This is a genomic window from Ralstonia sp. VS2407, from assembly GCF_052950655.1.
In genome coordinates this window covers 225,945-390,776 of the sequence record NZ_JBRFVG010000005.1, presented here as the reverse complement: position 1 = coordinate 390,776, position 164,832 = coordinate 225,945, and the positions used below count along the sequence as shown (strand labels likewise).

Annotated in this window: 149 protein-coding genes (1 of these 149 cut by a window edge); 87 read left to right on the top strand and 62 right to left on the bottom strand. The window is 64.9% G+C overall.

Going from position 1 to position 164,832, the window contains the following annotated elements; translation table 11 throughout:
- From ACU8YE_RS11805 to ACU8YE_RS11795, 3 genes are all read left to right on the top strand, one after another.
- On the top strand, positions 1–880 hold an 880-nt coding region (locus ACU8YE_RS11805; protein ID WP_446928769.1), incomplete at its 5' end, for a DUF3108 domain-containing protein.
- A gap of 1 nt (position 881) precedes the next feature.
- Positions 882–1,721 carry a 3-oxoadipate enol-lactonase gene (gene pcaD, locus ACU8YE_RS11800; RefSeq protein WP_446928768.1) on the top strand — a complete coding sequence of 280 codons (840 nt, stop codon included), beginning with the start codon at positions 882–884 and terminating at the stop codon, positions 1,719–1,721.
- Between the two features lie 318 nt (positions 1,722–2,039).
- The gene (locus ACU8YE_RS11795) at positions 2,040–2,297 is read left to right on the top strand and encodes a BTH_I0359 family protein (protein ID WP_012760982.1); all 258 of its coding nucleotides are present in this window, start codon (positions 2,040–2,042) and stop codon (positions 2,295–2,297) included.
- A gap of 116 nt (positions 2,298–2,413) precedes the next feature.
- On the opposite strand, the gene ACU8YE_RS11790 is transcribed toward ACU8YE_RS11795, so the two are convergent.
- Positions 2,414–2,806 (bottom strand): rhodanese-like domain-containing protein, encoded by a 393-nt coding sequence (locus ACU8YE_RS11790; RefSeq protein WP_322017186.1) that lies wholly within the window; start codon positions 2,804–2,806, stop codon positions 2,414–2,416.
- Between the two features lie 152 nt (positions 2,807–2,958).
- On the opposite strand from ACU8YE_RS11790, the gene ACU8YE_RS11785 reads away from it, so the two are divergent.
- The 7 genes from ACU8YE_RS11785 (at position 2,959) to ACU8YE_RS11755 (ending at position 9,458) form a co-directional block, all read left to right on the top strand.
- Complete coding sequence (locus tag ACU8YE_RS11785; RefSeq protein ID WP_232041760.1) at positions 2,959–3,999, top strand: homocysteine S-methyltransferase family protein; 1,041 nt, start codon at positions 2,959–2,961, stop codon at positions 3,997–3,999.
- Between the two features lies 1 nt (position 4,000).
- Positions 4,001–4,354 carry a bleomycin resistance protein gene (locus ACU8YE_RS11780; protein WP_232041759.1) on the top strand — a complete coding sequence of 118 codons (354 nt, stop codon included), beginning with the start codon at positions 4,001–4,003 and terminating at the stop codon, positions 4,352–4,354.
- Entirely contained in the window at positions 4,351–7,089 is a 2,739-nt protein-coding gene (metH, locus tag ACU8YE_RS11775; protein WP_446928774.1) for a methionine synthase, read from the top strand. The genes ACU8YE_RS11780 and metH overlap by 4 nt, the downstream gene beginning before the upstream one ends.
- A gap of 241 nt (positions 7,090–7,330) precedes the next feature.
- A complete protein-coding gene (locus ACU8YE_RS11770) occupies positions 7,331–7,756 on the top strand; it encodes a hypothetical protein (RefSeq protein WP_446928767.1) in 426 nt (141 codons plus the stop codon).
- Positions 7,757–8,066: 310 nt separating this feature from the next.
- Positions 8,067–8,699 (top strand): response regulator, encoded by a 633-nt coding sequence (locus ACU8YE_RS11765; protein WP_009277190.1) that lies wholly within the window; start codon positions 8,067–8,069, stop codon positions 8,697–8,699.
- Positions 8,700–8,801: 102 nt separating this feature from the next.
- Positions 8,802–9,242 carry a response regulator gene (locus ACU8YE_RS11760; protein ID WP_232041756.1) on the top strand — a complete coding sequence of 147 codons (441 nt, stop codon included), beginning with the start codon at positions 8,802–8,804 and terminating at the stop codon, positions 9,240–9,242.
- Positions 9,243–9,317: 75 nt separating this feature from the next.
- Positions 9,318–9,458: an entericidin A/B family lipoprotein gene (locus ACU8YE_RS11755; protein WP_232041755.1), complete on the top strand. Its 141-nt coding sequence runs from the start codon at positions 9,318–9,320 to the stop codon at positions 9,456–9,458.
- A gap of 82 nt (positions 9,459–9,540) precedes the next feature.
- Here the strand turns inward: ACU8YE_RS11755 and ACU8YE_RS11750 are convergent, their stop codons facing one another.
- A complete protein-coding gene (locus ACU8YE_RS11750) occupies positions 9,541–10,983 on the bottom strand; it encodes a sensor histidine kinase (protein ID WP_232041754.1) in 1,443 nt (480 codons plus the stop codon).
- A 221-nt stretch (positions 10,984–11,204) separates the two neighbouring features.
- On the opposite strand from ACU8YE_RS11750, the gene ACU8YE_RS11745 reads away from it, so the two are divergent.
- The 3 genes from ACU8YE_RS11745 to ACU8YE_RS11735 all read left to right on the top strand — a co-directional run bounded on the left by ACU8YE_RS11745 (position 11,205) and on the right by ACU8YE_RS11735 (position 12,541).
- Positions 11,205–11,378: a DUF1328 family protein gene (locus ACU8YE_RS11745; RefSeq protein WP_004633727.1), complete on the top strand. Its 174-nt coding sequence runs from the start codon at positions 11,205–11,207 to the stop codon at positions 11,376–11,378.
- Between the two features lie 141 nt (positions 11,379–11,519).
- Complete coding sequence (locus tag ACU8YE_RS11740; RefSeq protein WP_232041753.1) at positions 11,520–11,948, top strand: DUF883 family protein; 429 nt, start codon at positions 11,520–11,522, stop codon at positions 11,946–11,948.
- A 35-nt stretch (positions 11,949–11,983) separates the two neighbouring features.
- Positions 11,984–12,541, top strand: a complete 558-nt coding sequence (locus tag ACU8YE_RS11735) for a ferritin-like domain-containing protein (protein ID WP_260804037.1) — start codon at positions 11,984–11,986, stop codon at positions 12,539–12,541.
- Positions 12,542–12,667: 126 nt separating this feature from the next.
- Here ACU8YE_RS11735 and ACU8YE_RS11730 read toward each other — a convergent pair whose 3' ends face one another.
- Entirely contained in the window at positions 12,668–12,991 is a 324-nt protein-coding gene (locus ACU8YE_RS11730; RefSeq protein WP_232041751.1) for a DUF1840 domain-containing protein, read from the bottom strand.
- Positions 12,992–13,168: 177 nt separating this feature from the next.
- Here ACU8YE_RS11730 and argS point away from each other — a divergent pair, with 177 nt between their 5' ends.
- The 5 genes from argS to ACU8YE_RS11705 all read left to right on the top strand — a co-directional run bounded on the left by argS (position 13,169) and on the right by ACU8YE_RS11705 (position 18,310).
- Complete coding sequence (argS, locus tag ACU8YE_RS11725) at positions 13,169–14,959, top strand: arginine--tRNA ligase (protein WP_446928766.1); 1,791 nt, start codon at positions 13,169–13,171, stop codon at positions 14,957–14,959.
- 60 nt (positions 14,960–15,019) lie between these two features.
- The gene (locus ACU8YE_RS11720; protein WP_232041749.1) at positions 15,020–15,730 is read left to right on the top strand and encodes an SPOR domain-containing protein; all 711 of its coding nucleotides are present in this window, start codon (positions 15,020–15,022) and stop codon (positions 15,728–15,730) included.
- A gap of 161 nt (positions 15,731–15,891) precedes the next feature.
- Positions 15,892–16,548, top strand: coding sequence for a thiol:disulfide interchange protein DsbA/DsbL (locus tag ACU8YE_RS11715; RefSeq protein WP_446928765.1), 657 nt, complete (start codon positions 15,892–15,894; stop codon positions 16,546–16,548).
- 119 nt (positions 16,549–16,667) lie between these two features.
- Positions 16,668–17,468 carry an SDR family oxidoreductase gene (locus tag ACU8YE_RS11710; RefSeq protein ID WP_446928764.1) on the top strand — a complete coding sequence of 267 codons (801 nt, stop codon included), beginning with the start codon at positions 16,668–16,670 and terminating at the stop codon, positions 17,466–17,468.
- Complete coding sequence (locus tag ACU8YE_RS11705) at positions 17,465–18,310, top strand: helical backbone metal receptor (protein ID WP_343620183.1); 846 nt, start codon at positions 17,465–17,467, stop codon at positions 18,308–18,310. Before ACU8YE_RS11710 ends, ACU8YE_RS11705 begins: the two co-directional genes overlap by 4 nt.
- 72 nt (positions 18,311–18,382) lie before the next feature.
- Here the strand turns inward: ACU8YE_RS11705 and ACU8YE_RS11700 are convergent, their stop codons facing one another.
- Positions 18,383–18,769 carry an antibiotic biosynthesis monooxygenase family protein gene (locus ACU8YE_RS11700; protein WP_322017180.1) on the bottom strand — a complete coding sequence of 129 codons (387 nt, stop codon included), beginning with the start codon at positions 18,767–18,769 and terminating at the stop codon, positions 18,383–18,385.
- A 34-nt stretch (positions 18,770–18,803) separates the two neighbouring features.
- Positions 18,804–19,883: an MBL fold metallo-hydrolase gene (locus ACU8YE_RS11695; protein ID WP_446928763.1), complete on the bottom strand. Its 1,080-nt coding sequence runs from the start codon at positions 19,881–19,883 to the stop codon at positions 18,804–18,806.
- A gap of 185 nt (positions 19,884–20,068) precedes the next feature.
- Between ACU8YE_RS11695 and ACU8YE_RS11690 the strand changes: the two genes are divergently transcribed.
- From ACU8YE_RS11690 to ACU8YE_RS11590, 21 genes are all read left to right on the top strand, one after another.
- A complete protein-coding gene (locus tag ACU8YE_RS11690) occupies positions 20,069–20,566 on the top strand; it encodes a MerR family transcriptional regulator (RefSeq protein WP_232041743.1) in 498 nt (165 codons plus the stop codon).
- 178 nt (positions 20,567–20,744) lie between these two features.
- The gene (locus ACU8YE_RS11685) at positions 20,745–21,926 is read left to right on the top strand and encodes an isovaleryl-CoA dehydrogenase (RefSeq protein WP_440076590.1); all 1,182 of its coding nucleotides are present in this window, start codon (positions 20,745–20,747) and stop codon (positions 21,924–21,926) included.
- A gap of 159 nt (positions 21,927–22,085) precedes the next feature.
- Complete coding sequence (gene aceK, locus ACU8YE_RS11680) at positions 22,086–23,924, top strand: bifunctional isocitrate dehydrogenase kinase/phosphatase (RefSeq protein ID WP_316868192.1); 1,839 nt, start codon at positions 22,086–22,088, stop codon at positions 23,922–23,924.
- A 22-nt stretch (positions 23,925–23,946) separates the two neighbouring features.
- Positions 23,947–24,627 carry a carbonate dehydratase gene (can, locus tag ACU8YE_RS11675; protein ID WP_232041741.1) on the top strand — a complete coding sequence of 227 codons (681 nt, stop codon included), beginning with the start codon at positions 23,947–23,949 and terminating at the stop codon, positions 24,625–24,627.
- A 673-nt stretch (positions 24,628–25,300) separates the two neighbouring features.
- Positions 25,301–26,482: an acetyl-CoA C-acetyltransferase gene (locus tag ACU8YE_RS11670; RefSeq protein WP_232043083.1), complete on the top strand. Its 1,182-nt coding sequence runs from the start codon at positions 25,301–25,303 to the stop codon at positions 26,480–26,482.
- Between the two features lie 9 nt (positions 26,483–26,491).
- Positions 26,492–27,205, top strand: a complete 714-nt coding sequence (locus ACU8YE_RS11665) for an SDR family oxidoreductase (protein WP_322017176.1) — start codon at positions 26,492–26,494, stop codon at positions 27,203–27,205.
- Positions 27,206–27,215: 10 nt separating this feature from the next.
- Entirely contained in the window at positions 27,216–28,346 is a 1,131-nt protein-coding gene (locus ACU8YE_RS11660) for an acyl-CoA dehydrogenase family protein (protein WP_446928762.1), read from the top strand.
- 40 nt (positions 28,347–28,386) lie between these two features.
- On the top strand, positions 28,387–28,992 hold the full coding sequence (locus ACU8YE_RS11655) for a 2-hydroxychromene-2-carboxylate isomerase (protein WP_045202366.1): 606 nt from the start codon (positions 28,387–28,389) through the stop codon (positions 28,990–28,992).
- Positions 28,993–29,054: 62 nt separating this feature from the next.
- A complete protein-coding gene (locus tag ACU8YE_RS11650) occupies positions 29,055–29,744 on the top strand; it encodes an HAD family hydrolase (RefSeq protein WP_446928761.1) in 690 nt (229 codons plus the stop codon).
- Complete coding sequence (locus ACU8YE_RS11645) at positions 29,744–30,184, top strand: YchJ family protein (protein ID WP_446928760.1); 441 nt, start codon at positions 29,744–29,746, stop codon at positions 30,182–30,184. The genes ACU8YE_RS11650 and ACU8YE_RS11645 overlap by 1 nt, the downstream gene beginning before the upstream one ends.
- A gap of 28 nt (positions 30,185–30,212) precedes the next feature.
- The gene (locus ACU8YE_RS11640; protein ID WP_260804047.1) at positions 30,213–31,820 is read left to right on the top strand and encodes a carboxyl transferase domain-containing protein; all 1,608 of its coding nucleotides are present in this window, start codon (positions 30,213–30,215) and stop codon (positions 31,818–31,820) included.
- A 31-nt stretch (positions 31,821–31,851) separates the two neighbouring features.
- Positions 31,852–32,790: a prolyl oligopeptidase family serine peptidase gene (locus tag ACU8YE_RS11635; protein WP_440076585.1), complete on the top strand. Its 939-nt coding sequence runs from the start codon at positions 31,852–31,854 to the stop codon at positions 32,788–32,790.
- Positions 32,787–33,581, top strand: coding sequence for an enoyl-CoA hydratase/isomerase family protein (locus tag ACU8YE_RS11630; protein ID WP_446928759.1), 795 nt, complete (start codon positions 32,787–32,789; stop codon positions 33,579–33,581). The genes ACU8YE_RS11635 and ACU8YE_RS11630 overlap by 4 nt, the downstream gene beginning before the upstream one ends.
- Before the next feature lie 43 nt (positions 33,582–33,624).
- Positions 33,625–34,704, top strand: coding sequence for a biotin synthase BioB (gene bioB / locus ACU8YE_RS11625; RefSeq protein WP_446928758.1), 1,080 nt, complete (start codon positions 33,625–33,627; stop codon positions 34,702–34,704).
- 668 nt (positions 34,705–35,372) lie between these two features.
- On the top strand, positions 35,373–37,397 hold the full coding sequence (locus ACU8YE_RS11620; protein WP_446928757.1) for an acetyl/propionyl/methylcrotonyl-CoA carboxylase subunit alpha: 2,025 nt from the start codon (positions 35,373–35,375) through the stop codon (positions 37,395–37,397).
- 108 nt (positions 37,398–37,505) lie between these two features.
- Positions 37,506–38,447, top strand: a complete 942-nt coding sequence (locus tag ACU8YE_RS11615) for a 2-hydroxyacid dehydrogenase (protein WP_446928756.1) — start codon at positions 37,506–37,508, stop codon at positions 38,445–38,447.
- A gap of 1 nt (position 38,448) precedes the next feature.
- Entirely contained in the window at positions 38,449–39,378 is a 930-nt protein-coding gene (locus ACU8YE_RS11610; RefSeq protein ID WP_446928755.1) for a hydroxymethylglutaryl-CoA lyase, read from the top strand.
- Between the two features lie 22 nt (positions 39,379–39,400).
- The gene (locus tag ACU8YE_RS11605; protein WP_027678443.1) at positions 39,401–39,901 is read left to right on the top strand and encodes a YbaK/EbsC family protein; all 501 of its coding nucleotides are present in this window, start codon (positions 39,401–39,403) and stop codon (positions 39,899–39,901) included.
- Between the two features lie 10 nt (positions 39,902–39,911).
- Positions 39,912–40,178: a DUF1289 domain-containing protein gene (locus ACU8YE_RS11600; RefSeq protein ID WP_446928754.1), complete on the top strand. Its 267-nt coding sequence runs from the start codon at positions 39,912–39,914 to the stop codon at positions 40,176–40,178.
- A gap of 12 nt (positions 40,179–40,190) precedes the next feature.
- Positions 40,191–41,144: an MBL fold metallo-hydrolase gene (locus tag ACU8YE_RS11595; RefSeq protein WP_446928753.1), complete on the top strand. Its 954-nt coding sequence runs from the start codon at positions 40,191–40,193 to the stop codon at positions 41,142–41,144.
- A gap of 61 nt (positions 41,145–41,205) precedes the next feature.
- Positions 41,206–41,883, top strand: coding sequence for a TetR/AcrR family transcriptional regulator (locus ACU8YE_RS11590; RefSeq protein WP_446928752.1), 678 nt, complete (start codon positions 41,206–41,208; stop codon positions 41,881–41,883).
- Positions 41,884–41,889: 6 nt separating this feature from the next.
- On the opposite strand, the gene ACU8YE_RS11585 is transcribed toward ACU8YE_RS11590, so the two are convergent.
- The 8 genes from ACU8YE_RS11585 to ACU8YE_RS11550 all read right to left on the bottom strand — a co-directional run bounded on the left by ACU8YE_RS11585 (position 41,890) and on the right by ACU8YE_RS11550 (position 53,049).
- The gene (locus tag ACU8YE_RS11585; RefSeq protein ID WP_446928751.1) at positions 41,890–43,476 is read right to left on the bottom strand and encodes an AMP-binding protein; all 1,587 of its coding nucleotides are present in this window, start codon (positions 43,474–43,476) and stop codon (positions 41,890–41,892) included.
- Positions 43,477–43,578: 102 nt separating this feature from the next.
- Positions 43,579–45,573 (bottom strand): acetyl/propionyl/methylcrotonyl-CoA carboxylase subunit alpha, encoded by a 1,995-nt coding sequence (locus tag ACU8YE_RS11580; RefSeq protein ID WP_446928750.1) that lies wholly within the window; start codon positions 45,571–45,573, stop codon positions 43,579–43,581.
- A 3-nt stretch (positions 45,574–45,576) separates the two neighbouring features.
- Positions 45,577–46,734, bottom strand: a complete 1,158-nt coding sequence (locus ACU8YE_RS11575; RefSeq protein WP_446928749.1) for an acyl-CoA dehydrogenase family protein — start codon at positions 46,732–46,734, stop codon at positions 45,577–45,579.
- Between the two features lie 60 nt (positions 46,735–46,794).
- Positions 46,795–48,414 (bottom strand): acyl-CoA carboxylase subunit beta, encoded by a 1,620-nt coding sequence (locus tag ACU8YE_RS11570; RefSeq protein WP_446928748.1) that lies wholly within the window; start codon positions 48,412–48,414, stop codon positions 46,795–46,797.
- A complete protein-coding gene (locus ACU8YE_RS11565; protein ID WP_446928747.1) occupies positions 48,401–49,288 on the bottom strand; it encodes an SDR family oxidoreductase in 888 nt (295 codons plus the stop codon). The genes ACU8YE_RS11570 and ACU8YE_RS11565 overlap by 14 nt, the downstream gene beginning before the upstream one ends.
- Before the next feature lie 44 nt (positions 49,289–49,332).
- Positions 49,333–50,487 (bottom strand): acyl-CoA dehydrogenase family protein, encoded by a 1,155-nt coding sequence (locus ACU8YE_RS11560; RefSeq protein WP_446928746.1) that lies wholly within the window; start codon positions 50,485–50,487, stop codon positions 49,333–49,335.
- Positions 50,488–50,501: 14 nt separating this feature from the next.
- A complete protein-coding gene (locus ACU8YE_RS11555; protein ID WP_446928745.1) occupies positions 50,502–52,274 on the bottom strand; it encodes an acyclic terpene utilization AtuA family protein in 1,773 nt (590 codons plus the stop codon).
- A 1-nt stretch (position 52,275) separates the two neighbouring features.
- A complete protein-coding gene (locus ACU8YE_RS11550; protein WP_446928744.1) occupies positions 52,276–53,049 on the bottom strand; it encodes an enoyl-CoA hydratase/isomerase family protein in 774 nt (257 codons plus the stop codon).
- Positions 53,050–53,317: 268 nt separating this feature from the next.
- On the opposite strand from ACU8YE_RS11550, the gene ACU8YE_RS11545 reads away from it, so the two are divergent.
- The 3 genes from ACU8YE_RS11545 to ACU8YE_RS11535 are packed head-to-tail and all read left to right on the top strand — an operon-like array spanning position 53,318 to position 57,023.
- Positions 53,318–55,597, top strand: coding sequence for a TonB-dependent receptor (locus ACU8YE_RS11545; protein ID WP_446928743.1), 2,280 nt, complete (start codon positions 53,318–53,320; stop codon positions 55,595–55,597).
- Positions 55,597–56,349 carry a tetratricopeptide repeat protein gene (locus ACU8YE_RS11540; protein ID WP_446928742.1) on the top strand — a complete coding sequence of 251 codons (753 nt, stop codon included), beginning with the start codon at positions 55,597–55,599 and terminating at the stop codon, positions 56,347–56,349. The genes ACU8YE_RS11545 and ACU8YE_RS11540 overlap by 1 nt, the downstream gene beginning before the upstream one ends.
- Complete coding sequence (locus ACU8YE_RS11535) at positions 56,340–57,023, top strand: Fe2+-dependent dioxygenase (RefSeq protein WP_446928741.1); 684 nt, start codon at positions 56,340–56,342, stop codon at positions 57,021–57,023. The genes ACU8YE_RS11540 and ACU8YE_RS11535 overlap by 10 nt, the downstream gene beginning before the upstream one ends.
- Before the next feature lie 18 nt (positions 57,024–57,041).
- Here the strand turns inward: ACU8YE_RS11535 and ACU8YE_RS11530 are convergent, their stop codons facing one another.
- On the bottom strand, positions 57,042–57,968 hold the full coding sequence (locus tag ACU8YE_RS11530; RefSeq protein WP_446928740.1) for an alpha/beta fold hydrolase: 927 nt from the start codon (positions 57,966–57,968) through the stop codon (positions 57,042–57,044).
- 137 nt (positions 57,969–58,105) lie between these two features.
- On the opposite strand from ACU8YE_RS11530, the gene ACU8YE_RS11525 reads away from it, so the two are divergent.
- The 5 genes from ACU8YE_RS11525 to ACU8YE_RS11505 all read left to right on the top strand — a co-directional run bounded on the left by ACU8YE_RS11525 (position 58,106) and on the right by ACU8YE_RS11505 (position 62,776).
- On the top strand, positions 58,106–58,654 hold the full coding sequence (locus ACU8YE_RS11525; RefSeq protein WP_414560071.1) for a type 1 glutamine amidotransferase domain-containing protein: 549 nt from the start codon (positions 58,106–58,108) through the stop codon (positions 58,652–58,654).
- Positions 58,655–58,753: 99 nt separating this feature from the next.
- Positions 58,754–59,737, top strand: coding sequence for an NAD(P)H-dependent flavin oxidoreductase (locus ACU8YE_RS11520; RefSeq protein ID WP_260804071.1), 984 nt, complete (start codon positions 58,754–58,756; stop codon positions 59,735–59,737).
- Positions 59,738–59,948: 211 nt separating this feature from the next.
- A complete protein-coding gene (locus tag ACU8YE_RS11515; RefSeq protein WP_440838675.1) occupies positions 59,949–61,424 on the top strand; it encodes a DUF1254 domain-containing protein in 1,476 nt (491 codons plus the stop codon).
- Between the two features lie 228 nt (positions 61,425–61,652).
- Positions 61,653–62,237: a helix-turn-helix domain-containing protein gene (locus ACU8YE_RS11510; RefSeq protein WP_260804074.1), complete on the top strand. Its 585-nt coding sequence runs from the start codon at positions 61,653–61,655 to the stop codon at positions 62,235–62,237.
- The gene (locus ACU8YE_RS11505; protein ID WP_446928739.1) at positions 62,237–62,776 is read left to right on the top strand and encodes an N-acetyltransferase family protein; all 540 of its coding nucleotides are present in this window, start codon (positions 62,237–62,239) and stop codon (positions 62,774–62,776) included. Before ACU8YE_RS11510 ends, ACU8YE_RS11505 begins: the two co-directional genes overlap by 1 nt.
- On the opposite strand, the gene ACU8YE_RS11500 is transcribed toward ACU8YE_RS11505, so the two are convergent.
- Positions 62,773–63,630: a PhzF family phenazine biosynthesis protein gene (locus tag ACU8YE_RS11500; RefSeq protein WP_232043082.1), complete on the bottom strand. Its 858-nt coding sequence runs from the start codon at positions 63,628–63,630 to the stop codon at positions 62,773–62,775. The two genes, ACU8YE_RS11505 and ACU8YE_RS11500, sit on opposite strands and share 4 nt — an antisense overlap.
- A gap of 145 nt (positions 63,631–63,775) precedes the next feature.
- Positions 63,776–64,630, bottom strand: a complete 855-nt coding sequence (locus tag ACU8YE_RS11495; RefSeq protein ID WP_232041709.1) for a 3-hydroxybutyryl-CoA dehydrogenase — start codon at positions 64,628–64,630, stop codon at positions 63,776–63,778.
- 176 nt (positions 64,631–64,806) lie between these two features.
- Between ACU8YE_RS11495 and ACU8YE_RS11490 the strand changes: the two genes are divergently transcribed.
- The 7 genes from ACU8YE_RS11490 to ACU8YE_RS11460 all read left to right on the top strand — a co-directional run bounded on the left by ACU8YE_RS11490 (position 64,807) and on the right by ACU8YE_RS11460 (position 70,918).
- The gene (locus ACU8YE_RS11490) at positions 64,807–65,739 is read left to right on the top strand and encodes a LysR family transcriptional regulator (RefSeq protein WP_446928738.1); all 933 of its coding nucleotides are present in this window, start codon (positions 64,807–64,809) and stop codon (positions 65,737–65,739) included.
- Positions 65,740–65,972: 233 nt separating this feature from the next.
- Complete coding sequence (locus ACU8YE_RS11485; protein ID WP_232041707.1) at positions 65,973–66,656, top strand: hydrolase; 684 nt, start codon at positions 65,973–65,975, stop codon at positions 66,654–66,656.
- Positions 66,657–66,767: 111 nt separating this feature from the next.
- Entirely contained in the window at positions 66,768–67,589 is an 822-nt protein-coding gene (locus ACU8YE_RS11480; protein ID WP_316868151.1) for an alpha/beta fold hydrolase, read from the top strand.
- A gap of 56 nt (positions 67,590–67,645) precedes the next feature.
- Positions 67,646–67,954 (top strand): XapX domain-containing protein, encoded by a 309-nt coding sequence (locus ACU8YE_RS11475; protein WP_232041705.1) that lies wholly within the window; start codon positions 67,646–67,648, stop codon positions 67,952–67,954.
- 4 nt (positions 67,955–67,958) lie between these two features.
- Positions 67,959–68,378, top strand: coding sequence for a DoxX family protein (locus ACU8YE_RS11470; protein WP_316868149.1), 420 nt, complete (start codon positions 67,959–67,961; stop codon positions 68,376–68,378).
- A 4-nt stretch (positions 68,379–68,382) separates the two neighbouring features.
- On the top strand, positions 68,383–70,221 hold the full coding sequence (locus ACU8YE_RS11465) for an amidohydrolase (protein WP_316868148.1): 1,839 nt from the start codon (positions 68,383–68,385) through the stop codon (positions 70,219–70,221).
- A complete protein-coding gene (locus ACU8YE_RS11460; RefSeq protein WP_446928737.1) occupies positions 70,211–70,918 on the top strand; it encodes a YoaK family protein in 708 nt (235 codons plus the stop codon). Before ACU8YE_RS11465 ends, ACU8YE_RS11460 begins: the two co-directional genes overlap by 11 nt.
- Before the next feature lie 582 nt (positions 70,919–71,500).
- On the opposite strand, the gene icmF is transcribed toward ACU8YE_RS11460, so the two are convergent.
- A complete protein-coding gene (gene icmF, locus ACU8YE_RS11455) occupies positions 71,501–74,788 on the bottom strand; it encodes a fused isobutyryl-CoA mutase/GTPase IcmF (RefSeq protein ID WP_446928736.1) in 3,288 nt (1,095 codons plus the stop codon).
- 346 nt (positions 74,789–75,134) lie between these two features.
- On the opposite strand from icmF, the gene ACU8YE_RS11450 reads away from it, so the two are divergent.
- The 9 genes from ACU8YE_RS11450 (at position 75,135) to ACU8YE_RS11410 (ending at position 84,603) form a co-directional block, all read left to right on the top strand.
- Complete coding sequence (locus ACU8YE_RS11450) at positions 75,135–76,160, top strand: hypothetical protein (protein WP_316881390.1); 1,026 nt, start codon at positions 75,135–75,137, stop codon at positions 76,158–76,160.
- Between the two features lie 256 nt (positions 76,161–76,416).
- Positions 76,417–77,619 (top strand): ammonium transporter, encoded by a 1,203-nt coding sequence (locus ACU8YE_RS11445; protein WP_232041699.1) that lies wholly within the window; start codon positions 76,417–76,419, stop codon positions 77,617–77,619.
- Positions 77,620–77,706: 87 nt separating this feature from the next.
- Positions 77,707–78,063, top strand: a complete 357-nt coding sequence (locus ACU8YE_RS11440) for a DUF427 domain-containing protein (RefSeq protein ID WP_440076554.1) — start codon at positions 77,707–77,709, stop codon at positions 78,061–78,063.
- Between the two features lie 163 nt (positions 78,064–78,226).
- Positions 78,227–78,949, top strand: a complete 723-nt coding sequence (locus ACU8YE_RS11435) for a helix-turn-helix domain-containing protein (protein ID WP_446928735.1) — start codon at positions 78,227–78,229, stop codon at positions 78,947–78,949.
- A gap of 104 nt (positions 78,950–79,053) precedes the next feature.
- Complete coding sequence (locus ACU8YE_RS11430; RefSeq protein ID WP_446928734.1) at positions 79,054–80,034, top strand: DMT family transporter; 981 nt, start codon at positions 79,054–79,056, stop codon at positions 80,032–80,034.
- A 640-nt stretch (positions 80,035–80,674) separates the two neighbouring features.
- Positions 80,675–81,310: a LysE family translocator gene (locus tag ACU8YE_RS11425; RefSeq protein WP_446928733.1), complete on the top strand. Its 636-nt coding sequence runs from the start codon at positions 80,675–80,677 to the stop codon at positions 81,308–81,310.
- Positions 81,311–81,340: 30 nt separating this feature from the next.
- A complete protein-coding gene (locus ACU8YE_RS11420; RefSeq protein WP_446928732.1) occupies positions 81,341–82,543 on the top strand; it encodes a low temperature requirement protein A in 1,203 nt (400 codons plus the stop codon).
- A gap of 94 nt (positions 82,544–82,637) precedes the next feature.
- Positions 82,638–83,345, top strand: a complete 708-nt coding sequence (locus ACU8YE_RS11415; RefSeq protein WP_446928773.1) for a glutathione binding-like protein — start codon at positions 82,638–82,640, stop codon at positions 83,343–83,345.
- 61 nt (positions 83,346–83,406) lie between these two features.
- Complete coding sequence (locus ACU8YE_RS11410) at positions 83,407–84,603, top strand: MFS transporter (RefSeq protein WP_446928731.1); 1,197 nt, start codon at positions 83,407–83,409, stop codon at positions 84,601–84,603.
- Between the two features lie 345 nt (positions 84,604–84,948).
- Here the strand turns inward: ACU8YE_RS11410 and ACU8YE_RS11405 are convergent, their stop codons facing one another.
- The 4 genes from ACU8YE_RS11405 to ACU8YE_RS11390 are packed head-to-tail and all read right to left on the bottom strand — an operon-like array spanning position 84,949 to position 87,352.
- The gene (locus tag ACU8YE_RS11405; RefSeq protein ID WP_414560059.1) at positions 84,949–85,206 is read right to left on the bottom strand and encodes a hypothetical protein; all 258 of its coding nucleotides are present in this window, start codon (positions 85,204–85,206) and stop codon (positions 84,949–84,951) included.
- The gene (locus ACU8YE_RS11400; RefSeq protein WP_012760914.1) at positions 85,203–85,619 is read right to left on the bottom strand and encodes a VOC family protein; all 417 of its coding nucleotides are present in this window, start codon (positions 85,617–85,619) and stop codon (positions 85,203–85,205) included. The genes ACU8YE_RS11405 and ACU8YE_RS11400 overlap by 4 nt, the downstream gene beginning before the upstream one ends.
- Complete coding sequence (locus tag ACU8YE_RS11395; protein WP_316868132.1) at positions 85,619–86,125, bottom strand: helix-turn-helix transcriptional regulator; 507 nt, start codon at positions 86,123–86,125, stop codon at positions 85,619–85,621. Before ACU8YE_RS11395 ends, ACU8YE_RS11400 begins: the two co-directional genes overlap by 1 nt.
- Positions 86,126–86,143: 18 nt before the next feature.
- The gene (locus ACU8YE_RS11390; protein ID WP_446928730.1) at positions 86,144–87,352 is read right to left on the bottom strand and encodes an aminotransferase-like domain-containing protein; all 1,209 of its coding nucleotides are present in this window, start codon (positions 87,350–87,352) and stop codon (positions 86,144–86,146) included.
- A gap of 125 nt (positions 87,353–87,477) precedes the next feature.
- Here ACU8YE_RS11390 and ACU8YE_RS11385 point away from each other — a divergent pair, with 125 nt between their 5' ends.
- Entirely contained in the window at positions 87,478–87,831 is a 354-nt protein-coding gene (locus tag ACU8YE_RS11385; protein ID WP_343621475.1) for a glyoxalase superfamily protein, read from the top strand.
- 70 nt (positions 87,832–87,901) lie between these two features.
- Here the strand turns inward: ACU8YE_RS11385 and ACU8YE_RS11380 are convergent, their stop codons facing one another.
- Together ACU8YE_RS11380 and ACU8YE_RS11375 are read right to left on the bottom strand one after the other, a co-directional pair.
- On the bottom strand, positions 87,902–88,090 hold the full coding sequence (locus ACU8YE_RS11380) for a hypothetical protein (protein ID WP_446928729.1): 189 nt from the start codon (positions 88,088–88,090) through the stop codon (positions 87,902–87,904).
- Positions 88,091–88,175: 85 nt separating this feature from the next.
- Entirely contained in the window at positions 88,176–88,646 is a 471-nt protein-coding gene (locus tag ACU8YE_RS11375; RefSeq protein ID WP_232041689.1) for a PRC-barrel domain-containing protein, read from the bottom strand.
- Between the two features lie 198 nt (positions 88,647–88,844).
- Here ACU8YE_RS11375 and ACU8YE_RS11370 point away from each other — a divergent pair, with 198 nt between their 5' ends.
- A complete protein-coding gene (locus ACU8YE_RS11370) occupies positions 88,845–89,321 on the top strand; it encodes a hemerythrin domain-containing protein (RefSeq protein ID WP_343620705.1) in 477 nt (158 codons plus the stop codon).
- Positions 89,322–89,351: 30 nt separating this feature from the next.
- Positions 89,352–91,148: a thiamine pyrophosphate-requiring protein gene (locus ACU8YE_RS11365; protein WP_446928728.1), complete on the top strand. Its 1,797-nt coding sequence runs from the start codon at positions 89,352–89,354 to the stop codon at positions 91,146–91,148.
- Positions 91,149–91,171: 23 nt separating this feature from the next.
- Here the strand turns inward: ACU8YE_RS11365 and ACU8YE_RS11360 are convergent, their stop codons facing one another.
- The 6 genes from ACU8YE_RS11360 to ttcA form a co-directional block, all read right to left on the bottom strand.
- Positions 91,172–92,074: a patatin-like phospholipase family protein gene (locus ACU8YE_RS11360; RefSeq protein ID WP_446928727.1), complete on the bottom strand. Its 903-nt coding sequence runs from the start codon at positions 92,072–92,074 to the stop codon at positions 91,172–91,174.
- Between the two features lie 117 nt (positions 92,075–92,191).
- Positions 92,192–92,464 (bottom strand): DUF1145 domain-containing protein, encoded by a 273-nt coding sequence (locus tag ACU8YE_RS11355; protein ID WP_102064293.1) that lies wholly within the window; start codon positions 92,462–92,464, stop codon positions 92,192–92,194.
- Between the two features lie 128 nt (positions 92,465–92,592).
- Positions 92,593–94,059 (bottom strand): FAD-dependent monooxygenase, encoded by a 1,467-nt coding sequence (locus tag ACU8YE_RS11350; RefSeq protein WP_446928726.1) that lies wholly within the window; start codon positions 94,057–94,059, stop codon positions 92,593–92,595.
- Between the two features lie 260 nt (positions 94,060–94,319).
- The gene (gene glmS, locus ACU8YE_RS11345) at positions 94,320–96,158 is read right to left on the bottom strand and encodes a glutamine--fructose-6-phosphate transaminase (isomerizing) (RefSeq protein WP_232041684.1); all 1,839 of its coding nucleotides are present in this window, start codon (positions 96,156–96,158) and stop codon (positions 94,320–94,322) included.
- Positions 96,159–96,274: 116 nt separating this feature from the next.
- Positions 96,275–97,642: a bifunctional UDP-N-acetylglucosamine diphosphorylase/glucosamine-1-phosphate N-acetyltransferase GlmU gene (glmU, locus tag ACU8YE_RS11340; protein ID WP_343621306.1), complete on the bottom strand. Its 1,368-nt coding sequence runs from the start codon at positions 97,640–97,642 to the stop codon at positions 96,275–96,277.
- A gap of 331 nt (positions 97,643–97,973) precedes the next feature.
- Complete coding sequence (gene ttcA, locus ACU8YE_RS11335) at positions 97,974–98,921, bottom strand: tRNA 2-thiocytidine(32) synthetase TtcA (protein ID WP_260803805.1); 948 nt, start codon at positions 98,919–98,921, stop codon at positions 97,974–97,976.
- Between the two features lie 166 nt (positions 98,922–99,087).
- Between ttcA and panE the strand changes: the two genes are divergently transcribed.
- Positions 99,088–100,041: a 2-dehydropantoate 2-reductase gene (panE, locus tag ACU8YE_RS11330; protein WP_433867609.1), complete on the top strand. Its 954-nt coding sequence runs from the start codon at positions 99,088–99,090 to the stop codon at positions 100,039–100,041.
- Between the two features lie 282 nt (positions 100,042–100,323).
- On the opposite strand, the gene ACU8YE_RS11325 is transcribed toward panE, so the two are convergent.
- The 6 genes from ACU8YE_RS11325 to ACU8YE_RS11300 all read right to left on the bottom strand — a co-directional run bounded on the left by ACU8YE_RS11325 (position 100,324) and on the right by ACU8YE_RS11300 (position 106,965).
- On the bottom strand, positions 100,324–102,063 hold the full coding sequence (locus ACU8YE_RS11325) for an efflux transporter outer membrane subunit (protein WP_446928725.1): 1,740 nt from the start codon (positions 102,061–102,063) through the stop codon (positions 100,324–100,326).
- A gap of 7 nt (positions 102,064–102,070) precedes the next feature.
- Positions 102,071–103,237: an ABC transporter permease gene (locus ACU8YE_RS11320; protein ID WP_232041680.1), complete on the bottom strand. Its 1,167-nt coding sequence runs from the start codon at positions 103,235–103,237 to the stop codon at positions 102,071–102,073.
- On the bottom strand, positions 103,234–104,205 hold the full coding sequence (locus ACU8YE_RS11315; RefSeq protein WP_316881689.1) for an ABC transporter ATP-binding protein: 972 nt from the start codon (positions 104,203–104,205) through the stop codon (positions 103,234–103,236). Before ACU8YE_RS11315 ends, ACU8YE_RS11320 begins: the two co-directional genes overlap by 4 nt.
- Positions 104,202–105,176: an HlyD family secretion protein gene (locus ACU8YE_RS11310; protein WP_446928724.1), complete on the bottom strand. Its 975-nt coding sequence runs from the start codon at positions 105,174–105,176 to the stop codon at positions 104,202–104,204. Before ACU8YE_RS11310 ends, ACU8YE_RS11315 begins: the two co-directional genes overlap by 4 nt.
- Positions 105,177–105,214: 38 nt before the next feature.
- Positions 105,215–105,955, bottom strand: coding sequence for a TetR/AcrR family transcriptional regulator (locus ACU8YE_RS11305; RefSeq protein ID WP_446928723.1), 741 nt, complete (start codon positions 105,953–105,955; stop codon positions 105,215–105,217).
- 86 nt (positions 105,956–106,041) lie between these two features.
- Positions 106,042–106,965, bottom strand: a complete 924-nt coding sequence (locus tag ACU8YE_RS11300; protein ID WP_316870235.1) for a LysR family transcriptional regulator — start codon at positions 106,963–106,965, stop codon at positions 106,042–106,044.
- 118 nt (positions 106,966–107,083) lie between these two features.
- Between ACU8YE_RS11300 and rocD the strand changes: the two genes are divergently transcribed.
- Both rocD and ACU8YE_RS11290 read left to right on the top strand, forming a co-directional pair.
- Positions 107,084–108,310 (top strand): ornithine--oxo-acid transaminase, encoded by a 1,227-nt coding sequence (gene rocD / locus ACU8YE_RS11295; RefSeq protein WP_260803800.1) that lies wholly within the window; start codon positions 107,084–107,086, stop codon positions 108,308–108,310.
- 25 nt (positions 108,311–108,335) lie between these two features.
- Complete coding sequence (locus tag ACU8YE_RS11290; protein WP_232041674.1) at positions 108,336–109,265, top strand: arginase; 930 nt, start codon at positions 108,336–108,338, stop codon at positions 109,263–109,265.
- A 282-nt stretch (positions 109,266–109,547) separates the two neighbouring features.
- Here the strand turns inward: ACU8YE_RS11290 and ACU8YE_RS11285 are convergent, their stop codons facing one another.
- On the bottom strand, positions 109,548–109,946 hold the full coding sequence (locus tag ACU8YE_RS11285) for a dihydroneopterin aldolase (RefSeq protein WP_045205029.1): 399 nt from the start codon (positions 109,944–109,946) through the stop codon (positions 109,548–109,550).
- A 19-nt stretch (positions 109,947–109,965) separates the two neighbouring features.
- Complete coding sequence (locus tag ACU8YE_RS11280) at positions 109,966–110,784, bottom strand: SDR family oxidoreductase (RefSeq protein ID WP_446928722.1); 819 nt, start codon at positions 110,782–110,784, stop codon at positions 109,966–109,968.
- A 16-nt stretch (positions 110,785–110,800) separates the two neighbouring features.
- Between ACU8YE_RS11280 and ACU8YE_RS11275 the strand changes: the two genes are divergently transcribed.
- Positions 110,801–111,994, top strand: coding sequence for a class I SAM-dependent methyltransferase (locus ACU8YE_RS11275; protein WP_446928721.1), 1,194 nt, complete (start codon positions 110,801–110,803; stop codon positions 111,992–111,994).
- Between the two features lie 4 nt (positions 111,995–111,998).
- Here ACU8YE_RS11275 and ACU8YE_RS11270 read toward each other — a convergent pair whose 3' ends face one another.
- Positions 111,999–113,288, bottom strand: coding sequence for a muropeptide transporter (locus ACU8YE_RS11270; protein WP_260803796.1), 1,290 nt, complete (start codon positions 113,286–113,288; stop codon positions 111,999–112,001).
- 97 nt (positions 113,289–113,385) lie between these two features.
- Here ACU8YE_RS11270 and ACU8YE_RS11265 point away from each other — a divergent pair, with 97 nt between their 5' ends.
- The gene (locus tag ACU8YE_RS11265) at positions 113,386–114,330 is read left to right on the top strand and encodes a M48 family metalloprotease (protein ID WP_440838703.1); all 945 of its coding nucleotides are present in this window, start codon (positions 113,386–113,388) and stop codon (positions 114,328–114,330) included.
- 309 nt (positions 114,331–114,639) lie between these two features.
- A complete protein-coding gene (locus ACU8YE_RS11260; RefSeq protein ID WP_446928720.1) occupies positions 114,640–115,662 on the top strand; it encodes a hypothetical protein in 1,023 nt (340 codons plus the stop codon).
- Positions 115,663–115,677: 15 nt separating this feature from the next.
- On the opposite strand, the gene ACU8YE_RS11255 is transcribed toward ACU8YE_RS11260, so the two are convergent.
- Positions 115,678–116,595 (bottom strand): EamA family transporter, encoded by a 918-nt coding sequence (locus tag ACU8YE_RS11255; protein ID WP_446928719.1) that lies wholly within the window; start codon positions 116,593–116,595, stop codon positions 115,678–115,680.
- A gap of 207 nt (positions 116,596–116,802) precedes the next feature.
- Here ACU8YE_RS11255 and ACU8YE_RS11250 point away from each other — a divergent pair, with 207 nt between their 5' ends.
- The 3 genes from ACU8YE_RS11250 to ACU8YE_RS11240 all read left to right on the top strand — a co-directional run bounded on the left by ACU8YE_RS11250 (position 116,803) and on the right by ACU8YE_RS11240 (position 119,395).
- Entirely contained in the window at positions 116,803–117,273 is a 471-nt protein-coding gene (locus ACU8YE_RS11250) for a MarR family winged helix-turn-helix transcriptional regulator (RefSeq protein WP_373407668.1), read from the top strand.
- Between the two features lie 139 nt (positions 117,274–117,412).
- The gene (locus ACU8YE_RS11245; protein ID WP_446928718.1) at positions 117,413–118,168 is read left to right on the top strand and encodes a YdcF family protein; all 756 of its coding nucleotides are present in this window, start codon (positions 117,413–117,415) and stop codon (positions 118,166–118,168) included.
- A 318-nt stretch (positions 118,169–118,486) separates the two neighbouring features.
- Positions 118,487–119,395, top strand: coding sequence for a prohibitin family protein (locus ACU8YE_RS11240; protein WP_446928717.1), 909 nt, complete (start codon positions 118,487–118,489; stop codon positions 119,393–119,395).
- A gap of 61 nt (positions 119,396–119,456) precedes the next feature.
- On the opposite strand, the gene argC is transcribed toward ACU8YE_RS11240, so the two are convergent.
- Positions 119,457–120,470, bottom strand: coding sequence for an N-acetyl-gamma-glutamyl-phosphate reductase (gene argC, locus ACU8YE_RS11235; RefSeq protein WP_343620870.1), 1,014 nt, complete (start codon positions 120,468–120,470; stop codon positions 119,457–119,459).
- A gap of 127 nt (positions 120,471–120,597) precedes the next feature.
- Positions 120,598–121,383, bottom strand: a complete 786-nt coding sequence (locus ACU8YE_RS11230; RefSeq protein WP_232041663.1) for an exodeoxyribonuclease III — start codon at positions 121,381–121,383, stop codon at positions 120,598–120,600.
- A 32-nt stretch (positions 121,384–121,415) separates the two neighbouring features.
- On the opposite strand from ACU8YE_RS11230, the gene pyrE reads away from it, so the two are divergent.
- Positions 121,416–122,093, top strand: a complete 678-nt coding sequence (pyrE, locus tag ACU8YE_RS11225) for an orotate phosphoribosyltransferase (RefSeq protein WP_004635818.1) — start codon at positions 121,416–121,418, stop codon at positions 122,091–122,093.
- 110 nt (positions 122,094–122,203) lie between these two features.
- Here the strand turns inward: pyrE and ACU8YE_RS11220 are convergent, their stop codons facing one another.
- The 4 genes from ACU8YE_RS11220 to ACU8YE_RS11205 form a co-directional block, all read right to left on the bottom strand.
- Positions 122,204–123,031, bottom strand: coding sequence for a polyphosphate kinase 2 family protein (locus tag ACU8YE_RS11220; protein ID WP_232041661.1), 828 nt, complete (start codon positions 123,029–123,031; stop codon positions 122,204–122,206).
- Between the two features lie 62 nt (positions 123,032–123,093).
- Positions 123,094–123,975 (bottom strand): diaminopimelate epimerase, encoded by an 882-nt coding sequence (dapF, locus tag ACU8YE_RS11215; protein ID WP_260803789.1) that lies wholly within the window; start codon positions 123,973–123,975, stop codon positions 123,094–123,096.
- 89 nt (positions 123,976–124,064) lie between these two features.
- Entirely contained in the window at positions 124,065–124,958 is an 894-nt protein-coding gene (locus ACU8YE_RS11210; protein WP_446928716.1) for a lipid A biosynthesis lauroyl acyltransferase, read from the bottom strand.
- A 13-nt stretch (positions 124,959–124,971) separates the two neighbouring features.
- Positions 124,972–125,820 carry a lysophospholipid acyltransferase family protein gene (locus ACU8YE_RS11205; protein ID WP_446928715.1) on the bottom strand — a complete coding sequence of 283 codons (849 nt, stop codon included), beginning with the start codon at positions 125,818–125,820 and terminating at the stop codon, positions 124,972–124,974.
- Positions 125,821–126,059: 239 nt separating this feature from the next.
- Between ACU8YE_RS11205 and metK the strand changes: the two genes are divergently transcribed.
- Complete coding sequence (gene metK, locus ACU8YE_RS11200) at positions 126,060–127,250, top strand: methionine adenosyltransferase (RefSeq protein ID WP_232041657.1); 1,191 nt, start codon at positions 126,060–126,062, stop codon at positions 127,248–127,250.
- A gap of 120 nt (positions 127,251–127,370) precedes the next feature.
- Positions 127,371–128,255, top strand: coding sequence for an AraC family transcriptional regulator (locus ACU8YE_RS11195; protein ID WP_446928714.1), 885 nt, complete (start codon positions 127,371–127,373; stop codon positions 128,253–128,255).
- Positions 128,256–128,259: 4 nt separating this feature from the next.
- Here ACU8YE_RS11195 and ACU8YE_RS11190 read toward each other — a convergent pair whose 3' ends face one another.
- Positions 128,260–130,245 (bottom strand): phosphatase PAP2 family protein, encoded by a 1,986-nt coding sequence (locus ACU8YE_RS11190; RefSeq protein WP_446928713.1) that lies wholly within the window; start codon positions 130,243–130,245, stop codon positions 128,260–128,262.
- A gap of 233 nt (positions 130,246–130,478) precedes the next feature.
- On the opposite strand from ACU8YE_RS11190, the gene ACU8YE_RS11185 reads away from it, so the two are divergent.
- Positions 130,479–131,627: an HPP family protein gene (locus ACU8YE_RS11185; protein WP_232041654.1), complete on the top strand. Its 1,149-nt coding sequence runs from the start codon at positions 130,479–130,481 to the stop codon at positions 131,625–131,627.
- Positions 131,628–131,634: 7 nt separating this feature from the next.
- Here ACU8YE_RS11185 and ACU8YE_RS11180 read toward each other — a convergent pair whose 3' ends face one another.
- Positions 131,635–132,249, bottom strand: a complete 615-nt coding sequence (locus ACU8YE_RS11180) for a glutathione S-transferase (RefSeq protein ID WP_446928712.1) — start codon at positions 132,247–132,249, stop codon at positions 131,635–131,637.
- Between the two features lie 240 nt (positions 132,250–132,489).
- Here ACU8YE_RS11180 and ACU8YE_RS11175 point away from each other — a divergent pair, with 240 nt between their 5' ends.
- The 3 genes from ACU8YE_RS11175 to ACU8YE_RS11165 all read left to right on the top strand — a co-directional run bounded on the left by ACU8YE_RS11175 (position 132,490) and on the right by ACU8YE_RS11165 (position 136,262).
- Positions 132,490–134,679: a response regulator gene (locus ACU8YE_RS11175; protein ID WP_446928711.1), complete on the top strand. Its 2,190-nt coding sequence runs from the start codon at positions 132,490–132,492 to the stop codon at positions 134,677–134,679.
- 71 nt (positions 134,680–134,750) lie between these two features.
- Positions 134,751–135,656, top strand: coding sequence for an RNA polymerase sigma-70 factor (locus ACU8YE_RS11170; RefSeq protein ID WP_446928710.1), 906 nt, complete (start codon positions 134,751–134,753; stop codon positions 135,654–135,656).
- A gap of 135 nt (positions 135,657–135,791) precedes the next feature.
- Positions 135,792–136,262 (top strand): carboxymuconolactone decarboxylase family protein, encoded by a 471-nt coding sequence (locus tag ACU8YE_RS11165; protein ID WP_316870259.1) that lies wholly within the window; start codon positions 135,792–135,794, stop codon positions 136,260–136,262.
- 73 nt (positions 136,263–136,335) lie between these two features.
- Here the strand turns inward: ACU8YE_RS11165 and ACU8YE_RS11160 are convergent, their stop codons facing one another.
- Complete coding sequence (locus ACU8YE_RS11160; RefSeq protein WP_316870261.1) at positions 136,336–136,884, bottom strand: GNAT family N-acetyltransferase; 549 nt, start codon at positions 136,882–136,884, stop codon at positions 136,336–136,338.
- A gap of 219 nt (positions 136,885–137,103) precedes the next feature.
- On the opposite strand from ACU8YE_RS11160, the gene ACU8YE_RS11155 reads away from it, so the two are divergent.
- The gene (locus tag ACU8YE_RS11155) at positions 137,104–138,612 is read left to right on the top strand and encodes a lactonase family protein (RefSeq protein WP_446928709.1); all 1,509 of its coding nucleotides are present in this window, start codon (positions 137,104–137,106) and stop codon (positions 138,610–138,612) included.
- 106 nt (positions 138,613–138,718) lie between these two features.
- On the opposite strand, the gene ACU8YE_RS11150 is transcribed toward ACU8YE_RS11155, so the two are convergent.
- Positions 138,719–140,353 carry an acyl-CoA synthetase gene (locus ACU8YE_RS11150; RefSeq protein WP_446928708.1) on the bottom strand — a complete coding sequence of 545 codons (1,635 nt, stop codon included), beginning with the start codon at positions 140,351–140,353 and terminating at the stop codon, positions 138,719–138,721.
- A 191-nt stretch (positions 140,354–140,544) separates the two neighbouring features.
- Between ACU8YE_RS11150 and ACU8YE_RS11145 the strand changes: the two genes are divergently transcribed.
- Together ACU8YE_RS11145 and ACU8YE_RS11140 are read left to right on the top strand one after the other, a co-directional pair.
- The gene (locus ACU8YE_RS11145; RefSeq protein WP_322017120.1) at positions 140,545–141,243 is read left to right on the top strand and encodes a Crp/Fnr family transcriptional regulator; all 699 of its coding nucleotides are present in this window, start codon (positions 140,545–140,547) and stop codon (positions 141,241–141,243) included.
- Positions 141,244–141,345: 102 nt separating this feature from the next.
- Positions 141,346–142,017, top strand: a complete 672-nt coding sequence (locus ACU8YE_RS11140; RefSeq protein WP_446928707.1) for an AraC family transcriptional regulator — start codon at positions 141,346–141,348, stop codon at positions 142,015–142,017.
- Between the two features lie 22 nt (positions 142,018–142,039).
- On the opposite strand, the gene ACU8YE_RS11135 is transcribed toward ACU8YE_RS11140, so the two are convergent.
- From ACU8YE_RS11135 to ACU8YE_RS11105, 7 genes are all read right to left on the bottom strand, one after another.
- Positions 142,040–142,978 (bottom strand): bestrophin family protein, encoded by a 939-nt coding sequence (locus tag ACU8YE_RS11135; protein ID WP_446928706.1) that lies wholly within the window; start codon positions 142,976–142,978, stop codon positions 142,040–142,042.
- Between the two features lie 269 nt (positions 142,979–143,247).
- Positions 143,248–143,523 (bottom strand): fucose-binding lectin protein, encoded by a 276-nt coding sequence (locus tag ACU8YE_RS11130; RefSeq protein ID WP_232041639.1) that lies wholly within the window; start codon positions 143,521–143,523, stop codon positions 143,248–143,250.
- Positions 143,524–143,820: 297 nt separating this feature from the next.
- Positions 143,821–144,558, bottom strand: a complete 738-nt coding sequence (locus tag ACU8YE_RS11125; protein WP_322017115.1) for an amino acid ABC transporter ATP-binding protein — start codon at positions 144,556–144,558, stop codon at positions 143,821–143,823.
- Positions 144,545–145,198 carry an amino acid ABC transporter permease gene (locus ACU8YE_RS11120; RefSeq protein WP_024973815.1) on the bottom strand — a complete coding sequence of 218 codons (654 nt, stop codon included), beginning with the start codon at positions 145,196–145,198 and terminating at the stop codon, positions 144,545–144,547. The genes ACU8YE_RS11125 and ACU8YE_RS11120 overlap by 14 nt, the downstream gene beginning before the upstream one ends.
- On the bottom strand, positions 145,195–145,929 hold the full coding sequence (locus ACU8YE_RS11115) for an amino acid ABC transporter permease (RefSeq protein ID WP_260803774.1): 735 nt from the start codon (positions 145,927–145,929) through the stop codon (positions 145,195–145,197). Before ACU8YE_RS11115 ends, ACU8YE_RS11120 begins: the two co-directional genes overlap by 4 nt.
- A 158-nt stretch (positions 145,930–146,087) precedes the next feature.
- On the bottom strand, positions 146,088–146,915 hold the full coding sequence (locus tag ACU8YE_RS11110; protein ID WP_373407667.1) for a transporter substrate-binding domain-containing protein: 828 nt from the start codon (positions 146,913–146,915) through the stop codon (positions 146,088–146,090).
- A 21-nt stretch (positions 146,916–146,936) separates the two neighbouring features.
- The gene (locus ACU8YE_RS11105) at positions 146,937–147,686 is read right to left on the bottom strand and encodes a FadR/GntR family transcriptional regulator (RefSeq protein ID WP_446928705.1); all 750 of its coding nucleotides are present in this window, start codon (positions 147,684–147,686) and stop codon (positions 146,937–146,939) included.
- A 472-nt stretch (positions 147,687–148,158) separates the two neighbouring features.
- Here ACU8YE_RS11105 and ACU8YE_RS11100 point away from each other — a divergent pair, with 472 nt between their 5' ends.
- Together ACU8YE_RS11100 and ACU8YE_RS11095 are read left to right on the top strand one after the other, a co-directional pair.
- Positions 148,159–150,183 (top strand): glycoside hydrolase family 30 beta sandwich domain-containing protein, encoded by a 2,025-nt coding sequence (locus ACU8YE_RS11100; RefSeq protein ID WP_446928704.1) that lies wholly within the window; start codon positions 148,159–148,161, stop codon positions 150,181–150,183.
- A 153-nt stretch (positions 150,184–150,336) separates the two neighbouring features.
- Positions 150,337–150,636 (top strand): hypothetical protein, encoded by a 300-nt coding sequence (locus ACU8YE_RS11095; protein ID WP_446928703.1) that lies wholly within the window; start codon positions 150,337–150,339, stop codon positions 150,634–150,636.
- Positions 150,637–151,028: 392 nt separating this feature from the next.
- Here the strand turns inward: ACU8YE_RS11095 and ACU8YE_RS11090 are convergent, their stop codons facing one another.
- From ACU8YE_RS11090 to ACU8YE_RS11065, 6 genes are all read right to left on the bottom strand, one after another.
- Complete coding sequence (locus ACU8YE_RS11090; RefSeq protein ID WP_446928702.1) at positions 151,029–151,352, bottom strand: hypothetical protein; 324 nt, start codon at positions 151,350–151,352, stop codon at positions 151,029–151,031.
- Positions 151,353–151,504: 152 nt separating this feature from the next.
- Positions 151,505–151,891: a hypothetical protein gene (locus ACU8YE_RS11085; protein ID WP_446928701.1), complete on the bottom strand. Its 387-nt coding sequence runs from the start codon at positions 151,889–151,891 to the stop codon at positions 151,505–151,507.
- Between the two features lie 353 nt (positions 151,892–152,244).
- Entirely contained in the window at positions 152,245–153,939 is a 1,695-nt protein-coding gene (locus ACU8YE_RS11080) for a ShlB/FhaC/HecB family hemolysin secretion/activation protein (RefSeq protein ID WP_446928700.1), read from the bottom strand.
- Between the two features lie 111 nt (positions 153,940–154,050).
- Complete coding sequence (locus tag ACU8YE_RS11075) at positions 154,051–154,935, bottom strand: hypothetical protein (protein WP_446928699.1); 885 nt, start codon at positions 154,933–154,935, stop codon at positions 154,051–154,053.
- Positions 154,936–155,105: 170 nt separating this feature from the next.
- Positions 155,106–155,669, bottom strand: coding sequence for a hypothetical protein (locus ACU8YE_RS11070; RefSeq protein ID WP_446928698.1), 564 nt, complete (start codon positions 155,667–155,669; stop codon positions 155,106–155,108).
- Between the two features lie 648 nt (positions 155,670–156,317).
- Positions 156,318–164,832: the 3' portion of a hemagglutinin repeat-containing protein gene (locus tag ACU8YE_RS11065; protein WP_446928697.1), read on the bottom strand. Its footprint extends 1,652 nt past the window's final position; only the last 8,515 of its 10,167 coding nucleotides appear in the window; the start codon falls outside the window, past its right edge; it ends in the stop codon at positions 156,318–156,320.

Below are 164,832 nucleotides of genomic sequence, written 5' to 3'. Positions count from 1 at the left end.
GCCCCGCCCCGCTCCGAGCCGTCCGCACCCCCAGGCAGCACCCGCTCCGGCGCCGACACCCATGCCGTCCGCGCCCGATCTGGCAAGCATGGACCCATCCGAGTTCACCAGCGCTGGCGCTCAAGCCTCGGGCGATACCGGCGTGGTCACCGATCTCAGCGGCGAAGGCCCGGGCGGGCCACCCGCACCGCCCGGGGACGCCTTCTCGCTGCCGCCCTCGGCTACGCTGCGGTACGCCACTTACGTCAACGGCGTGCGCAACGAAGATGGTGTGATCCGCTGGGCCACCGATGGAAAAACTTACACGCTTGCCGTGGAAATTCCGTTGCCACTCTTCTTTGGCAAACTCGCGTTTCGCAGCGCGGGCACCGTCGGCCCGTATGGCCTGACCCCCGCGCGCTACGAAGAAGTGCGCGGGCGCCGACAACCCGACCTCACAACGTTCCACTACGCAGCCGACCCCACGCCGGCATCTGGCGCGCAGGGCGCACCCACGGTCACTTTCACCCGCACGCCCGCCGTGCTGCCGCTGCCCGAGGGCACGCAAGACCGCTTCAGCGTCTTCCTTCAGTTGACCGGACTGGCGCGCGGTGGCCCTGAGCGCATCGCCAGCCCGGGCCTCACGCTGGAATTCCCGATCGCCGATACCGACAGCGTAGAGGTGGCCCGCGTCCAGCACGTCGGCGAGGACACCATCGACACCCCGAACGGCACGATTCGTGCGCAGCACTTCATACGGCTGCCGCGCCGCGCAGAGGACAAACGGCGTGTAGAGATCTGGCTGTCTGCCGACCACGGCTGGCTGCCGGTCCGCCTGCGCCAGACCGAGCCCAACGGCATGCAATTCGATCTGGTCTACCAGTCCCAGGAAGGAGGCTGATATGAACGCCAACGCCCTCTCCAACGCCGGCACGGTGCACGCCAACGGCATCGACATCCACTACCGCACCGACGGCACAGATGGCCCGTGGGTCGTGCTTGCCCACGCGCTGGGCGTGGACCACCAGTTGTGGGACAGCATCGCCCAACGCTTGGCCAGCCGCCATCGCGTGCTGCGCTACGACGCACGCGGCCACGGCAAGACCAGCGCCCCGCACGGCGCCTACACGCTGTTCCAGTTGGCGGACGATGTAGCCGGGCTGCTCGATGCACTGTCGATTGAACAGGCGCATTTCGTTGGCCTGTCGATGGGCGGCATGGTTGGGCAGGTCCTGGGCGTGCGGCACCCACATCGGCTGCTGTCGCTCACGCTATGTGACACCGTTTCCTACACGCCGGTGTCGGCGCATGCCATGTGGGACGAGCGCATCGGCCAGGTCGAAGCACACGGCATGAGCGGCATAGTCGAAGCCACGATACAGCGCTGGCTGACCACGCCGTTTCGTGAAGCCCATCCCGACATTGTTGAACGCATCCGCAGCTTGCTGCGCGCCACGCCACCCCACGGCTATGTCGGTACATGCCTGGCCATCAAGGCGCTCGACACACGCAGTTCCCTGGCGCGCATCGCTTGCCCAACATTGGTCATAACAGGCGAGCAGGACACCGGTGCGCCAGTGGAAGCGGCGCGCGAGATCGCCTCGCACATTCCCGACGCCCGTTTGAAAGTGATCTCCGACGCTGCGCACTTGGCCCCTATCGAACAGGAGGAGGCCTTTCTCGCCGATCTGGATGAGTTCTTCGGGCACGCAGGATGCGGGAGCCAATGCGACACGCCATAAGGCTTGCTTGCCTTGCCGATAGTTGCAGGCGCCCCGCACACGGCCCGTCGTCTACCCGCCGAATGGCGGAAGACGGCTTGCTTCTTTCGATGCAGGAACGGAAAGGTCTTGTTACGCGAACACAACGCACGTCACACATTTCGCCTCGCATTCGCGAACTTTGTGACCGATCATGAAGCCCAAGGGGTACATGGAAGAAACGGGCATGAGGCGGGAGTTGATCGGCCCTTGAAGTCATGATGGTGGGCCCCATCTACCCAGTGCAGCAGTAGAGCAGTCCCCACAACAGCAAGACGATTGACGCCTCGGAGGTGCACCATGCAGATGATCTACAACAGCGACAACTACTGTGTTGTTGAGTTCGGTGTAGACGGCCAACACGCCATGCTGGCAGCGGGTGGCTACGAGATCGTCGACAAGAACCTCAAACGTGAAATTTTCCTCGGCGGTGAGTTGGCCGAGCATTTCCGCGAGGATGTGAAAAAGCTGATCGCCAGCGAGCCTACCGTTGAAGAAGTCGACGATTTTCTCGGCAAATTCGACACGGTGATGACGCAGCCGGTGACGATGCACTGAGGTACCGCGCGGGCAAGCCGCCCGCCAGACGGATCGACAAAAAAACGCCCGGAGCATGGCGCTGCCGGGCGTTTTTTTCGTGTGTGTCGATCGACTATCGGATCGATAGCGTCTTTCTAGCATTGCTCCCACGGCAGGCCGGCATGACGCCAGCCATTAAGCGTGTTGCGATGGCGCGTGCTGTCCAGGTCCCCCTCGAAGCCGTGGCGCACGACATAGACATCACGGAAACCCGCTTCTTCCAGTGCGTGCGCCGCAGCGGCTGAGCGATTGCCGCTGCGGCAGATCAGCACGACGGGGCGCTCCACGCCGTGGCCCGTCAGTTTGCGCACGGTTGGCACGAACTCGGGGTTCACTTCCCAATGCGGGCCGTCGTTCCATGCAACGTGATGGGCGCCGGCTGGATGACCCACGAACAGGTGTTCCATTTCACTGCGGCAGTCGACAAAAAGCGCGGCGGGCGTGCGCTCCAGGAAGACGTGGGCGTCTGCGGGATCGAGCAATTGCATGGCGGGCGGCAGGGCGGGCAAATGGGCTGACATGGATTATAGGAGCGCGATTGCCCACAACAGCGGCAAGTCATTGATGCGACTGGTAAAATTCACCTTTGGCCGCAAATTCTGAATATTTGGCCGGCCGCAGCACCTCGGAGTCCCTCCCCATGACCGCGCCCCTGCCCTACACCCGTGCCGCCAACCTGCCCGCGCTGCTGCGCGAGCGCATCCTGATCCTGGACGGCGCGATGGGCACCATGATCCAGCGCTACAAGCTGACCGAGGCGCAATACCGCGGCGAGCGCTTTGCCAACCACCCGATCGACGTGAAGGGCAACAACGAGCTGCTGCTGCTCACGCGCCCCGACGTCATCCGTGAAATCCACGAGCAGTACCTGGCAGCCGGCGCGGACCTGATCGAAACGAACACCTTCGGTGCGACGACCATCGCGCAGGAAGACTACAAGATGGCGGACCTGGCCTACGAGATGAACGTGGTGGCTGCCCGCCTAGCACGTGAAGCCTGCGACAAATACAGCACGCCGGACAAACCCCGCTTTGTGGCCGGCGCCTTTGGGCCGACGCCCAAGACCGCCAGCATCTCGCCCGACGTGAACGACCCGGGCGCCCGCAACGTCAGCTTCGACCAACTGCGCGACGCGTATTACGAGCAGGGCAAGGCGCTGCTCGAAGGCGGCGCGGACGTGTTCCTGGTCGAAACCATCTTCGACACGCTCAACGCCAAGGCGGCGCTGTTTGCCATCGATCAGCTCTTTGAAGACACCGGCGAGCGCGTGCCCGTGATGATCTCCGGCACGGTGACCGACGCCTCGGGCCGCATTCTCTCGGGCCAGACCGTCGAGGCCTTCTGGAACAGCCTGCGCCACGCCAAGCCGATCACCTTCGGCCTGAACTGCGCGCTGGGTGCTGCGCTGATGCGTCCGTACATTGCCGAGCTGGCGAAGATCTGCGACACGGCCGTCTCGTGCTACCCGAATGCCGGCCTGCCCAACCCGATGAGCGACACAGGCTTCGATGAAACGCCTGACGTCACGTCCAACCTGGTTGACGAATTTGCCTCGGCCGGCCTGGTGAACCTGGTGGGCGGTTGCTGCGGCACGACGCCCGAGCACATCAAGGCGATTGCCGAGCGCGTGGCCAACCGCAAGCCGCGCGCATGGCCGGGCCAGTATCTTGAAGCCGCCTGACATGAACGCACGCATCGACAGCACGATCCCCGTGCTGGCCTCGCTGGACCTGGCGGAGTCAGCCCGCTTCTATACGGAGCGGCTTGGCTTCACGCAGGAGCTGATTGCAGACGACTACCTGATCGTCAGCCGCGATGGCGCCGAAATCCATTTCTGGCTGTGCGACGACCGCCGCATTGCCGAGCACACCTCGTGCTACCTGCGTGTGCCCAGCACGCAGGCCCTGTTTGAAGAATTCACCGCGCGCGGGCTGGAGCTCGCGCCGCCGGCGGTGCGTCCGTGGGGCATGAAAGAGCTCTACGTGATCGACCCGCACGGCAACCTGTTGAAGCTGGGCGAACACGCCCCCGCCTGACCGAACCCCGCACCATCATGACCGACCATCCCATGCGCCTCTCCGGCCTCGAGCCATTCAACATCGGCGAGAGCACGCTCTTCGTCAACGTCGGCGAGCGCACCAATGTCACCGGGTCCAAGGCGTTCGCGCGCATGATCCTGAACAGCCAGTTCGACGAGGCGCTGGCCGTGGCGCGCCAGCAGGTCGAAAACGGCGCGCAGGTCATCGACATCAACATGGACGAGGCGATGCTCGATTCCAAGGCGGCGATGGTGCGCTTCCTGAATCTGATCGCCTCGGAGCCCGACATCGCGCGCGTGCCGATCATGATCGACTCGTCCAAGTGGGAGGTGATCGAGGCGGGGCTGAAGTGCGTACAGGGCAAGGCGATCGTCAATTCGATCTCGCTCAAGGAAGGCGAAGAACAGTTCGCGCACCACGCCAAGCTCATCAAGCGCTACGGTGCGGCCGCCGTGGTGATGGCGTTTGACGAGCAAGGCCAGGCTGACACATACGCGCGCAAGACCGAGATCTGCAAGCGCAGCTACGACTTCCTGGTCAACAAGGTCGGCTTTGACCCGGAAGACATCATCTTCGACCCGAACATCTTTGCGGTGGCCACCGGCATCGAAGAACACAACAACTACGCCGTGGACTTCATCGAAGCCACGCGCTGGATCAAGCAGAACCTGCCGTACGCGAAGGTGAGCGGCGGCGTGTCGAACGTGTCGTTCTCGTTCCGCGGCAACGACGTGGTGCGCGAGGCGATCCACACTGTGTTCCTGTACTACGCGATTCAGGCGGGCATGGACATGGGCATCGTCAACGCTGGGCAGCTCGGCGTGTACGAGAACCTCGACCCCGAGCTGCGCGACCGCGTGGAAGACGTGGTGCTGAACCGCCGCCCGGATGCGACCGACCGCCTGCTGGAAATCGCAGACCGCTACAAGGGCGGGGCTACCCGCCGCGAAGAGAATCTGGCCTGGCGCCAGGAGCCGGTGGAAAAACGCCTGGCGCACGCGCTCGTGCATGGCATCACCGACTACGTGGTCGAAGACACCGAAGAAGTCCGTCAGAAGATCTTTGCCGCCGGCGGACGTCCGATCCAGGTCATCGAAGGCCCGCTGATGGACGGCATGAACATCGTGGGCGACCTCTTCGGCGCCGGGAAGATGTTCCTGCCGCAGGTGGTCAAATCCGCCCGCGTGATGAAGCAGGCGGTGGCGCACCTGATTCCGTTCATCGAAGAAGAAAAGCGTCAGATTGCGGCGGCGGGCGGCGACGTGCGCTCGCGCGGCAAGATCGTCATCGCCACGGTCAAGGGCGATGTGCACGATATCGGCAAGAACATCGTCACCGTCGTGCTCCAGTGCAACAACTTCGAGGTCGTGAACATGGGCGTGATGGTCCCGTGCAACGACATCCTGGCAAAGGCGAAGGTGGAAGGCGCGGACATCATCGGGCTGTCGGGCCTGATTACGCCTTCGCTGGAAGAGATGGCCTACGTGGCCTCGGAAATGCAGCGCGACGAGTATTTCCGCGTGAAGAAGATCCCGCTGCTGATCGGCGGCGCGACGACGAGCCGCGTGCACACCGCCGTGAAGATCGCCCCGAATTACGAAGGGCCGGTGGTCTACGTGCCGGACGCTTCACGCTCGGTGAGCGTGGCATCGAGCCTGCTGTCCGACGAAGGCGCCGCGCGCTACGTCGAAGAGCTGCACGCCGACTACGACCGCATCCGCACCCAGCACGCCAACAAGAAGGCCACGCCGATGGTGTCGCTGGCCGCCGCGCGCGCCAACAAGACCAAGATCGACTGGAGCCACTACACGCCGCCCAAGCCCAAGTTCATCGGCCGCCGCGTGTTCCGCAACTACGACCTGAACGAACTCGCGCAGTACATCGACTGGGGCCCGTTCTTCCAGACGTGGGACCTGGCCGGCAAATACCCGGACATTCTCAACGACGAGATCGTCGGCGAATCGGCCCGCAAGGTGTTCTCCGACGGCAAGAGCATGCTCGCGCGCCTCATTGCTGGGCGCTGGCTCACGGCCAACGGCGTGATCGCGCTGCTGCCCGCCAACACCGTCAACGACGACGACATCGAGATCTACACCGACGAATCGCGCTCGGAAGTCGCGCTCACCTGGCGCAACATCCGCCAGCAGAGCGAGCGCCCGATCATCGACGGCGTGATGCGCCCGAACCGCTGCCTGGCCGATTTCATCGCGCCCAAGAGCACCGGCATTGCCGACTACATCGGCCTGTTTGCCGTCACCGGCGGCATCGGGGTGGAAAAGCGCGAGAAGCAGTTCGAAGCCGACAACGACGACTACAGCGCGATCATGCTCAAGGCCCTGGCCGATCGCTTTGCCGAGGCGTTTGCAGAATGCCTGCACGCCCGCGTGCGGCGCGACCTGTGGGGCTACGCGCCGGACGAAACGCTCGACAACGAGGCACTCATCCGCGAGGAGTACAAGGGCATCCGCCCCGCCCCTGGCTACCCGGCCTGCCCGGAGCACACCGTCAAGCGCGACATGTTCCGCGTGCTCGACGCGCAGGAGATCGGCATGAACCTGACCGAAGCGCTGGCGATGACACCCGCCGCATCGGTATCAGGCTTCTATCTGTCGCACCCGGACAGCACGTACTTCACGCTGGGCAAGATCGGCCAGGATCAGGTGGACGACATGATCGCCCGCAGCGGCGAAGATCGCGCGTTTGTGGAGCGCGCCCTCGCGCCGAATCTCTGATTCTGTGACAAGACGTTTAAGACATGGCGCGATCCGCACTGTGTCTTACGCCTGCAAACCCTTGCCGGCATTGGCTTTGTCGACGCTTCAAGAGGGGTGCGCCTTACATTACAAAGGCTTACACCCCCTAACAGTCGTAACCGGAAGGGCTCCATAGACTGAACCCATTCACTCAACACACACAGAGTGATGCCGCGACGAATCCTTCGCGTGGCCGTTCAGAACGAAAGGAGTCTCTTCCATGAACAAGCTGCTGATCTCCCTGTCCGCCATCGCCATCGCTGCTGCTTCGGCTTACGCCAACGCTCAAACCCCGTCGGCCGGCGCATCGCTGCAAACCAACGGCACGGCTGCCGTGGCCCCGGCGCAAGTCAACACGGGCGCAGGCCTGAAGGCCGATGTGAAGTCGGACGGCGGCGCCAAGCTGGACACCGAGTCCGCCAAGAGCCAACTGAACACCAAGGCCGAGCACGGCGCCAAGGCCGCGCACGAGCACAAGGCCAAGACGCAAGCCGGCGTCGACAAGACCGCAGACAAGGTCGGCAAGTCGGTCAGCAAGACGGAAAAATCGGCAGAAAAGTCGGGTAAGGCCGCAAAGGCTGACACCGCCGCCGGCGTGAGCGCCGACGCTGGCGCGAACGCTACGGCCACTACCCAGACCAAGTAACACGTCACTACACAGGAAAGCCGGGCATCGCCCGACGCATCCTGGCGACGCCGGGGCGGAACTCTTCCGCCCCGTTTTCTTTGGGCGCACGGGATCAGGCACGCGGATTGCTCAATGGCAGGCACTGATATGTTGCGATTCATGCACATTCCTGAGGGTTTTTATGGAAACGCTGACAACTCCCCCCGACCGCGCCAATAAGAGGGGCCCCGTTTCGGCGCAACAGTCCGATACAATTGCTGTCGTATCGAACCAACAAGCGCAGCGCGCAGAGCCGGGGAGCCCGCCCAGCGCGCTCATAAGGAGCAGCATGATTCGCGTCCTGATTGCGGACGACCACGAGATCGTCCGTGCCGGCCTTCGGCAGTTCCTGTCCGAAGAGCGGGACATCGAAGTCGCGGGGGAAGCGGCCAGCGGGGAAGAGGTGATGGAGCAACTCCGCACCGGCGCCTTCGACGTCGTGGTGCTCGACATTTCCATGCCCGATCGCAACGGCATCGACACCCTCAAGCTGGCGCGCCAGCGCCACCCTGATCTACCGGTGCTGATCCTGTCGACCTTCCCGGAAGACCAGTACGCCATCAACCTGATCCGCGCAGGCGCATCGGGCTATCTGACCAAGGAAAGCGCACCGGATGAGCTGGTCAAGGCCATTCGCACCGTGTCGCAAGGTCGTCGCTATGTGAGCCCCACCGTGGCGGAGCTACTGATTGGCGGCCTGGAAAAGCCGACCGACCAGCCGCTGCACCAGACGCTGTCCAAGCGTGAATTCCAGATCTTCTGCAAGCTGGCGCGCGGGCAATCGGTGTCGATCATCGCCGAAGAGCTATTCCTGAGCGTCAAGACGGTCAGCACGTACCGCACGCGGATTCTGGAAAAGATGGGCATGAAATCCAATGCCGATCTGACGTATTACGCCATCAAGAACGGCTTGGTCGAGTAGCACCCGATTGGGCGCCAAAACCCCTCTGCGCGCCGCAAACCCAACTGGCATGTAGGACAACGCCTGATACCACCTCGGCAACCCGCTGGCTAACATCAACCCATGCTGGATCAAGCCGTCACCCTCTCCACCCGTGGCCTGCGCGTCCTCCTGATCGAGGACTCCCCGGTGCTTCGCGGCATGGTGCTGGAATACCTCAAGGCCTCCGCCTTCGTGGCAACGGTCGAGTGGGCAGACACCGAAGACTTGGCACTGGGCCTTCTCGGGCAGGGCCACTATGACGTCGTGATCGTTGACCTGCAATTGCGGCAGGGCAATGGCTTCAAGGTCCTCCAAACGCTGCGCGATCAAGCGTCGCCCAGCGTGCGCATCGTCTACACCAATCACGCGCAAGTGCCGACCTATCGGCAGCGGTGCTTTGAAGCCGGCGCCAACTATTTCTTCGACAAATCGCTCGAACTCGACAAGGTGTTCGAAGTGATCGAAGAGCGTGCCGGTGTCGGCCGCCCCCGTCAGCAGCCCGCGCAGCATTTTCATCCCTGAGATTCTTCGTGCCCGCCGCGTCGGCTGTCGTGGCGCGCGCTCAACGCCATTTCTCACCCCCCCAAGGAGCGTTCGATGAAGACCTTGTGTGCCGCACTTGCACTGACGTGTGTGTTCCTGGCCGGCTGCAACACCATGGCCGGTGCCGGCAAGGACATCCAGACCGGTGGTCAGAAGCTGGAGAACTCGGCCGACAACGCCAAGCAAAAGATGTAACGCCGTCAGCTACACCGGCATCAAAAACAAAAAGCCCCGTGATGGGGCTTTTTGTTTGGGCGTTTGCATCGCGCTGGGCGTCTTACACCGTCGCGCCACCGTGGCCCGGCGCGGGCGCAATACCGCCAGTCAGCGCCTGCATGCCAGACGGTTCGTTGGCTGCCCCTCGGTCGAACACGGCATCGGTGGGGGGCAGCTCAACGATGATCGTCACACCACCGCCAGGCATTGAATCGATGACGAGCGTGCCGCCCAGCGCAATGGCGCGCTGCTCCATCCCCAGCAAGCCGTGATGGCCGACCATGCGGCGCCGCTCGATGTCGGCGGGAAAGCCACGGCCGTTGTCGCGCACGCGCAAGCGCACGCCCTCATCGTCCACGTCGAGCGCCACCGACACCGTGGTCGCATGCGCGTATTTCGACGCGTTGGTGAGCGATTCCTGCACGATGCGATACAGCGCGATGGCCGCATCGTCGGTCAGCTTGGGCATGTCGTCGGGCAGGCTCACCTCCGTATGCCAGCCGTTGCGCGTACCGACGTCCTCCGTCAATTGCGAGAGCGCCTCTACCAAACCCAGGTTGAGCAGAATCGTCGGGCGCAGGTCTTCGATCAGGCGGCGCTTGATCTGGATGCCCTGATCCACATGGGCCATCACACGCGTGATCTTTTCGCTCACCGCGGGCTCGCTGGCGTGAATGCGTGAGCGCAGCCAGTGCAGGTCCATCTTGGTGGCGGTGAGGATGGCGCCCAGTTCGTCGTGCAGCTCGCGGGCGAGCCGCGTCTTCTCGTCTTCCGTTACGCGCTGCAAGTGCGCGGCCAGATCGGACAGTTGCCGTGTGCGCTCGCGCACCATGCGGTCGAGTTTCTGGCTTTCCTCTTCAGCCATGTCGCGCTCGCGCTCCGTCAGGGCGAGGCGCTTGGCGTGCTGCAAGCCCAGCACTACCAGCAGGATGATGTTGACCGCCGTGATGAGCGCAATGCCGTAACGCGACAGCGCCAGATCGCGCTCGGCGTGCTCAAGGCTGCGGGCCACGGTGGCAATTTCGCGCTGGCGGAGCCGGTCCAGACCCTGCCGCACCGCTTCCATCGAGGCCTTGCCGAAATCGGTGCGCACGAGATCGAGCGCCACTTCAAGGTCACGCTTGCCGTAGATCAGCGTGAGTTCCATCTCGGTGAGCTTGCGGCTCACCTGGAGCGCTGTCTCCGAGAACAGCTTGAGCGCATCCGGATCGTTGGCGTAGTGATCGCGGATTTCTGCCATCAACGCATGAATATGCGGAATGGCCTTGTTGTACGGATCGAGGTATTCGTCCTTGCCCGTGAGCAGGAAACCGCGCTGCCCAGCCTCGGCGTTCACCAGTTCGGCAAGCAGTTCGTTGATGGCGGTTTCAGCCTGCTGCGACTGAATCACCTGCCGATAGCCCTGGCTCAGGCGGATGTTGCCCGTCTCTGAGGCAATCAGCACCCCGAGCGTCAGCAGAATGCCGCCGGCGAGCAGCAGAGTGGAGCGCAAGGATGACCGCATGGCATGCAGACCCATAGGAAACGCGTCAAACCGCCCGACGCGGCGCGCGTTGCGTTTGTGTTTTTTTGGCAATTCGGATGATACCGCGTGGGCGCCCTGGGCGACACTTCGGGCGCACCCCGGTCAGGCACGCGATGTGCGTGGGAGTACGCCACAGGGCGCCGGCCTCACGCAATGTGCCGCTGCCCTGCATCCCATCCATCCGAATCGGAGACGACAACATGCTGAAATGGGCACTCATCTTCGCCATCATTTCCCTGGTGGCCGGCGTGCTGGGCTTTACCGGCATTGCCGCAGGCGCGGCGAGTATCGCCAAGGTCCTGTTCTTCATCTTCGTGGTGCTGTTCGTGCTGTTTCTGGTGTTGGGCGTCACGGTCTTCAAGGCCGTCGATTAGCGCAGACAGCCCAGGCGCAGGCGCGGCCCGTGTCTTGCTAAGCCATTGACATGCGGCCCGCTTTCGCAAGCGCCGAAATTGCACCCGAACCAACCGCGCCGCCGGTGTGTCTCCCGCGGCGCCACGATGAGGAACTTCACCATGTCACTGTTTGCCAGCCAACGCGTCCGCAGCCGAATCGATGACGTCAATGATCGGGCCCACCGCGCCATGAACAGCGCCAGCGACGCCGTGGACCACGCCCGGTACGCCGCTCGCCCCGCCGTGGAAGACGTGCAAAGCCTGCTGCGCTCCCTTGAAAATGCCATCCATACACTGACCGACGAAGGCAGTGCCGAGGCCAGCCGGGCCCGCCGGACGCTGCATGCGCGCGCGGACCAACTGCGCCAAGCCGCCAACGACCGGGCCCATCAAGCCCGCGAACGCATGGACTGGGCACTCGATCGCACCGAAGAAACCATTACTGCGGCGCCGTTCAAGTCAGTGGGTGTCGCCGTGGCGATTGGCGCGGCGATCGGGCTGGTCGTGGCGCTGGCCGGCGGCAGCAGCCGGCGCGACGCCAACGAATAAACCCACCTCGCCAATCACCCCGCAGGAGCAAACCCATGAGCCGGACCAACGTCGCCGCCCCCTCGGAAAGCGGCTTCCTCACCGACATCAAGACCTTGCGCGAACGTGCCCGCAAGCACATCGAGGAAGGCGCGGTGACCGAAGACTACAAAGCCGATCGGGAAACCGTGCTGCGGCTGCTGAACGAGGCGCTGGCCACGGAACTGATCTGCGTGCTGCGCTACCGGCGCCACCACTTCATGGCCAAGGGCATCAATGCAGAACCGATCGCCGCGGAATTTCTCGTGCACGCCAACGAGGAACAGGCGCACGCCGACAGCATCGCCACGCGCATCGTGCAACTGGGCGGCGAGCCCAACTTCAATCCGGAAGGCCTGTCCACGCGAAGCCATTCTGAATACGTGGAAGCCGATGGCCTGGTCGACATGATCAAGGAAAACCTGGTGGCCGAGCGGATCGCGATCGACAGCTACCTGGAGATGATCCGCTACATCGGGGACCGAGACCCCACCACGCGGCGCGTGCTGGAACAGATTCTGGCCGTTGAGGAAGAACACGCGGACGAACTGTCCGACATGCTTCACGACCAATAACGCGAATGCAGTAAGACGAGATACCGGCCAACGCGCCAGCCCCCTCCCCCGCTCCCGGCCCGCTGTGGCCGGATGCCCGGACCGCCCCGTTTGGCGGCCGGGCATTTTTTTGGCCTGCGCCGAAGCTCAGACGCCCCAGAGCACGCTGGACTTCTCGACCAGCGATTCTTCCAGCATGTGAAGCAACGGATAGGCGCGCTGGCCGAGGTGCGGCGGCTCTTCTTCGCCGTTTTCGTCCAGGTCCGTCGCTGACAGTTCGGCCACCTTGATATGTGCCTGGTGCGTGTCATCCTTGATGGCGCGCTTGAGGCGATCGATGGCGTGGGGCATTTCTTCGGGCGTGATGACACCGCGCTCGCCCAGCGTCTTGCCGATCACGCCGAGCAGCACCATGGCGAGATCCTTCTGCATCGAGAATTTTTGCGAAGCGTGCGAAGTAAAGGTGATCATGATTTCTTGTTTCCCTTGGTTGGGTGGGGGAGCCGCAGATTGCCATGACTGGGGGCGGATACCTCTGAGACCGCGGCTCACCTGATAAAATTTCGTACTTTTCCCCGAACAACGCAACTGGCGGCGCCGGAACTGGATTTCAATCCATTTCAGCACTGCCGGCGTCATGGTTTCTTTATGCTGCCCTCCCACAAACAGACGATCGCCCAATTGTTGTCCGACGCCGTCGGCTCCCTGCTGCCCGAAGGCCAAGCCCGACCGGAGATCGTCCTGGAGCGCCCCAAGCAGGCCGCGCATGGCGACATCGCCTGCAACGTCGCGCTGCAGCTCGCCAAGCCGCTGGGCACCAATCCGCGCGAGTTGGCCGGCAAGATCGCCGACGCCATCCGCGCCGATGCCCGCGGCCAGCGCCTGGTCTCGGCCGTGGAAATCGCCGGCCCCGGCTTTATCAACCTGCGCCTGTCGGCCGCTGCGCGTGCCGACGTGATTGCCGCCGTGTTTGCCGAAGGCGACCGCTACGGCGCCGCCAACACGCATGACGGCGCACCGGTGCTGGTGGAATTCGTCTCGGCCAACCCGACGGGCCCGCTGCACGTCGGCCACGGCCGCCAGGCCGCGCTGGGCGATGCGCTGGCGAGCCTGCTCGACTGGCAGGGCCACAAGGTCCACCGCGAGTTCTATTACAACGACGCCGGCGTGCAGATCCAGAACCTGGCCGTCTCCGTCCAGGCCCGCGCGCGCGGCTTCAAACCGGGCGACGCCAACTGGCCCGAGGCCGCCTACAACGGCGACTACATTGCCGACATCGCCGCCGATTACCTCGCCGGCAAGACCGTACGCGCCTCCGATGGCGAACCCGTGACGGGCGAGCGCGATGTGGAGAACATCGAAGCCATCCGCCGCTTTGCCGTCACGTATCTGCGCAACGAGCAGGACATCGACCTGCAAGCGTTCGGCGTGAAGTTCGACCGTTACTACCTGGAATCGTCGCTCTACACCGAAGGCAAGGTTCAGCAGACGGTGGACGCACTCGTCGCTGCCGGCAAGACGTACGAGCAGGAAGGCGCGCTGTGGCTGCGCACGACCGACGATGGCGACGACAAGGACCGCGTCATGCGCAAGTCCGACGGCGCCTACACCTACTTCGTGCCCGACGTTGCGTACCACACGACCAAGTGGGGCCGCGGCTTCACGCAGGTCATCAACGTCCAGGGCAGCGACCACCACGGCACCATCGCCCGCGTGCGCGCCGGCCTGCAGGGCCTGAACATCGGCATCCCGAAGGGCTACCCCGATTACGTCCTGCACAAGATGGTCACGGTGATGAAGGACGGCGCCGAGGTCAAGATTTCCAAGCGCGCCGGCTCGTACGTGACCGTGCGCGACCTGATCGAATGGTCCAACGGTGACGCTGAATCGGAAGCCGGCGTCGACACCATCCGCGCCTGCGTGGACGCCGGTGAGCCGAACTGGCCCGCGCGCTTCACGCGTGGCCGCGACGCCGTGCGCTTCTTCCTGCTGTCGCGCAAGGCCGATACCGAATTCGTCTTCGACGTGGACCTCGCGCTCAAGCAGAGCGATGAGAACCCGGTGTACTACGTGCAATACGCCCACGCGCGCATCTGCTCGGTGTTCGAACGCGCCGGCGTTGATCCTGCCTCGCTCACCAACGCTGATCTGGCTGCGGTGACGGGGCCGGACGTCAGCCCGCAGGCGACAGCCCTGGTGCAACGCCTGGCCGTATTCCCCGACATGTTGGCCGACGCCGCACGTGAGCTGGCCCCGCACGCCGTAGCCTTCTACCTGCGCGACCTGGCAGGCGATTTCCACGCGTTCTACAACGCCGATCGCGTGCTGGTCGATGACGAGGCCGTCAAGCGTGCCCGTCTGGCGCTCCTGGCCGCCACGCGTCAGGTGCTGCGCAACGGGTTGGCGGTGATCGGCGTGTCCGCGCCGCAAAAGATGTAAACGCGCACGATTTGGCATCACACGGCGCTCTTATAATCGGGCGCTTCTAGAAGGATCGACATGGCACGCAATACGCAATCTTCCCGTGCCCGCTCGCAACGGGGCGGCACGTTTCTGGGTCTGGTGCTGGGCTTGATCGTCGGTTTGGCGATCGCCGTGGTGGTGGCGGTGTACATCACCAAGGCCCCGGTACCGTTCGTGTCGCGTGGCGGCGCGCAACCCAAGCCGAGCGAAGCGGGCAACGTGGTCAACACGCTTCCGGCGCCGGTGCAACCCGCGCCGCAGGCCAGCGCCCCGCAGGCGGCGGACCCGAACGCGCCGCTGTGGAGCCGCGTGCCGGCCAAGCCGGTCGATCAGACCGCCGAGCAGAACAATCCGCCGCCGGGCATCACCATTCACCCGGCCCAGCCGGGCTCGACCCCGCAGGTGGCAAGCGCACCGGGCGCCAAGCCGCCCAAGCCGCCGGTCACTGCCTCCAACGAAAAGCCGGTGACGGACCCGATTGCAGAGATTGCTCGCCAGGATGCCGCCAAGACCGGCTATTTCCTGCAAGTTGGCGCTTACAAATCCGCCGAAGACGCCGAGCGCCAGAAGGGCAACCTGGCCATGCAAGGCTTTGAAGCCAAGGTGACGCAGCGCGAGGTGAACGGCGCCACGATGTATCGCGTGCGCCTGGGGCCGTTCAACTCGCTCGACGAGATGACCGCCGTGCGCAGCCGCCTGCAATCGACGGGCGTGGAATCGTCGGTCATCCGCTTCGCCCGCCAGTAACGTGAAGTCTGTGCAGCCCGCTTTGAACCCCGCGGGCTGTGATCGGTCAGAGACCTGAGATTCAGTTACGCTGACAGCCGCGTCGAGCGGTTCCGCATGCGAATTCGCTGGTTTTTCCGTTGCTTTGTCCAGTTCGTCGTCTAATCCGTCGTCCATTCACCATGAAAAAACTCGCTGCTTTCCTGATCGCCCTCGCTATCGGCGCCGGCCTCCTGATGACCGCACCGGCCAACGCCGCGCCGACCGCCGGCAAGGAATACAAAGTGCTGCAAACGCCGCAGCCCGTGCCCGCAGGCAAGATCGAAGTGACGGAGTTCTTCTGGTACGGCTGCCCGCACTGCTACGACTTTGAAAACACCTGGACGGCGTGGGTCGCCAAGCAAGGCAAGGACGTGGTGATCAAGCGCGTGCCCGTGGCTTTCAATGCCAAGCTGGAGCCGCATACCCGCATCTATTACACGCTGGAAGCGCTGGGCAAGCTCGACGCCAAGGACGCCAGCGGCAAGACGCTGCATGACCGCGTGTTCGACCAGCTGCACAAAAACTACCGCTCGATGTCCGAGCTGGACGACATCGCCAAGTTCATGGCCGCCAACGGCGTCGATGAGAAGCAATTCCGCGACACCTACAACTCGTTCAGTGTGAACGCCAATACCAAACGCGCTGCGCAACTGGCCGATCAGTACAAGATCGAAGGCGTGCCGACCGTGGTCGTGCAGGGCAAGTACACCACCTCGCCGGCAGATGCAGGCAGCAACGTGGGCGCGGCCCAAACGCTCGACTATCTCGTCGACCAGGTGCGCAACCGCAAGATGTGACGGGTTGCCGCGTTTCCGGGCCTCTGCCCGGGCGTGACACCGCCATCGACGCCCGCCCCTGTGCGGGCGTTTTTTGTGCGTCGGCCTTCTTCACATCTTCACACCAACAGGACATCGACATGAGCGAGATCGTCTTCATCACGGGCGCTTCCAGCGGGATCGGGCAGGCACTGGCACGGCAGTACGCAGCGCAGGGCGCCAAGATCGGGCTGGTCGCACGGCGGGTCGACGCGCTCCATGCGTTTGTGCAGACGCTGCCCGCCGGTCTCCAGGGCCGCTGCCATTGCTACGCGGCCGACGTGCGCAGCGCCAATTCAATGCGCGACGTGGCCAACGCCTTTATCGCCACAGTGGGGCTGCCCGATGTCGTGATCGCCAACGCCGGCATTTCGGTCGGCACGGACTTGCGCGAACCCGGCGACCTGAAAGCCTTTGCCGCCGTGATGGACACCAACTGGATGGGCGTGCTCAACACGTTCCAGCCGTTCGTCACGCCGATGCTGGCACGCGCCAAGCCTGGGCAGCCTGGCGGGACGCTGGTCGGCATTGCCAGCGTTGCCGGCGTGCGCGGGCTGCCGGGTGCTGCCGCGTACAGCGCGTCCAAATCGGCGGTGATCAAGCTGATGGAGAGCCTGCGCGTGGAGTTCCGCCCGCTTGGCCTGCGCGTGGTGACGATCGCCCCCGGCTACATCCAGACGCCGATGACCGAACACAATCCGTATCCGATGCCCTTCCTGATGCCGGTGGACCGCTTTGCACAGAAAGCCGTGAATGCGATCCATCGCGGCGTGCGCTTCACGGTGCTGCCATGGCAGATGGGCATCGTCGCCAAGCTGCTGCACGTGCTGCCGCGCGTGCTCTATGACTTTGCGTTTGCGCGCGCCGGGCGCAAACCCCGCAACCCCGAGATTTCGTCATGACTTACACCGATGCGGCTGGCATCGCGCACGCGCCCGTCGACACCACACCGCGTATCGCCAGCCTGGTCCCTTCGATTACCGATCTGCTGTTCTCGCTCGATCTGGGCGATCAGCTCGTCGCCCGCACCGGCTTCTGCATCCACCCACGCGAAGCGGTGCGCAACGTACCGAAGGTGGGCGGCACCAAGACCGTCAAACTCGACAAGCTGCGCGAGCTGGCCCCCACACACGTGATCGTCAACATTGACGAGAACACACGCCCGACCGTCGACAAGCTGCGCGAGTTCATCCCACACATCATCGTCACGCATCCTTGTTCGCCGGAAGACAACCTCGCGCTATACCAGCTGCTGGGCGGTATCTTTCGCCGCGAAGCGCAGGCGCAGACATTGTCAGATGCGCTCACGCAGGAGCTGGAGGCGCTGCGCAGCCGCCACTTCCTGCCGCACCGCGTGCTGTATGCCATCTGGCAAGACCCGTGGATGACGGTGTCGCGCGATACGTACATCTCGCGCATGCTCAAGCTCGTCAACTGCCATACATGGCCCGACGACCCGGCGCCCGTGCAATGTGGCACCGACAAAAGCGGTGATTGCGCCCGTCCCAACCGGCCCGACACGCGCTACCCGACGTTCCGCTGGAGCGATGAGGTGGTGCGCAACATCGACTGCGTGCTGCTCTCCACCGAGCCTTACAGCTTTACCGAAGAGCATGTCGACGCGCTGGAAAAGCAGATCGGCAAGCCGGTTTATCTCGTCGATGGCGAGATGGTGTCGTGGTACGGCAGCCGCGCAATCGAGGGTGTGCGATACCTGGGGCAATTTGCGAAGACCCTGCGTTAGGGTTGAATCATCCGGCCGCAGCCAAAAAAGAACCCGCCAGTTGGCGGGTTTTTCGTTGGCCGCAGCGACACGTTATCGCACAAACCCATAGTCGTACTCCACCTTGGCAATGCGCAGGTGGTACGACGCATACCATTGGTCACGCCCCAACTTCTGCGCGGCAAGGTGCTCACTCTGGTTCTTCCACTCGCGAATGGCCTCCAGCGACGACCAGTACGACACGGTGATGCCCGGCCGCCCCTGGTCGCCGGCCAGTTCATCACGCACGGATTCAATGCCGAGAAAGCCCGGCATGCTGCGCGCCAGTTCCACCATGCGGTCGGCCATCGCGCCGTAGCCGTTGTCGCCGTCGGTGCGGGTGGAAGCGAAGATCACGGCGTAATAGGGCGCAGTCGGCGTTTGCGCGGGAAACGGCAGGACGACGGCGCTGTCGTCGAGAACGTCATGCTGGTCAGCCATGGTCGGCTCCGGTGAAGGGCACGGGTTGTTGAGTTTATGCTGCTACGTGGAATCGAACGATACCGTCAGCGCCGGTTTCGCGCACCAGTTCGCCTTGATGCCACAACGCATGCAGGTGGGCAAGCGCCTCGCCCATCGCGAAGGTCATCTGGTGCACGTCAAACTGACGCTTGAAGATGACGTTGACGATGTCGCGTGCCGATTGCGGCGCGGCCTTGCACGCAGCCAGCGTTTCGGCCAGGCGATCCGCATGGTGGTCGCGCAGTTGCTGGATGCGCGTATGCAACCCGCGGAACGGCCGCCCGTGCGACGGGAGGATCAGCACATCCGGCGGCAGCGGCTCGTATTTGCCCAGCGAATCCAGATACAGCGTGAGCGAATCCGCCTCGGGTTCCAGATCGAACACGCTCACGTTGGTGGAAATGCGCGGCAGGACCATGTCGCCGGAAATCAGCACGTTGGCGTCTTCGCTGTAGAGCGCGACGTGCTCGGGCGCATGGCCGAAGCCTGTGATGACACGCCATGTGTGCGTACCGATGGCGACGACGTTGCCGTCCATCAGGCGGCGGTACTGGCTGGGTACGCCCGGCACGAGCGTGCTGTAGTAATCCTTGCGGTTGCGGATGCCTTCGATGGAGGTCGGGTCCGTCAAACCGTGGCGCTCGAAATGACGCGCGGCAAATTCGCCGCCGGCGCTCGACGCGCCGGTGCCGCCCACCAGCATGCGCGCGAAGGCGTAGTCGCCCAGGCTCATCCACAGGCGCACATTCCAGCGTTTTTGATCGCCGCCCTCGCACAGCCAGTTCGACAGGCCGACGTGGTCCGGGTGGCAGTGCGTGACCAGCACGCGCAGCACCGGCAGGCCGTCGAGGTGGTTCGCGAAGATCGTTTCCCAGTACCCGCGAATCGCTTCGTGGTTGATGCCGCAATCGATGATTGTCCAGCCGTCCTGCCCGTCCTGGCGATCACGCAGCAGCCACAGGTTGATGTGATCGAGCGCAAACGGCAGCGGCATGCGCAGCCAGTAGACGCCGGGGGCGACTTCAAACCGCGTGCCGCCTTCGGGAAGCGTGTCGCCAAAGGGATAGTCGAGTTGGTGTTCGAGCGCGTTCATGTGGATGGGGTCTCGGTCGCCGCCCTTGGGTGCTCCGGGGCGGTCTTTGCGATTGCGGTTTGGCGCTATTGACGCTAACGTAAACGTCAATTCGCCGCCGGTCATCCATCTTAAGCGAAAACTTAATGTCGCCGCCCGGCGTGCATGCGCCATCACACCTCTGCCGTTACTCCGTTCCTCGCCGTATGTCTGCCTCCACTCCGTCTGCCGCCGCTGCGCTCGCCGCCGATCTTGAATCGGGCGATGCCGGCGCGCTTGCCGACGCAAGCTTCACCATTACCGACCTTGCCCGCGAGTTCGACATCACGCCGCGCGCCATTCGCTTCTATGAAGACCAGGGACTGCTGGCGCCGGATCGCCAGGGCCCGGGCGGGCGTCGCCGGGTGTATTCGGCCGGCGAGCGCACGCGCCTGAAGCTGACCCTGCGCGGCAAGCGGCTCGGCCTGTCGCTGGGCGAGATCAAGGAGATCCTAGATCTGTACGAGTCGCCGCGCGATACGGTGCCGCAGCTGGAACGCTTCCTGGCGTCGCTGGCGCAGCACCGCGCGGTGCTCACGCAGCAATTGGAAGATCTGAACGCCCAACTGGCCGAGATCGACCAGCACGAGCGCCAGTGCCGCCGCTTGCTGGAAGATGCGCAGGGCGGCACGGGCAAGCCGCCCAAGCGACGCAAGGCCGCCTGATTCCGCAAATCTACGTAACGACCGGTCATTGACGTTTACGTAAACGTCAATACAATACGCAACACCTTGAAGCACCCTTCCTGCCCCGGCGCGACCGCCACAAGCGGCGTACACCGCACTAGGCCAGACCCCTTACTCAGAGACACCAGCGGCCCCCGCCGCGCCCAAGGAGACCACCATGATTGATCTGCCCGGCCTGAAATTCGACTTGGGCGAAGACATCGAGATGCTGCGTTCGGCCGTGCGCGATTGGGCGCAGGGCGAGCTGGCACCGCGTGCCGGCGAAATCGACCGCACCGACCAGTTCCCGATGGACGCGTGGCGCAAGATGGGCGAGTTGGGCGTGCTCGGCATCACGGTGGCAGAGGAGTACGGCGGTGCCAACATGGGCTACCTGGCGCACATGATCGCCATGGAAGAAATCAGCCGCGCCTCAGCGTCGGTCGGCCTGTCGTATGGCGCGCACTCGAACCTGTGCGTAAACCAGATCCACCGCAACGGCACGGCGGCCCAGAAGGCCAAGTACCTGCCCAAGCTAGTTTCCGGTGAATGGGTGGGGGCGCTGGCGATGAGCGAGCCGAATGCCGGGTCGGATGTTGTCAGCATGAAGCTGCGCGCGGAACTGAAAGGCGACCGCTACGTGCTCAATGGCACCAAGATGTGGATCACCAATGGCCCCGACTGCGACGTGCTGGTCGTCTACGCCAAGACCGAGCCCGAACTGGGCGCGCGCGGCATGACGGCGTTCATCGTCGAGAAGGGCATGAAGGGTTTCTCTGTTGCGCAGAAGCTGGACAAGCTCGGCATGCGCGGCTCGCACACGGGCGAGCTGGTGTTCGAGGACGTGGAAGTGCCGGTGGAGAACATCCTCGGCCAGGAAAACGGCGGTACCAAGGTGCTGATGAGCGGCCTGGATTACGAGCGCGCGGTGCTCTCCGGTGGCCCGATCGGCATCATGCAGGCCTGCATGGACGTAGTCACGCCGTACATCCACGATCGCAAGCAGTTCGGCCAGAGCATTGGCGAGTTCCAGCTCATCCAGGGCAAGATGGCCGACATGTACACCACGCTGCAGGCCTGCCGCGCCTATCTGTACACGGTCGGCAAGAACCTCGACTCTTTGGGGCGCGACCACGTGCGCCAGGTGCGCAAGGACTGCGCCGGCGTGATCCTCTACACCGCCGAGAAGGCCACGTGGATGGCCGGCGAAGCCATCCAGATCCTGGGCGGCAACGGCTACATCAACGAATTCCCGGTCGGCCGCCTGTGGCGCGACGCCAAGCTGTACGAAATTGGCGCCGGCACGTCGGAAATCCGCCGCATGCTGATCGGCCGGGAGCTGTACGCAGAGACGATGTAACGGGCGGGATCAGGCGGGCTGGCGGCACGGGGCCATCAGCCAAACGGATAAGGAGGCGCAACGGTTTCAGGACGCGAACACGGCACCGAAGACCCTACAATCTAGGTCTGCCTGGTTTGCTGGTTTCGCCGCTTCCCTGCCCCTCCCCGCGCACACGCCATGTCCCATTTCCCAAAGCTCCTCTCGTCGCAGATCGCCTTTGACGTCGCCCGTACGATGCTCGACGGCTTCGACAAGCACTATCGCTTGTTCCGCGAGGTGAGCGTACAGGCCAAGACTGCGTTCGAGACCGGGGACTGGGCGGGCCTGCAGCAACTGCAGCGCGACCGCATCGCCTACTACGACGAACGCGTGCGCGAAGCGTCGGTCATCCTCGAAGACGAATACGACGCCGAGAACATCGACGACGAGATCTGGCGCCAGATCAAGCTGCATTTCATCGGCCTGTTGACCAACCATCACCAGCCCGAGTGCGCCGAGACTTTCTTCAACTCGGTGTGTACGCGCATCCTGCATCGCTCGTACTTCAACAACGATTTCATCTTCGTGCGCCCGGCCATCTCGACGGAATACATCGAGAACGAAGAGTCGCCCACCAAGCCGACGTACCGCGCCTATTACCCCGGCACGCGCGATGGCCTGGGCGCCTGCTTCGAGCGTATCGTGCACAACTTCCAGCTCAACGCGCCGTTTGAAGATCTGGAGCGCGACATCGGCTACATCGTGCGCGCGGTGGGCGAGCATTTCGGCGACTTCCGCATCGCACCGAATTTCCAGATCCATGTGCTGTCGTCGCTGTTCTTCCGCAACAAGGCGGCGTACATCATCGGGCGCGTGATCAACGGCGACAAGACGTTCCCGCTGGCCGTGCCAATCCTGCGCAATGCCGCGGGCCAGCTCTCGCTCGACACAGTGCTGCTGCGGCAAGAACAGTTGCTCATCCTGTTCTCGTTCACGCACTCGTATTTCATGGTGGACATGGAGATTCCGTCTGCCTACGTGACCTTCCTGCGTGACCTGATGCCGCGCAAGCCGCGCGCCGAAATCTATACCTCGCTCGGCTTGCAGAAGCAGGGCAAGAACCTGTTCTATCGCGACTTCCTGCACCACCTGCAGCATTCATCGGACAAGTTCATCATCGCGCCCGGCATCCGGGGCCTGGTGATGCTGGTGTTCACGCTGCCCTCGTACCCGTACGTATTCAAGGTCATCAAAGATTACTTCCCGCCGCCCAAGGAAACCACGCGCGAGCTGATCAAGAGCAAGTACCAGCTTGTGAAGCGCCACGACCGCGTGGGGCGCATGGCCGATACGCTGGAGTATTCCGACGTGGCCTTCCCGCTCTCGCGCTTTGATGAGGACCTCATCAAGGAGCTGGAGAAGCACGCGCCGTCGATGGTCGAATACCAGCGCAGCGATGACGGCGGTGAGGAGATCGTCATCCGCCATGTCTACATCGAGCGCCGCATGACACCGCTGAACATCTGGCTGCACGAAGGCACCGATGCGCAGGTCGAGCACGGCATCATCGAATACGGCAATGCCATCAAGGAACTCATCGCCGCGAACATCTTCCCCGGCGACATGCTGTACAAGAACTTTGGCGTGACGCGCCACGGCCGCGTGGTCTTCTACGACTACGACGAGATCGAATACCTCACCGACTGCAACATCCGCACCGTTCCCCAGCCGCGGACCGAAGAAGAAGAAATGTCCGGCGAGGTCTGGTACAGCGTCGGCCCGCACGACATTTTTCCGGAGACGTATCGCACGTTCCTGCTTGGCGACCCGCGCGTGCGCGAAGCCTTCCTCAAGCACCACGCAGACTTTTTCGAAGCCTCCATGTGGCAGGGGTACAAGGAGCGCCTGCTCTCCGGGCAGATGCACGATTTCTACGCGTATGACGCAGCCGAACGCTTCGTCAATCGCTACGGCGCGAGCGCGCCCGACAACGCAGCCCAAGACAACACGACGCTGCAGCAGCGCGCCGCCGCTTAACCCTTTAACACGACGGGAAACCATGCCACATCGCATCAAAGAGCTGTTCGAGAACAACCGGAAGTGGGTCGAGCGCGTCCACGCTGAAGACCCGGCTTTCTTCTCCAATCTGGCCAACCAGCAGAACCCGGAATACCTCTGGATCGGCTGCTCGGATTCGCGCGTGCCTGCCAACCAGATCATCGGTCTGCCGCCGGGCGAGGTGTTCGTCCACCGCAACATCGCCAACGTGGTGGTGCACTCGGACCTGAACTGCCTGTCGGTGCTGCAGTTTGCGGTGGAAGTGCTGAAGATCCGCCACATCACGGTGGTGGGCCACTACGGCTGCTCCGGTGTGAAGGCCGCCCTGACAAAGCAACGTTTCGGACTGGCCGACAACTGGATTCGTCACGTGCGTGACGTGGCCGAGCAACACGAAACGTATCTCGGCACGGTGGTCCGCGAGCAGGATCAGCATGACCGGCTGTGTGAGCTGAACGTGATCCACCAGGTGAATAACGTGTGCCTGACGACGATCGTGCAGGACGCTTGGGATCGCGGGCAGCCGCTGACCGTTCACGGTTGGATTTATGGCGTGAAGGACGGGATGTTGCGCAACCTGGGGATGGCGGCGAGCTCCAATGAGGAACTTCATGCTCAGCTTGGTGAGGCTTGGCTGAATTATGGGAAGGAAGGGAGTACGCCTAGTCCGGTGGGGTTTTAAGTTTTTGCTTTTTTGAGGGCTGGATTTGATGTTGGTGGTTCATCCCTTGTTTCATCCCCTGCCGGGGCTGACTCACTTTCTTTGTCCTGCCAAAGAAAGTATGCAAAGAAAGGCGCGCCCGAGATGGCGAAGGATTCCTTGAATTTATGTCGCAGGGAGGGGAAGGGAAAAACTCGCTTCGCTCAGACAGTTTCCCTTCCTGTTTCCTCCCTGCAACAGAAATTCAAGGCGCCATCTAGGGCAACAAAGTCAACGGCCAAACCATCGACCACAAGTGCGGCGGGAACCAACAGCACAACGCAAAGCAAAGCGAGCAACACAGCAACAAACAAGAGCCACTAGGGCCCGCACACCAACGGTTCGGCCGTTGACGTTCCTGCCCTAGATGGCGCCTTGAATTTTTGTAAGCGGGCGGAAACAAGAGGGGAAACTGTCTGAGCGCAGCGAGTTTTTCCCGTCTCCGCCCGGTTACACAAATTCAAGGAGGGGGTCGCCATCTTGGGCGCGCCTTTCTTTGCTTACTTTCTTTGGCAAGACAAAGAAAGTGAGTCGGGCCCGGCAGGGCACGAAACGGAGATGGACCAACAAGGCCCGCCCACCAGCGAGAGACACATAAACCCTGCACCACAAGTGCAGAACCATGTCCAAAGCACAGTTCCAGGAGATTGCAGCAATGTCCGACCGCATCGTCATCGCCTCCGCCGCCCGTACCCCGATGGGCGCCTTCCAGGGCGAACTCGCCAGCCTCACTGCCCCACAACTCGGCGCCGCTGCCATCCGCGCGGCAGTCGAGCGTGCGGGCTTGAAACCGGAACAGATTGAAGAAGTCATCATGGGCTGCGTCCTGCCTGCGGGGCAGGGGCAAGCGCCGGCACGTCAGGCCGCACTGGGCGCGGGCCTGCCGCTGTCAGTCGGCTGCACCACCGTCAACAAGATGTGTGGTTCGGGCATGCGCGCCGCCATGAATGCGTACGACGCGCTGCTCGCAGGGTCGCTGGACGTTGTGGTTGCGGGCGGCATGGAAAGCATGACGAATGCGCCGTACCTGATCCCGAAAGGCCGCGGTGGCTACCGAATCGGCCATGGCATGATCTATGACCACATGATGCTCGACGGCCTGGAAGACGCTTATGACAAGGGCCGCGCGATGGGCACCTTCGGCGAGGACTGCGCCGAGAAATACGGCTTCACGCGCGAGGCCCAGGACCACTTCGCGATGACATCCGTGCGCCGCGCGCAGGAGGCCACCGAATCCGGCGCATTCCGTTGGGAGATCACGCCCGTCACGGTGTCGAGCAAAGCCGGCGACACCGTCATCGACACCGATGAAGGCCCGCGCCGCATCAAGGTCGACAAGATCCCCTCGCTCAAGCCCGCCTTCAAGAAAGACGGCACGGTGACGGCCGCGTCGTCTTCGTCGATCAACGATGGCGCAGCTGCGCTGGTGATGATGCGCGAGTCGACTGCCAAGCAACTCGGCATCACGCCGCTGGCGGTGATGCTGGGCCACACCACGCACGCGCAAGAGCCGAGCTGGTTCACCACGGCGCCGGTCACGGCCATCGACAAGCTGTTCAAGAAGCTCGCCTGGAACTCAGGCAACGTTGACCTGTTCGAGATCAACGAGGCGTTTGCCGTGGTGCCGATGGCCGCCATGCACGACCTGCGCATCCCGCACGAAAAAGTGAACGTGAACGGCGGCGCGTGCGCGCTGGGCCATCCGATCGGCGCATCGGGCGCACGCTTGATCGCGACGCTGCTGGGCGCGCTGCGACACCGCGGCGGCAAGCGCGGCGTGGCAAGCCTGTGCATCGGCGGCGGTGAAGCCACGGCTGTCGGCATCGAACTCTACTAAGGCACGCGCATGACGAACGCAACGTCGCGCCGCACGCGCACCGCGCTCATCCTGGGCGCGTCGCGCGGCATCGGCCTGGAAACGGTCAAGCAATACCGTGCGGATGGCTGGCGCGTGATTGCCACCGTGCGCACGCAAGAGGCCGCCCAGGCGCTGCAGGCTCTGGGCGCCGAGACCCACGTGCTGGACCTGACCGACGCCAACGCCGTCGCCGGCCTGGCGTGGAAGCTCGACGGCGAAGCGCTGGACGTGGCGATCTACGTGGCGGGCATCTACGGCCCGCGCACGCAGGGCGCCACGCCCGTCAGCCAGGCAGATTTCGATGCCGTGATGCACACCAACGTGTGGGCGCCGATGGGCGTGCTGCCTGCGGTGCTGCCGATGGTGGAAGCCGGACGCAATGGTGCGGACGAACCTGGCGGCGTGCTCGCCGTCATCTCCAGCCGCATGGGCAGCATTGGCGACATGACAGGCAACGGCGGCTGGCTGTATCGCGCCAGCAAGGCGGCGGTGAACGCGGTGCTGCGCGGGGTGTCGATCAACGCCAAGAACGCCACGTGCCTGACCTTCCACCCCGGCTGGGTACAGACCGACATGGGCGGCGCGGGTGCGGCCATCACGGCGCAGGAAAGCGTGGCCGGTATCCGCCGCGTGATTGCCGGCGCCACGCGTGCCGACAACGGCGGGTTCCGCAACTACGACGGCAGCGTCATTGAATGGTGAGGCCGGAACGATGCTGCTGACCCAAGAGCAAGAGATGATTCGCGACGCCATCCGCACCTTCGTGCGCGAGGCGATCACCCCGCACGCGGCCGCATGGGACCGCGATGCGACGTTCCCGAAAGACGTGCACCGCCAACTGGGCGAACTGGGCGCCTATGGCGTGGCCGTGCCGGAAGAACTCGGGGGCGCGGGACTCGACTACCTGTCGCTGGCGTTGATCCTGGAAGAAATTGCTGCCGGCGACGGCGGCACCTCCACCGTCATCAGCGTGAACAACTGCCCCGTGTGCAGCATGCTGATGGCGTTTGCGAACGACGCGCAGAAGCAGCAGTGGCTCGTGCCGCTGGCGCGCGGCGAGATGCTCGGCGCGTTCTGCCTGACCGAGCCGCATGTCGGCTCCGACGCATCGGCGCTGCGCACCACGGCCGTGCGCGATGGCGACCACTGGGTCCTGAACGGCGTCAAGCAGTTCATCACCAGCGGCAAGCATGCCGACGTGGCGATCGTCATGGCCGTGACCGACAAGGCCGCAGGCAAGCGCGGCATCAGCGCATTCCTGATGCCGACCAACACACCGGGCTACATCGTCGCGCGGCTGGAGGACAAGCTCGGCCAGCACTCGTCAGACACGGCACAGATCGTGTTTGAAGATTGCCGCATCCCCGCCGATTGCCTGCTGGGCGAAGAAGGCGCGGGCTACAAGATGGCGCTGTCCGGGCTGGAAGGCGGACGCATCGGCATTGCCGCGCAGAGCGTTGGCATGGCGCGTGCGGCCTTTGAAGCCGCGCTGGCGTATGCCAAGGAGCGCGAAAGCTTCGGTCAGCCGCTGTTCGCGCACCAGGCGGTGCAGTTCCGCCTGGCCGAGATGGCCACACGCGTGGACGTAGCACGACAGATGGTCTGGCATGCCGCCAGCCTGAAAGATGCCGGGCTGCCGTGCCTGAAAGAGGCCGCCATGGCCAAGCTCAATGCCAGCGAGATGGCCGAGCGCGTCTGCTCCGATGCCATCCAGGTCTTCGGCGGCTACGGCTACGTCAGCGACTTTCCGGTAGAGCGCATCTACCGCGACGTGCGCGTGTGCCAGATCTACGAAGGCACGAGCGATATCCAGAAGATCTTGATCGCCCGCGCACTGGCGTAGGCATTTTCGGGGAAGGCGCAGCACAACAGGGGAGCACATCATGAACGGGGCCATCGATTTCTACTTCGACTTCTCATCGCCGTACGGCTACTTCGCCAGCACGCGCGTGGAAGAACTCGCCCAGCGGTACAACCGGGCGACGGCATGGCATCCGATCCTGCTGGGCGTCGTGTTCAAAACGACCGGCGGCTCCCCGCTGCCCCAGGTGCCGCTCAAGGGCGATTATGCATGGCGCGATTTCGAGCGCACGGCACGCTTCAACGGCATTGAATACCGCAAGCCGACGCACTTCCCACTGCCCACGCAATACGCGGCGCGCGCCACGCTGTGGGTACACGACCACCACGGCGGGGACCGTGCCATCGACTTTGCGCGTGCGCTTTACCGCGCGCTGTTTGTCGACGACATCAACATTGGTGAACCAGCGGAGGTGATGAAGATTGCCGACGCCATGGGCATCGACGGTGCCGCGCTCAATGCCGGCGCAAGCAGCCAGCAGATCAAGGATCAGCTCAAGGCCGAGATCGACCTGGCCATGTCGCGCGGCGTGTTCGGCTCGCCCTACGTGATCGTCGACGGCGAAGCATTCTGGGGCTTCGACCGCTTTGACCAGATTGAAGCGCTGCTGCGCGACGGACGCATATAAACGACCTTCACGAAAGCGGCGGATGTACCAGCCGCCGCCGACGAACCCTTTACTAAGAACGCATGACTGCAGTGACCTCCCCCGTTTCGAACCACCCGCGCTTTGACGCGATCCTCTTCGATTGCGACGGCGTGTTGGTCGACAGCGAACCCCTCGTCAACCGCCTGATCTGGGAGATGCTGACTGAGCTTGGCATCAGCATCAGCCCGGAAGATTCCATCAAGCGCTTCCTCGGCAAGGCCATTCGCGAAGAACTGGATGCGATTGCCGAAATGCGCGGCGCGCCGCTGCCGCCGAACTGGCTGTCCACCTTCCACGCGCGCCGCAACGCGCTGCTCGAAGCCGAGGTGGAAGCCGTGCCGCATATCGCGCACGCCATCGATGTGCTGTCCAGGCTGGGCCTGCCGATGGCCGTGGCCTCGGGCGCCGATCGCACGAAGGTTGAATTGCAGCTCAACCGCACCGGATTGATCGAGCACTTCCAGCCCACGGACGTGCGCATCTTTTCGGCCACCGAAGTCGCGCGCAGTAAGCCCGCGCCCGACATGTACCTGCTGGCCGCGAGCAGCCTGGGGGTATCCCCGGCACGCTGTCTGGTCATTGAGGACAGCCCCACGGGCGTCACCGCCGGGCACGCTGCCGGCATGACGGTGCTGGCATACGCCGGCCGCAATGCGCCGGGCCCGCTGATCGCCGCGGGAGCCACCCGCACGTTTACCGACATGCGCGAACTGCCGGAGCTGCTGGCCTGATGCCTACCGCACAACCCAAGCTCATCGGGCCGGCCGACGCCTGCCCCTGCGGCAACGGCGCCTATGCGCGCTGCTGCGGCCCCTTCCATGCGGGCGACGCCGCGCCGGCCACGGCCGAGCAACTCATGCGCTCGCGCTACAGCGCTTATGTGCTGGGCGACACGGCGTACCTGCGCCGCACGTGGCATCCGTCCACCTGCCCTGCCGACCTGGAGACGAGCGAGGCAGATGCCACCGCCACGCGCTGGCTCGGCCTGGACGTCAAGCGCCACACGCCGCAAGACGCCACGCATGCGACGGTGGAATTCGTCGCGCGCTACAAGGTGGGCGGCCGCGCGCATCGCCTGCATGAAACGAGCCGCTTCGTCCGCCTGGACGCCAGCGGCGCTGAATCCGCCGAAGGCCGTTGGCTGTACGTTGACGGCACCTTCCCTGACTGAACCGCACCGACCTTCTTGCACTGCTGCCATGCCGACGCTAGAGACCAAGCTGAACCCCCGCGCCGAAGACTTCAAGGCCAACGCCGATGCCATGCGCGCGCTCGTCGCCGACTTGCGCGACAAGGTGGCGCGCATCGCCCAGGGCGGCGGTGAAGACGCCCGCGCCAAGCACCTCGCCCGCGGCAAGCTGCTGCCGCGCGACCGCGTGCAGCAACTGCTCGACCCCGGCACGCCGTTCCTGGAGTTCTCTCAGATGGCGGCGTACGGCATGTACGACGACGCCGCACCGGGCGCCGGCATCATCACCGGCATCGGCCGCATCTCTGGGCAGGAATGCGTGATCGTCTGCAACGACGCCACGGTCAAGGGCGGCACGTATTACCCCATGACGGTGAAGAAGCATCTGCGCGCGCAGGAGATCGCCGAGCAGAACCATCTGCCCTGCGTGTACCTCGTCGATTCGGGCGGCGCCAACCTGCCGAATCAGGACGACGTGTTTCCCGACCGGGACCACTTCGGCCGCATCTTCTACAACCAGGCCAACCTGTCAGCCAAGGGCATTCCGCAGATCGCGGTGGTGATGGGTTCGTGCACAGCCGGCGGCGCGTATGTGCCGGCCATGAGCGACGAATCGATCATCGTCAAGGAACAGGGCACGATCTTCCTGGCGGGCCCGCCGCTGGTGAAGGCGGCCACCGGTGAAGTGGTGAGCGCGGAAGACCTCGGCGGCGCCGATGTGCACACGCGGCTGTCCGGCGTGGCGGATTACTTCGCCAACAACGACTCGCACGCGCTGGCACAAGCGCGCAGCATCGTCGCGCACCTGAACCGCCGCAAGCCGGATCAAGTGCAGATTCATGCGCCGGTCGAACCGCGTTACGCCGCCGAAGAACTCTACGGCGTGATCCCGACCGATACGCGCAAGCCGTTCGACGTGCGTGAAGTCATCGCCCGCATCGTCGACGATTCCGCCTTTGACGAATTCAAGGCGCGCTACGGCACGACGCTGGTCTGCGGCTTTGCGCGCATCTGGGGTTACCCGGTCGGCATCATCGCCAACAACGGCATCCTGTTTTCGGAGGCCGCGCTCAAGGGCGCGCACTTCATCGAGCTGTGCTGCCAGCGCAAGATCCCGCTGGTGTTCCTGCAGAACATCACGGGCTTCATGGTCGGCCGCAAGTATGAGAACGAAGGCATCGCCAAGAACGGCGCGAAGATGGTGACGGCGGTGGCAACGGCGCAGGTGCCGAAGTTCACGGTCATCATCGGCGGCTCGTTTGGCGCGGGCAACTACGGCATGTGCGGACGTGCGTATTCGCCGCGCTTCCTGTGGATGTGGCCAAACGCGCGCATCTCGGTGATGGGCGGCGAACAGGCCGCCAGCGTGCTCGCCACCGTGCGCCGCGACGGCATCGAAGCCAAGGGCGGCCAGTGGAGCGCGGATGAAGAAGCCGCGTTCAAGGCGCCGATCCGCGACCAATATGAGCGCCAGGGCCATCCGTACTACGCCAGCGCACGCCTGTGGGACGACGGCGTGATCGACCCCGCCGACACGCGCAGCGTGCTGGGCCTTGGGTTGTCGGCCAGCCTGAACGCGCCGATCGGCGACATGAACTTCGGCGTGTTCCGCATGTAAGCATGCCCGCCAACCGAACAGGACATTTGCAGTGAACAGCAACACCGCGCGAACGTGGCGCAGCGCCTGGGCAGCCGTTGGCTGCGCGCTGCTACTTGCGGCTGCGCATGCAAGCGAGACCGCGCCGGCCGGCATCAGCGAGACCATCGTGGAGGTGCCCAAGTCTGCGGGCATCTTCACGCTCAAGCTGGAGACGACCATTTACAAACCGGCCGGCGATGGCCCCTTCCCGCTCATCGTGCTCAACCACGGCAAGGCGCGCGGCAAGGCGGCATTCCAGGCGCGCGCCCGTTACAGCGAGCAGGCAGCGGCGCTGGTGGCGCGCGGCTACGTGGTGGCCATCCCGATGCGGCAGGGGTTTTCCAAATCCGGCGGCGCGTATATCGGCAGCGGCTGCAATGTGGAAGCCAACGGCATCATCCAGGCCGAAGACGTGGTGGCCGCGCTCGACTACATGACCGCGCAGCCGTACGTCGACCGCAACCGCATCGTTGTCATGGGCCAGTCGCATGGCGGCCTGACGACGCTGGCCTTTGGCACCATCGCGTACCCCGGCGTACGCGGGCTGGTGAACTTTGCCGGCGGCCTGCGCAACGACACCTGTGCCGACTGGGAAGGCAACCTCGTGCGCGCATTCGAGACGTACGGCCGCCAGTCACGCTACCCCTCGCTCTGGTTCTACGGCGACAACGACAGCTACTGGCCCAAGCCGATGCCCGACAGGATGTTCGCCGCCTACACCAGTGCCGGCGGCAAAGGCCGGCTGGTGGATTTCGGCAACTTCAAGAGCGACTCGCACGGCATGTTTGCAAGCCATGCGGGGCTTGCCATCTGGCTGCCGCAGGTGGATGCCTTCCTGCGCGAACTCGGTCTGCCGGCAGGTCCGGTGCAAGCGGCGGCGCCGGGCAGCAACGCTGAAGCCTCCGGCGCAGACGACCCCAAGTCCGACACCAACAAGGACCCCGAATGAACGCTTTCGAGACCCTCGCCTTCGCCCAGCAAGGCGCCGTCGCCACGCTCACGCTGAACCGGCCCGACGTGCGCAACGCCTTCAACGAAACGGTCATCGCCGAGCTGACCGGTGCGTTCCGCGCGCTGGCCAATGAGCCGAGCGTGCGCGCCATCGTCCTGTCGGGCAACGGCCCTGCGTTCTGCGCGGGCGCCGACCTGAACTGGATGAAGAAGATGGCCGGCTACTCCGATGACGAGAACCGCGCCGACGCCCTGCGCCTGGCCGAAATGCTGCGCGCCATCTACACCTGCCCCAAGCCCGTGATCGCGCGCGTGCAGGGCGACACGTATGCCGGCGGCGTCGGCCTGGTTGCCGCGTGCGACATCGTCGTCGCCGTCGACACGGCCAACTTCTGCCTGTCGGAAGCGAAGCTCGGGCTGATCCCGGCCACCATCAGCCCATACGTGATCCGCGCGCTGGGCGAGCAGGCATCGCGCCGCTACTTCATCACCGCCGAGCGTTTCTCCGCCGCCGAGGCGCATCGCCTCGGCCTCGTGCATGAGGTGGTGAGCGCAGACGCCCTCGACGCCAAGGTGGCCGACATCACGGCCGCGCTCGTCGCCAACAGCCCGAACGCCGTGCGCGAGAGCAAGCGGCTCGTGCGCGAGGTGTCTGGCGCTGCGGTCAATGACGCACTGCTGGCCGACACCGCTGAACGCATCGCCGCCATTCGCGCCTCGGAAGAAGGCCGCGAAGGCGTGCAGAGTTTCCTGGGCAAGCGCAAGCCGAACTGGCTGCTGCCGGCCTGATCCGCATAACAACGACACCACGCATCACTTGAAGGAAGTCCTCATGCAATCCACTCCGCTCAACTTCGTTCCGAACGCCGCCAAGGCGCCCGTCACACCGGGCCAGGCGCCCGACGCGCGCTGGAGCCGCGAAGCCATCGAAGCGCTGTTCGCGCTGCCGTTCAACGACCTGCTGTTCCAGGCGCAGCAGGTGCACCGCGCCAACTTTGATGCGAATGCGGTGCAGCTCTCGACACTGCTGTCCATCAAGACCGGCGGCTGCCCGGAGGACTGCTCGTATTGCCCGCAATCGGCGCGCTACGACACCGGTGTCGAGGCTGAAAAACTGATGCCGATCGACGAAGTGCTGGAAGCCGCATCGCGCGCCAAGCAAAACGGCGCAAGCCGCTTCTGCATGGGCGCCGCGTGGCGCAACCCGAAGCCGCATCAGCTCGACGCCGTGGCCGACATGGTGCGCGGCGTGAAAGCGATGGGGCTGGAAACGTGCGTGACGCTCGGCATGCTCAAGCAGGAACAGGCCGCGCAGTTGAAGGAAGCGGGCCTGGATTACTACAACCACAACCTCGACACCGCGCCCGAGTTCTACGGCGAGATCATCACCACGCGCACGTACCAGGACCGGCTCGACACGCTAGAGCATGTGCGTGATGCCGGTATCAACGTGTGCTGCGGCGGCATCGTCGGCCTGGGGGAATCGGTGCACGAGCGTGCGGGCCTGATCGCCGAGCTGGCGAACATGGAGCCGTATCCGGACTCGGTGCCCATCAACAATCTCGTGAAGGTCGAAGGTACGCCGCTGGCGGGCAACGAAGAACTGGATCCGTTTGATTTCGTGCGCACGATTGCCGTGGCGCGCATCACGATGCCCAAGGCGATGGTGCGGCTCTCCGCTGGCCGTGAGGCGATGGACGACGCGCTGCAGGCGCTGTGCTTCATGGCGGGGGCCAACTCGATCTTCTATGGCGAGAAACTGCTGACGACGGATAACCCCGAGGCGGATGCTGACCGCAAGCTGCTGGCGCGGTTGGGGATGCGGGTGGAGGTGCGGGATCACATGCACCATGAATCGCATGCGGGGGCGCAGTCTTCGCATTGTCATATCGACATTACGCCGGCGGACTGATGCTTTTGATGGGAGGTGGTTTTTGTTTTTGTGTTGGTGGTCTGCCTCCCTTTCGTCCCCTGCCGGGGCCGACTCACTTTCTTTGTCTTGCCAAAGAAAGTAAGCAAAGAAAGGCGCGCCCAAGATGGCGAAAGATTCCTTGAATTTATGTCGCAGAGAGGGAGGGGAGGCAAACTCGCTTCGCTCAGACAGGCCTCCCCTCTTTTTCCTCTCTGCAACAGAAATTCAAGGCGCCATCTAGGGCTCCAACGGCCACACCATCGGAGCACAAACGCAGTAGTGAATACGCGGCAAGACGCGGAGCGAAGCAAACGGCAATACAGCAACAAACACGGGCCTGACAGAGCATGCACACCAACGGTTTGGCCGTTGAAGTTCCTGCCCTAGATGGCGCCTTGAATTTTCGTAAGCGGGCGGAAACAAGACGGGAAACTGTTTGAGCGCAGCGAGTTTTTCCCGTCTCCGCCCGGTTACGAAAATTCAAGGAGGGTGTCGCCATCTCGGGCGCGCCTTTCTTTTGCTTACTTTTCTTTGGCAAGACAAAGAAAAGTGAGTCGTGCCCGGCAGGGTACGAAACAGGGATGGACCACAACCGCCCGCCCCGGCAGGGGATGAAACAAAGGATGCACCACAAGTGCAAAACCAAAACCAGGAGACGTAACAACACCATGATCACCAAGCTCCTCATCGCCAACCGAGGCGAAATCGCCTGCCGGGTCGCCGCCACCTGCCGCAAGCTCGGCATCCGCACGGTCGCGGTCTACTCCGATGCCGACGCCAACGCCCGCCACGTCTCGGCCTGCGACGAAGCCATCCACATCGGTGAGCCCGCCGCCCGCGACAGCTACCTGCGCGCCGATCGCATCCTCGAAGCCGCGCGCGCCACGGGCGCGCAAGCCGTCCACCCCGGCTACGGCTTCCTCTCGGAGAACGAAGCCTTCGCCAAGGCCTGCGCAGACGCCGGCATCATCTTCGTCGGGCCGCCGGCCTCAGCCATCGAAGCGATGGGCAGCAAGAGCGCGGCCAAGGCGCTGATGGAAAAAGCCGGTGTGCCACTCGTCCCCGGCTACCACGGTGACAACCAGGACGCCGCATTCCTGCGCACGCAGGCTGATCGCATCGGCTATCCCGTGCTCATCAAGGCGAGCGCCGGCGGCGGTGGCAAGGGCATGCGCGTGGTGGAATCGGGCGATGCGTTCGAAGCCTCGCTGGCCTCGGTCAAGCGTGAGGCCTCATCGAGCTTTGGCGACGACCGCGTGCTGATCGAGAAGTACCTCACGCGGCCGCGCCACATCGAAATCCAGGTCTTCGCAGACAGCTTCGGCGGCGCCGTCTACCTGTTCGAGCGCGACTGCTCCGTGCAGCGCCGCCACCAGAAGGTGCTGGAAGAAGCCCCCGCCCCCGGCATGACGCTGGACCGCCGCCGCGCGATGGGCGAAGCCGCCGTGGCGGCCGCACGCGCCGTGGGCTACGTGGGTGCCGGCACGGTCGAGTTCATCGTCGATGAAGACGGCACGTTCTACTTCATGGAGATGAACACGCGCCTGCAGGTCGAGCATCCGGTCACTGAAATGATCACGGGTGAAGACCTCGTCGAATGGCAATTGCGCGTCGCCTCCGGCGAGCCGCTGCCGCGCACGCAGGACGAACTGCACATTCACGGTCACGCGCTCGAAGCACGCATCTACGCAGAAAACCCCGACCGCGATTTCCTGCCCTCCATCGGCACGCTGAAGGTGCTGCGCACGCCGGCTGCGGTGGAATTTACCGTGGGCGCGCAGGCCAATGGCGAACCCGCCGCCGTGCGCATCGACGCTGGCGTGCGAGAAGGCGACGCCATCAGCCCTTACTACGACCCGATGATCGCCAAGCTCATCGTCTGGGGCCGTGATCGCGAAGAGGCGCTCGCGCGCATGCTGCAGGCGCTGGGCAGCTTCCACCTGGTGGGGCTGTCGTCCAACGTGGCCTTCCTGCGCCGCCTTGTCGCATCGAAGCCGTTTGCGACCGCCGATCTGGATACCGGCCTGATCGCACGCAATCACGACACGCTGTTCCCGGCAGCGCCGGACGTGCCGCAAGACGCCATCGCCCTGGCTGTGGCTGCGCTGCTCGCCCGCGAGGCGCGAAGCCTGCGCACCGACACGCGCGATCCGCATTCGCCGTGGGCGCGCGGCAGCGGCTGGCGCCTGAACGGCGCGGCTGAGCGCACGCTGCGCTTCTCGCACGGTGACCAGGCCGTCGACGCCACGCTCGTCTACGGCCGCGACGGCTCGCGGCTGAAAGCAAACGGCCATGAAGCGCCCTTCACTTCGCAGCGCCACGCCGACACCTTCACCGTCACGCTGGGCTCGCACAAGGCGACCGGCCAGGTGCATCTCGACGGCGACACGTTCCACGTCTTCACCGGCGGCGCGCACTGGACGCTCGAGCGTCACGACCCGCTCGCCCATGCTGGCGAAGCCGACGACGAAGGCGGCAAGCTGACCGCGCCGATGCCTGGTAAGGTCATCGCCGTGCTGGCCGCGCCGGGGCAGACCGTCACCAAGGGCGCGCCGCTCGTCGTCATGGAAGCCATGAAGATGGAGCACACGCTCACCGCACCCGCCGACGGCGTTGTCGAATCGGTGCTGTATGGCGTGGGCGATCAGGTGACGGAGGGTGTGCAGTTGCTGGCGTTCAAGCCGGCGGAGTGACATCGGAATGACACCCGAATGACGCTCAACGGGGCCGCCACGCGCCTTGGCGGCCCCTGCTACACTGCTTGACGTATACGTCAACTACCCGCACTGAAGTCGCCCCACATGCACATCCAGATCTACACGCCCGACGGCAAGCCCCAACCCTGGCTCGACGGTTTTGCGCATGCGCTGCCAGAGGCGCGGCTGTCGGTATGGGAGCAAGGCGCCGCGCAAGATGCTGACTACGCCGTGGTCTGGCAGCCGCCCGCCGATATGCTGCGCGGCCGCACGGATTTGCGCGCGGTGTTCAACCTCGGTGCGGGCGTCGATGCGATCCTGGGCCTGCGCGCGCAATCGCCCGATGCGATTCCCGAAGGCCTGCCGATCGTCCGGCTGGACGACGCCGGCATGGCCGCGCAGATGGGCGAGTACGTCACGCACGCCGTGCTGCGCTTCTTCCGCCGGCTCGATGAATACGAGCGTCAGCAGCAAGCCAAGATGTGGCGCTTCCTCAAGCCATTCAACCGCGACGAGTTCGTCGTCGGTGTGCTCGGCCTGGGCGTGCTGGGCACGCACATCGCCAAGACGCTGGCAGGCTTCGGCTTTCCGGTGCGCGGCTGGAGCCGCTCCGCCAAGCTCGTCGACGGCGTCGATTGCCGGGCCGGTAGCGACGCACTGCCGGGCTTCCTGGCGGGCACGCGCGTGCTGGTGAACGTGCTGCCGCTGACGGCCGACACCGAAAACGTGATCGACGCGAAACTGCTGGCTCAACTCGCGCCGGGCGCGTTCGTCGTCAACGTGGCACGCGGCAAGCATCTGGTGGAAGACGACCTGCTGGCCGCCGTGCGCAGCGGGCATGTTGCAGGCGCCGCGCTCGACGTGTTCCGCACCGAGCCGCTGCCGGCCGACCACCCTTTCTGGACCGAACCGCGCATCCACATCACGCCGCACATTTCGGCGTTGACGCTGCGCGAGGTCAGCATTGCCCAGATCGCGCGCAAGATCCGCGCGCTGGAAGCGGGCGAGCCGATTGCCGGCATCGTCGATCTGCAACGAGGTTATTGAGATGGCACTCCCGAAATTTGTGAAAGTGATCGAGGTCGGCCCGCGCGATGGTCTTCAGAACGAAAAGGCGCCGGTTTCCACCGACACCAAGGTCGAACTGGTGAACCGGCTGTCCGAGGCGGGCTTCGTGAATGTGGAAGCCGCGTCGTTCGTGTCGCCCAAGTGGGTGCCGGCAATGGCCGACGGCGCCGACGTGATGGCCCGCATCCAGCGCCGGCCCGGCACGCTGTACTCCGTGCTCACGCCCAACATGAAGGGCTTCGAAGGCGCGGCCGCAGCGGGCGCGGATGAGATCGTGATCTTCAGCGCCGCCAGCGAGGCCTTTGCGCAGAAGAACATCAATTGCTCGATTGCGGAGTCGATCGAACGCTTTGTGCCGGTGGCCAAGGCGGCCAAGGATGCGGGCATTCGCGTGCGCGGGTCGATCTCGTGTTCGCTGGGCTGCCCGTATCAGGGCGAGGTGCCGGTGTCGTCGGTGGTGGATGTCATCAAGCGCATGGCCGATCTGGGCTGCGACGAGATCGACATTGCCGACACCATCGGCGTGGGCACGGCCGGGCAGGTGAAAACCGTGATGGAAGCCGCCGCGGCGACCTTTCCGATCGACCGCCTCTCGGGTCATTTCCACGACACGTACGGCCAGGCACTGGCCAACATCCTCGCCAGCCTGGAAGTCGGCATCGCCATCTTCCACGCATCGGTGGCAGGGCTGGGCGGCTGCCCGTATGCCAAGGGCGCGACCGGCAACGTCGCCACGGAAGATGTGCTGTACCTGCTGCACGGCCTGGGCATCCGCACCGGCATCGACCTGGACAAGGTGGTGCTGGCGGGCGACTTCATCTCGCAAGCCATCGGCCGCCCCACGGCGTCACGTGCAGGCCGCGCGCTGCTACTCAAGCTGCAGGACCAGATCGCCCAGGCCTGCATCTGAAACCCCACCAAGCACAACGACGATGACCGCTACCGATACGAACGCGCCGCTGCCTGAATCCGCTCAACGCGTGGCCGACCACCTCCGCACGCTCGGCTACGAAAAAGCCATCGTGATGCTGCCGGCCACCGGAAAAACGTCTGCCGAAGCGGCTGCCGGCCTCGGCTGCTCGGTGGCGGAGATTGCCAAGTCGATCATCTTCCGTCGTGCTGAAGACGACGTGCCGGTGCTGGTGATCGCCAGCGGCACCAATCGTGTCGACGAGGCAAAGGTTTCCGCGCACGTGGGCGCACTGGCCAAGGCCGATGCGAAGTTCGTACGCGAGAAAACCGGTTACGCCATCGGCGGCGTATGTCCGGTCGGCCATGCGGTCAAGCCCGTGATGCTGCTCGACCAAGACCTGTTCCAGTACGACAGCGTGTGGGCCGCGGCCGGCCACCCGCATGCCGTGTTCAACCTCACGCCTGCCGAACTGGAAGCGATGACCGGCGCGCCCGTGGCCGACATCGCCCAGCGCGACTGATCGCCCAAGCATGGACGCCTGCACCCGCGCGCAACTGAAGCTGTCGCTCGGCAAGTTGCGCAACAGCCGCCAGCAGGCGGAGCGCGCACAGCCGGTGTCGTCGCCGTGCATCAGCGTCTGCAAGATGGACGACGCGCGCGGCCTGTGCATCGGCTGCATGCGCACGATCGACGAGATTGCCGCGTGGTCGACCATGAACGACGCGGCTCGCCTGGCCGTGTGGAAAACCTTGCCCGAGCGCGCCTGCGCCTGGCTCAACGACGCGCCCAGCGCCTAAGCGCCCATCACCATGGCCGAACACGACATCATCACCCTGCCTGATTCGATGCGCGTGTTCGAGCGCGGTTGGCTGTCGTCCAACAACATCCTTTTCTTCGACGACGAAGCGCATGGCGGCTGCGCGCTGGTGGATTCGGGCTATCTCACGCACGCCCCGCAAACCGTTGCGCTGGTGAAGCACGCGCTGCAGGGACGGCCCCTGCGCCGCCTGCTGAATACGCACCTGCACTCGGATCACTGCGGCGGCAATGCGGCGCTGCAGACCATCTACGGCAGCCACACGCGCGTGCCCGCCGCGCAGATCGACGACGTGCGGCGCTGGGACATCGACGCCCTCAGCTACGGCCCCACAGGCCAGGAGTGCGCGCGCTTCACGTTGCCCAACAGCGATGCCGACGCGGGCCTCGCTGACGGCATGACGCTGCGCCTGGGCGGTTTCGACTGGCAGGTGATCAGCGCACCCGGGCACGACCCGCACGCGATCATCCTGTTCAATCCCGACACGCGTGTGTTGATCTCCGCCGACGCACTGTGGGAACGCGGCTTTGGCGTGATCTTTCCCGAGCTTGAAGGCGAGAGCGGCTTTGCCGAGCAGCAGGCCATTCTTGAGCGCATCGCGCAGCTCGACGCGCGCGTGGTGATTCCCGGGCACGGCCGGCCGTTTACCAGCGTCAACGCCGCGATTGATGCATCGCTGGGCCGGCTTGCGTATCTGCGGGCAGACCCTGAACGCAACGCGCTGCACGCCATCCGCGTGCTGGTGAAGTTCAAGTTGCTGGAGCAGCAGGCGCTGTCGCACGACGCGCTGTTTGCGTGGTTCACGCAGACCACGCTGATGCCGCGCCTGCAGGCGCGCTTCTTCGCAAGCCAATCAATGGAAACGTTGGTGGATGCCGCGATCGCAGCGCTGGTCAAGGCAGGCGCCGCCACCGTCGAACATGGCCGCATCCTGAACCGCGATTGACGTGCTGCGCGGTGGCTGTGCCCCGCTACAATGCAGCGACGCCTCTTCTCTTCGCCTGGGCATGCCGAAACCCGCCACATCCAGTCCGCCCGAATCCGCCACTGAAGCCGCCACTGAAGCGGAAGCGCCGCGCCGCAAGCGCGGCCGTCCTGCGCAGGATGCCAACGAGGGCTTGCGCCGCGCGTTGATCGAGCAATCGGCCCGGCTGTTCCGCGAGAAGGGCTACGGCAACACCACGGTGCGCGACATTGCCGCCGCCACGGGCGTGCATGCAGGCAGCTGGTTCTACCACTTCAAGACCAAGCAGGACATCCTGCAGGCGGTGATCGAACACGGCCTGACCGTGGCGCTGGCGGACATCGAAGCCATCGATATCGACGATCTGCCGCCGCGCGAGGCGATGCGCCAACTCGTGCGCGCGCATCTCTACACGATCCTTGCGCCCCACCAGGATTTCATTCCGGTGATGCTGTACGAATGGCGCTCGCTCGACGCGCAGGCGCAAGAACGCATCATCGCGCTCAAGGATCGCTACGAAGACATCTGGACGCGCGTGATCGACCGCCTGCGCGCTTCGGGCGAATGGGCGCACCCGACGCCTGTCGATCGCCTGCTGATGTTCGGTGCGCTCAACTGGACGGCGCAGTGGTATCAGGCTGGCGCGGGCATCAGCATTGACACGCTCGCCGATCAGGCGGTGCTGTTCATCCTGCGTACGCCGCCTCAGCCGACGGCTTAGCCCTACTTAGCGCGCATCGCTCTGGAACAGCGTCTGATTGGCGCTGCGCAGCACATGCTTCTGGATCTTGCCCGTCGCCGTCATGGGCAGCTTGTCGACCACGGCGATGTGCTTGGGCACCTCAAAGCTGCCGAGATGCGCCCGACAATGCGCCTGCAGCGCGGCGGCGTCGGCCTGGGCATCGGGCTTGAGGCAGACAAACGCCGCCACCGCTTCCACCCAGTGCGCGTGCGGCAAGCCGACCACTGCGGCGTTCGCCACGGCCGGGTGCCGCAGCAACACTTCTTCCACCTTGACCGAAGGCACGTTCTCACCACCGGTCTTGATCATGTCCTTGATGCGGTCCTTGAACTGAAGCTGGCCGTCGGCATCCCACATGCCGAGGTCGCCTGTGTGGTGCCAGCCGAAGCGGCGTGCGTTGGCGGTGGCCTGCGGGTCCTTGTAGTAGCCGAGCATGACGTTGGGGCCGCGGTGCACGATCTCGCCCAACTGGTTCGGGCCGAGCAGATTGCCTTGATCGTCCATCACCGCCGCTTCGTTCACCATGCAGGGCTGGCCCCAGTAGTTTCCGGTGCGTTGCAGTTGCTGGTCGGGCGCGAAGTACATCGTCATCGGAAAAATCTCCGTCTGCCCGGAGCCGAGGGCAAAGTTGGGGCACACCTCGGCAATCAGGCGTTCGAGCAGCGGTTTGGCCATCGGCGCCATCGCATACAGGCACAGGCGCAGGCTGGAGAGATCCCGCTGCGCACGCAGCGGATGGTGCAGCAGCGCGGCGTACATGAGCGGCAGGCCGAACAGTTGCGTGATGCGCTCGCCGGCAATCGCGTCGAGCAGCGCCGCCGGATCAAAGCCGCGCTGGATGACGAGCGTGGCGCCCACCATCATCGCGGATGCGGCCGTCGCAAACTGCGCGCAGTGGAACATCGGCAGCAGGCACGAGAACACGTCGGTCTCGTTCAGATTCAGGCTGGCAACGTTGGACATCAGCGCGGCATGCACCGAGCGGTGCGAATGCATGGCCCCCTTTGGCCGCCCGGTCGTGCCGCTGGTGTACATGATGAGCGCGAGATCGCGGTCGTCGATCACGACGGCGGGCAGCGTATCGGCGTGGCCTTGCAGCGCTTGCTCCACGGTTTGCGGCCCGCCTGTCACAGGTTCACCGAAGCATTGGTGCGCCGGGAGCCCCAGTGCATTCAGCGTGTCGCGCAGCGCCGGGTACAGCGCCGCGTCGATCACCACGTGCCGCGCCTCGGCATGTTCGAGGATGTAGCGCACGTCATCCGGTCCGAGCATCGCGTTGATCGGCACCCACACCAGCCCCGCCTTGAGAATGCCGTACGCGGCCACCAGAAACTGCGCCGAGTTGCCGCAGAGCATCGCCACCTTGTCGCCAGGCATGAGGCCGCTTGCAAGCAGCGCGTGCGCATAGCGATTGCTGTCTGCGTTGAGCTCGGCATGCGTCATGCGACGCGGGCCATCGACCAGCGCGACTTTCGCGCCGAACTTGCGTGCACTGCGATGCAACGTATCGCCCAGCGTCACCCGGTTCAGCAGGTTGGCTTCAAGCGTGGTGTCTGGCGTGGCTTCGGACATGGGACGTCTCCTGTGGACTGCATTGACTGCATTGACCGCATTGACCGCATTGACCGCACGAATTGCACGACGAAACGATGAACAGGAACGGCAACGCAGCCGTCAGGCCGCGGCAATCTCCATCAGCAACCCGCCGGGCGCAACCTGCGCCCCGACCTGGGTGAACAGCCCCCTCACCTCGCCTGCGAGCGGCGCGGCAATGCTGTGCTCCATCTTCATCGCCTCCACCACCAGCAGCACCTGACCGGCGCAGACGGCCTCCCCTTCGGCCACATGCACGGCAACGACGCGACCGTTCATCGGTGCGCTGATGCGGCCGCTGCCCGCTTGTGCGCCGCTGCGCTCCGCCTTGGCGTAGGTGGTGTCGACGGCGGTGTGTTCGATGCCATTCAGCACGAAGTGGCACGCAGCCGGGGTGAGGGCGTAGTCCACCGCGTGGCATGTGTCACCCAGCGCGAGCGTGAGGTGACCGTCGCCCTCAGACACAAGCGCAGCCTGCGCGGCACCGCCGTCCCAGGTCAGTTCCCATTGCTGCGCACCGAGCGCACGCAGGCGCATGTCGATGGCTTCACCGTCGAGCGTGAAACGGCACAGCCTCGGGTATGTGCGGCTGCTGGCCCAGCCGCGTAGTTCTGCGGGGTAGCGGCGTGCGGCGCCTTCGCGCAAGTGCGTGAGCAGCACGGCGGCCGCCTGGCAGACCGCTGCATCGGGTACGGCAGACTGGCGCATCGGGGCCTGGAAATGCCGCTCGATGAACGCGGTGGACACATCGCCGCCAAGGAACGCCGGATGCGCCACGCAATCGCGCAGAAACGCCCGGTTGGTTGGCAAGCCAAGCAGCAGGCAATCGTCCAAGGCGTGCGCAAGACGCCGGCATGCGTCAGCGCGGTCGGTGCCATGCGCGACGATCTTGGCGAGCATCGAGTCGTAGTACGGCGAAACGACGAGCCCATCGGCCAATGCATGGTCCGTGCGGACATCCTGCGGCGCACGCCAGCGGGCGACGGTGCCGCTCTGCGGCAGGAAATTCTGCTGCGGGTCTTCTGCGCACAACCGCACTTCGATGGCGTGGCCGCCTTGTGCACGGCGTGCATCGATGGCGTCTTGCGCCAGCGGCAACGGCTCGCCCAGCGACACGCGCAACTGCCACTCGACCAGGTCGACGCCGACGATCGCTTCGGTCACGGCATGCTCGACCTGCAGCCGCGTGTTCATCTCCATGAAGTAGAACGCGCCGTCCGGGGCGAGCAGGAATTCCAGCGTGCCCGCGCCCACGTAGCCGATGGCGCGTGCCGCCGCCACCGACACCGCACCCATGCGCGCGCGCAACTCGGGCGACACCGCGGGTGACGGCGATTCTTCGATCAGCTTCTGATGCCGACGCTGCACGGAGCAATCGCGCTCGCCGAGGTAAACCACGTTGCCATGCGTATCGGCAAACAGCTGAATCTCGATATGGCGCGGCTCGACGATGGCTTTTTCGAGGATCAACTCGCCCGAGCCAAACGCGTTCTCCGCTTCGGAACGCGCAGACTGCAGCGCCGCCGCAAACTCGTCCGCCCGCTCGACGCGCCGCATGCCGCGCCCACCGCCACCGGCCGCCGCCTTAATCATCACCGGATAGCCGATCCGTGCGGCTTCCTCCGCCATGCGCTCGGCGGATTGATCTTCGCCCTGGTAGCCCGGCACGCAGGGCACGCCGGCGGCTTCCATGAGGCGCTTGGCACCGGCCTTGTTGCCCATCGCGCGGATGGCATCTGCGGGTGGGCCGATGAAGACGAGGCCCGCGTCTGCGCACGCGTTGGCAAAGGCGTCGCTCTCCGCGAGGAAGCCGTAGGCCGGATGGACCGCCTGCGCACCCGACTTGCGCGCCGCCTCCAGCAACGCCGCAATGTTCAGGTACGACGCCTGCGGTTGCGATGCGCCAATCGGCAACGCCAGATCGGCCGCGCGGCAATGCGGCGCATCGCGGTCAGCGTCGGAATACACGGCAACGGTGCGCATGCCAAGGCGACGCGCCGTGCGCATGATGCGCAAAGCGATCTCGCCTCGGTTGGCGATGAGGACCGAGCGGAAGGCAGCATGCGGGGCGGCCATCGTTCAGCTCTTCTTGCCGGGCAGCGTGTTCATGTATTTGCAGATGATGCCGAGCATCACCTCGTCCGCGCCGCCGCCAATCGAGCCCAGGCGCCCGTCGCGGTAATAGCGCGAGACCGGGTTGTCCCACGTGAAGCCCATGCCGCCCCAGAACTGCAGGCAGGCATCGGGCACGATGCGCGCGAGCCGCCCGGCCTTGAGCTTGGCCATCGACGCCAGCTCCGTTACGTCCTGCCCGTGGATGTACAAGTCGCAGGCGCGATACGTGAGCGCGCGCAGCGCTTCCACCTCCGTCTTCAGCTCGGCCAGCTTGAAGTGCACCCACTGGTTGTCGAGCAGGCTGGCGCCGAAGAGCTTGCGTTCGCGCGCGTACTCGGCGGTGGTGTCGATACACATCGTCATCGTCGCCAGGCTGCTTGCCGCGGCCCACAGGCGCTCCTCCTGGAACTGCAGCATCTGGTACGTGAAGCCCTTGCCTTCCTCGCCGATGCGGTAGCGCTGGGGCACGCGCACGTCGTCAAAGTAGATGAGGCCCGTGTCCGACGAATTCATGCCGATCTTGCGGATCTTCTTGCCGACCGACACGCCCTTCGTGTTCATCGGCACGATGATGAGCGATTTGTTGCGGTGGGCCGCGTCATCGGACGTATTGGCCAGCAGGCACATCCAGTCGGCCTGCAAGCTGTTGGTGATCCACATCTTGCTGCCGTTGATGATGTAGTCGTCGCCGTCCTTGCGCGCGGTGGTCTTGATGCTCGCCACATCGGAGCCCGCACTCGGCTCCGACACGCCCACGCAGGCCACCGCATCGCCGCTGATCGCGGGCGCCAGGAACTGTGCGCGCAGTTCGTCCGAACCGAAGCGTGCAAGCGCGGGCGTCGCCATGTCGGTCTGCACGCCAATCGCCATCGGCACGCCGCCGCAGTGGATGTGCCCCAGCGTCTCGGCCATCGCCATTGCATATGAATAGTCGAGGCCCAGGCCGCCAAACTCGGACGGCTTGGCGATGCCGAGAAAGCCCAGCTCGCCCATCTTCTTGAAGAGCTGCTTGGCGGGAAACATCTCCGCCGCTTCCCATTCATCCACGTACGGGTTGATGTCGCTGTCGATGAAGCGTTTCAGGTTGCGCTGCAGTTCCTGATGTTCGTGGGTGAAGTGCATGGTGTCTCGCTCCGTTGTCCTGTTGTGCTCGGCAGTTCGTGTATGGATTTCGGGATGGCGCTACGGGCGCGCAACGCCAAACTGGATCGGATGCAGCGTTCGCCTGCGCGCCTCGTCGCAGACGGACAGCACGCAGGCGAGCACCTTGCGCGTGTCGCGCGGGTCGATCACGCCGTCGTCCAGCAGGCGGCCCGAGACGGTGAACGCGTCGGACTGCCGCTCGAACGTGTCGATCACCTTGGCGCGCATCGCTTCGATGGCGTCGTGGTCGACGGTCTGCGTCTTGCGTTGCATGCTGGCGGCCATGACGGTCGCCATGGTGCCGGCGGCCTGCTCGGCGCCCATCACGGCCGTCTTGGCGTTGGGCCAACTGAAGCAGAAATCCGGAAAGAAACCGCGCCCCGACATGCCGTAGTTGCCCGCCCCGAACGACGCACCGCAATGCACCGTGATGCGCGGCACGGTAGCGTTAGCCATGGCCTGGATCATCTTCGAGCCGTGCTTGATCATGCCGGCCTGCTCCGACGCCTTGCCGACGATGAAGCCGGTGGTGTTTTGCAGGTACAGCAGCGGCGTATCGGACTGGCAGCACGCCTGAATGAAGTGCACCACCTTGGTGGCGCCCGCCGGGTCCAGCGGCCCGTTGTTCGTGATGACGCCAACGCGCATGCCGCAGATGGCCGCGTGCCCGGTGACGGTGCCTGGGCCGTAGTCGAGCTTGAACTCCAGGAAGTCCGATCCATCGGCAATGCGGGCAATGACCTCGCGCATGTCCAGCGGCTTGCGGTGATCGCTCAGCGCTATGCCGAGCAATTCCTCCGCATCAAAGCGCGGCGGCACGTAGCGCCGATCCACTGCCGGCACATCGCGGTTCCAGTCGAGCGCAGCCACAAGTTCGCGCGCGATGCGCAGCGCATCCGCATCGTCTTCAGCCAGGTATTCGGCAAGGCCCGAGGTGGTGGCGTGCATCTCGGCACCGCCCAGTTCCTCTTCGGTGGCGATCTCGCCTGTGGCCGCTTTCAACAACGGCGGACCAGCGAGGAACGCGCGCGCCCTGTCGCGCACCATCACCACGTAGTCCGACAGGCCCGGCATGTACGCGCCGCCCGCCGTGCTCGACCCATGCACCACGCTGATCACCGGAATGCCCGCCGCCGACAGCCGCGCGAGCCAGTAGAAACCGCTGCCGCCGTGGATGAAGGTCTCCACGCGATACGTCAGCAGGTTGGCGCCGGCCGATTCGACGAGATGGATGAACGGCAGCTTCTGCTCCAGCGCAATGGCTTGCGCGCGCTGGAACTTCTCGATGCCCATCGGCTGCACGGCGCCTGCATCGATGCCCGCGTCATCGACGATGATCATCGCGCGCACGCCGCTCACCCAGCCGATACCCGCGATGAAGCCGCCGCCAGGAATGGAGCGCGCCGGGTCGGCGTGATCGAGGCAAAAACCCGCCAGCGTAGACAGCTCCAGAAACGGCGCACCGGCGTCGAGCAGGCGGCCAAGCCGGTCGCGCGGTAGCAGTTGCCCGCGTTGCTCGAAGCGCGCGCGCGAGGCTTCGGACTTGTCGCGCGTGCGGTTCTCCAGCGTGCGCAACTGGCCGACGCGCTCCGTGAGGGCAGCATGGTTCTGCCGATACGCGTCGCTCTGCGGCACGATGCGCGATTCAAGCGCTGGCATTGCGGTCCTCCTCGCCTTGCAGCACCTTGGGCGTCACGGCCAGGTGGAAGCCGTTGAACGGCTCAGCGCCATGACGCGGTGCCGGCATGGGTGCGCCTGGCCGCACGTTCGGCCGGCCGCCGTCCACGCGCAACGTCGTGCCGGTGATGAACGCCGCGGCTTCCGAGAGCAGATACACGATCGCCGACGACACTTCCGCCTCGGTGGCAAAGCGCCCAAGCGGCACGGTCGAAGGCATGCTGCGGATGGTCTCGGCCATCCACGGCGGATACGCATCCATGCCCGACGACGCCACGTAGCCCGGCGCCACCGCGTTCACGCGCACGCCGTACTGCGCCCACTCGAACGCGGCCGTCTCCGTAAAGTTGACCATGCCCGCACGCGCTGCGCCGGAGTGGCCCATGTTCGGCATGCCGCCCCACATGTCGGCCACGATGTTGACGATGGCACCGCCGCGCTGCTGCATCGCCTGGTTCAGGCACTCGCGCGCCATCAGGAAGCCGCCGGTCAGGTTCGTCTGCACAACGGCTTCCCAGCCCTTGGCGGAAATATCCTTGAGCGGCGCCGGAAACTGTCCGCCCGCGTTGTTGACGAGCGCGTCGATGCGGCCGTGTTCGCCGTAGATTTGCGCGACGGTGCCTTGCGCGGCAGCCTCGTCGCGGATGTTGCAAACGTAGGTGTGCGCGGTGCCGCCGGCTTCGACAATCTCCGTGCGCACGGCGGCAAGCTTCTCGGCATTGCGCCCCACCAAGGCGACCGCCGCACCCAGCGACGCCAACTCATGCGCCGTGCACCGGCCAATGCCGCTGCCGCCGCCCGTCACCACGGCCACCTGCCCCTGGAACAGCCCCGGTCGAAAGACTGAGCGATACATGGTTCTCTCCCTGAATGCTGAATGCGCTTTGGGTCCTTAGGCCCTTAGACCCAGCCGAGCTGGCGCGCGGCAAGGTCGTTGAGGACTTCCTCCGCGCCGCCGCCGATCATGTAGACCTTCACTTCACGATAGATGCGCTCCGACCTGGTGCCACGCATGAAGCCCATGCCGCCAAGCAGTTGCACGGCCGTGTCGGCGCAGAACTGCAGGCTCTGCGTGGCGAAGTTCTTCAGCATGCACAGCTGCGCGACCGGCGCATCGCCGGCTTGCATGCGCCGCATCAGGTCTTCAAGCAAGGCGCGCGTGGCTTCGATGCGCGTGGCCATCGCCACCAGTTTCTGCCGCACGACTTGATGCTGCACCAGGCGCTTGCCGAAGGTCTCTCGCTGGGTGGCCCATTCCACGGCTTCGGTCAGACATGTGCGCGCGAGGCCGTAGGCCTGCATTGCCAGCGCCAGGCGTTCGTGGTTGAAATTGCGCATGACCAGCTCGAAACCGCGGTTTTCCGCGCCGAGCAGGTTGCCGGCCGGCACGCGGCAGTTGTCGAAGTGCAGTTGTGCGGTGTCGGAGCACCACCAGCCCATCTTCTTGAGCGGCGTGCGGGACAGGCCCGGCGTATCGCCCTCCACCAGCAGCACGGAGATGCCGCCCGCGCCCGCACCGCCTGTGCGCACCGCCACGGTGATGTAATCCGCCCGCATGCCGGAGGTGATGAAGGTCTTGCTGCCGTTGACGATGTAGTGATCGCCGTCGCGCACCGCGCGTGTGCTGAGGTTGGCGACGTCCGAGCCTCCCGAAGGCTCGGTGATGGCAAGCGCGCTGATCTTCTCGCCCGACAGAATCGCCGCCAACACGCGCGCCTTCAGCTCGGCCGATCCCCCGGCAACAATGGGCGGCGCGCCGATCGTGTGGCTGAACAGCGAAGCGAGCAGGCCACCGCTGGCCGCCCGCGTCAGCTCTTCGATCATCGCCAGTTCAAGAAACAGGTCGCCCGGCGTGCCGCCGTATTCCTCGGGGAAACCGATGCCGAGCAAACCGAGATCGGCCGCCTCGCGGTACAGCGCACGCGGAAACGTCTCGGCCTCTTCCCACGCGTCGATGTTTGGCATCACGGCCTTGTCGACAAAGCGACGAACGGTCTCACGAAACGTTTCGTGATCGGCGTCGAAGCGGGCAGACGGCAGCAGACCTGAGAGCATGATCGCCTCGTCAATCAAGAATGGTCGACCGGCACACGCACCGGCATCGTCAGCAGCACCTGCGCCATGCCCTTGCCGAGCGGGTCGTTGCGCAGCGACGCCATGCCGCCACCGCCCAGCGCCTGCTCGCACACAAAATTGAGGGCGTGGATGCCGGGCAGGTCGTAGCGCGTTACACGCCCCTTCACGACGTGGGCAAGGTACGCGGCGACGGCGTCTTCCGTCAATTGCGCGCGCAGCAGCGGCAGGTCTTCAGGCCGACGCGCGATGACGCCGATATTGGACGTGTCGCCCTTGTCGCCGCTGCGCGCGTAGGCGAGGTCGATGAGGGGCACTTCGCGCGTTGGGCCAGGGGGCAATGCAACGGAGGCCTGCGCCGCAGCGGACGGTTCAAGCGCGGCGCCACCCGTCGGCACGGCGATGTCGATGCTGTCGCCACCCAGCAGCGTCACGCGCGCCTGCACGCGCGCCTTGTCGATCAGAAAAGCGTATTGCTTGATGGCAGGCACCACGCTTGGCCGCCCACCTGCGCCTGTCGTGCCCGGTGCCCACGACGTGCCGGCCGGGGCGATTTCGCGCGCGAACAGTTCCAACGCCTGCTTGTTTGGATGCGTCACCGCCAGCCACATCACCGATTCAAATCGCGGCACGTTCGGCTGATGCGGCCCGAACAGATACGCCGAACCGAGCGTCTCGATATGCGTTGCGCTGTAGTCCGGCAGGCCAAGCTGGCGGAACAGGCCGCGCGTGCGCTCCAGAATCGCCTCGGCCGTGCGATGCGCCTTGCGATCGGCGTCGATGCCGACGACGGTGAGCTGACCTGTCGCGCGATAGCCGTCGGCATACGTTGCGCTCACCTTGTAGTCGGGCGTGGGCGCGAGGCCGCGTGCGCCGCGCACTTCGACGCGATGCTCGGCCACCTGCGTCATCGTCACCTGCGTGAAGTCGCACACCACATCGGGCAGCACGTAGCGCGCCGGGTCACCGATTTCGTAGAGCAGCTGTTCGCCCACCGTCGCAGGCGTCACCAGCCCGCCCGTGCCGTCGGGCTTGGTAACGATGAAGCTGCCGTCGGCCCCGCATTCGACGATCGGGTAGCCGCTGTGCGCCCAGTCGGGCACGGCTTCCCAATCGGTGTGCAGTCCGCCCGCCCCCTGGCAGCCGCATTCAAGGATGTGCCCGGCGAGGCTGCCGGCGGCGAGCCGATCGTAGTCGTCGATAGCCCAGCCGAAGTGATGCATCAACGCGCCGAGCGTGACGGCGCTGTCGACGCATCGCCCGGTGATGACCACCTGCGCGCCCGCATCCAGCGCTGCCTTGATCGGCAACGCGCCGAGGTACGCATTGGCGCTCACCACCTTGTCGGGTAAGGGGCGGCCGCTTTGCAGCTCGCGCACACCTTCGTCGCGCAGCGCGGCCAGCAACGGCGTGACATCGTCGCCCTCCACAACGGCTATGCGCACGTTCACGCCCAGCTCAGCGGCCAACGCCTGCAGCGCGGCCGCGCATCCGCGCGGATTCACGCCGCCCGCGTTGGCGATGATGCGGATGTTCTGCGCCAGCGCATCCTTGAGCACCGCGCGCATCGCCACGCTCACAAAGTCGGTGGCGTAACCCTGCTCGGGGTTTTTCATGTGCGCGCTGGCCAGCAGCGACATGGTCAGCTCGGCCAGGTAATCGAAGACGAGAAAGTCGAGGCGGCCCGAGGCCACCAGTTGCAGCGGCCCGGTCACGCTGTCGCCCCAGAAACCGCTGGCTCCGCCGATGGAAACGGTGTCCTTGCGCATGTCAGCGCCCCGTCCAGTTGGGGGCGCGCTTTTCGCGAAAGGCGGCTTGGCCTTCCTGCGCATCTTCGGTCAGGGCGAACAGGCCGATCTGGCTTTCAGTGAACGCCATGGCCTGCTCGAAGCTGAGCGATTCCACCTGCTTGAGCGTGTACAGCCCGCGCCGGATGGCCGACGGCGATTTGTCGAGCAGCCGCGCAAGCAGCGCATCGACTGCTTCGTCAAGCGCTTCGGGCTCGGCAACTTCGTTGACGAGGCCGGCGGCGAGCGCGCGGTCTGCGCTGATCGGCTCGCCGGTCAGGCACAGCTCGTTCAGCACGCGGCGCGGCAACTGATGCTGCAGCACCGCCAACACCTGGGCGGGAAACACGCCGACCTTGACCTCCGGCAATCCGAACGTGGCGCTGCGGCTGGCCACCGCCAGATCGCACATCGCCAGCAAGCCCATGCCGCCCGCCATGCACGCACCGTTCACGCGGGCGATGAGCGGCACGGTGCAGCGGCGCGCCTGGCGAAACAGATCCGCCAGGGCCTGATGCGGCTGGGAATAGTCGAAGCGAAAGGATTGGCCGGTTTGCAGATCGGCGCCGGCACAGAAGGCACGCGTGCCGGTGCCGGTCAGCACCACGGCGCGCACGGAGGCGTCACGGCCGGCGTTGGCCAGCGCGGCCGTCAGCGCTTCGAGCACGGGTGCGTTGATCGCGTTGCGGCGGTCTTCGCGCCGAATGGTCAACCACAGCGCTTGGCCGCGCCGCTCGATGAGGAGTTCCGGGTCCATGCTCGCCTTGAAAAGGGATTCGGTTGAACAACCTGCCCGGCAATACTAAATCATTTGATTGAAAAAATGGAAGCGTTCGGATGCCGTAGCGCTCAACAATTTTCTACAGCGCCGCCGGATGGTCGTAACCCCATGATTTATATGACGATCCCACTGCGGCCGTAAGCAATTCGCCAGCTGGCGCGTTGACTCGTTCACATGCAAACAATAACAATTCTCATTTACAACAAGCATGTGACGAAAACTTTCAGGGGAGTGTCACCACGTCATGTCCGCAGCACAGATCGAACGCAAGCGCACCGAACATTCGGTGGTGGGCTACCTGACCGGCGCGATGAGCTTCGCGGTAGCTTCAGCACCGGCGCTGGCTGACACGAAGAAAGACGCCGTGTCCGCCACCCTGTCCGAGCAGACCGTGACCGGCAGCAGCGGCTTCAAGACCGATGCGGCCTCGGGGGGCAAATTCACTGCGCCGCTGCTCGATACGCCCAAGTCGGTCACGGTGATCCCCGCAGAGGTGTTGCAGGGCACCGGCTCCGTCACGCTTACCGAGGCGCTGCGCACGGTCCCGGGCATCGCGTTTGGCGCCGGCGAAGGCGGCAACCCCGTCGGCGATCGCCCGTTCATCCGCGGCTACGACGCGCAGGCCAGCACCTTCCTCGACGGGCTGCGCGACATCGGGGCGCAATCGCGCGAGATGTTCAACGTGGAATCGGTGGAAGTCATCAAGGGGCCGTCGGGCGCGTATGAGGGGCGCGGCGCGGCCGGCGGGGCGGTCAACATCGTCACAAAAACGCCGAAGCTTGAGCACTTCACCGAGGGCACGCTGTCGGTCGGCAACGCGGCCTACAAACGCGCCACGGCCGACGGCAACTACCAGATCGGCGAGCACGCCGCGTTCCGCCTGAACGCGATGGCGCACGATGCCGCCGTTGCCGGCCGCGACGTGACGAGCTTCAGCCGCTGGGGCATCGCGCCGTCCATCGCCTTTGGGCTGGGCACGCCCACGCGCGCCACGCTGTCGTACTACCACCTGCAATCGAACGACACGCCGGACACCGGCATTCCGTACAACAACGGCACGTTCAACCGCCGCACCGACGGCCGCCCGCAGCTGTTCGCCCCCGGCGACGGCGCACCCGTGAATGTCGATCGCAACGTCTACTACGGCCTGTCGCGCGACTTCCGCCGCGACCGCGCTGACATGGGCACCTTCACGCTGGAGCACGATGTGTCGACCGCGTTGAAGCTGCGCAACACCACGCGCATTGCCCGCACCAGCCAGGACACCATCTGGACGCAGCCCGACGACAGCCAGGGCAACATCTACTACGGCATGGTCTGGCGCCGCACCAATTCGCGATACTCGGTGGCTAATACCGTCGCCAACCAAACGGAAGCGACCGGCAAGTTCGACATCGGCGGCCTCAAGCACAGCTACGCGGCGGGTCTGGAGTTCTCGCGCGAGCGCAGCCGCAACGACACCTACGCCGTGGCCACCGGCAGCAATCGCTGCCCCAACGGCGTCGGCGCAGCGGGCGGCTACAACTGCACGGATCTGTTCAATCCAAACCCGAACGACCCGTGGGCGGGCAGCATCCGGCTCAACAACAATCCGGCAGAGACGACGGTGCGCACCCAGTCGGCCTACGTGTTTGACACGATCGAGCTGTCGCCGCGGTTGCAGGTCAACGGCGGCCTGCGCTTTGACCGCTATTCGGCATCGGCCACCACGTCAGCCAATGCGCAGGGCGTGCGTTCGACCTTCTCGCGTGACGACAACCTGCTGAACTACCAGCTCGGCCTCGTTTTCAAGCCTGCGCAGAACGGCAGCATCTATGTGGCGTACGGCACATCGTCGACACCGTCGGGCTCGGTGGCGGGCCAGGGCGCCGATACCAGCGCACTCACGCCGGACCGCTCGGGCAATCGCGGCGACGTGCTTGCTCCGGAAAAGAACCGCGCCTACGAACTCGGCACCAAGTGGAACGTGCTCGACAGCAAGCTTGCGCTGACAGCTGCGATCTTCCGCATCGAGACGACCAACGCCCGCATCGTGCAGCAGGACGGCACCGCCGCCATGGCCGGCAACAAGCGCGTCGATGGCTTCGAGTTGGGCTGGTCGGGCGCGCTGACCAACCGCTGGCAGGTGTTCGGCGGGTACACGTATCTGAAGAGCGAACTGCGCAACAACGGCGGCGCGGGCGCAGCCTTTGGCGGCACCAACGGTACAGCCTTCCCCAACACGCCGAAGAACAGCTTCAGCCTGTGGACGACGTATCAGCCGATGCCGAAGTTCACGGTGGGCGGCGGCGCGTACTACGTCTCGAAGGTGTGGGGCAGCGCCAACCCTGCCAACCCGAAGTGGGTGCCGGCGTACTGGCGCTTTGATGCCATGGCCGCGTACCTCATCGACAAGCACACCACCCTGCAGTTGAACGTGCAGAACGTGTTCGACAAGGTGTACTTCAACCAGGCGTATGCATCGCACTACGCATCGCTGGCGCCGGGCCGCACGGCCATCCTGACGCTGGGCATCCGCTACTGATGCCGCCTGACGCTGCAGCCACCGCTGCCGATGCGGCGGTGGTCGATGCGATCCACGCCGTGCTGACCGGCCCCGCTGAGCGCGCCGTGCGCTGGCTGGCGGCTGCCGCCCGGCGCGGGCACACCGAAGCGCAGGCCATCTTCGGTCAATGGCTGCTCGATGGCCGCGGCGTCGAACCCAATCCGGCCGAAGCGCTGTTCTGGTTCAAGACGGCCGCGCTATCGGGCCACGCGATGGCCGCCAACATGCTGGGCCGCTGCTATGAGCACGGCTGGGGCGCGCCCGCCTGCGACAGAACCGCCACACATTGGTACGCCCGCGCCGCCGATGCCGGTCTCGATTGGGGCCAGTACAACTACGCGACAAGCCTGCAACTCGGCCGCGGCATCCCGGCGGACCGCGCTCGCGCATTCGCACTCTTCCAGGCTGCAGCCGCACAAGGACACGCCAAGTCGGTCAATGTGCTGGGCGGCTTCTATGAAGACGGCTGGGAAGTCGAGGCCGACACCGCGATGGCCTTGCGCTGCTACCTGCGCGCCGCAGAGGGCGGCGATTTCCGCGGCCAGTTCAACGCTGCACGCCTGCTGGCAATCGCGGACCGCCCCGACGAGGCCCGCACCTGGATGCAAGCCGTACCGCACACAGCCACACCGGCCTTCCTCGCGAAGGCGCATGACTTTCTTGCCGGCCACCCCGATGCGCGTTTGCGTGCGCTGGCCCGCGTGCTGACCATCCCATCGCCATGTTGCTGAAGATTCCCGCCGTCCTCACCAAGGAACAGGTCGCGCAGTGCCGCGCCACCATAGACGCTGCCGAGTGGGTGGACGGCAAGGTCACGGCCGGCGCGCAGTCGGGCCAGGTGAAGCAGAACATGCAGCTGCCCGAGGGCTCGCCCGCTGCGCGCGAGGTCGGCAGCTTGATTCAGGATGCACTTTCGGCCAATACGTTGTTCTTCTCCGCCGCGTTGCCGCTTAAGTTGTTCCCGCCGCTGTTCAATCGCTACGCGGGCGGGCAGACCTTCGGCAACCACGTCGACAACGCCGTGCGCCACCTGCGTGGCACCGATTTCCGCATCCGCAGCGACCTCTCCTGCACGCTGTTCCTGACCGAGCCTGAAGACTACGACGGTGGCGAACTCGTCATCGACGACACCTTCGGTGAACACCGCGTCAGGCTTGCGGCGGGCGACATGGTGCTCTACCCCAGCAGCAGCCTGCACCGCGTCACGCCCGTTACACGCGGCGCACGCGTCTGCTCGTTCTTCTGGCTGCAGAGCATGGTGCGCAGCGACGCGCATCGCACGCTGCTGTTCCAGATGGATACGGAACTGCAGCGGCTGATGGGGTTGCTGGGTCAGGACGACCCGTCCGTCATCGCCCTGACGGGGACGTATCACAACCTGCTGCGCGAATGGGCGGAGGCCTAGGCAGCCGCCCCATGCGCCTCAGGCAAAGTACGCCCGCATCTCCTTGAGCAACGCCTCCGGTGCCTCTTCCGGCACGTAGTGGCCGCATGGCACCGTGCCGCCGCTCACTTCGTCCGCCACGGCACTCCACAGCTCCAACGGCTTGAAGCAGCGTTGGATCACGCCGTGCTCGCCCCACAGCACGCGCAGCGGCACGCTCACGCGCTTACCGGCGTCGCGGTCGGCGCGATCATGTTCGAGGTCGATGGTGGCGGCGGCGCGGTAGTCCTCGCACATGGCGTGCACGCAGGCGGGCTCGCGCATGGCAGCGGCGTAGGTCGCCATTGCTTCCGGGGCGAACGGTTCGAGCCCCGCGTGGCGCAGGCCCATCAGCTTGCCGATGTAGAAATCGGGCGTGGCGTTGATGAGCGTCTCGGGAAACGGCGCGGGCTGGATCAGGAAGAACCAATGCCAGTAAGCAGTAGCAAACGCCATGTCAGTGTCCTCGTACATCGCCAGCGTGGGGGCGATGTCGAGCAGCATGGCGCGCTCGACGTGCAAGGGGTGATCCACACACAGGCGATGCGCCACGCGCGCCCCGCGGTCATGCGCGCACAGCCGGAAGCGGCCGAAGCCGAGTGCGCGCATGACCTCCACCTGGTCCTGCGCCATGGTGCGCTTGCTGTATTCCGCGTGCCGGGCGCTGCCGGCCGGCTTGGACGAAGCGCCGTAGCCGCGCAGATCGGTCGCAACGACGGTGTAATCGCGCGCCAATTCATGCGCGACCTTGTGCCAGATCACATGGCTTTGCGGATGACCATGCAGCAACAGCAGCGGCGGACCGCTGCCGCCGATCACCCCCGCGATCTCCACCCCGTTGACCATTTGGCGGAACGGACGAAAGCCGGGAAACAGCGCGGCGTCTGCAGCAGCGGTGGCGGCATCGATGGAAAGCGGCGTGGTCATGCAAGTCTCCGGTGATCAGTCGTGGGGGAAGCAATGCGTGGCGAATGCTCCGCATGCTAGCGCAGAGCGGGCACGCGCGTTGCGGCACCGTCCACTGCCGTTCCCTTCTTTCGCTTTCCCCTGATAAGGAGTTCGCCATGACCCCATTGCAAGACTTGCGCATCGCCATCCTCGTCGACGATTTGTTCGAGCAGGCCGAGCTGGCCAGCCCCAAGCAGGCGCTGGAAGACGCCGGTGCCAACGTCAGCATCGTCGCGCCGAAAGGCCCCAGCGTGACCGGCCTGCACCACGCCGACAAGGGCGATACCTTCAAGGTGGACCTGACGCTGGACCAGGCCAAGGCCGACGACTTCGATGGCCTAGTGCTGCCGGGCGGCGTCTTCAACGCTGATGCGTTGCGCGTCGTGCCGGCCGCACAGGCCTTCGTGAAAGCGTTCGAGCGCGCGCAAAAGCCGATCGCCGTGATCTGCCACGGGCCGTGGCTGTTGGTGTCTGCGGGCTTGGTGCGCGGGCGCACGCTGACGAGCTGGCCGACGCTGCAGGACGATATTCGCAATGCCGGCGGCATGTGGGTGGACCGCGAAGTGGTGGCCGACCGCAACTGGGTCAGCAGCCGCAAACCCGATGACCTGCCCGCCTTCAACCGCGCCTTCATTGAACTGCTGACGCAGCACGCCCACGTCTGAGCCCGGTGGATGACCGTGCACGGCGGGGTGCCGGATCGTTCCTATAATCGAACGACATGCCCTGCCCTGTTGTGCCGGTTTGCCAGACCAGGAGACGCCATGCCCGCCGCCAAGCACCTGCCGCCCGCGCTGCAGCACCTGACGCTGCCCGTGATCGGTTCGCCGATGTTCATCGTCAGCTATCCGGAACTGGTGCTGGCGCAATGCAAGGCCGGCATCGTCGGGGCGTTTCCGGCGCTCAATGCGCGCCCGGCCGAAGTGCTGGACGACTGGCTCACGCAGATGAACGAGGAACTGGCGGCATACCGCACGGCGCATCCGCACGAGGTGGTCGGACCGATCGCCGTCAATCAGATCGTGCACCACTCAAACGCGCGGCTGGAGCAGGACGTGGCCACGTGCGTCAAGCACAAGGTGCCGATCTTCATCACCTCGTTGCGCGCGCCGGTCAAGGAGATCCTGGATGCCGTGCATAGCTATGGCGGCATCGTCCTGCACGACGTGATCAACCTGCGCCATGCCGAAAAGGCGCTGGAAGCCGGCGTCGACGGGCTGATCCTGGTGGCCGCGGGTGCGGGCGGGCATGCCGGCACGCTGTCGCCCTTTGCGCTGGTGGGCGAGGTGCGGCGCATCTTCGACGGACCGATCGCGCTGTCGGGCGCCATTGCCACGGGCGATGCCATCCTGGCCGCGCAGGCCATGGGCGCCGACCTCGCCTATATCGGCACGCGCTTCATCGCCAGCCAGGAGGCCCACGCGGCCGAAAGCTACAAGCAAGCGATCCTGCGCGCCGCCGCATCGGACATCGTCTACACCAACCTTTTTACCGGCGTGCACGGCAACTACATCCGCGAGAGCATTGAACTGGCGGGCCTGGACCCGGCCGCCCTGCCGGAGGCCGACAAATCGAAGATGAACTTTGGCGACGGCAGCTCGCGCGCCAAAGCCTGGAAAGACATCTGGGGCGCGGGCCAGGGTGTCGGGCAGATCGCCGATCTGCCGCCCGCCGCCGACATCGTGGCGCGCCTGAAGGCCGAATACGACGCGGCAAAGTTGCGCCTCGCGCTGCACCTGCGCCTCTAGAAACCGCCTGCGCCCAGCCATGCGTGCGTGCCCCACCGCACTTGAATTGACTTGCGCTGGCGGCGCTTCTACATTCCAAAGATTCAAGACACGATATGCGTGGGGCTGCGGGATCGGCCACCGCGCAACCGTATGCGCAAGCATCCTTGGGGGGATGTTCGACAGGCGTCTGCTTTCCTGTTGCGCGCACCGACGACAAAAGGAGAACAAGATGACGCACTGCCCTGCGCCCGCGCGCCCGCTTACCAAGCTGGCCGCTGTGGCGCTGAGCGTGGCGGCCTCGGCGCTTACCCTGGGCCTGACCGGCTGCTCCACCCAAAACGCCGCGACCACGGCACCGATCGAACAACGTCTGCCGCAACCGAACGAAGCGCTCGTGCGCTCGGCCTATGTCTACGCGTTTCCGTTGATGATGACCGACGCGCTGCTGCAGACGACGTCTGCGCTGGCGCCTGCCGGCACGTTCATGCACCAGCGCACGCTGGAAGACGAAGCCCTGCCCACCGGCGTGCGCGCCCGCGTGGACGTACTCGCCAGCAGCGCCTTCATTGATTTGCGGAACGGCCCGGTCGTCCTGAGCCTGCCCGACGCCGGGCGCCGGCACGTCTGGGTGGCACTGCACGACGGGTGGAACGACGTGTTCGAATCGCTCGGCAACCGCACCACCGGGGCGCGTGCCGCGCACTACGCCATCACGCCGCCGGGTTGGGACGGCACGCTGCCCACGGGCGTCAAGCAGATTGCCGCGCCGACCAGCCTCGTCTGGGTGGTGGCACGGACGCCGGTGGCCGGACCGCGCGACCTGAGCGCCGCACGCCGCATACAGGACCGCTACCGCATCACCCCGCTGGAGGTCTTCGGCAAGACCACCCCGCGCGAGGCCGAAGCCGGGGCAAAGGTGAACGCGGACAAGGCCACCGACCTCGACGTCAGCCTGGATGCCGCGCGCCGCCGCGTCACCGCGCTGGACGCCAACAGTTACTTCACGCGCTTTGCCGAGCTGCTCAAGGACAATCCGCCGCACGCGGCCGATTCGACGATGCTGCAATCGTTGCGTGATCTGGGCATCGTGCCCGGTGCGCCGTTCGACGCCAAAGCTGTAAGCGCCGCCAACCTGAAGGTGATGGACGCCGGCGTGGCAGCCGCACGCGAGACGCTGGCGCTCGCCGTCAAGCAGCCGCCCGTCACGCAGAACGGCTGGTTCATCCCGCGCATGGTCGGCGCCTACGGGCTGGATTACGCCCAGCGTGCCATCGTGGCGTGGAACGGTGGCGGCACCGACCTGCCGCAGGACATGCTCATCGCCACCGCCACGACCGACGCCAACGGCATGGCGCTGGACAGCACGCACCGCTACGTACTGCATTTCGAGCGCAACCAGCTCCCGCCCGAAAATGCCGGCTGGGCTGTCGCCGCCCTGTCGACTGTCGGGCAGCCCCGCCAGGCGTCCGAACGCCGGGGCCTGCGCAGCGTGCTGAGCGAAGCAGATCGCCCGCGCCTGAACCGCGATGGCTCGCTCGACATTTTGATCCAGCGGGCTCCGCCCAAGGGCATGCGCAACAATTGGCTGCCACCGCCCACCGGCCCGTTCCTGCTGCGCATGCAACTGACCTGGCCCAAGGAAGCGGCACTCGACGCATCGTGGCTGCCGCCTGCCCTGCAGCGGCGGGACACAGCCATCCAATAGCCCCGGTAATAGCGGCCGAGCGCGTAATCAGGCCTCGGCCACCCGCACCACGAGCTTGCCGAAGTTGCGTCCTTCGAGCAGGCCGATGAACGCGGCTGGGGCGTTCTCCTCGCTCTCGCCACCGCGATGGCTCCCGCCGTCTGGGCAACGCACGACCCAGAGCGGGGTCACTAGGGTCGTGCCGCATATTCCAGTTTTCTAGATAAAATTTCTATTAAACTGGATCACATGGACATCCACCAACGTATCGCCCAGCGCCTGCGCGAACTGCGCGACGCCCAGGGCCTCTCGCTCGAGGCGCTGGCAGAACGCAGCCAGGTCAGCCGTTCGGCCATCTCCCTGATCGAACGCGGCCAGAGCAGCCCGACCGCAGCGGTGCTCGATCGGCTCAGTTCCGCGCTGGGCGTGACGCTTGCCTCGCTGTTCGAAGACAGTGCAGCGCCCGCCGTCGAGCCTTCGCCGGTATCACGCGCGGCGGAGCAGCCGGAGTGGACCGACCCCGCGTCCGGCTACGTGCGGCGCAACCTGTCGCCGGCAGCGCGTTCGCCGCTGCAGCTCGTCGAGGTGCACTTTCCGCCCGGCCAGCGCGTCGCCTACGACACCGGCGCGCGCGATGCCGAGATCCACCAGCAGGTGTGGATCATCGAAGGCACGATGGAAATGACCGTGGGCGACGCGCACTGGCGCCTCAATGCCGGCGATTGCCTGACCATGCGGCTGGACTGTCCGATCGTCTATCACAACCCCACGCGGCGGCCGGCCCGCTACCTCGTCGCACTCACAACCGTATCCGCTGCCCACTGGAGGCCCTGATGATCGATACCCTGACCATTCGGCGCGTGGGCGCCAACGAGGCAAGCGCGTGTGTGGATGCGCTGGCCGATGTGCTGATCGATTGCGTGGAGGGCGGCGCGTCCGTCAGCTTCATGGCGCCGCTGTCGCAAGACAAGGCGCGGGCATTCTGGCGCGGGGTGGCCGACGGCGTGGCGAAGGGCGAGCGCGCGCTGCTGATTGCCGAAGATGCGGCCGGCGCCATCCTCGGCACCGTGCAGTTGGTGTTGGCGCAGCCGGAAAACCAGCCGCACCGCGCCGACGTCGCCAAGATGCTCGTACACCGCCGCGCCCGTCGGCAAGGCCTGGCGCAGCGGTTGATGGCGGCCATCGAAGACGAAGCGCGCGCCGAAGGCAAGACGGTGCTCGTGCTCGACACGGTGACGGGCGGCGATGCCGAACGGCTGTACGCACGCGCCGGCTGGCAGCGCGTGGGTGTGGTACCCAACTACGCGCTGATGCCCGACGGCGCGCTCTGCGGGACGACGTTCTTCTGCAAGCAGTTGGGCGCCGCGGATTAAATCGTCAACGTGCCGCGGCCGATTTCGATCACGCGGCCACCCACGTGGATCGTGCCGTCGGCATCCACACGCAGCGTGAGGTGGCAGGGTCGCCCCACTGCAGCGCCCTGCTCGATGCGGTAGCTGGCCGGCAACGCATGGCCGGTCGACCGCAGCCAGCCGCCCAGGTTGGCACACGCCGAGCCGGTGCCCGGGTCTTCCCACAGGCCGGTGCCGTATTCGAAGAAGAAACGCGAGACCACCGGATCGTTGCTACCAGGCGCCGGCATGGTGAAGACGTACGCGTTGCGCCCGTCGTTGCGGCTGCGCGGCCACGCATCGAAGGCGGACGGATCGGGCCGGGCGCGCTCCACATGCGCGCGCGTCTTGACCGGCACCATTAGTTGCTCGATCCCTGCATCAACCCACAGCGGCGGCCCCGCCAGCGCATCGGCGTCCAACCCGAGCATCTGGGCGATGGCCGGATCGGCTTCGCGCGTATTCAGCGCGCCGGAGCGCGGAGGCACCAGCGACCACCCCTCGTCCTGCGCCGTCAATGACACGATGCCCGACTGGCAACGCAGCGTCAGTTCATTGCCCGGGCCATACAGCTCGCGCACCACTTGCGCGGTGCCCAGCGACGGGTGGCCGGCAAACGGCATCTCGTAATCGGGCGTGAAGATGCGGAAACGCGCCGTGGCGCCATCCGTGTCGTCGGGAAAAATGAACGTGATCTCGGACAGGTTGAACTGGCGTCCGATGGCCTGCATGGTGGCGTCGTCCAGGCCCCGTCCGTCTTCGAAGACGGCGAGCTGGTTGCCGCCGAACGTGGATTCGGCAAAGACGTTGAGCAGGCGGAAGGCGTAGCGCGACATGGTGGCGTCCGAAGTGTTGGAGAAGAAAAAAACGGTGTGGCGATGCGTCATCATCAACGCACCACCACACCGTCTCCATGCACACTTCCAGACACTTTGCGCGAATCCGGCCTGACAGTTGGCGGACAGCGCAAACGTCAGAGGCTTACTTCCGATAGTCGTACACGCCGCGGCCGGTCTTGCGGCCCAGGTAGCCGGCGGCCACCATTTCGCGCATCAGCATGGCGGGGCGGTATTTCGGGTCGGCAAACTCGGTATACAGCACTTCCATCACGGCGAGCATGGTGTCCAGGCCGATCATGTCGGCCAGCGCCAGCGGCCCGATCGGGTGGTTGCAGCCGAGCTTCATGCCTTCGTCGATTTCCTCCGGCGAGGCCAGGCCCTCGCCCAGCACGCAGAACGCCTCGTTGATCATCGGGCACAGGATGCGGTTGACGACAAAGCCCGGGCTGTTCTTGACCGTGATCGGCGTCTTGCCCAGTTGCTTGGCCAGCGCTTCCACCGCCGCATGCGTGGCATCGCTCGTCTGCAGGCCGCGGATGACTTCCACCAACGCCATCATCGGCACCGGGTTGAAGAAGTGCATGCCGATGAAGCGGCTCGCGTCTTGCAGCACGGCGGCCAGCTTGGTGATCGAGATCGACGACGTGTTCGACGCCACGATTGCGTGCGGCGCTGCGGCAGCCTCGAGCTGCTTGAGGATCTTCACCTTCAGGTCGAAGTTCTCGGTGGCGGCCTCGATGACGAGGTCGGCGCGCTTGAGGTCGTCGTACGACGTGGAGCCCTGAATGCGGGCGAGCGCTGCGGCCTTGTCGGCTTCGGTCAGTTTTTCTTTCTTGATGAGGCGGTCGAGGCTGCCGGCCACGGTGGCAATGCCTTTCTGCACGGCGGCATCGCTGATGTCCACCATCACCACATCCAGCCCGACGACGGCGCACGCTTGCGCAATGCCGTTGCCCATTGTTCCGGCACCGACGATGCCGACGACTTGAATTGCCATGAACTGATCCTCGCTTGGTATTGGAATGAGAGATGGAAATGAAACAGATTGCAAAGGATAAACGACGCGGCGATGCGCAGAAAAGCCTGGCCAACGCTCCCGTCACATTCCACCGGATCGCCGTATGATGGCCGGCGTCGCGCCACCCTTTCAACTCAGGCGCCAGGACGCTGCAAATGGACCGTTTTCTCAGTATCGAAGCCTTCGTGCGCGTGGCAGAAACGCGCAGCTTTGCCGAAGCCGCCCGCCAATTGGGCGTGACCAATTCGGTGGTCACCAACCGCGTGCAGCAACTGGAGCGCTTTATTGAAGCGCCGCTGTTTCACCGCAGCACGCGGCACGTGCGCTTGTCCGAAGTGGGCGAGACCTACTACAAGCAATGCGCCGAAGCCGTCTGCATGCTGACGGACCTCACCGACCAGATGCGCGGCCTGCGCGCCACGCCCGCCGGCAAATTGCGCATCCGCATGCTGCCCGGATACGCGCTCAGCCATTTCGCCGAGCCGCTGGCGAGGTTCGGTGCGCAGTACCCCGATATCCAGCTCGACGTGGTGGTGGACGACAGCGTGGTCGACCCGATTGCCGAAGGCTTCGACGTGGCGTTCCAGATTTTCCCGCCCATCAATGATTCGCTGATCGAGCGGCGCCTGTTCATGCTGCGGCGCATGTTCTGCGCCACGCCTGCGTACATTGAAGAGTACGGCCTGCCGCAGCAGCCGGCCGACCTGCTGCAGCATTCGCTGGCGCTGTACTCCGGCTACCCGACGCGCAAGCGCTGGGAGTTCTCGCGCAACGGCGAAACCCTCCCCGCGATGGACCTGCCCGAGCAGGTGCGCTCCAACTCCGTGCATCTGCTGCGCGACTACGCGCTGACCAGCGCCGGCATCGCCTGCCTGCCCACCCTCGTCATCAGCGACGATCTGGTCGCCGGCCGCCTCGTGCCGGTGCTGGCCGACTACGACCTCACACCGCTGCACTTCTCGGCCGTGTATCCGGCAACGCAGCGCCAGGCAGTCAAGGTGTGCGCACTGATCGATTGCCTTGCCAGCCACCACGCCGGCGAGCCTGCCTGGGACGCACCTTTGCTCGAGCGCGGCTGGGTCCGCTAACGGCCACGCGCGTCGAATCCCACGACCGGCGCGCGTGTCCAGGGTACCGACGGAATGTTTCGGGAAGTCGCGACGATTGTTCGGCAATCGCAAAAACTGCACTCGCCGATTGGGGCGTTGCGCCCGGAACGCAACTTCCTATGATGGATGGGCCGTTGATCGCGCCGCGCCGATGCGGCGCCAGGTCTGCAGCATCCCCCCCTCGCATCTCCTATCGGAAACTGGATACGGCCATGAATCCCAAGCTGGAAGTCCTCACCCCCCAGAACTGTCAACTGATCTTCATCGACCACCAGCCGCAAATGGCCTTCGGCGTGCAGTCGATCGATCGCCAGGTCCTGAAGAACAACACCGTTGGCCTTGCCAAGGCCGCGAAGATCTTCAACATCCCCACCACCATTACGACCGTCGAGTCGCAAAGCTTCTCCGGCTATACCTACCCGGAGCTGCTCGACGTGTTTCCGGATCAGCCACTGCTCGAACGCACCTCGATGAACTCCTGGGACGACCAGAAGGTGCGCGATGCCCTGGCAAAGAACGGCCGCAAGAAGGTGGTCGTCTCGGGCCTGTGGACGGAGGTGTGCAACTGCACCTTCGCGCTGTCGGCCATGCACGATGCCGACTACGAGATCTACATGGTTGCCGACGCCTCGGGCGGCACCTCAAAGGAGGCGCACGACTACGCCATGCAGCGCATGGTCCAGGCCGGCGTGGTGCCCGTGACGTGGCAACAGGTGCTGCTGGAATGGCAGCGTGACTGGGCCCACCGCGACACGTATGACGCCGTCATGAAGCTGGTGAAGGAACACTCCGGCGCCTACGGCATGGGCGTCGACTACGCCTACACGATGGTGCACAAGGCCCCGCAACGCACCGCGACGCCGCACGAGGCGCTGGCTGCCGTGGCTGCCAACTGATCGCGCTGCCGACCCTAAAACAAGACGCTGCTCCGGCCGGGCGACGCATGTGCAACCGCATGCGTCGCCCCGTCGTCCATTCAACCAGCCACCACCCTCTCTCTCATTCCCATGCAAACGATTACCACCCAAGACGGTACGCGCATCTTTTACAAGGACTGGGGCAGCGGCAAGCCCGTCGTCTTCTCGCACGGCTGGCCGCTCAATGCCGACGCGTGGGACGCGCAGATGCTGTTCCTCGTGCAAAAGGGCTTTCGTGTCATCGCGCATGACCGGCGCGGCCATGGCCGTTCCGACCAGCCGTCGCAGGGCAACGACATGGACACCTATGCCGACGACCTCGCAGCGCTGCTCGATGCACTCGACATCCAGGGCGCCACGCTGGTCGGCCATTCCACCGGCGGCGGCGAAGTCGCGCACTACATCGGCCGCCATGGCACCAAGCGCGTCGCCCGCGCCGTGCTGATCGGCGCGGTGCCGCCCATCATGCTCAAGACGGCCGCCAACCCGAAGGGCTTGCCGATGGACGTGTTCGACGGCATCCGCAAGGGTGTGGCGGAGAACCGCTCGCAGTTCTACCGCGATCTCGCCACGCCGTTCTTCGGCTTCAACCGGCCGGGTGCGAAGGTCTCGCAGGGCACCATCGATGCTTTCTGGGCGCAGGGCATGACCGGCGGCATTCACGGCCAGTACCTGTGCATCAAGGAATTCTCCGAAGTCGACTACACCGAAGACCTGAAGAAGATCGACGTGCCGGTGCTGTTTCTGCATGGCGACGACGACCAGATCGTGCCGATCGACAATTCGGCCAGGCTGGGCGTGGAGCTGGTGAAGAACGGGACGCTGAAGGTCTATCCGGGCGGCCCGCACGGCATGTGCGTGACCGAGGCGGACAAGGTCAACGCGGACCTGCTGGCCTTCCTCAGCACCTGATCGGCACGGGCGGCGCCGTTTGCGCGCGCCGCCCTTGGCATCCTGGAGCCCTCCTCGTGAAGCCCTATCTCATCTCCATCGGCGTCGGCATGCTGGTCGGCGTCATCTATGCGTTGTTGCACGTCCGCTCACCGGCGCCACCGGCGATCGCACTGGTCGGGCTGTTGGGCATGCTGATCGGCGAACAGATCGTGCCGGCCGCGCAGCGCCTGCTGGCCGGCGAGCCGATCACCATGGCGTGGTTCCGCCACGAGTGCGTGCCGAAGATCACGGGCGCGCCGGCCCAGGCGGCACCCGAGGCACCGCCGACAAACCTTGCTGCCAGCGGTGAGCCCGGCAGCACCAAGCCGCGCAATCCAAGCTGACGCCATGACACGCCTGTCGCTCGACCCCTCGCACGCTGCGGCCCCTGCCGATACCGCCCTGCATGTTGGCCTGCTGTTCCTGCGCCTGACCGGCAGCGCCCTGCTGATTACCGTGCATGGGCTGCCCAAGGTGCTGCACTACAGCCAGGAACTCACGCGCATTGAAGACCCGTTCCACATGGGCGCCGCGCCCACGCTGCTGCTCGCCATCCTGTCAGAAACGCTGTGTCCGCTGCTGATTGCGCTTGGCGTGCTCACGCGCCTGGCGTGCCTGCCCATCATCGCCACGTTGCTGGTGGCCATGCTGGTAGTGCATCCTGACTGGTCGCTTGCCGATGGACAGTTCGGATGGATGCTGCTGATCATCTTCACCACCGTCCTGATTGCCGGGCCCGGACGCTTTTCGATCTTTCCCAAATACTGACGCAATGACCGCCGACCTCATCCTGCACAACGGCCGCATCCACACGGTCGACCGCGAACGCCCCTCCGCCAGCGCCGTTGCCGTGCGTGACGGCCGCTTCGTTGCCGTGGGCGACGATGCCACCGTGATGGCCCAGCGCGGCGCCTCCACCCAGGTCATCGACCTGCGCGGGCGCACCGTCATTCCCGGCCTGAACGATTCGCACCTGCACCTGATCCGGGGCGGGCTGAACTACAACCTGGAGCTGCGCTGGGAAGGCGTGCCCTCCCTGGCCGACGCGATGCGCATGCTCAAGGAGCAGGCCGCGCGCACGCCATCGCCGCAATGGGTGCGCGTGGTGGGCGGCTGGACGGAATTCCAGTTTGCCGAGCGCCGCATGCCCACCCTCGAAGAGCTGAACCAGGCCGCGCCCGATACGCCCGTGTTCGTGCTGCATTTGTACGACCGCGCGCTGCTCAACCGCGCGGCGCTGCGCCAGGTCGGCTACACCAAGGACACGCCGAACCCGCCGGGCGGCGAGATCCAGCGCGACGCCTCCGGCGAGCCCACCGGCATGTTGATCGCCAAACCCAACGCGATGATCCTCTACGCGACGCTCGCCAAGGGGCCGAAGCTGCCGCCGGAATACCAGGTCAACTCCACGCGTCAGTTCATGCGCGAGCTGAACCGCCTGGGCGTGACAAGCGCCATCGATGCAGGCGGCGGCTTCCAAAACTACCCGGAAGACTACGAAGTCATCCGCGAGCTGTCGGCGCAGAACCAGCTCACCATCCGCATCGCCTACAACCTCTTCACGCAGAAGCCGAAAGAGGAGCTGGCCGACTTCAAGAACTGGACCGGCAGCGTGCAATACCGCCAAGGCGATGATTTCTTCCGCCACAACGGCGCGGGCGAAATGCTGGTCTTCTCCGCGGCCGACTTCGAAGACTTCCTGCAACCGCGCCCCGACCTGCCCGAGACGATGGAGCAGGAGCTGGAAACCGTGGTGCGCCACCTCGTCGCGCAGCGCTGGCCTTTCCGGCTGCACGCCACCTACGACGAATCGATCTCGCGCATGCTCGACGTGTTCGAGCGCGTGAACCGCGACATTCCCTTCAACGGCCTGCCGTGGTTCTTCGACCATGCCGAGACCATTTCGCCGAAGAACATCGAGCGCGTGCGCGCACTCGGCGGCGGCATCGCCATCCAGGACCGCATGGCCTTCCAGGGCGAATACTTTGTCGACCGCTACGGCGCGGCCGCTGCCGAGCAGACGCCACCCATCAAGCGCATGCTGGCCGAAGGCGTGCCGGTGGGCGCCGGCACCGATGCCACGCGCGTGTCGAGCTACAACCCGTGGACGTCGCTGTACTGGCTGGCGAGCGGTCGTACCGTGGGCGGCATGGCGCTGTATCCGGAAGGGCTGCCGCGCGAAGTGGCGCTCGAACTGTACACACACGGCAGCGCGTGGTTCTCCGCAGACCAGGGCAACAAGGGGCAGATCAAGGTCGGGCAACTCGCCGATCTGGCAGCGTTGTCGGCGGATTTCTTCAGCGTGCCCGAGGCCGATATCAAGACCATCGAATCGGTGCTGACGGTGGTGGGCGGCCGCATCGTCTACGGCGCAGCGGAGTTTGCCGAATTCGGCCCGCCGCCGATTCCGGTACTGCCGGAGTGGTCGCCCGTGGCGCGCGTGCCGGGGCACTGGCGGCCGGCTGCGCCCATGCAGCAGCAGGTGCATCAGTGCGTCGGTTCGTGTTCGGTGCACGGCCACGCCCACCAGAAAGCGCGCACGGCCAATGTGCCGACCACCGACTTCCGCGGCTTCTGGGGCGCCTTCGGGTGTTCGTGCTTTGCCTTCTGAAGCGCCGTCGTCTGCAACGGCCACACCGGCGTCAGCGCGTTTCCTGATCGCCCAGGGAACGCTGCTGGCGTTCGTCGCGGGCTATGTGGATGTGGTCGGCTTTGCAGCGTTGTTTGGACTGTTCACCGCGCACGTTACGGGCAACTTCGTGATGATCGGCCTGGAGCTGGCGGGCTCCGGCCAAGGCGTGCTCGCCAAGCTGCTGGCGCTGCCGATGTTCGTGGTGGCCGTGGCGGCGACCAAACTTGCCGTGACGGCGCTCACGCGGCGCGGCGTGGCGCCACTGCGGCCGCTGCTACTTGCGCAGGCCGTTCTGCTGCTGGCCTTCATGGCGGCGGGGCTGCTGGCGCTGCCGATTCAATCGGCCGATGCGCCGGCCACCATCGTTGTCGGGCTAATCGGCGTCGCGGCGATGGGCGTGCAGAACGCCAAGGCGCGCATCGTGCTGTCGGAACAAGCCCCCACGACGATCATGACGGGCAACACCACGCAGATCGTGATCGACGTGGTGGAGCTGCTGTCGCCCGGCGGTACGCAGAAGGATGTTGCGCGCACGCGGTTGCGCAAGATGGTGCCGCCGCTTGCCGGCTTTGCCATCGGGGCGGTGTTGGGCGCGCTGGCGTTTGCGACGCTGTCGTTCTGGTGCGTGTTGCCGCCGGTGGGCATCTTGGTGGCACTGGCTGTGATGCAGCGGTAGGTTTTGTTTCTGGATAGTGGTGGATGATGTCTTGTTACTGGCGGAACGGCGGGTGGTCCATCCCTGTTTCGTACCCTGCCGGGCACGACTCACTTTTCTTTGTCTTGCCAAAGAAAAGTAAGCAAAAGAAAGGCGCGCCCGAGATGGCGACATCCCCTTGAATTTGTGTGACCGTGCGGGGAAGGAGGCAAACTCGCTGCGCTCAGACAGCCTCCTTCCTTGATCCGCCCGCTCACAAAAATTCAAGGCGCCATCAAGGGCTCAACGTCAAAAGAAAAGGCCAACCCATCGCGAGTGGGCCTTTGTCGTTGGGGCTGGCGCCCCCGTGGTTTGGGTTTTGTCCTTTGACTTTCCTGCCCTTGATGGCGCCTTCAATTTTTGTAAGCGGGCGGGGAACTGTTTGAGCGCAGCGAGTTTTCCCCGCCTCCGCACGGTTACGAAAATTGAAGGAATCTTTCGCCATCTCGGGCGCGCATTTCTTTGCTTACTTTCTTTGGGCAAGACCAAAGAAAGTGAGTCAGCCCCGGCAGGGGATGAAACAAGGGATGCACCACCAAGGCAAAAACAACCAAAAAAGAACCCCTACATATTCCGCCGATACTCCCCCCCCACCTCAAACAACGCATGCGTAATCTGCCCGAGCGAGCAGACCTGCACCGCGTCCATCAGCACCGCAAACACGTTCTGATCTTCAATCACCGCCCGCTGCAGGCGCTGCAGCATGGCCGGAGCTTCCCCCGCATGCCGCGCGTGAAAATCCTGCAGCCGCGCGAGTTGGCTCTGCTTCTCCTCCTCGCTGGAACGCGCCAGTTCTATGTGCGGCGGCACTACGCTCTCGGCGTCGGGATTGCGGAACGTATTCACACCGATGATCGGCAGCGAGCCATCGTGCTTGCGCTGCTCATACAGCATCGACTCCTCCTGGATCTTGCCGCGCTGATAGCCGGTTTCCATGGCACCCAGCACGCCGCCGCGCTCGGCAATGCGTTCGAACTCCTGCAGCACCGCTTCTTCCACGAGGTCCGTCAGCTCATCGATGATGAAGCTGCCCTGGTTCGGGTTCTCGCACTTGGCCAGGCCCCACTCGCGGTTGATGATGAGCTGGATGGCCAGCGCGCGCCGCACCGACTCGGCCGTCGGTGTGGTGATGGCCTCGTCGTATGCATTCGTGTGCAGGCTGTTGCAGTTGTCGTAGATGGCGATCAGCGCCTGCAGCGTCGTGCGAATGTCGTTGAAGGCGATTTCCTGCGCGTGCAATGACCGGCCTGATGTTTGCACGTGGTACTTGAGCTTCTGGCTGCGCTCGTTTGCGCCGTACTTGTCTCGCAGCGTCACCGCCCAGATGCGACGCGCGACGCGGCCGAGCACGCTGTACTCCGGGTCCATGCCATTGGAGAAGAAGAACGACAGGTTCGGCGCAAAGTCATCGATATGCATGCCGCGCGCGAGGTACGCCTCCACATACGTGAAACCGTTGGCGAGCGTGAAGGCGAGCTGCGAGATCGGGTTCGCGCCCGCCTCGGCAATGTGGTAACCCGAGATCGACACCGAATAGAAATTGCGCACCTGGTGGTGCACGAAATATTCCTGGATATCGCCCATCACCTTGAGCGAAAACTCGGTCGAGAAGATGCAGGTGTTCTGCCCCTGGTCTTCCTTGAGGATGTCGGCCTGCACCGTGCCGCGCACGTTCTGCAGCACCCACGCGCGGATCTTCGCCTCTTCGTCTTGCGTCGGCTCTCGCCCGTTGTCGGCGCGGAACCGGGCCAGGTTCTGGTCGATGGCGGTGTTCATGAACATCGCCAGGATCGTCGGCGCAGGCCCGTTGATCGTCATGGAAACCGACGTGGCAGGGCTGGTCAGGTCAAAGCCGTCGTACAGCACTTCCATGTCGTCGAGCGTGGCGATGGAGACGCCAGAGTTGCCGACCTTGCCGTAAATGTCTGGACGCAGCGCCGGGTCTTCTCCGTAGAGCGTGACGGAGTCAAACGCTGTGGAAAGCCGCTTGGCGTCCATGCCTTCGGAGACGAGCTTGAAGCGCCGGTTGGTGCGGAAGGCATCGCCCTCGCCCGCGAACATGCGCGTCGGGTCTTCGTTCTCGCGCTTGAAGGCGAACACACCGGCGGTGTACGGGAAGCTGCCCGGCACGTTTTCGCGCATCAGCCAGCGCAGCACTTCGCCGTCATCTTCATACGGCGGCAGTACGACCTTGCGGATCGTGGTGCCCGAAAGCGTGGTGTGCGTGAGCTGCGTGCGGATTTCCTTGTCGCGAATCTTCACGACGTATTCGTCGCCGGAATACGCACGGCGCAGGTCGGGCCACATGGCGAGCAGCTTGCGCTCGGCAGCGCCGAGTTGTGCGTCGCGCTCGGCCGCCTGCTTGTCGAGCGCGGACAGCGTCTGCACCGTGGCACCGGCCTGCTCCAGCATGCGGTGGCTGGCCTGCAATTGCTGACGTTCCCGCGCGAGGCGGCTTTGCGCATCAACTCGGCGGTGGTAGCCGCGCACCGTATCGGCCAGCTCCGCCAGGTAGCGCACGCGCGCGGGCGGCACGATGGCATCGTGGCTGGTGGAGCATTTGCCGGCTGGACGCGGCAACGTGCGTTCGGCCAGCGCCATGCCGCGCTCGGTCAGCCGATCGGCCAGCGCGTGATACAGCGCCGTCACGCCGTCGTCATTGAAATGCGAGGCCTGCGTGCCGAACACCGGCATGTCTTCAGGCCGGGCGTGCCATTGCTCGCGGTTGCGCTGCACCTGCTTGGCGACGTCGCGCCATGCATCCTGCGCGCCCTTGCGGTCGAACTTGTTGATCGCCACCAGATCGGCAAAGTCCAGCATGTCGATCTTCTCCAACTGGCTGGCGGCGCCAAACTCGGGCGTCATCACATACAGCGACAGATCGACATGCGGCACGATGGCTGCGTCGCCCTGCCCGATGCCGGAGGTCTCGACAATGATGAAATCGAACCCGGCCGCGCGGCAAGCGGCAATCACGTCGGGCAGCGCGTCGGAAATCTCACGGCTCGCCTCGCGCGTGGCCAGCGAGCGCACGAAGATGTTCGGATGGTTGATCGCGTTCATGCGAATGCGATCGCCCAGCAAGGCGCCGCCCGACTTGCGCCGCGACGGATCGATCGAGATGACCGCAATGCGCAGCGCGTCCTGCTGGTCGAGCCGGAAGCGGCGGATCAGCTCGTCGGTGAGCGACGACTTGCCCGCACCGCCCGTGCCCGTGATGCCAAGCACAGGCGTCGGCGCGGCCATCGCAGCCGCGTGGACGGCCTCGCGCAACGCCGGATCGACGCGGCCCGATTCCAGCGCGGTGATCAGTTGCGCCAGAGCGCGGCGATCGCCGTTGGCAACGGGCTCCAGCGTAGCCGGCGCGTAGACGGAGAGATCGATATCGCAGCGCTGCACCATGTCGGCAATCATGCCGGCCAGACCCATGCGCTGGCCGTCTTCTGGGCTGTAGATGCGCGCGACGCCGTAGTCCTGCAGCTCGCGGATCTCCGCCGGCACGATCACCCCGCCACCGCCGCCGAACACCTGGATGTGCTGGCCGCCGCGTGCGCGCAGCGCGTCGATCATGTACTTGAAGTATTCGACGTGGCCGCCCTGGTAGCTGGATACGGCAATGCCCTGCACGTCTTCCTGCAGCGCGGCATTGACCACCTCATCCACCGAGCGGTTGTGCCCGAGGTGGATCACCTCGCAGCCCATCGACTGCAGGATGCGCCGCATGATGTTGATCGACGCGTCATGCCCATCGAACAACGACGCAGCCGTCACGAAGCGCACCTTGTTGCGCACCGGCGCAGCTTCGCTGGCAGGCGTGGGATCGGCCGCGCGGGCAGCGGAAAGATCGGTCATGTCTCCACCTTCGATAAGTGGGGCGCCGGCGTTGGATGTGTTGTACGACGCACAAGGCGAAGCGTGCCGGTCGGCGGGTCGAACAGACAGTATTTTCGGGGTTGACGCACACGTCAACCGGGGGCACGGGCGAGGACCTTTCTGCTCTTCTGCGCCCCCGGGGCTTGATGATGGCCTGCGCGCCATCCCCTTAAATCAGCACGCCGGCATCCGGACCGTTTTGCGCAAATTGCGGGCGGCTGGAGCGGTCCAATCTTGGTGCAACACCCAGCTTGCACACAATCGACACAAATCGTTAGAGTCGGATTTTGGTCGGAAACGGGTCCGGCCACAGGGGGAACTTCCAATGCCAAGCCGCGCAACGATGCGCTGGTGTCTGACCGCCTTGCTGGCGTGGTCCGGTCACGCCCTGGCGTGGGACTACACGCCCGGCGCCATCCCGGGGCTGATCAGCGTGCTTGGTTTCCTGACCGTGCAATCGCAGGCGCTGGACCGCGCCATCCAGCGCTTTCCCGGTCAGCGTGAAGAGCTGATCCGCGCCCGTACGCAGTTCGACAACGCGTTCCCGCAGGCGCTGGCCCGCACGCGCCGCCTGATCGCCGGCATTCCGCTATCCGACGACGAGCGCCAGCTGCTGATCGAGCGTGCGCTGGACATTCACCAACCGAGCGTGGGCGTTGCCACCCAGACGGCCCAGACCGCCCACGCCCTGGCCGGACGCGTTGTTGAGCGCGCACAGGGCAGCCAAGACCGCGCCACGCTGCAGACGCTGTTGGCGGTGGTCTACGACGACCGCCCCGCCGATGAGTTGAGCAGCCGCTTCACCCAAGCCGTAACGTTGTCTGACTGGCCGAATGCGCGCGGCGCGAGCCTGAGCCTCAGGCTGCCGTTTTCCTGGGAGCGCGTGCCCCCGACAGCGCCGCGCAAGCCCGACCCCGCGCGGGTGGCGATCGGCGCGTGGGCCAATCAGGGCGGCTCGGGGCTGTCGCGCCTTGAAATGATCGTGCGCCCCACCGAGGGCGATCTTGAAGCCGTGCCGGACAACCGCGAACCGCGCTGGATGCGCGACGCCGTCAAGCAAGCCGTGGCCGGCCCGTGCAAGCTGCTCGGGTGGGGCACGCAATCGTTCGGCGGGCGCCCAGGCGTGTGGGCCAGCTACATCGGCGAATCACCCGGCCCGCATATCCCGCGCGCCACGGGCAATACGCTGGTCGGCCGCGTCTTCATGGTGCCGACCGACGGCGCGCTGCTGATGCTGCACATGCAGTCTCCCGCCACATCGCCCGAACAGGCCAGCACCGTGCGCTTGCGGTACGAGCCGCTGTGGAATGCCGTAGCGGCATCCTTTAGCGTCGCCGGCGCCAAGCCGTAACCCTCCCCACGGCAGAACGCACCACGACGGCGCATTTGCCACACCGCCCGCACCAATTCAAGGCAATCGCGCACCGATTTCGGGCTAATCTCAACGCGCAGCCCGACCCCCACCTCGCGCGCACGGCCGTGGTGCGCCATGTCACCTTTTTGCACACCGTTGGAACAAGAATTGCATCAGTCGGCGCCTTTTGCGTCATTTGTGGGCATGCACTGCACCCGGATGGCGCTGACCCTCAACCCGCACGACAACCGCAATGAACTCCATCAAAACCGGGGGCGACGCGCTCTTCATTCTGCTGGGCGCGATCATGGTGCTGGCCATGCATGCCGGCTTCGCGTTCCTTGAGCTGGGCACTGTCCGTAAGAAGAACCAGGTCAATGCACTGGTCAAAATCCTGGTCGACTTTGCCGTGTCGACCATCGCGTACTTCTTCATCGGCTATTCGGTCGCGTACGGCGTCAACTTCTTTACCGGCGCCGACGTGCTGGCCCAGCAGAACGGCTACGAACTGGTGAAGTTCTTCTTCCTGCTGACCTTCGCGGCGGCCATCCCGGCCATCATCTCGGGCGGGATTGCCGAGCGCTCGCGCTTTGAGCCCCAACTGGCGGCGACCTTCGTGCTGGTGGGCTTCGTCTACCCGTTCTTTGAAGGCATCGCCTGGAACGAGCGCTTCGGCATCCAGCACTGGCTGCAGAGCGTGACGGGCGCGGAGTTCCACGACTTTGCCGGTTCGGTGGTCGTGCATGCCGTGGGCGGCTGGATCGCGCTGCCGGCGGTGCTGCTGCTCGGCGCCCGCCACGGCCGCTACAAGGACGACGGCCGCATCGCCGCGCATCCGCCGTCAAACATCCCGTTCCTGGCCGCCGGTGCCTGGGTGCTGGCGGTGGGCTGGTTCGGCTTCAACGTGATGAGCGCCCAGACGCTGGACAAGATGAGCGGCCTGGTCGCCATCAACTCGCTGATGGCCATGGTGGGCGGCACGCTCACCGCGTGGTGGATGGGCAAGAACGATCCGGGCTTCTCGTACAACGGGCCGCTGGCCGGCCTGGTGGCCGTGTGCGCCGGCTCCGATGTGATGCACCCGCTGGGCGCGCTGGCTGTTGGCGGCATTGCGGGCGTGCTGTTTGTCTGGATGTTCACGCGCGTGCAGAACGTCTGGCGCATCGACGACGTGCTCGGCGTGTGGCCGCTGCATGGTCTGTGTGGCGCATGGGGCGGCATCGCGGCCGGCATCTTCGGCCTGAAGGCGCTGGGCGGGCTGGGCGGCGTGTCGTTCTGGGCGCAGGTGGCGGGCACGGCGGGCGGCATTGTGATTGCGCTGATCGGCGGCACGGTGGTGTACGGCACCCTGCGCAAAGTCGTGGGGCTGCGATTGGACCGCGAGGCCGAATTCATGGGTGCCGACCTGGCGATCCATCGCGTCTCGTCCACGCCGGAATCGGAAACGCACTGGTAAGCCTGGGATGTGGCGGGAGGCGGGAAGGCGCGCGCGGCGCTTGCTACAGTGAAAGCGTCTTCCCTCGCCCAACTGCAGGAGTGCCGCATGCCCGAAATCGATCCGAATCACCCCATCACCGTCGAGTCGAACCCGCGCCGCGTGACGGTGACCCTCAACGGCTTCACCATCGCCAGCACGCATTTGGCGCGCACGCTGCGCGAGGCGTCGTACCCGCCCGTGCAGTACATCCCGCGCGACGATGTGCAGATGAACCTGCTGGAGCGCACGCAGCATCACACCCATTGCCCGTACAAAGGCGATGCGTCGTACTACACGATCGTGGCTGGCGACGTGCGCGCTGAAAACGCCGTCTGGACGTACGAACAACCCAAGCCCGTCGCGCGTGAAGTGGCGGGCTATCTGGCGTTCTATCCGAACAAGGTGACGATCCAGGAGGAATGAGGGCGCAGGCGCAGCTGACATGCCGCTGTCATGCAGACAGCGCACGATGCGGCTGTTCCTCTTCTCACGGATACTCTTTCCGTGAAAGTTCCGAGACCCGGCGCAGACGATCTGTGGCCGGGTATTTTTTTGGGCGGATGCCGGTGCTATTCTCGGCGGCACCATGTTGGACTTCCGCACTTACGGCCTGGCCGCGCCCCCGCACTCGCACGACTTCATGCAGGTCGTGATGCCCGCACGCGGCATCCTCGAGATGGACGTCGACGGCCGCGGCGGCCGCGTCGACACGCACCACGCCGCGCTCATCCCGGCGGGCGCCACGCATGCGTTTGAAGCCACCGGCGCCAATCGCTTCATCGTCTTCGACATCCCCGGCCAAACCGTGGACGCCCCCAGCCTGGGCGGCTTGGCCGATCGCGTGTTCTTTCCGCTTACGCCCGGCCTGCGCGCGCTGACGACGTGGCTGCAGGACGCGCCTATCGTCGATGCCGTGCTGGCCAATGCGTGGTCGTCGCTCGCGCTGGCGACGCTGGCCGCGCATCCGGCCAATCAATCCACGCAGATCCGCGCACGCCCCGATGCGCGTGCCGAGCGCGCATGGCACGCCATCGAGCACCGCTACGCCGAGCCGCTCACCGTCGATGCGCTGGCCGCAGAGGCAGGCGTGAGCGCGCGTCGCCTCGCCACGCTGTTCCGCGCCGCTTACGGCACCACGCTGCATGCGCATTTAGCGCAGGTGCGGCTGCGGCATGCATTGACGCTGCTGGAAACCAGCACCCTGCCGATCGCCGAGATTGCCGCGCGCACTGGCTACTACGACCAAAGCGCCCTCACGCGCCACCTCAAGGCGGCCCACGGCATCACGCCCGCAGCGGTGCGGCGCTAGCCCGCCATTTCCTTTTTTGCCAAAGCGCAGCCGTCTTCACCAAGACGCGCGGCGCGCGCACGCGCAAAGTGCCGGTTCGATTGATCTTTTCGGGCAGACGTTCCATGGCTGTTGGCGACACCTCCACTGCAACGCAGCTTCATCACGGTCAGCACGACGCGCGGCGCGACCACCTCACGGGCATCGGCTACGGCGTTGCGGCCGGCGCGCTGTGGGGCATCATCTTCGTCGCGCCGAAGATGCTGCCGCAGTTTTCCCCGCTGGCGCTGTCGGCCGCGCGGTATGTGCTGTACGGCGTGCTCTCGCTCGCGTTGGCGCTGCCGGTGTGGCGCACGCTATGGCGCAAGACGACTCGGCGCGACTGGGCGGCGCTGCTGCTGTCATCGCTGCCGGGCAACATTCTCTACTACCTGTGCGTGGCGGGGGGCGTGCAGCGCGCGGGCGTAGCGCCGGTCTCGCTCATCGTCGGGTTGTTGCCGGTGACGGTCACGCTCGCGGGCTCGGCCGAACGCGGCAGCTTGCCGTTGCGTCAGCTGGCCTTGCCGTTGCTGATGGCGGTTGCGGGCGTGGTGTGCATTTACCTGGATGCGCCCGATGTGCATTCGGATGCCGGCGGCAGAACCTATTTCATCGGGCTCTTGATGGCAGCGGGCGCGCTGGCGTGCTGGACGGTGTACGCGGTGTGCAATGCGCGGTACCTGCGTGCGCGGCCGCAGTTCACGAGCCGGGAGTGGTCGCTGTTGACGGGCGTCGCGACCGGGGCGCTGTCACTTGCACTGGCCGTGCCGGCGTTTTTGCTGCCCGGCATGGCCACGGCGTCTGCGCAGCCCGCATCGGCGTGGGGGATGTTCTGGCTGGTGAATATGGGCGTGGCGCTGGGGGCGTCTGTGTTGGGCAACAGCCTGTGGAATGCGGCCAGCCGCAAGTTGCCGTTGACACTGTCGGGGCAGTTGATTGTGTTTGAGACGGTGTTTGCGTTGTTGTATGGATTTGTTTATGAGGCTCGGTTGCCGCATGGGTTGGAGGTGGCTGCGGCGGTTTTGTTGGTGAGTGGGGTGGGGTTGGCGGCGCGGAGGCACAGTTAGGTTTTTTGTTTGGGCTGTTTTGGACGTGGTGGTCCACCCCCTTTTCGTTCCCTGCCGGGACCGACTCACTTTTCTTTGTCTTGCCAAAGAAAAGTAAGCAAAAGAAAGGCGCGCCCGAGATGGCGACTTCCCCTTGGATTTGTGTTGCGGGGAGGGGAAGGAGCCAAACTCGCTGCGCTCAGACAAGGCTCCTTCCTTTTTCCTCCCCGCAACAAAAATCCAAGGCGCCATCTAGGGCAAGGAAAAGCAAACCGTCGAACACAAAGCGAGCCACCAAGGCTCGCTTTTTCGTTTGCACCGGCATACCGAGTGTTTGGCCGTTCCTGCCCTTGATGGCGCCTTCAATTTTCGTAAGCGGGCGGAAAAAAGGCGGGGAACTGTCTGAGCGCAGCGAGTTTTCCCCGCCTCCGCACGGTTACGGAAATTGAAGGAATCTTTCGCCATCTCGGGCGCGCATTTCTTTGCTTACTTTCTTTGGGCAAGACCAAAGAAAGTGAGTCAGCCCCGGCAGGGGATGAAACAAGGGATACACCACAAACACCAAAACCAAAAAACAAAAAAACACCCCTCCATTTGACTCCCCATTTTTTTTCATGGATAACTGTGTCCCCTCCCCCCCAACAACCCAGCGAGCCACCCCATGACCCTCCAAACCTGGCTGGCCTTCATCGGCGCCAGCATCATCATCCTGCTCATCCCCGGCCCGACGATCCTGTTGGTGATTGGTGATTCCCTGGCCAACCGCGGCCGTTCGGCGTGGAGCACCGTGGCCGGCGTGGCCGCTGGCGACACAACGGCCATGGCGGTTTCCCTTGCCGGTGCGGGCGCACTGCTGGCCGCATCGGCCGCAGCCTTCACGGCGCTCAAGCTCATCGGCGGTTCGTACCTCGTCTATCTGGGCATCAAGTCCATCCTCAGCGCGCGCCGCCTGCGTGACGATGCGCCCGAGGCCACCATCCCCGTGCAGCAGAAATCTGCGCGCCGCCGCTTCCTGTCGGCCTGGACGGTCACCGCGCTGAACCCCAAGAGCATCGTCTTCTTCGTCGCCTTCGTGCCGCAGTTCATGTCGGCCGAGCAGACCTTCCTCTCGCAGAGCGTGATCCTGCTGCCGACCTTCGTCATCCTGGCCGCCGCCAACGCATCAATGTACGCGCTGGCCGCCAAGCTGCTCGCCAAGCGCCTGACCAGCGTGGCTGCGCAGCGTCGCTTCGGCTACACGGGCGGCGCGGTGATGGTGGGCGCTGGCACGCTCACGCTCGGCATGCAGTCGGCCTGATCGCTCCACAGGCCGCACCCAGGACACCCGATGCCCCGCAGTTACCTCCGCCCCTCGCCAATCACATCCGACGGGGCCCACGGCCACCACCGCGTCACCAACATCGAGCTGTTCTTCGATCTCGTGTTCGTGTTTGCGGTGACGCAGCTCTCGCACCTGCTGATCGGCAACTTCACGCTGCAAGGCGGCGCACAGGCGCTGCTGCTGATGCTGGCGGTGTGGTGGGTGTGGATCTTCACCTCATGGGTGACGAACTGGCTCGATCCGGACAAGCTCGCCATCCGCATGCTGATGCTCGCGCTGATGACGGGCGGGCTGCTGCTCTCGGCATCGCTGCCGCAGGCGTTCGGCTCGCGCGGACTGGCGTTTGCGCTGGCCTATGTGTTCATGCAGTTCGGGCGCACGGTGTTCTTCCTCTGGGCCGTGCGCGGCGAGTCATTGCCCATGCGACGCAACTTCCAGCGCATCGCCACGTGGCTCGGCATCTCTGCCGTGCTGTGGCTGGCGGGCGGCCTGTCGGACGGTTCCGTGCGCTGGGCGTGCTGGATCGTCGCCCTGGCCATCGAATGGCTCGGCCCCTCGATGGGCTTCTACACGCCGGGCCTGGGCCGCTCCACCACCAACGACTGGAACGTGGAAGGCGGTCACATGGCCGAGCGCTGCTCGCTGTTCATCATCATCGCGCTGGGCGAATCGGTGTTGGTCACGGGCTCCACGTTCGCCGGGCTCGACTGGACTGCCGAAAACATCGCGGCGATGGCGATGTCGTTCATCGGCAGCCTGGCGATGTGGTGGCTGTACTTCGACACGATTGCCGAGCGCGGCGCGCACACCATGTCGCATTCGGCGGATCCGGGCCGGCTGGCACGCCTGGCCTACACCTACATCCACGTGGTGCTGGTGGCCGGCATCATCGTCGGGGCCGTGGCCGACGAGTTCGTGCTGGCGCATCCGGTGGGCCACGCCCATGAAGGGACAACGCTGGCGGTGCTGGGCAGCGCGGCGCTGTACCTGCTGGGCAACCTGCTATTCAAGTGGGCGATCTTCGGGCGGCTGCGCCCGGCGCATGTGGTTGGCCTGGTGGTGCTGGGCGGCGCCTGGCTGCCCGCAGGCGAACTGCCCGCGCTCGCAGTCTCCGCACTGGCGACGGGTGTGCTGTGCGGCACGGCGGCGTGGGAATGGTACGCACGCTCCTGCGAAACGGCGGACCCCGAAGCGGCACACAACCCCTAAGTGGTCACCTGAAAATTCCAGTTTCTGGACATTACAAAAGGCCACTCGCGCGCCTACTCTGTCAACCAACATGACAGAACACGAGGGCCCCGCCATGATCGACCTCTACTACTGCGCCACGCCCAACGGCCTGAAGATGGCGCTGTTCTTTGCCGAAACCGGCTTGCCGCATCGCGTCATCCCCGTCGATATCAGCCGGGGTGACCAGTTCAAGCCCGAGTTCCTGGCTATCTCGCCCAACAACAAGATCCCGGCCATGGTCGATCACGACCCGGCCGAGGGGACCGAGCCGGTGGTGCTGTTCGAATCGGGCGCCATGCTGCTCTACCTGGCCGAGAAGACCGGCCAATTGATGCCCACCGACCTGCACGGCCGCATGGAAGTGCTCAAGTGGCTGTTCTGGCAGGTGGGCGGTCTGGGCCCGATGGCCGGGCAGATCGGCCACTTCAACGTCTATGCGCCCGAGCGCGTGCCCTACGCCATCGACCGCTACACCAAAGAGACCAACCGCCTGTACGGCGTGCTCGACCGCCGCCTGGCCGATCGCCCCTACATTGCCGGCGACGACTATACGATCGCCGACATCGCGGCCTATCCGTGGATCGTCCCGCACGCCGGGCATGGTCAGGACCTGAACGACTTCCCGCATCTGCAACGGTGGTTCGAAGCCGTTGGCGCACGGCCGGCCACGCAGCGCGCCTATGCCGGGGTGGAGCGTGCCTACTCCCGCCGCCGCGAAGACATCTCCGACGACGAGCGCGGCGTGCTGTTCGGCCAGACGGCCAGCTCCGGCGCGCGCTGAACCCTGCGGAGCCTGCGCGCTCCGCCTCCCTTCCACGTTTGTTCTCTAACAGGAGCCGACCATGCCGGCATCGCTGTGGTGGTTGTGCCTGGGCGCGTTCGCCATCGGCACTGAAGGTTTCATGATCGCCGGCCTGCTGCCGGTGCTGGCCGCAGACCTGGGCGTGAGCGTGCCGGCGGCGGGGCAGCTCGTTACCGTGTTTGCCGTCACGTATGCCGTGGGCTCGCCGGTGATGGCGACGCTGCTCGGCAATGTCGACCGCCGACGCGTGCTGATCGGCGCGCTGACCATCTTTGCGGCAGGCAACCTGCTGGCGGCCACCGCGCACGGCTTTGGGCAGTTGATGGCGGCGCGCGTGCTGCTGGCGCTGGCGGCCGGCGTGTTCCTGCCGACGGCCAATGCGGTGGCGACCTCGCTGGTGCCCGCTTCGCGCAGCGGCTCGGCGCTCGCCATCATCACGGGCGGCGGCACGGTGGCAGTAGCGCTCGGCGTGCCGCTGGGCGCGTGGATTGCGGCGCAGGGCGACTGGCGCTCGACGTTCATCGCATGCGGTGTGCTGTCGGCGCTGGCCACGGCGGGCCTGGCCTTCGGCCTGCCGCGCGCGCTGCCGCACAGCGTGACCACGCTGGCGCAGCGCCTGTCCGTGGCACGCCGCCCAGGCATGCTGGGCGCGCTGGCGGTGTCCACGCTGTGGGCGGCGGGCGGCTTTACGTTCTACACCTACGTCGCACCGTTCTTTGTGCAGGGACTGGGCTTCGCGCCGCAGCACGTGGGCATCGTGCTGTTCCTGGTCGGCAGCTTTGCGGCGCTCGGCACCGGCCTGGGCGGCCACATGACCGACCGCGCAGGCGTGGCGCGCGTGCTGGCGGTCAGCAGCGCGGGCATCGTGCTGGCGTTCTCGGTGCTCTCGCTGTCGGCACAGATGCTGCACGGCACGGTGGCCGGCGCAGTCGCCATCGGCGCGGTCGTGCTGTGGGGCATGGCCGGCTGGGGCTTCGGCCCGGCGCAGGCGACGCGCCTGATCCGCCTCGCGCCCGATGTGTCGCCGATCACGCTGTCGCTGCATGCGTCTGCCGTGTATGTGGGGATTGCGCTGGGGTCGAGCGTTGGCGCGCTGGCGCTCGCGCATGGCGGGCCGGGCATGCTGGGGTGGGCGGCCGCCGCGTGCCATGTGGTGGCGGTGGTGTTGTGGCGCAACAGTGCGCGCCATGAAGCCGCACAGGCAGACGGGCCGACGGCCACATCGATCGCACATTGAGCGCCGGGCCGCCGATGCCATGCTCAAGGTTCCGAGCTCGGCGGGCCGAGCAAAAAGCCTCGCGGTTCGAGCTCCGAGCTCGGCGAGCCGAGCAAAAAGCCTCACGATCCGAGCTCCGAGCTCGGCGAGCCGAGCAAAAAGCCTCACGATCCGAGCTCCGAGCTCGGCGAGCCGAGCAAAAAGCCTCGCGATCCGAGCTCCGAGCTCGGCGAGCCGAGCAAAAAGCCTCGCGATCCGAGCTCCGAGCTCGGCGAGCCGAGCAAAAAGCCTCGCGATCCGAGCTCCGAGCTCGGCGGGCCGAGCAAAATGCCTCGCGGTTCGAGCTCCGAGCTCGGCGTACCGGCCTCAGGCCCCAGCGGCGGGGGCTTCGCGGTTGGCCCGATTTGCGCGCCGCCCGCCTCGCCGATCCAGGTACGGCAACGCAAACATATAGAGCCCCGTGAACAGCAGCAGCGCCAGCGGCAGCAGCGGCGCGTAGGTGATCCACGCCGGCGGCTGCGCGCCCTTGCTCAGCCCCATGGCGACAAAGTTGGCGATGACGGTGAGCGTGAACGCCATCGACACCCAGCGGTGAAACTGGCGGATTCCGTTGCGGGCGCTCACTTTGCACCTCCGGCGGCCTGGATCATCTTCCAGCCGTTGCCGGCCGGATCACGAAAGCCGGCATCGACACTGCCAAAGCGCTCGATGGGCTCCTGCGTGAATTCCACGCCGCGCTCGCGCAATTGGGCGTAGGCGGCGCGGCAATCGGCGACGGTCAGCACCAGCGGCGGCATCGCGCCCTTGGCGACCATGGCGCGCAAGGTCTGCGCGGTGGCCTCGTCGTGGATGGGCGGGCCGGGCTGGAACAGGCCGAGCTGAAACGACGGCTGCTCCGGATGCTGCACCGTCAGCCAGCGGTACGGGCCGTTGCGCACGTCGGTGTGCACGCGAAACCCGAGCTTGTCGACATAGAACGCCAGCGCCGCGTCCTGATCATCCACATACAGCCCGACGACATTGATCCCTTGGCTCATCACCGCTCCTTGTTGTTGGTGGGTGACGGATTTGTACCCTCCGCCAGTTGGCGGCGCTTCTCCGAAACTGCTGTGACGAGGTCGGGCCGCTGCGCCGCCTTCAGCACACAGGCGGGCACGCGATCGAGTTGCTGGTGCGGCGCGGTGGCCTGGGCGTGGCGGCGAAGCTCGCTCGGGCTCTGCCCGGTGATGTCGCGAAAGATGCGGCCGAAGGTGCCGAGGCTTTCCCAGCCCGTGGCGTAGGCGATTTCGATGATGGGCAGGTCGGTGTCGCGCAGCAGCGTGGTGGCCTGCTCGATGCGGCGCGTGAGCAGGTAGCGGTGCGGCGGAATGCCGAAGGCCTGCTTGAACGAGCGCGCAAAATGCGCCGCCGAGACGCCGCTCACCTCGGCCAGCCGCTTGACGGGCCACGCCTCGTGCGAGGCGGCGTCCATGCGGTCTTTGGCGCGCAGCAGGCGGCGCAGCAGCGCGGGGTCTTGCTGCGCGTCGGTGTGTGCCGGTGCCACCGCAGCCTGCCGGTGGCGTCAGCCCAGCTTGAACTCGCCGATGGCGTGCGCGAGCTTGCGCACACCCTCTTCCACCTGTGCCAGCGACGAGGTGGCGTACGACAAGCGGAGCGTCGAGCGATCCGGGTCGACCGGGTAAAACGCCGCACCCGGCACGAACGCCACACCACGCTCGATGGCCACCTTGGCCACATCACCGGCATTACGGCCCGGCAAGGTGCACCACAGGAACATGCCGCCGCGCGGGCGGTTGAAGGTCAGTTCGGTTTCAGGCAGCAGCGCACGCAGGCCGTTGGCCATGGCGTGGGCACGCTCGGCATAGGCGGCACGGGTGCGCGGCAGCACGGTGTCCAGCCGATTGCTGCGCAGGTAGGCGGCGGCCGTGGCCTGCGCAAACGTGGAGGTGTGCGCATCGGCAAACTGCTTGACCATCACCGCGTTGCCCAGCACCGGCTGCGAGGCGATCATCCAGCCCACGCGCAGGCCCGGCGCCACCACCTTCGACAGGCTGCCCAGGTAGATCACACGCCCCTGTGCGCCGTCGGTCTGCTGCGACAGCGCGTACAGCGACGGCGGCGGCGGTGCGTCGAAATACAGATCGCCGTACGGGTCGTCTTCCACGATCAGCAGGTTGTGGCGCACCGCCACGTCCAGCAGGCGCTTGCGGCGCTCCAGGCTCATCAGCGCGCCGCTCGGGTTGCCGAAGTTGGGAATCACGTAGAGGAATTTGGGACGCGCAGTGGACAGCACCTGCTCCAGCGCGTCGACATCCAGGCCGTCGCCGTCGGTCGGCACACCGGCCACCTTGGCGCCGTACAGCTTGAACGCCTGAATGGCGGCGAGGAAGGTGGGCGCCTCGGTCAGCACCGTATCGCCCTCGCCGATCAGCACCTTGCCCAGCAGATCCAGCCCTTGCTGCGAACCGGTGGTGACGAGGATGTCGGTGTTGGCGACGGTGGCGCCGCGCGACTTCATCAACGTGACGATGGCCTCACGCAGCGGCTCGAAGCCCTCAGTGGCGCCGTATTGCAGGGCGCGGGCGGCGTCGGTGGTGAGCGCGCTGTCGGCGGCGGCCTTCAGGCCTTCCACGTCAAACAGGGCGGCATCCGGAAAGCCGCCGGCAAATGAAATCAGGCCCGGCTTGCCGAGCACCTTGAACAGCTCGCGGATGGCGGAGGTTTCAACGTTTTGCAGGCGGGGTGCCAGCAGCGATTGCAGGAATTCCATGGCGTGCGTGTCTCTGTAGTTCGAGTGCCCGCCACTTTACGTGATGTGCGCCGCGTGCGCATGCCAACACGGCGTCACAGCCATGACTAGAATGCCGCCACCGAACCGGTAAAAAGGAGGTCCGCATGGCCGTCCGACGCATCGTTCCGAACCTGCATGCTGCCGATCCGGCACGTGCCCGCGCGTTCTATGCCGAACTGCTCGAACTGGAAGCGGTGATGGACCACGGCTGGATCGTCACCTTTGCCGACGCGGCCAACACGATGACGCCGCAGGTCAGCATTGCCAGCGAAGGCGGAAACGGTACGCCGGTGCCGGCGCTTTCAGTAGAGGTGGATGACGTGGATGCCGTGCATGCGAGGGCCGTCTCGTTGGGCCTGGAGATCGTCTACCCGCTCGTGGATGAGCCGTGGGGCGTGCGCCGCTTTTACGTGCGCGATCCGTTCGGCAACGTGATCAACATCCTGGCGCACCGTTGACGCCGCTGCATCGAAGAAAAACGCCCGCATGCCAAAGAGGCGATGCGGGCGCGGCAGTGCCGGTTGATGACTACCGGTGGTTGCCGTTGTGGGTGCCCTTGTCCTGGTGTGCGCTGCCGTTCTTATCCTTGTCGACAACGCGCGTGATGCCGCCCGTGGCGGGCGGGTCACTGGCCGGGAACGTGTCTTCCACGGCTTTTTCCACCAGCTCCTCACGCTTCTCTGCGTGCGGATGCTTCTCTTTCTTGCCTTTCTCCATGGCGCCCTCCTGTTTCAAGCGTGGTTGACGACACGCAAGCGAACGGCGTGCCCGAGCACCTCAACTGAGCGCCTCAACTGAGCGCTCAATACTCTTCCCAGTACGGACGCGAACCGTAGTACTCGTGCACGGACTGCGCCCAGGTCGGATCGGCCATCGTGGGCCAGCTGTCCTTGTCGAAGCCTGGAGCCGCCTCAAGGCGATCCTTGTTGGCGTCGAGCACGAAGCACTTGCGGTCCACGTCGAGCGACATGGCGCTCCACGGCACGGCAAACAGCTTGTCGCCGATGCCCAGGAAGCCGCCCACCGACATCACCGCGTAGGCGATCCGGCCGCGCTGCACGTCGAGCATGATGTCGGTGATCTTGCCGAGGTCTTCCCCATTGAGGTTGACGACGCGATTGCCCTCAAGCGTATCGGCCGCCATCAGTTCCGGGCCGGGGCCAGCCGAATCGGCATCGGCGCGCCCGATGATGCGCATGCGTACACCGGCGGTGGTTCCTACACCAGTGGCGGTACCGGTGCCCAGCGTGGTGCCGGTTGTCGTGGTTTGCATAGCAGTTACCTCCCATCAATCAGTTGACGTTCAGGATGATGTGCGGCGGCCACGCAATTGCGCGGCCTCTGTCGCACGCAATCAACCGTGTCAGCACGAAGCTTGCCTGCGACGCATCGACTGCAGAGACGCGCGTGCGGCATGCCGCTTGCTCGACGGTTCGGCGTACTTAAACCAGAACCCCTACCGGAGAGCCCCATGAACAAAGCGGAAATCCCTGTGGCGCAACGCGCTGTGCTGTCGATGCTGCTGGACGATCACCGCGAGGTGAAAAAACTCTTCAAGACGTTCCAGCAAGAGAAAGACGAAGCGGCCTGCGAGCAAATCGTGCGCGAAGCATGTGAAAAGTTGACCGTGCACACGCAGCTTGAAGAAGAGGTGTTCTACCCGTTCGTGCGCGACAACGGCGGCGAAGCGTTCAAGGACCTCGTCGACGAAGCCGTGGTGGAGCACGCCACCGCGAAGGACCTGATCAAGCAGTTGAGCGGCATGCACGCGGGCGACGATCTGTTCGCGGCCAAATTCACGGTGCTGGCCGAGTACGTTTCACACCACGTGGAAGAAGAAGAGACCGAACTCTTTCCCAAGCTGGTCCGTCAGCACATCGACCTGACGCCGCTGCAGGAGCCCATGACCACGCGCAAGGAAGCGCTGCTCGCCGAGACCACGAGCTGACGACCCACCACCTGATACTGGACAGAAACCATGCAAGCCACCGTCAGCGACTTCCTCGTCGCCCGCCTGTATGACTGGGGTGTGCGGCGCATCTTTGGCTACCCCGGCGACGGCATCAACGGCATGTTCGGTGCACTGCAGCGGGCCGGCGGCAAGATCGAGTTCGTGCAGGTGCGGCATGAAGAAATGGCCGCCTTCATGGCCTCTGCACACGCCAAGTTCACCGGTGAGCTGGGCGTGTGCATGGCAACGTCCGGGCCGGGTGCCACGCACCTCATCACGGGGCTGTACGACGCGCGGCTCGACCACATGCCGGTGCTGGCGATTACCGGGCAGCAGGCGCGCACGGCAGTCGGGGGGCATTACCAGCAGGAGGTCGATCTAGCGGCGATGTTCCGCGACGTGGCCGGCGCGTTTGTCCACCAGGCCAGCATGCCGGCACAGGTGCGACACCTGTTGGATCGAGCGGTGCGCATCGCCATCGGGCAGCGCCGGGTGACGGCGTTGGTGCTACCAAACGATCTGCAGGAAATGCCCTACGCCGAGCCGCCGCGTGCGCATGGCACGGTGCACTCGGGCGTCGGCTACAGCGCGCCGAGCGTGATCCCGCAAGCGGCCGACCTGGAACGCGCAGCGGACATCCTCAACAGCGGCCGCCGGGTGGCGATGCTCGTGGGCGCGGGTGCCCTCGGGGCCAGCGCAGAAGTCGCAGCCGTGGCGGAAACGCTCGGCGCGGGCGTGGCCAAGGCGCTGCTCGGCAAGGCCGTGTTGCCCGACGAACTGCCCTATGTGACCGGCGCCATCGGCCTGCTGGGCACCGAGCCGAGCTGGGAGCTGATGAACCATTGCGACACGCTGTTGATGGTCGGCTCCGGCTTTCCCTACGCAGAATTTCTCCCCAAGGAAGGCCAGGCGCGCGGCGTGCAGATCGATCTGGACCCCGGCATGCTGGGGCTGCGCTATCCGATGGAGGTCAACCTCGTCGGCGACAGCGCGCAGACGCTGCGTGCGCTGCTGCCGCTGCTCCAGCGCAAGACCGATCGCTACTGGCCCGACCGCATTGCCCGCTGGAATGAAAGCTGGTGGAAGACGCTGGAAGAGCGCGCGCTGCAGCCGGCCTATCCCGTCAACCCGCAGCGCGTGCTGTGGGAGCTGTCACCCAAGCTGCCGGACAACGTGATCGTCACCAGCGACTCCGGCACCTGCGCGAACTGGTATGCGCGCGATCTCAAGTTCAAGCCCGGCATGATGGGCTCGCTCTCGGGCGGGCTGGCGTCGATGGGCGCGGCGGTGCCGTACGCGATTGCCGCCAAGTTTGCGTACCCCGATCGCCCTGTCATCGCACTCGTGGGCGACGGCGCCATGCAGATGAACAACATGGCCGAACTCATCACCGTGTCGAAATACTGGAAGCGGTGGAAGTCTCCCAAGTGGATCTGCATGGTGCTCAACAATCAGGATCTGAACGAAGTCACCTGGGAGCAACGCGTGATGGAAGGCGACCCGAAGTTCCCGGCGTCACAGGACATCCCCGATGTGCCGTATCACCGCTTTGCGGAGTTGATCGGCCTGAAAGGCATCTACGTCGACAACCCCGACCATCTGGCCGGCGCCTGGGACGAAGCGCTCGACGCAGACCGCCCCGTGGTGCTGGAAGTGAAGACCGATCCCGATGTGCCTCCGCTGCCTCCGCACGTCACGCTGCAGCAGGCGCGCAACTTTGCGACGGCCCTGGCGTACGGCGACCCGGACGCCAGCGGTGTGCTGCGCGGGACGGCGCGGCAGGTGTTGTCGGCGTTGTTTCCGGTGCATAGGGAGAAGGAGTGAGCTGCGGGCACCACGCCGTAGAGCTAAACCTCAGCACTGCAAGCGGCGTGGGTCGCGTCGTGATGGTGCTCACGCAGCGCGCCTGGAATGCCGGTGCCTGCCAGACCATCGGCTGCGAGCCATGCCGCCGTGGCGGCAGCGGCACGGTCGATCAGTTCGCCGCAGCGGGCGTAGTCGTAGGGCGACACGTCGAGCGGGCACAGCGGCGGCACGACCGTAATGGGCACCTGCCCGGCCCAGCGTTCCAGGTCTTGCACAAGCTGACGCGCGACCAGCAGTGACAAGGCGTTCAGCGCGTGCTCGATGGCGCTGCGCGGGGCACGACGGTCGGCACACGCGAATCCCGCCGGCAATACAACGACGCGTGTGGCGCCCAACCGGATGGCCGCGGAGATTGGCGTGTTGTTGGCGACGCCGCCGTCGATCAACAGGCGATCACCAACGCGCACCGGCGGAAACACGCCGGGAATGGCGGCGCTGGCCAGCACGGCCGGCACGATGGCGCCGGACGACAGCACCACCTCGGCGCCAGTGCGCATGTCGGTGGCCACGACGTGCAGCGGCAGCGTGGTCGCCTCCAGCAGGGTCTGCGCGAAATGCCGCGTCAGCAGGCGCTGCAGGCCAGACGCATCGACGAGGTGTTCCCGTTGTCCGCCCAGGATGCCCAGCATGCTGAACATCGCCCGCCAGGACCACGGCATCACGTCGGCGCGCCGCACACCGCGCCACAGCGCCTCGAGCTGCGCCGTGCCGGCCGCGTGCGGATGGCACGCAAAAAAGGCCGCGTTGATGGCGCCAGCCGAGGCCCCCACCACCATGTCGGGCACCACGCCCGAGGCCACCAGCTCGCGCAGCATGCCAGCCTCGATGGCGCCGAGGCTGCCGCCGCCGGCAAAGACAAACGCCGTTCGTTCCACTCTGTCCATGATCGATGCCGCGTTGCAGCAAGGAGTCCCAACTTGTCAATCCAGGGACGACTGGAACTAGAGTAGGTCTGCCCTGCCGTTGCGGCTAGTCGACCAATCAGCGGCGACGAGGGGCGATCAGCGGGCTTGCCGCGCGGCGTCGGCCAGGGGCTTCCAGTGCAGAAAGCCGAACAGCAACGTCAGCAGCACGCTGTCGAACAGCGGTCCGTTGTGCAGCGCGACCTTGCGAAAGCACAGCACCACTTCCAGCAGGTGCGCAGCCAGCAACACCAGCGCCACGATGCGCAGCCAGCCAATCGCGTCGGCCGACAGCGGCAGTGGCGTGGCATAGCTCGCCAGCGCGAGGCCATACACGGCGAGCAGGACGATCTTGCTGAGGACGTTGAACATGCCAGGACTCCAGAGGGACGGTGATTCCGATGCCGTGCAGCATACCGGCCACCGCGGTCCCTCCGGCCGCTTCAAACACCTGGATAGACGCCGCCCTCCACCCGGCCGTATCTGCTGGCGGCGGGTGCTCAGGCCGTCGCCGAACCGAACCAGCGATGCAAGGCCGCTTGCAGCCCCGCAGTCGTTCCGTCACCGACCCACGCCACGTGACCGTCAGGACGGATCAGCACCGCAGCAGGTGCGGGCACTGTGCCAACCACCGGCAGCGACCAGGTTCCTGCATAGCGGGCGTCGACACGTCGCACGCGATCGGCCCATGGCGCGATGTCGATGGCATCCGCCGGGCCGAAGTTGATCAGCAGCGCCCCCGCCCCGTGCAACAGGTGGAAGACGCGCACCGGGCCCTCGGCGGTCTCCAGGTCGAGATCGAGCATGCGGCGACCGAGCAGCGGATGCCCTTCACCGAAGTCGTATCGCACATCGAGCGCGGAGACCATCCCAACAAGGTGCCTGCGCGGTTCATCCATGCGAAACAGCTCCGAGGTGATCTCGCTCAGCGCCTTGGAGCGCTCGTCCTGGCGAAGCAGCACCACCTGCGCCAGCGTATTGCGCAACGTGCGCGCGGCAACCGGATGGCGCTCCGCGTGATAGCTGTCGAGCAGGCTGTCGGGTGCTGTCCGTTTGATGACCGCGGCCAGCTTCCAGCCGAGGTTCACGGCATCCTGCATGCCCATGTTCAGCCCCTGTCCGCCCATGGGCGGATGCACGTGCGCGGCGTCGCCTGCCAGCAGCACGCGTTTGTCGCGGTAGGCCACGGCCTGGCGGGCCATATCGGAAAACCGCGAGATCCAGTTCGGGCGATGCGCGCCGAAGTCCGTGCCATAGACGGCGATCAACGCCTCGCTCAGGTCCGCCAGCGTGGGCGCATTGTCGGTGCCAAGTTGTCGCTCCGTCAGCACGAAGCGGACACACTTGCCATCTTCCATGGGCGCGACGGCGTGCCGGCCGATGGCATCGTATTTGAAGCCGAAGGGGGGCGGCGTCTGCGTGGTGTGCACCTCGGCGATCAGCCAGCTCGTCGTGGCGTCCCAGCCTGCAAACGCAATGCCGGCGGCCTTGCGAACCGCGCTGCGCCCGCCATCGCAGCCAACGAGGTATTGCGCACGCAGCACCTGCCCATCAGACAGCGTGACGTCGACGCCCGAGTCGTCCTGCAGGAAGCCGGTCACCTCGCGCTCGCGATAGAACGGCACGCCAAGCTCGCTCACCCACTCCGCCAGGATGCGCTCGGTGTGGTGCTGCCAAAGGCCGAGCACATAGTTGTGCCGGGTGGGAAAGTCGCTGATGTCCAGCGGGTTCTCGCCGAAATGCACGACCGGATAGGTCTTGCCCTGCGAGACAAACCGCTCGGCCACGCCCCGCTGGTCGAGCACTTCGACGGAGCGCGCATGCAGCCCCAGTGCACGCACGCCGACCACGTCCTGGTTGGCGCGGCGCTCCACAATGGCGACGTCAATCCCGACCAACGCCAGCTCCGCCGCGAGCATGAGCCCCGTCGGTCCGCCGCCGGCAATCACCACGGCATGCCCGCTCATTTCACACCTCCGGCCGGCATCACCACGGCACTGCCCTGCGCTTCAAACGTCGATGGCATCACACGCATGTCTCGCCCTCCTTTCGGTCGGTTTCAAGATTGGGGGGCGATGCTACTGCGGCCGCCGGGGCTTCCCGCAAGCCCCAGGGGCCGCGGTATACTTACGGCAACGGTGGAGCGAATGCTTGTCTGGCGAAGCGCACACCACGAAAAAAGGCCGTCCCGAAGGACGGCCTTTTCTTTTTCTGCGTCTGCCGAAACTTATTCGACAGTCACCGATTTCGCCAGGTTACGCGGCTTGTCGACGTCGGTGCCGCGCGCCAATGCCGTGTGATACGCCAGCAACTGTAGCGGCACCACGTGCAGGATCGGCGAGAGCTGCCCGTAGTGCTCCGGCATGCGGATCACCTGGATGCCGTCGCTTGACTGGATATGCGTATCGGCGTCGGCAAACACGTACAGCTTGCCGCCGCGCGCGCGCACTTCCTGGATGTTCGACTTGAGCTTTTCGAGCAGCGCGTCGTTCGGAGCCACGGTCACGACGGGCATCTGCTCGGTCACCAGGGCCAGCGGGCCATGCTTGAGTTCGCCGGCCGGGTAGGCCTCTGCGTGGATGTACGAGATTTCCTTGAGCTTGAGCGCGCCTTCCAGGGCGATCGGGTAATGCAGACCGCGACCGAGGAACAGCGCGTTTTCACGGCGGGCAAACTCTTCCGACCACGCGATGATCTGCGGCTCCAGCGCCAGCACCGCATTCAGCGCCGACGGCAGGTGACGCAGATGACGCAGCGCGTCCTCTTCCTGCTCGGCGTTCAGATGGCCGCGCAGCTTGGCGAACGTAAGCGCCAGCATGTACAGCGCTGCCAGCTGCGTGGTGAATGCCTTGGTCGACGCCACGCCGATCTCGGTGCCGGCGCGCGTGAGGAACTTGAGCTGCGTCTCGCGCACCATGGCGCTGGTCGCCACGTTGCAGATGGCCAGCGTATGCGTGTGGCCCAGTTCGCGGGCGTGGCGCAGCGCGGCCAGCGTGTCGGCGGTTTCGCCCGATTGCGAGATCACGACGACGAGCGCGTTCGGGTTGGGCACCGTTTCGCGGTAGCGGTATTCGCTGGCGACTTCCACCTGCGTCGGGATCTTGGCGATCGATTCAAGCCAGTACTTGGCCGTGCAGCCCGAGTAGTAGCTCGTGCCGCAAGCCAGGATCAGCACGCTGTCGACCTTGGGCAGCACCTGGGCCGCCTCGGGGCCGAACAGGTCAGGCGCAAAGCCTTGCACCCCTTCCAGCGTGTCGCCCAGGGCGCGCGGCTGCTCGAAGATTTCCTTCTGCATGAAGTGGCGGAAGGGGCCAAGTTCAACGGCGGCGGCGTAGGTGCCGACTTCTTTCACTTCACGCTCGACGATCTTGTCGTGTGCATCGGCCACGGTGAAGCCGTCGCGGGTGAGTTCCACCACGTCGCCTTCTTCCAGGTAGGCCATGCGGCTCGCGGTGCCGGCCACGGCCAGCGCGTCGGATGCGAGGAACGATTCGTTCTCGCCGATCGCCACCACCAGCGGCGAGCCGGCGCGCGCGCCCACCACCACGTCGGGGTTGTCGCGTGCAAACACGGCAATCGCATAGGCGCCGTGCAAGCGCTTGACCGACGCGCGCACCGATGCAAACAGATCACCGCGCGTGGCGCTGCTCGGGTAGGTGTAGGCCTGGTGGATCAAGTGCGCGACGACTTCCGTATCCGTCTGCGATTCAAACCCGTAGCCGACGGCCTTGAGTTCTTCGCGCAGCGATTCGTAGTTTTCGATGATGCCGTTGTGCACGAGGGCGATGGTGTCGCCCGAGAAGTGCGGGTGCGCGTTGACGGTGTCCGGCCGGCCATGCGTGGCCCAGCGCGTGTGGGCGATGCCGATGGCGCCATCCAGGTGGCTCGTCTGTGCCTGGGCATCCAGATCGGCCACGCGCGAAACGGTGCGCGCGCGCTGTAGCTGGCCATCACGCTGAACGGCAACGCCGCATGAGTCGTAGCCGCGATACTCCAGGCGGCGCAGGCCTTCGATCAGGACGGGAACGATATTGCGCGTGGAAACCGCGCCAACGATACCGCACATGTTGATTTCTCCAGTTGGGGCGCGGCCGCACGCTCAATGTGCGCCGCACTCGGTAATTCAGTATCGATGCTCGTGCGCCGAAGCGGCATCCGCTGTTCGGCGCAGGAGAAACCCTGTCAGCCTGCCTTCTTTTGCTTGACCGGGCGCTGCCAGCTGTCGATGGTGACCTGCCGTGCCCGCGAGACCGTCAGCTTGCCCTCGGGCGCGTCCTTGGTCAGCGTGGTGCCGGCACCCAGCGTCGCGCCCTTGCCAACGCGCACCGGCGCCACGAGCTGCGTGTCGGAACCGATGAAAGCGTCGTCTTCGATGATGGTGCGGAATTTGTTCGCGCCGTCGTAGTTGCACGTGATGGTGCCCGCGCCGATGTTGACGCGCGAGCCCACCGTGGCGTCGCCCACGTAAGCAAGGTGGTTGGCCTTGCTGTGTGCCGCGACCTGGCTGTTCTTGACCTCGACAAAGTTGCCGATGTGCACGTCTTCGGCCAGCTCGGTGCCGGGGCGCAGCCGCGCGTACGGGCCGATGCGCGAGTCGGCGCCAACCTTGGCGCTCTCGATGTGGCAGAACGGCAGGATCTCGGCACCGGCCTCGATGGCGGCATCGCGGATCACCGCATTGGCGCCGATGCGCACGCCGTCAGCCAGCGTCACATCGCCCTCGAAGATGCAGTTGACGTCGATCACCACGTCGCGGCCGCAGGTGAGCTTGCCGCGCACGTCGATGCGCGCCGGGTCGATCAGCGTCACGCCGTCTTCCAGCAGTTGCTGCGCGAGGTTGCGCTGGTGAATGCGCTCAAGCTCGGCCAGCTGCACCTTGCTGTTCACGCCCAGCGTTTCCCACTCTGCCAGCGGATGCGCGGAGGTGATGGGCACGCCTTCGCTGGCGGCGCGCTCGATGACGTCGGTCAGGTAGTACTCGCCCTGCGCGTTGTCGTTGGAGAGCGTGGCGAGCCAGCTCTTGAGCTTGGCCGTCGGGCACACGAGGATGCCGGTGTTCACTTCGTGAATGGCCAGTTGCGTCTCGTTGGCGTCTTTCTGCTCGACGATGCGCGTGATGCGGCCGGCGGCATCGCGCACGATGCGGCCGTAGCCGGTCGGGTCGCCCAGATGCACGGTCAGCACGCCCAGGTGGTCGTTGCCGGCGGCGCCCACCAGGGCGCTCAGCGTCTCGGCACGGGTGAGCGGCACATCGCCGTAGAGCACCAGCGTGGGCACGCTCTCGTCGAGCTGGTCCACGGCCTGCATGACGGCGTGGCCGGTGCCCAGCTGCTTGTCTTGCGTGGCGAAGGCGATGTCGGGCGCGCCGACCATCTCGCGCACCCGATCCCCGCCGTGGCCGACCACCACCACCAGCCGCGTCGGCGACATGGTGCGTGCGGTTTCAATGACGTGTGCCAGCAGCGGTTTGCCGGCCAGGGGGTGCAGCACTTTCGGCAGGGCAGAGCGCATGCGTTTGCCCATGCCTGCAGCCAGGATGACGATATTCACAAGGAGGTTCCTAGAGTGACTCGAAGCGATAGCCTGCGAGGGGTTGCCGGCACCGGGAATGGCTGCCTGAAACCCACCGCCCGCCACCTCCCCTCAGGATGGCCGGACCGCCTGCAAACCCTTCTGCGGGGCGCTTTTGCGGCGTATAAGACACAGATGGAAAAATTCTAGCATGGGGCCCACCCTCCCCCAGAACCGGTCAAATGGTGGAATTGTTGCAATCGCGCCATGACCGAGACGGGTAGCCCGCTGGCCGGTCAGGCGGATGGCGGACGCCCGGTATGGCGCGCCCGCCACATGGGGAGAGGGTCACATGGGGAGCGGGCCACGCTCAGCCTGCGGCCACCTCGCCCGGCACGGCTTGCTCGGCGGGCTTGTCGCCCGGCTTGCGCTCAAATCGCACGAACTCGATGCGGTCATCGTGCGAGCCGGCAAACACCAGCGGCGCCTGGTCGTAGGCTGTCTGGCCGAACAGCGCGTCTTCGCCGATCTTCGCCAGGCCCGTGGTCAGGCCGTTGAAGTCGAACAGGTCCGTGTCGGCCAGGTGCGACGGCACGACGTTCTGCAGCGATGCGAAGATGTTGTCGATGCGGCCCGGCGTCTGGCGCTCCCACTCCAGCAGCATCTCCTTGACCTTCTTGCGCTGCAGGTTTTCCTGCGAGCCGCAGAGGTTGCACGGAATGATCGGAAATTCCATCGCGCGGGCGTAGGAAGCAATGTCCTTTTCCGCGCAATAGGCGAGCGGCCGGATGACGATGTGGTCACCGTTGTCGGTGGCCAGCTTGGGGGGCATCGACTTCATCTTGCCGCCGAAGAACATGTTCAGGAAGAACGTGTTGACGATGTCGTCGCGGTGGTGGCCCAGCGCGATCTTGTTGGCACCCAGTTCCTTGGCCGTGCGGTAGATCACGCCGCGGCGCAGGCGCGAGCACAGCGAGCACGTCGTCTTGCCCTCGGGCACCTTCTCCTTGACGATCGAATACGTGTCCGCCTCGACGATCACATATTCCACGCCCAGCTTTTTCAGGTAGTTGGGCAGCACTTCTTCCGGAAAGCCGGGCTGCTTCTGGTCGAGGTTCATGGCGATCAGCTTGAAGTCGACCGGCGCGCGCTTCTGCAGCGCCATCAGCACCGACAGCATCGTGTACGAATCCTTGCCGCCGGACAGGCACACGAGGATGGTGTCGCCGTCTTCGATCATCTTGAAGTCGCCGATGGCGCGGCCAACCTGCGACTGCAGACGGGTTTCGAGGCGGTGGAAATTATTGGAAAACGTCATGGCATATCGACCCCGCCAGCGCTGAATAATGGCCGAACGGGCGTCAAATTGTGAGGAAAATCAGCATTTTAGCGCGCGCGAGGCGCCGTCTGCAGGGTCGCGCGAACAGGCCTAGAATCGTTTGCCTATCTTCGGCTCGATGGAAACGAACCCCATGACGACAGCAATGCGGATTCTGGTGCTTGGCGCCGGTGGCACCGGCGGTTATTTCGGCGGGCGGCTCGCCCAGGCGGGCGCGGACGTGACCTTCCTGGTGCGCCCTGCGCGTGCGGCGCGGTTGCGCGAACACGGTCTCGTGATCCGCAGCCCGCATGGCGATGCGCAATTGCCCGTGCAGACCCTCACCGCAGACCAGGCCGCGGCTTGGGGCCGTGCCGACCTGGTGCTGCTGAGCTGCAAGGCCTACGACCTGGAAGACGCCATCACGGCCATCCGGCCGACGGTGGGCGAGCGCACGGTGGTGCTGCCGGTGCTCAACGGGCTGGCGCATCTGGAGCGGCTTGATGCCGCCTTTGGTGAATCGCGCGTGCTGGGTGGGCTGTGCCATATCAGCGCGACGAGCGCGCCCGATGGTGCGGTGCTGCATCTGAGCAACGGCCAAGGGCCCGCCGTGCACTCCATCACCTTTGGCGAGCGCACGCTGCACGCGCCGCGCGAGCGCACCGAGGCGATTCGCGATGTATTTGCCACGGCCAACTTTGATTCCGTGCTGGCCGAGAACGTCATGCAGGACATGTGGGAGAAATTCACCTTCCTCACTTCGCTGGCGGCGATGACGTGCCTGATGCGGGCGACGGTGGGTGAGATTGTCGCCACGGACGAGGGCGCTGCGCTGAACGAGGCGATGTTCACCGCGTGCGAGCGTGTCGCAGCAGCGTCGGGCTATCCGAATCGGCAGGCTGCGCGGGAGCGCGGGCTCAATGTGCTGACGCAGGCTGGGTCGCCGCTGACGGCATCGATGCTGCGAGATCTGGAGAGTGGTGCGCGGGTGGAGGCGGATCACATCGTGGGGGACATGCTGCGCCGTGGGCGGGCGTTGGGCGTGGATGTGTCGCTGCTGCGGGTGGCGTTTGCGCATTTGCAGGCTTATCAGCAGCGGTTGTTGCGGGCTGCCGTTTGATTGTTTTGTGTTTGGGGTTCATCCCCGGTTTCATCCCCTGCCGGGGCTGACTCACTTTCTTTGTCTTGCCAAAGAAAGTAAGCAAAGAAAGGCGCGCCCGAGATGGCGACCCCCTCCTTGAATTTTTGTCGCGGGGAGGGGAAGGAGCCAAACTCGCTGCGCTCAGACAAGGCTCCTTCCTTTTTCCTCCCCGCAACAAAAATCCAAGGCGCCATCTAGGGCAAGGAAAAGCAAACCGTCTACTGCCAGCGGCGCCACTCTGGATCGCTGCTTGTCATTTGCCTATTGCCAACCGCCACCCAACGCCTGCATGAGCGCGGCGGAGTCGAGCAGCCGGTCGGCTTGGCTCTGCACCTGTTGCAGCGTGGCCTGGTCGACCTGACGCTGGGCGTCCAGCAACGTTAGCGTGCTGATGCCGCCGGCGGCGTGGCGGGCTTGGGCGGCGCGCAGGGTCTGTTGCGCTTGGTCGGTTGCCAGCGCTCGGGCCTGCAGCGTTTGGGCGTCGTTGTTGACGGCGTGCAGGGCGTCGGCCACTTCTTGCAGACCTTGCAATACGGCTTGTTTGTAGGCAGCGCCGGCCGCGTCGTAGGCGGCTTCGGCTTCGCGCTTTTTGGCGCGCAGGGTACCGCCGTGGAAGATTGGCTGCGTGAGCCCTGCGCCGAGGTTCCAGATGCTCGATCCGGCGCCGAGAAGGTTGCGGAAGCTCGTGGTTTCCGAACCTAGCCCTGCGGACAAAGTGATGCGCGGGAACAGGTTGGCCGTGGCCACGCCCACGTTGGCGCTGGCTTCGTGCCACATCGCTTCGGCAGCGCGGATGTCGGGGCGGCGCTGCGCGACTGTGGATGGCAGCGACACCGGCAGCGGGTCGGGCAAATGCAGTGCGTCGAGCGACGGCAACTCCGGCAAGCCGGCACCGGGTTCGCGGCCCAGCAATACCGATAGACGATGCCGCTGCTGCGCGGCCTGTTGCACGAGCGGCGGCAACGTGGCGTCGGTTTGCGCGACGAGCGTGCGCTGAGAGAACGCGTCGACCTGCGCGACGCCGCCAAGGCTGAGGCGGCGCTCCGTGATCTCCAACTGCTTGCGCTGCTCGGCGGCCAATCGCTGCGTGGTGGCGATCTGCGCATCCAGCGCGGCAATCCGCACCGCCGTCGTCACCACATTGCCTGCCAGAGACAGCCGCGCCGCTTCCAGTTCATAACGCTGCGTATCGACCTGCGCTTGCGATGCCTCCAGCGCCCGGCGCACGCCGCCAAAAATATCCAGCGCATACGACACCGACAGCGACGCCGAATACAACGTGAACGGCCCCGGCTTGGGCGTGTTGAATCCGAACGCCTCCGGGTTGATCTGCTGACGCACCGCCGACACGTTGCCATCCACCGACGGCAACGCATAACCGAACTGCGCCTGCGCTTCGGCCTGCGCCTGACGCAAGCGCGCCTGCGCCTGCGCCACGGACGGGCTCGCCCGCAACGCCTCGCCCACCAACGCATCCAGCGCGGGCGATCGGAACAGGTGCCACCAATCGGCCGGCACGTTGGCATCGACAAGATGCTGCGCTTCGCCGCCAACAACGGGCGCGGATGCGGTTTCCCGCGACACTGGCTGTGCGGAATAGGCCGCGGCCGCAGGACCGCCCGGCGTCTTGAAGTCAGGTCCGACGGCACAGCCTCCCACACCCAGCGCGGCAACAATCACAACGCCAAGCAACCGCTCGCCACCCACCAACGCACGCCCCCACTCCTGCAAACGCCCGCCGATGGTTTGGCCGTACCCTGCCCTAGATGGCGCCTTGAATTTCTGTTGCAGAGAGGAAAAAGGAAGGGAAACTGTCTGAGCGCAGCGAGTTTTTCCCTTCCCCTCTCTGCGACAGAAATTCAAGGGGAAGTCGCCATCTCGGGCGCGCCTTTCTTTGCTTACCTTTCTTTGGCAAGACAAAGAAAGTAAGTCGGCCCCGGCAGGGGACGAAACAAGGAATGCACCACCAGCGTCAGCACGTCGAATCCACAGCGTCCACATAGCCACCTCAATCCAACGTCTTGCGATAAAACCGCAACGCCACCCCCAACACCACCACCGTAAACACCATCAACGGCCAAATGCTCGGCCACAGCTCGAACCAGCCGTTGCCCTTGAGCAGGATGCCGCGCGTGAGCCGGTTGAAGTACGTCATGGGCAGCAGGTTGCCGATCACTTGCGCCCACTTCGGCATGCCCACGAACGGAAACATGAAGCCAGAGAGCAGGATGTTCGGCAGGAAATAGAAGAACGTCAGTTGCGTCGCCTGCAGCTGGTTCTGCGCGAGCGACGACAGCGTGATCCCCACCGTCAGGCTCGCCACGATAAACAGCAGCGCCGACACGTAGACCATCCACACGCTGCCGACAAACGGCACGTGGAAAACGAAGACCGCCATCAGCAGGATGATCGTCACCTGCACCAGCCCGATGAAGATGTATGGGACGATCTTGCCCGTCATCACCTCCAGCGGATGCACCGGGGTGGCGAGCAGGTTTTCCATCGTGCCGCGCTCGCGCTCGCGCGTCATGGCCAGGCCCGTCATCATCACCATGGTCATCGTGAGGATGGTGCCCATCAGGCCGGGGATGATGTTGTACTGCGTAATGCCTTCCGGGTTGTAGAGCTTGTGGATGCGCACATCGAATGGCGATGCGGTGCTCGCGGAGCCGCCCGCGCCACCTGCCAGCGGTGACAACGCGCCCTTCATATCCTTGCTGACGACACCCTGCACCAGTTGCGAAAGCGAGGCCACGGCCAGGCCAGTAGCGGCGGGGTCGGTGGCATCGGCTTCCACGAGCAGCGAGGGCTTCTCGCCGCGCACGAGCTTGCGCGTGAAGTCCGGCGGGATCGATACGACAAACTGCAGCTGCCCCTTGGCCAACGCCTCACGCCCCGCGGTTTCGTCCGGCAGCGTGGTTGCCAAGTCGAAGTAGTCGGAGTTGCGCATGCTTGCCAGGAAGCTGCGCGTGAACTCGCTCTGGTCTGCGGCAATCACGCCGGTCAGCAGGTGCTTCGGGTCGGCGTTGATGGCAAAGCCGAACAGGAACAGTTGCATGATCGGAATGCCGATCATCATGGCGAACGTCACGCGGTCGCGGCGCAGTTGGAGGAACTCCTTGAGCACCACGCTCCACCAGCGCACGAACGAAAAGCGGTTGCCGTCCGGCTTCATGGCTGCGCCCCGTAATTGTCGGAGGAGCGCTTCATCATGTGGATGAACACGTCTTCGAGGCCGGTGTTGATGGGATCGGCGCGCATGCCGGATTCCCCGGCGAGCTTGCGCAACGTGCCCTCCAGCGCTTGCGCATCGGCGCCGGTCACGTGCAGCACCGAACCAAACGCGACGGTCTGATCCACGCCGGGCTGCCCTTCCAGCTTGCGGCCCAGCTCAACCACATTGCCACCCGAGACCGCCCACGTCGACAGGTGCTGCCCGGCGATCACCTCATCGGCAGTACCGTGTGCGAGCAGCTCGCCATACGCGATGTAGGCGAGCTTGTGGCAGCGCTCGGCCTCGTCCATGTAGTGCGTGCTGACGAGCACCGAGATGCCCTCCGCCGCCAGCCGGTGCAGTTCTTCCCAGAAGTCGCGGCGCGCTTTCGGGTCGACACCGGCGGTGGGCTCGTCGAGTAGCAGCAGTTCGGGCTTGTGGAGCATGCAGGCAGCCAACGCCAGGCGTTGCTTCCAGCCGCCCGACAGCGAGCCCGCGAGTTGCTTGGCGCGCGATGCCAGCCCGAGGTTCTCGAGCGCGTTGTCCACCGCCTCTCGCCGATTGGGCATCTCGTACAGGCGCGCGACGAAATCCAGGTTCTCGCGAATGGAAAGATCATCCCAATACGAGAACCGCTGCGTCATGTAGCCGACGCGCCGCTTGATCTGCGCCGACTGCTTGAGGATGTCGTACCCCAGGCACGAGCCGCTGCCGCTGTCGGGCGTCAGCAGCCCGCACATCATGCGGATTGACGTGGTCTTGCCGCTGCCGTTGGGGCCCAGAAAGCCGAAGATCTCACCGCGCGCGACTTGCATGGAGAGGTCTTTCACAACGTGCTTGTCGCCGAAGTGCTTGTTCAGGCCTCGCACGTCGATGGCGTAGTCGCCATTGCGAGCGTGCGGTTGACCGTCGTGGCTGGCAGCGCTCATGGCAGCGTGACCTCCACAGGCTGGCCTGGGCGCAGCTTCGGCCCATCGGCCACGGCGGGACGCGCTTCCACCATAAAGACAAGCTTGTCGCGCGTCGTGTTGCTGTAGATGACGGGCGGCGTGTATTCGGCTTCCGTTGCGATGTACGTGACCGTGGCATTGATATCGGCCGCGCAGCCATCGCAGTGCAGGCGCGCGGCTTGCCCAGGCTTAAGCGCGCCGACCACGCCTTGCGGCACAAAGAAGCGCACCTTCACGTTGGCCGGCGGCAGCATGCGCACCACAGGGCTGCCGGCGCCGACCCACTCGCCTTCGCGATACAGCGTGTCGAACACGAGCCCGCCCTGCGTAGCCTTCTGCGCTTTCTGATCGAGCCGCCACTGCGCTTGCGCCACTGCGGCGCGTGCGGCTTCTACCTGTGCGGATTGCGCGCGAATCTGATCATTGCGTGCTGGCAACTGGGCAATGCGCAACTGGTTGGTCAGTTCACGCACGCGCTGTGCGTTGGACTGTGCGGTCGAGCGGCTTGCGTCGAGTTGCGATTGTGCGATGCCACCTGCGCGGAACTGCGCCTCGTCTCGCGCCAGCTGCGTCGACGAAAGCTTGTCAGCCGCCACGGCTTGCGCCAGTTGCGCGCGCACCGCATCCACCTCCGGCACACGCTTGCCGACGTTCAGATCGGCGAGTTGCGCTTCAGCGCCTTGCAGTTGCGCGGCTGCCTGCTGGCGAGCTGCCGTCTCGTCCACCGATTCCAGCGCAAAGAGCGGCGCCCCTGCGTTGACGGTCTGCCCGCGCTGCACGCCAAGATGTTCGAGCCGCCCACCCACGGGCGAAGCCACGTAGACGAACTCGCCCTCCACATAGCCCTGGTAGGTGTGGTTGTCTTGTTTGGCGCAGCCTGCCAGGGCCATCGCTGCGGCCGATGCCACCGAAAACCACCCTGCCCTGCCGATGCACAACGCTTGCCGCATACCGCCCTCCGCGGGATTCGATTGACCTGTCTGTTCGCCTACTTGCGCGCCTTGCTCTTTGGCTTGGGCTTCGCTTTCTTGCCAGCGCCGTTCTCGGGCGCCGCGACGGGGCCGATGCCGTGCAGCAGCAGCGCGGCCACGTGCCGGCCGATGTCCTCGTCGCTGACACGGTCCGCCAGCGGCAGGCGCCCCCACAGCGCGCGCGTCGCCAGCGGCAGCATCGCCAGGCCGATCAACGACACCATCACCAGCGGCGGCTGCAGCGCCGCGTTCACCGCGCCGGCCGCCTGCGCGCGCGCAATGCGGTCGACCAGCAACGTAGCGCGCTCCAGCGCGATGCGAGCGAACACGCGCTCGCGCAGCTGGCCGCCCTCGCTGGCGATCTCGCGAATCCACAGCGTCGGAAACCACGGCGTGGCCGTCGCCACCGCCACCATGCGCTGCGCCACGCCGGCCACGGTCTGCGCAAGGTCGGGCAGATGCGCGTCATCGGCGATGATCGCCAGCGCCGGGCCTGTCACCTGGTCGACCAACGGGCGGATGCGCCCCTCCACCACCGCATCGAGCAATTGATCGCGCGTCTTGAAGTGGTAATGCACCATCGGCGCCGTCACCCCGGCTTCGCGCGCGATGGCGGCAAGCGTGGTCGGGCCGACGCCATCGCGCGCAAACAAGGTGACGGCGATGTCGAGCAGGCGGTCACGGAGGTCGTCCTGCGTTGCGCCATCCTGGCGACGGGGGCGGCCTGGGCCGCGCGTGGAAGGTTTGCGGGTTGCCATGCCGCGCATATTAATTGTCGAATTAATTAATTTCAAGGCGACATGTTGGCGTTTGCGGAACAGCCGGGAAGGTTGCGACCGCGCGCCTACACGCGCGCCGCTGCGTCAAGCTGCGCAAGCCGCACAAGCAAGCGGTCTTGCGCTTCGCTCGGAAAGCTCGATGTGCGGCGCACGGCGAACACGGTATTCAGGCAGCGCCGCGCCACGATCGGGCGTACGACGTGCAGGCGCCCGCGCTCCACCGCATCCTGAATGGCGTGCAGCGGCAGCACCGACCAGCCCATGCCGGCCTCCACCAACGTGCTGACCTCTTCCAGATCGGAGACGTGATGTGCGCTGACGGTGGTCTCGGGCATGCGCCGGAACAGCGCCTTGAACCACAGCCCGTAGACCGCATCCGATTCGTCGTAGGTGACGAAGGGCAGCGCAGCGCAGTCGGCCAGCGTACGTGGTGCAGCGTGCTCACGCAGTGCGCCAGCGCTGCACGCCAGCACGAATTCCTCGGTATAGACAGCGTGGTGCTCAAACAGGCGCGAGGTGCGCGGCGTGTAGACGAAGCCGAGATCGGCGCGACCGGATTCGACATGGCCGAAGACCTCCTCGTCGCTGCCAAAGGCGAGTTCCAGGCGCACGTCGTCGAGAAGCGGCGCATCGGATTCGGGCGACGGTGTTAGCAGCGCCGGCATCAGCACATAGCGCCCGAAACTGGAGCCGCTCGCCAGCTTGAGCGACACGCGCTCCATCTCGCCGCTGTGCAATGCGGCGCGCAGCTCATCCAGCCCGGCAAACGCATCGCGGCACCACGCCCGCACCGACGTGCCGGCACGCGTGAGCACGAGCTTGCGCCCGGAGCGCTCAAACAGCGGCACGCCGAGCCACTGCTCCAGCTGCCGCATCTGATACGACAGCGCTGGCTGCGACACGGCCAAGCGATCGGCGGCCCGCACGAAGCTGCCCTCGTTGGCGACGGTTAGGAAACTATGCAGATAGCGCAGCGGCGAGTGCGACATGGCGCCTCAATTCATCAAATTTTTGGATCGAAAAACGAAAAACATTCGATTTGATTTCAAGTCTGTCAGATCGCACAATCCGCCGCAAGTGAACGACCGATCCAGGCAGGAGGCCATCATGACGACCGCAATGCAACATCCGAGCTATGCATTGGAAGACCGTTACGGCGCACGCAACTACGCGCCCTTGCCGGTCATGCTGGAACGCGGCGAAGGCGTGTGGCTCTTCGATACCGATGGCCGGCGCTACCTCGACATGATGTCGGCGTACTCAGCCGTCAGCTTCGGGCATTCGCATCCGAAACTCGTTGCGGCCCTGACGGAGCAGGCCGGCCGGCTAACGCTCACGTCGCGCGCATTCCACAACGTCGAGCTGGGTCCCTTCCTGGCCGACGTCTGCCGCATCACGCGCATGGACCGCGCGCTACCCATGAACACCGGCGCCGAAGCCGTCGAAACCGCCATCAAGGCCGCGCGCAAGTGGGCACGCGACGTGAAGGGCCTGGCGCCCGAGGCGGCCGAGATCATCGTCTTCGAAAACAATTTCCACGGCCGCACGACGACGATCGTCGGGTTCTCCTCGCACGATCAATATCGCTACGGATTCGGCCCCTTCGCCGCAGGCTTCCGGCGCATCCCGTTTGGCGACGCCGATGCGCTGCGCGCCGCCATCGGCCCCAACACGGGCGCCATCCTGATGGAGCCTGTGCAGGGCGAAGGCGGCATCGTCGAACCGCCTGCGGGCTACCTCAAACTCGCCCGCGAACTGGCCACCCAGCACAACGTGCTGCTCGTGTGCGACGAGGTGCAGACGGGCCTCGGCCGTACCGGCGATGTGCTGGCCAGCTGGCATGAAGGCGTTGACGCCGACTTGGTGGTGCTTGGCAAGGCGCTTGGGGGCGGCATGGTCCCTGTGTCGGCCATCGCGGGGCGCGAGGCGGTCATCGGCGTGTTTCAGCCGGGCGACCATGGCTCCACGTTTGGCGGCAACCCGCTTGCAGCGCACATCGGACGCGCGGCACTTGCCTTGCTGATGGAAGAACAACTGCCACAGCGTGCCGCCCGCGTGGGCGCAGCGTTCATCAATGAGCTGAAAACGCTGGTCGGCCATGGCGTGCGGCAAGTGCGTGGACGCGGCTTGTTGATCGGCCTGCAGCTCGACGCCGACATCGACGCACACGACTTCGCCTTCGCGCTGGCCGAGCGCGGCGTGCTGACCAAGGACACCAACGGCAACGTGGTCCGCCTGACACCGCCGCTGGTGATTGGCGAAGCTGAACTGTCACTGGCGCTGGAAGCCATCCGCCAGACGCTGGCAGGGTGGCCGCGCCGCAAGGTGGCGTGACGGAAGAACTCGCAAGGGGAGTGACATGACCATCATCGATCTGATCGGCGCGGCCATCGGCTGCGGCGCGCAAGACGACGGCTGCAAGGACGGCCCGCGTGCGCTGCTGGAAGCCGGCGCCCTGGCGCGATTGCAGACGCCAGACGTGCGCGCCACGCTCGTGCACGACATCGAACTGGCGACCTCCGCGGGGCACAGCCGCTCGGCGCGCCTGGCGGCGCTCCCGGGCGTTGCGGGTTTCTCGCGCGCGCTTGGCGATGCGACGGCGCACAGCGTGCACCAGGGGCATGTGCCCGTGGTGATCGGCGGCGACCACTCGTGCGCCATCGGCACGTGGTCCGGCGTGGCAGACGCCTTGCGGCCGAAGGGTCCGCTTGGCCTGATCTGGATCGACGCCCACCTCGACAGCCATACACCGCAGACGAGCGATTCCGGCGCCATCCACGGCATGCCGCTGGCGGCGCTCCTCGGCCACGGCGCGGCGGCCCTCACGCAAATCCGAGATGCCGCGCCAAAGCTGTTGCCTGAACACGTCGTGGTGATCGGCGCGCGCAGCTATGAACCGGCCGAACGCGCGTTGCTGGATCTGCTCGGCGTGCGCGTCATCGACGCCGCCGAAGTGGCACGCAACGGCCTGCGCGCCGTCATGGCCGACGCCATCCGCCAGGTCAAATCGGGCACCGCGGCCTTTGGCGTGACACTCGATCTCGACGCCTTCGACCCCGCCGTCGCACCCGGCGTCGGCACACCCGAAACGGACGGCCTCACCGCTTACGGCATGGCCCAGGCGCTCGCGGCCTGCGCACGCGATGCACGTTTCGCCGCATTCGAACTGGTGGAATACAACCCGCGCCACGACAAGGGCGGGATCACAGCGCGTCTGGCCCTGGACCTGCTGGCCAACGTAGCGGGCGCGTTGCACGCCCAGCGCCGCGAATACGCGACGGCGGCTTGAACCGCCATCAAAAAATTGGACCGCCACCCCCTGCGCACAGACGGTGTGGCCGTCCCCTGCCCTAGATGGCGCCTTGAATTTTTGTTGCAGAGAGGAAAGAGGAAGGGAAACTGTCTGAGCGCAGCGAGTTTTTCCCTTCCCCTCTCTGCGACATAAATTCAAGGGGAAGTCGCCATCTCGGGCGCGCCTTTCTTTGCTTACTTTCTTTGGCAAGACAAAGAAAGTGAGTCAGCCCCGGCAGGGGATGAAACAAGGGGCGAACCACCAACAAAGAACAGCCGCTTACGCCTGATCCTTAATCCGAAACACCTCCACCCCCACCGACTCACAATCCGGATACACATCCGGCTTCTCTGTCGACACCCGCGCAGCCAGCACATGCGGGTGCTTGAGCATCGCAGTCAGCACGTCATCGCACAGCGTCTCCTGCAGATGGATATGGCCTTGGGCCATGCGGCGCGCCACGGTCTCGCGCATGAAGTCGTAATCCACCACTTCGTGCAGCTTGTCTTCCGTGGGAGACGAATGCTCCAGCGGCACGTACAGCTCGATGTTGATCAGGACGCGCTGCTCGCCCTTCTTCTCGAATTCGTGCACGCCGATGTTGATCTGCACTTCGTAGTTGCGCAGGAACATGCGGCGGCAGTGCGACAGGCGCGGGTGGGATAGCAGGGAAAGCATGGGGCGTCCGGGGGAAGAATTATTCAGTGAGGAACATCACGTCGCGGGCCAGCGGCATCAGGTGCTGGCCTCCGTCGACGAACAGCGTAGTGCCGGTCACGGCGCGGGCGGTGGCGAGGTAGCACACCGCCTCAGCGATGTCTTCCGGCGTGGACGACTGGCCCAGCGGCGTCATCTGGTGCGCGCGCGCAAACCCGCCTTGCGACTGGTCGCCCGACACCATCGTGATGCCCGGCGCCACGCCCACCACGCGCAACGCCGGTGCCAGCGCTTGCGCCAGCTGCATCGTGGCCGTCGACAGCGCCGCCTTCGACAGCGTGTACGAGAGGAAATCCGGGTTCAGATTGTCGAGCTTCTGGTCGAGCAGATTGATGACGACGCCGTGGCCCTGGGCGCCATCGGCAGTCAGCGCCCGGTGCAGCTCGCGCGACAGCAGCAGCGGCGCCGCCACGTTGGTGCGCATGTGCGTATCGAGCGACGCGTAGCTGAAGCTGGTCGCCACGTCGTACTGGAACAGCGACGCGTTGTTGACCAGGCAGGTGGGCGTACCCAGTGCAGCGATGCAATCGGCGATCAGGTGCCCGGCGGCGGCTTCGTCCGACAGGTCGGCCTGCAGCACGGCGGCGCGGCGGCCCATGGCGACGATCTCGGCGGCCACGGCGTCAGCCTCGGCACGCGAGCGGTGGCAATGCACGGCCACGTCCCAGCCGTGCCGGGCCAGCGCCAGGGCAATGACGCGCCCAACGCGGCGGCCTGCGCCTGTGACGAGGGCGATGCGCCGCTGTGCAGCGGATTCTGCGGCCGATTCCGCAGTGGACTGGTTGGGCGTCTGCGCCATTGTTTACAATTCGCCGATGAGCAAAACCGTGAGTCTACCGCTTCCCAACGAGGCGGCGCAGGCGCAGTCCGCGCACCTGTTCGCCGTGATCGCCGATGCCATTGCGGCCGCCGGCGGCTGGCTTCCATTCGACCGCTACATGGAACTGGCGCTCTACGCGCCCGGCCTGGGCTATTACAGCGGCGGCGCGGCCAAATTCGGCCGCAGCGTGGAAGACGGCGGCGACTTCATCACCGCACCTGAACTGACACCGTTCTTCGGCCGCACCGTGGCGCACCAGATCGCGCAGGTGCTGCAGACATTGCCCGAAGGCCAGCGCCACGTGCTGGAATTTGGCGCCGGCACCGGCAAGCTGGCCGCCGATATCCTCACCGAACTCGATGCGCTGGGCGCGCGGCCCGACAGCTATGGCATCGTCGAGCTCTCTGGCGAGCTTCGCCAGCGCCAGCAGGAACGCCTGAACGCGCTGGGCCCCGAGCTGGGCGCCCTCGCGCAGTGGCATGACACGTTGCCCGCGCCGTTCAGCGGCGTGATGGTCGGCAACGAAGTGCTTGATGCGATGCCCGTGTCGCTTTGGGCGCGGCGCAGCGGCGTGTGGCACCAGCGCGGCGTGACGCTCGACGCCGACAACGGCCTGCAATGGGAAGACCGGCTCGTTGATCCGTCGGAAGTGCCTGCCAAGCTGGCTGCCCTGCCCGGCGCCGATGATCTCGTCACCGAATCGCACGAAGCCGCCGAAGGCTTCATCCGCAGCGCCGGCGCGGCACTTGAGCGCGGTCTGCTGCTGCTGATCGACTACGGTTTCCCGGCCGCCGAGTACTACCACGCGCACCGCGCCAACGGCACGCTCATGTGCCACTACCGGCAGCACGCGCACGACGATCCGTTCTGGCTGCCCGGCCTGCAGGACATCACCGCGCACGTCGATTTTTCGGGGATCGCCCAGGCGGGCCAGGAGGCCGGGCTGGAGCTGCTCGGCTATACGAGCCAGGCGCGCTTTCTGTTGAGCGCCGGAGTGGGCGAGCTGCTGATGACGCTTGATCCGTCCGACCCGATGCAGTTTCTGCCGGCGGCCAACGCCGTGCAGAAGCTGCTGTCGGAAGCGGAAATGGGCGAACTGTTCAAGGCCATTGCGCTGGGCAAAGGCATCGATGCGGCACTGCCGCTGGCCGGTTTTACGGATGCCGACCGCTCGAACCGCTTGGGTTAGTCGATCAGGCTGACGCGGCCTTGGCCGCTTGGGCTTCCAAGGCGCGTTCGTTCTGCTCGGCCTCATAGCGGCCAATCGTGCCGCGCATCCACCACAGCAGGACCAGGCCGGGGAAGGCAAACGCCACGGTCATCAGGTAGAACGCGGGCCAGCCATAGGCTTCAACAAGGTAGCCCGAGGTCGGTCCGACGTACACGCGGCCGATGGAAGCCAGCGCTGACAGCAACGCATACTGCGTCGCCGAGAACGACCGGTTACACAGCGCCATCAGCAAGGCCACAAAGGCCGCCGTGCCCATGCCGCCGCAGATGTTCTCGATGCCGATGGCCACCCCCATCGTCCACAGGTGCTGCGGCGTCACGGCCAGCACCCAGTAGCCCAGGTTCGACACCGCCTGCAGCACCCCAAAGAGCAGCAGCGCGCGCACCAGCCCCAGCCGCACCATCAGCGTGCCGCCATACAGCGCGCCCACGATGGTGGCCGCCAGGCCGAGCGTCTTGTTGACGATGCCGACCTCGCCGGCGGAAAAGCCCACGCCGCGGATGAGGAAGGTAGTCGACAGGCTGCCCGCAAACGCATCGCCCAGCTTGTAGAGCACGATCAGCGCCAGCAGCGCCCACGCGCCGCGGCGCGAGAAAAAGTCCCGCAGCGGCCCGACCACCGCTTCCTGCAGGCTGCGCGGCGGGCGCGCCGACACCTCTGGCTCGGGCGACCACAGTGTCGTGAAGATACCCAACGCCATGAGCCCCGCCATCAGCAGGTACATGTTGCTCCAGCCCATGACGCGATCGGCCAGATACAAGGCCAGGCCGCCCGACACCAGCATCGCCAGCCGGTAGCCGAGCACCTTCACGGCCGCGCCGACACCGCGCTCGCTCGAATGCAGCACATCGGTGCTGTAGGCATCGAAGACGATGTCCTGCGACGCGGACAAAAACGCCACCAGCACGGCCAGCCCCGCCAGCGCCCAGAGCGCGGCGTGCGGCGGCGTGAAGGCCATGGCGGCAATCGACGCCACCAGCCCGGCCTGCGTCAGGACCAGCCAGCCGCGACGGCGGCCCATGAGGGGCGGCGTGAAGCGGTCCATCAGCGGCGCCCAGAGGAACTTGAAGATGTACGCCTGCCCCACCAGCGAGAACAGTCCGATGGTGCGGATATCGAGCCCTTCCACCGTCATCCACGCCTGCAGCGTGCCCGAGGTGAGCGCCAGCGGCAGGCCGGAGGCAAAGCCCAGCAGCAACATCGCGCCGATGCGGCGGTTTCGGAAAATATCGAGGTAATCGTGGAAGGTCATGCGGCGGGCCGGTGGGGAAGGCGAATGCGGGTTGCCACGTAGCGTGGCGCGGTGCGTTGGCCGATATTATGTCGCACGGATTCGGCCCCTTACCCATATGCCCCGCGCCACACGCTCCCTGCTGACCGCTATCGGCCTCGCGCTCTCTGCGTGGGCAACCGCCATGGATGGCCCGCTGCCCGTGCCGGCCGACGGCGTAAAGCTGGAAGCGCCGACCACCACGTCGCCCAACATCCGCCTCGTCATTCCCGCTGAAGAAATCGACAAGCGCGCACTGGCCGAATACCAAGGGATCATCGACAACGCGGCCCACGAAGGCGCGCTCGCGCCCGACAACGTGCCCGACTTGATCCGCATTCGCGGCATCGTCAGGCGGCTCACGCCGCAGGCGCCGCGCTGGAACCCCGACGCCGCGCACTGGCAGTGGGAGGTCAACCTGATCGGCTCGTCGCAGGTGAATGCGTTCTGCATGCCCGGCGGCAAGATCGCCGTGTTTTCGGGGCTGCTCGAACAGTTCAAGCTGACGGACGACGAACTCGCCATGGCGCTCGGTCACGAGATCGCCCATGCGCTGCGCGAGCACGCCCGCGCCCGCGCCGGCCAGCGCGAGATCACCAACCTTGGCGCCAACGTCATCTCGCAATTGTTCGGCTTCGGCAACCGGGGCGATACCGACCTGGGCGAAGGCGCCAAGATGCACCTGCTGGCCTTCTCGCGTGCGGAGGAAACCGAGGCCGACCTGGTCGGCATGGACATCGCCTCGCGCGCCGGCTACGACCCCCGCGCCGCGCTCACGCTGTGGCAGAAAATGGGCTCGATTGGCGGGACGGAGCAAAAGCAGTTTCTGTCGACACATCCATCGGGACGCACGCGCATGGCCGTGCTGTCGCGCCATTTGCCCGAAACGCTCACGCTATTTGCCGACGCGCGCCATATGACGATGGCGAAGCTGCCGGAATATCGGTCGAACATGCAATATCTGGGCGCCGCGCCTGTCGATAATGGTGATGAGGCGCCGATGCGGCCAATGGTGCGGCGGTAAATAATCATCAACGTATTACCGCGCGTCAGCTTCGATAAGCCGTCCGATTGCATAGCGATGCGCTCGAGAGACACATTGGTAGCCGTTCTTGCGCACAGCATGCTCTGCTCAGGCGCATATCCCCTCGATTTGCAGCGCGTTTTGCTTTCGCAATCGCCTTAATCACCAGCACGCCCACCAGTTAGTGGGGAGTCACCCCGCACTAAGTAAATCCTAAGAAAACAAATTCGCGCCGCTTGTACGCTGCGCCGGCAGATTTTCTGCGCACAAATCTCCACAAAAATCACAGCAACAGGGATACGTACAAAAATGAAGGCATGGGGCAAGGGATTTACAGGAATTGCACTGGCATGCGCGCTAAGCGCCTGCGGTGGCGGCGGCGATAGCGGCAACGGCGGTGTTGCTGACCCGAACAGCTTTTCGGTCAGCGCAACCGTTGGCGGCACCAAGGTGCAAACGTTTAGCGCAAGCAGCGGCCAAACTGCGACGCTGACGGTCAAGTCTGGGCAGGACCTGCGTCTGGACAGCAGCACCGACGTCAATTGGAAGTCCGGCGATGCGACGAGCAATACCGAGGTGTCCGTCAAGGGTGCCAGCACGCAAAGCTGGACCGCCGGCCTGAAGAGCCCGCCGGGCGGCACGTTCACGGTGACCGTGACGTCGGCCAAGGACGCGAGCAAGTCGGCCAAGGTGACGGTGACGGTGACGCCGCATGAGTACACGGCAGGAACGCCAAAAGTGGGACGCGTCATCACCCAAACGGAGACAAACTCGCGCCTGAACGGCACGACGGATGTGCATGAGCGAGCCAGCACCACCGTCAATGTAGATACCACCGCAGGCGTGACCTCCACCACTTCGACCCTGGATGGTGCGGCCGATGAGAGCTATACGTCTGACCTTGATGCCAACCGCCTGTCGCGCACCTACCAAAACGGCAACGTCTGCCGCTACACCCCCAAGCGCCCGCTGGTGAACTTCCCGCTGTTCGTGGGCAAAACATGGTCCGCCTCATGGCAATACGGGTGTGTGGCCGGCTACCAGGAACAATCCAGCATCACGTCGACCGTAGAAGCCTACGAACCGTTGGTCACGCCCATGGGCACGCTCAATACATTGCGCATCCACCACGTGATTGCGACGACCAACTCCAACGACAGCCAATTGCAAGGCGGCTCGACCGGAACGGCGGCCTATGACCTGGACGAACGTTGCTGGTGGGATGTCGATGGGCAACGTACCGTCAAGTGCGAGATCAGCTACGCGTACAAGGGCACGGCGCCGACTACCTACCTGAAGAGCTTCTCGTACGTCACGAAGTCGGTCCAGTAAGCACCGCGAGCAGCTTCACCGCTCAACCAGCCCCGCAGCCTTTGCCGGCCTCGCGGGGCTGGTTGTTTGTGCGGCCGCCTTCGCCCGCCGCGACAACGCCATCCCCGCCACCGTCGCACCCAGGATCAGCACCGCCCCGCCCGTCTGCATCGGGCTGAACCATTCGCCCAGGACCAGCGCACCGAGCACCGTCGCCGTCAGCGGGCTGAGCAGCGAAAGGAACGTCACGTCCGCGCCCAGCACGCCGATGCCGCGCACCCACAACCAGTAGCCCAACGCCGTGCCGATGACGATGAGGTACGCAAAGCCCATCGTATTACGCGCCGTGAGCGCGGGCGGCAGACCTTCCACGAACAACGCCACGGGCAGCAGTACCAGCCCGCCGAGCGCGAGTTGCCATGCCGCAACGGCCAGCGGCGTACCGATACGGCCCCAGCGTTCGATGAGCACGGTACCGATCGCCATCGAGAACGCAGCAGCCAGCGCCGCCGCCACGCCGATTGCATCCAGCTTGGCCGCCGGGCCGAGAATCAGCAGCCCCACACCCACCGACCCCGCCAGCGCTGCCGCCAGTTGCGCCGGGCGCGGCTTGCGAGCGAGCAACGGCCACGCGAGCAGCGCGACCACAAGCGGTTGCGCCGACATGATCGTCGCCGCCACGCCGCCCGGCAGGCGCTGCGCCGCCACAAACAACAGCGCGAAGAACACGCCGATGTTCGCCAGCCCGAGAAAAAGCAGCGGCAACAGCTTGTTTCGCGGTGGCAGGCCAGGGCCCAGCAGCATCAGCAGCACGCCAGCCGGCAGCGCACGCAGCGCGCCGACCAGCAACGGGTGGCTGACAGGGAGCGTCTGCGTAAAGACGAGATACGTGGTGCCCCACAGCATGGGCGCCAAGGCTGTGGCCAACATCGCAGCCAGACGGTTAAACGGCATAAGAAATCTCCACGTAACGTAATTTGATGTCGAAATAATTGCCTGCAAAAAGAGCTGGAAATACGCAAGCCGTACGCAGGCCGATTGCTGGAGGCCCGCAAACCCGGTACGATTTTTAAAATTCGACATCAAGTAGTTTGATGTCGAAATACTAGGATGGGGTGTTCGATGGGTCAAGGCAATTCAGCGCCGACACAAGGCGGGCCGATGGACGGCATTCTCGCGCAGTGGCGTCGGGAGCGTCCGGACATCGACCCGAGCCCGATGGCGGTCTGCGGTGAAATCTGGCGCGCGGGCGAACGTCTGCGGCAGGCGGTCGTCGCCAACGTGGCCGAGGCAGAGCTCGACATGGCCGGCTTTGACGTGCTGCTCACCCTGCGCCGCAATGGCCGCGAAGAAGCGCTGTCGCCATCAGCCCTGGCCAAGGACATGATGTTGTCGACTTCGGCCATGACCAATCGGCTTGACCGGCTGGAAACTCGCGGTCTCATTGTCCGCAGGACCGATCCCGAAGACCGGCGCGGCCTGCAGATCGCCCTCACCGATGCAGGCTTTGAACTGATTGACGGGCTCGTTGCCTCCCACGTCGAGACGGAGGAGCGCATGCTTGCGGCGCTGGGCCCGGCCGAGCGGTCGATGTTGCGTGCGTTGCTCGGGAAGATTGGCGCGGCGGAGTGACAGGCACATCCGATTGCTGCCTTCAGCCAATCCGCAGCCAGCCGCAACAACCCCGTAAGCAGACGGGTCGCGCAACCGTTCATTCCTCTTTACGATGCCTCCTCACGTATGCGCATAGCGCGCCAACCTGGAGGAACGTGTGAGCTTGACCATCCTGTGTGTGCTGGTGATCGTGGCAGCGGTGTGTGCAGCACGCGGCCGACGTCGGGCTGCGCGCGGGCTGGCGGTGTTCTCGGGTGTGCTGGTGATGGCGATCGGCTGCGGGCCGGTGCCGGCGTGGCTGCTCGATTCGCTGGAAAAGCCGTTCGAGAACGAGCCGCACATCCAATGGGGCGCGCGCAACGCCATCGTGCTGCTGGGCGCGGGTACGTTCCGCGTGGGCGATGCAGTAGAGCCGGGGCTGTTCTCTTACCCGCGCATGGTGGAAGCCGCGCAGTTGTACCAGGCCTGCCGCAAGGCCGACGGCGATTGCAAGATCCTGGTCAGCGGCGGCGATGCCCGTCACCACGGCGAGTCGGAAGCCACGGTCTATGGCCGCGAACTCATCGCCCTCGGCGTCGATAAGGCCGACGTGCTGATGGAACCCAAGAGCATGAACACGTGGCAGAACGCCCAGTTCTCGCGCACGGTGCTGGCGCAATACGCGGCGGATCGCACGGTGCTCGTCTCGTCGGCCATCCATCTTCGGCGCAGCCTGCTGTATTTCACCCACTTCGGCATGGCGCCGGTGCCCGTGCGCGCCGACGATCTGCAGGCCGCGGCGTCGCCCTTGCCGATGGCGTACAACTTTGCGCTGACGGATTTCGCGCTGCACGAGTGGATCGGCATCGCGCGGTATCACGTGTACAACGCGCTGGGCTGGAACCCCGCGCGCATCAACCCCGGCGACGCCTGATTCGGCGCCAGAACGCCAGCGCCGCCCGCGCATTCGAAGCCGCGCTCTAGTGCTTCCGGAGGGGCGCAAAAATCGGGCGCCCGCCTATACTTTGTGCATCGCAACATCCGGGCATTGCAATGCGCCACCTCGGCCGTATTGAAGCTCACCGCCTCATCATCATTGGCAAGCGCGCTTGCCACCACCCGCCCACCGGGCGCGGCCATCCCTGACGGGAATCGCTGACGATTCCTGCGCCAGCAAGCGGGCCGTTGCGTAAGCGGCGCCCGCCCCGCCAGCCACACCTCAGAAGCAAACCAACAAGCAAGGGGAACCCTCATGCCTCAAGTCACGGCAAGCAAGCTGCCGGTCAAACTGCTCGCGCTCGTCTTTGGCGCCGTCGCGGCGCTGGCGATCGGGCGGACTTTCCTGCTGAACTGGCAAATCATTCCGCCCGGCTACACGGGCATCAAGATCAACCGACTCGTCGATCGCGGCATCACGCATGAAAACGTCGTCACCGGGTTCGTGTTCTACAACCCCGTGCAGACGGCGATCATCCAGTACCCGACGTATGTGCAGCGCGTGATCTGGACGCAAGACGTGAACGAAGGCCGCGCGCTCAACGAAGAGTTGACGTTCAACACCAAGGACGCCGTGCCCGTGAATGTGGACGTGGCTGTCTCGTACCAGCTCGATCGTGAGAAAGTGCCGGCGTTCTACACCAATTTCCGCGCCGATCGCATCGAGACGTTTACGCACGGCTACCTGCGCGACACCGCGCGCAACGTGATCGTCGCCATCGGCTCCGAATACAACTTTGATGACGTGAACGGCGGCAAGAAGGAAGAATTCGTCGCGCGGCTGACCAACGAGCTGGACGCGCGGCTTGCACCGCTGGGCGTGTCGATCAAACAGTTCGGCATTGTCGGCTCGCTGCGCCCGCCGCGCTCGTTGCTCGATGCGGTGAGCGCCAAGACCAAGGCCATCCAGGACGCGATCCGCACCGAGAACGAAGTGCGCTCCGCCCAGGCCGAAGCCAAGAAGAAAGTGGCGATTGCCGAAGGCGAAGCTGCGGCCAACCATGCGCTCGCCTCGTCGCTGGATGACCGTCTGCTGGCGTGGGAGCGCCTGAAGCTCGAACGTGCCGCCATCGAGAAGTGGAACGGCGTGACGCCGAGTGTGATGGCGGGCGGCAACGGCGGCGGCATGTTGTTCAACATCCCGGCCGGCGCGCAAACCAAGTAAGCCGCACACCCAAAGAAAAACGCGCCCGAAGGCGCGTTTTTCGTTTCAGCTCAGCTGGCGATCAGCTCGCAAAACCCGGAGCCGCTTCGCGCACGGCGTGCTCGGCACCGGCTGCGGGAATCGGCGCTTCCACGTGCAGGCTCGTCGCCTCATCCACACCCAGGTGCACGTTCATGCATTGCACCGCGGCGCCGGCCGCGCCCTTGCCGAGGTTGTCCAGGCGCGCGGTGACGACCATGCGCTCGTCCGAGCCGAACACGAACAGGTCGGCACGGTTGGTGTCGTTGGCACCCTGCACGTCGAAGAAGCCGTTGTCGAGCGTCGCAACGTTGTCGGCCGGCGCCACGCGGATGAACTGCTCGCCCTGGTAGTAATCGGCCAGCACGCGAGCGATGTCCGTCGGGCTCACCTTGCGCGCCAGGTGCTGCGGGTGCAGGCCGATCGTCACGGCCAGGCCCTTGAGGAAGTTGCCAACCACCGGCGTGAAGATCGGCGCGAGGCTCAGCCGGCTCTGCACGCGCATCTCCGGCAGGTGCTTATGCGCCAGCGCCAGTGCATACGGGCGCGGGCTGTCGAGCTTCGGGTTATTGGCTGCCAAGTAATCGGCAATCATCTGCTTGCCGCCGCCGCTGTAGCCGGTGAGCGAGAACGCGGTGACCGGGTAGTCGGCCGGGACGATGCCCGCATCCACCAGCGGGCGCATCAGCAGCACGAAGGCGCTGGCATGGCAGCCCGGCACAGCGATCCGCTTGGTGGTGCGCAGGCGCTCGCGCTGGCCCTGGGCCAGTTCCGGCAGGCCGTAGACCCAGTCGTCCGACGTGCGGAACGCGGTGCTGGCGTCGATGATGCAGGTGTTCGGGTTATTGACGAGCGACACGGCCTCGCGCGAGGCGACGTCCGGCAGGCACAGAAATGCGATATCGGCGGCATTCAGGAATTTGGCGCGCTCGGCGGAATCCTTGCGCTTGTCGTCGGCGATACGCAGCAGCTCGATATCGTCGCGCTGCGACAGATAGTCGAGCAGGCGAAGGCCGGTGGTGCCTTCCTGACCGTCGACGAAAACCTTGAATGCCATGGTGATCTCGCTAAAAAACTGGGGGCCAAAGACAACGCCGGCAAGCGGTGCCGGCGCGTGAGTTTTGCATTGTAGCGGCTGACGGAGAATTTTCTGCGGCAGCGCAATAAAGTGATTTACTTACCGCTTACCAATGCACTTTGGCGTCGTAATCGATCGTCAGCGGCGCGTGGTCGCTGAACTTGATGTCCTTGAAGATCGACGTACGGCGCGCTGTGGCGGCAATGCCCGGCGTGGCGATCTGGTAATCGATGCGCCACCCGACGTTCTTTGCGTACGCCTGACCGCGGTTGCTCCACCACGTGTACTGCTCGGGACGCTGATCAAGCGTGCGGAACACATCCACATAGCCGACCTCGTCGAACAGCTTGGTCAGCCACGCGCGCTCTTCGGGCAGGCAACCGGAGTTCTTCTGGTTGCCCTTCCAGTTCTTGATGTCGATTTCCTTGTGGACGATGTTGACGTCGCCGCACAGCACGACCTCGCGGCCTTTTTCGTGGCGCAGGTCTTTGAGGTGCTCCATGAACAGGTCCATGAAGCGAAACTTGGCCTGCTGACGCTCTTCACCGCTGGAGCCCGACGGCACGTAGACCGAGATGATCGACAGCTTGCCGTAGCGGGCTTCGACGTAGCGGCCTTCGGCGTCGAATTCGCCGTTATCGAAACCGACGATGACTTCGTCCGGCTTGTGGCGCGTGTACAGGCCTGCGCCGCTGTAGCCTTTCTTCACCGCATGCTGGAACACGCCGTGGTAGCCGTGCGGCGCCAAGAATTCTGGCGTCATGTCGTCTTGCGCGCATTTCAGTTCCTGCACGCAGACGAAATCGGCGTCCTGCTTGCCCATCCATTCGAAAAAGCCTTTGCTGGCAGCGGAGCGAACGCCGTTGAGGTTGGCGGAAATGATGCGTAACATGGCGGGACTTTTTTGCAGACCAGAGAAAAAAGATGAGCCAAAACAGCGAGTTGCGCCAATCCTTCATCCGCTTTGCGGTGGAAGCCGGCGTGCTGTCGTTCGGGGAATTCGTGACCAAGGCGGGGCGGACGTCGCCCTATTTCTTCAACGCCGGCAAGTTCGCAGACGGTGCGCTGCTGGGCCAAGTCGCGCAATTCTATGCGAAAACCCTGCTGGACTCGGGTGTCGAGTTCGACATGCTGTTTGGGCCGGCCTACAAGGGGATCACGCTGGCGTCGGCCACCGCAGTCGCGCTGGCGGGCCTCGGCCGCAACGTCGGTTTTGCGTACAACCGCAAGGAAGCCAAGGACCACGGCGAAGGCGGCAGCCTGGTCGGCGCGAAGCTGCAGGGGCGCGTGGTGATCGTCGATGACGTGATTTCCGCCGGCACCTCGGTGCGCGAGTCGGTTGAGCTGATTCGCGCTGCTGGTGCGACGCCGGCCGCCGTGCTGATCCTGATGGATCGGATGGAGCGTAGCGGCAACGCTGTGGATATCGGCGAGCGCTCTGCGGTGCAAGATGTGCAGGCTCAGTACGGGATGCCGGTTGTGTCGATTGCCAACCTCGACGACCTGTTGGGGTATCTCGATAACGCGGGCGATCCCGCGCTGGCAGGGTATCGGGAGAAGGCTGCGGCTTATCGCGATAAGTACGGCGTTAGCGCGATTTAAAGTTTTGGTGTTGTTGGAAAACCCCGGTGGAAGTGGTTCACCGGGGTTTTTGTTTTTTGGTTTGGCCTTTGGTTCATCCCCTGCCGGGATGGACCAACAAGGCCCAACAACTACTCGATCTTCAACCCCGTAAACGCCGGATTCCCCGCCGGATACTCCGGCTTCAGCCGCTCCATCACCTGCAGCAGAATCTCCGCCACCATCAGGCTGCGATGCGACTTGGAATTCGCCGGAATGATGTGCCAGGGCGCGTGCGGGGTTGCCGTGGCATTGATGGCATCTTCATAGGCGGTCATGTAGCCATCCCAGAGCTTGCGTTCTTCAATGTCCGCCATCCCGAGCTTCCAGTGCTTTTGCGGATCGTCGATACGCTCCTGCAGCCGGTCGCGCTGCTCGTCCTTGGAGATATGCAAAAAGCACTTGATGAGGGTGGTACCGGTCTCGGCCAGCATCTGCTCGAACGCGTTGATGTGAGCGTAGCGGCGTTTGCACTCGGCGGCATCGATATCGCCATGCACGCGAGTGACGAGCACATCTTCGTAATGGCTGCGATTGAAGATGACGATCTCGCCAGCGGCCGGCACCTGTGCGTGTATGCGCCAGAGGAAGTCGTGCGCCAACTCCAGCGGCGTGGGCACCTTGAAGCCCACCACGCGCAGGCCGAGCGGGTCGAGCGCACGGAACACCGTGCGTACCGTGCCATCCTTGCCGGCGGTGTCCATGCCCTGCAGCACGACCAGCAGCTTGCGCCGGTGCTCAGCGTAGAAAATGTCCTGGAGTGCCTCTATGCGCGCGGAGAGTTCGGCCAGCCGCGCCAGGTCACCCGCCTTACTGCCCGTGGTACACGGCTTGGCGGCAGGATCGAACTTGGCAATCTTGAACTTGCTGCTGCCGTCGAAATACCAGGAGTCAATCGGGTTCTTGCCGCTGGATGCCACGGTACCTCCTTGTTGCCTTGTTGTTCTGACGTACGCGCCGGCCGCCGTGCGGTATCCGCGTATCAATGCGCGGCGGCGGTCAGCTTGAGTGCATCGAGGTCCAGCGTGCCTTCAAAGACGGTTGTGGCGGGGCCCGTCATCATGACCGGCTGGCCGACGCCTGCCCACGCGATGGTCAGGTCGCCGCCATGTGTGGCCACCTTGACGGGCGAATCGATCAGGCCGCGGCGGATGCCGGCCACCACTGCCGCGCACGCACCGGTGCCACAAGCAAGTGTCTCGCCCGCGCCGCGCTCGTACACGCGCAGACGCACGGAATGACGATCGACGATCTGCATGAAGCCCGCATTCACGCGACGCGGAAACACGGCATGCGACTCGATCAGCGGGCCGTCTTCCAGCACGGGAAAGGCCTCCGTGTCGTCGACGATCTGCACGGCGTGCGGATTGCCCATCGACACCGTGGACAGCCATTCAGTGCGGCCGTTGATCTGCAGCGCGTGCTGCGTGTCGTCGCCTTCGACGCGGGTGGGCAGACCTTCAGGCAGAAACGGCAGGCGTGCCGCCTCGAACACAGGCGCGCCCATGTCGACTGTGACCTGGCCGTCGTCCTGCATTGTCAGGGTGGCGATGCCGTTCATGACTTCCACACGCACGGTGCGCTTGTCGGTCAAACCGCGGTCGGTGACGAACTTGACGAAGCAGCGTGCGCCGTTGCCGCAGTGCTCCACCTCGCCGCCGTCGTGGTTGAAGATGCGATAGCGGAAATCGACGTCGGGCCGTGTCGAACGCTCGACCAGCAGCAGCTGGTCCGCCCCTACGCCGAAGTGTCTGTCGGCAATGGCAGCCCATTGCTCGGGCGTGAAGTCGATCGGGGTCTGGATGCCGTCGAGCACGACAAAGTCGTTGCCCGCGCCGTGCATCTTGGTGAAGTGCAGTTTCATGGCGGGCCGCACAGATGCGGCGATGAGCGTTCGGAAAACGCCCATTCTAAAGCGAGCCGGCCGCGGTTGCCCCGGGCCAGCTCCCGGCATCAATAAATGCCCGGCATGCCCTCGGGGCGGTGCTTGAAGCGCTTGTGCACCCAGTAATACTCGGTGATGCGCGGGCGGATCGCGTCTTCAAAGAAGGCGTTCATGCGGCGCGTGTCGGCGGTCAGATCGCCGGTGGGGTAGTTCTCCCACGCGGGCAGGATGCGCAGCGCATAGCCCTCGTAGTTGGGCAGTATCTCGGTGTACATCGGGATGACCTTGGCGCCCGTCATCGACGCCATGCGCGGAATGGCGTTGAGCGTGAGCGCCGGCACGCCAAAGAACGGCACGAACTCCGAGTCGCGCTCGCCGAAATCCATATCCGAGATGAGCTGCAATGCCTCGCCTCGCTTGATGGTGCGCATGATCTGGCGGATGTTCTCGCTGCGCTCCAGCATGGTCGCGCCAAAGCGGCTGCGCAGCGCCTTCACGGCTGCGTCAAGCGCCGGGTTTGCCATGTGTGTGTAGAGCGAGCAGCCTGCGTTTCCCACGTGCTTGCGCAGGTAGTCCGTCAGCGCCAGCGCGCCAATCTCCACGCCCGACAGATGTAGCGTCACGAGAATGTGCGGCTGGCCATGCAGCGCCGGCAGGTTGGCCTGGTCGTCGATCTTTACCACGCGCATCAGGCGCTTTTCCGATGCGAACCACGCAAACGAGCGCTCGGCAAAGCTGCGGAAGACCTTGCGGAAGACGTCGTGCGCCATGGCTTCGCGCTCGGCGTCGGACTTCTCGGGAAAGCACGCGCGCAAGTTGGCCAGCACCACGCGGCGACGGCCATTGGGAATGCGGTACAGCAGCCCGCCCAGGCCTTCGCCAAAACGCGCGACAAAGCCGTACGGCAGGAAGGACAACAGCCACAAGAAGCCGAGTCCGAGTTTGGCAGAGAAACGTTCCATAAAGGCAGCAGTGTCAGGCAGCGGGCGGAGCGTCCGCGCCCTTGGGATGCTTGTAGCGGTTATAGCCCCAGAGATATTGCGTCGGCGCCACGGCAATCAACTTTTCGATGGCGGCGTTGATGCGCGTGGCGGCCTGCGTTGTGTCTTCGGGCAGATCGCCGATGTTTTCCACGTGCAAGCGGTAGCCCGCGCCGCGCGGCAGTCGCTCTGCAAACAGGGCCACGACCGGCGCACCTGTCAGGCGATGCAAGCGGTGCACCAGCGTCATCGTATAAGCGGGCTTGCCGAAGAACGGCGCCCATACGCCCTCGCCGCCGGTGGGTGTCTGGTCGGGCAGGATGCCAATGGCCTCGCCGCGCTTGAGCGCGCGCACCAGCATGCGCACGCCGCGCGGGTCTGCTGGGGCCATCTGCATGTTCGGCCCCGCGCGCATGTGCTCGATCCAGGTGCGCAAGCTTTCCTTGCGCGGTGGCTTGAACAGCGAGGTGACCGGATGCTCGCGCGCATAAGCCTGCGGCAGCACCTCGAAGCAGCCCAGATGCGGCGTGAGGAAGATCAGGCCGCGCCCGTCGGCAAGTGCGCGCTCGATAATGGTTCGGCAGACGTCGAACAGGTGCGGAGCGACGTCCGCCCCGTTCTTGCGCACCCAGAAGTACGGCATCTCGAACACCATCCGGCCGGCGGAGCGCCCGGCCTCTTTGAGCATGGCGGGCGTAACGTCGGGATAGGCGTGGCGGAAGTTGGCGATGAGCCGGTCGTGATAGCGGCCGGGCACCTTGGCGGCCAACGCTCCCAGCCAGCCGCCCAGCGCCTGCAGCACTGACAGGGGCAGGCGAGAAAACAGCCAGTAGAGGAAGGTCATGCGTGCGTACGCTGCAATGTGTTGGTCGCAGTCGACAGGGGAGCAGGGTCTTGGCAGGCCTTGCTGCGGCCCCGAAAAGTGCCGCGTATAATAGCGCGATTCGCCGAGTTAACTGACAACTTGCGGGGCGAATCCTTGCTTGGCCACAAACCTCGGCAAGGTTGCTAAATACCGCTAAAGCGTCGCCGGCCGTGGCTTAACGGATTGGCAACGTGATAGCCAATCTGGAGCTAACAGCCGTGTCAAACGACTTCCTCTTCACCTCGGAGTCGGTCTCCGAGGGCCATCCCGACAAGGTCGCCGACCAGATTTCCGACGCCATCCTGGACGCCATCCTCACCCAGGACAAATATGCGCGCGTCGCAGCTGAAACGCTGTGCAACACCGGCCTGGTGGTGCTCGCGGGTGAAATCACCACGACGGCCAACGTCGACTACATCCACGTTGCGCGCGAAACCATCAAGCGCATCGGCTACGACAACACCGAATACGGCATCGACTACAAGGGCTGTGCCGTTCTCGTCGCTTACGACAAGCAATCGCCGGACATCGCGCAAGGCGTCGACCGTGCATCGGACGACTACCTGAACCAGGGCGCCGGCGACCAGGGCCTGATGTTCGGCTACGCGTGCGATGAAACGCCCGAGCTGATGCCCTTCCCGATCTACTACGCGCACCGCCTGGTCGAGCGCCAATCGCAACTGCGCCGCGACGGCCGCCTGCCCTGGCTGCGCCCGGACGCAAAGTCCCAGGTGACGGTGCGTTATGTGGATGGCAAGCCGCACAGCGTCGATACCGTGGTGCTGTCCACCCAGCACGCGCCGGAGATGTCGCAAGAGGCCATCCGCGAAGCCGTGATCGAAGAGATCATCAAGCCGGTGCTGCCTTCGCACATGCTGGCGGACACCAAGTACCTGGTGAACCCGACCGGCCGCTTCGTCATCGGCGGCCCGCAAGGCGACTGCGGCCTGACCGGCCGCAAGATCATCGTCGACACGTACGGTGGCGCGGCCCCGCACGGCGGCGGCGCGTTCTCGGGCAAGGACCCGTCGAAGGTCGACCGCTCGGCCGCCTATGCCGCGCGCTACGTGGCCAAGAACGTGGTGGCCGCCGGTCTGGCGCGCCAGTGCCAGGTGCAGGTGAGCTACGCGATTGGCGTCGCACGCCCGATCAACATCACGGTGTACACGGAAGGCACGGGCGTGATCCCGGACGAGCAGATCGCCAAGCTCGTGCAGGAGCATTTCGACCTGCGTCCGAAGGGCATCGTGCAGATGCTGGACCTGCTGCGCCCGATCTACGAAAAGACCGCCGCGTACGGCCACTTCGGCCGCGAAGAGCCGGAGTTCAGCTGGGAAGCGACGGACAAGGCGCTGCTGCTGCGTGAAGCAGCCGGCTTGAGCGGCGAGCCAGCCAAGGCGTTTGCCTAAGGCCACGCACGCTGCCGCACAAAGAAACCGCCTCTCGGGGCGGTTTTTTTATGGCATCCAGCAATCGCGATCAGGCATGCCAAGGAGCGCACCGCTACCGTATCGCTACCCAGGAGCCCCATGTTGACCACTGCCACCGACCGCTACCTCGCCCGCTTTCGCGCCGTGCTCGCCCACATCGACGCGCATCTGGAAGACACGCTCGACGTGGATGGGCTGGCCGAAGTGGCGGCGTTTTCGAGCTACCACTTCCACCGCCAGTTCTCGTTGCTGTTCGGCATGAACGTCGGGCGCTATGTGCAGTTGCTGCGCCTGAAGCGGGCCGCGCATCAACTCGCCTATCGCGACGATGCGCGCATCACCGACATCGCGCTGGCATGCGGGTACGAAGGGCCGGAGGCATTTGCGCGGGCGTTCCGCAGGCAGGTGGGGCAATCGCCATCGGCCTTTCGCGCCGCGCCGCAGTGGGCGTCCTGGGCCACCGATCTACAGGCGCTGCGCGCCCTCAGGAGCCAACACATGCCCTCACAACCGCAAACCCAATCCGTTGAGACCGTCGAGCGCGAAGCCGTGGCCGTCGCCGCCATCGAGCACCGCGGCGACCCAGCGCGCCTGGGCGAGACCATCCGCACGTTCATCGCCTGGCGCCGCGAGCATCGGCTGCACCCGAGCGTTTCGGCCACGTACAACGTCGTCTACGACAACCCGGACGATGTGCCGCCCGAGGCGTTTCGCATGGATATCTGCGCCGCCACGCCAGCGCCGGTCGCACCCAATGCTGCGGGCGTGGTGGCCAAGACGCTGGCAGGCGGGCGCTACGCCGTGCTGCGTCACACAGGCTCCGACGACACGCTCGGCCAGAGTGTGGCGTACCTGTATGCCGATTGGCTGCCGGCCAGCGGCGAGGAATTGCGCGACGCGCCGTTGCTGTTCCAGCGCGTGCGCTTCTACCCCGACGTGCCCGAGCACGAAGCCGTGACGGACGTGCTGCTACCGCTCAGATGAACGATCAGGCGTCCAGGTGGATCTGGATGCCAGCAGCCGTATAAATGGCCGTGGCCTTGAAGCCGTCCACCACCACCGTCGAGAACTGCCGGTTGCTGCCGGCGCCATCCACCACGGCGATGGTGTCGCCCACCTTGGGCGCGTAGCCGTTCACGAACTTCACGTGCAGCGTGCCGCCGGCAATCGTGGTGAGGCCGGCCACGCTCAGCTTGCCCTGACCGTTCGGGCCGATGGCCAGATCAAGCGTGGTGCCCTGCAACTGCGTGAACTTGCCCGCAATGGCCACCGCCGCGGGCGCGTTGACCGCCAGCGTGCCGGCGCCGACATACACATCGCCCGTACCGAATGCGTTGGCCGAATCGGCTTCCAGCACGCCGCCTGCCACCTGCGTGCCGCCGGTGTAGGTGTTGGCGCCCGCCAGGCGCAGCCTGCCGGTACCTTGCAGCGTGAGCTTGCCCGCGCCGGAGATGGCGTTGCGCCACGTATCGGCCGCGTTGAAGCCGCCCTGCGTTGCATCCATCGACACGATCACGTTGCCGTTGAACGCGCCGTAGCCGTCGGCCGCCGCGAACAGGTTGAGGCGACCCCAGCCTTCGGCGTCGTCGAGCACGGGGTAGCCGGACGCCAGCTCTGTCGTCTTCAGCACCACGCGGCGCTGGTCGGCGCTCAGGTACGGGAAGCGCGTTTCCAGCAGCACCTCGGCGCCCTTGGGCACCACCGGCGCCAGCGTCGTCGCGCCGATCTGCGTGAAGCCGAACGTCATGCGGCGCGTGAAATTGGCCTGGTTGGTGGCGTAATCGGCAAAGCGGTCGGTGGCGGGCGTGCCGGACTGGGCGAGTGCCGGGAAGGTCGTGGCATCCGTGCCGGTCTGCGCCATCAGCGCGGTGTGCGCCTGCGTGAAAGCCGCCGCCTTGAGCGTGGCGTTGGCCGGGTCGGCCAGGTTGGCCGCCGCCGCAGCGATGCCGATCATGCGGCCGGACATCACGTCCAGCGGCGAATGCATGCCGGCCAGGATGCGGTTCTCGCCGAGTTCCATGCCGCGCGCCAGGATCTGCTGGAAGCGCTCCGGCACCAGGTACGCCATTGCCACGGTATCGCGCACCGCTTCGGCCGAATGGCCGCTGATGAAGCCGCCGTCGGTCGTGGGCGTCGGGCTCTCGGCCGGCACCAGCGTCGGCACGACGACCACGCTGCTGCTCCAGCGGTACGGCCGTGCGTATTTGTAGAAGCGCTTGGACGGCTCGGTGGAGGCGTTGTTGCCCACCGTGTTGATCAGGTCGACCACCTTGCCGAAGGCGGTATTGCCGCCCGAGGTGCCCACGCCCGTGTTGGTGCCGCTGTCGTTGTAAAGCACGGTGGTCGCATCGGCCGGTACCGTGGTAATCGACGTCGTCTGCTGCGCGAGCGTGCGCCACGCGGTGGTGAGCGGCCCCATGCCGTCGGTCACGCTGTAGCCCTTGCCGCGGCGGTCGTCAAAGTACGCCGCATCGGCCTGCGCCTGCGTGCGGTTGGTGGTGGCGTTCACCACGTATTGAACGTTTGCGTTCAAGACCGGCAGATTGAGTTGCGTGCCGCCGGCCGTGCCGTCATTGGGCAGGCCCGTCCACGTGGAAGCGACCACCGCCGGGAACGACCCGTTGGCCGGCGCACTCACGCCGGCATCGACGATTTCCGTCAGCGGTTGCCACAGATCGAGAAAGCGCGTGAACAGGCGCACACCGGCGTTCGTGCCCAGCGTGGCGTAGCGCGCATCGCCGCGCTGGTTGGTGGCGATGTTGTCGACGAACGCCGGTACGCCAGTGGCCACGGCTGCCGTGTCGACAAAGCCCGGGTCTGCCGGCGGCGCGGGAATGGCTTGCGTGGTGGCGACCGGCGCCGAGGTGGTGTCCTCGCCGCCACCGCAGGCGGTAAGCGCGAGGGCGCCGAGCAGCGCAACGAGGCTGGAGCAAAGACGCGGGCGAGAGAACGCAGGGCGAACAGTAAAGGACATGGTGCGGCGGGCTTGCAACCCGGAGAGAGCGCTGGAAAGCCCAGCAGTCTCGGCACGTCCCATGAAATAACCGTGACGTTTCGTTGACAAATCCGCGTGATCTGCGCCCTACATTGGAGCATTCCGCGCCATGACAGCGCTGACAGTGCTTTATGTCACAGAGTGATACAATCGCCGGCTGCGTTTTTTGACTTTGGTGAAGCCTCGTCCGGGCAATCGCCGTCCCGTCGACCATGTCCGCTTCACCCCTGCATCCCGCCCTGCGCCGCTGGCTCCACAGCTTCATTCCCGCCCCCGTGACGGTGCGCTGGAGCGAACGCGTCCGTTCCGCCGTCGGCGCACTCGTCGGCATCCTCTTTACCGGCACGATGATGAAGATGGTGCCGGGCGCCTCCACGCTGATCCCGTTGCTGGTCGCGCCAATGGGCGCCTCGGCCGTGCTGCTGTTTGCGGTGCCGGCCAGTCCGCTCGCGCAGCCGTGGTCCATCATCGGCGGCAACCTGGTGGCGGCCACCGTGGGCGTGACGTTCGGGCTGCTCGTCGATGATCCGGTGATTGCGTCGGCGCTGGCCATCTCCGCAGCCATTGCCGGCATGTTTGCGCTGCGTTGCGTGCACCCGCCTTCGGGCGCGGTAGCGCTCACCGCCGTGATTGGCGGGCCGGCCGTGCATGCGCTGGGTTATCGCTTCGTACTCGAGCCGATCCTGATCCAGTCAGCGCTGCTGCTGGTGGGCGCACTGGTGTACCACGCTGCTACCGGCCACCGGTATCCGCACGCGCAACGCCTGCCTGCGGCTGAACGTCCGCCCACCGCCGCCGGCTTCACCCGCGCCGACATCGTCGCCGCGCTGCGCCGCCAGAGCGAACTGCTCGACATCGACCCCGAAGACATCGAAGCCGTGCTGCGCGAGATGCAGCTGCAGGCCTACACGCGCACGTTCCACGCGCTCACCTGCGCCGACATCATGACCACGCCGGTGGTCACGGTCTCGGCCGGCACGTCGATCCCGCGCGCACTGCAACTGCTGCGTCAGCATGGCTTCAAGGCATTGCCGGTGGTGGACGAAAGTCGGCGCGTGGTGGGCATCGTCACGCGCGTCGACCTGCTTGGCCTGGCGCCGGCAGACATGCGCCAGACGCTGCGCCGCTGGTTCAGCATCGGCGCACTCACACCGCCGCGCGTGGCCGATCACATGAAGACGCGCGTGCAAACCATCGCTGCCACCGCGCCCATGTCGGATCTGGTGCCGATGTTTGCCAGCGCCGGCCACCACCACATTCCCGTGCTGGATGCGGATGGCCGGCTGGCCGGCATCGTTACCGAATCCGACTTGGTGGGCGGGCTGTACCGTCAGGCCAACATCGAGCCGCAGGCGGCCTGAGCGGCCATCAAACCGCATCCATCGGCAACTCGCGAAACGCGCCCAGCTGTTCCGCCGCCGCCGAGTACGCCACCAGGCGCGGGTAGTCCGCTGCCGGCACGCGGTCCGGCACCATCAGCTGGATGAAGGCCCAGGCCACGGCCACCGTCACGCCGGCCTGCGTCAGCTCATTCTGATCCACCGGCAACGGCGCATCCTTCCACTCCGCTTCCAGCGCCCCCACCGCCGCCAGCAGTTGGCTGTGTACACGCTCGACCCACGGCCTGTGCACCTTCTCGGTCGGGCGCAGGTTGTGTTCATAGACGATCTGCACCGCCTTTTCGCACGCGGCCAGCGCCAGGCCGATCACGCGCAGCGCATGCTGGCGCTCGGCAATCGCGGCGGGCATCAGGCTGCGGCCCGACAGCGCTTCTGCGTAATCGATGATGAGCGTGGAGTCGATCAGCACGGTGCCGTCGTCGCACACCAGCGTGGGCGCCTTGACCACGGGGTTGATGGCGCTGAACTGATCGAAATGCCGGAACACCGACACCGACGCGTGCTCGAACGGCAGCCCGAGCAACTTGAGCGAAATGGCCGTGCGACGCACGTACGGGGAATCAAGCATGCCGATCAACTTCATGGAATCTCCTGGGAGTGTGGGCGTGTGGTGGATGGAAACCTTGGTGCGAAGCGCGCTGCTGCGCGGGCACGGATGCTCATGATAGACAGCCCTCGCAAAGCGTGCAGGACACCTCGGGCACGTTTTCTGCGTGCACAGGATCGCTTTGAGCCGTCTGAATGCGGACACCGGCCGGGCACCCGATTTTCTAGAATGACCGCGACTCGGGTGCACTGTGCCGCCCGTCAGACAGGAGACCTTATGCCGTTTCTCGCGCATCACCATGACTGCCTCGGCTGGAGCGGTGAGATGGCGCAGCGCGTGCAGGCATTCGATTGGGCTTCCACTGAGCTGGGCCCGATCCAGGATTGGCCCCCCAGCCTGCGTGCCGCCGTGCAAATGGTGCTGGCATGCCCGGTGCCGCTGGTCATGCTTTGGGGCCGCCACGGCTACATGGTCTACAACGACGCCTACGCCGAGTTTGCCGGCGGGCGTCATCCCTATCTTCTTGGCTGCCCCGTTGAACTGGGCTGGCCCGAAGTGGCCGATTTCAACCGCCATGTCATGGATGTCTGCCTCGGTGGCGGGACGCTGTCGTACCGCGACAAGGAACTCGTCCTGCTGCGCAACGGCCGCCCCGAAGACGTGTGGTTGGATCTCTACTACAGCCCGCTGCCCGACGACTCTGGCCGCCCGGCGGGTGTGCTGGCCATCGTGGTGGAAACCACCGAGCGCGTACAGACCGAGCGCGAACGGCAGGCCGCCGAGCAGGCGCTGCGCCAGTTGACCGAAACGCTGGAGCAACGCGTGGCCGATGCGTTGTCTGCCCGCGCCGATGTGGAAGCGCAATTGCGCCAGGCCCAGAAGATGGAAGCCATCGGCAGCCTGACCGGCGGCGTGGCGCACGACTTCAACAACGTGCTCCAGGTGATTGCCGGCAACCTGCAACTGCTCTCCGTCGAGGCGCCAAGCAACGCGCGCGTGCAGCATCGGATTGCCGCCGCCACGCGTGCCGTACAGCGCGGCTCCACGCTGGCCGCGCAGTTGCTCGCCTTTGCACGCAGGCAGCAGCTGTCTCCGGCAGTCGTCAACCCGACGCGGCTGGTCCAAGGCATGAGCGAGATGCTGCACCGCGCGCTGGGCGAAGCCATCAAGGTGGAAACGCATCTGGCCGACGACTTGTGGAACGTACAGGCGGACCGCAACCAGCTCGAGAATGCATTGCTGAACCTCGCCATCAATGCGCGCGATGCCATGCGCGGCAATGGCGTGCTGACCATCTCCGCCAAGAACATCACACTCGACAAAACGCAGGGGCAAGAGCGCGACCAGCCTGCCCCCGGCGACTACCTCGTCTTCTCCGTCACCGACACGGGCGTGGGCATGCCGCCCGAAGTGGTCGAGCACGTCTTCGAGCCCTTCTTCACCACCAAGCCCGACGGCCACGGCACGGGCCTGGGGCTCAGCATGGTGTTCGGCTTCGTCAAGCAGAGCGGCGGACACATCGCCATCGATAGCGCGGTCGGGCAGGGCACCACGGTGCGGCTCTACTTTCCGCGCTGCACAGAGGCGGCCCCGGACGATGCCGTGGAGGTGCACGACACCATCGTCACGCCCATGGGCGGGCGCGAGACCATTCTCGTGGTGGAAGACGATACCGACGTGCGCCTGACCGCCGTCGACATGTTGAGCCAGCTCGGTTACCGCGTGCTCACGGCAGCCAACGGCCAGGCCGCACTCGAACTCATGAACAGCGGCACGCCCATCGACCTGCTCTTTACCGACGTGATCATGCCGGGCCCCATCAAGGGCGGCGAACTGTCGATACGCGCCGCGCAACGCGTGCCGCCGCTGCCGGTGCTGCTGGTCTCAGGCTACACGCGTGACGAGGTGCAGCACGACGGCAGGCTGCCGCCCGGTGTGACGCTGCTCGGCAAGCCCTACCGGCGTGACGACTTGGCGCGCATGGTGCGCAACGTGCTCAGCGCCAGCCGCACCGCGCAATCGCAGTCGCAATCGATGAGCCATCCGGCGGCAAGCGACGCTTCACAATCGCCTACGGTGCTGCTGGTGGAAGACGACACCGCCTCGCGCGAAGCCTTGCAGGAGGTGCTCACCACCTTCGGCCTGCAGTGCGTATCTGCCGCCACGGCTGAAGACGCCCTCGCACTGGCCCGCACGCGGTCTGTGCAGGTGCTGCTGACCGATCTCACCTTGCCTGGCCAATCCGGCGCGGACCTCGCCCGCACGCTGCTGCGCCTGCAGCCGCATGTGGATGTGCTGCTGATGTCCGGCTACGGCACGGAGGCCGAGATTGGCGAGCCCATTCCCGGCGCACGCCTGCTCGGCAAGCCGATCGACCTGGGCACGCTGCAGCAGGCGCTGGCGCCGTGGCTGGCAACGGCAACGGCGACGGCGGCCGACACGCAACATGTGACGAACGCCGCATAATCGCCGCACCCTGTCACAACCGACCGCGCCCGCCCGTCTAGGGAGCATCATCCCTAGACGACACCTCCGCCATGACCCAGCGCAGCCCGAGCCCTACCCGCACCGACAGCGAAGACACGATCTTCACCGCCGCCCGCCCCCGCCTGTTTGCGATTGCCTATCGCATGCTCGGCAGCCGGGCCGATGCGGAAGACGTGCTGCAAGACGCCTGGATGCGCTGGCACCAGACCGACCAGACCACGCTGCAATCGGCCGAGGCGTGGCTCGTGACGGTCGTCACCCGCCTGTCGATCGACCGCCTGCGCGCCGTCAAGACCGAGCGCGAAGCCTACGTCGGCTGGTGGCTGCCCGAGCCGCTGGTCGAACCGGAATCCGCCGCGCCCTCGCCCGAAGCCGCCGTGGAACTGGCAGGCGACTTGTCGATGGCCCTGCTGTGGGTACTGGAGCGCCTGTCGCCCGAAGAGCGCGCGGCGTTTCTCATGCGACAGGTGTTCGAGCAGGACTACGCGGAGATCGCCGCCCTGCTGGGCAAGACCGAAGCCGCGTGCCGGCAGATGGTGCGTCGCGCATCCGACCGCGTGCAGCAGGAACGCCCGCGCTTCGATGTCGCACCCGATGCGCATCGGGATTTGCTTGAGCGCTTTGCCGAAGCCTCACGTACAGGCCAGCGCGATGCCATCCGCGCCCTGCTGGCAGACGACGCGCAACTGGTGGGCGACGGCGGCGGCAAGGTGCCGTCGTTCATGCGCATCATTCAAGACGCCGGCCAGATCACCAAGATCTACTGCGAGCTGGTGCGCGCCATGGGCGACGTCCGCTACGTGCACGCCCGCGTGAACGGCGAACCCGGCCTGCTGCGCTACGTGGGCGGCACGTTGGAATCGGCCCAGTCGTTCGTCATCGAGAAGGGCCGCATCGTGGCCATCTACGTGGTGCGCAATCCCGACAAGCTGGCGCACATCGGCATCGGCGCATAAAAAAACACGAAGATTTTTTGGCCGGGCTGTCACAACCCGGCCGCGCGGGGCGTCTTCAGGGTATGGAGCGACGCAAGGCAGCCACCCGCCGCCGGCATCGGCTCCTTCATCAAGCCAAACCCTCAGGAGCCGCTCATGTCGCAAGCCCCTCGCATTGCCTACTTCCAACTCGCACCGAAGGCGTTCAACAACCTGCTGAACCTGTCGAACGGCCTGCGCCGCGACTTGCTGGGCGCAAAGCTGGTCGACCTCGTGCTGCTGCGTGTGTCGCAAATCAACGGTTGCGCCTTCTGCATCGACATGCACTGGAGCGACCTGGTGAAGATGGGCGAAGACCCGCGCCACCTGAACGCCGTGGCCGGCTGGCGCGAGGCGCCGTTCTTTACCGAGCGCGAGCGCGCCGCCCTGCGCTGGGCCGAACTGGTCACCAACACCCCGCACAGCGATGCCAGCGACGAAGAATTCGCGCGGCTGCGCGAGCACTTCAGCGATGAAGAGATCGCCGAGCTGAGCTTTGTGATCGTCACCATCAACAGCTGGAACCTGCTGAACGTGAGCCTGCGCAACCCGGTGCCGCTGAAGGCGCCGTATGTTGCAGCGGCGTAACAAGGTCGGCGCCAATACGACGATCGCTGTACAGCAGCGCTTGCGCCCACGCGTAGGCGCTGCGCCTACAGGCTTAACCGTGCAGGAAGCGCACCATCAGCACTTCATCTGCATAGCCGGTGGCCGATTTGAGCGCGCGCGGCTCCACGCCATAGGTTTCAAACCCGCAACGCTCGTACAGCGCCAGCGCCGCATCATTGCCCTGCACCACCGACAACGTGAGCTGCTGGACCAACCCCGTTGCCGCCGCCACGATGCCCTCCACCAGCGCTACGCCCACACCGCGGCCGCGCGCTGCCGGCTCCACGTAAAAGCCCCACACAAAACCCTTGTGCGCGAGCCTGGTCATCGTCTGCTGCTTGAACCCGACCATGCCGATGATGCGCGCGTCGCCTCCGCCTGCCGCTGCCGCATAGGCGCCCAGCACGATGGTGGTGGCCAGCCGCTCGGCAAAGGCTTCCATCGCGAGCCCAACCTCAGCCTCGTAGGTTGAGCCGAATGCATCGGGGGCATCCTTGAGCGCAGCCAGACGAATGGCGCGGTAGTCCGCCACATCGGCCGCATTGGCGGAAGACAGCTGGCGGATCACGACGGCGTTGTGGTTCGGGGTGGCGTTGGACATGGCTGGCAGTGCGTGTGGGCAAGTAGCTGGCAAGAAGCAGAGCAGACGATAGCCGCCAGTATCGCGCCAATCACATGCACGAGACCTACAGCGCCGCCTCCGTCCATGAAGCCGAGGGCTTTGTCGGTCAATTGGCCTATGTCGGCGTTTGGGTAGGGGTTTCTATCCTTCGGGGAAACGCGCGTCAACAGACCGCGACAACGAGAACCGGGGGAAGCCATGGCCGAGCTTTTGATCGCCCAAGCGCAACGCAGATGCCGCGCAAACGCAAACGCACAACCGACGCCTGCGCCCGCCCCGCCCGACGCCCCACGGCACACACGCGGCATGCACGGTGCCGCACTGGTGATGGCCGCCGCGCTTTCGTTGGGTCTCACCGCCTGCGGTGGCGGTGACGATGCAACGGCTACGACCCCACCGACGAGCAACAACACGCCGTCGCCAACGCCAACGCCCGCACCTGCACCCGCCCCGGCAACCTACTTCGTGGGCGGCACCGTCACCGGCCTGGCCTCAGGCAAATCCGTCACGCTGTTGAACAACGGCGGCGACGCGGTCACGGTCAGCGCAGACGGCAGCTTCCAGTTCGCCACGGCGCTGGCACAGGGCGCACCGTATGCCGCCACGGTCGGCACACGGCCCTCGGGCGAGAACTGCACCGTCACCAACGGCAGCGGTTTTGTCGGCACCAGCAACGTGAGCACCATTGCGGTGGCCTGCGCGCCGCGGCCGCTGTTCGGCTACGCGGTCAACTCGAACGACGGCACGATCTCCGCCTTCACGCTGGACCTGACCACCGGCATGCCCACGGCCATCGGCGCGTCGGTGCCCGTGGGACAAGGGCCGCTGTCGCTCACCATCGACCCGGCAGGCAAGTACGTCTACGTGGCCAACGCCAACGACAACACCGTCACCACGCTCGCCATCGATGCAGAAACCGGCCTGCTCACGGTGGTTGGCTCGGCCACGCCCACAGGCATTCAGCCGTACAGCATTGCGCGCACGCCCAACGGCAAGTTTGCGTACACCGCCAACTTTGGAGACAACACGCTGTCGGCCTTCTCGGTGGATACCGGCACGGGCGCGCTCACGGCGCTGGCGCCCATCACGGCGGGCAACAACCCGTACACCGTCACCCTGAACAGCGCGGGCACCTTTGCCTACGTGGTGAACGCCGACAGCGGCAACGCCACCGGCACGGCCATGGCGTTCGGCATCAACGCCAGCACGGGCGCGCTCACGCAAGTGGGCAGCGTCGTGGCCACGGGTGGCACGCCGCAGTTCATTGCTGTGAACCCCACAGGCACCTTTGCCTACGTGGCCAACTCGGCAGACAACACGTTGAGCGTGTACAGCATTGATGGCACCGGGGCGCTCACCGCATCGGGCTCACCTGTGGCGACCGGCACCAACCCGTTCTACATCGCCATCGCACCGTCGGGCGGATTCCTGTACGTGGCCAACGTGCTGGACAACACCGTCAGCGTCTTCAGCATCAACCCCGCCAACGGCGCGCTCACGCTGGTCGACACCACGCCCACCGGCACCGCACCCGTGACCGTGCTCGTCAACCCCGCCGGCACCTTCGCCTACGTGGTCAGCGCAGTGGACAACAGCGTCAGCGCGTACGGCATCGACAGCACCACCGGCAAGTTGACCGCCGTGGCCAGCGGGTCGGCCGCCACCGGCAACATCCCGCGCGGGATGGCGATTGCGGCGGTGCCTTGAGGGGTGGCGGCAGATAGGCTGCCAGATACAAAAAGCCCCTCGCCATGACGAGGGGCTTTTCTCTGCAGGCGGGCAGCGCAGGCAACGCCCACGCCGTCAGCGTGTGTCACACATCAATCGCCGAAGTCGACTTCACCTTGCGGCGCAGCTCGTATTTCTGGATCTTGCCCGTCGACGTCTTGGGCAGCGGCCCGAAGAACACCGCCTTGGGCACCTTGAAGCCTGCAAGCAGCGTCTTGCAGTGCGCGATCAAGTCTTCTGCGGTGGCGGTGGCGCCCTCCTTGAGTTCAACGAAGGCGCAGGGCGTTTCGCCCCACTTGGCATCCGGCTGGGCGACCACGGCGGCGGCCAGCACGGCGGGGTGGCGGTACAGCGCGTCTTCCACCTCCACGCTGGAGATGTTCTCTCCGCCGGAGATGATGATGTCCTTGCTGCGGTCCTTGATCTTGATGTAGCCGTCGGGCATGCAGACGCCCAGGTCGCCGGTATGGAACCACCCGCCGGCAAAGGCCTCGCGCGTGGCCTTCTCGTTCTTGAGGTAGCCCTTCATGCAGATGTTGCCGCGGAACATGATTTCGCCAATGGTCTCGCCATCGGCCGGCACCAGCTGCATGGTTTCCGGATCGAGCACCGCCACCTGCGATTGCAGGTGATACCGCACGCCCTGGCGCGCCTTCATCGTGGCGCGGTCATGCTCGGGCAGCGTGCGCCATTCGTCCTGCTCGGCACAGACGGCAGCGGGGCCGTACACCTCGGTCAGGCCGTAGACGTGCGTCAGCTCAAAGCCCATGGCTTCCATCTGCGCCAGCACGGCGGCCGGGGGCGGCGCACCGGCCACCATGCCGCGCACCGTCCCGCGCAGGCCCTCGCGCCACGACGGCGGCGCGTTCACCAGCGCGGTGTGGACGATGGGCGCGGCGCAGTAGTGCGTCACGCCCTCGTCGCGCATGAGGTCGAACACCAGCTTCGGCTCGAACTTGCGCAGGCAGACATTCACGCCCGCGCGTGCCGCGATCGTCCACGGGAAACACCAGCCGTTGCAGTGGAACATCGGTAGCGTCCACAAGTAGACCGGATGCTTGGGCAGATCCCACTCCAGGATGTTCGATACCGCATTGATGGTCGCGCCGCGATGGTGGTAGACCACGCCCTTCGGGTCACCCGTGGTGCCCGAGGTGTAGTTGAGCGCAATTGCATCCCACTCGTCAGCCGGCATCTGCCAGGCGTAGTGCGGGTCGCCCGAGGCGAGGAACGTTTCGTAATCGGTGTCGCCAAACGGCTCGGCCTGCGGGCCCAGGGCATCGTTCACGGCAATCACCTTCAGGCCGGGAATCTCCAGCGCCATCTGGCGGGCCACGTCGGCAAACTCGGTGTCGGCCAGCAGCACACGCGCCTCGCCATGGCGCAGCATGAAGACCAGGTTGGCGGCATCCAGGCGGATGTTCAGTGCGTTGAGCACGCCGCCCGCCATCGGCACTCCAAAATGCGCCTCCACCATGGCAGGCGTGTTGGGCAGGAGCGCCGCCACCGTGTCGCCACGGCCGACGCCCGCCAGCGACAACGCACTGGCCAGGCGCCGCGCACGCACGTAGGTGTCGCGCCAGTTCTGACGCACCGGTCCGTGCACGATGGCGAGGCGATCGCCATATACATCGGCCGCGCGGGCAAGAAACTCGATGGGTGTGAGCGGGACGAAGTTGGCCGCGTTGCGGGCCAGACCGCTATCAAAATCCGTGGGCATTGCTGTGTCTCCGTGCGCCGGGCGCTGTTGCTTTTTGTTGGGCAACGCTATCATCGGCCGGCTCCCGCACTCTGTCACCCGGATGACAAACCGCCCGAAAACCCGCGCCACTTAAAGGCTGACGGGTTTCTTACAAAGCGAAGGCAGAGCCCCACGCGCCCCCCACCCTTGACCGTGTGCCCACGCCTGCCATGACGACACCCCGTGCTCCGACGCCCGCCACGCAACTGCAAGGCCATGCGTGGTTCACCGCGCTTGCGCCTGAACACCAGGCCCTGGCCGCGCGAGAAACCCTGCTGCAGGCCTTCGAGCCCGGCGCCTTCATTGCCCGCCGCGGTGAACCGTCCCGCTACTGGATCGGCGTCGACACCGGCCTCATCAAGCTGGCCGTGTACACCTCCGACGGGCGCGGCTGCACGTTCTCCGGCGTGCCCGCGGGCGGCTGGTGCGGCGAGGGCAGCGTCATCAAGCGCGAAGACCGCCGCTACGACGTGATCGCCATTCGCGCCTCGCACGTGCTGCTGGTGCCCGAACCCGTGTTCAATACGCTGCTTGCGCATAGCCTGCCGTTTGCCAGCTTTGTGGTGCGCCAGCTCAACGAACGCATGGGCCAGTTCATCGCCACCGTGCAGAACGACCGGCTGCTGAGCGCCGATGCGCGCGTGGCGCAAGCGATTGCGCAGTTGTTCCACCCCGCCCTGTACCCGCGCACGAGCACCGTGCTGGAACTATCGCAGGAAGAGATCGGACTGCTGACGGGGCTGTCGCGCCAGCGCGTGAACCGGGCGCTGCAACGGCTGGCCGAAGGCGGAATGATCGCGCTGTCGTACCAAACCATCCGCGTGACCGACCTTGAGCGGCTGCGGCTCTTCGGTCTTTCTGAGCTGTAAGCGCCGCGCCCGACTCTGTCACCCGGGCGACATTGCCCCTGTTGCGCGCAGACATAGAATCCTGCGACAGTCGCGCTTCATCCGCCGCCTTATCGGTCAGCCATGCCACTCATCAGCCGCGCCCACGTCCGACTCTCGCGCCTGCGCTTTCCGTTTGCGGTGCGCGTGCAGGCCGAGCTGGGCAGCGCGTGCCTGCGCGATGCCAACGGCCGGCGCGAAGTGCGCCCGGGCGATCCGTTTGTCGTGCCTGCCTTCGCGCATTTCGGTTGCGAGATCCCGGGCACCGTGTGGCAGCCGTGCGCCATCACGTTCCACGCCGTGCCCGACGCCGGCTGCCCGCGCATGGCCGCGATCCAGCATGACAAGCCGTGGGCCCGCGCACTGGCCACGCTGGTGTTCGAACACCCCGCACAGGCGTGGAACGCCGCCCTGCTCAGCCACTGCTGGCAGACCTGTCCGCGCCAGGTGCGTGCGCGGCTGTTTGCGGAAGGGGAAGCCCTGCATGCGCTGGTGCGCGAGCAACGCGCCGCCTGGGCGCTGTACCGGTTGGCGCATACCTGCGGCAATGACGCGCCCGAAGCCGAAGCGCTGCACGCGCTGGCCCGGCGGGCTGGCCTGCGCAACGTGCGCACGCTGAACGAAACGTGCGCGAGCCTGTTCGGGGTGGAGCTTGGCGCGCTGGTGACGAGCAACGCAGATGCGGTAAGCGGTGCGCTGCACGGCAATGCGCCTGTGCTGGCGCATTGGGCGCAGCCGCTGGCGATGGCCCTTTAAGCACTGCGCCGCAACCGCGGCATCAATCGAAGATCACCCCACGCCGCACACCCTCACGCGGCGGCGGGCTCGGCTCGCCAAGGATGTCGAGCACGGCATCTTCAATCGTGTGGGACAGCGCGTTGAGCGCGAGGTCGTTGTCTTCGGTGCCAAACGGATCTTCGAGCTGCGAGGCGATGGCCTCGTGCGCCATGAAGGTGTACGCCACAAACACCGCAAACACGGGTGTGAAGCTGCCGATGCTTTCCACCAGCCCGAACGGCAGCGCGGCGCAGAAGAAGTACACCGTGCGGTGGATCATGACCGAGTACGCAAACGGCAGCGGTGTGCCGGCAATGCGCTCGCACCCGCCAATGCTGTTCGACAGCTCGTTGAGGTTGCGGTCGAACGCCAGGACGGCAACCCCATCGAGCGCACCGGCTTGCGCGCGACGCTGCACCCATTCACCCAGCCACTGCACGAGGACGATGGGCCGGTAGCGCGCGGCCATCACGCGTTCGAGCAACGGTGCGGGCAGGCGGGCCGCGAGGTCTTCGCGCGCATCGGTGTGGCGCAACTGGTGGCGCAGCGCGTGCGGCAGCGCACCCAGCACCTGTGCGAACTCGCGCACATCGGCATCGGCTGCCGCATCGTTCGGGCCATCCCCGCGCGGCAGCGTCAGCGCCTGACGCGTGAGCGAGCGCGCCGTGTTGAGCAACTGGCCCCAGAGCTTGCGGGCCTCCCAGTAGCGGTCGTAGCTGGCGTTGTTGCGAAAACCCAGGAACACCGCCAGCGCAATGCCGACGAGCGAGAACGGCGTCGTGCTCAGGTTGACCGAGATGGGCAGCAGGTGCGCATGCACCGCAATGGCCACCAATGACACGAAGAAGATCAGGAACAGGCGCGGAAGAAGCTGCGGAAGCACCGACCCGCGCCATGCCAGAAGCATGCGGAACCAGTGCAGATGGGGGCGGACAACCATGGGGCGGGTGAGGCGGAAGCTTGGAGTGCCGCGATTATCGCAGAGCACCCCGGGTGTCTGACACCCGTTTTTTTGCTGCTTCGGGCACGTTTGGCCCGTGGACCATACCCCCGCCGCGTCGACCCATATTTAATGAGTTGATTATCTTTAAATACTGGCCCTGGCGCATTAAAAATACAAAACACAAATCGGCGCAAAGCGAACGCACTCGCTTTACGCCGATGCATGCAGAACCGCACCGCATTCTGCATGTTCAGGTCTGCGGTAAATCAGTTGGTCTGGGTATAGCCGCCCTTTGTCCAGCTGTTGCCGTCCCAGCACCACTCCGTGGTATTGCTGCCGCTGGTGGCATATACGCGGATATGGATAGCGCTGCCGACCAGCCAGCTCGTGACGGAGACGTTATCGCCGGGCTCGCTGAAGGCGCCCGTGTACCACCCCTTGCCGTCATAGCAACGCTCGGTGATCTTGCCACCATTGGCCGTGTACACACGGATCGACGGCACTGTCCCCCACGACGTGGCAGCGGTCTGAACGTTCGACATGTTTTATCTCCAGAATGTGATTTCAATATCCATCAAGCAAATGCAGCGAGATTTTCTCGGCATTTACTACGGCCCGGCTTCAGGGCTTCGCTAGCATAAGCAAAGAAAATTCCGGCTGCTGCTGAGAGATAAGAAGCACAGATGGAGAAAAAACTTACTGAACAAATGACCGATTTTTTGCGCCTAACCATTATGTTGAGCGCACCACCAAAATAAACAAAAGGCACCAGATGAGGTGCCTTGAAAATGTCTAATCCAAAATGGCTGCACGCGATGGCATAGACGCCATAGGACGGCTCACTGCACCGCGCCAATAAACGCCGCCAGCTCTGCCGTCTTGGGGCTGGCAAACACGTCTTTGGCCGGCCCGCTTTCATGGATCAGCCCCTGGTGCATGAACACGAGCTGATCGCCCACGTCACGGGCGAAGCGCATCTCGTGCGTGACCATGATCAGCGTCATGCCTTCGGCGGCGAGCTGCTTCACCACGGCCAGCACCTCGTTCACCAGCTCAGGGTCCAGCGCGGAGGTGATCTCGTCGCACAGCAGCACCTTCGGCTGCATGGCCAGCGCCCGCGCAATGGCCACGCGCTGCTGCTGGCCGCCGCTGAGCTGGTCGGGGTAGGCATCGAACTTATCGGCCAGGCCCACCTTGACGAGCATCTGCCGGGCCAGGTCGTTGGCATCGGCCTTCTTCATGCCCTTGACCACCACGGGCGACAGCGCGACGTTTTCGCCCGCCGTGAGGTGCGGAAACAGGTTGAACTGCTGGAACACCATGCCCACGTTCAGGCGCAGCGCGCGCAGTTGCGCGGGCGTGGCCTGCGAGCCCTTGAGCACCGCGTTGTCGACCACGATCTGCCCGTCGTCGATGGCTTCCAGCCCGTTGATGGACCGCAGCAGCGTGCTCTTGCCCGAGCCGCTGCGCCCGATGATGGCGACCACCTGGCCGCTTTCCACGCGCAGGTCCACACCCTTGAGCACATGGTTGTTGCCGTAATGCTTGTGTACGGCGCAGAGATCAACGAGCGGCATAGAGCTTCTTTTCCAGATGAGAGGCGTAAAGAGACAGCGGCCAGCACAGCGCGAAGTACGCAACGGCCACCAGCCCGTAGATGAGGAACGGCTGGAAGGTGGCATTGGCCAGCACCGAACCCAGCTTGGACAGATCTTCAAACCCGATGATGGAGGCCACCGCCGTGCCCTTGACGATCTGCACCGAGAACCCGACCGTGGGCGCAATCGACAGGCGCACCGCCTGCGGCAACACCACGTGCCGCATCTGCTGGAAGTAGCCCATCGCCAGGCTGGAAGACGCTTCCCACTGCCCGCGCGGAATGGCCTCGACACAGCCGCGCCACACCTCGGCCAGATAGGCGCTGGTGTACAGCGTCAGGCCGATGGCGGCGGCCGTCCACGGCGACATCTCGAACCCCGCCATCGATGCACCAAAGAACACGATGAACATCTGCATGAGCAGCGGCGTGTTCTGGAAGAGCTGGATGTATGCCTTGCTCACGCGCTGCAGCGTGGCGTTGCGCCCCACGCGTGCAAACAGCACGACCAGGCCGGCGGTGCCGCCCAGCGCAAAGGCCATGAGCGACAGCATGAGCGTGGCGAGCAGCCCCTCCCCCAGCTTGAGGAGAATGGGCAACAGAGGGATGTCGGCGATCATGCTGCGTCTCCAACGGAGGCTGCTGCGGTGGTGGTGGCAGCGAGCGGTGCAGCAGACGCCGCAGGCGCGCGGCGCCCCACGACAAAGCGCTGCCCGATCCAGGCCAGCAGCTGACGCAGCAACAGCGCCAGCGCAAAGTACAGCGCCGTCACCACCAGGTAGGTTTCAAACGCGCGGAAGTTGCGCGACTGGATGAAGTTGGCGGCAAAGGTCAGGTCCTGCGCGGCAATCTGCGAAACGACCGACGTGCCCAGCATCACGATCACGATCTGGCTGCTGAGCGCCGGCCACACCTTCTGCAGCGCGGGCCGCAGCACCACATGCCGGAAGATGGCCCAGCGGCTCATCGCCAGCGCGTTGGCGGCTTCCAGCTGGCCGCGCGGTGTCTCCTGAATGCCCGCACGCACGATCTCTGTGATGTACGCGCCCAGGTTGACCACCGCCGTGAGCAACGCCGCCTGCCATTCGTTGATCTGCACGCCCAGCGAGGGCAAGCCAAAGAACACGAACATCAACTGCACGAGGAACGGCGTGTTGCGGATGCCCTCCACATACACCTTGAACAGCGCATTGAACGGGGCGATGCGCCAGGCGCGGCACACACCCCCGGCAATGCCGATGGCACCACCCGCCACCGCACCCGCCGCCGTGAGCGCGAGCGTAAATGCCGCACCCTGCGCGAGCTGGCCGCTGTAACTGAAGACAGCGCCAAAGTCGAATTGATAAGCCATGAAGAGGTCCGGCGTACGTGCGTTACGAAGCTGCGTAGAACCTGTTCACGATCCGTAGCGAGCGGCGCGAGGTTGGCCTGAGAAGCGCAGCCGTACGTGGGTACGGCGAGCATCGCAGGGCCAAGATCGGGGCGCGCAGTAGGATCGTGGGCAGGTTCTTACATCTTTGCCGGCAGCGGCATCTTGATCCAGCGCTGCGACAGATCGTTCAGGCGGCCATCCGTCTTCAGCTTGGTGATGATGACGTTCACCTTGTCCAGCAACGCGGGCTCGCCCTTGGCCACACCCACATAGCAAGGCGTGTCTTCCACGGGGAACTTCACATCGAGCTGGCGCAGCTTCGTGCGCTCGTTCACCGCATTGGCGACGATGTTGCCGAGCGTGACGAGTTGCACCTGACCGATCAGGTAGCTCTGTGCGGTGGCGTTGTTGTCTTCATAGCGCTTGATGGTGGCCGAGGCCGGGGCCAGTGCCGACAGCGCCAGATCTTCAGTCGAGCCGCGCGTCACGCCAATCGTCTTGCCGGCCAGATCTGCCGGCGCCTTGATCGACACATCCTTCGGGCCGTACACGCTCTTGGGGAACGGCGCATACGCCTGCGAGAAGTCGATCACCTTGGCGCGCTCGGCGTTCTTACCCAGGCTGGAGATGACGACATCCACCTTGCCCGTGGTGAGGAACGGAATGCGGTTGGTGCTGGTGACGGGCACCAGCTCTGCCTTCACGCCGAGTTCCTTGGCAATGAGGCCGGCCATGTCGATGTCATAGCCCTGCAGCTTCAGGTCCGGACCGAGCGAGCCGAACGGCGGGAAGTCGTTCGGGATGGCCACGCGGATCACGCCGGCTTTCTGGATGTTGGCCAGCGCATCGGCATGGGCCGGACGGCCCGGCAGCAACGCGACGAGCGCGCTGAGCGCCATGACGGCGTGGAAGAACGTGCGGCGCGAAACATGGCGCGACGACTGCAGAGCAAGGGTGCGGATCATTCAAAAACTCCTTCAGGAAATTCAGGAAATCGAGACGAGGCGAAAGGAAACCGGTTCGTGCTGCATGGGTTCGGGCGCGGCGGGCGCGGCGCTCAGGTCGATACCGCTGCGGCGCGCGGCCGACAACAGGTGCTCGCGCATGGCCTCTGCACTGGCGGCGCCATCGCCCGCAGCAACGGCCTGCACGATGGCGTCGTGCTCGTGCGCGGGGTGGTCGTCTGCGCCGTTGCGGGCAAAGGGCAGCCGCAGGCTGTGGCCGATGGCGTGCTCCAACTGGCCCGCCATCGCCATCAACCCCGGGTTGCCGGACAACTGCGCCAGCAGCAGGTGGAAGTGCAAATCCGCCTCTGCCGCGCTCAGCAGATCATTGCGCTCCAGCGCATGCGCCAACTGCTGCTGCAGCCATTGCAGGTGGCGCAGGCCGGCGGCATGCATGCGCGCGGCGGCCAGCGCCGTCCAGCCGGGCTCCAGCACGAGGCGCAGTTCAATCAACTGACGCGGCGACAGCGTGCCCAGCGCCGGCGTGGCAAACGGGCGATGCAGGCGCTCGGGACTGGTCTGCGGGCCGCGCACCACCACACCGCGACTGGGGAGGATGTCCACCAGCCCCAGCGTCTCCAGCACCGTCAGCGCCTCGCGCAACGATGCGCGGCTCACGCCCAGCGTTTCCGCCAACTCACGCTGGGGCGGCAGGCGGCTGCCACTCGGGTAATCGCCGCTCAGGATGCGTTGCTGGAGTGCTTGCGCGACGGAGGATGGAATGCTGTGCATGGGCTGACGTTAGAGGAAGACGCGGTCGTGGTCTGACCGGTCGCCCACTGCTTATGCGAGTTTTGTGCCATGCAGCATCCAGTGGCTTGCTGGGCTGCACCGCGGGCGATTGATTGCCTGGGCGCTGCCCGTGGGCGAGGCGTGCGCTGCCGGATGCGGGCATCAGTCGCTTGGAGTTGGTGCGGGCCGCACCGATTTGGAACGCCCTGCCCCATCCGTCGATACCCCAAGCGCAATAGCGCGAGCCGCAGTGCATTGCGCCGAAGCCGTCTTGCGTGCAGCGCAGGTTTGGTGCGCCCGACCGGCTTGTTCATGGCGCGAAGCCATGGGGATTTTCAAGAACTCTCAACAGCCCCGCCCTTGCCTTGACGCGCGCTGAGGCGACATGGGATACCGCGTCTGCAAAACGGCGCACCCCACTTTCGTAGGGGGTGCCTACCCGCGTAACCCATCCAAAAAAATGAGCCCAGACATGTCGTTGACGACGAGAACAACGCGCGCGCCGCAAGACCCGCATCCACACCTCGCGCGGAGCATGGTGATCGGTTTGCTGAGCCTGGGGCTGGCGGCCTGCGGCGGTGGCGGCGACACGCCAGCAGACTCGTCCACTGCCGCAACGACTGCGCCAGTGGCAACGTCGAGCCCAGGGGCCAGCCCGGCACCAACGCCCGCGCCGACGACTACGCCGACGCCGACAACGCCAGCACCAACTCCAGCTCCCACGCCTGCGCCAACAACATCCACCCCGACGATCACGTGGCTCAACCCCGCATCGATCGCATGGGGCACGGCGCTCAGCACCGCGCAGTTGAACGCCACCGCCAATGTGCCCGGCACCTTCACGTATTCGCCGGCGACCGGGACCAAGCCGGAGGTCGGCACGCAGACCCTGTCGGTGACATTCACGCCGCAGGACACGACCAAATACGCCAGCACCACCACCGTGCGCACGCTGACCGTCAACAAGGCCGAGCCGCCGGTGCGGTGGGACTTGCCTGCTGCCGTGACGCAGGGCTCGGCGCTGACGCCCGCGCAGGTCTCCACCACGCCCTACGCGCTGTATGGCATCGGGGGCACGGTGGACCCGGCGTCTTACACCACCGCCGATGGCGCACCGCTGAGCGCCGCCACCACCAGCACGGCCGGCAGCGTGATCCTGCAGGCGACGTTCGTGCCGCGGGACAGCGCGCACTACCGTACGGCCCTGGTCAGCACGGCGCTCACCATCAAGCCCGCCGCTGCGGCCGCCGCCATCAACTTTGGCAGCGCGAAACAGACCATCCAGGGGTTCGGCGGATCGGCGGCCTGGTACTACAGCAAGATGGCGGACGACCGCCTGAACGCACTGTTCGGCACCAGCCTGACCGACAGCCTTGGGCTGTCCATCCTGCGGCTGCGCATTGCGCCCGCCGAGTGGAACACCACAACGCAGACGGCCGACACCACGCAGTGGACAGCCGAGCTTGAGAACGGCGCCGCCGCCCAGGCACGCGGCGCCCTCGTCTTTGCATCGCCGTGGACGCCGCCGGCGAGCATGAAGATCGTCAACACCACCCGCAGCAACCCGCTCTACAGCGGGCGCCTGGACCCAGCCCGCTACGCCGACTACGCCAAGTACCTGAACAGCTACATCCGCTATGCCGCCACGCGCAACGTGAGGCTCTACGCCGTATCCCTGCAGAACGAACCGGACTGGGACCCGGCGACCTACGAGTCCTGCCTCTGGAGCCCCGACGAAATGCGCGCCTGGACTGCCGCACAAGGCGCGGCAGCCGTGGCCGGCACCACGACCAAGCTGATGGCACCGGAATCGTTCTACTTTTCTCAGGCCACGGCGGACACGCTGCTGGGCGATGCCAATGCGGCCGCCAACGTCTCGATCATTGGCGGCCACCTGTACGGCGGCGTGCCCGCGTATCCGGCGTCAGCCCGGAGGCTGGGCAAGGACGTCTGGATGACCGAACACTTCCTGGACTCCGTCAACAAGGCTGACAACAAGACGTCTTGGCAGACGAGCATTGACGATGCGATTGCCATTGCAAAGGAGATCCACGACGGCTTTACGCTGGGGCAGTACAACGCGTACGTCTACTGGTGGCTGGTCAACTCCAACGACGCCCAACCCACCGGCCTGATCGGCTCCGACAACAAGCCCACCTACTTTGGCATTGGCCTGAAGCACTTTGCGTACTTCATCCGCCCGGGCTACGTGCGCTACGACACGACAACGCTGCCGCAGAAGGGCGTGCGTGTTTCTGCGTTCGGCACGCCTGCGGGCGCCGCCGACAACAAGGCCGTGGTGGTGCTGGTGAACGAGAACGCCACGGACGTGACCCTGACGACGTCGATCAACCCCGCAGGGCGCACGGTGACCAGCCTGACCCCGTACCGGACGACGGCGACTGCCACGTTTGAGCAGCAGGCGCCGGTGGGGGTGAGTGGGAATACGTTTACGGTGACGCTGCCGGCGAAGAGCATTACTACGTTGGTGAACTAGGGCTCTTGAAGGGACGGGGGTTCGCTTGGCGCCCGCATAGGGCAGTCTGCTGGCAGACCCTGGCGTCCGGTGTAGCGCCCACCTGCCCATATGCCGAAGGCGGTGCGGCGACGCTATATTGCTCACCACGAACGTGACATCCGACTCAGGCGCATGGCAACGACTCCGACCTTCTACCCTTACAGCCCAGAGCCGCATCGAGGCATCGCACAGTCAGCGCCCGTCGCGCTGGATGTCATCAAACTGGCAATCGACGCCGAAGAGGCGCGAGCGTGGTTCTTTGAAACGCATGCATGCCAACGGCTGCGGGAATTGTTTCCGGCTGCCATCGCGTTTTTGATTGAGGATGACTACCCGGGCGAGAAGCACAAGGCGTCGATCGAGCAGGAGCTGGCACCGGCTACGGTGACTTGGTTCCCTGGGTATCGGATCGATGGGCGTCACGGGCGTTAGCCCATCGCACGCGCCTGAGAATGCTGGGCAGCGACGCGGTAGCTGTTGCAGCCGGCCGCGTCTACGCAAGAACGAAATCGTGATTGCGTTGTGCAGCTTTGCCCCGAGGCTATCTCTCTGAGTCGGCGGGGTCGACCTCCTGCAGTTCCAAAACGATCGGTCGATACCGGGAAAAGGCCCAGAGACAGTCGAATGTCTCGAGTGAAGTACAGCAACCCTTGAGCACCTTCATCAATCCCCTGGCTTTCTAGCGCGCATTCGCTGAGGTCAACAGTTCTTTAGAAACATCACCGGTCTTCAGAAACTCGTTAGCCCTGTCCATCGTTATTCAGTCTCTGTGGCGCAGCCCTGTTGGCATCGCTATCCGGAGTACCGTTCGCGCAGCGGTGCGATCACTGAATCCAATTTTTCATATGAATCAATGCGATCGCTGTCAACATGAAAAAACCAAGCACGGCGCCGCACCACATAACTACACTCCGCAAGATGCGATACTTGTAATCTAGGTTGCGAAGTGCCCAAGCCCATGTGACTACCAAAAGGGGGACTAATCCAATAATTCCAGACACCACCCTCGCTGCGCCCGCTTGAACATAATTACGCATAAATAGCGCCCAAACCGTGAAGCAGGTGAAGCCGCCAACAAAGGCGAACATCCAGACAAAGAAAGCAACAATGCGTCCTATGCGACTTTTTTCGCCTGAATAATCGGTCATGGATTTTTAAATTAGAATTGAGGACTTCGTCGAACTCATTCGTCTGGGGCCGTGGCCAAAAGTTGAATGCGCCCAGTCGAGTGCCATAGTTGGGTATGAAGTATTGCGTTGCCCCGCCAGCCCCGGGTTTCCATGAAACGCGGCCTGCGCGATCAAGACGCCCCACATGCGGGCGAGGCTCTGGAGATTTCGTTGTCATAGCACTCCCCCGTAAAGCGATAGCTCTTTTTAATCATGCAACGCTCCCAGTTGTAGAAGCGCCGCGCATATGCGGAATTTTCCCTTTCCCTTGGCCGCCGTTCTTCATTGATTTTCTCTTGACTGAATCCCGGCGCGTGGCTTCCGCTCCCGCCACCGCAACTAGCGGAGTCCTGATCTCGTGAGTCCGGCGTCATATCAGGCTTATCCCATTTTTCGATATAGGGCTTAATGTTTTTTCCTGCGGATGGATCTCCATTCATCCAAAAGCCACCGATGCCACAGCCAGACAATAGAGCGGAAGAAACAAGAATACACACGGCAAATTTTTGATTTCTCATCGTGCAGCCTTAAGCAGGATTGAGATTGCACCCCATACAGGTGATGGCAACTGCTCTGACATGGCAAACGGTGCAGAGATAGGGATCGCTACCATCGTCCACGTTTCGTGGAACATCTTTTCCGCATCGGCTCGCCCGCGTGCAGCATTACAGGCCACTCAGCTTGCCCCCGATCAGATCGTGCGTATCTGCACACGACTCAATGAGCTTGTCTTGCCAGCTTCCGGCCTCATAAGGCCTGCCGAACAGCGCGCCCTCCACACCTTGAATATGCTGCTCGATTTGTTGCGACTATCGCTCCCTATGCAGTGGACAACCGCAACTGATTGATAACTAGTCGATGACGCTGGACGCTAAAACTCCACGCCAACCTGCGCCATCACTGCCGGCTGTTGGCTGCGGAAGCCCGCCGGTTGGTACAGCGGCCAACCAAACGAGACGTCGTAGTTGAAGGCCATGTAGGGCCCGGAGGGCACGCGGCCGCGCACACCAACCACGGCGCCCACCAACTTGTCGCCAAGCAGGAATTCCGCGCTGGGGCCATGCACCTTGCCCATGTCGACGCCGGCATAGACGGCTTGGCCGGCCACGCGCCATGCCAGCTCGTTGCGCCAGAACCATCCGTCCTCAGCCGCCAGCGTCAATTGACCGTCAAAACCACGCACGGTGTAGCGGTTACCGATGGTGAAGTAGTCACTGGGCAGCACACGCGTGCGAGCGTGCTGGATAGACCAGTTGCTCGTGTACTCGAACACTTGGCTGGCCACCTTGAACGGCCAATACAGGCTCGCGTTGGCCGTTTCAACTTGTGAGCGCCCGCCGTAGCCAGGGTCACCGACCACCACGCCCGGCACATTGGAATGGTCGGGCAGCGTCTCTCGCCACGCCACGCCGCCGTCGAGCACCAACGGGCCAAGATAGTGGCGGTGCGACATGGAAGCCTCATAGCCGACCACGTCACGGCGCTGGACCGCAATCTCGGTGTCTTCCAAGTAGTTGCGGTTGATTTTGCGGAAGAGCTTGAACTGGGCGCCGGTGCGCGACGTCGCATCGCGATGCAGCACGCCGCTGATGCCAGCATTCACCTCTGAGCTAGTGCCGCTGTAGACAATGGGTTCTTCGAAACCCGCCACCGTCTGGTTGTAGCGCGAGCGGTTGGCGCCGACGAAGAGAGTGGCATAGCCGACCGGCACGCTCCAGTTGATGGAATAGGAGCGCGTGCCTGCTGTGGTCGAACCTCGGTCTGTATTGGACGACGCTGAAATCGATAGTTGATCGTAGAGGTGCAGCGGCGAGTCGATGACCAGCGAGCCGCTCATCTGGTACTTGCCGGTCGACTTCAGGCCCGTGTTGTCCGCTGAGAGCGACGCGTGCCAGCGCTTGTCAGTACCCGGCTTGAGCACGATGTCGGATTCACCAACACGCTCGCCAGGAACGATGTCAAAGCTCGTCTGCGACTGGCCCGGCAGGCGTCGAATGCTTTCCAGCGCCTGGTCCAAGTCGCGCTGGTTCAGCAAGTCTCCGGGGCCGGCAAGCAACACCATCCGCGCCCAACCGATGTTGTCATCCGACGCATTGCGGATGGCACCAATGTGCCCTGCCAACACCTTGAGTTGCAACGTACCGCCGGCCAAATTCTGCTTCGGGATAAGCACTCGCGAAGTGACATAGCCCCGCTCAATCAGGGCGTTGTTCGCCTGCAGTTCGATCGCCTCCAGCCCCTGCTTGCCAACACACTGGCCATTGACGGGCTTGAGCAGGTCGGGCAACCACCAGAAGACGTTGTCCTCCAGCGTGATGCCGTTGATTTGGAAGCATGGCGTTTCCTTCGGCAGCGCCGATAGAGAGATTGCCTGCGCGGGCGCGGGTGGCGTGAAAACATCCGGGCGGGCGTTGGCACGCTCGCGAGCTTGCTCAGCCTGTTGCTCCTGCAGGCGTTGGACTTCGGGACCAGGGCCGGTGAGGGGCTGGGCTGCGACCTGCGCAAGCGCAATCGAACTCAGCGAGCCGACGAACAGGACGGCAGCGCGGGAAACGGCAGACAGCATGATGTGGACGCGTTGAAAGAGAAAATGCCCCAATGAGTGCGGCTTCGTGCGGAGCAAGGAATAGCAGCAATGCCGACCGTTGCCGCCGCACGAAGCTGTCTAGCGAGGTCTTTACTGTGCGGGCGCCACGGTCGCGGAAAGCGAACCCGCGCTGCCCAGAATCGGCGCGGGTACGGATGTCTTCACCAAGCCAACACCCGGGGCGAACCATGTCGCCCCCGTTACGACGCTGTCAATGTCGAACGGCAGGCCAACAGTACTGAAGTTGGACCGGCGCACGGTGACATTAAGCTTGCATGCCTGCGCATACGTTGTGCTACCTACCGTGACGTCTTCGCGGCCGGCGTAGGTAATGGTCAACTCCTTCATATACCGCGGCGAGAAGGATGACGGTAGCGGATCGGTGCCGCCAGCACGTTGCTCGAGCATCAGCAGCGTGACGGGCGTGTTCAACTGGAAGTCGGACACCGTTGGGACTGTGGTGATCAGGCCCGGATAGGTCAGCCCCTGCGAGAAGTTGAAGGTCGCCACGCGGCCGAGCACAGCGTTACGCAGCTGCTCCAGCGTCATCCGCGTATAGGTGTAGGCATAGCGATACGACGGGTCGGTATCGCCAGCGGACGGAAAGCTCACAGCCCCTGCTGGCAGGAACGAGGCGCCTGGCAGCATGTAAAGGGTGTGGTGCTCGTCGCTGCCGGTCACTTGATCGATGCGGTTGCGCTCGTCCAGCGCAGGGTAAGACTGGCCCTCGAACGTTTGCGTACCCAGCCCGGTCAGCGTGGCAATCTCAACCTGGACGGGGATCGTCGAGGTTGCTGTCACGGTCGCGGTCTTCCCCGTAGCGGGGATCACGAAGCAAGAGGCATCGGACGTGGTCGCAGAGCCTTGCGAAGTCGCGCTGCTGGCGGTGCTGCCGTCGTCTCCACCGCCGCCGCAGGCGACGGTCATTGCTGCTGCTGCAGCTGTCAACAGGTAGGTTCGGAATTTCTCTTGCATCTTTTCAGTTCCTTTAGAAATGCTTCGCCCGGCGCTGCGCTCGTTTATCGGGAGCGGGCGCCGATGCAAATGGATACGGGGTCGGTAAGATTTTGGCCGGTTGGCTTCTCGTTCCAAACGGCCAGTGGCAACCAAGGGCTTGCGTCAGTCGTGTGGCCGTCAACAAGCCCTCAAGATGCGGGACATTTCGGCGCACGTTCCAGTGGAACGGATTCGTCCGTACCCCTGTCGTCAATTCGGTTGACGGCGACCCAGCAGCGCTTGTTGCCGTATTGCACGAAGATGTCGTAGTCCTTGCCCGGTTCCGGCACGAACGTGACCGCGGGTGGCGTGCAATACGAGGCCAACATCGTGACGGTGAACGGCTTCGCTGCGGGGACCACATATTCCTTGATGAAGTCCTTGAACTCCAAACCTTCCACGCGCATGTTGGGGCGCGGGCTTTCGGGCATGCCAATCGTCACGCTGCGGGACGAGTATTTCCAAGCGGCCCAAAAACCGTCGATGACGCTCACGCGCTTGTCGTCTTGGGTATAGACCTCTTTGTAGCAGCCCTCGCCCGGACGGAACGATGCGCCGGCGCCACCGTTACTCGACAGAAAACGGACGCGGGCGGAGATGGCTGGGTCGTAGGTTGGGTTCTCGACCGTGACATCGTGAGTCGGCTGCGGGAGAACGGTGCAGGCGGTGGTGAGGAATGCCGCCGCGATGGAAAGAGTGTTCTTCTTATTCATTTGCGTTGAGATGCAGAGAAAGTCGACGGCCAGTCAGGCACTGTACAAGCTAGCTCCCCCGTACGTGAGAGTATTGGGCATGTGCCTCTCCCAAATTGTCATACTTGAACAGCGGGCTCTCCGTGTTTGCAAAGTACCAACGGTAATCGTCGTGGACCGGCGGAACTACTTCGCCACGGTCAAGAGCCCGCAGACGGAACACCATCTCTGCGTCTGCGTCCGTCGCGGCATAGCTCACTAACAGAATGCGAAGCAGACGAGCTTGGTGCCGTAACTGCTCGATTTTTTCATGACACTTAGCGCATTTTGGTAGCAGTGCCGTTTAGAACCGCCATTCCACAATAACGACCCTTTAGGTCCTACGGCCCGTCTTTCTTGTGGACACTGGAGCGGAGCAAAAAAACACAAAATACCGCAAACAAACCTCCCCCAACAGATATGCACACAGCAACCGGCGTAAACGACTTCCTCAACGACGCAATCCAGCCAAAATCGGAAGCAAGTCCGAAGACGAGATAAAGATGAATCCCGATCGTCGCGAGAAAAAAAACGAACCAGTAGCTATATTTCCTCATCCACTGGAAAAGTGGGGGAGAGATAATCCCACTGAGTATTCCGCGCACAATGTCGTCAATCATAATTGACCTCTTATTGTCCAGCCCTTGATTGATTTACGGCGCCTTGGGCCGCTCTGCCGGCCGTTTGCCCTAAGAAAATACCATTCACTCGAATAACGGCACCAGGAACGGTGGCAAGGTTAGCGATACCGTTGGGCACGCCCGCCCAACCAAACATCGATGTTGCGAACATGCTGTTTAGCGCGCCCACTGAAGCGGCGGCACCAAAGCCTGCAAAAGAGAAACGATTCTCAAAGTTGCTCCCAAAGTCACCGCCCCTGCGGGCCATATCAAAATATGCTCCCACGGCGCTACTTAGAGTAAACGAACCCCCAGAAATAACCGCCCCTGTCGCTGCCGCTGACGTTAGAGAGTATCCCGCCTGGGCCGCCTTGTAAGCCGCCAGGGCGTCTGCCCCAAAGGCCGTGACAGTAGCCGGGCCGATAGCTGCCACAGCTAGGCCGCCCGTGATCACGGCTGCGGCGCCGAGTCCAACCGCCGGGTTTCCAACCGCTCCGGGCAACGCTCGTTGTTCCGGCGTAAGCGGCCCGCCAAGAGGCCCGTGATCGGCACGTTCGGACGCTGTCGCGGAAAAGAGATTGCCAGCGTTCTGGCTGATAAAAGCAACGGCGTACTTATCGCCGCCCGGCCCCTTGCTCGCCAAGTCATCAACCAAGCGATAACCGTTGGCCAGCAGCATGTTTTCGGCTTGGTCGGATGTGAGTGCCTTCCCGGTGGTTTTTTCGTAGAAGTCAGCGAATCGCTTCGCATTATCCTGGGCCCACTTGCGCTCATCGGGGTGCAACTGTCGATTGAACCGGTCCACGTTGTAGCCAGAGAACGCCCCAGCATTGCCACCGACAGCACCGCCGATTGTGGTCGCCAAGGCGTTGGACACAATGTTGCCCAGCGCCTCATCCACGTTTTTGTTGCCGGTCGGGCTAGAGCCGGCAATTGCGCTCGACAACTCATTGAGCTTGCCCGCCGCTAGTGAACTCAACCCTGCGCCCGCTCCGGCAGCGAGCGCATTGCCTCCGCCCAGCCCGGCCACGGCAGCAGCGCCTGCCGCTTGCATACCGGCACGAGTCAGGCCTCCTTCCTTCCACCCGTTGATATCCGCCTTGGCCGCATCGATTGCTGCCTGATTCGCATCAGATGGGTCTTGTAGATAGGCCAACCGAGCGGCGTCCAGACGTCCTTCAGCCTCCCGCTTCTTACCGTCAGCGTAGTCCCCGATGCGCTGCGCCACTGCCTGGCCCGCCGCCTGTGCGGCCGACATCATGTCAGCCTGGTTATTCAGCACGTTCTGAAGGTCCGGCGTCTTGCTGACCGTACCGTTGGTGTTGGTCGTATCGCGGCTCAGGCTGGCCACATCCTGCTTTTGGTTCGCCTTATCAGTAATGGTGATCGTGCCCTGCGAGATAGCGCTGCGGGTCGTGGCGCTCTCGCTGCCGCTGTCGTTCTGGCTGAGCATCGGCGCACCACCGCCGACGTTCCTGCTCTTCGTCTCTCCGGGCTTCTTGTAGTTGTCGCCCCCGTTGCCAAGCGAGCCGCTCAGGCTGAAACCGCCGCTGGACGCACTGTAGTCCGAATGGTTTTGGATGTCCGAGAAGGTCAGCGTGCCTGTCGTCAGCTGATTCTTTTCGGGCGTTGCCGTGCTGGCAATGACGGCACCCTTGAGGTCCGTATTGCCCTTGACGTTGATGTCGAACCCGCCTGCACCCGCCTGGATACCAGATTGCTCGTTGACGCCGGCGTAGTTGCCATTTGCATTACCGCTGCTGTGGCTAAAGTTTGCGCTACCGCCGCCCATGCTCGCGCTAAAGCCACCGCTTGTGCTCTCTTGATGCGACGTGCTGTGGCTGGTGTCCTGTGTGCTGGCGACATTCAAGTTGCCGCCAATGTCGGCCAGCACCTTGTTGGCATTGACGTTGGCACCCACGATGTTGGTGTCACCACCACTGACGATGGTGACGGTGTCGCTCGCGTTGATGTGGGTGTTGTTCTGCGTCTGTGCATCCGAGTTCGCATCACCATGCGCCTTCGACATCGAGGCCGACACACCAAAGCCGCCCGTACCGTACGAGACACCAAAGCTTGCGCTCTTGGACTCGTTCGTGCTGCGCGTGCTGTCCGTGTCCGTACTGTTCCTCAGGTTGACCTGATTGTTGGTCTGCAGCAGCACATTCTTCGCGTTGACATCGGAGCCGACGATGTTGACGTTGCCGCTGCCCGGCGTGCCATCACCAGTCGCAACGAATGCCGCCGTGCCACCCGCCGTGATGTTGCTGCCGTTGTGCTGGGTGCTGTCTTCGGTCTGGGTGGTCTTGCTCGACTGCGAGCCCCAGCTCAACTCAATCTTGGCTTCCGGCTTGGTCGCCATGGCACCGGCCGTCGCGCCGAGGTCTGCAACCGCGCTGGCGGCGGCAATCCCATGCAGTGCCGCTGCCCGCTTGTCCTGACTATTGCCCGCCGCTTCGGCCTGCTGCTGGACATTCTGGATAGCGTCCAGAATCGGCGACTTCACTGCGAGTGTGAAACCAGAGCTCTTCGTTTCGTGGGTGTTGTCGTGATGGCGGTCGGTGGTCGAAGCGTCGATGGTCACGTTCTGCGCGATGCCGGTCACGTTCTGGCCAGCCACGACATCAGAGCCCGTGATATGCAGGTCCTTGCCGGCCTGCATGTGCACGCTGCCGTCCGTGCTACCAATCAGGCTGCCTTGCGAGCCTCGCACCGTATCGTTGCTGGTGTCGGTGACTTGGTTGGTACCGTACGAGATGCCTGCGCCGGCGCTACCCAGACCGCTCTTCTTGACGTCCTTGAAGTGCGATTCGTTGGTAGCGGTATCTGCCGTCGTAATCGTGAGGTTGTTGCCGGCAGCCAGATTCACGTCGCCCGTGCCGGCAATAGTGGCGGCCCTTGCCGTCAGGTCACGGCCCGCCGCCACGGTCACCGTATCGCCAGACAGCGTGGTGCCGACTGCATTGGTCTGACCTGCCGAGTCGATGGTGTGCGTGGTCTTCGTTGAGAGGAAACCCTTCTCTGACTGATAGTGCTCGTCGCGCACGTCCTGATGGCTCTGGCCCGCGTTGAGGTTCACATCGCGCCCGGCAGCCACCTGAATACCGCCCGTCGCGTTTGCATACGCGGCCGTGGCATTCACATCTTGGCCCGCACCAATGGCGAGGTTGCCACCGGTCTGAATTTGCGTGCCAGCATCCGCATACGACGAACGGTCCGAACGATTCTTGTCGCCCCAGACGATGTGCTCCTCATTCGACTGCCGCACCGCAGTCAGGTTGACATCTCGGTTGGCGGTGATGGTGGCATTGCCTGTCGTATTGATGGCAACCGCCGCCAGGTTGGCATCACGACCGGCCTGGATGGACAGCGCACCGGCATCGATGCTCGCCACCTGGTTGATGTTCGTGCCCGTGGTCGTGATGTTCTTTGTTTGGACCGTCGTGCTGGTCAGATTCACGTCACGGCCGGCAGACAGCAACACCTGGTCGCCCTGGATATGGCCGCCGAGGTTGTTGATGTCCTGCGTGGCCTGCGCCAACAGCGTGCTGCCTGCCAGCGTGCCGGTGTTGACGATATTGTCGGCCGTGACCACCGTTACGTTGCGGCTGGCGATGGTGCCGCTGTTCGTCGCGTCACCCTTGGCGTTGAAGCTGACGTTGTTACCCGCCATCAACGTACCGCCGCCCGTGATGTCGGTGTCCTTGGCGCGCAGGTAGACCTGTGGCACCAGCACCTCCTGCTTGCTGCCATCCGCCAGCGTCACGGTCTGCTTGACCATCCAGACGATGTCGCTGGTGAGCTGTGCCATCTGGGCTTCGGTCAGCGCCGTGCCAACGTTCAAGCCGAATGCCTTGCCTGCAGCGGTACCGTTGGCCAGCAGTGCCTTGTACTCGTCTTCGTTGTTGGTGTAGTCGCCAATGAAGCGCTGCCCCGTGGCCCGAACGATTTGCTGCTGAATCAGTTGCTGCTCGTAGAAGCCATCGCCAATGCGCTTGAGCGTGGCGCCCGGGTCATTGCGGAACTGCGACAGCATGGTGTCGCTCGATGTCCACTGGCGGAAGTTGGTAAAGCGCGGGTCGGTTTCGACCAGCACGCTGCTACCCGGGTCGCTGATGATGCGGTACAGGGCATTGTTCGGCAGCGTCAGGTTCGGCACCACCGTGCGGATGACCACGTTGCCGGGCAGCGTCACAGAGGTCGTCGCGGCACTGATGGAGCCGGCGGCGGGTGTGGCAACCGACGATGTCTGGATACGCAGGATGCCGCTATTCGGCACCGTCACCGAGGCAGCTCCGGGCTGAATCGGATCGGTTGCAATGGTCATGTGGTCGGCAACGCTCGTGCCATTGCCGTTGCCAACGCCCGCCTTGGTCGTCACCGCAACGGACTTAACCGTGGGCTGGCTGTTCGGGCCCGTGCCGTTGGTTGGGCTCACATCCAGCTGGTAGTTGGTCTGGATGGTCTGCCCCTGCCAGGGGCTGGTGTTGTAGGCCCGAGTATCGCCGCTGAATGCGCCGCCGGATTCGACATAGGTGTACGACGCCGTACCCGTGGTGGTGACGGACTGCGTACCGGTCATGCCCACGTTGTTCGGACGTGTGCCAATCACGTTGCTGCCGGTCAGGTCACCGCCCGCCACGATTTGGCTGGCCACGTTGTTCACCACGCCGGCATTCAACGTCATGTTGCCGCCAGACGTAATCATCCCGGGGTCGCTCTGCGTGACCACCGTACGGGTCACTTGCTGCGTGCCGTCGTAGATGGTGAAGGCGTCCACCTCGCGACCGCGCACGTTTGAGTTGAATGCGTTGATGGCGTCGTTTAGCGCCTGGTATTGCGTGACGGCGTTGTCATGCCGCTGCTGCCATGCGGCCAGGTCGGCTTGGTACTGCGGGTACTGGCTGGGTTGATAATTGCTCGGATCCGGCTGCGTGCCGATTTCTTGCGGCGCCGCAATACCGAACACACCCCAGATGGCGTCCGTGGTTTTGTAAAGAAACTGCTCCGGGTAGCTCGACACCTCGCAGCTATCCTGCCAGCACGGCCTCTCCGGAATATAGGCAGTGCCGACGCCGCCTCCGCCCAAACCATTGCTGTAGGTGAACGGCGGGCCATAGCGCTCGAACGGATACTGCGACGACGGCAGCAACAGTACCTTGTAGTCGTCATCACCCAGCCATTGCCAGTTGTCACCTGTGGCCGAGCCACCGTTGTTCTTATGGAATAGACGCACCGTGCTCGGGTCGATGTCCTGCGTCGAGCCATTCAGCCGATACGACACGACATGCGTGCCAGGCGACGTCTGGTCTGCCGTCGCAAAGTGATTGTTCTGGTTATTGATCTGGCTGGCGGCGATGGTCAGGTTGCCATCGGCGTTGATGGTGGCCGAGCCATTGGTCACATTCTGAGCCGAACCGGTCGCATGATTGTTGGCATCGAGTGCACCACCAACACGCATGTTGCCAATCGCATAGATCAGCGCGTGCTCCTGGTTGTTGAGCGTCTGCACACCCAGGTCCATGTCGCCACGGCTGGCGATGACACCCGCGACACCATTACCGTTGACGGTGTTTGTCAGCGTGTTGGCCGCAATCGCAACTGAATCCCCATACAGGCGGCCCGTGTTGACGACGTTGTTCGCGCGGATGACAGTCGCACCGCCATCGATAAGACCATCGTTGGACAGCGTGCCCTGCGCGGTCAGCGTGTTCGATACCGTACCAATCAGCTGGCCGGTCTGCGTGTTGGTGATGTTGTTGGCCGACACTGCCAGATTGCGGCCAGCGGACATCGTGCCCGAGTTGGTGACGTTACCCGTGGTCGTCACCAAGACGTCTTGCCCGGCGGCCAGCGTGCCGCTGTTGTTGTAGTCCGACTGCAGGTTCAGAGAGACGCTGCCTTGCGACTGCACGGTACCGTCACCGCTCATCCGGCCGGCAGTCACGCCAACGCTCTTGGTGCCGTTCAGATTGCCCTGGGTGTTGGTCAGCGCAGCGGTCGCCTTGGCACCCACTGTGCCTGCCGACTGAATCGAGCCCTGCGTATTGTTGATGGACGGCGCCGTGAGCTGCGTGCTCAGGTCCGAACGGATGGCACCGGCTGTGTTGTCGAGCGACGTCGTGGCGGTGAGCGCCACATTTGCACCCTCCATGCCGGTCGTGGCCGTATTGGTGTTCTTGTTGAGCAGGTTGGCACCGGACACGGTCAGCGTGCCACCGGAATGCATCAGGCCGGCGGAGTTGTCGACCGTCGTGCCATTCACCGTCACATCGCTGTTGGAAGCGACTTGGCCGCCGACGTTGGTGAGCGTGCCGGTATTGACCGTGAGCGCACCGTTGGAAACCAGCTTGCCTTGGTCATTGGTCAAGGTCTGGCTTTGCACGGCCAGCGTGGTGTTCGACGAAATCGTGCCTTGCTGGTTCGTCAGCGTGTTGGCGTTGACCGAGACCGCGTTGCCAATCATCGCGCCTTTGGTATTGGCCAGCGATTGGCTGTGGATGTTCAGCGTCGTGCCCGCCTGCATCACGCCGCCGTTGGCATTCGTGATGGCACCCGCCGTTGCATCGAGCGCGACCGTGGAGGCGATGGCGCCGCCGGTGTTATCCAGCGCTCCAGTGCCAGTGTTGACGGTCAGGTTGCGACCAGACACCGTGCCGCCCTGATTACCCAGGCTTGCCGCCTGAAGCTGAATGTCTTGCGTGGCGAGGAGCTTGCCGCCGGCATTGGCGACGTTGCCGGCGCTGGTGAGGGTCAGCCCACCTTGGCCTGAGCCGACGATGCCACCAGCGGTGTTGTCCAAGCTGGCTACCGTGGCGTGCACATCGTCAGTCGCGGCCAGCGTGCCGCCCTGATTGGTGACCGCGCCAGCGGTCAACTGCAACGAATTGGCGGCGGAGACCTTGCCCGCCGTGTTGTCGAGTGCGCCCGCGCTCGTGTTGAGGGTGACGTTCCGACCCGAGACCGTACCAGCCTGGTTGCCCATGCTGGCTGCCGCAAGCGTGGCGTCTTGGGCTGCCAGCAGCTTGCCACCCGCGTTGCTGATGTTGCCCGTGCTGGTTACGGTCAGGGCACCAGCGCTGGAACCCAGAACACCGGAAGCGTTATCCAGGCTCGCCACATTTGCGGTGACATTGCCTGCACCGGCCAGCGTGCCAAGTTGGTTCACCAAGCTGCCGGCGGTCACATTGGCCGTGCCGGAGGCCGACACCGTACCGCTGGTGTTATCGACCGCCCCCGACCCGGTGTTGACCGTGAGATTGCGCGCGGAGATGGTGCCAGCTTGGTTGCCCAGGGATGCCGCATTGAGCGTTGCATCCTGGCCGGCAATGAGCTTGCCGTTTGCGTTGGTGATGTTGCCGGTGCTGTCGACGACGAGGTTGTTGCCGCTGGAGCCGAGTGCGCCGCCGGTGTTGTCCACGTTCGCCACCTTGGCGGACATGTCCCCGGCAGAAGCAAGCGTGCCGCCCCGGTTGACGAGGCTGCCGGCCGTCAAGTCCGCCGTGCCGGAGGCGGAGACCTGCCCATTGGTGTTGTCGACCGTGCCAGCGCCTGTGTGCACCGACAGGTTGCGTGCCGAAATGGCGCCACCTTGGTTGCTCAAGCTGGCGGCGTTGAATGTGGCGTCTTGTGCGGCAATTAGCTTGCCATTCGTGCTCGTGATGGCACCGCTGCTGTCGAGCGTCAGATTGCCGGTGCTCGAACCAAGCACGCCCGAGGTGTTGTCCAGGCTCGCGACGGTGGCGTGCACATTGCCGTTGGCGGCGAGTGTGCCGCCCTGGTTGACCAGGTTCCCCGCTTGAACGTTTGCCACGCCCGATGCTGAAACCGTGCCATTGGTGTTGTCGATGGCCCCCGTTCCGGAGTTGAGTTGCAGATTGCGGCCCGACACGGTGCCCGCCTGATTGCCAATTGCTGCGGCATTCAGGGTGACATCCTGCGCGGCGATGAGCTTGCCGCCGTTGGCGTTGGCCACCGACCCTGTGCTGTTGACGGTCAGGTTGCCGGTATTGGAACCCAGCGCACCGCCGGTGTTGTCCACGCTGGAGACCGTCGCAGTCACATCGCCGGTAGCGGCGAGCGTGCCGCCATGGTTGACGAGGTTGCCGCCCTGGATGTTGGCCGTGCCCGAAGCGGCCATCGAGCCGCCCGTGTTGTCGATGGCGCCCGCGCCCGTATTGAGCGAAAGATCGCGCGCTGAAATTGCGCCGGCCTGGTTGCCAAGGCTCGTGCTCGCAAGCGTCACATCTTGCGCAGCGACCAACTTGCCGCCTGCGTTCGTGATGGCGCCACTGCTGTTGACATTCAACGTGCCGCTGCTGGAGCCGAGCACACCCGAGGTGTTGTCCAGGCTGGCCACATGGGCAGACACGTTGCCCGCTGCTGCAAGCGTGCCACCCTGGTTGACGAGACTACCGGCCGTGATGTTTGCCGTGCCCGCAGCGGAAACCGTACCCCCGCTGTTGTCGACTGCACCAGTCCCGGTGTTCAGGGAGAGGTTCTGGGCCGACACCGTGCCACCTTGG

Coding starts and splice junctions, on each gene's coding strand:
- ACU8YE_RS11420 (WP_446928732.1), top strand. CDS start 81,341: ATGCCCCGCAGTTACCTCCGCCCCTCGCCAATCACATCCGACGGGGCC.
- ACU8YE_RS11140 (WP_446928707.1), top strand. CDS start 141,346: ATGCCACTCATCAGCCGCGCCCACGTCCGACTCTCGCGCCTGCGCTTT.
- ACU8YE_RS11595 (WP_446928753.1), top strand. CDS start 40,191: ATGGCCGAACACGACATCATCACCCTGCCTGATTCGATGCGCGTGTTC.
- ACU8YE_RS11255 (WP_446928719.1), bottom strand. CDS start 116,595: ATGCCGTTTAACCGTCTGGCTGCGATGTTGGCCACAGCCTTGGCGCCC.
- ACU8YE_RS11125 (WP_322017115.1), bottom strand. CDS start 144,558: ATGCCGCTCGTTGATCTCTGCGCCGTACACAAGCATTACGGCAACAAC.
- ACU8YE_RS11620 (WP_446928757.1), top strand. CDS start 35,373: ATGATCACCAAGCTCCTCATCGCCAACCGAGGCGAAATCGCCTGCCGG.
- ACU8YE_RS11685 (WP_440076590.1), top strand. CDS start 20,745: ATGATTGATCTGCCCGGCCTGAAATTCGACTTGGGCGAAGACATCGAG.
- dapF (WP_260803789.1), bottom strand. CDS start 123,975: ATGAAACTGCACTTCACCAAGATGCACGGCGCGGGCAACGACTTTGTC.
- ACU8YE_RS11085 (WP_446928701.1), bottom strand. CDS start 151,891: ATGAGAAATCAAAAATTTGCCGTGTGTATTCTTGTTTCTTCCGCTCTA.
- ACU8YE_RS11575 (WP_446928749.1), bottom strand. CDS start 46,734: ATGCACTTCACCCACGAACATCAGGAACTGCAGCGCAACCTGAAACGC.
- ACU8YE_RS11280 (WP_446928722.1), bottom strand. CDS start 110,784: ATGGCGCAGACGCCCAACCAGTCCACTGCGGAATCGGCCGCAGAATCC.
- ACU8YE_RS11740 (WP_232041753.1), top strand. CDS start 11,520: ATGTCACTGTTTGCCAGCCAACGCGTCCGCAGCCGAATCGATGACGTC.
- ACU8YE_RS11250 (WP_373407668.1), top strand. CDS start 116,803: ATGGACGGCATTCTCGCGCAGTGGCGTCGGGAGCGTCCGGACATCGAC.
- ACU8YE_RS11720 (WP_232041749.1), top strand. CDS start 15,020: ATGGCACGCAATACGCAATCTTCCCGTGCCCGCTCGCAACGGGGCGGC.
- ACU8YE_RS11615 (WP_446928756.1), top strand. CDS start 37,506: ATGCACATCCAGATCTACACGCCCGACGGCAAGCCCCAACCCTGGCTC.
- ACU8YE_RS11755 (WP_232041755.1), top strand. CDS start 9,318: ATGAAGACCTTGTGTGCCGCACTTGCACTGACGTGTGTGTTCCTGGCC.
- ACU8YE_RS11360 (WP_446928727.1), bottom strand. CDS start 92,074: ATGGACAGAGTGGAACGAACGGCGTTTGTCTTTGCCGGCGGCGGCAGC.
- ACU8YE_RS11285 (WP_045205029.1), bottom strand. CDS start 109,946: ATGCTTTCCCTGCTATCCCACCCGCGCCTGTCGCACTGCCGCCGCATG.
- ACU8YE_RS11135 (WP_446928706.1), bottom strand. CDS start 142,978: ATGGTTGTCCGCCCCCATCTGCACTGGTTCCGCATGCTTCTGGCATGG.
- ACU8YE_RS11555 (WP_446928745.1), bottom strand. CDS start 52,274: ATGCGCAAGGACACCGTTTCCATCGGCGGAGCCAGCGGTTTCTGGGGC.
- ACU8YE_RS11075 (WP_446928699.1), bottom strand. CDS start 154,935: ATGCAAGAGAAATTCCGAACCTACCTGTTGACAGCTGCAGCAGCAGCA.
- ACU8YE_RS11690 (WP_232041743.1), top strand. CDS start 20,069: ATGTCTGCCTCCACTCCGTCTGCCGCCGCTGCGCTCGCCGCCGATCTT.
- icmF (WP_446928736.1), bottom strand. CDS start 74,788: ATGACCGATCTTTCCGCTGCCCGCGCGGCCGATCCCACGCCTGCCAGC.
- ACU8YE_RS11380 (WP_446928729.1), bottom strand. CDS start 88,090: ATGGAGAAAGGCAAGAAAGAGAAGCATCCGCACGCAGAGAAGCGTGAG.
- rocD (WP_260803800.1), top strand. CDS start 107,084: ATGACGACCGCAATGCAACATCCGAGCTATGCATTGGAAGACCGTTAC.
- ACU8YE_RS11495 (WP_232041709.1), bottom strand. CDS start 64,630: ATGGCAATTCAAGTCGTCGGCATCGTCGGTGCCGGAACAATGGGCAAC.
- ACU8YE_RS11150 (WP_446928708.1), bottom strand. CDS start 140,353: ATGCCCACGGATTTTGATAGCGGTCTGGCCCGCAACGCGGCCAACTTC.
- ACU8YE_RS11230 (WP_232041663.1), bottom strand. CDS start 121,383: ATGTTACGCATCATTTCCGCCAACCTCAACGGCGTTCGCTCCGCTGCC.
- ACU8YE_RS11785 (WP_232041760.1), top strand. CDS start 2,959: ATGACCGCGCCCCTGCCCTACACCCGTGCCGCCAACCTGCCCGCGCTG.
- ttcA (WP_260803805.1), bottom strand. CDS start 98,921: ATGACGTTTTCCAATAATTTCCACCGCCTCGAAACCCGTCTGCAGTCG.
- ACU8YE_RS11470 (WP_316868149.1), top strand. CDS start 67,959: ATGACACGCCTGTCGCTCGACCCCTCGCACGCTGCGGCCCCTGCCGAT.
- ACU8YE_RS11760 (WP_232041756.1), top strand. CDS start 8,802: ATGCTGGATCAAGCCGTCACCCTCTCCACCCGTGGCCTGCGCGTCCTC.
- ACU8YE_RS11170 (WP_446928710.1), top strand. CDS start 134,751: ATGACCCAGCGCAGCCCGAGCCCTACCCGCACCGACAGCGAAGACACG.
- ACU8YE_RS11160 (WP_316870261.1), bottom strand. CDS start 136,884: ATGTCCAACGCCACCCCGAACCACAACGCCGTCGTGATCCGCCAGCTG.
- ACU8YE_RS11490 (WP_446928738.1), top strand. CDS start 64,807: ATGGACCGTTTTCTCAGTATCGAAGCCTTCGTGCGCGTGGCAGAAACG.
- ACU8YE_RS11355 (WP_102064293.1), bottom strand. CDS start 92,464: ATGTTCAACGTCCTCAGCAAGATCGTCCTGCTCGCCGTGTATGGCCTC.
- ACU8YE_RS11790 (WP_322017186.1), bottom strand. CDS start 2,806: ATGCAATTGCTCGATCCCGCAGACGCCCACGTCTTCCTGGAGCGCACG.
- ACU8YE_RS11350 (WP_446928726.1), bottom strand. CDS start 94,059: ATGAGCGGGCATGCCGTGGTGATTGCCGGCGGCGGACCGACGGGGCTC.
- ACU8YE_RS11270 (WP_260803796.1), bottom strand. CDS start 113,288: ATGACCTTCCACGATTACCTCGATATTTTCCGAAACCGCCGCATCGGC.
- ACU8YE_RS11195 (WP_446928714.1), top strand. CDS start 127,371: ATGTTGACCACTGCCACCGACCGCTACCTCGCCCGCTTTCGCGCCGTG.
- ACU8YE_RS11175 (WP_446928711.1), top strand. CDS start 132,490: ATGCCGTTTCTCGCGCATCACCATGACTGCCTCGGCTGGAGCGGTGAG.
- ACU8YE_RS11700 (WP_322017180.1), bottom strand. CDS start 18,769: ATGGCTGACCAGCATGACGTTCTCGACGACAGCGCCGTCGTCCTGCCG.
- ACU8YE_RS11735 (WP_260804037.1), top strand. CDS start 11,984: ATGAGCCGGACCAACGTCGCCGCCCCCTCGGAAAGCGGCTTCCTCACC.
- ACU8YE_RS11650 (WP_446928761.1), top strand. CDS start 29,055: ATGACTGCAGTGACCTCCCCCGTTTCGAACCACCCGCGCTTTGACGCG.
- ACU8YE_RS11540 (WP_446928742.1), top strand. CDS start 55,597: ATGCCGCCTGACGCTGCAGCCACCGCTGCCGATGCGGCGGTGGTCGAT.
- ACU8YE_RS11500 (WP_232043082.1), bottom strand. CDS start 63,630: ATGTCGCGCTACGCCTTCCGCCTGCTCAACGTCTTTGCCGAATCCACG.
- ACU8YE_RS11180 (WP_446928712.1), bottom strand. CDS start 132,249: ATGAAGTTGATCGGCATGCTTGATTCCCCGTACGTGCGTCGCACGGCC.
- ACU8YE_RS11560 (WP_446928746.1), bottom strand. CDS start 50,487: ATGCTCTCAGGTCTGCTGCCGTCTGCCCGCTTCGACGCCGATCACGAA.
- ACU8YE_RS11600 (WP_446928754.1), top strand. CDS start 39,912: ATGGACGCCTGCACCCGCGCGCAACTGAAGCTGTCGCTCGGCAAGTTG.
- ACU8YE_RS11795 (WP_012760982.1), top strand. CDS start 2,040: ATGCAGATGATCTACAACAGCGACAACTACTGTGTTGTTGAGTTCGGT.
- ACU8YE_RS11205 (WP_446928715.1), bottom strand. CDS start 125,820: ATGACCTTCCTCTACTGGCTGTTTTCTCGCCTGCCCCTGTCAGTGCTG.
- ACU8YE_RS11765 (WP_009277190.1), top strand. CDS start 8,067: ATGATTCGCGTCCTGATTGCGGACGACCACGAGATCGTCCGTGCCGGC.
- ACU8YE_RS11550 (WP_446928744.1), bottom strand. CDS start 53,049: ATGGACCCGGAACTCCTCATCGAGCGGCGCGGCCAAGCGCTGTGGTTG.
- argS (WP_446928766.1), top strand. CDS start 13,169: ATGCTGCCCTCCCACAAACAGACGATCGCCCAATTGTTGTCCGACGCC.
- ACU8YE_RS11260 (WP_446928720.1), top strand. CDS start 114,640: ATGAAGGCATGGGGCAAGGGATTTACAGGAATTGCACTGGCATGCGCG.
- ACU8YE_RS11750 (WP_232041754.1), bottom strand. CDS start 10,983: ATGCGGTCATCCTTGCGCTCCACTCTGCTGCTCGCCGGCGGCATTCTG.
- ACU8YE_RS11745 (WP_004633727.1), top strand. CDS start 11,205: ATGCTGAAATGGGCACTCATCTTCGCCATCATTTCCCTGGTGGCCGGC.
- ACU8YE_RS11515 (WP_440838675.1), top strand. CDS start 59,949: ATGACGCACTGCCCTGCGCCCGCGCGCCCGCTTACCAAGCTGGCCGCT.
- ACU8YE_RS11520 (WP_260804071.1), top strand. CDS start 58,754: ATGCCCGCCGCCAAGCACCTGCCGCCCGCGCTGCAGCACCTGACGCTG.
- ACU8YE_RS11145 (WP_322017120.1), top strand. CDS start 140,545: ATGACGACACCCCGTGCTCCGACGCCCGCCACGCAACTGCAAGGCCAT.
- ACU8YE_RS11610 (WP_446928755.1), top strand. CDS start 38,449: ATGGCACTCCCGAAATTTGTGAAAGTGATCGAGGTCGGCCCGCGCGAT.
- ACU8YE_RS11415 (WP_446928773.1), top strand. CDS start 82,638: ATGATCGACCTCTACTACTGCGCCACGCCCAACGGCCTGAAGATGGCG.
- ACU8YE_RS11390 (WP_446928730.1), bottom strand. CDS start 87,352: ATGGAATTCCTGCAATCGCTGCTGGCACCCCGCCTGCAAAACGTTGAA.
- ACU8YE_RS11210 (WP_446928716.1), bottom strand. CDS start 124,958: ATGGAACGTTTCTCTGCCAAACTCGGACTCGGCTTCTTGTGGCTGTTG.
- ACU8YE_RS11300 (WP_316870235.1), bottom strand. CDS start 106,965: ATGTCGCACTCGCCGCTGCGCTATCTGCATAGTTTCCTAACCGTCGCC.
- ACU8YE_RS11655 (WP_045202366.1), top strand. CDS start 28,387: ATGAACGGGGCCATCGATTTCTACTTCGACTTCTCATCGCCGTACGGC.
- ACU8YE_RS11080 (WP_446928700.1), bottom strand. CDS start 153,939: ATGCTGTCTGCCGTTTCCCGCGCTGCCGTCCTGTTCGTCGGCTCGCTG.
- ACU8YE_RS11505 (WP_446928739.1), top strand. CDS start 62,237: ATGATCGATACCCTGACCATTCGGCGCGTGGGCGCCAACGAGGCAAGC.
- ACU8YE_RS11370 (WP_343620705.1), top strand. CDS start 88,845: ATGAACAAAGCGGAAATCCCTGTGGCGCAACGCGCTGTGCTGTCGATG.
- ACU8YE_RS11100 (WP_446928704.1), top strand. CDS start 148,159: ATGTCGTTGACGACGAGAACAACGCGCGCGCCGCAAGACCCGCATCCA.
- ACU8YE_RS11440 (WP_440076554.1), top strand. CDS start 77,707: ATGCCCGAAATCGATCCGAATCACCCCATCACCGTCGAGTCGAACCCG.
- ACU8YE_RS11375 (WP_232041689.1), bottom strand. CDS start 88,646: ATGCAAACCACGACAACCGGCACCACGCTGGGCACCGGTACCGCCACT.
- ACU8YE_RS11730 (WP_232041751.1), bottom strand. CDS start 12,991: ATGATCACCTTTACTTCGCACGCTTCGCAAAAATTCTCGATGCAGAAG.
- ACU8YE_RS11130 (WP_232041639.1), bottom strand. CDS start 143,523: ATGTCGAACGTTCAGACCGCTGCCACGTCGTGGGGGACAGTGCCGTCG.
- argC (WP_343620870.1), bottom strand. CDS start 120,470: ATGGCATTCAAGGTTTTCGTCGACGGTCAGGAAGGCACCACCGGCCTT.
- ACU8YE_RS11165 (WP_316870259.1), top strand. CDS start 135,792: ATGTCGCAAGCCCCTCGCATTGCCTACTTCCAACTCGCACCGAAGGCG.
- ACU8YE_RS11425 (WP_446928733.1), top strand. CDS start 80,675: ATGACCCTCCAAACCTGGCTGGCCTTCATCGGCGCCAGCATCATCATC.
- ACU8YE_RS11660 (WP_446928762.1), top strand. CDS start 27,216: ATGCTGCTGACCCAAGAGCAAGAGATGATTCGCGACGCCATCCGCACC.
- ACU8YE_RS11630 (WP_446928759.1), top strand. CDS start 32,787: ATGAACGCTTTCGAGACCCTCGCCTTCGCCCAGCAAGGCGCCGTCGCC.
- ACU8YE_RS11275 (WP_446928721.1), top strand. CDS start 110,801: ATGAGCAAAACCGTGAGTCTACCGCTTCCCAACGAGGCGGCGCAGGCG.
- ACU8YE_RS11715 (WP_446928765.1), top strand. CDS start 15,892: ATGAAAAAACTCGCTGCTTTCCTGATCGCCCTCGCTATCGGCGCCGGC.
- ACU8YE_RS11400 (WP_012760914.1), bottom strand. CDS start 85,619: ATGAGCCAAGGGATCAATGTCGTCGGGCTGTATGTGGATGATCAGGAC.
- ACU8YE_RS11320 (WP_232041680.1), bottom strand. CDS start 103,237: ATGAAGCCGGACGGCAACCGCTTTTCGTTCGTGCGCTGGTGGAGCGTG.
- ACU8YE_RS11485 (WP_232041707.1), top strand. CDS start 65,973: ATGAATCCCAAGCTGGAAGTCCTCACCCCCCAGAACTGTCAACTGATC.
- ACU8YE_RS11710 (WP_446928764.1), top strand. CDS start 16,668: ATGAGCGAGATCGTCTTCATCACGGGCGCTTCCAGCGGGATCGGGCAG.
- ACU8YE_RS11315 (WP_316881689.1), bottom strand. CDS start 104,205: ATGAGCGCTGCCAGCCACGACGGTCAACCGCACGCTCGCAATGGCGAC.
- ACU8YE_RS11525 (WP_414560071.1), top strand. CDS start 58,106: ATGACCCCATTGCAAGACTTGCGCATCGCCATCCTCGTCGACGATTTG.
- ACU8YE_RS11565 (WP_446928747.1), bottom strand. CDS start 49,288: ATGTATCGCTCAGTCTTTCGACCGGGGCTGTTCCAGGGGCAGGTGGCC.
- ACU8YE_RS11480 (WP_316868151.1), top strand. CDS start 66,768: ATGCAAACGATTACCACCCAAGACGGTACGCGCATCTTTTACAAGGAC.
- ACU8YE_RS11465 (WP_316868148.1), top strand. CDS start 68,383: ATGACCGCCGACCTCATCCTGCACAACGGCCGCATCCACACGGTCGAC.
- ACU8YE_RS11605 (WP_027678443.1), top strand. CDS start 39,401: ATGACCGCTACCGATACGAACGCGCCGCTGCCTGAATCCGCTCAACGC.
- ACU8YE_RS11325 (WP_446928725.1), bottom strand. CDS start 102,063: ATGTGGACGCTGTGGATTCGACGTGCTGACGCTGGTGGTGCATTCCTT.
- glmS (WP_232041684.1), bottom strand. CDS start 96,158: ATGTGCGGTATCGTTGGCGCGGTTTCCACGCGCAATATCGTTCCCGTC.
- ACU8YE_RS11705 (WP_343620183.1), top strand. CDS start 17,465: ATGACTTACACCGATGCGGCTGGCATCGCGCACGCGCCCGTCGACACC.
- ACU8YE_RS11385 (WP_343621475.1), top strand. CDS start 87,478: ATGGCCGTCCGACGCATCGTTCCGAACCTGCATGCTGCCGATCCGGCA.
- ACU8YE_RS11670 (WP_232043083.1), top strand. CDS start 25,301: ATGTCCGACCGCATCGTCATCGCCTCCGCCGCCCGTACCCCGATGGGC.
- ACU8YE_RS11090 (WP_446928702.1), bottom strand. CDS start 151,352: ATGACCGATTATTCAGGCGAAAAAAGTCGCATAGGACGCATTGTTGCT.
- ACU8YE_RS11430 (WP_446928734.1), top strand. CDS start 79,054: ATGGCTGTTGGCGACACCTCCACTGCAACGCAGCTTCATCACGGTCAG.
- bioB (WP_446928758.1), top strand. CDS start 33,625: ATGCAATCCACTCCGCTCAACTTCGTTCCGAACGCCGCCAAGGCGCCC.
- ACU8YE_RS11190 (WP_446928713.1), bottom strand. CDS start 130,245: ATGTCCTTTACTGTTCGCCCTGCGTTCTCTCGCCCGCGTCTTTGCTCC.
- ACU8YE_RS11120 (WP_024973815.1), bottom strand. CDS start 145,198: ATGATCGCCGACATCCCTCTGTTGCCCATTCTCCTCAAGCTGGGGGAG.
- ACU8YE_RS11530 (WP_446928740.1), bottom strand. CDS start 57,968: ATGACCACGCCGCTTTCCATCGATGCCGCCACCGCTGCTGCAGACGCC.
- ACU8YE_RS11290 (WP_232041674.1), top strand. CDS start 108,336: ATGACCATCATCGATCTGATCGGCGCGGCCATCGGCTGCGGCGCGCAA.
- ACU8YE_RS11240 (WP_446928717.1), top strand. CDS start 118,487: ATGCCTCAAGTCACGGCAAGCAAGCTGCCGGTCAAACTGCTCGCGCTC.
- ACU8YE_RS11110 (WP_373407667.1), bottom strand. CDS start 146,915: ATGATCCGCACCCTTGCTCTGCAGTCGTCGCGCCATGTTTCGCGCCGC.
- ACU8YE_RS11435 (WP_446928735.1), top strand. CDS start 78,227: ATGTTGGACTTCCGCACTTACGGCCTGGCCGCGCCCCCGCACTCGCAC.
- panE (WP_433867609.1), top strand. CDS start 99,088: ATGCGGATTCTGGTGCTTGGCGCCGGTGGCACCGGCGGTTATTTCGGC.
- ACU8YE_RS11580 (WP_446928750.1), bottom strand. CDS start 45,573: ATGGCCGCCCCGCATGCTGCCTTCCGCTCGGTCCTCATCGCCAACCGA.
- ACU8YE_RS11590 (WP_446928752.1), top strand. CDS start 41,206: ATGCCGAAACCCGCCACATCCAGTCCGCCCGAATCCGCCACTGAAGCC.
- ACU8YE_RS11365 (WP_446928728.1), top strand. CDS start 89,352: ATGCAAGCCACCGTCAGCGACTTCCTCGTCGCCCGCCTGTATGACTGG.
- ACU8YE_RS11450 (WP_316881390.1), top strand. CDS start 75,135: ATGCCAAGCCGCGCAACGATGCGCTGGTGTCTGACCGCCTTGCTGGCG.
- ACU8YE_RS11640 (WP_260804047.1), top strand. CDS start 30,213: ATGCCGACGCTAGAGACCAAGCTGAACCCCCGCGCCGAAGACTTCAAG.
- ACU8YE_RS11585 (WP_446928751.1), bottom strand. CDS start 43,476: ATGTCCGAAGCCACGCCAGACACCACGCTTGAAGCCAACCTGCTGAAC.
- ACU8YE_RS11095 (WP_446928703.1), top strand. CDS start 150,337: ATGGCAACGACTCCGACCTTCTACCCTTACAGCCCAGAGCCGCATCGA.
- ACU8YE_RS11185 (WP_232041654.1), top strand. CDS start 130,479: ATGTCCGCTTCACCCCTGCATCCCGCCCTGCGCCGCTGGCTCCACAGC.
- can (WP_232041741.1), top strand. CDS start 23,947: ATGCCACATCGCATCAAAGAGCTGTTCGAGAACAACCGGAAGTGGGTC.
- ACU8YE_RS11305 (WP_446928723.1), bottom strand. CDS start 105,955: ATGGCAACCCGCAAACCTTCCACGCGCGGCCCAGGCCGCCCCCGTCGC.
- ACU8YE_RS11410 (WP_446928731.1), top strand. CDS start 83,407: ATGCCGGCATCGCTGTGGTGGTTGTGCCTGGGCGCGTTCGCCATCGGC.
- ACU8YE_RS11695 (WP_446928763.1), bottom strand. CDS start 19,883: ATGAACGCGCTCGAACACCAACTCGACTATCCCTTTGGCGACACGCTT.
- ACU8YE_RS11070 (WP_446928698.1), bottom strand. CDS start 155,669: ATGAATAAGAAGAACACTCTTTCCATCGCGGCGGCATTCCTCACCACC.
- ACU8YE_RS11445 (WP_232041699.1), top strand. CDS start 76,417: ATGAACTCCATCAAAACCGGGGGCGACGCGCTCTTCATTCTGCTGGGC.
- ACU8YE_RS11545 (WP_446928743.1), top strand. CDS start 53,318: ATGTCCGCAGCACAGATCGAACGCAAGCGCACCGAACATTCGGTGGTG.
- ACU8YE_RS11535 (WP_446928741.1), top strand. CDS start 56,340: ATGTTGCTGAAGATTCCCGCCGTCCTCACCAAGGAACAGGTCGCGCAG.
- ACU8YE_RS11770 (WP_446928767.1), top strand. CDS start 7,331: ATGAACAAGCTGCTGATCTCCCTGTCCGCCATCGCCATCGCTGCTGCT.
- ACU8YE_RS11645 (WP_446928760.1), top strand. CDS start 29,744: ATGCCTACCGCACAACCCAAGCTCATCGGGCCGGCCGACGCCTGCCCC.
- aceK (WP_316868192.1), top strand. CDS start 22,086: ATGTCCCATTTCCCAAAGCTCCTCTCGTCGCAGATCGCCTTTGACGTC.
- ACU8YE_RS11510 (WP_260804074.1), top strand. CDS start 61,653: ATGGACATCCACCAACGTATCGCCCAGCGCCTGCGCGAACTGCGCGAC.
- pyrE (WP_004635818.1), top strand. CDS start 121,416: ATGAGCCAAAACAGCGAGTTGCGCCAATCCTTCATCCGCTTTGCGGTG.
- ACU8YE_RS11265 (WP_440838703.1), top strand. CDS start 113,386: ATGCCCCGCGCCACACGCTCCCTGCTGACCGCTATCGGCCTCGCGCTC.
- ACU8YE_RS11570 (WP_446928748.1), bottom strand. CDS start 48,414: ATGCCAGCGCTTGAATCGCGCATCGTGCCGCAGAGCGACGCGTATCGG.
- pcaD (WP_446928768.1), top strand. CDS start 882: ATGAACGCCAACGCCCTCTCCAACGCCGGCACGGTGCACGCCAACGGC.
- ACU8YE_RS11665 (WP_322017176.1), top strand. CDS start 26,492: ATGACGAACGCAACGTCGCGCCGCACGCGCACCGCGCTCATCCTGGGC.
- ACU8YE_RS11155 (WP_446928709.1), top strand. CDS start 137,104: ATGGCCGAGCTTTTGATCGCCCAAGCGCAACGCAGATGCCGCGCAAAC.
- ACU8YE_RS11115 (WP_260803774.1), bottom strand. CDS start 145,929: ATGGCTTATCAATTCGACTTTGGCGCTGTCTTCAGTTACAGCGGCCAG.
- ACU8YE_RS11310 (WP_446928724.1), bottom strand. CDS start 105,176: ATGCGGCAAGCGTTGTGCATCGGCAGGGCAGGGTGGTTTTCGGTGGCA.
- ACU8YE_RS11780 (WP_232041759.1), top strand. CDS start 4,001: ATGAACGCACGCATCGACAGCACGATCCCCGTGCTGGCCTCGCTGGAC.
- ACU8YE_RS11105 (WP_446928705.1), bottom strand. CDS start 147,686: ATGCACAGCATTCCATCCTCCGTCGCGCAAGCACTCCAGCAACGCATC.